Annotated in this window: 206 protein-coding genes, 3 tRNA genes, 1 other RNA gene and 1 pseudogene (2 of these 211 running past the window's edge); 91 read left to right on the forward strand and 120 right to left on the reverse strand. The window is 73.9% G+C overall.

Features of this window, described 5'->3' with window-relative positions; translation table 11 throughout:
* A protein-coding gene (locus OKX07_RS10535; protein ID WP_265628037.1) for an ABC transporter substrate-binding protein crosses the window boundary here: on the reverse strand, positions 1–1422 show its 5' portion. Its footprint begins 252 nt before the window's first position; only the first 1422 of its 1674 coding nucleotides appear in the window; the start codon lies at positions 1420–1422; its stop codon lies off the left edge, out of view.
* 124 nt (positions 1423–1546) lie between these two features.
* Between OKX07_RS10535 and OKX07_RS10540 the strand changes: the two genes are divergently transcribed.
* Entirely contained in the window at positions 1547–2374 is an 828-nt protein-coding gene (locus OKX07_RS10540) for a class I SAM-dependent methyltransferase (protein WP_265628038.1), read from the forward strand.
* Position 2375: 1 nt separating this feature from the next.
* Here the strand turns inward: OKX07_RS10540 and OKX07_RS10545 are convergent, their stop codons facing one another.
* The 3 genes from OKX07_RS10545 to polA all read right to left on the reverse strand — a co-directional run bounded on the left by OKX07_RS10545 (position 2376) and on the right by polA (position 7327).
* Positions 2376–4037 carry a cation acetate symporter gene (locus OKX07_RS10545; RefSeq protein WP_265628039.1) on the reverse strand — a complete coding sequence of 554 codons (1662 nt, stop codon included), beginning with the start codon at positions 4035–4037 and terminating at the stop codon, positions 2376–2378.
* Positions 4034–4405, reverse strand: coding sequence for a DUF485 domain-containing protein (locus OKX07_RS10550; RefSeq protein ID WP_265628040.1), 372 nt, complete (start codon positions 4403–4405; stop codon positions 4034–4036). Before OKX07_RS10550 ends, OKX07_RS10545 begins: the two co-directional genes overlap by 4 nt.
* Positions 4406–4588: 183 nt before the next feature.
* On the reverse strand, positions 4589–7327 hold the full coding sequence (polA, locus tag OKX07_RS10555) for a DNA polymerase I (RefSeq protein ID WP_265628041.1): 2739 nt from the start codon (positions 7325–7327) through the stop codon (positions 4589–4591).
* Between the two features lie 18 nt (positions 7328–7345).
* Here polA and OKX07_RS10560 point away from each other — a divergent pair, with 18 nt between their 5' ends.
* On the forward strand, positions 7346–7750 hold the full coding sequence (locus OKX07_RS10560; RefSeq protein ID WP_265628042.1) for a PaaI family thioesterase: 405 nt from the start codon (positions 7346–7348) through the stop codon (positions 7748–7750).
* Here OKX07_RS10560 and OKX07_RS10565 read toward each other — a convergent pair.
* Positions 7666–8334, reverse strand: coding sequence for a GNAT family N-acetyltransferase (locus OKX07_RS10565; protein WP_265628043.1), 669 nt, complete (start codon positions 8332–8334; stop codon positions 7666–7668). The genes OKX07_RS10560 and OKX07_RS10565 overlap by 85 nt on opposite strands.
* 336 nt (positions 8335–8670) lie before the next feature.
* Between OKX07_RS10565 and OKX07_RS10570 the strand changes: the two genes are divergently transcribed.
* The 4 genes from OKX07_RS10570 to OKX07_RS10585 are packed head-to-tail and all read left to right on the forward strand — an operon-like array spanning position 8671 to position 12861.
* Positions 8671–10113, forward strand: a complete 1443-nt coding sequence (locus tag OKX07_RS10570; protein WP_265628044.1) for a branched-chain amino acid ABC transporter permease — start codon at positions 8671–8673, stop codon at positions 10111–10113.
* Between the two features lie 18 nt (positions 10114–10131).
* Complete coding sequence (locus tag OKX07_RS10575; RefSeq protein WP_265628045.1) at positions 10132–11118, forward strand: branched-chain amino acid ABC transporter permease; 987 nt, start codon at positions 10132–10134, stop codon at positions 11116–11118.
* Entirely contained in the window at positions 11108–12043 is a 936-nt protein-coding gene (locus tag OKX07_RS10580; RefSeq protein WP_265628046.1) for an ABC transporter ATP-binding protein, read from the forward strand. Before OKX07_RS10575 ends, OKX07_RS10580 begins: the two co-directional genes overlap by 11 nt.
* On the forward strand, positions 12040–12861 hold the full coding sequence (locus OKX07_RS10585) for an ABC transporter ATP-binding protein (RefSeq protein ID WP_265628047.1): 822 nt from the start codon (positions 12040–12042) through the stop codon (positions 12859–12861). The genes OKX07_RS10580 and OKX07_RS10585 overlap by 4 nt, the downstream gene beginning before the upstream one ends.
* 234 nt (positions 12862–13095) lie before the next feature.
* Here the strand turns inward: OKX07_RS10585 and OKX07_RS10590 are convergent, their stop codons facing one another.
* Together OKX07_RS10590 and OKX07_RS10595 are read right to left on the reverse strand one after the other, a co-directional pair.
* Complete coding sequence (locus OKX07_RS10590) at positions 13096–14385, reverse strand: ABC transporter substrate-binding protein (RefSeq protein WP_265628048.1); 1290 nt, start codon at positions 14383–14385, stop codon at positions 13096–13098.
* A gap of 204 nt (positions 14386–14589) precedes the next feature.
* Positions 14590–15222: an ANTAR domain-containing response regulator gene (locus tag OKX07_RS10595; protein ID WP_265631896.1), complete on the reverse strand. Its 633-nt coding sequence runs from the start codon at positions 15220–15222 to the stop codon at positions 14590–14592.
* Between the two features lie 211 nt (positions 15223–15433).
* Between OKX07_RS10595 and OKX07_RS10600 the strand changes: the two genes are divergently transcribed.
* A tRNA-Leu gene (locus OKX07_RS10600) sits at positions 15434–15507 on the forward strand.
* 18 nt (positions 15508–15525) lie between these two features.
* Positions 15526–16044: a hypothetical protein gene (locus tag OKX07_RS10605; protein WP_265628049.1), complete on the forward strand. Its 519-nt coding sequence runs from the start codon at positions 15526–15528 to the stop codon at positions 16042–16044.
* A 39-nt stretch (positions 16045–16083) separates the two neighbouring features.
* Here the strand turns inward: OKX07_RS10605 and OKX07_RS10610 are convergent, their stop codons facing one another.
* The 5 genes from OKX07_RS10610 to OKX07_RS10630 are packed head-to-tail and all read right to left on the reverse strand — an operon-like array spanning position 16084 to position 19462.
* Positions 16084–16857, reverse strand: a complete 774-nt coding sequence (locus OKX07_RS10610; protein ID WP_265628050.1) for an SCO1664 family protein — start codon at positions 16855–16857, stop codon at positions 16084–16086.
* On the reverse strand, positions 16854–17417 hold the full coding sequence (locus tag OKX07_RS10615; RefSeq protein ID WP_265628051.1) for a DUF3090 domain-containing protein: 564 nt from the start codon (positions 17415–17417) through the stop codon (positions 16854–16856). The genes OKX07_RS10610 and OKX07_RS10615 overlap by 4 nt, the downstream gene beginning before the upstream one ends.
* On the reverse strand, positions 17414–18142 hold the full coding sequence (locus OKX07_RS10620) for an MSMEG_4193 family putative phosphomutase (protein ID WP_265628052.1): 729 nt from the start codon (positions 18140–18142) through the stop codon (positions 17414–17416). Before OKX07_RS10620 ends, OKX07_RS10615 begins: the two co-directional genes overlap by 4 nt.
* A 52-nt stretch (positions 18143–18194) precedes the next feature.
* Positions 18195–18602 carry a cupin domain-containing protein gene (locus tag OKX07_RS10625; protein ID WP_265628053.1) on the reverse strand — a complete coding sequence of 136 codons (408 nt, stop codon included), beginning with the start codon at positions 18600–18602 and terminating at the stop codon, positions 18195–18197.
* Between the two features lie 14 nt (positions 18603–18616).
* Positions 18617–19462 carry a hypothetical protein gene (locus OKX07_RS10630; protein ID WP_265628054.1) on the reverse strand — a complete coding sequence of 282 codons (846 nt, stop codon included), beginning with the start codon at positions 19460–19462 and terminating at the stop codon, positions 18617–18619.
* Here OKX07_RS10630 and OKX07_RS10635 point away from each other — a divergent pair.
* Together OKX07_RS10635 and OKX07_RS10640 are read left to right on the forward strand one after the other, a co-directional pair.
* Positions 19428–20525 (forward strand): glycosyltransferase family 4 protein, encoded by a 1098-nt coding sequence (locus OKX07_RS10635; protein ID WP_265628055.1) that lies wholly within the window; start codon positions 19428–19430, stop codon positions 20523–20525. The two genes, OKX07_RS10630 and OKX07_RS10635, sit on opposite strands and share 35 nt — an antisense overlap.
* 69 nt (positions 20526–20594) lie before the next feature.
* Positions 20595–22232: an MFS transporter gene (locus OKX07_RS10640; protein ID WP_265628056.1), complete on the forward strand. Its 1638-nt coding sequence runs from the start codon at positions 20595–20597 to the stop codon at positions 22230–22232.
* Between the two features lie 53 nt (positions 22233–22285).
* Here OKX07_RS10640 and OKX07_RS10645 read toward each other — a convergent pair whose 3' ends face one another.
* Positions 22286–23698, reverse strand: coding sequence for a DUF2252 domain-containing protein (locus OKX07_RS10645; protein WP_265628057.1), 1413 nt, complete (start codon positions 23696–23698; stop codon positions 22286–22288).
* A gap of 170 nt (positions 23699–23868) precedes the next feature.
* On the opposite strand from OKX07_RS10645, the gene OKX07_RS10650 reads away from it, so the two are divergent.
* Positions 23869–24363, forward strand: coding sequence for a hypothetical protein (locus tag OKX07_RS10650; RefSeq protein ID WP_265628058.1), 495 nt, complete (start codon positions 23869–23871; stop codon positions 24361–24363).
* A gap of 227 nt (positions 24364–24590) precedes the next feature.
* Here OKX07_RS10650 and OKX07_RS10655 read toward each other — a convergent pair whose 3' ends face one another.
* Together OKX07_RS10655 and OKX07_RS10660 are read right to left on the reverse strand one after the other, a co-directional pair.
* Positions 24591–25142: a cysteine hydrolase family protein gene (locus OKX07_RS10655; protein ID WP_265628059.1), complete on the reverse strand. Its 552-nt coding sequence runs from the start codon at positions 25140–25142 to the stop codon at positions 24591–24593.
* 115 nt (positions 25143–25257) lie between these two features.
* Positions 25258–26316, reverse strand: a complete 1059-nt coding sequence (locus OKX07_RS10660; RefSeq protein ID WP_265628060.1) for a hypothetical protein — start codon at positions 26314–26316, stop codon at positions 25258–25260.
* A 112-nt stretch (positions 26317–26428) separates the two neighbouring features.
* Between OKX07_RS10660 and OKX07_RS10665 the strand changes: the two genes are divergently transcribed.
* Positions 26429–27313: a hypothetical protein gene (locus OKX07_RS10665; RefSeq protein WP_265628061.1), complete on the forward strand. Its 885-nt coding sequence runs from the start codon at positions 26429–26431 to the stop codon at positions 27311–27313.
* Positions 27314–27396: 83 nt separating this feature from the next.
* Here OKX07_RS10665 and pyk read toward each other — a convergent pair whose 3' ends face one another.
* From pyk to OKX07_RS10745, 16 genes are all read right to left on the reverse strand, one after another.
* Positions 27397–28833, reverse strand: coding sequence for a pyruvate kinase (gene pyk / locus OKX07_RS10670; RefSeq protein ID WP_265628062.1), 1437 nt, complete (start codon positions 28831–28833; stop codon positions 27397–27399).
* A 114-nt stretch (positions 28834–28947) separates the two neighbouring features.
* Positions 28948–30423: a glutamate synthase subunit beta gene (locus OKX07_RS10675; protein WP_265628063.1), complete on the reverse strand. Its 1476-nt coding sequence runs from the start codon at positions 30421–30423 to the stop codon at positions 28948–28950.
* Positions 30416–34981 carry a glutamate synthase large subunit gene (gltB, locus tag OKX07_RS10680; RefSeq protein WP_265628064.1) on the reverse strand — a complete coding sequence of 1522 codons (4566 nt, stop codon included), beginning with the start codon at positions 34979–34981 and terminating at the stop codon, positions 30416–30418. The genes OKX07_RS10675 and gltB overlap by 8 nt, the downstream gene beginning before the upstream one ends.
* Positions 34982–35135: 154 nt before the next feature.
* Positions 35136–36014 (reverse strand): prolipoprotein diacylglyceryl transferase, encoded by an 879-nt coding sequence (gene lgt / locus OKX07_RS10685; protein ID WP_265628065.1) that lies wholly within the window; start codon positions 36012–36014, stop codon positions 35136–35138.
* Positions 36011–36847 carry a tryptophan synthase subunit alpha gene (gene trpA, locus OKX07_RS10690; protein ID WP_265628066.1) on the reverse strand — a complete coding sequence of 279 codons (837 nt, stop codon included), beginning with the start codon at positions 36845–36847 and terminating at the stop codon, positions 36011–36013. The genes lgt and trpA overlap by 4 nt, the downstream gene beginning before the upstream one ends.
* On the reverse strand, positions 36844–38121 hold the full coding sequence (trpB, locus tag OKX07_RS10695; protein WP_265631897.1) for a tryptophan synthase subunit beta: 1278 nt from the start codon (positions 38119–38121) through the stop codon (positions 36844–36846). Before trpB ends, trpA begins: the two co-directional genes overlap by 4 nt.
* 38 nt (positions 38122–38159) lie before the next feature.
* A complete protein-coding gene (gene trpC, locus OKX07_RS10700) occupies positions 38160–38972 on the reverse strand; it encodes an indole-3-glycerol phosphate synthase TrpC (RefSeq protein ID WP_265628067.1) in 813 nt (270 codons plus the stop codon).
* Positions 38973–39136: 164 nt separating this feature from the next.
* Complete coding sequence (locus tag OKX07_RS10705; RefSeq protein ID WP_265628068.1) at positions 39137–39739, reverse strand: DUF4190 domain-containing protein; 603 nt, start codon at positions 39737–39739, stop codon at positions 39137–39139.
* 43 nt (positions 39740–39782) lie between these two features.
* Positions 39783–40217: a DUF2752 domain-containing protein gene (locus OKX07_RS10710; RefSeq protein WP_265628069.1), complete on the reverse strand. Its 435-nt coding sequence runs from the start codon at positions 40215–40217 to the stop codon at positions 39783–39785.
* 20 nt (positions 40218–40237) lie between these two features.
* Positions 40238–40867 (reverse strand): hypothetical protein, encoded by a 630-nt coding sequence (locus OKX07_RS10715; protein ID WP_265628070.1) that lies wholly within the window; start codon positions 40865–40867, stop codon positions 40238–40240.
* 70 nt (positions 40868–40937) lie between these two features.
* A complete protein-coding gene (locus OKX07_RS10720; RefSeq protein ID WP_265628071.1) occupies positions 40938–41243 on the reverse strand; it encodes an HGxxPAAW family protein in 306 nt (101 codons plus the stop codon).
* A 63-nt stretch (positions 41244–41306) separates the two neighbouring features.
* Positions 41307–41909: a Trp biosynthesis-associated membrane protein gene (locus tag OKX07_RS10725; RefSeq protein ID WP_265628072.1), complete on the reverse strand. Its 603-nt coding sequence runs from the start codon at positions 41907–41909 to the stop codon at positions 41307–41309.
* Positions 41906–43483: an anthranilate synthase component I gene (locus OKX07_RS10730; protein ID WP_265628073.1), complete on the reverse strand. Its 1578-nt coding sequence runs from the start codon at positions 43481–43483 to the stop codon at positions 41906–41908. The genes OKX07_RS10725 and OKX07_RS10730 overlap by 4 nt, the downstream gene beginning before the upstream one ends.
* Positions 43480–43938 carry a phosphoribosyl-AMP cyclohydrolase gene (gene hisI, locus OKX07_RS10735; protein WP_265628074.1) on the reverse strand — a complete coding sequence of 153 codons (459 nt, stop codon included), beginning with the start codon at positions 43936–43938 and terminating at the stop codon, positions 43480–43482. Before hisI ends, OKX07_RS10730 begins: the two co-directional genes overlap by 4 nt.
* A gap of 75 nt (positions 43939–44013) precedes the next feature.
* Positions 44014–45861 carry an ABC transporter ATP-binding protein gene (locus OKX07_RS10740; RefSeq protein WP_265628075.1) on the reverse strand — a complete coding sequence of 616 codons (1848 nt, stop codon included), beginning with the start codon at positions 45859–45861 and terminating at the stop codon, positions 44014–44016.
* On the reverse strand, positions 45858–47690 hold the full coding sequence (locus OKX07_RS10745; protein WP_265628076.1) for an ABC transporter ATP-binding protein: 1833 nt from the start codon (positions 47688–47690) through the stop codon (positions 45858–45860). Before OKX07_RS10745 ends, OKX07_RS10740 begins: the two co-directional genes overlap by 4 nt.
* A gap of 237 nt (positions 47691–47927) precedes the next feature.
* Between OKX07_RS10745 and OKX07_RS10750 the strand changes: the two genes are divergently transcribed.
* Positions 47928–48560, forward strand: coding sequence for a TIGR03085 family metal-binding protein (locus tag OKX07_RS10750; RefSeq protein ID WP_265628077.1), 633 nt, complete (start codon positions 47928–47930; stop codon positions 48558–48560).
* A 9-nt stretch (positions 48561–48569) separates the two neighbouring features.
* Here the strand turns inward: OKX07_RS10750 and hisF are convergent, their stop codons facing one another.
* The 10 genes from hisF to OKX07_RS10800 all read right to left on the reverse strand — a co-directional run bounded on the left by hisF (position 48570) and on the right by OKX07_RS10800 (position 59344).
* Positions 48570–49340, reverse strand: a complete 771-nt coding sequence (gene hisF / locus OKX07_RS10755) for an imidazole glycerol phosphate synthase subunit HisF (RefSeq protein ID WP_265628078.1) — start codon at positions 49338–49340, stop codon at positions 48570–48572.
* A complete protein-coding gene (locus OKX07_RS10760; protein ID WP_265628079.1) occupies positions 49337–50188 on the reverse strand; it encodes an FKBP-type peptidyl-prolyl cis-trans isomerase in 852 nt (283 codons plus the stop codon). Before OKX07_RS10760 ends, hisF begins: the two co-directional genes overlap by 4 nt.
* Positions 50189–50373: 185 nt before the next feature.
* A complete protein-coding gene (gene pafA, locus OKX07_RS10765) occupies positions 50374–51735 on the reverse strand; it encodes a Pup--protein ligase (RefSeq protein WP_265628080.1) in 1362 nt (453 codons plus the stop codon).
* Between the two features lie 46 nt (positions 51736–51781).
* Positions 51782–52519, reverse strand: a complete 738-nt coding sequence (prcA, locus tag OKX07_RS10770) for a proteasome subunit alpha (RefSeq protein WP_265628081.1) — start codon at positions 52517–52519, stop codon at positions 51782–51784.
* A complete protein-coding gene (gene prcB, locus OKX07_RS10775) occupies positions 52516–53346 on the reverse strand; it encodes a proteasome subunit beta (protein WP_265628082.1) in 831 nt (276 codons plus the stop codon). Before prcB ends, prcA begins: the two co-directional genes overlap by 4 nt.
* Positions 53347–53352: 6 nt before the next feature.
* Positions 53353–53544 (reverse strand): ubiquitin-like protein Pup, encoded by a 192-nt coding sequence (locus OKX07_RS10780; protein ID WP_265628083.1) that lies wholly within the window; start codon positions 53542–53544, stop codon positions 53353–53355.
* Positions 53545–53642: 98 nt separating this feature from the next.
* Complete coding sequence (gene dop, locus OKX07_RS10785; protein WP_322746771.1) at positions 53643–55250, reverse strand: depupylase/deamidase Dop; 1608 nt, start codon at positions 55248–55250, stop codon at positions 53643–53645.
* An 82-nt stretch (positions 55251–55332) separates the two neighbouring features.
* Positions 55333–56967, reverse strand: a complete 1635-nt coding sequence (arc, locus tag OKX07_RS10790; protein WP_265628084.1) for a proteasome ATPase — start codon at positions 56965–56967, stop codon at positions 55333–55335.
* Between the two features lie 158 nt (positions 56968–57125).
* A complete protein-coding gene (locus OKX07_RS10795; protein ID WP_265628085.1) occupies positions 57126–58184 on the reverse strand; it encodes a tRNA (adenine-N1)-methyltransferase in 1059 nt (352 codons plus the stop codon).
* Between the two features lie 29 nt (positions 58185–58213).
* Positions 58214–59344 (reverse strand): site-2 protease family protein, encoded by a 1131-nt coding sequence (locus OKX07_RS10800; protein WP_265628086.1) that lies wholly within the window; start codon positions 59342–59344, stop codon positions 58214–58216.
* Positions 59345–59483: 139 nt separating this feature from the next.
* Between OKX07_RS10800 and OKX07_RS10805 the strand changes: the two genes are divergently transcribed.
* On the forward strand, positions 59484–60401 hold the full coding sequence (locus OKX07_RS10805; RefSeq protein WP_416220875.1) for a PD-(D/E)XK nuclease family protein: 918 nt from the start codon (positions 59484–59486) through the stop codon (positions 60399–60401).
* Between the two features lie 17 nt (positions 60402–60418).
* On the opposite strand, the gene OKX07_RS10810 is transcribed toward OKX07_RS10805, so the two are convergent.
* A complete protein-coding gene (locus tag OKX07_RS10810) occupies positions 60419–61093 on the reverse strand; it encodes an HAD family hydrolase (protein WP_265631900.1) in 675 nt (224 codons plus the stop codon).
* A gap of 179 nt (positions 61094–61272) precedes the next feature.
* Between OKX07_RS10810 and OKX07_RS10815 the strand changes: the two genes are divergently transcribed.
* Positions 61273–62130, forward strand: coding sequence for a PAC2 family protein (locus tag OKX07_RS10815; RefSeq protein WP_265628087.1), 858 nt, complete (start codon positions 61273–61275; stop codon positions 62128–62130).
* A gap of 34 nt (positions 62131–62164) precedes the next feature.
* Here the strand turns inward: OKX07_RS10815 and mshC are convergent, their stop codons facing one another.
* Positions 62165–63406: a cysteine--1-D-myo-inosityl 2-amino-2-deoxy-alpha-D-glucopyranoside ligase gene (gene mshC, locus OKX07_RS10820; protein ID WP_265628088.1), complete on the reverse strand. Its 1242-nt coding sequence runs from the start codon at positions 63404–63406 to the stop codon at positions 62165–62167.
* 50 nt (positions 63407–63456) lie between these two features.
* On the opposite strand from mshC, the gene OKX07_RS10825 reads away from it, so the two are divergent.
* Positions 63457–64536, forward strand: coding sequence for a CorA family divalent cation transporter (locus tag OKX07_RS10825; protein ID WP_265628089.1), 1080 nt, complete (start codon positions 63457–63459; stop codon positions 64534–64536).
* Positions 64537–64540: 4 nt separating this feature from the next.
* Here OKX07_RS10825 and OKX07_RS10830 read toward each other — a convergent pair whose 3' ends face one another.
* Positions 64541–65431, reverse strand: a complete 891-nt coding sequence (locus tag OKX07_RS10830) for an undecaprenyl-diphosphate phosphatase (protein ID WP_265631901.1) — start codon at positions 65429–65431, stop codon at positions 64541–64543.
* Between the two features lie 102 nt (positions 65432–65533).
* On the opposite strand from OKX07_RS10830, the gene OKX07_RS10835 reads away from it, so the two are divergent.
* Positions 65534–66490 (forward strand): aldo/keto reductase, encoded by a 957-nt coding sequence (locus tag OKX07_RS10835; RefSeq protein WP_265628090.1) that lies wholly within the window; start codon positions 65534–65536, stop codon positions 66488–66490.
* A gap of 24 nt (positions 66491–66514) precedes the next feature.
* Here the strand turns inward: OKX07_RS10835 and OKX07_RS10840 are convergent, their stop codons facing one another.
* A complete protein-coding gene (locus tag OKX07_RS10840; RefSeq protein ID WP_265628091.1) occupies positions 66515–66820 on the reverse strand; it encodes a primosomal protein in 306 nt (101 codons plus the stop codon).
* 103 nt (positions 66821–66923) lie between these two features.
* On the opposite strand from OKX07_RS10840, the gene OKX07_RS10845 reads away from it, so the two are divergent.
* Positions 66924–67169, forward strand: a complete 246-nt coding sequence (locus tag OKX07_RS10845; RefSeq protein ID WP_265628092.1) for a DUF5703 family protein — start codon at positions 66924–66926, stop codon at positions 67167–67169.
* 66 nt (positions 67170–67235) lie between these two features.
* Here OKX07_RS10845 and OKX07_RS10850 read toward each other — a convergent pair whose 3' ends face one another.
* The 3 genes from OKX07_RS10850 to ald are packed head-to-tail and all read right to left on the reverse strand — an operon-like array spanning position 67236 to position 71815.
* Positions 67236–68558, reverse strand: a complete 1323-nt coding sequence (locus tag OKX07_RS10850) for a M20/M25/M40 family metallo-hydrolase (RefSeq protein WP_265628093.1) — start codon at positions 68556–68558, stop codon at positions 67236–67238.
* Positions 68555–70648, reverse strand: coding sequence for a M3 family metallopeptidase (locus tag OKX07_RS10855; RefSeq protein WP_265628094.1), 2094 nt, complete (start codon positions 70646–70648; stop codon positions 68555–68557). Before OKX07_RS10855 ends, OKX07_RS10850 begins: the two co-directional genes overlap by 4 nt.
* A gap of 33 nt (positions 70649–70681) precedes the next feature.
* Positions 70682–71815: an alanine dehydrogenase gene (ald, locus tag OKX07_RS10860; protein WP_265628095.1), complete on the reverse strand. Its 1134-nt coding sequence runs from the start codon at positions 71813–71815 to the stop codon at positions 70682–70684.
* 190 nt (positions 71816–72005) lie between these two features.
* Between ald and OKX07_RS10865 the strand changes: the two genes are divergently transcribed.
* The 4 genes and pseudogenes from OKX07_RS10865 to OKX07_RS20415 all read left to right on the forward strand — a co-directional run.
* A complete protein-coding gene (locus OKX07_RS10865) occupies positions 72006–72446 on the forward strand; it encodes an Lrp/AsnC family transcriptional regulator (protein WP_265628096.1) in 441 nt (146 codons plus the stop codon).
* Between the two features lie 4 nt (positions 72447–72450).
* On the forward strand, positions 72451–73227 hold the full coding sequence (locus OKX07_RS10870; protein ID WP_265628097.1) for a fructosamine kinase family protein: 777 nt from the start codon (positions 72451–72453) through the stop codon (positions 73225–73227).
* Between the two features lie 195 nt (positions 73228–73422).
* A complete protein-coding gene (locus tag OKX07_RS10875; protein WP_265628098.1) occupies positions 73423–74082 on the forward strand; it encodes an alpha/beta fold hydrolase in 660 nt (219 codons plus the stop codon).
* Positions 74083–74163: 81 nt separating this feature from the next.
* A pseudogene (locus OKX07_RS20415) lies at positions 74164–74637 on the forward strand (metallophosphoesterase family protein); the annotation flags it as partial.
* 282 nt (positions 74638–74919) lie between these two features.
* On the opposite strand, the gene OKX07_RS10885 reads toward OKX07_RS20415, so the two are convergent.
* The gene (locus OKX07_RS10885; protein ID WP_265628099.1) at positions 74920–75729 is read right to left on the reverse strand and encodes an alpha/beta fold hydrolase; all 810 of its coding nucleotides are present in this window, start codon (positions 75727–75729) and stop codon (positions 74920–74922) included.
* Between the two features lie 156 nt (positions 75730–75885).
* Here OKX07_RS10885 and OKX07_RS10890 point away from each other — a divergent pair, with 156 nt between their 5' ends.
* Positions 75886–76515, forward strand: coding sequence for a ClpP family protease (locus tag OKX07_RS10890; protein WP_265628100.1), 630 nt, complete (start codon positions 75886–75888; stop codon positions 76513–76515).
* Positions 76512–77105: a ClpP family protease gene (locus OKX07_RS10895; RefSeq protein WP_265628101.1), complete on the forward strand. Its 594-nt coding sequence runs from the start codon at positions 76512–76514 to the stop codon at positions 77103–77105. The genes OKX07_RS10890 and OKX07_RS10895 overlap by 4 nt, the downstream gene beginning before the upstream one ends.
* A gap of 34 nt (positions 77106–77139) precedes the next feature.
* Here the strand turns inward: OKX07_RS10895 and OKX07_RS10900 are convergent, their stop codons facing one another.
* From OKX07_RS10900 to OKX07_RS10920, 5 genes are all read right to left on the reverse strand, one after another.
* Positions 77140–77511 (reverse strand): helix-turn-helix domain-containing protein, encoded by a 372-nt coding sequence (locus tag OKX07_RS10900; protein ID WP_265628102.1) that lies wholly within the window; start codon positions 77509–77511, stop codon positions 77140–77142.
* A gap of 130 nt (positions 77512–77641) precedes the next feature.
* Positions 77642–78898, reverse strand: a complete 1257-nt coding sequence (dinB, locus tag OKX07_RS10905; protein ID WP_265628103.1) for a DNA polymerase IV — start codon at positions 78896–78898, stop codon at positions 77642–77644.
* 87 nt (positions 78899–78985) lie between these two features.
* Positions 78986–80275 carry a cellulose binding domain-containing protein gene (locus OKX07_RS10910; protein WP_265628104.1) on the reverse strand — a complete coding sequence of 430 codons (1290 nt, stop codon included), beginning with the start codon at positions 80273–80275 and terminating at the stop codon, positions 78986–78988.
* Positions 80276–80424: 149 nt separating this feature from the next.
* The gene (locus OKX07_RS10915; RefSeq protein WP_265628105.1) at positions 80425–81372 is read right to left on the reverse strand and encodes a PaaX family transcriptional regulator C-terminal domain-containing protein; all 948 of its coding nucleotides are present in this window, start codon (positions 81370–81372) and stop codon (positions 80425–80427) included.
* A 27-nt stretch (positions 81373–81399) separates the two neighbouring features.
* On the reverse strand, positions 81400–82635 hold the full coding sequence (locus OKX07_RS10920) for an AI-2E family transporter (protein ID WP_416220876.1): 1236 nt from the start codon (positions 82633–82635) through the stop codon (positions 81400–81402).
* 166 nt (positions 82636–82801) lie between these two features.
* Here OKX07_RS10920 and OKX07_RS10925 point away from each other — a divergent pair.
* The 12 genes from OKX07_RS10925 (at position 82802) to OKX07_RS10980 (ending at position 96251) form a co-directional block, all read left to right on the forward strand.
* Positions 82802–82884 (forward strand) — tRNA-Leu (locus OKX07_RS10925).
* 281 nt (positions 82885–83165) lie between these two features.
* Positions 83166–83975: a hypothetical protein gene (locus OKX07_RS10930; protein WP_265628107.1), complete on the forward strand. Its 810-nt coding sequence runs from the start codon at positions 83166–83168 to the stop codon at positions 83973–83975.
* Positions 83976–84208: 233 nt separating this feature from the next.
* The gene (locus tag OKX07_RS10935; RefSeq protein WP_265628108.1) at positions 84209–85018 is read left to right on the forward strand and encodes a hypothetical protein; all 810 of its coding nucleotides are present in this window, start codon (positions 84209–84211) and stop codon (positions 85016–85018) included.
* Between the two features lie 155 nt (positions 85019–85173).
* Positions 85174–86646: a DUF3375 domain-containing protein gene (locus OKX07_RS10940; protein WP_265628109.1), complete on the forward strand. Its 1473-nt coding sequence runs from the start codon at positions 85174–85176 to the stop codon at positions 86644–86646.
* The gene (locus tag OKX07_RS10945; RefSeq protein WP_265628110.1) at positions 86639–87406 is read left to right on the forward strand and encodes a DUF4194 domain-containing protein; all 768 of its coding nucleotides are present in this window, start codon (positions 86639–86641) and stop codon (positions 87404–87406) included. The genes OKX07_RS10940 and OKX07_RS10945 overlap by 8 nt, the downstream gene beginning before the upstream one ends.
* Entirely contained in the window at positions 87403–90798 is a 3396-nt protein-coding gene (locus OKX07_RS10950; RefSeq protein WP_265628111.1) for an ATP-binding protein, read from the forward strand. Before OKX07_RS10945 ends, OKX07_RS10950 begins: the two co-directional genes overlap by 4 nt.
* 55 nt (positions 90799–90853) lie before the next feature.
* A complete protein-coding gene (locus tag OKX07_RS10955) occupies positions 90854–91903 on the forward strand; it encodes a Fic family protein (RefSeq protein ID WP_265628112.1) in 1050 nt (349 codons plus the stop codon).
* 72 nt (positions 91904–91975) lie between these two features.
* Entirely contained in the window at positions 91976–92473 is a 498-nt protein-coding gene (locus OKX07_RS10960) for a hypothetical protein (protein ID WP_265628113.1), read from the forward strand.
* Between the two features lie 196 nt (positions 92474–92669).
* A complete protein-coding gene (locus tag OKX07_RS10965; protein ID WP_265628114.1) occupies positions 92670–92858 on the forward strand; it encodes a hypothetical protein in 189 nt (62 codons plus the stop codon).
* A gap of 174 nt (positions 92859–93032) precedes the next feature.
* A complete protein-coding gene (locus tag OKX07_RS10970) occupies positions 93033–93968 on the forward strand; it encodes a polyphosphate polymerase domain-containing protein (protein WP_265628115.1) in 936 nt (311 codons plus the stop codon).
* On the forward strand, positions 93965–94636 hold the full coding sequence (locus tag OKX07_RS10975) for a DUF4956 domain-containing protein (protein WP_265628116.1): 672 nt from the start codon (positions 93965–93967) through the stop codon (positions 94634–94636). The genes OKX07_RS10970 and OKX07_RS10975 overlap by 4 nt, the downstream gene beginning before the upstream one ends.
* A gap of 10 nt (positions 94637–94646) precedes the next feature.
* Positions 94647–96251 carry a CotH kinase family protein gene (locus OKX07_RS10980; RefSeq protein WP_265628117.1) on the forward strand — a complete coding sequence of 535 codons (1605 nt, stop codon included), beginning with the start codon at positions 94647–94649 and terminating at the stop codon, positions 96249–96251.
* 168 nt (positions 96252–96419) lie between these two features.
* Here the strand turns inward: OKX07_RS10980 and OKX07_RS10985 are convergent, their stop codons facing one another.
* The 4 genes from OKX07_RS10985 to OKX07_RS11000 form a co-directional block, all read right to left on the reverse strand.
* Positions 96420–96956 carry a DUF4303 domain-containing protein gene (locus OKX07_RS10985; protein ID WP_265628118.1) on the reverse strand — a complete coding sequence of 179 codons (537 nt, stop codon included), beginning with the start codon at positions 96954–96956 and terminating at the stop codon, positions 96420–96422.
* A 63-nt stretch (positions 96957–97019) separates the two neighbouring features.
* Positions 97020–100496 carry an error-prone DNA polymerase gene (locus tag OKX07_RS10990; protein ID WP_265628119.1) on the reverse strand — a complete coding sequence of 1159 codons (3477 nt, stop codon included), beginning with the start codon at positions 100494–100496 and terminating at the stop codon, positions 97020–97022.
* Positions 100489–102189 (reverse strand): DNA polymerase Y family protein, encoded by a 1701-nt coding sequence (locus OKX07_RS10995; RefSeq protein WP_265628120.1) that lies wholly within the window; start codon positions 102187–102189, stop codon positions 100489–100491. The genes OKX07_RS10990 and OKX07_RS10995 overlap by 8 nt, the downstream gene beginning before the upstream one ends.
* A complete protein-coding gene (locus OKX07_RS11000) occupies positions 102186–103037 on the reverse strand; it encodes a hypothetical protein (RefSeq protein WP_265628121.1) in 852 nt (283 codons plus the stop codon). The genes OKX07_RS10995 and OKX07_RS11000 overlap by 4 nt, the downstream gene beginning before the upstream one ends.
* Positions 103038–103307: 270 nt before the next feature.
* Between OKX07_RS11000 and OKX07_RS11005 the strand changes: the two genes are divergently transcribed.
* Genes OKX07_RS11005 through OKX07_RS11020 form a run of 4 tightly spaced genes read left to right on the forward strand, consistent with a single transcriptional unit; the run spans position 103308 to position 106576 of the window.
* Entirely contained in the window at positions 103308–103673 is a 366-nt protein-coding gene (locus OKX07_RS11005; RefSeq protein ID WP_265628122.1) for an ArsR/SmtB family transcription factor, read from the forward strand.
* A complete protein-coding gene (locus OKX07_RS11010; RefSeq protein WP_265628123.1) occupies positions 103673–105433 on the forward strand; it encodes a SulP family inorganic anion transporter in 1761 nt (586 codons plus the stop codon). The genes OKX07_RS11005 and OKX07_RS11010 overlap by 1 nt, the downstream gene beginning before the upstream one ends.
* A complete protein-coding gene (locus OKX07_RS11015; RefSeq protein ID WP_265628124.1) occupies positions 105418–105960 on the forward strand; it encodes a YbhB/YbcL family Raf kinase inhibitor-like protein in 543 nt (180 codons plus the stop codon). The genes OKX07_RS11010 and OKX07_RS11015 overlap by 16 nt, the downstream gene beginning before the upstream one ends.
* A 34-nt stretch (positions 105961–105994) precedes the next feature.
* Positions 105995–106576 carry a YbaK/EbsC family protein gene (locus OKX07_RS11020; protein ID WP_265628125.1) on the forward strand — a complete coding sequence of 194 codons (582 nt, stop codon included), beginning with the start codon at positions 105995–105997 and terminating at the stop codon, positions 106574–106576.
* Positions 106577–106613: 37 nt separating this feature from the next.
* Here OKX07_RS11020 and OKX07_RS11025 read toward each other — a convergent pair whose 3' ends face one another.
* Together OKX07_RS11025 and OKX07_RS11030 are read right to left on the reverse strand one after the other, a co-directional pair.
* Positions 106614–106994, reverse strand: a complete 381-nt coding sequence (locus OKX07_RS11025) for a hypothetical protein (RefSeq protein ID WP_265628126.1) — start codon at positions 106992–106994, stop codon at positions 106614–106616.
* Positions 106995–107007: 13 nt separating this feature from the next.
* Positions 107008–109347: a restriction endonuclease fold toxin-2 domain-containing protein gene (locus OKX07_RS11030; RefSeq protein WP_265628127.1), complete on the reverse strand. Its 2340-nt coding sequence runs from the start codon at positions 109345–109347 to the stop codon at positions 107008–107010.
* A 123-nt stretch (positions 109348–109470) separates the two neighbouring features.
* Here OKX07_RS11030 and OKX07_RS11035 point away from each other — a divergent pair, with 123 nt between their 5' ends.
* Positions 109471–110565 carry a DNA glycosylase AlkZ-like family protein gene (locus tag OKX07_RS11035; RefSeq protein ID WP_265628128.1) on the forward strand — a complete coding sequence of 365 codons (1095 nt, stop codon included), beginning with the start codon at positions 109471–109473 and terminating at the stop codon, positions 110563–110565.
* 9 nt (positions 110566–110574) lie between these two features.
* Here the strand turns inward: OKX07_RS11035 and OKX07_RS11040 are convergent, their stop codons facing one another.
* The 11 genes from OKX07_RS11040 to OKX07_RS11090 form a co-directional block, all read right to left on the reverse strand.
* Positions 110575–111660: an acyltransferase family protein gene (locus tag OKX07_RS11040; RefSeq protein WP_265628129.1), complete on the reverse strand. Its 1086-nt coding sequence runs from the start codon at positions 111658–111660 to the stop codon at positions 110575–110577.
* An 89-nt stretch (positions 111661–111749) separates the two neighbouring features.
* Positions 111750–112589 carry a TrmH family RNA methyltransferase gene (locus OKX07_RS11045; RefSeq protein ID WP_265628130.1) on the reverse strand — a complete coding sequence of 280 codons (840 nt, stop codon included), beginning with the start codon at positions 112587–112589 and terminating at the stop codon, positions 111750–111752.
* 38 nt (positions 112590–112627) lie between these two features.
* The gene (locus OKX07_RS11050) at positions 112628–113926 is read right to left on the reverse strand and encodes an MFS transporter (RefSeq protein WP_265628131.1); all 1299 of its coding nucleotides are present in this window, start codon (positions 113924–113926) and stop codon (positions 112628–112630) included.
* Between the two features lie 115 nt (positions 113927–114041).
* Positions 114042–115337: an endo-1,4-beta-xylanase gene (locus tag OKX07_RS11055; RefSeq protein ID WP_265628132.1), complete on the reverse strand. Its 1296-nt coding sequence runs from the start codon at positions 115335–115337 to the stop codon at positions 114042–114044.
* A 132-nt stretch (positions 115338–115469) separates the two neighbouring features.
* Positions 115470–117395 (reverse strand): ABC transporter ATP-binding protein, encoded by a 1926-nt coding sequence (locus OKX07_RS11060; protein WP_265631902.1) that lies wholly within the window; start codon positions 117393–117395, stop codon positions 115470–115472.
* Positions 117396–117457: 62 nt separating this feature from the next.
* On the reverse strand, positions 117458–119203 hold the full coding sequence (locus OKX07_RS11065; RefSeq protein WP_265631903.1) for an ABC transporter ATP-binding protein: 1746 nt from the start codon (positions 119201–119203) through the stop codon (positions 117458–117460).
* A gap of 216 nt (positions 119204–119419) precedes the next feature.
* Entirely contained in the window at positions 119420–120637 is a 1218-nt protein-coding gene (locus tag OKX07_RS11070) for an SPFH domain-containing protein (RefSeq protein WP_265628133.1), read from the reverse strand.
* Positions 120638–120725: 88 nt separating this feature from the next.
* Complete coding sequence (locus tag OKX07_RS11075) at positions 120726–121199, reverse strand: NfeD family protein (protein ID WP_265628134.1); 474 nt, start codon at positions 121197–121199, stop codon at positions 120726–120728.
* A gap of 94 nt (positions 121200–121293) precedes the next feature.
* Positions 121294–122091 (reverse strand): ABC transporter ATP-binding protein, encoded by a 798-nt coding sequence (locus OKX07_RS11080; RefSeq protein WP_265628135.1) that lies wholly within the window; start codon positions 122089–122091, stop codon positions 121294–121296.
* Positions 122092–122164: 73 nt separating this feature from the next.
* Entirely contained in the window at positions 122165–123190 is a 1026-nt protein-coding gene (locus OKX07_RS11085) for a GNAT family N-acetyltransferase (RefSeq protein WP_265628136.1), read from the reverse strand.
* A gap of 67 nt (positions 123191–123257) precedes the next feature.
* Positions 123258–125399 (reverse strand): DNA gyrase/topoisomerase IV subunit B, encoded by a 2142-nt coding sequence (locus OKX07_RS11090; protein ID WP_265628137.1) that lies wholly within the window; start codon positions 125397–125399, stop codon positions 123258–123260.
* Between the two features lie 260 nt (positions 125400–125659).
* Between OKX07_RS11090 and OKX07_RS11095 the strand changes: the two genes are divergently transcribed.
* A complete protein-coding gene (locus OKX07_RS11095) occupies positions 125660–125890 on the forward strand; it encodes a hypothetical protein (RefSeq protein WP_265628138.1) in 231 nt (76 codons plus the stop codon).
* Positions 125891–125991: 101 nt separating this feature from the next.
* Here OKX07_RS11095 and OKX07_RS11100 read toward each other — a convergent pair whose 3' ends face one another.
* From OKX07_RS11100 to OKX07_RS11110, 3 genes are all read right to left on the reverse strand, one after another.
* Positions 125992–127545 (reverse strand): RNA polymerase sigma factor, encoded by a 1554-nt coding sequence (locus OKX07_RS11100; protein WP_265628139.1) that lies wholly within the window; start codon positions 127543–127545, stop codon positions 125992–125994.
* 259 nt (positions 127546–127804) lie between these two features.
* Positions 127805–128197, reverse strand: a complete 393-nt coding sequence (locus OKX07_RS11105) for a universal stress protein (protein ID WP_265628140.1) — start codon at positions 128195–128197, stop codon at positions 127805–127807.
* A gap of 105 nt (positions 128198–128302) precedes the next feature.
* A complete protein-coding gene (locus OKX07_RS11110) occupies positions 128303–129424 on the reverse strand; it encodes a DUF4192 domain-containing protein (RefSeq protein WP_265628141.1) in 1122 nt (373 codons plus the stop codon).
* Positions 129425–129554: 130 nt separating this feature from the next.
* Between OKX07_RS11110 and OKX07_RS11115 the strand changes: the two genes are divergently transcribed.
* Positions 129555–130064: a hypothetical protein gene (locus tag OKX07_RS11115; RefSeq protein ID WP_265628142.1), complete on the forward strand. Its 510-nt coding sequence runs from the start codon at positions 129555–129557 to the stop codon at positions 130062–130064.
* A gap of 15 nt (positions 130065–130079) precedes the next feature.
* On the forward strand, positions 130080–131198 hold the full coding sequence (locus OKX07_RS11120) for a polyprenyl synthetase family protein (protein ID WP_265628143.1): 1119 nt from the start codon (positions 130080–130082) through the stop codon (positions 131196–131198).
* A gap of 51 nt (positions 131199–131249) precedes the next feature.
* On the opposite strand, the gene OKX07_RS11125 is transcribed toward OKX07_RS11120, so the two are convergent.
* Entirely contained in the window at positions 131250–131660 is a 411-nt protein-coding gene (locus OKX07_RS11125) for an Rv2175c family DNA-binding protein (protein ID WP_265628144.1), read from the reverse strand.
* A gap of 211 nt (positions 131661–131871) precedes the next feature.
* On the opposite strand from OKX07_RS11125, the gene OKX07_RS11130 reads away from it, so the two are divergent.
* Positions 131872–133005 carry a LysM peptidoglycan-binding domain-containing protein gene (locus OKX07_RS11130; RefSeq protein ID WP_265628145.1) on the forward strand — a complete coding sequence of 378 codons (1134 nt, stop codon included), beginning with the start codon at positions 131872–131874 and terminating at the stop codon, positions 133003–133005.
* A gap of 47 nt (positions 133006–133052) precedes the next feature.
* Complete coding sequence (gene pknB, locus OKX07_RS11135) at positions 133053–135038, forward strand: Stk1 family PASTA domain-containing Ser/Thr kinase (protein WP_265628146.1); 1986 nt, start codon at positions 133053–133055, stop codon at positions 135036–135038.
* 75 nt (positions 135039–135113) lie between these two features.
* Here the strand turns inward: pknB and OKX07_RS11140 are convergent, their stop codons facing one another.
* From OKX07_RS11140 to OKX07_RS11150, 3 genes are all read right to left on the reverse strand, one after another.
* Positions 135114–136466 carry a class II 3-deoxy-7-phosphoheptulonate synthase gene (locus OKX07_RS11140; protein ID WP_265628147.1) on the reverse strand — a complete coding sequence of 451 codons (1353 nt, stop codon included), beginning with the start codon at positions 136464–136466 and terminating at the stop codon, positions 135114–135116.
* On the reverse strand, positions 136463–137683 hold the full coding sequence (locus OKX07_RS11145; RefSeq protein ID WP_265628148.1) for a pyrophosphate--fructose-6-phosphate 1-phosphotransferase: 1221 nt from the start codon (positions 137681–137683) through the stop codon (positions 136463–136465). The genes OKX07_RS11140 and OKX07_RS11145 overlap by 4 nt, the downstream gene beginning before the upstream one ends.
* A 190-nt stretch (positions 137684–137873) precedes the next feature.
* Positions 137874–138668, reverse strand: a complete 795-nt coding sequence (locus OKX07_RS11150; protein ID WP_265628149.1) for a lysophospholipid acyltransferase family protein — start codon at positions 138666–138668, stop codon at positions 137874–137876.
* A 119-nt stretch (positions 138669–138787) separates the two neighbouring features.
* Between OKX07_RS11150 and OKX07_RS11155 the strand changes: the two genes are divergently transcribed.
* The gene (locus OKX07_RS11155; protein ID WP_265628150.1) at positions 138788–139432 is read left to right on the forward strand and encodes a hypothetical protein; all 645 of its coding nucleotides are present in this window, start codon (positions 138788–138790) and stop codon (positions 139430–139432) included.
* A gap of 16 nt (positions 139433–139448) precedes the next feature.
* Here OKX07_RS11155 and OKX07_RS11160 read toward each other — a convergent pair whose 3' ends face one another.
* Positions 139449–140396, reverse strand: a complete 948-nt coding sequence (locus tag OKX07_RS11160; protein WP_265628151.1) for an ROK family glucokinase — start codon at positions 140394–140396, stop codon at positions 139449–139451.
* Positions 140397–140627: 231 nt separating this feature from the next.
* Here OKX07_RS11160 and OKX07_RS11165 point away from each other — a divergent pair, with 231 nt between their 5' ends.
* A complete protein-coding gene (locus OKX07_RS11165) occupies positions 140628–142430 on the forward strand; it encodes an AMP-dependent synthetase/ligase (protein WP_265628152.1) in 1803 nt (600 codons plus the stop codon).
* Between the two features lie 80 nt (positions 142431–142510).
* Here the strand turns inward: OKX07_RS11165 and OKX07_RS11170 are convergent, their stop codons facing one another.
* On the reverse strand, positions 142511–143878 hold the full coding sequence (locus tag OKX07_RS11170) for an NYN domain-containing protein (protein WP_265628153.1): 1368 nt from the start codon (positions 143876–143878) through the stop codon (positions 142511–142513).
* Between the two features lie 71 nt (positions 143879–143949).
* On the opposite strand from OKX07_RS11170, the gene OKX07_RS11175 reads away from it, so the two are divergent.
* Both OKX07_RS11175 and OKX07_RS11180 read left to right on the forward strand, forming a co-directional pair.
* Positions 143950–145767 carry a DEDD exonuclease domain-containing protein gene (locus OKX07_RS11175; protein WP_265628154.1) on the forward strand — a complete coding sequence of 606 codons (1818 nt, stop codon included), beginning with the start codon at positions 143950–143952 and terminating at the stop codon, positions 145765–145767.
* An 8-nt stretch (positions 145768–145775) separates the two neighbouring features.
* Positions 145776–146057: an Lrp/AsnC family transcriptional regulator gene (locus OKX07_RS11180; RefSeq protein ID WP_265628155.1), complete on the forward strand. Its 282-nt coding sequence runs from the start codon at positions 145776–145778 to the stop codon at positions 146055–146057.
* A 54-nt stretch (positions 146058–146111) separates the two neighbouring features.
* On the opposite strand, the gene trpD is transcribed toward OKX07_RS11180, so the two are convergent.
* Complete coding sequence (gene trpD, locus OKX07_RS11185; protein ID WP_265628156.1) at positions 146112–147161, reverse strand: anthranilate phosphoribosyltransferase; 1050 nt, start codon at positions 147159–147161, stop codon at positions 146112–146114.
* Positions 147158–147574 carry a hypothetical protein gene (locus tag OKX07_RS11190; RefSeq protein ID WP_265628157.1) on the reverse strand — a complete coding sequence of 139 codons (417 nt, stop codon included), beginning with the start codon at positions 147572–147574 and terminating at the stop codon, positions 147158–147160. Before OKX07_RS11190 ends, trpD begins: the two co-directional genes overlap by 4 nt.
* Before the next feature lie 215 nt (positions 147575–147789).
* On the opposite strand from OKX07_RS11190, the gene OKX07_RS11195 reads away from it, so the two are divergent.
* The 5 genes from OKX07_RS11195 to OKX07_RS11215 all read left to right on the forward strand — a co-directional run bounded on the left by OKX07_RS11195 (position 147790) and on the right by OKX07_RS11215 (position 152845).
* On the forward strand, positions 147790–148437 hold the full coding sequence (locus tag OKX07_RS11195; RefSeq protein ID WP_265628158.1) for a cytochrome c oxidase subunit 3: 648 nt from the start codon (positions 147790–147792) through the stop codon (positions 148435–148437).
* Positions 148438–148510: 73 nt separating this feature from the next.
* On the forward strand, positions 148511–149296 hold the full coding sequence (locus OKX07_RS11200) for a c-type cytochrome (RefSeq protein ID WP_265628159.1): 786 nt from the start codon (positions 148511–148513) through the stop codon (positions 149294–149296).
* Positions 149297–149298: 2 nt separating this feature from the next.
* Positions 149299–150351, forward strand: a complete 1053-nt coding sequence (locus OKX07_RS11205; RefSeq protein WP_416220877.1) for a Rieske 2Fe-2S domain-containing protein — start codon at positions 149299–149301, stop codon at positions 150349–150351.
* On the forward strand, positions 150348–152093 hold the full coding sequence (locus tag OKX07_RS11210; protein ID WP_265628161.1) for a cytochrome b: 1746 nt from the start codon (positions 150348–150350) through the stop codon (positions 152091–152093). The genes OKX07_RS11205 and OKX07_RS11210 overlap by 4 nt, the downstream gene beginning before the upstream one ends.
* A gap of 122 nt (positions 152094–152215) precedes the next feature.
* The gene (locus OKX07_RS11215) at positions 152216–152845 is read left to right on the forward strand and encodes a superoxide dismutase (protein ID WP_265628162.1); all 630 of its coding nucleotides are present in this window, start codon (positions 152216–152218) and stop codon (positions 152843–152845) included.
* Positions 152846–152916: 71 nt separating this feature from the next.
* On the opposite strand, the gene OKX07_RS11220 is transcribed toward OKX07_RS11215, so the two are convergent.
* From OKX07_RS11220 to coxB, 3 genes are read right to left on the reverse strand one after another with little or no spacing between them, the layout of a single operon-like run.
* Positions 152917–153315 (reverse strand): cytochrome c oxidase subunit 4, encoded by a 399-nt coding sequence (locus tag OKX07_RS11220; RefSeq protein WP_265628163.1) that lies wholly within the window; start codon positions 153313–153315, stop codon positions 152917–152919.
* Entirely contained in the window at positions 153312–155135 is a 1824-nt protein-coding gene (gene ctaD / locus OKX07_RS11225) for a cytochrome c oxidase subunit I (protein WP_265628164.1), read from the reverse strand. Before ctaD ends, OKX07_RS11220 begins: the two co-directional genes overlap by 4 nt.
* On the reverse strand, positions 155135–156004 hold the full coding sequence (gene coxB, locus OKX07_RS11230; RefSeq protein ID WP_265628165.1) for a cytochrome c oxidase subunit II: 870 nt from the start codon (positions 156002–156004) through the stop codon (positions 155135–155137). Before coxB ends, ctaD begins: the two co-directional genes overlap by 1 nt.
* A 216-nt stretch (positions 156005–156220) precedes the next feature.
* Here coxB and OKX07_RS11235 point away from each other — a divergent pair, with 216 nt between their 5' ends.
* Positions 156221–157366, forward strand: a complete 1146-nt coding sequence (locus tag OKX07_RS11235) for a cysteine desulfurase family protein (protein WP_265628166.1) — start codon at positions 156221–156223, stop codon at positions 157364–157366.
* Between the two features lie 100 nt (positions 157367–157466).
* Here OKX07_RS11235 and erpA read toward each other — a convergent pair whose 3' ends face one another.
* Together erpA and OKX07_RS11245 are read right to left on the reverse strand one after the other, a co-directional pair.
* Positions 157467–157817 carry an iron-sulfur cluster insertion protein ErpA gene (erpA, locus tag OKX07_RS11240; protein ID WP_265628167.1) on the reverse strand — a complete coding sequence of 117 codons (351 nt, stop codon included), beginning with the start codon at positions 157815–157817 and terminating at the stop codon, positions 157467–157469.
* Between the two features lie 144 nt (positions 157818–157961).
* Positions 157962–159170, reverse strand: a complete 1209-nt coding sequence (locus tag OKX07_RS11245) for a glycerate kinase (protein WP_322746773.1) — start codon at positions 159168–159170, stop codon at positions 157962–157964.
* Between the two features lie 6 nt (positions 159171–159176).
* Between OKX07_RS11245 and nadA the strand changes: the two genes are divergently transcribed.
* From nadA to OKX07_RS11260, 3 genes are read left to right on the forward strand one after another with little or no spacing between them, the layout of a single operon-like run.
* On the forward strand, positions 159177–160466 hold the full coding sequence (gene nadA, locus OKX07_RS11250) for a quinolinate synthase NadA (protein WP_416220780.1): 1290 nt from the start codon (positions 159177–159179) through the stop codon (positions 160464–160466).
* A 38-nt stretch (positions 160467–160504) separates the two neighbouring features.
* On the forward strand, positions 160505–161104 hold the full coding sequence (locus OKX07_RS11255; RefSeq protein ID WP_265628169.1) for a DJ-1/PfpI family protein: 600 nt from the start codon (positions 160505–160507) through the stop codon (positions 161102–161104).
* Between the two features lie 29 nt (positions 161105–161133).
* Complete coding sequence (locus OKX07_RS11260; RefSeq protein ID WP_265631905.1) at positions 161134–161652, forward strand: acyl-CoA thioesterase; 519 nt, start codon at positions 161134–161136, stop codon at positions 161650–161652.
* Between the two features lie 29 nt (positions 161653–161681).
* Here the strand turns inward: OKX07_RS11260 and OKX07_RS11265 are convergent, their stop codons facing one another.
* The gene (locus OKX07_RS11265) at positions 161682–163076 is read right to left on the reverse strand and encodes a dipeptidase (RefSeq protein ID WP_265628170.1); all 1395 of its coding nucleotides are present in this window, start codon (positions 163074–163076) and stop codon (positions 161682–161684) included.
* Positions 163077–163108: 32 nt separating this feature from the next.
* Here OKX07_RS11265 and OKX07_RS11270 point away from each other — a divergent pair, with 32 nt between their 5' ends.
* Positions 163109–163702, forward strand: a complete 594-nt coding sequence (locus OKX07_RS11270) for a DUF3043 domain-containing protein (RefSeq protein ID WP_265628171.1) — start codon at positions 163109–163111, stop codon at positions 163700–163702.
* Positions 163703–163711: 9 nt separating this feature from the next.
* Here OKX07_RS11270 and OKX07_RS11275 read toward each other — a convergent pair whose 3' ends face one another.
* From OKX07_RS11275 to OKX07_RS11285, 3 genes are read right to left on the reverse strand one after another with little or no spacing between them, the layout of a single operon-like run.
* Positions 163712–164518, reverse strand: coding sequence for a hypothetical protein (locus OKX07_RS11275; protein WP_265628172.1), 807 nt, complete (start codon positions 164516–164518; stop codon positions 163712–163714).
* Between the two features lie 38 nt (positions 164519–164556).
* A complete protein-coding gene (locus OKX07_RS11280) occupies positions 164557–165207 on the reverse strand; it encodes a YczE/YyaS/YitT family protein (RefSeq protein WP_416220781.1) in 651 nt (216 codons plus the stop codon).
* Positions 165204–165359: a hypothetical protein gene (locus OKX07_RS11285; RefSeq protein ID WP_265628173.1), complete on the reverse strand. Its 156-nt coding sequence runs from the start codon at positions 165357–165359 to the stop codon at positions 165204–165206. Before OKX07_RS11285 ends, OKX07_RS11280 begins: the two co-directional genes overlap by 4 nt.
* Positions 165360–165420: 61 nt before the next feature.
* On the opposite strand from OKX07_RS11285, the gene OKX07_RS11290 reads away from it, so the two are divergent.
* Positions 165421–166872, forward strand: coding sequence for a PLP-dependent aminotransferase family protein (locus tag OKX07_RS11290; protein WP_265628174.1), 1452 nt, complete (start codon positions 165421–165423; stop codon positions 166870–166872).
* Positions 166873–166879: 7 nt separating this feature from the next.
* Here the strand turns inward: OKX07_RS11290 and OKX07_RS11295 are convergent, their stop codons facing one another.
* The 4 genes from OKX07_RS11295 to OKX07_RS11310 are packed head-to-tail and all read right to left on the reverse strand — an operon-like array spanning position 166880 to position 168962.
* Positions 166880–167092, reverse strand: a complete 213-nt coding sequence (locus tag OKX07_RS11295) for a hypothetical protein (RefSeq protein ID WP_265628175.1) — start codon at positions 167090–167092, stop codon at positions 166880–166882.
* The gene (locus tag OKX07_RS11300; protein WP_265628176.1) at positions 167092–168147 is read right to left on the reverse strand and encodes a quinone-dependent dihydroorotate dehydrogenase; all 1056 of its coding nucleotides are present in this window, start codon (positions 168145–168147) and stop codon (positions 167092–167094) included. Before OKX07_RS11300 ends, OKX07_RS11295 begins: the two co-directional genes overlap by 1 nt.
* Positions 168148–168152: 5 nt before the next feature.
* Positions 168153–168602 carry a hypothetical protein gene (locus OKX07_RS11305; RefSeq protein WP_265628177.1) on the reverse strand — a complete coding sequence of 150 codons (450 nt, stop codon included), beginning with the start codon at positions 168600–168602 and terminating at the stop codon, positions 168153–168155.
* Between the two features lie 3 nt (positions 168603–168605).
* The gene (locus OKX07_RS11310) at positions 168606–168962 is read right to left on the reverse strand and encodes a hypothetical protein (protein ID WP_265628178.1); all 357 of its coding nucleotides are present in this window, start codon (positions 168960–168962) and stop codon (positions 168606–168608) included.
* Positions 168963–169039: 77 nt separating this feature from the next.
* Here OKX07_RS11310 and OKX07_RS11315 point away from each other — a divergent pair, with 77 nt between their 5' ends.
* Positions 169040–170521, forward strand: coding sequence for a leucyl aminopeptidase (locus OKX07_RS11315; protein WP_265628179.1), 1482 nt, complete (start codon positions 169040–169042; stop codon positions 170519–170521).
* Between the two features lie 49 nt (positions 170522–170570).
* On the opposite strand, the gene OKX07_RS11320 is transcribed toward OKX07_RS11315, so the two are convergent.
* A complete protein-coding gene (locus OKX07_RS11320; RefSeq protein WP_265628180.1) occupies positions 170571–170930 on the reverse strand; it encodes an oxidoreductase in 360 nt (119 codons plus the stop codon).
* Positions 170931–171145: 215 nt separating this feature from the next.
* Between OKX07_RS11320 and lpdA the strand changes: the two genes are divergently transcribed.
* The 3 genes from lpdA (at position 171146) to OKX07_RS11335 (ending at position 175441) form a co-directional block, all read left to right on the forward strand.
* Complete coding sequence (lpdA, locus tag OKX07_RS11325; RefSeq protein WP_265628181.1) at positions 171146–172528, forward strand: dihydrolipoyl dehydrogenase; 1383 nt, start codon at positions 171146–171148, stop codon at positions 172526–172528.
* A gap of 27 nt (positions 172529–172555) precedes the next feature.
* Positions 172556–174409, forward strand: a complete 1854-nt coding sequence (gene sucB, locus OKX07_RS11330; protein WP_265628182.1) for a 2-oxoglutarate dehydrogenase, E2 component, dihydrolipoamide succinyltransferase — start codon at positions 172556–172558, stop codon at positions 174407–174409.
* Positions 174410–174523: 114 nt separating this feature from the next.
* Complete coding sequence (locus OKX07_RS11335; RefSeq protein ID WP_265628183.1) at positions 174524–175441, forward strand: TIGR01777 family oxidoreductase; 918 nt, start codon at positions 174524–174526, stop codon at positions 175439–175441.
* Here OKX07_RS11335 and OKX07_RS11340 read toward each other — a convergent pair.
* From OKX07_RS11340 to OKX07_RS11350, 3 genes are read right to left on the reverse strand one after another with little or no spacing between them, the layout of a single operon-like run.
* Positions 175413–176813, reverse strand: a complete 1401-nt coding sequence (locus OKX07_RS11340; protein WP_265628184.1) for a hypothetical protein — start codon at positions 176811–176813, stop codon at positions 175413–175415. The genes OKX07_RS11335 and OKX07_RS11340 overlap by 29 nt on opposite strands.
* 53 nt (positions 176814–176866) lie before the next feature.
* Positions 176867–177910, reverse strand: coding sequence for a Gfo/Idh/MocA family oxidoreductase (locus tag OKX07_RS11345; protein WP_265628185.1), 1044 nt, complete (start codon positions 177908–177910; stop codon positions 176867–176869).
* A gap of 20 nt (positions 177911–177930) precedes the next feature.
* Positions 177931–180207, reverse strand: coding sequence for an MMPL family transporter (locus OKX07_RS11350; protein WP_265628186.1), 2277 nt, complete (start codon positions 180205–180207; stop codon positions 177931–177933).
* Positions 180208–180259: 52 nt separating this feature from the next.
* On the opposite strand from OKX07_RS11350, the gene OKX07_RS11355 reads away from it, so the two are divergent.
* Positions 180260–180754 carry a MarR family winged helix-turn-helix transcriptional regulator gene (locus OKX07_RS11355; protein WP_265628187.1) on the forward strand — a complete coding sequence of 165 codons (495 nt, stop codon included), beginning with the start codon at positions 180260–180262 and terminating at the stop codon, positions 180752–180754.
* Between the two features lie 10 nt (positions 180755–180764).
* Positions 180765–181454 (forward strand): lipoyl(octanoyl) transferase LipB, encoded by a 690-nt coding sequence (gene lipB, locus OKX07_RS11360; RefSeq protein WP_265628188.1) that lies wholly within the window; start codon positions 180765–180767, stop codon positions 181452–181454.
* Positions 181455–181517: 63 nt separating this feature from the next.
* Here the strand turns inward: lipB and OKX07_RS11365 are convergent, their stop codons facing one another.
* A complete protein-coding gene (locus OKX07_RS11365) occupies positions 181518–182021 on the reverse strand; it encodes a flavodoxin domain-containing protein (RefSeq protein ID WP_265628189.1) in 504 nt (167 codons plus the stop codon).
* A 163-nt stretch (positions 182022–182184) separates the two neighbouring features.
* Between OKX07_RS11365 and lipA the strand changes: the two genes are divergently transcribed.
* Together lipA and OKX07_RS11375 are read left to right on the forward strand one after the other, a co-directional pair.
* Positions 182185–183198 carry a lipoyl synthase gene (gene lipA, locus OKX07_RS11370; protein ID WP_265628190.1) on the forward strand — a complete coding sequence of 338 codons (1014 nt, stop codon included), beginning with the start codon at positions 182185–182187 and terminating at the stop codon, positions 183196–183198.
* A gap of 70 nt (positions 183199–183268) precedes the next feature.
* Entirely contained in the window at positions 183269–184009 is a 741-nt protein-coding gene (locus tag OKX07_RS11375) for a DUF4191 domain-containing protein (protein WP_265628191.1), read from the forward strand.
* Positions 184010–184034: 25 nt separating this feature from the next.
* On the opposite strand, the gene OKX07_RS11380 is transcribed toward OKX07_RS11375, so the two are convergent.
* Positions 184035–184550, reverse strand: a complete 516-nt coding sequence (locus tag OKX07_RS11380; RefSeq protein WP_265628192.1) for an RDD family protein — start codon at positions 184548–184550, stop codon at positions 184035–184037.
* 178 nt (positions 184551–184728) lie between these two features.
* On the opposite strand from OKX07_RS11380, the gene glnA reads away from it, so the two are divergent.
* Positions 184729–186153, forward strand: a complete 1425-nt coding sequence (gene glnA / locus OKX07_RS11385; RefSeq protein WP_265628193.1) for a type I glutamate--ammonia ligase — start codon at positions 184729–184731, stop codon at positions 186151–186153.
* Positions 186154–186167: 14 nt separating this feature from the next.
* Here the strand turns inward: glnA and fdhD are convergent, their stop codons facing one another.
* Positions 186168–187061 (reverse strand): formate dehydrogenase accessory sulfurtransferase FdhD, encoded by an 894-nt coding sequence (gene fdhD / locus OKX07_RS11390; RefSeq protein ID WP_265628194.1) that lies wholly within the window; start codon positions 187059–187061, stop codon positions 186168–186170.
* 36 nt (positions 187062–187097) lie between these two features.
* Here fdhD and OKX07_RS11395 point away from each other — a divergent pair, with 36 nt between their 5' ends.
* Positions 187098–189437: an FdhF/YdeP family oxidoreductase gene (locus OKX07_RS11395; RefSeq protein WP_265628195.1), complete on the forward strand. Its 2340-nt coding sequence runs from the start codon at positions 187098–187100 to the stop codon at positions 189435–189437.
* 33 nt (positions 189438–189470) lie between these two features.
* Here OKX07_RS11395 and OKX07_RS11400 read toward each other — a convergent pair whose 3' ends face one another.
* From OKX07_RS11400 to OKX07_RS11415, 4 genes are read right to left on the reverse strand one after another with little or no spacing between them, the layout of a single operon-like run.
* The gene (locus OKX07_RS11400) at positions 189471–190856 is read right to left on the reverse strand and encodes a hypothetical protein (RefSeq protein WP_265628196.1); all 1386 of its coding nucleotides are present in this window, start codon (positions 190854–190856) and stop codon (positions 189471–189473) included.
* A 20-nt stretch (positions 190857–190876) separates the two neighbouring features.
* Entirely contained in the window at positions 190877–192115 is a 1239-nt protein-coding gene (locus OKX07_RS11405; RefSeq protein ID WP_265628197.1) for a cytochrome P450, read from the reverse strand.
* Between the two features lie 56 nt (positions 192116–192171).
* Positions 192172–195216, reverse strand: coding sequence for a bifunctional [glutamine synthetase] adenylyltransferase/[glutamine synthetase]-adenylyl-L-tyrosine phosphorylase (locus tag OKX07_RS11410; protein WP_265628198.1), 3045 nt, complete (start codon positions 195214–195216; stop codon positions 192172–192174).
* Positions 195217–195220: 4 nt separating this feature from the next.
* Positions 195221–196558, reverse strand: coding sequence for a glutamine synthetase family protein (locus OKX07_RS11415; RefSeq protein ID WP_265628199.1), 1338 nt, complete (start codon positions 196556–196558; stop codon positions 195221–195223).
* A gap of 120 nt (positions 196559–196678) precedes the next feature.
* Between OKX07_RS11415 and panB the strand changes: the two genes are divergently transcribed.
* Entirely contained in the window at positions 196679–197497 is an 819-nt protein-coding gene (panB, locus tag OKX07_RS11420; RefSeq protein ID WP_265628200.1) for a 3-methyl-2-oxobutanoate hydroxymethyltransferase, read from the forward strand.
* Between the two features lie 43 nt (positions 197498–197540).
* Here the strand turns inward: panB and OKX07_RS11425 are convergent, their stop codons facing one another.
* Positions 197541–197705: an SPOR domain-containing protein gene (locus OKX07_RS11425; RefSeq protein ID WP_265628201.1), complete on the reverse strand. Its 165-nt coding sequence runs from the start codon at positions 197703–197705 to the stop codon at positions 197541–197543.
* Positions 197706–197762: 57 nt separating this feature from the next.
* Here OKX07_RS11425 and map point away from each other — a divergent pair, with 57 nt between their 5' ends.
* The 4 genes from map to OKX07_RS11445 all read left to right on the forward strand — a co-directional run bounded on the left by map (position 197763) and on the right by OKX07_RS11445 (position 201683).
* Entirely contained in the window at positions 197763–198635 is an 873-nt protein-coding gene (map, locus tag OKX07_RS11430; protein WP_265628202.1) for a type I methionyl aminopeptidase, read from the forward strand.
* A gap of 23 nt (positions 198636–198658) precedes the next feature.
* Entirely contained in the window at positions 198659–199411 is a 753-nt protein-coding gene (ppgK, locus tag OKX07_RS11435; RefSeq protein ID WP_265628203.1) for a polyphosphate--glucose phosphotransferase, read from the forward strand.
* A 140-nt stretch (positions 199412–199551) separates the two neighbouring features.
* Entirely contained in the window at positions 199552–200652 is a 1101-nt protein-coding gene (locus tag OKX07_RS11440; RefSeq protein ID WP_265628204.1) for a fatty acid desaturase family protein, read from the forward strand.
* A gap of 101 nt (positions 200653–200753) precedes the next feature.
* Positions 200754–201683: a DUF817 domain-containing protein gene (locus OKX07_RS11445; RefSeq protein WP_322746774.1), complete on the forward strand. Its 930-nt coding sequence runs from the start codon at positions 200754–200756 to the stop codon at positions 201681–201683.
* Here OKX07_RS11445 and OKX07_RS11450 read toward each other — a convergent pair.
* On the reverse strand, positions 201673–203130 hold the full coding sequence (locus tag OKX07_RS11450) for a class I adenylate-forming enzyme family protein (RefSeq protein ID WP_265628205.1): 1458 nt from the start codon (positions 203128–203130) through the stop codon (positions 201673–201675). The two genes, OKX07_RS11445 and OKX07_RS11450, sit on opposite strands and share 11 nt — an antisense overlap.
* Before the next feature lie 62 nt (positions 203131–203192).
* Between OKX07_RS11450 and OKX07_RS11455 the strand changes: the two genes are divergently transcribed.
* From OKX07_RS11455 to OKX07_RS11485, 7 genes are read left to right on the forward strand one after another with little or no spacing between them, the layout of a single operon-like run.
* Positions 203193–204701, forward strand: coding sequence for an aromatic amino acid ammonia-lyase (locus OKX07_RS11455; protein ID WP_265628206.1), 1509 nt, complete (start codon positions 203193–203195; stop codon positions 204699–204701).
* Positions 204698–206251 carry an NAD(P)-binding domain-containing protein gene (locus OKX07_RS11460; RefSeq protein WP_265628207.1) on the forward strand — a complete coding sequence of 518 codons (1554 nt, stop codon included), beginning with the start codon at positions 204698–204700 and terminating at the stop codon, positions 206249–206251. The genes OKX07_RS11455 and OKX07_RS11460 overlap by 4 nt, the downstream gene beginning before the upstream one ends.
* 1 nt (position 206252) lies before the next feature.
* Positions 206253–207284, forward strand: coding sequence for an alpha-hydroxy acid oxidase (locus OKX07_RS11465; protein ID WP_265628208.1), 1032 nt, complete (start codon positions 206253–206255; stop codon positions 207282–207284).
* A complete protein-coding gene (locus OKX07_RS11470; RefSeq protein ID WP_265628209.1) occupies positions 207281–208621 on the forward strand; it encodes a cytochrome P450 in 1341 nt (446 codons plus the stop codon). Before OKX07_RS11465 ends, OKX07_RS11470 begins: the two co-directional genes overlap by 4 nt.
* Positions 208618–209883 carry a cation:proton antiporter gene (locus tag OKX07_RS11475; protein WP_265628210.1) on the forward strand — a complete coding sequence of 422 codons (1266 nt, stop codon included), beginning with the start codon at positions 208618–208620 and terminating at the stop codon, positions 209881–209883. The genes OKX07_RS11470 and OKX07_RS11475 overlap by 4 nt, the downstream gene beginning before the upstream one ends.
* A gap of 47 nt (positions 209884–209930) precedes the next feature.
* The gene (locus OKX07_RS11480) at positions 209931–210599 is read left to right on the forward strand and encodes a response regulator transcription factor (protein ID WP_265628211.1); all 669 of its coding nucleotides are present in this window, start codon (positions 209931–209933) and stop codon (positions 210597–210599) included.
* Positions 210596–211894, forward strand: a complete 1299-nt coding sequence (locus tag OKX07_RS11485; RefSeq protein ID WP_265628212.1) for a sensor histidine kinase — start codon at positions 210596–210598, stop codon at positions 211892–211894. The genes OKX07_RS11480 and OKX07_RS11485 overlap by 4 nt, the downstream gene beginning before the upstream one ends.
* 22 nt (positions 211895–211916) lie before the next feature.
* Here the strand turns inward: OKX07_RS11485 and rnpB are convergent.
* Both rnpB and OKX07_RS11495 read right to left on the reverse strand, forming a co-directional pair.
* Positions 211917–212307: RNase P RNA component class A (gene rnpB / locus OKX07_RS11490), an RNA gene on the reverse strand.
* Positions 212308–212331: 24 nt separating this feature from the next.
* Complete coding sequence (locus OKX07_RS11495) at positions 212332–212715, reverse strand: tautomerase family protein (protein WP_265628213.1); 384 nt, start codon at positions 212713–212715, stop codon at positions 212332–212334.
* Positions 212716–212767: 52 nt separating this feature from the next.
* Here OKX07_RS11495 and OKX07_RS11500 point away from each other — a divergent pair, with 52 nt between their 5' ends.
* The gene (locus tag OKX07_RS11500; protein ID WP_265628214.1) at positions 212768–213550 is read left to right on the forward strand and encodes a YaaA family protein; all 783 of its coding nucleotides are present in this window, start codon (positions 212768–212770) and stop codon (positions 213548–213550) included.
* Between the two features lie 85 nt (positions 213551–213635).
* Here OKX07_RS11500 and OKX07_RS11505 read toward each other — a convergent pair whose 3' ends face one another.
* The 4 genes from OKX07_RS11505 to OKX07_RS11520 are packed head-to-tail and all read right to left on the reverse strand — an operon-like array spanning position 213636 to position 217397.
* Positions 213636–214388 (reverse strand): histidine phosphatase family protein, encoded by a 753-nt coding sequence (locus tag OKX07_RS11505; RefSeq protein WP_265628215.1) that lies wholly within the window; start codon positions 214386–214388, stop codon positions 213636–213638.
* A 17-nt stretch (positions 214389–214405) separates the two neighbouring features.
* Positions 214406–215143, reverse strand: coding sequence for a zinc ribbon domain-containing protein (locus OKX07_RS11510; protein WP_265628216.1), 738 nt, complete (start codon positions 215141–215143; stop codon positions 214406–214408).
* Positions 215140–216327 carry a Nif3-like dinuclear metal center hexameric protein gene (locus tag OKX07_RS11515; protein WP_416220878.1) on the reverse strand — a complete coding sequence of 396 codons (1188 nt, stop codon included), beginning with the start codon at positions 216325–216327 and terminating at the stop codon, positions 215140–215142. Before OKX07_RS11515 ends, OKX07_RS11510 begins: the two co-directional genes overlap by 4 nt.
* Before the next feature lie 20 nt (positions 216328–216347).
* Positions 216348–217397, reverse strand: coding sequence for a zinc-dependent alcohol dehydrogenase family protein (locus OKX07_RS11520; protein ID WP_265628218.1), 1050 nt, complete (start codon positions 217395–217397; stop codon positions 216348–216350).
* 47 nt (positions 217398–217444) lie between these two features.
* Here OKX07_RS11520 and OKX07_RS11525 point away from each other — a divergent pair.
* Positions 217445–217518, forward strand: a tRNA-Val gene (locus OKX07_RS11525).
* A 29-nt stretch (positions 217519–217547) separates the two neighbouring features.
* On the opposite strand, the gene OKX07_RS11530 is transcribed toward OKX07_RS11525, so the two are convergent.
* The 3 genes from OKX07_RS11530 to OKX07_RS11540 are packed head-to-tail and all read right to left on the reverse strand — an operon-like array spanning position 217548 to position 219237.
* Positions 217548–218330, reverse strand: a complete 783-nt coding sequence (locus OKX07_RS11530; protein ID WP_265628219.1) for a formylglycine-generating enzyme family protein — start codon at positions 218328–218330, stop codon at positions 217548–217550.
* Positions 218331–218344: 14 nt separating this feature from the next.
* On the reverse strand, positions 218345–218818 hold the full coding sequence (locus tag OKX07_RS11535) for a peroxiredoxin (protein WP_265628220.1): 474 nt from the start codon (positions 218816–218818) through the stop codon (positions 218345–218347).
* A complete protein-coding gene (locus OKX07_RS11540) occupies positions 218815–219237 on the reverse strand; it encodes a DUF3052 domain-containing protein (RefSeq protein WP_265628221.1) in 423 nt (140 codons plus the stop codon). Before OKX07_RS11540 ends, OKX07_RS11535 begins: the two co-directional genes overlap by 4 nt.
* Before the next feature lie 299 nt (positions 219238–219536).
* Between OKX07_RS11540 and aceE the strand changes: the two genes are divergently transcribed.
* Positions 219537–222281 carry a pyruvate dehydrogenase (acetyl-transferring), homodimeric type gene (gene aceE, locus OKX07_RS11545; RefSeq protein ID WP_265628222.1) on the forward strand — a complete coding sequence of 915 codons (2745 nt, stop codon included), beginning with the start codon at positions 219537–219539 and terminating at the stop codon, positions 222279–222281.
* Between the two features lie 83 nt (positions 222282–222364).
* Here aceE and OKX07_RS11550 read toward each other — a convergent pair whose 3' ends face one another.
* Positions 222365–223051, reverse strand: a complete 687-nt coding sequence (locus OKX07_RS11550; RefSeq protein WP_265628223.1) for a hypothetical protein — start codon at positions 223049–223051, stop codon at positions 222365–222367.
* Between the two features lie 114 nt (positions 223052–223165).
* On the opposite strand from OKX07_RS11550, the gene OKX07_RS11555 reads away from it, so the two are divergent.
* The 5 genes from OKX07_RS11555 (at position 223166) to OKX07_RS11575 (ending at position 228161) form a co-directional block, all read left to right on the forward strand.
* Entirely contained in the window at positions 223166–224410 is a 1245-nt protein-coding gene (locus OKX07_RS11555; RefSeq protein WP_265628224.1) for a PucR family transcriptional regulator, read from the forward strand.
* A 117-nt stretch (positions 224411–224527) separates the two neighbouring features.
* Positions 224528–225505, forward strand: coding sequence for an ACP S-malonyltransferase (locus OKX07_RS11560; protein ID WP_265628225.1), 978 nt, complete (start codon positions 224528–224530; stop codon positions 225503–225505).
* Positions 225502–226506: a beta-ketoacyl-ACP synthase III gene (locus OKX07_RS11565; protein ID WP_265628226.1), complete on the forward strand. Its 1005-nt coding sequence runs from the start codon at positions 225502–225504 to the stop codon at positions 226504–226506. Before OKX07_RS11560 ends, OKX07_RS11565 begins: the two co-directional genes overlap by 4 nt.
* A gap of 79 nt (positions 226507–226585) precedes the next feature.
* Positions 226586–226834 (forward strand): acyl carrier protein, encoded by a 249-nt coding sequence (locus OKX07_RS11570; protein WP_013117379.1) that lies wholly within the window; start codon positions 226586–226588, stop codon positions 226832–226834.
* Positions 226835–226916: 82 nt separating this feature from the next.
* Entirely contained in the window at positions 226917–228161 is a 1245-nt protein-coding gene (locus OKX07_RS11575) for a beta-ketoacyl-[acyl-carrier-protein] synthase family protein (RefSeq protein ID WP_265628227.1), read from the forward strand.
* A 94-nt stretch (positions 228162–228255) separates the two neighbouring features.
* On the opposite strand, the gene OKX07_RS11580 is transcribed toward OKX07_RS11575, so the two are convergent.
* Positions 228256–229110 (reverse strand): FAD:protein FMN transferase, encoded by an 855-nt coding sequence (locus tag OKX07_RS11580; protein ID WP_265628228.1) that lies wholly within the window; start codon positions 229108–229110, stop codon positions 228256–228258.
* Between the two features lie 111 nt (positions 229111–229221).
* On the reverse strand, positions 229222–230686 hold the 3' portion of the coding sequence (locus OKX07_RS11585; protein ID WP_265628229.1) for an FAD-dependent oxidoreductase. 170 nt of this gene lie beyond the right edge of the window; 1465 of the gene's 1635 nt are visible here — the last part of the coding sequence; its start codon lies off the right edge, out of view; it ends in the stop codon at positions 229222–229224.

Raw genomic sequence — 230686 nt, forward strand, 5'->3', positions numbered from 1 at the left:
GAAGAAGACGCCGATGAAGTTGTAGGTGTCGTTGTAGTCACCGGTCCACCCCAGCAGGTGCAGCCCGTGCTCGGTACCGCCCTGGATCTTGTCGAGGTACTCCGGGTTCCACGGGTCCGGCACCGGGTTCACCGTGATCCCGACGGCCTCCAGGTCCGCCTCGATCGCCGTGAACACCTGCTCGGGCGTCGGCATGTAGGGCCGCGAGACGTTCGTCGGGTAGTTGAAGTCGATCGTCAGGTCCGACTTCCCGGCCTCGGCGAGCAGCGTCCGCGCCCGGTCGGGGTCGTAGTCGTAGGTCTCGACGTCGGCGTTCCACCCCGCGACGGCCGGCGGCACGAAGTTCGTCGCGACCTCGGTGCCCTCGGGCAGCGTCTGCGCGACGAGCGCCTCCTTGTTGATCGCGTGCGCGATGGCCTGCCGCACCTTGGGCTCGGCCAGGTCGGGGTTGGCCTGGTTCATGCCGAGGTACAGCACGTTGAACGGGTCGCGGTTGACGATCTGGAAGCCGGCCTCCTCGAGGGCGACGACGTCGGCGGGGCCGACCAGGTCGTAGCCGTCGATGTCGCCGGCCTGCAGGGCCTGCCGACGCGCGGTCGCGTCCGAGATGATCGGGAAGACGATGCGCCGGACCTGTCCCTGCTCGCCCCAGTACTCGTCGTACGCGCTGAGGACGACCTCCTCGCCCGGGCTCCAGGACTCGAACGTGAACGGCCCGGTCCCCGTCGGGTGGCCGGTGGCGTACTCGGGCAGCACGGGCGCCTCGCCGTCGCCGGTCACGCCGTCAGCGTCGTACTCCTCCAGCGCCGTCGGCGACTGCATCGAGAACGAGGGCAGGGACAGCGCGGAGATCAGCTCGGGCAGCGGGCTCTGGAGGTTGACGACGGCGGTCGACGCGTCGACGGCCTCGCAGGACTCGTACTTGCCGGTGCCGTCGAGGGTCTCGACGTCGCTGCTCGCGAACCCGCCGTTGACCTTCTGCCAGTAGTACGACAGCGACTCCGACTGCAGGACGCCGGTGAAGTTGTTCCACCGCTCGAAGTTGAAGCACACCGCCTCGGCGTCGAAGGGCGTGCCGTCGTGGAAGGTCACGTCCTCCTTCAGGGCGAACGTGTACTCCAGGCCGTCGTCGCTCACCTCCCACGACTCGGCGAGGAGCGGGGCCGGGTCGGCCGTGCCGGGCTCGACCCCGACGAGCCCCTCGAAGATCTGGCGTGCCACGCGGAACGACTCGCCGTCGCTCGCGAAGGCGGGGTCGAGCGACGCGGGGTCGGCCGACGCGGCGAAGATGAACGTGTCGCGTCCTGCGGAGGTCGCGCCGTCGTCGGCGCCGCCCTCCGGGTCGCGGTCGCTCGCGGCGCACGCGGTGAGGGCGAGCCCCACCACGAGCCCGCCTGCGACGATCTGCCACCTGTTCCTCACTGCAGCCACCTCTCGTCAGGGCGCGGTCGTGCACCGCGCCGCGCGGGCCTGGCCGACCCTAGGTCGGGTGTGTCACGCGGATGTTACGCACCGGTACGGATTCGGCATCGGACACACTGGCAGCATGTCGGACGAACTGCCGGACGGCGCGCTGGCCGCTGCGGGGTACCGCGACGTGCCCGACGACCAGGGCGGACGCGCGGCCCGTGGCTGGTGGGACGCCAACGCGCGGGACTACCTCGACGAGCACGGCGCCTTCCTCGGCCCCGCCGACCTGCTGTGGTGCCCCGAGGGCCTGCGCGAGTCGCAGGCCCGCCTGCTCGGCGACGTGCGCGGCGCGCGGGTCCTGGAGCTGGGCGCCGGGGCGGCGCAGGGCACCCGGTGGTTGCGCACGGCGGCCGGTGCCGACGCGGTCGCGACCGACGTCTCGGCCGGCATGCTCGCCGCGGCCGCGCGCCTCGACGCGGCGACCGGCAGCCGCACACCGCTCGTGCAGGCCGACGCCCGTGCACTGCCCTTCGCGGACGCGTCCTTCGACGTCGCCTTCACGGCCTTCGGGGCGTTGCCCTTCGTGCCGGACCCGGCGCGCGTGCACGAGGAGGTCCGCCGCGTCCTGCGGCCCGGCGGCCGGTGGGTGTTCTCCGTGACCCACCCGGTGCGGTGGGCGTTCCCCGACGACCCCGGCGTCGGCGGCCTGACCGCGACCCGCTCGTACTTCGACCGGCGCCCGTACGTGGAGTCCGCGGCCGACGGGCGCGTGCTCTACGCGGAGTACCACCGCACGATCGCCGACCACGTCGCCGACGTCGTGGGCGCCGGGCTCGTGCTCGACGGGCTCGTCGAGCCGGAGTGGCCCGCCGGGCACGAGCGGGTGTGGGGAGGATGGGGGCCGGTGCGCGGCGCCCGGTTGCCCGGGACTCTCATCGTGCGCACGCACCGACCCCCGTCCTGACTCAGTGCGCCGTGGCCTTCTCGGCCCCGGCGCCCGTGAGGGAACGCACCTCCATCTCGGCGAACTTCTCCGGGTGCGGAGGCTCCTTCGACAGCAGCGTCCCGATGATCCCGAGCAGGAACGCGAGCGGGATCGAGATGATCCCCGGGTTCTCCAGCGGGAAGACCGAGAAGTCCACCGAGGTGTCGCGGATCATCGACAGGCTGTCGCCGGTCACCGGGTCGACCTTGCCGGAGACCACGGGCGAGAGCGCGATGAGCACGACGCACGAGATGAGCCCGCCGTACATGCTCCACAGCGCCCCGGACGTGTTGAACCGCTTCCAGAACAGCGAGTAGATGATCGTCGGCAGGTTCGCCGACGCCGCCACCGCGAACGCGAGGGCCACGAGGAACGCCACGTTCTGCCCGTTGGCGAAGATGCCGCCCACGATCGCGAGCGCACCGATCACGAGGACCGTGATGCGCGCGACGCGCACCTCGCCGTCGGGCGCGACCTCGCCGTGCTTGATCACGTTCGCGTAGATGTCGTGCGCGAAGGAGGCCGCAGCCGTGATCGTCAGACCGGCGACCACCGCCAGGATCGTCGCGAACGCGACGGCCGAGATGATCCCGAGCAGGAACACCCCACCGAGCTCGTAGGCGAGCAGCGGAGCCGCCGAGTTGGCCTTGCCAGGTGCCGCCATGATCGTCTCGGGTCCCACCAGCGCACCGGCGCCGTACCCCAGCACGAGGGTGAACAGGTAGAAGATCCCGATCAGCCAGATCGCCCACACCACCGACCGCCGCGCCTCCTTGGCGGACGGGACGGTGTAGAACCGCATGAGGACGTGGGGCAGGCCCGCGGTCCCCAGGACGAGCGCCAGCGCGAGCGACAGGAAGTTCAGCTGCGTGAGCGCCGACGCGCCGTACTGCGCGCCCGGCTCGATCACCCTCTCCCCGTTCTCACCCGCGCTGTCGATCGCGCCCTGCAGCAGCGCCGACAGGTCGAACCCGAACTTGGCCAGCACCCAGACCGTCATGACGCCCGCACCGACGATGAGCAGGATCGCCTTGATGATCTGCACCCAGGTGGTGCCCTTCATGCCCCCGACCAGGACGTAGACGATCATCAGCGCGCCCACGACCGCGATGACGACGGCCTGGCCCGCGAGGTTGTCGATGCCGAGGAGCAGGGCGACCAGGCCGCCGGCTCCGGCCATCTGCGCCAGCAGGTAGAAGAAGACGACCGCGAGCGTCGAGATCGCGGCCGCCATGCGGACCGGACGCTGCTTGAGCCGGAAGGACAGCACGTCGGCCATCGTGAAGCGGCCCGTGTTGCGCAGCAGCTCGGCGACGAGCAGCAGCGCGACCAGCCAGGCCACCAGGAACCCGATCGAGTACAGGAAGCCGTCGTAGCCGTAGATCGCGATCGCACCGCAGATGCCGAGGAACGACGCTGCCGACAGGTAGTCGCCGGCGATGGCGGTGCCGTTCTGCGGCCCGGTGAACGACCGGCCGGCCGCGTAGTAGTCCGCCGCGCTCTTGTTGTTGCGGGACGCGCGGAACACGATGATCAGCGTCACCAGGACGAAGGCGCCGAAGATCGCGATGTTGACGACGGGCTCGCCGATCTGCCCGCTCGGGGCGGCGGCGGCGAGCACGGGGGCGTCGAACCGGGTCATGCGTGGCTCCCCTCACCGGCACGAGCGGCGGGGCCGTCGTCCGTCAGCGCTCCGGACTCGATCTGCACGCGCAGCTCCTCGGCCACGGCGTCCTGCTTCTGGTTCGCCCACCGCGCGTACGTCATGGTGATGACGAACGTCGAGACGAACTGCCCGAGGCCGAACAGCAGGCCGACCGTGATGTTGCCGCTGACCCGGGTGCTCATGAACTCGTGCGCGTAGTTGGCGAGCAGGACGTACAGGAAGTACCACGCGAGGAAGAGGGCGGTCATCGGGAACACGAAGTTGCGGAACCTGCGGCGCAGGTCCTGGAACTCGGGTGAGCGTTGGACGCGCTGGTAGTCGGTCTCATGATGTGTCTGGGACACATGCACCTCCGCTGGTCCGGGCGGCCCCGTCGCCGCCAAGGGGCAACTGTGGCCTACATCACCCCCACATTTCCACCCATCGCACCGCGAACTTCGCGCGAGGTCTCGCGGTGCTCGACGGTCGTCACACGATCCGGTGACACGCCGGGCGCGGTGGGTCCCGATGGCGTACGGTGCGCCGGCTCAGTGGCCCGCGGCGTGCCAGCTCGCGCCCACGCCCACCGACACGTCGAGGGGCACGTCGAGCGCCCCGCCGGGCAACCCGTCACCGGCGCGTGCCATCTGGTCGCGCACGAGCGCCTCGACCTCCTCGCGCTCCCCGTCGGCCACCTCGAGCACGAGCTCGTCGTGGACCTGCAGGAGCATCCGCGAGCGCAGCTCGCGGCGTGCCAGCTCCCGGTCGACACCCAGCATCGCGACCTTGACGAGGTCGGCCGCGCTGCCCTGGATCGGGGCGTTGAGCGCCATCCGCTCGGCCGTCTCGCGGCGCTGCCGGTTGTCGCTCGTGAGGTCCGGCAGGTAGCGCCGCCGGCCCAGGATCGTCGCCGTGTAACCCGTCGAGCGCGCCTCGTCGACGACGCCGGTCAGGTAGTCGCGCACGCCGCCGAACCGGGCGAAGTAGTCCGTCATGAGCGCGGACGCCTCGGACACCTCGATCGCGAGCTGCTGCGACAGCCCGTACGACGACAGCCCGTACGCCAGGCCGTAGCTCATCGCCTTGATCTTGGACCGCATCGCGGACGTGACCTCGTCCGTCGGCACGCCGAACACGCGGGACCCGACGTAGCTGTGCAGGTCCTCCCCCGACCGGAACGCCTCGATGAGGGCGGCGTCGCCCGAGAGGTGCGCCATGATCCGCATCTCGATCTGCGAGTAGTCGGCGGTCAGCAGCGTCGCGTACCCGGGCCCGACGACGAAGGTGCGGCGGATCTGACGTCCCGCGTCGGTGCGGATCGGGATGTTCTGCAGGTTCGGGTCCGCCGACGAGAGCCGGCCCGTGGCGGCGATCGTCTGCTGGAAGGTGGTGCGGATGCGTCCGTCGTCGCCGATGGAGCGCAGCAGACCCTCGACCGTCTGGCGCAGCCGGATCGCGTCACGGTGCGCGAGCAGGTGCTCGAGGAAGGGATGCCCGGTGCGCGCGAAGAGGTCGGTGAGGGCCGCGGCGTCGGTCGTCCACCCCGTCTTGTTGCGCTTGGTGCGCGGCATGCCGAGCTGGTCGAACAGCACCTCCTGCAGCTGCTTGGGGGACCCGAGGTTGACCTCGCGGTCGATGACCGCGTACGCGTCGGCGGCGGCGCCCCGCACCTCGTCGTCGAACGCGCGCTCGAGCGAGGCCAGGTCGTCGCGGTCGATCGCGATCCCCGTGCGCTCCATGCGCGCCAGCACGCCCTGCAGCGGCAGCTCGAGGTCCGTCAGCAGACCCGTGGCCCCCCGGTCGGCGACCTCGCCGCCGAGCGTCTCGACCAGGTCGCGCACCGCGGCCGCACGCACGGCCGCGCGGCGGCCCTCGTCCGCCCCGTCGACCTCGAGGTCGAGGGCACCCTGGCCGTCCCCGGCGGCGGCGTCGCTGCCGAGCTCGCGGTGCAGGTAGCCGATCGCCAGGTCGGGCAGGTCGTACGCCCGCCGGTCCGGCTGGCACAGGTAGGCAGCGAGCTCGGTGTCGAACCGCACGCCGCGCAGCGCCATGCCACGCCCGTCGAGCGCGTGCCACGCCTCCTTCGCGGCGTGCAGGGCCTTGCCGCGGTCGTCGTCCGCGAGCCACGCCACGAGCGCCGCCTCGTCGGCCGGCTCGATGGCGGTGAGGTCGTAGGCCACGGCCTGGCCCGCGGCGTCCGCGATCGCGATCCCCCACGCGTCGCCGCGCCCGGGCGCACCCGTCCCGCGCACGTCGAGGCCGAGGACCTCGCCCGCACGGGCGTCGAGCCAGGCACCGAGCCCGCCGACGCCGGTCTGCACCATGTCGATCGCCGCGGCGGTCGCGACGCGCTCGTCGCGACCCTCGTCGGGCAGCATCGCGAACAGCCGGTCGCGCAGGGTGCGGAACTCGAGCCCGTCGAGCATCTCGTGCAGCGCCGCGCGGTCCCACGGGCGCGCCGCGAGGTCCTCGGGACCGACCGGCAGCTCGAGGTCGTCGAGCAGCCGGTTCAGCTCGCGGTTGAGGGCGACCTGCTCGAGGTTCGCGCGCAGCGACTCCCCCGCCTTGCCGGTGATCCGCTCGGCGTTCTCGAGCACGCCGGCCAGGCCGTCGTACTGCGCGATCCACTTCGCGGCCGTCTTCGGACCCACGCCGGGCACGCCCGGCAGGTTGTCGCTCGTCTCGCCGACGAGCGCCGCCAGGTCCGGGTACCGCTCGGGCGGCAGCCCGTACTTCGCCTCGACCGCGTCGGGCGTCATCCGGGTCACCTCGGACACGCCGCGCACCGGGTACAGCACGGTGACCGTCGGGCCCACGAGCTGGAACGTGTCCCGGTCCCCCGAGCAGATCAGGACCTCCATGCCCTGGTCGCGGGCCTGCGCCGTGAGCGTCGCCAGGATGTCGTCGGCCTCGAAGCCCGGCTTGTCGATCACCTGCACGTGCATCGTCGCGAGCAGGGCCCGGATGATGTCGACCTGACCGCGGAACGGCTCGGGGGTGGCGGCCCGATTGCCCTTGTACGACTCGAGCCGCTCCGTGCGGAACGTCGTGCGACCCGCGTCGAACGCGACCGCGACGTGCGTCGGCTCCTCGTCGCGCAGCAGGTTCGCGAGCATCGACGTGAACCCGAAGACCGCGTTGGTCGGCTGCCCCGTGGAGGTCGCGAAGTTCTCCACCGGCAACGCGTAGAACGCCCGGTAGGCCATCGAGTGCCCGTCGATGAGGAGCAGTCGCGGGGTCGTCGAGGTGGTCGTCGAGGTGCGGGTCGCTGGCTGGTCGGCACTCACGGTGTCAACCTATCTGCCATGTCCGACATCCCTTTCGCCGTCCCGTCGACCGCCGGCACGCTCCTTGACCGCATGGGCATCGAGGTGACGCACGTCGACGCGGACGGCGCCACCGGCACCATGCCGGTGGCCGGGAACACCCAGCCCTACGGCCTGCTCCACGGCGGTGCGTCGGCCGTGCTCGCCGAGACCCTCGGCTCGCTCGCGGCCGCTGCGCACGCCGGTCCGGGCCGCGCCGCGGTGGGGATCGAGCTCAACGCGACGCACCACCGGTCGGCCCGCAGCGGTGTGGTCGTGGGCCACGCCCGTGCGCTGCACCGCGGTCGGTCGCTGGTGACCTACGAGGTCGTGGTGGAGGACGGGGACGGTCGGCGGCTGTGCACCGCGCGACTCACCTGCATGGTCATCGACGCCCCCGTCTGAAGCACGCCCGCGTCGTCCTCGGCGGGCACGGCACGGGCGCGCGCCCGCCGTCGCCGCTCGAGGAGGTCCTCCAGGCCGCGCGCGGCGGAGCGCCGGGCGGGCGCCGGTGCGTCGAGCGCGAGCCGCCGGTGCAGGGCCGTCGTGCTCACCGCGCGGTGCGCCGCCGCGGGTGCGAACCCCAGCCGGGCGAGGAACCGCTGCATGCCGCGGGAGCCCGGCAGCGGCGCCGCGTAGACGTCCGTCGCCCCGGCCTCGTCGGCGATCTCGGCGGCCGCCTGGAGCATCGCGTGCCCCAGCCCGCGTCGGCGCGACTCCGGCCGCACGTAGACGGCGTCGAGGCTCAGCACGACCGCGTCGGAGAGCAGGCCCGGGCCCAGCAGCCGGCACAGCGCCACCCCGGCGGGCTCGTCGTCGAACGTCGCGACCAGGACGACGCCGTCCGGGACCGAGCCCAGGACGGACAGCTGCTCGCGCAGCCGCTCCCGGTCGTCCGAGCACAGCTGCCGACCGACGCCCGACTCGGTGCGCGCCTGCAGGCAGAGCTCGACGAGGTCCTCGAGGTCGGACGCAGACGCGTGTCGCACGTGCACACCTGGCCGCACCGTGGGCCTCCCGGGGATGAGGGTGGAGCTCGGCGGCGCGCGCCTCCCCCGCTCCGTGCGCCCTGGCTCGATGATGGCCCAGCACATGGCACCCTGCCTAGGGCGAGCCACGTCACGTCCTGGTGAACACCGCGGCAACCGCCAGGTTCCGGGCACGGTGTGACTCAGTTCGCTACCGATCGGTAGCCCGCTCTCGCGCTGACGTAATGAACAAGACACAATCCCTGCCTATCGTCTGCTGTCCGGTGGGCGAGGGCTCACCACTTCGACGTACGGCGCCTCCCAGCCCGTGCCCGACCACGAGGACGGAGGTCTGACGTGCGAGCAGTCGCGTGCCGGGACCGTTCCGTCGCCCTGCGACGCGGGGGGGCCGGCGTCCTGCTGGTGCTCCTGTCCGCCCTGTCGACGATCCTCGTCGGCGGGGCCGCGCACGCGGCGACCGCACCCTGCAGTCCGGACGACGCCACGGCGTGCCTCAACGTGACCGTCACGGTGCCCGGCACCGGACCGGTCGCCGGGGTCACCCTCACCGTCGAGGGCGGGGACGAGCCGGTGACCGCGACCACGGACGACGCGGGCAAGGTCTCGGTGACGCTGACCGCTGCCGGCGACTACACCGTGACCGTGGACGAGAGCACGCTGCCGGCGGGCACGGTCCTGCGGGACCCGGCCGCGAACGGCGCCACCGTGGCTGTCGCGCTCGGCCGCTCCGCGGGCCGCATCGTGCAGATCGTCCCCCCGGGCGAGGCCGGTGGTGCCACCGGGGAGCAGACGGACGACGCGTCGGCCAGCGCCGCACCCGACGACGCGAGCACGGCCGGGGTCGACTCCGAGGCCGGTGCCGAGGCCGAGGCCAGCGCCGAGGCGTCCGCCGGTCCCGGGACCAACCGGTACGCCCAGCTCGTCCTCGCGGGCATCGTGTTCGGCGTCCTGCTCGCCCTGGCCTCGCTCGGTGCGAACCTCATCTACGGCACGACGGGCCTGTCGAACTTCGCCCACGGCGAGCTCGTGACGCTCGGTGGGATGACCGCGTTCATGGCCGTGCAGTGGTGGAACCTCCCGCTGTGGGCCGCGATCGTCGTCTCCACGGCCGCGGGCGGTGTCGTCGGCTGGCTGCTCAACCGGGTGATCTTCGCGCCCCTGCGGCGCCGCGGCGTCGGGATCACGCAGCAGATGATCGTGACGATCGGTCTGTCGCTCGCGGGGCTGTCCGCGTTCCTCTTCTTCTACGGCGCCCAGCCCGCGCCCATCGTGGCCGGCATCTCCCAGCGCATGCAGATCGGTCCGGTCCAGATCTCCGGGCAGTCGTTGGTGTCCGTCGGCGTCGCGCTCGTCGTGCTCGCCGCGGTCGCCTTCGCGCTGTCCCGGACGCGGCTCGGTCGCGCCACCCGGGCCGTGTCGGACAACCCCGCGCTGGCGGCCGCCACCGGTATCAAGGTCGAGTCGGTCATCAGCCGCGTGTGGATCGTGTCCGCCGCGCTCGCCTCGCTCGGCGGCGTGCTGCTCGCGCTGTACCTGAACACGACGCGGTTCAACTTCGGGTCGACGCTGCTGCTGCTGATGTTCGCCGCGATCACCCTCGGCGGTCTGGGCTCGCCGCTCGGGGCGGTGCTCGGCGCGCTGGTCATCGGCCTCGTCGTGGAGCTGTCGACGATCGTCCTGCCGAACGACATGCGCTACGCGAGCGCGCTCGTGATCCTCATCCTCGTCCTGCTGCTCCGGCCGCAGGGCATCCTCGGGCGCGCCGAGCGCATCGGTTAGCGGGAGGTCGTCGCCGTCATGGACTTCGGACAGCTCTTCACCAATGTCCTCAACGAGATGTTGGGGCCGACAGCGATCGCCTACGCGCTCGCCGCCATCGGGCTCAACATCCACTTCGGGCTCACCGGGCTCATCAACATGGGCCAGGCCGGCTTCATGCTGCTGGGCGCCTACGGCTTCGCCGTGGCCACGATCCAGGGGGCGCCGCTGTGGCTGGCGTTCCTCATCGCGATCACCGCGGCGGTGATCTTCGCGCTCCTGCTGGGCCTGCCGACCCTCAAGCTGCGCGGTGACTACCTCGCGATCGTGACGATCGCCGCGGCGGAGATCGTCCGCATGGTCGGCCGGTCGACGGCACTGACCGAGCTCACCGGCGGCTCCGAGGGGCTGGCCGGCAACTCGTTCAAGTACACGTTCCAGGACGCCTCGCCGTTCCCCGACGACCGGTGGGCGCTCGGCCCGATCACGCTCGCCACCAACGCGTCGAACTCGTGGTGGCTGCGCATCGTCGGGTGGGGGATGGTCCTGCTCGCGTGCCTGCTCGTCTGGCGCCTCATCCGCAGCCCGTGGGGCCGTGTGCTCAAGGGCATCCGCGAGGACGAGGACGCCGTGCGGGCGCTCGGCAAGAACGTCTACGGCTACAAGCTGCAGGCGCTGGTGCTCGGCGGGGTCTTCGGTGCGCTCGGTGGCATCGTGTTCGTCCTGGCCAGCTCCGTGCAGGCCGACTCGCTCGGGCGTCCCGTCACGTTCAACACCTGGACGATCCTGCTGCTGGGGGGTGCTGCCACGGTGTTCGGGCCCGTCCTGGGCTCCCTGCTCTTCTGGGGCTCGCTGGTGTTCGTGCGCGGCTTCCTGCGGGGGGTCGTGCCCGCCGACGTGCTGTCGGTGCAGCAGATCGAGCAGATCGGGTGGATCCTCGTCGGCCTGACGCTGATGATGCTGATCATCTTCCGACCCCAGGGCATCCTGGGAGACAAGAAGGAGCTCGCGATCAATGCCCATTGAGGACGTCGTCGAGCAGGCCAGGAACGGTCTGGCACAGGTCCCCCGCGTCCCCGGCGCCCCGAAGCCGGACGCCCTCCTCGTCGCGAGGGGCGTGCGCCGCAGCTTCGGCGGCGTCAACGCGGTCGACGTCGAGCACGTCGAGGTGCAGAAGCACGTCATCACGGCGCTCATCGGCCCCAACGGCGCCGGCAAGACCACCTTCTTCAACCTGATGACAGGCTTCGACAAGCCCGACTCGGGGACCTGGGTCTTCGACGGCACGCCACTCGCCGGCGTCGCTGCCTCCCGCGTCGCGAAGTCCGGCATGGTCCGCACCTTCCAGCTCACCAAGGCGCTGGCCCGCATGACGGTGCTGGACAACATGCGGCTCGGCGCCCGCGACCAGCCCGGCGAGGGCCTGTTCACCGCTCTGGTCAAGCCGCTGTGGGCCGCGCGCGAGAGGGAGATCACCGAGAAGGCGCTGACGCTCCTCGAGCGGTTCAAGCTCGAGGAGAAGAAGGACGACTTCGCCGGCTCCCTGTCGGGTGGTCAGCGCAAGCTGCTCGAGATGGCACGCGCCCTGATGTCGGACCCCACGCTCGTCATGCTCGACGAGCCCATGGCCGGCGTGAACCCGGCGCTCACGCAGTCCCTGCTGGGCCACATCACCGACCTGCGCGACTCGGGGACCACGGTCCTGTTCGTCGAGCACGACATGCACATGGTGCGGCACATCTCCGACTGGGTCGTCGTCATGGCGCAGGGCAAGGTCGTCGCCGAGGGGCCCCCCACGGAGGTCATGGCGGACCAGGCGGTCATCGACGCGTACCTCGGGGCGCACCACGACACCGACCTCGGGGACGACGCGCTGCTGGACGAGGGCGGCGTCATCGACACCGACGCCGAGGCGGAGGCCGGGACCCCGGCCGGGGAGAAGGCACCGTGACCGAGACGTCCGCACCCGTGCTGCACCGCGGCGCCCCGCAGGGCGAGCCGCTGCTGCACGCCGACTCGCTCGTCGCCGGCTACGTGCCCGGGGTCAACATCCTCAACGAGTGCTCGCTCGTGCTGCACCCGGGTGAGCTCGTCGGGATCATCGGGCCGAACGGCGCCGGCAAGTCGACGCTGCTCAAGGCCCTGTTCGGGCTCGTGAGCATCCGCGAGGGCTCGCTGACGCTGAAGGGCGAGTCGATCAAGGGCCTGCGCGCCGACGCCCTCGTGGGGCGCGGCGTCGGCTTCGTCCCCCAGACGAACAACGTGTTCCCGAGCCTGACGATCGAGGAGAACCTGCAGATGGGCGTCTACCAGACGCCCCACAAGTTCGCCGACCGCCTCGAGGTCGTCCTGGCGCTGTTCCCCGAGCTCGTCCACCGGCGCAAGCAGCGGGCCGGCGCGCTGTCAGGCGGTGAGCGCCAGATGGTCGCCATGGCGCGCGCGCTCATGCCCGAGCCGTCGGTCCTGCTGCTCGACGAGCCGTCGGCGGGCCTGTCCCCCGTCCGCCAGGACGAGGCGTTCCTCCGCACGCGCCGCATCAACAAGGCCGGCGTGTCGGTCGTCATCGTCGAGCAGAACGCCCGCCGGGCGCTGCAGATCTGCGACCGTGCGTACGTGCTCGACCAGGGCCGCAACGCGTACTCGGGCCGTGGCCGCGAGCTCATGCACGACCCCAAGGTCATCGAGCTGTACCTGGGCACGCTCGCCACCGACGTGGACGCCGCCCGGGACGCCGAGAAGGACACCGACGCGGGCGCAGCGCCCGCCTGACGCCCGCGGAGCACCCCGGAGGCCGACCGAGCCGACGGAGCCCCGGTACCGATCCCCTGGATCGGTACCGGGGCTTCGCTCGTCACGGGCGTGCGGAGCAGCGCTCGAGCCACGACGGCGACGATCCTGCCCGAGGGATGGTGGCCGGTGGGGCCGTCGCCGGCAGGCAGGCAGACGACGACCCCCGCAGCCCTGAGGCTGCGGGGGTCGTCGTCCGAGCGGAGGTCAGGCAGGTCAGCCCTGCGGGACCTCACCCTCCTCGGAACGGTTGAACGTGTAGGTGTTCTCGGCACCGAACTGGTAGATGCCGATGAACGCCGACGACGGGTCGTTCGACTCGTTGAACGGACCGACACCCGAGACGGACTGGTAGGCGATGTCCTCGCCGTCCGCGACGAGCGCCGAGCACTCCTCCCAGCCGGTGCACTCGGTGCCACCGTCCGCGCCGGAGACCGCCGCCATGTTGGCCTGGATGGTCTCGCCGGAGGAGTCACCGCCCTTGAGGGCGGCGAGCGCGACGAGCATGGTCGCGTCGTAGGACTCGGGACCGTAGGAGAAGTCCTTCAGCTCGGGGTCGACCTCGAGCATGCGGGCCTGGAAGTCCTCCGACGGGTACGCGCCGGGCAGGGTGCCCTGCGCGTTCTCGAGCGTGCCGGCCGGGAAGCCGACGTCACCCTCGGTGCCGAAGTTCTGCAGGTTGCCGTCGACGAAGTACGTCTTGCTCATGTCCCAGCCCTGCGCGACGAGCTCACGCACGATCGCCGGGGTCTGGTCCGTGAACGCGAGGATCGCGATGGCGTCCGGGGCCGAGGCGATGGCGTCCGCGACGATCGTCGCGAAGTTCGTCTCGGCGGGGTCGAACTCCTGGCCCGACGAGCCGAAGACGAGCGTGCCGCCGGCCTCGGTGACGACGCCCTCGACGACGTCGCGCAGCGACGTGCCGTAGGAGTCGTTGAAGACGAGGATGCCGACGTTGCTGGCACCGTCACCGACGATGAGGTTGCCGAGGACGTCGCCCTGGACGGTGTCCGGCGGCGCGGTACGGAAGTAGAAGTCCGAGTAGCCGGACAGGTCCGTGGCCGTGTTGGCCGGCGAGACCTGCACGATGCCCGCACCCGTGATGTCGTCGACGATGTTCTTGGTGACCGACGAGGACGCCGCACCGATGATGGCCGAGACGCCTGCCGAGATGAGCTCCTGTGCCGACGAGGTCGCCACGGATGCGTTCTGGGCGTCGGACGAGTCCGTGTGCGTGATCTCGACGTCGGCGTCGAACAGGCCGCCCGCGTCGTTGATCTCCTGCACGGCCAGGTCCACGCCGGCGATCTCGGGCGGGCCGAGCTGGGCGAGCGAGCCGGTGACGGGGAGGATCGAGCCGATGTGCAGCGGCTCGCCGCCGCCCCCGCCCCCCGCGGTCGTCTCGGCGTCGCCGGCGTCGTCGGAGCCCGAGGTGCAGGCGGTGAGCGCCAGTGCGATCGCTCCCGCGACCGCCAGCGTCCGTCCTGCGCGTGTCGAACGATTCATGCGTGGTACCCCTCTGTGAGCCTTGCACCTGCCGGGTCCGGGCGCGGACCCCGGCGATGTGCCGCGAACGTACTCATGGTTTGTGTCCAACATGTGACTGGCAACGTCTTGCACCGTGTCGTTGTGCACTTGTGACCAACGAGGACGAGCCCGGCCGGCGTGCAGACGCCGACCGGGCTCGGTGCACCCGGGTGGAGGACGGGGTCAGGACGACGCCCCACCGACCTGCTCGATCACCGCGTCGGCAACCTCGCGCATCGTCAGGCGACGGTCCATCGACGTCTTCTGGATCCACCGGAACGACTCCGGCTCCGTCAGGCCCATCTTCGTCATGAGCAGGCCCTTGGCCCGGTCCACGCGCTTGCGGGTCTCGAAGCGCTCGGCGAGGTCTGCGACCTCGGACTCCAGCGCGGTGATCTGCGCGTAGCGGGAGATCGCGATCTCGACCGCCGGCAGCAGGTCCGCCGGGCTGAACGGCTTGACGACGTACGCCATGGCACCGGCGTCGCGCGCCCGCTCGACGAGCTCGGTCTGCGAGAACGCCGTGAGCAGGACGACGGGCGCGAGGTGGGCCTTGCCGATCCGCTCGGCCGCCGAGATGCCGTCGAGCACGGGCATCTTCACGTCCATCACGACGATGTCCGGCCGCAGCTCGGTGGCCATCGCGACCGCCGTCTCGCCGTCGCCCGCCTCGCCCACGACCTCGAAGCCCGCCTCCGTGAGCGTCTCGACGACGTCCATCCGGATCAGCGCCTCGTCCTCGACGACCACCGCACGGCGCGCGGGCCGCCCGGCCGACGACGCGGCGGCGCGCGGCGTGGGCTCGGCAGCGGGCAGGTCATCGGCCTGCGTCGCGTCCTGCGTGGGCTCGGGGCTGGCGTCCTTGGTCACGTGCACAGCGTAGTGCGCCGACCGGCCGGCGTGACTCACCTCGACCGTGGTCGAGGTCACGTGCCCGGACGGGGCCGTCGGGACCGACCGCCGCACGCCCGCGAGCGCCCGGGGTCGGGGTCGCCACCCGGCCCGTCGGCGGTACGATCTCGGCGCGGCCCCGATAGCCCAACCGGCAGAGGCGTTCGGCTCAAACCCGATCCAGTGTGGGTTCGAATCCCACTCGGGGCACCGTGTCGAGGAGGAGCCGTGCAGCCCGGTGTCGATGCCGTCGTGTCCGTGCCCGGGATGACCTGGGTGCTCACGGCCCTGTTCGTGGTCGCGGTCTTCGCCCTGGTGTTCCTGGTCGGTGCGGCGTTCACGCCGTCGTGGCGCCGCGGGATCGCGAGCGGCGTGGTCCTGGCCGTGACCCTCGTCGCGGGGTTCGCGTACGCGGCCCCGCGGTTCGAGGCGTGGCAGGAGGTCTACGACTACGACGCGACGTGGAGCCGCGTGGAGGCCCGCTACGGCGTGAGGCTCTCCGCGCAGGACAGGGCGACGACGCTGCCCGGTCCGCCCGGGCGCCACGGGACGGGGATCGTGAACCAGCGCGAGCTCGGCGCCGTCGTGATGGCGGACGGGCGCGTCCGCGACGACCTGTACCTCCAGTTCGCCACCGGGCGCCCCGTGCGCGTCGCGATCGTCACGAAGCCTGCGGGCGCGAACGAGCTCGTGGTGAGCGTGGGTGGGTGGTGGGACGAGCTCCCCGTCGTCGACGAGGTCCCGTGACGCGACCGGTCACCCTGCACCCAGGAGGCCGTGTGGGCGTCAGAACAACGGCCACGGCACGGCCGGCCCGTCGCCGGGCGGCGCCGGGAACCGCCCCGTGCTCAGGAGCTCGTCGCACCGCGCGGCGAGGGCGTCGAGCTCCGCACCGCTGAGCATCGTCGACAGCCGGTCGCCCAGGTCACCGGCCAGGCCGGTGCGCACCCGCTGCGCGCCTGCGACCTCCTCCGGTTCGAGGACCTCGCCCCGCCACCCCCACAGCACCGTGCGCAGCTTCGGCTCGACGTGGAACGTGACCCCGTGGTCCACCCCGAACCGGTGGCCGCCCGGCCTGGGAAGGATGTGGCCGCCCTTGCGGTCGGCGTTGTTGACGAGGACGTCGAACACCGCCATGCGTCGTAGGGCGACGGAGTCCTCGTGGATCACCGTCACCGCTCGCCCGCGATGATCCGTCCCCTCGAGCACCGTGCGCCATCCCTGTGCCGGGACGTCCGACGCGTCGACCACGTCGACGGGGCCCTGGTCGGGGTCCGGCTCCTGCCACAGCTGCACCATCCCGGGACCGAGGGGCCCGTCGCGCAGCCACGTCCGCGGGACGACGTCCCAGCCGAGCGCCTGCGAGACGAGGTACGCGGCGACCTCGCGGCGCGCCAGGGTGCCGTCCGGGAAGTCCCACAGCGGCTGCTCACCGGCCACCGGCTTGTAGACGACCACGACGTCGCCGATCGAGCCCACGAACGTGGCGTTGGACGCGGTCGTGACGCGACCGACGATCTGCAGCCCGTCGTGGTCGAGGTCGACGTCCGGGGTCGTCACACGCCGTCGCGCGATCCGCAGACGTGGCCGTCCGGGTCGATCGCCCCACCGCACAGCGGGCAGGTCGGTCGTCCGGCGCTCACGACCTTGCGGGTGCGCTCCACGAAGGCGCGGGCGGTGCCGACCGGCATCCGGACGAGCAGCATCTCGCTCGGCTCGTCGGGCTCGGCACCCAGGTCCGGTGCGAGGTCGTCCTCGTCCCGGGGCACCGCGACGGGATACGCCTCGAGGACGACCTGCAGGGTCCGGGGATCCCAGCCGAGGCGCATCGCACCGGCGCGGAACTGCTCCTCGACCGGCTGGTCGACGGGGTCGTCGTCGATCAGCTCGACGGGGGTCTCGGCGGGGACGCTGACCCCGCTGCTCCGGTCGGCCACCAGGTCGCCCAGGAGCTCGTCGACCTTGTCGGCGAGGGCCGCGGACTGCTCCTTCTCCAGGGCGACGCTGGTGGAACGCGCACCGGTGCGCACCTGCAGGTAGAACGTGCGCTCCCCCGGGCGGCCGACGGTGCCGACCACGATGCGATCCGGCCAGTCGAACGCGTGGACGAGGGTGGTCATGGCGCAAGTTTACGAGCGGCGGGCTCGTCGGCGCGCGGCGCACCGTGGCCGGCACCCCCGCCGACAGGGGCGTCGGCGACGGGGCCGAGCGCACCGAGCCACGCCAGGTCGCCGAACTCGGTGTTCGTCGCGATCACGTCCGGACGGTGGGGCCCGTAGCGGACGACGGAGATCGACGCGGGACCGACGCCGAGGCGCTGGAAGAGGTCGAGGTGCATGCCCAGCGCGTCGGCGAGGACGGACTTGATGACGTCACCGTGGCTGACGGCCGCCCAGACCGCGCCCGGGCCGTGCTGCGCCTCGAACGCGGCGTCGTGCCGACGGACCGCTGCCACCGCCCTGGCCTGCATGGCCCGCAGGGACTCACCACCGGGGAAGACCGCGGCCGAGGGCTGCGTCTGCACCACGGACCACAACGGCTCCGCGGCCAGGTCGCCCAGGGAGCGCCCCTGCCACGTCCCGTAGTCGCACTCGGTGAGCGCTGCGTCGACCTGCGTCCCCGGTGCGTGCTCCTGCCGTGCGACGAGGATCCGCGACGTCTGCCGGCACCGCTCCAGCGGACTCGAGACCACCCCGCTCAGCGGCACCACGGAGAGGCGCTCGGCGGTGCGCCGGGCCTGCTCGCGCCCGACGGCGTCGAGCCCCACCCCGGCCGTGCGCCCCGCCAGGACGCCCTGGACGTTGGCAGCGGTGCGACCGTGCCGGACGAGGATGACGGTGGCCATGCCCGCAGCCTAGGTGGACATCACACCGGGGCGGCGGCCCGTCGGTACGCCATCAGACCGCGGTGGTGCCCGCCCGCCCGTACCGGTCCGACACCCTCACGACGTCCTCCTGCCACCCGGGCGCCGCGGTGGACGCCTCGGCGAACAGCAGGTCGGTCACGGCGGTCAGCCGGTGCAGCACCGCGGCCGGCACGTGCACGACATCACCCGGTTGCATCGTCCGCGACTGCAGCAGCGCCTCCGACGTCCCGTACTCGACCACGGCCTCCCCCGAGACGATGCTGATCGTCTCGTCCTTCTCCACGTGGTACTGCAGGCTCAGAGCCTGGCCCGCGTCCACGGCGATGAGCTTCCCCACGTACCCGTGCTCGCCGCCGGCGAACACGGTCTCGTGACCCCACGGCTTGGACCGGCGTGGCGCGGTCGTGAACTCGGCGTGCTGGTCGGGCCGTGCAGACATGGCGATCTCCTCGATCAGGGCGCGGGCCGGCTCGGTGCACGAGGGTGCGCACGGCCCGTCAGCAGGGAGAGCAGCGCGTCGAGGTCGACCAGCGCGATGCGGGTGAAGGTGTCGCTGCACCCGTACGGCAGCACGAGCGTCCGACCGTGGAGCATCGCGCCGCAGGAGTACACGACGTTGGGGACGTAGCCGGAACGCTCGTCCTCGGTCGGCGACAGGATCGGGTCCTCCAACCGGCCGACGACGACGGTCGGGTCGTCCAGGTCGAGGAGCAGCGCCCCGATCGCGTAGGTCCGCATCGGGCCGACGCCGTGCGTCAGGACGAGCCAGCCCTCCTCGGTCTCGAGCGGGGGCCCGCAGTTGCCGAGCTGCACGAACTCCCAGGGCTGCTGCGACGCCTGGACACGCACCGGCGCCTCCCAGTGGAGAAGGTCCGCCGACGTCGTGACCGCGTTGCTCTCCCGGTCAGCCCGCGAGATCGCGACGTAGCGGCCGCCGATCGGACGGGGGAACAGCGCCAGGCCCTTGTCGCGCGATCCCGGACCGCTGAGCGGCGTGGAGCGGTACGTGCGCAGGTCGGGGGTACGCAGGAGGTGGACGCGGACCTCGCGGCCGTTGTACGCGGTGTACGTCCCCACGTGCTCGGTACCGCCGTCGAGGGTCGAGAGCCTCAGCAGGCGTACATCCTCCATCCCTCGGCTCTCGGACGGGGCGCGGGGCATGAGCACGCGCTCCTGCACGGTCGAGCCGGCGGGGAACTCCACCGCGTACGTGTCCGCGGCGATGCGCTCGACGTGCTCGGCCGTGCGCGCGCTCGCCCCGCGGGTGAGCCGCTGCGCACGCAGGCCCGCGAGCGCCACGTCGAGATCCGCCCTGCCGAACACGGGGCCGAGAGCCTCCAGGACGACGCCCGCGTCCAGGTGGTCCTCGCCGGGGGCCGGGGACTCGAGCTGGTGCTACGGACCGTGGGAGCAGGTCGCGTCCACCCTCGCCGAGGGCCTCGTCGCACGCGGGCACGACGTCACCCTGTTCGCGACGGCGGACTCGCTGACGGACGCCCGGCTCCACGCCGAGGCCCCGGCCGGGTACGAGGAGGACCCCTCGGTCGACGCGAAGGTCTACGAGGCGCTCCACATCGCCGCCGTCTTCGAGCGGGCCGACGAGTTCGACGTCATCAGCAACCAGTTCGACTTCCTGCCGCTGGTCTTCGCCCGGCTCACCGCGACGCCCGTCGTGACGACGGTCCACGGGTTCTCCTCCGAGCGCATCCTGCCCGTGTACCGCGCGTACGACGACGTCGCCCACTACGTGGCCATCAGCGCGGCCGACCGGCACCCCGACCTCACCTACGCCGCGACGATCCACCACGGCATCGAGGTCGACCAGTTCACCCTCGGCGCCGGTGGGGGCGGCTACCTGCTCTTCCTCGGTCGGATCCACCCGGACAAGGGCACGGCGGCGGCGATCGAGGTGGCCGCCAGGGCGGGCCTCCCGCTGGTCATCGCCGGCATCGTCCAGGACGAGGAGTACTTCCGGGACGCGGTCGAGCCACACGTCGACGGCCGGGCCGTCGTCTACGCCGGGATGGTCGGTCCCGCCGAGCGCGACCGGCTGCTGGGCGGGGCCGTGGCCCTGCTGCACCTCATCGACTTCGACGAGCCGTTCGGCCTGTCGGTCGTGGAGTCCCTGGCCGCGGGGACCCCGGTCATCGCCCACCCCCGCGGCTCCATGCCGGAGATCGTGCGGCCCGGCGTCTCCGGCGCCCTCGTGCACGACGTCCCGTCCGCCGTCGCCGCCGTGCTGGGGGTCGGCGGGATCGACCGGGCGGCATGCCGGGCCGACGCCCTGGCACGGTTCTCCGCCGGCCGGATGGTCGCCGACTACGAGCGGCTGTTCGAACGCCTGGTGACCCCGGGTCGGTGAACCTGCCCGCACCGACCTCGTCCCTCGGGGATGAGGTGGGCGGCCCCGCACCCGGGTCACGCTCCGAGGATGACCGATGCCGCCGTCCGACCCCGGACCGGCGCGGTGCTCCTGACGCTGGGCGCCGCGCAGTTCCTCATGACGCTCGACAGCTCCGTCATGAACGTCGCGATCGCGACGGTCGCCGCCGACGTCGGCACCGGCATCGACGGCATCCAGACGGCGATCACGCTCTACACGCTGGTCATGGCGATGCTCATGATCCCCGGGGGCCGGATCGGCACGCTGATCGGCCGCAAGAAGGCGTTCGCCATCGGGTGCGCGGTCTACGGGGTCGGCTCGACCACGACCGCGCTCGCGCCCAACCTCGCCGTCCTCATCCTGGGCTGGTCGGTCCTGGAGGGCATCGGCGCGGCGCTCATCCTCCCCGCGGTCGTGGCCCTGGTCGCCGGGAGCGTGCCGCCCGTGGGCCGGCCGCGGGCCTACGGGCTCATCATGGCGGCGGGTGCGGTGGCCGTCGCCGTCGGCCCGCTCGTCGGCGGGATCGCGACGACGTACTTCTCGTGGCGCTGGGTGTTCGCGGGTGAGGTCGTCCTCGTGCTGCTGATCCTGCTCGCGACGCGGGTCCTGGGCGACGTCCCGAAGGAGGACGGCGCCCGGCTCGACGTCGTCGGGGCGGTGCTGTCCGCGGCAGGGCTGGGTCTGGCGGTGTTCGGCGTGCTGCGGTCGAGCGTGTGGGGCTGGGTGGTGCCGAAGGAGGGGGTCCCCGCGGTGCTCGGCCTGTCGCCCACCATCGTGCTGCTCCTGCTCGGGATCCTCGTGCTGTGGTTCTTCGTGCTGTGGGAGCACCACGTCGTCGCGGCGGGTCGCCAGCCCCTGGTGCGCCTGGAGATGTTCGCCAACCGGCAGCTCACCGGCGGGCTGATCATGTTCTTCTTCCAGTTCCTGGTGCAGGCCGGTCTGTTCTTCACCATCCCGCTGTACCTGTCGGTCGCCCTGGGGCTGTCCGCGATCGACACCGGTCTGCGGATCATGCCGTTGTCGATCACGCTGCTGCTCGCGGCCGCCGGCATCCCGCGGCTCTTCCCGCACGCGTCGCCCCGGCTCGTCACCCGCGCGGGGTTCCTCGCCATGACCGCCGGGATCGTCGCGCTCCTGACCAGCATGGACGCGGGCGCCGGCGCCCAGATCGTCACGGTGCCGCTGCTGCTCGCCGGGCTGGGCATCGGGGCGCTCGCCTCCCAGCTGGGCAGCGTCACGGTCTCCGCCGTGCCGGACCACGAGAGCTCCGAGGTCGGCGGCCTGCAGAACACGGCGACCAACCTCGGCGCCTCGCTCGGTACCGCCCTCGCCGGGTCGCTGCTCATCGCGATGCTCACGGCGTCGTTCCTCACCGGGATCGAGGAGAACCCGGACGTCCCTCCCGCCGTCAGCGCGGCGGCCGAGGTCGAGCTCGCGTCCGGGATCCCGTTCCTGTCCGACGCCGACCTCGCGGCCGCCCTGGCACGCTCGGACGCGAGCCCAGAGCTGACGAGCGCCGTGCTCGCCGAGAACCGGCAGGCCCGGCTCGACGCGCTCACCACCGCCCTGGCCGCGCTCGCGCTCCTCGCGCTCGTGGGGCTGTTCCTCACGACCCGCGTCCCGACCACGCAACCGGGGGCGGCACGTCCGCAGCGCCCCGCGGGCGAGGACCGCGCGGCGGCGTGACGGCGGGCGTCAGGTCACGCCGCCGCCGACACTTCACGGCACCTCGCGGCACGTCACGGCTCGTCGGCGACGGCGACCCTCCCCGAGGCGGCCGCCTCGCCCAGCGCCGCGTGATCACTCGCGTTCTGCCGCGCGTACGCCTCCGCGAACTCGCCGATCGCCCGGTCGAACCGGTCGCTCCGGCCCAGGTAGGCGGCGATCGCCACGCGGTCCCCGGAGCGTGCGTGCGCACGGGCCAGGGTGCGCCCGCAGATGCGGCCGTAGTACTCCATCGCGTCCGGGGCCATCGCCTCGACCACCACCGAGCCCTTGCCGTCGCGCAGCTGCCGTACGTAGAAGTCCCGCTCCACGCCGTCGATCCCGTCCGCCCGCTGCCATCCCAGGAGGATGTCGCTCGTGGCCTGCAGCAGCTGCTGCCCCTCCACCACCCGCCGCCCCTGGTCCTCGACGTCGTGGCCCGGCACGAACGCCGCCAGCACCGACTCACCCGCCTCCTTGACCTGCAGGAAGAGCGGGTCGGCGTCGTCCACGCCCTTGAGCAGCAGGATCCACGCGCGCGTCCCCACGCTCCCGACCCCGACGACCTTGCGCGCCATCTGGACGAGGTGGAACTGCCCGAGCAGCCGCCGGCGGTCCGGTTGCAGCGTCCGTCCGTACGCGTCCACGAGCGCCTCCATGCGCGCGTAGAGCGCGTGCAGGTCCTCGCCGTCCACCATGTCCTCGACGGGGACCAGCAGGGGTGGTCGACTGCGGATCCGCGCGCGGCCGTCGACGACGGAGGTGAGCTTGGCCAGCGCCTGCGTGCTGTCGCGGGTGCGCGCCTTGGCGAGGCGGTCCCGGGCGCGTCCCACCCGGCGCCCGTCGAGCTCGCTGCCGATCTCCGCCAGGACCTCGTCCACGGCGAGGTGCTCGTACCACATCGCGAGCGTGCCGAGCGCGGCGAGGTCGGCCATCGCGGCCCGGTACGCCGCGGCGGCGGCCCGCACGACCCGTCTGCGCTGCTTCGCGTTGAAGCCGTTGTCGCGCCCGGCGACCGCGAGGCTCGCCGCGAGCCGCTTCGCGTCCCACTCGAACGGACCCGGGTACGTCTCGTCGAAGTCGTTGAGGTCGAAGACCAGCCGTCGCTCAGGCGACGCGTAGAACCCGAAGTTGCTCATGTGCGCGTCCCCGCACAGCTGCACGTCGAGTCCCGTCCGGGGGGTCCGCGCCAGGTCCGACGCCATGACCAGCGCCGCGCCCCGGTAGTGGGCGAACCGCGTGGTCAGCATGCGGGCGTACCGCAGCGGCACGAGCTCGGGGAGACGGGTGGCCGCCTGCCCCTCGAGCAGGGCGACCGGGTCCGGGCGCCCGTCCAGCACGAGATCCGCGTGCGCGTCGAGCGGCACCCGCTCGCGGACGGCGCGACCCCGCTCCTCCCGCTCCCGGCGGCTCCCACGGTGGGGTGACCCCTCGCCGACCACGTCCACCGCCTCCCGTCGCCGTCTCAGGCCACGGGTGCGGTCGGGCGCGGGTCTGCGGCGTGCCGGCCGCCACCGGCCACCCCTGGAGCGCGCACGGGCACGGGCACGTCGCTGCCGTCCTGCGACGTGAGCCGCGCGCCGGCGCGCACCGACGCGTGGCACGGTACGTTGCCGAGGTGGAACCGGCTGGGACACCGCTCGAGCACCGGGCGCACCACCTCGCGGGCGCGATCTACGGGACGATCCTGGCCACGACCGTCGTCGCGGCGACGAGCAACCACCCCGAGTCGCTGGCCCGCACCATGCTGCTCGTGCTCGGGACGTCGGTGGTGTTCTGGCTCGCGCACGTGTACGCGCTCGAGCTCGCCGCGCGGATCGTCGCGCGCCGCCCGCTGCGGCGCGAGGAGATGGGGCACATCGCGCGTCAGGAGTGGCCGATGCTGCAGTCGAGCTGGCCCGTGCTCCTGGTCCTGCTCCTCGGGCACCTGGAGGTCCTCGACCCCGCGCGGGCCGTCGACGTCGCCATGGCGGTCGGCGTCGGTGCGCTCGTCGTCTACGGCATGGTGATCGGCCGGCAGGAGAGCTCCGGGTGGCCGCGCGTCGTGCTGAGCGGGATCGTCTCCGGTTGCTTCGGCCTGGCCATCCTGGCCCTGAAGCTCGCCGTCCACTGACGACACCTGGCCGGGGGTACGCGGCAGGTCGCAGATCATGCGCGCTCCGTGGGTGCTCGTCGTGGCCGTCACCCGCGCCGACAGGAGCTGTGGTCGCCGCTGCCGAGCGGCGTGGCACCCGCGGGCGCGGACCCGTGCGCTCCGAGCCTGACGCCTCGTCGCTCGAGCCGCGTCATCCCTCAGGGGTGAGCCGCGCAGGTCGCGCTCACCCCTGAGGGCGCCCGCCCTCAGGTGAGACGCACGTCCGCGGCCGCCTCCACCGCGGCCGCACGGCCCGGCGCGTCCTGGAAGCCCCAGTACAGGTTGGTGTGGGCGACGACGTCCGCGGGCGCGGGCGCACCCCACGCGGTGAGGTCCTCGGTCGTGTGGGCGTCGGACACGAGCGTCACGTCGTAGCCACGGGTGAACCCGCCGTGCAGGGTGGCACGCACGCACCCGTCCGTCTGCGCACCCGCGACGACCAGCCGCCCGACGTCGGCACCCGCGAGCACGTCCTCCAGGTCGGTGCCCTCGAAGGAGTCGCCGTACCGCTTGTGCACGACCGGCTCGCCGTCGCGCACCGTGAGCTCGGGCACGATCTGCCACGGCTCGGTGCCGAGCGGGAGCTCGTCGCTGCTGTGCTGCACCCACACGACCGGGGTGCCTTCCGTGCGGGCGCGGTCGACGAGGCCGGCGACGCGCGAGACGACGCCGTCACGGTCGTGGGCACCGCCGACGACGCCGACCTGCGGGTCGATGACGAGCAGTGCGGTGCGATGACGGTTCTCGAGCGTGGTCACGGTGCCTCCTGCGGTCGCGGCTGGTACCCCCACGCTACGACCGACCACCGACATCCCGGCCCGTCGCCACCACCCCGGGTCCGGCACCGAGACGTCCCCGCGTCGACCCGGCCTCTCAGGTGCGCTCGGCGTCCTGCCCGTCACCCGCGGCAGGCGCGCTGGCCGCACCCGACGCCGCACCGACGGCGTCCTGCAGCACCGCCGCGCGGTTCTCCAGCAGGCGGGTGACCGCCTCCTGCGCGAACCCGAACACCAGCGCGTACACCGCGATCTCCTGCTGCGTGCTCAACCCCACGAAGCCGGTGACGATCTGCGACTGCAGGACCATGACCCCGACGACGGCGACGATCCCGCCGAACGGGATCCGCAGCCAGCCGAGGGCCGGCGTGATCCGGTACGGCGACAGCGAGGGTCGCGTCCGGCGCACCGCCACCACCGCCGTGATGCCCGCGCCGACCATGCCCAGCACGGCGACCGTGGCGACGTCCCCCGCGGTCGGCCGCGCGCCGCCCGACGGGCACACCGCCCCCGCCTCCGGCAGGCACAGCGGGAACAGCGTCGGCACGAGCGTGCCCGCCGCGACCACGACCAGCAGCGCGATCGTCGTCGCCCACGCGACGCGCACCAGCCGGTCGCGCAGGTGCCGCACCTGCCGGTACTCCCGGTCCGCCGCCGCGTACGCCGCCGACAACGCGTAGCTCAGGGTGTGACGGTCCGCGTCGGTCGCGGGAGCCGTCCGCGCGAGCCTCGTCAGGCGCGCCAGGAGCTCGCCGTTGCGCGGCCGCATCCGCCCCACCCGCTCCACCGCGTACAGGTACTGGCTGCCCAGGGCCTCGTCCGTCACGACGAGCGGGAGCATCGCGCGCGCCCGGTGCACCGCGTTCCAGGCGAACTCGAGGCGTGCGTCGCGGCGGCCGCGCCGCTCGTGGCGGCCCGCGACGACCGCGTCGATGGCCTGCTGGGCGACGTCGAGCTCACCCGCGCAGATGTCCCGGGCCGCTCTCGCGGCAGCCGTGCGCCGATCGCCCGCGGCGTGCACGGCGTCCTGGACGAGCATGAGGTCCGCCTGCACGGCGAGCGCGCCGAGGTCGTGGGAGCGCACCGCACGCTGCGCGCGTGCCGACGGCGCCGAGCCCTGGTCCGTCGCCGGTCCGTCCGTGCGTGCCACCGTCATGACCCCTCCTCGATCGGTCGACCGGTCCCTTCTTCAGGACCCGCGCGCGCGACACCTGATACCGCGCGCGGGTCGCCCCACGGTGGCAGGGTGTGCGCGGGAGGTGGACCGCGTGGACTCACAGGTGATGTCGGTGGCCGAGCGCCGCGCCGTGCGGTCCACGTACCGCAGCCTGCGGCTCGGTGTCGTGGCGCTGATCGCCCTGCTCGTGTCCGCTGTCGTCACCGAGGCCACGCGGGCGGGTTGCTGGCTCGACTCGCTCAGCGCCTACTACTGGACCGGTGCGCACGACGCCGTGGTGGGCGCCCTCTGCGCGGTCGGCGCCCTCCTCGTGGCGTACACCGGGACCGACGACGTCGAGGACGCGCTGCTGGACGCCGCGGGCTTCCTCGCGTTCGTCGTCGCGCTCACCCCGACCGAGCGCGGCACGGGGTGCCCCGTCGCCGCCGCGGCCGAGGTCCCCGCGGCCCTCGCCGACGCCCGCACCGGGCTCTCGGCACTCGTCCTGGTGGGGCTCCTGGTCGCCGGCGCGCGGGCGGCCGCGGCGCTGCGTGCCGGCCGCACCGGCACGGCCGTGCTCGCGCGCGTCGGCGTCCTCCTGGTGGTCGTGGTACCGGCCGTCGGTCTGCTCGTCGCGCCGGACCTCGTCGTGGCGGGCGCCCACGCCGTGGCCGCCGTGCTGCTGTTCGTCGCCGTGGTCGGGGTCGTCGTGCTGCGCGCGTTCGCCGCCCGTGCCGTGTCGAGCCGGTGGGCGATCGCGTACTCCCTGCTCGGTGCGGCGATGCTGCTCACGCTGGCAGCCGTCGTCGCGCTGCACGCCGCGGTGCCCACCTGGGCGCAGGCCGTGCTGGTCCTCGAGACCGCGCTCGTGGGCCTGTTCGCGGGGTACTGGGTGCTGCAGACCGTCGAGCTGTGGGGCGTCGACGTCCCGCGCACGCCACGCGCACGCCTGACCACCTCCGAGCCCGCCGAAGGTCGTCCCGCGGTCCCCCGCTGAGCACGCGCGCACCGGACCGCGGGCGGACGACGACGGCCGCCGCCCCGGTGCGGGACGGCGGCCGTCAGGTCCTTCGAGCGGCGTCAGGCGATGCGCGTGCGCGCGATCTCCTCGTCACCGATCTTGTGCACGACGACGGTGTTGGTCGAGCCGACGACGCCGACCGGCGTCCCGGCGACGACGACGACGTAGTCGCCGACCTCGGCCAGGCCGTTGGCCCGCAGCGTCTGGTCCATCTGGCTGACCATCGAGTCCGTGCTCTCGACCGAGGGCACCTGGTGCGTCTGGACGCCCCAGGACAGCGACAGCCGGTTACGGACCGCCTCGTCCGGGGTGAAGGCCAGCAGCGGGATCGGCGACCGCAGACGCGACATGCGACGTGCGGAGTCGCCGGACTGCGTGAACGTCACGAGGTACTTCACGCCGATGCGCTCGCCGATCTCGGCGGCCGCACGCGTGATCGCACCACCACGGGTCGACGGCACGGAACCCAGCGGCGCGATGCGCTCGCGACCGAGCTCCTCGGTGCTCTCGATGATCCGGGCCATCGTGCGCACGGCCTCGATCGGGTAGTCGCCCACGCTGGTCTCGCCGGACAGCATGACCGCGTCGGCGCCGTCGAGCACCGCGTTGGCGCAGTCGGACGCCTCGGCACGCGTCGGGCGCGGGCTCGTGATCATCGACTCGAGCACCTGCGTCGCGACGATGACGGGCTTGGCGTTGCGGCGGGCGAGCTCGACGGCCCGCTTCTGCACCAGCGGGACCTGCTCGAGCGGCAGCTCGACACCCAGGTCGCCGCGGGCGACCATGATGCCGTCGAACGCCTGGACGATCTCGGTCAGGTTCTCGACCGCCTGCGGCTTCTCGATCTTGGCGATGACCGGGACGACCCGACCCTCTTCCTCCATGATGCGACGGACGTCGTCGTAGTCGGCGGCCGAGCGGACGAACGACAGCGCGATGTAGTCGGCGCCGATGTTGAGGGCCCAGCGCAGGTCCTCCTCGTCCTTGTCGCTCATCGCCGGCACGGAGACCGCGACACCGGGCAGGTTCAGGCCCTTGTTGTTCGACACCGGTCCAGGGACCTCGACGCGGGTCACCACGTCGCTGCCCTCGACGCTCGTGACGCGCACGAGCACCTTGCCGTCGTCGATGAGGATCGGGTCGCCGGGCTTCACGTCGCCGGTGAGGCCCTTGAACGTCGTCGAGACGCGCTCCTTGGTGCCCTCGACGTCGTCCGTCGTGATGGTGAAGACGTCGCCGACCGCGAGGTCGTGCTTGCCGTCGATGAACCGCCCGAGGCGGATCTTGGGGCCCTGGAGGTCGACGAGGACGGCCACCGAGCGGCCCGACGCCTTGGCCGCGGCCCGGACGTTGTCGTACACCCGCTGGTGCACCTCGGTGTCACCGTGGCTGCGGTTCAGACGGGCGACGTCCATGCCCGCGTCGACGAGTGCCTGGACCTGCTCAGGCGACTCCGTCACAGGACCGATGGTGCAGACGATCTTGGCTCTACGCATAACTCGAGACTATGCCTTCCTGGATTTCGGCCTCAGGGCCGGACGTCCCGGTGGCGATCCCGCACCTGCGGGTACGCGTCACGGGACGAGGGGATCGGGTGGACGGGGGGAGGATCACGGGCGCATCGGCACGGTGGTGGCCGAGACCGGCGCGGGGAGCTCGGACGAGCCCGACAGGTAGGCGTCGACAGAGGCGGCCGCCGCGCGACCCTCCGCGATCGCCCACACGACGAGCGACTGGCCACGGCCCGCGTCACCGGCGACGAACACGCCCGGCACGCCGGTCGCGAAGTCCTCGTCGCGGGCCACCGCACCGCGCGGGGTCACACCGATGCCGATCTGCTCGACGAGCGCTTGCGTCTCCGGGCCGGTGAAGCCCATCGCGACGAGCACCAGGTCGGCGTGCACGTCGCGCTCCGTGCCGGGTGCGGGCTCGCGGCGTCCGTCGGGCAGGTACTCGGTCGTGGCGAGGCGCAGCGCGCGCACGTGCCCCGCGTCGTCGCCCTCGCCGCCGACGAAGGCGACCGTCGACGCGAGGTAGGCGCGCTCGCCGCCCTCCTCGTGCGACGACGAGACCTCGAAGACGACCGGGTCGGTGGGCCACGGCTGGGTCTCCGGGCGCTCCCCGGGCGGCCGCTTGCCGATCGCGAGCGTCGTCACCGACGCGGCACCCTGGCGCAGCGCCGTGCCCAGGCAGTCGGACCCGGTGTCGCCGCCGCCGATGATCACGACGTGCTTGCCCTCGGCGGTGATCTGGTCCGGCACGTCCTTGCCGGCGACGACGGCGTTCGCCTGGTGCAGGTAGTCCATCGCGGCGTGCACGCCGTCGAGCTCCAGGCCCGGCACCTGCAGCTCGCGCGGCACCGTCGCGCCGGTCGCGACGACGATCGCGTCGTACCGCGCCTGCAGCTGCACCCACGTCACGTCCGTGCCGACCGCGACCCCCGGGCGGAAGCGCGTGCCCTCGGCACGCATCTGCTCCAGCCGGCGGTCGATGTGGATCTTCTCGAGCTTGAAGTCGGGCACGCCGTAGCGCAGCAGGCCGCCGATCTCGTCGTCCCGCTCGTACACGGCGACCGTGTGGCCCGCGCGCGTGAGCTGCTGGGCCGCGGCGAGACCGGCTGGGCCGGAGCCGACGACGGCGACGGTGTGGCCGGTGAGACGCTGCGGGACCTGGGGGTGGACCAGGCCGCGGGCGAACGCCTCGTCGATGATCGAGACCTCGACGTTCTTGATGGTGACGGGCGGCTGGTTGATGCCCAGCACGCAGCTCGACTCGCACGGCGCCGGGCAGATACGCCCCGTGAACTCGGGGAAGTTGTTGGTCGCGTGCAGACGGTCGATCGCGTCGGACCACTGCCCCTGCCGCACGAGGTCGTTCCACTCGGGGATGAGGTTGCCCAGCGGGCAGCCGTTGTGGCAGAACGGGATGCCGCAGTCCATGCAGCGACCGGCCTGCTCCCTGAGGTACGGCTGCCCCTCCTGCCGGAGCGCGTGGACGTCCTTCCAGTCGCGCAGGCGCACCTCGACCGGGCGGTTGGGCGGGAGCTCGCGGTCCCGCACCTTCAGAAAGCCGCGGGGGTCAGCCACGGGCCACCTCCAGGATCGTGTCCCACACACCGGGTGCGCTCGGGTCGAGGCCGTCGGCCTCGGCCTGCGCGAGCGCACGGCGGACGCGGGAGTACTCGGTGGGCAGCAGTCGGGTGAACCGTGCACGGGTCGCGGCCGGGTCCTCCAGCAGCTGCGCGGCCACCAGGGAGCCGGTCTCCTCGGCGTAGTCGCGCAGCGTGCTCTCGACGAGCGCGAAGTCGTCGTCGTCGAGCGGGTCGAGCGCGAGCTCCCCCGTGCGGACGGCGTCCACGTTCACCAGCTCACGCGAGAGGTCGAGCACGTAGGCCGTCCCCCCCGACATCCCGGCGCCGAGGTTGCGTCCCGTGGGGCCCAGCACCACGACCGTGCCGCCCGTCATGTACTCGCAGGCGTGGTCGCCCACGCCCTCGACGACGAGCGTCGCGCCGGAGTTGCGGACGCCGAACCGCTCGCCGACCAGACCGCGCAGGTAGATCTGCCCGCTGGTGGCGCCGTAGCCGATGACGTTGCCGGCGATGACGTTGTGCTGGCTCGCCAGGACCGAGCTGCGGTCGGGACGCACGACGATCCGCCCGCCCGAGAGCCCCTTGCCGACGTAGTCGTTCGCGTCGCCGAAGAGCCGCAGGGTGATGCCCTGGGGCAGGAAGGCCCCGAACGACTGCCCGGCCGAGCCCGTCAGCGTGACGTCGATCGTCCCGAAGGGCAGGCCGGCACCGCCGAAGCGCTTGGTCACCTGGTGCCCGAGCATGGTGCCGACCGTCCGGTTGACGTTGCGGACCGGCAGGTCGATGCGCACGGGCTCGGAGCGCTCGAGGGCGTCCGCGGCCAGGGCGATCAGCTGGTTGTCGAGCGCGCGGTCCAGCCCGTGGTCCTGGTCGCGGGCATGGGACAGGGCCGACCCGGGCTTGGGCGACGGCACCGCGAGCACGGGGCCGAGGTCGAGGCCCTCGGCCTTCCAGTGGTCGATCGCGTCCCGGGTGTCGAGCATCTCGACGCGACCCACGGCCTCCTTGAGCGTGCGGAAGCCGAGTGCGGCGAGGTACTCGCGCACCTCCTGGGCGATGAACTCGAAGAACGTCACGACGAACTCCGGGCGGCCGTTGAAGCGCGCGCGCAGCTCGGGGTTCTGCGTCGCGACACCGACCGGACAGGTGTCGAGGTGGCACACGCGCATCATCACGCAGCCCGAGACGACCAGCGGCGCGGTCGCGAAGCCGAACTCCTCGGCGCCCAGCAGCGCGCCGACCACCACGTCGCGGCCCGTCTTGAGCTGGCCGTCGACCTGCACGACGACACGGTCGCGCAGGTCGTTGAGCACGAGGGTCTGCTGGGTCTCCGCCAGGCCGATCTCCCACGGGGTACCGGCGTGCTTGAGCGACGTCAGCGGGCTCGCGCCCGTGCCGCCGTCGTGACCGGAGATCAGCACGACGTCCGAGTGCGCCTTGGCGACGCCCGCGGCCACCGTCCCGACACCGAACTCGCTGACGAGCTTGGTGTGGATGCGGGCCGAGGGGTTGGCGTTCTTCGCGTCGTGGATGAGCTGCGCGAGGTCCTCGATGGAGTAGATGTCGTGGTGCGGGGGCGGCGAGATGAGGCCGACGCCGGGCGTCGAGTGCCGGGTCTTCGCGACCCACGGGTACACCTTGTGCCCCGGCAGCTGACCGCCCTCGCCGGGCTTGGCGCCCTGCGCGAGCTTGATCTGGATGTCGTCCGCGTTGGTGAGGTACTCGCTCGTGACGCCGAAGCGGCCCGACGCGATCTGCTTGATCGCCGAGCGCCGGCGCGGGTCGTGCAGGCGCTCGGAGTCCTCGCCGCCCTCCCCCGTGTTCGACTTGCCACCGATGCTGTTCATGGCGATGGCCAGCGTCTCGTGCGCCTCCATCGAGATCGAGCCGTACGACATCGCGCCCGTGTTGAACCGCTTGACGATCTCGCTGACGGGCTCGACCTCGTCGATCGGCACCGCGGGCCGGTCACCGTCCTTCAGGCGCAGCATCCCGCGCAGCGTCATGAGCCGCTCGGACTGCTCGTCGACGCGCGAGGTGTACTCGCGGAACACGTCCATCTGGCGCGTGCGCGTCGAGTGCTGCAGCCGGAACACGGTCTCGGGGTCGAACAGGTGCTCCTCGCCGCCCCGGCGCCACTGGTACTCGCCGCCCACGGCGAGGCGCTGGTGGGCCTGGCGGTTGCCGCTCGCGGGGTACGCGTCGGCGTGCCGCGCCGCGACCTCGGCCGCGATGACGTCGAGACCGATGCCGCCCAGCCGGCTCGTCGTGCCGGTGAAGTACCGGTCGACGAGCGCGTGCGAGAGCCCGATCGCCTCGAAGACCTGGGCGCCGCGGTACGACGCGATCGTCGAGATCCCCATCTTCGACATGACCTTCAGGACGCCCTTGCCGAGCGCCTTGATGAGGTTCGTGACCGCCTTCTCGGGGGTGACGCCGGCGAAGTAGCCGCTGCGCGCCTGGTCCTCCACCGTCTCCATGGCGAGGTACGGGTTGACGGCCGCGGCGCCGTAGCCGACGAGCAGCGCGACGTGGTGCACCTCGCGCACGTCACCGGCCTCGACGACGAGCGAGATCTGCGTGCGGGTGTGCCGACGCAGCGTGTGGTGGTGCACGGCGGACAGCAGCAGCAGCGACGGGATCGGCGCCAGGTCGGCGTCGGAGTTGCGGTCCGACAGCACCAGGAAGCTCACGCCGTCGGCGACCGCGCGGTCGACCTCGGCGAAGATCTCCTCGAGACGACGCTCGAGCGCGGCGCCGCCCCCGTCGACCCGGTACAGGCCCCGGATCGTCGTCGCACGGAAGCCGAGGGACGGCTCCTTCGCGACGTGCACGATCTTGGCGAGCTGGTCGTTGTCGATGACCGGGAACGGCAGCATGATCTTGCGCGCGTGCTCCGGACCGTCGACCAGGAGGTTCGGCTCCGGTCCGATCGCCCCGCCGATCGACGTGACCAGCTCCTCGCGGATCGCGTCGAGCGGCGGGTTGGTGACCTGCGCGAACATCTGCGTGAAGTAGTCGAACAGCAGCCGGGGACGCTTCGAGAGCACCGCGACCGGGGTGTCCGAGCCCATCGCGCCGAGCGGCTCGGCACCGGCCGACGCCATCGGCGCCAGGAGGATCTTCAGCTCCTCCTCGGTGTAGCCGAACGCCCGCTGCCGACGGCGGACCGACGCGGCGGAGTGCGCCACGTGCTCGCGGTCGGGCAGCTGGGAGAGGTGCACCGCGTTGTCCTGCACCCACTGGGCGTACGGACGCTGGGCCGAGAGCTGGGCCATCACCTCGACGTCGGCGACGATGCGTCCCTGGCCGATGTCGACGAGGAAGAACTGACCCGGCTCGAGCCGCCCCTTGGAGACGATCGAGGAGGGGTCGAGGTCCAGGACGCCGGCCTCGGAGGCGCAGACGACCAGACCGTCCTCGGTCACCCAGTACCGGCCCGGGCGCAGCCCGTTGCGGTCCTGAACCGCCCCGATCACGGTCCCGTCGGTGAAGGTCATCGCCGCCGGGCCGTCCCACGGCTCCATGAGCGTCGAGTGGTACTCGAAGAACGCACGGGTCGCGGGATCCATCTGCGCGTGGTTCTCCCACGGCTCGGGGATCATCATCATCACCGCGTGCGGCAGCGACCGCCCCGACAGGTGCAGCAGCTCGAGGACCTCGTCGAAGCTCCCGGAGTCCGACCCGCCCGGGGTGCAGACCGGGAGCAGCGGCGCCAGGTCGCCCAGCAGGTCGGAGGTGAGCATGCCCTCGCGCGCCGCCATCCAGTTGCGGTTGCCCCGGACGGTGTTGATCTCGCCGTTGTGGGCGACCATCCGGAACGGCTGCGCGAGCGGCCACGACGGGAACGTGTTGGTCGAGAACCGCGAGTGCACGAGGGCGATCTCGGTCGCGTACCGCGGGTCCGAGAGGTCCGCGAAGAACGGCTCGAGCTGACCCGTGGTGAGCATGCCCTTGTAGGTGATCGTCCGGGCCGACAGCGACGCGAAGTAGACGCCGTGCTCCCGCTCGGCGCGTTTGCGCAGCCGGTAGGCGCGACGGTCGAGCGCGATGCCGGAGAGCTCGCGTGACGGGTCGGCCACGACGAGCTGGCGGAACACCGGCATGGAGGCGCGCGCCGTCGGGCCGACGAGGTCGGCGGTCACGACGACCTCGCGCCACGCGAGGACCTCGAGCTTCTCCTCGGCAGCGACCGCCTCGACCGCCGCGACGGTGCGGGCGCGCTCGGCGTCGTCCACCGGGAGGAACGCCATGCCGATGGCGTAGTAGCCCGCGGCGGGCAGCTCGGCGTCGACGACGTCGCGCAGGAACGCGTCGGGGATCTGGGTGAGGATGCCGGCACCGTCGCCGCTGTCCTCCTCCGCACCGACCGCACCGCGGTGGTCCAGGTTGAGCAGCGCCGTCAGCCCGGCGTCGACGATGTCGCGACCGGGGGTGCCGCGCAGCGTCGCGACGAAGGCGAAGCCGCACGCGTCGTGCTCGGCGGACGGGTCGTAGAGGGCGTGCCGGGCTGGCGCCACGGCGGTGCCGGGGCTCACGGGCGACGTCGACATCAGCACCGTCCTCACAGGCCCCGACAAGGCCGGGGAGTAGCACGAACAAAGGGGGTACCGGGACGTCGTCGGCCCGTGCAGTGAGGCGACGATACCGCTCGCGGAGCGGTCCGGATGACCGCGTCGAGCGACAGCTCCTGTCGCGGACCCGGTGTCACCGGGTCCGGTCGGGGGCGTCAGCCTCGTCGTCCTGCGTCGTGGGGGGTGTCCGCAGGAGGGTCGTCTCACGCCCGGGATGGCGGCGTCCGACCACGACGAACGCTACCAGCGCGCCCAGCCCGACCAGGATGGAGGTCCAGACGTTGAGCCGCACCCCCAGCACCGTCTCGGCCGGGTCGATGCGCAGCAGCTCGATCCAGAGCCGTCCCGCCGTGTACAGCACGACGTACAGCCAGAAGACGCGACCGTGCCCGAGCCGGTGGCGACGGTCCAGGTAGATCAGGAGGGCCGCGGCCCCGAGGTTCCAGAGCAGCTCGTACAGGAACGTCGGGTGGAAGAGCGAGCCCGGGTCGTAGCCCGCGGGCAGGTGCGCGTCGTCGATGCGCAGGCCCCACGGGAGCGTCGTGGGACCGCCGAACAGCTCCTGGTTGAACCAGTTGCCGAGCCGGCCGATGCCCTGGGCGACCAGCAGGCCGGGCGCGACCGCGTCGGCGAACGGCGCCAGGCGCACCCCGCTGCGACGGCAGCCGATCCACGCGCCGACGGCGCCGAACGCCACGGCGCCCCAGATGCCGAGACCGCCCTCCCAGATGGCGAACGCCTTCCAGGGGTCCCCGTCGGGTCCGAAGTACGCGTCCGGCGAGCTGAGGACGTGGTAGATCCGGCCACCCACGATCCCGAACGGGACCGCCCAGTACGTGATGTCCAGCACCGTCTCGGGGTCTCCCCCGCGGTCCTTCCAGCGGCGCTGCGTCATGAGGGTCGCGACCACGATCCCCACGAGGATCGCGATCGCGTACGCACGCACCGGGAACGGTCCGAGGTACCACACGCCCTGCGACGGGCTGGGGAGGGCGAGGGGCAGCAGCGTCATCGGGGCGCGCGGCGCGCCGAGCGCACGCCGTCGGCCAGGCCGCTCACCACTCCCGCGAGGGCGTCGAGGCCGGCGACCTCGTCCGGCGCGTCCAGCAGCGCCCGCACGAGCGCGGAACCCACGATGACGCCGTCGGCGTACCCGGCGACCTGCGCCGCCTGCTCGGGGCGGGACACCCCGAGGCCCACGCACACGCGCGACGCACCGGCGGCACGCGTGTCCGCCACGAGCTGCTCCGCGCGCTCCCCCACGGTCGCCCGCACCCCCGTCACGCCCATCGTCGACGCCGCGTAGACGAACCCGCGGCTCGCGGCGACGGTCGAGGCGAGACGCTCGGGCGTCGAGCTCGGCGCGACGAGGAACACGCGGTCCAGCCCGTGGGCGTCCGCCGCGGCGATCCACTCGGCGCCCTCGTCGGGGATCAGGTCGGGCGTGATGAGCCCGGCGCCGCCGGCTGCCGCGAGGTCCCGCGCGTACGCCTCGACGCCGTAACGCAGCACGAGGTTCCAGTACGTCATGACCAGCACGGGCGCCCCCGCCGCCGCGACCTCCTCGGCCACGCGCAGGGTGTCGCGCACGCGGGTGCCGTTGGCGAGTGCGTGGTTGGCCGCCGCCTGGATGATCGGTCCGTCCATGACGGGGTCGGTGTACGGCATGCCGAGCTCGACCACGTCGACGCCCGCCTCGACCATGGTCCGCACGGCCTGTGCCGAGCCCGGGACCGAGGGGAACCCGACCGGCAGGTACCCGATGAGCGCGGCGCGCGGCGCGGGACCGGCCGCCAGCCCGTCGAGCAGGTCACCCGTCGCCGATCGCACGCCCGTGACGCTCACAGCTGCTCCCCCTCGTCGGCCTTGAGCACCGGCTTGTCCTCGATCAGCCGGAACCAGGCGGCCGCCGTCGCGACGTCCTTGTCACCCCGGCCCGACAGGTTGATCAGGACGATCGGCTCGCTCCCGTCCTGCGACCACGTCGCAGCCTCCGCGCCGAGCTGCATCGCCCCCGCGAGGGCGTGCGCCGACTCGATCGCCGGGATGATGCCCTCGGTCCTGCACAGCAGGCGGAACGCCTCCATGGCCTCGGCGTCGGTCACCGGGCGGTACTGCGCGCGGCCCGTGTCGTGCAGCCAGGCGTGCTCCGGTCCGACGCTCGGGTAGTCCAGGCCGGCCGACACGGAGTGGCTCGGCAGGGTCTGACCGTCCTCGTCCTGCAGGAGGTAGCTGCGCGCGCCGTGCAGCACACCGGGCACGCCACCCGAGAACCGCGCGGAGTGGCGGCCGGACGCGATGCCCTCGCCACCGGCCTCGAAGCCGAACAGCCGCACCTCGGGGTCGTCGAGGAAGGCGTTGAAGATGCCCATCGCGTTGGACCCGCCGCCGACGCACGCGACGACCGCGTCGGGCAGCCGGCCCGTCTCGTCGAGCAGCTGCGCGCGCGCCTCGTCGCCGATGATCTTGTGGAAGTCGCGCACCATCTCCGGGAACGGGTGCGGGCCGGTGACGGTGCCGAGCATGTAGTGCGTCGTGTCGACGTTGGCGACCCAGTCGCGCAGCGCCTCGTTGATCGCGTCCTTGAGCGTCCGCGAGCCGATCGTCACGGGGACGACCGTGGCGCCGAGCAGCTGCATGCGAGCGACGTTGAGCGCCTGGCGCTGCGTGTCCTCCTCGCCCATGTACACGGTGCACTCGAGGTCGAGCAGCGCGGCGGCGGTAGCAGCGGCGACGCCGTGCTGACCGGCGCCGGTCTCGGCGATCACACGCCGCTTGCCCATGCGCTTGACCAGCAGGGCCTGGCCCAGGACGTTGTTGATCTTGTGCGAGCCGGTGTGGTTCAGGTCCTCCCGCTTGAGGAAGACGCGCACCCCGTCGCCCACGTGCCGCGCGAACCGCGGCACCTCCGTCAGCGGGCTCGGGCGACCCGTGTAGGTGCGGTGCAGACGCTCGAGCTCGTCCGAGAAGGTCGGATCGGCGAGGGCCTTGTGGTAAGCGGTCTCGAGCTCGTCCAGGGCCGCGATCAGCGCCTCGGGGACGAACCGCCCCCCGAAGTCGCCGAAGTAGGGGCCCTCGTGCGTGGCCAGCGGCCCGCCGCCGAGCAGCACGTCGCGCATCCGGCGGCCCGCCTGGCCGCGGCCGGCGGTCGGGGCGCTCACTGGCGCACCGCGCGCAGCGACGGGTGGGCGCCCGCGGCCACGAGGTCCGCGACGGACTGCCGGGGCGCGTCGTCGGTGACGAGCGCCTCCCCGACGAGGACGACGTCGGCACCGGCGCGGGCGTAGTCCATGACGTCGTGCGGCCCCCGCACCCCGGACTCGGCGACCTTGACGACGTCCGACGGGATGGCCGGCGCGACGCGCGAGAACGTCGACCGGTCCACCTCGAGCGACCGCAGGTCGCGGGCGTTGACGCCGATGACACGCGCACCGGCGTCGACGGCGCGCGCCACCTCCTCGGTGTCGTGCACCTCGACCAGCGCCGTCATCCCCAGCGAGTGGACGCGCTCGACCAGCGACTCGAGCACCGTCTGCTCGAGGGCCGCGACGATGAGCAGGACGAGGTCGGCACCGTGCGCCCGCGCCTCCCACACCTGGTAGGGCGAGACCACGAAGTCCTTGCGCAGCACCGGGACGTCGACGCGTGCGCGCACGGCGTCCAGGTCGGCGAGCGAGCCGTTGAACCGGCGCTGCTCGGTGAGGACCGAGATGGCGACGGCGCCGCCCTTCTCGTACTCGGCGGCGAGCGCCGCCGGGTCCGAGATCGCGGCGAGCGCGCCCTTGCTCGGGCTCGAGCGCTTCACTTCGGCGATCACGGTCACGGCGTCGACCGCCTTGAGCCGCGACACGCACTGCAGCGCGGACTCGCGGCGTGCGGCCTGCTCCTTGAGCTCCCCCAGAGGCGTGGTCGCCTCACGTGCGGCAAGGTCTTCCCTGACCCCCGCGACGATGTCATCCAGCACGGTCATCGACGGAACATCCCCTCTGGCCGGTTGGTGTGGGCGCGTCCCCCGTGCACGATCCCGGGGCCCGCTGCCGACACGTCATCGTAGACGGGCCCAGCAGCACGTCCGTCCACCCGACCGAGGTGTGGGACCACGGGCCCCAGGGTCGCCGACGTCCCGCGACGGGCCTAGCCCATGTCGGAGCTCATGAAGGGGATCGCGAACCCGACGAACAGCAGCGGCAGCACCGCCGCGAGCACGAAGATGACCGCGAACAGGACGCCGAGCCCCGTGGCGATCCAGCCGAGCACGATGCCGGCGGTGGCCATGCCCTCGTTGTTCGCCTGGCCCGCGGCGACGGCCTTGCGCGCGTTGCCGCCGATGAGGACCGCGGGCACGCCCGTGAAGAACACGCAGCCGAGCACGCCGAGCAGCCCCAGGACGAGCGACCACACCGCGAGGTCGTTCCGCGGCACGTAGGGAGTCGCACCGGGCGGCGGGTAGCCGGGCGGCGGGTAGCCGGCCTGCGGGTAGCCGGCCTGCGGGTAGCCGGCGGGCGGGTAGCCCGCCTGCGGGTAGCCCGCCTGCGGGTAGCCGGCGGGCGGAGACCCTGCGGGCGGGTGGCCCGCGGTAGGGGCGGGCGGGGGCGGGGATGACACGGCGTCGACGGGCGGTGCCGCGTCGACGGGGGTCGGTGGCGCGTCGACGGGCGTCGGTCCGGCGGGGTGCGCGGCGTACGCGCCCTCCTGGCCGTAGACGGGGCCCGGCTGGGGGTCGTGGGGCTGGCTCATGGTGGTCCTCCGGACGGGTGGGTCGACGGGACCGCCCCGCCGGTCAGGGCAGCGGGGCGGGTCCCAGGTACGGGACGAGGGCGGGCACGTTGCGCAGCACGGCGAACGCGACGACGCTGCCGAGGGCGACCCACGGGAGCCAGGCGGGCGCGCTCGTCGGCGGGCCGCCGCGCAGGCGCCGCACGGTCCACGCGATCCACGCGAGCACGAGGAGCGGTGCCGTCACGGTCCACAGCGGGTTGGCCGCCCAGGCGCCGGCGACGTCGCCGGTGGCCAGGTCGTGCGTCGCGCGCAGCCCTCCGCAGCCGGGGCACGACACCCCCAGGAACAGGACCGACGGGCAGATCCCGTAGCTGAGGGGCGCGTACGGCGTCCGGACGACGAGCAGGACGACACCGGCCGTCACCGCGGCGCCGAGCGCGAGCGGCACCGCCCCCCGCCGCACGACGTGCGACGAGGATGCGGTGCCGGTGCTCACGTCCGTTCGCTGCGCAAGGGTCACGGCGCCATCTGCTGCTGGCGCTCCATCTCCTCCTGCACGTACGCCCAGAAGCCGTCCCAGCCGCCGTACTGGGCGAACGCGATGGCGAAGGTGACCAGGAAGTACAGGCCGATCAGGATGCCGAGGATGCTCACGATGATGCCCGCCATCGAGAGCCCGCCGTTGCTGGCCTCACCGCGCGCCGCGGCGCCGCGGCCCTTGATGCCCAGCCACAGACCGACGGCGCCGGGGATGACACCGATGACCAGGCAGCACAGCAGGACCGAGACGATGCCGAGCACGAGCGACCAGACACCGAGGGAGTTGCGTGTGGTGGCCTGCGGCGCGCCGTAGCCCGCGGCACCGTAGCCGCCGGCCTCCTGGCCGTAGCCGGGAGCCTGTCCGTACGCGGGTGCATGACCGTAGGCCGGGGGCTGCCCGTACGCGGGCGGCTGCGGCTGGCCGTACACCGGCGGCTGGCCGGCGCCGGTCGCGGCCGGGTCCGGGCTGGTGCCGGCCGGGTACGGCGGGACCTCGCCGGACGTGGGCGGGACGGGCGGCTGCGCCGCGCCGCCAGGTGCACCGGACCCGGTGCCCGGCTCGTCGTCGGGCGTGTACGGGTCTCGGGGCTCGTTCGGGGTCGACATGCAGCTCTCCCTGGCTCGGTGGTGGCCGGTCGAGCCGGCCGGGGTTGACCGGAGCACGACTCCGGTGCGGTCAGTGGCCCCCGCGACGCTTCGCGCGAGCGAGCGTCGCTGCGCCGCCCTGGCCGTGGCCGAGCAGCTGCAGGACCTTGCCGAGGACGACCCCGGCGACCATGACCGCCATGCCGACCCAGAAGAGCCACACCAGCGCGAAGGTGACGCCGAGGGCGGCCACGACGGAACCGCCCACGACAGTCCAGGTCGTCGTCCAGGCGGCGACGGTGCGGCCGTGGTTCGTCGGCGCGGTCGTCGGCGGCAGGTGCACCGTCTCGGTACGCGTCGTGTTCTGTGCGCGGTGGGCCAGCGAGTGATCGGCCATCAGTACGTCCTTCGTGCTCGGTTTGCCTCACCCTATCCGAGACGGACCTCCCCGACGCGCTGGTCAGGACGGGTCGTCGCCGCGTGTCAGCGCGTCCCAGTCGGCGCGCTCGTCGGCGGCGCCGGGGTCGGTCCCGCCGGTGTCCGGGCCGACGGGCCGCTCGTGACGACGTGAGCGGTGGTCCCACGCACCCGGTGCGCGCGCCAGGGCGACGGCGAGCAGGACGACGAGCACTCCGACCACGACCGCAGCCGCGGGTCCGGCGGTCGTGGTCGCCCCGGACGCGCCGGTGACGCCGGTCGCGTCGGCCACCGCACCCGACACGGCGCCGGACGGGTCCGCGAGCACGGCGGCCCCGGCGGCCAGCACGAGCACCCCGGCACCCGCGCTCACCGCGGCGACGACCCACCGCCCGGCGCGCCCGACGAGCGCGAGCGCCCCGGCGGCCGCGAGCAGGACCAGGGCCGCGGCCGGAGCCTGCGGGGCGGCGGCCGCACCGTCCACCGTGACCGTCACCGCGCCGTCCAGCACGCTGGTGCCGGACCCGGTCACCCACGTCGGCACCGTGACGAGGCCGACGACGCCCGCGGCGAGCAGGAGCGCCAGCACCCACCGCCCGCGGCGGGCCGGCGCCACGGGCCCCGGGTGCGCGGCCGCGCCGGTCACGGCACCTCGTGGCGCAGACAGGCCGCGAGCTGCACCGCGCGCACGGCGGCGGCCGCCTTGTTGCGCGACTCCTCGTACTCGAGCGCCGGGACCGAGTCCGCGACGATGCCCCCACCCGCCTGGACGCTGGCGCGACCGTCGCGGATCACCGCGGTGCGGATCGCGATGGCCATGTCCATGTCGCCGGCGAAGTCGAAGTACCCGACGGTGCCGCCGTACACGCCGCGCCGGGCGGGCTCGAGCTCGTCGATCAGCTCGATCGCGCGCGGCTTGGGCGCACCCGACAAGGTGCCCGCCGGGAACGTCGCGACGAGCGTCTGGAGGGCGGTGGAGCCGGCGCGCAGCCTCCCGACGACCGTCGAGCAGATGTGCATGATGTGGGAGAACCGCCGCACGGCCATGAACTCGACGACCTCGACGCTCGTGGGCTCGCACACCTTGACCATGTCGTTGCGGGACAGGTCGACGAGCATGATGTGCTCCGCCCGCTCCTTCGGGTCGGCCAGGACCTCGTCCTGCAGCGCCCGGTCCTCCTCGGGCGTGGCCCCGCGCGGACGGGAGCCGGCGATCGGGAACGTCGTGACGTGCCCGGCGCTGACCTTCACCAGCGTCTCCGGGCTCGAGCCGACGACGGCGAAGTCGCGGCCGTCGGCGTCCTGCAGCGCCAGCATGTACATGTACGGGCTGGGGTTGATCGTCCGCAGCACGCGGTACACGTCGAGCGGGTCGGCCGGGCAGTCGAGGTCGAGGCGCTGGGACAGCACCACCTGGAAGACGTCGCCGTCACGGATCGCCTCCTGCCCGCGGCGGACCGACTCCTCGAACTCCTCGCGCGTGCTGCGGAACTCGAGCTCGGGGACCGCGACGTCGGGGTCGACGACCGCGGGTGCCGAGGGCGCCGGGCGGCGCAGCGCGGCCTGCATGTCGTCGAGCCGGCGCACCGCGTCGGCGTACGCCTCGTCGACGCGTTCGTCGGTCGCGTCGAAGTTGATCGCGTTGGCCACCAGCCACACGGAGCCGTCGACGTGGTCGACCGCGGCCAGGTCGCCGGCCAGCAGGAGCGTGACCTCGGGGATCCCCAGCTCCTCCGGGGCGCGCGCCGGCAGCGTGGGCTCCCAGTGGTGCACGACGTCCCAGCCGAGCACCCCGACGAGGCCGCCGGTCAGCGGCGGCAGCCCTTCGATCCGGGGGGTGTGCAGGACCTCCAGGGTCTGTCCCAGCACGTCCAGGACGTCGCCCTGCGTCGGCACGCCCGCCGGCACGTCGCCGGACCACACCGCGCGCCCGTCACGCACCGACAGGGCGGCACGTGAGGCGACCCCCACGAACGACCAGCGGCCCCAGGTGCCGTCGGACTCCGCCGACTCGAGCACGAAGGTGCCCGGACGCCCGGCCGCCAGGGTGCGGTAGAGCCCGACGGGGGTGACGTCGTCGGCCAGCAGCCGCCGCACCACGGGCACGACGCGCCGGTCCACCGCGAGGTCCCGGAAGCCGTCGGCGGACGGCCACGTCGCACCCCAGGGCAGGTCCGTGACGGTCGCGGGACGCGCGGCGGGGACGGCCTGCTGGGTCACGGCTGAGCTCCTCGGGGGGTCGGGGTGGTGCCCACGGTGGGCGCGGACGACGCGGGTGCGGCCTGCGTCACGACGACAGGCAGGGACCCGCCCGCCTCGAAGCACGTGTGGGTGCCCGTGTGGCACGCAGCGCCGACCTGGTCGACGGTGACGAGCAGCGCGTCGCCGTCGCAGTCGAGGGACACGGCGCGCACGTGCTGCACGTGCCCGCTCGTGTCGCCCTTGCGCCAGTACTCCTGCCGGGACCGGCTCCAGAAGGTCACCCGACCCGACGTGAGCGTGCGGTGCAGCGCCTCGTCGTCCATCCAGCCGAGCATGAGGACGTCCCGCGTGGCGTGCTCCTGCACGACCGCGGCGACGAGCCCGCCGTCGTCGCGGCGCAGACGGGCGGCCACGGCCGGGTCGAGGGCGCTGCGCGCCACGCGGCCGTCGGGTGCGGAGGGGTTCGGTGACACGCGACGATCCTGCCACGCAGGACACCGGGCACGACCACGCCGTCCGGGAGCCGGCCCCAGGGGTGCTCCGGACCGTCAGCGGGTCTGCGCGACCCAGGCCTGGTGCATCGCGGCGTAGTGCCCGCCCTGCGTCACCAGCTCCGCGTGCGTCCCCGTCTCGACGACCCGGCCCGCATGGACCACGACGACGCCGTCCGCCGCCTCCGCCGTCGACAGCCGGTGCGCGATGGTCAGCGTGGTCCGACCCCGCGCGAGCTCGCGCAGTGCCCGCGCGATCCGCACCTCGGCGACCGGGTCGACGGCCGAGGTCGCCTCGTCCAGCACGAGCAGGTCGCCGTCGGCGAGGCGGGCGCGCGCGAGCGCGATGAGCTGGCGCTCCCCCGCCGACAGCAGCTCCCCACGCTGCCCGACCGTGGTGCCCAGGCCCGCGGGCAGCTCGTCGACCCAGGCGTCCAGGCCCAGCTCCTCGACCGCCCGCTGCACCTGCGCCGCGGCATGCGGGTCGAGGTCGGTGCTGCCGCCGAGCGGCATGTCGCGCAGCCCGTAGGCGATGTTCTGCGCGAGCGTCCCGTCGAACAGGAAGCCCTCCTGCGGCACCAGCACGACGCGTCGGCGCAGGTCGGCCGAGGCGATCCGCCGCAGGTCGACCCCGTCGAGCAGGACGGCCCCCGACGTCGGGTCCATGAACCGCGCCACCAGCTTGGCCATCGTCGTCTTGCCCGAGCCCGTGGCACCGACGACCGCGACCGACGAGCCGGCCGCGAGCTCCAGGTCGACGTCCTGCAGGACCGGGGGCCCGTCCGGGTAGGCGTAGCCGACCCGGACGAACGTGACGCTCGCCGACCCGCGGGGGCTGGGGACCGCGTCGTCACCGGGCTCCGCGACGTCGACCGGGGTCTCCAGGACGCCCAGCACGCGGCGCCAGCCGGCCACCGCGTTCTGCAGCTCGTTGAGGATCTCGGTGGCCATCTGCACGGGCCCGGTGAACAGCTGCACGAGGAACAGGAAGGCCAGCACGCGCCCGACGGTGAGCTCGCCCGCGACACCGAGCCACGTCCCGGCCACCACGACGACCGCCAGGACGAGGTTCGCGACGAGCACCCCGGAGGAGAAGACGACGGCCACGAGGCTCTGGGCGCGCACCATCGCGCGCCGCGTCCCGGCGACCGCCGCGTCGATGCGCCGCTGCGTGCGCGTCGCGACGCCGTACGCGCGGATCGTCTCGGCACCGACGACGGCCTCGGAGACCGCCCCGAGCATCGCGCCGTACTGCTCGCGCACGGCGGCGTACCGCCGGTTGACCCCGCGCTGCATGCGGGGCAGCACCAGCAGCAGCGGGATGAAGCAGGCCCACACGAGCAGCGTGAGCTGCCACGAGTACACCGCCATCAGCGCGGTCGCGACGAGGATCTGGAGCACCGAGACGAGCAGCAGGATGCCGCCCCACTGCACGAACATCGAGATCGTGTCGACGTCGGACGTCACGCGCGAGACCAGCGACCCGCGACGCTCGGTGTTCTGGGTGAGCACCGACAGGTCGTGCACGTGCCGGAACGCCCGCGTGCGCAGCGTCAGCAGCCCCGACTCGCTGGACCGGAACAGCCGGACGTTGACGACCGCCGAGCAGGCCGCACCGACGGCGAGGCCCAGCGCGGCGATGCCGACCAGCGCGGCCGCGCGCGCCGTGTCGACGCCGCCCGGCGCGAGGATCGCGGTGTCGATCGTCTGCTGGACCGCGATCGGCACCAGTACGCGGGCGGACGCGGCCACGACGGCGAGCGCGAGCGTGACCACCAGACCGTCGAGCAGCTCCGGTGAGACCTGCACGCCCCGGCGCAGGGTCGCGCGGACGCCGAGCGTGCTCGCCGGCGCCATCCGGCCACCGGTGCCGGGCTCCTGGGGGGTGTCGGTGGTGCTGCTCATCGGGTCCCTCCGTCAGCCGTCACGTCGTCGGCCGTCGCGTCGTCGTCCCACGTCACGGCGGCGTCCTCGTCGGCGCGCTCGCGCTCACGGCGCTCCGACTCGCGCGCGTAGGCGGTGGCCAGCTCCCGGTAGCCGGGGTCGCGCTGGAGCAGCTCGGCGTGGGTGCCCCGGTCCACGACGCGCCCCGCCTCGACGTGCACGACCTCGTCCGCCAGCAGCACCGAGGACATGCGGTAGGCGACCAGGAGCACGGTCGGGCCGGGCGTGCCGGCGTCGGGGCGCAGGCCGGTGAGGATGTCGCGCTCGACCCGCGGGTCCACGGCGGAGGTGGCGTCGTCGAGGACCAGGACGCGCGGCCGGCGCACGAGCGCGCGCGCCAGCGCGAGCCGCTGTCGCTGCCCACCCGAGAGGTTCGCCCCCCGCTCGCCCAGCGGGGCGTCGAGACCGCCCGGCAGCGCGCGGACGACGTCGTCGACGCGCGCGGCCACGAGCGCGGCCCACACGTCGTCGTCGTCGGGCGCACCCGCGTCGCCGGGGTCCGCGAGCGTGACGTTGCCGCGGACCGTGTCCTCGAACACGAACGTCGACTGGCTGACGTAGCCGACCTGCGCGGCGAGGTCGGCGGGACGCACGTCGCGCACGTCGAGGCCATCGATCTCGACGACGCCGGCCGACGGGTCGACGAGCCGCGGCACCAGGCCGACGAGCGTCGACTTGCCCGAGCCCGTCGGACCGACGACGGCGAGCGTCCGGCCGGCCGGCACCACGAGGTCGACGCCGTTCAGCAGCTCGACCTCGCCGTCGGGGCTCGGCACGGCGAGGTGCACGCCGCGCAGCCGCACGTCGGCGCCGCCGGTGGCGCCCGGCAGCGGCGCGTCGCCGTCGACGGGCACGCCGTGCGCGTCGAGGACGCGCGAGATCCGGTCGTGGCCGACCAGACCGCGGGGCAGCTCGCCCAGCACCCAGCCGAACGCCCGCACCGGCACCGCGAGCAGGGTGAGCAGGTACGCGGCGGCGACGACGTCGCCCGTGCCGATCGCCCCGACCGCGACGCGCTGCGTGCCGACCAGCAGGACCAGCAGCGTCCCGAGGTTCGGGAGCAGGTCGATGACCGGGTCGAACACGGCACGCACGACGCCGACGCGCACGTTCGCGTCCCGCAGCGCGCGCGCCCGGTCGGTGAACCGGTGGTCCTCGCGGTCCTCGGTGCCCAGCGACTTGACCAGCGTCGCGGCCTCGAAGCTCTCGTGCGCGACGTCGGCGACCTCGGCCCGCAGCTGCTGCGCGCGGGTGATCGCGGGCGTCATCCGACGTTGGAACACGAGGTTCGCGATCACCGCGAGCGGCAGCACGACCAGGGCGGCCAGGGCGAGCCAGACGTCCGTCCGCACCAGGGCGAACGTCGCGACCACGATCATCACGACGACCCCGAGCGCGAACGGCAGCGGGTTGAACACCCCGGTCGCGGCCTCGACGTCGGACCCCGCGTTGGACAGCAGCTGCCCCGTGGGGTGCCGGCGGTGCCAGGACATCGGCAGGCGCAGGTACTGGCGCGTGACGGCCCGGCGGTGGTCGGCCTGGATGTCCGCGACGCCGATGCCCGCGACGATGCGGCGCGCGGCGACCGTGAGCGCGAGGGTCAGCGCCACCAGCGCGACGACCACCCCGGCGAGCCAGATCCTGCCCTGCGCCTCGCGCGAGCCCGCGAGCGCGGGCACCACGACCTGGTCCGTCACCGCCCCCAGGACACGGCTCACCCCGACCGTCAGGGCACCGAACAGCGCGGACGCACCGACCGCGAGGACGTAGGTGCGGGGGTGCGAGCGCATGCCACGCCAGATCAGGGCGACCGACCGGCGCGCGGCCGAACCCTGGAGCGTCGACCCGCGCGTGGGGTGCCCCGGGGGGCCGGCGGGGGTCCGGGGGCGCGCGGGCACGGCAGTCACACTCCTGACGGGAAGGGGGATGCTGCGATCTTCTCACGCAGGTCCGACATGCCCCCCGAACCCCGCGCCGGGCGACGTGCCGTGCGCGACGACGCCCTGCGCGTGGCACGATCGCGTGCCATGACGTGGCACGAGACCGAACGAGGCTGGCTCGCCGATGCGCTGCGCGCCGCGGACCCGCAGGACCCGACGCTGTGCGACGGCTGGCAGGCCCGGCACCTGGCGGCGCACCTGGTGCTCCGCGAGCACCCGGGCGTGGCGAGCGGCGCGGTGCGCGGCGGGCTCGGCGCCGCCACCGAGCGCCTGGCGGCGACCGCCACGGACCCCGCGGGCTACGCGGCGCTCGTCGACCGGTTCGCCGCGCCGCCGCCGCGCTGGAGCCCGCTGACGTGGGCCGGCGACGCGGTCAACCTCACGGAGTACTTCGTCCACACCGAGGACGTGCGACGGGGCACCGGTGCACGCACGCCGCGTGACCTGCCCGACGCGCTGGCCGAGGCGCTGTGGTCGCAGCTGGTGCGGATGGCGGCGCTGCGGCTGCGTCGGCTGGGCCCGGGCGTCGTGCTCGTCCGCGACGACGACGTGCGCTGCGCCGCGCACTCCCCCCGCACCGGCCACGGCACGGTCGTGCTGCGCGGCGGCGTCGGGGAGCTCGTCCTGGCGGTGTCCGGGCGTCTGCAGGCGGCCGACGTGCGCGTCGACGGCACACCCGACGACGTCCGGGCCGTCCGGGACCTGCTCACCGGCCCCTGACGCGGCGCGTCAGCGCACCACGACGTCCGCCGCGCGCAGGGCGTCCTTCACCTGCCCGACGGTGAGGGTCCCGAAGTGGAAGACGCTCGCGGCGAGCACCGCGTCGGCGCCCGCGCGCGCGGCCTCGACGAAGTGCTCCACGGTCCCGGCACCGCCCGACGCGACGAGCGGCACGCTCACGCGGGCCCGGACGTCGGCGATCATCTGCAGGTCGAAGCCGGCGGTGGTGCCGTCCGCGTCCATCGAGTTCAGCAGGACCTCGCCGACGCCCAGCTCGACGGCCCGGTGCGCCCACTCGACGGCGTCGATCCCGGTGCCGCGCCGACCGCCGTGCGTCGTGACCTCGTAGCCCGAGGCCGTCGGCGTCCCGTCCGTCACGCGGCGGGCGTCGACCGACAGCACCAGCACCTGCGAGCCGAACCGGTCGGCGATCTCGGTGATCAGCTCGGGGCGCGCGATGGCCGCGGTGTTCACGCCGACCTTGTCGGCGCCGGCCCGCAGCAGCCGGTCCACGTCCTGCGGCGAGCGCACCCCGCCGCCGACCGTGAGCGGCACGAAGACCTCGCCGGCGGTGCGCCGCACGACGTCGTAGGTCGTCTCCCGGTCCGACGACGACGCGGACACGTCGAGGAACGTCAGCTCGTCGGCGCCCTCGGCGTCGTACCGCCGCGCGAGCTCGACGGGGTCGCCCGCGTCGCGCAGGTTCGCGAAGTTGACGCCCTTGACGACCCGGCCCGCGTCGACGTCCAGGCACGGGATCACGCGCAGCGCGAGGCTCATGACGCCCCCTGCGCGGGGCTGCCCGTGGCGAGGATGTCGATCACGAAGACCACCGTCTTGCCGGCCAGCTCCTCGCCGTCGGTGACGCCGAGGGGGTACGAGGGGGGCACGACGAGCATGACGCGGCTGCCGGCGGGCTGGTCGACCAGCCCCTCGGCCCAGGGCGGCACGTCCGACAGGAGGAACGAGACCGGCAGGACGCGCTGCCAGGTCGAGTCGAACAGCACGCCGTCGTCCCAGGCGAAGCCGCCGTACTGGACCGTGATGACGTCGCCGGCCGCGACCTGCGCGCCCGTGCCGCGCACCAGCGGCTGCACCACGAGCCCGTCGGGCGGGGGGGTCCCCGTGGGCGCGAGCGTCAGCGCACCGTCACCGCTCTCGGTGACGACCGGCAGCGCCGGGTCCGGCGGCACGGGTTTGCCCACGGCACGGGTCGGCAGCACGTCGAGGACCGTCACGGTCGGGTAGTCCGCGCCGGACCCGCCGGGCGCCACCTGCAGCAGCCGGGCGCCGACCTGCTGACCCTGCAGCGTCTCGTACAGGTCCGTCCCGAGGTCCTCGGCGGTGAGCATCCGGGGCGTCGGGCTCGTGGAGTAGCTCTCCTTGACGAGGCTGCCGTCCGTGGCGTTCTCGAGCCAGAAGTCGATGAGCACGGGGGCACCGTCGACGAGCTCGGCGCCCGTGCCGGGCCAGATCACCTCCCGGAAGGTCCCGTCGACGCTCAGCGGCGTCAGGTACGTCACCGTGGGGAACTCCCCCGCACCGCCCGTCACCGTCACCTCCGGGTCGACCGACGTCACCGCGCCGCACGCCGCCAGGAGCAGCCCTGCGACGGTCAGCACCGTCACCCGGCGGACACCCGCCACCCACCGCACGTCCGCGCCTCCCGCAAAGTTCGCTCCACCGTGGCACCGCCCGCGGCGGGTCGCCCCCGACCCGTCCGCGACGGGGCCTCACTGTACGGGGCGCGCGATCCGTCCCGCGGCGTCGTCCCGCGCACGTCCCCGTCCCCGCCCGCCACCGGGGACGGGCGTCACATCGACTCGATGAGCCGGTCGACGCGCTCGTCGACGTTGCGGAACGGGTCCTTGCACAGCACGGTGCGCTGCGCCTGGTCGTTGAGCTTGAGGTGGACCCAGTCGACCGTGTAGTCGCGGCGCGCGTCCTGCGCGGCGCGCACGAAGTCCCCGCGCAGCTTCGCGCGCGTCGTCTGCGGCGGGACCGCGGTCGCCTCGAACACGTCGAGGTCCGTGGTGACACGCTCGACGAGCCCGCGGGCAGCGAGCAGGTTGTACAGGCCCTCGGTGCGGGAGATGTCGTGGTACGCCAGGTCCAGCCGCTGGACGCGCACGTCCGACAGCTCGAGCCCGTGCTTCGCGCGGTAGCGCTCGATCAGGCGGTGCTTGATGACCCAGTCCAGCTCCCGCTCGACGAGCGACAGGTCGTCCGTGCGCAGCGCCCGCAGCCCGCGCTCCCACAGCTCGAGCACCTGCTTGGTGTCCGGCGACGGGCCCACCTCGGCGGACACGAAGTCGCTGACGCGGGAGAGGTACTCCTCCTGCAGGTCGATCGCGGTGACCGTGCGGCCCGTCGCGAGCGTCACCGGCTGCTTGCCGGTCATGTCGTGGCTGATCTCCCGGATCGCCCGGATCGGGTTCTCCAGCGTCATGTCGCGCATCGTCACGCCGGCCTCGATGAGGCGCAGCAGCAGGTCCGTGGAGCCGACCTTGAGCATCGTCGTGGTCTCGGACATCGAGGAGTCGCCCACGATCACGTGCAGGCGCCGGTAGTGCTCGGCGTCGGCGTGCGGCTCGTCGCGCGTGTTGATGATGGGGCGTGAGCGCGTGGTCGCGCTGGAGACCGCCTCCCAGATGTGGTCCGCGCGCTGCGACAGGCAGTACACCGCGCCCCGGGGCGTCGCGAGGACCTTGCCCGCACCCGTGAGGATCTGGCGCGTGATGAAGAACGGGACGAGCACGTCCGACAGTCGCGAGAAGTCGCCCTGGCGACGCACGAGGTAGTTCTCGTGGCAGCCGTAGGAGTTGCCGGCCGAGTCGGTGTTGTTCTTGAACAGGTGGATGCGACCGGGCAGCCCCTCGTGCTCCAGGCGCTGCTGGGCGTCCGCGACCAGGCCCTCGAGGATCCGCTCACCCGCGCGGTCGTGCGTGACCAGCTGCCGCCAGTCGTCGCACTCGGCCGTCGCGTACTCGGGGTGCGAGCCCACGTCGAGGTACAGCCGCGAGCCGTTGCGCAGGAAGACGTTCGACGAACGCCCCCACGCCACCACCTTGCGGAACAGGTAGCGCGCGACCTCGTCCGCGGACAGTCCGCGGCCGTCCTGCGCCGCGCACGTGACCCCGTACTCGGTCTCCAGACCGAAGATCCGCCTGTCCATGCGTCACTCCCCGTCTCGCTCGTCCGCCGGAACCCGCGGGCACCCCTCAGGGTGCGGGCGGTCCGTCCGTGCCGCCCACCGGGGCGCCGACCCCGCCGAGCACGTCCTCCAGCAGCGCGCCGGTCAGCCGGCGGAACGCGCGCCGCGGTCGGGTGCGGTCCAGCACCGCCACCTCCAGCTGCGACGCGCCCAGCGCGCGCGGCTCACCGTCGTCCGCGGCGGAGCCCAGGACCTGCACCGCGAGCCCGAGCGCCTGCGCGAGCGTCATGCCCGCCCGCCACCCGTCGCCGAGCACGCCGGCCAGGCGCTCGGCCTGCCCCCCCATGACGACCCACCCGTGCTCGTCCGTGACCGAGCCGTCGTACGACAGCCGGTAGATCTGGTCGCCGGCCGGGTCGCGCCCCACCTCGACGACGACGAGCTCGACCTCCAGCGGCTTGGACTCCGTGGTGAACACGGTGCCCAGGGTCTGCGCGTACGCGTTGGCCAGCCCCCGCGCCGTGACGTCGACCCGGTCGTAGGAGTAGCCGCGCAGGTCCGCGTACCGCACCCCCGCGACGCGCAGGTTCTCGAACTCGTTGTACTTGCCGACCGCGGCGAACGCGATGCGGTCGTAGATCTCGGAGATCTTGTGCAGCGCCCGCGACGGGTTCTCGGTCGCGAAGACGACGCCGTCGTCGTACTGCAGCACCACGACCGAGCGCCCGCGCGCGATGCCCTTGCGCGCGTAGTCCGCCCGGTCCTTCATCAGCTGCTCGGGCGAGACGTAGAACGGCATGCTCATCGGGCACCTCCCTCGCGTCGGGCGCTGCGCCGGCCGTTCTCGACGACGTCGACGGCGGCCGCGAGGTCGTCGTCCGGGACCCGCAGGTAGCCCGCCTCGGTCACCGTCGCCACGACGGGCCAGATGCGGCGGGCGTGATCGGGTCCGCCCGTCGCGGAGTCGTCGTCCGCCGCGTCGACGAGGGCCTCGACCGCGACCCGGACCGCCGTGGACGCGTCCATGCCGGAACGCCACCGCTTCTTCAGCGAGCCGCGCGCGAACACCGACCCCGAGCCGACCGCGTGGTGGCCGTGCTCCTCGTACCGGCCGCCGGTGACGTCGTAGGAGAAGATCCGGCCGACCTCGAGCGCCAGGTCGTACCCGGCGAACAGCGGCACGACGGCCAGGCCCTGCATGGCCAGCCCCAGGTTGCCGCGGATCATCGTCGCGAGGCGGTTGGCCTTGCCGTCGAGGGAGAGCAGGCTGCCCTCGATCTTCTCGTAGTGCTCGAGCTCGAGCTGGAAGAGCCGGACGAGCTCGATCGCCAGCCCGGCGGTCCCGGCGATCCCGACGGCCGAGAACTCGTCCGCGGGGAACACCTTCTCGATGTGGCGGCTCGCGATCATCGAGCCCATCGTGGCGCGCCGGTCCCCCGCCATGACGACGCCGCCCTCGAACGTCAGCGCGACGATCGTCGTGCCGTGCGGCGCCTGCAGCTCACCGACCGGCACGGGCCGGTGACCCGGCAGGAGGTCCGGGGCGTACCCCGCGAGGAAGTCGACGAACGAGGAGGAACCGGGGGTCGTGAAGGCGTGCGGCAGCCGGCCGGACGAGGCGTGCAAGGTCATCGGCGCTCACTGACCGCCCTTCTGGACGAACCCGCGCACGAACTGCTCCGCGTTCTGCTCCAGGACGTCGTCGATCTCCTCGAGCAGCGCGTCGACCTCCGCGTCCCGTGCCTGCGCGCTCGTCGCGGCGGGCGTCGGCGTCTCGGGCTCGACCGGCTCGTCCTCCTGACGGTGCCTGACGTGCTCCTGCTCAGCCATGGTGACCTCCGTCCTGCGGTCGCGTCCCGCGCGCCCGCGTGCCCACCCTAGGCCCCACGCCGCAGGTCCGTGGGCTGCACCCGCCCGGGCCCGGCGGGTCAGCCGCCGAGCGCCGCCAGCAGCGAGCGTGCGTCGGGGCTGCGGTCCAGCAGGTCGCCGACGTGGGCTCGCGTGCCGCGCAGCGGGTCCCGCATGGGGACGCGCTGCAGGGTCTGCGCGCCCGGCACGTCGAACACCACGGAGTCCCAGCTCGCGGCGGAGATCTGCCCCCCGTACCGCGCCACGGCCTCGCCGCGGAAGTACGCGCGGGTGTCCTGGGGCGGGTGCACGACGGCGTCCTGGACCTGCTCGGGCGTCACCAGCAGCTCGACCGCGTCGGCCGCGACCAGCCGGTGGTACAGGCCGCGCTCGGGGCGCACGTCCGACCACTGCAGGTCGACCGCGGCGAGCCGCGGGTGGTCCCAGGCCAGGTGGTCGCGTCGGCGCATGCCGTCGAGCAGGCGCAGCTTGGCGACCCACTCGACCTCGCGCGCGCACGACGCGGGGTCGTCGGCGAGCCGCCCCAGGACCGACTCCCAGCGGTCGAGCACGTCGCGGGTCTGGTCGTCCAGGGGCTCCCCGACGGCGTCGAGCGCGTCGCGCACCGCGGCCAGGTACTCGGCCTGGACCTCGAGCGCCGTGAGGCGCCGGCCGTCGGCGAGCTCGAGCCGCTCGGTGAGCGTGAGGTCGTGGCTGACCCGGTGCACCGCGGCCACGGGGTCGCGCAGCGCGAGCCGGTCCACCGCCCGCACGACCCCGCGCGCGGCACCTCCCGCCTCCGCCTGCTCGACGAGCCAGAGCACCAGCGACGTCGTGCCGACGCGCAGGTAGGTCGCCACCTCGAGCATCGTGGCGTCGCCGATGATGACGTGCAGCCGTCGCCACCGCGTCGGGTCCGCGTGGGGCTCGTCGCGCGTGTTGACGATGGGCCGGCGCAGGGTGGTCTCCAGGCCGACCTCGGCCTCGATGTAGTCCGCGCGCTGCGCGAGCTGGTACCCCGGGTGCTCACCGCGCTGGCCCAGCCCGACCCGGCCCGCACCGGTGAACACCTGGCGGGTCACGAGGAACGGCGTGAGGCGCGCCACCAGGTCCCCGAACGGGACCGCGCGGTCGACGAGGTAGTTCTCGTGCATGCCGTACGTCGCGCCCTTGCCGTCCACGTTGTTCTTGTACAGCGACACGTCCGGCAGTGCCGCGGTGGCCGCGAGCCGGCGCACCGAGTCGAGCATGACGAGCTCGCCCGCCCGGTCCCAGCGGACCGCGTCGAGCGGCGTGGTCACCTCCGGCGAGGAGTACTCGGGGTGGGCGTGGTCGACGTACAGGCGTGCGCCGTTGGTGAGGATGACGTTCGCGGCACCGGGGTCCTCGTACTCCTCGACCTCGGAGCGCGCCACGTCCTGCAGGCCGTCGCCCGACGGCGCCGGGACGGCCGGGACGTCGGTGAGGAGCGACGGGTGCGCGGACGCGCGCTGCAGGTGGAACCCCCGCGCGTCGTGCAGCGGGTCCTCGTCGTCGTAGTCCCAGCGCGCGCGGGCACGGCCGGCCTCGCGCGCCGTGGCGTGCACCGCGACGACGTGACTCGACAGGAGCATCGGGTTGGCCAGCGGGCGTCCCGGCTGCAGGACGCCGTACTCCGTCTCGAGCCCCATCACGCGCCGCACGGTCACGGCGCCCACCCTAGGCGCACGGGCGCGGCCCGGCGTCGCGAGCTCGGTGCGTGCGAGGCCCGGCGCGCTCCCGCGCGCCACGTCACAGGTACTGGCCGGTGCTCGTGACGTTCTGGATGGTGCGCGACGCCTCGACGCCCTTCTTGCCCTGGACGATGGTGCGGATGAACACGATCCGCTCGCCCTTCTTGCCCGAGATCCGGGCCCAGTCGTCGGGGTTGGTCGTGTTGGGCAGGTCCTCGTTCTCCTTGAACTCGTCGACGCACGCCGCGAGCAGGTGGTCCACGCGGATGCCGCGCTGACCGGTCGCGAGCAGGTCCTTGATGGCGGACTTCTTGGCGCGGTCGACGACGTTCTGGATCATGGCGCCGGAGTTGAAGTCCTTGAAGAACAGGACCTCCTTGTCGCCGCTGGCGTAGGTGACCTCGAGGAACCGGTTCTCGTCCGCCTCGGAGTACATGCGCTCGACGACCCGCTCGATCATCGCCTCGACGGCCGCGTTGGCGGACCCGTCGTGCTCCGCGACGTCGTCGGGGTGGATCGGCAGGTCCGCCGTCAGGTACTTGGCGAAGATCTCGCGGGCACCCTCGGCGTCGGGACGCTCGATCTTGATCTTCACGTCGAGGCGCCCAGGACGCAGGATCGCGGGGTCGATCATGTCCTCGCGGTTCGACGCCCCGATGACGATGACGTTGTCGAGCCGCTCGACGCCGTCGATCTCGGACAGCAGCTGCGGGACGATCGTCGTCTCGACGTCGCTCGAGACCCCCGTCCCGCGGGTCCGGAACAGCGACTCCATCTCGTCGAAGAAGACGACGACCGGGTGCCCCTGCGAGGCCTTCTCCCGGGCACGGGCGAAGATCAGGCGGATGTGCCGCTCCGTCTCGCCGACGTACTTGTTGAGCAGCTCGGGGCCCTTGACGTTGAGGAAGAACGAGCGCGCGTCGGCCGTGTCCTCGCCGCGCGCTGCCGCGGCCGTCGCCGCCAGGGAGTGCGCGACGGCCTTCGCGATCAGCGTCTTGCCGCACCCGGGCGGCCCGTAGAGCAGGACCCCCTTGGGCGGCTTGAGCCCGTGCTCACGGAACAGCTCGGGGTGCAGGAACGGCAGCTCGACCGCGTCCCGGATCGCCTCGATCTGCGGGCCGAGCCCGCCGATGTCGGTGTAGTCGATGTCCGGGACCTCCTCGAGGACCAGCTCCTCGACCTCGGCCCGCGGGATCACCTCGAACACGAACCCGCTGCGGGAGTCGATCGTCAGGGCGTCCCCGACGCGCACACCTGCGTCGGCCACCTGGCCGGCGAACCGGACGACCCGCTCCTCGTCGCCCCGCCCGACGACCAGCGCGCGACCGCCGCCGAGCGTCTCCTTGACGGTCACGATCTCGCCGACCTGCTCGTAGCCGCCGGCCTCGACGACCGTGAGCGCCTCGTTGAGCATGACCTCCTGGCCGGGGCGCAGGTGGTGGACGTCGAGCGTCGGGCTCGCGCCGACGTGCATCTTGCGACCCGCGGACATGATGTCGACCGTGCCGTCGGCACGCGCGCCGAGGAACGTCGCGTACGTGCCCGGGGGCTTGGCCAGGTCGTCCACCTGGCGCTTGAGCTCGAGGATCTGCTCGCGTGCCGCGACCAGGGCCTCGCTGAGCCGCTCGTTCTTCGCGGCGAGCACTGCCATCTCACGTTGCAGGTCACGTCCGGGGACAGCGGGTTCGGTCATGGTGATCGGCCTCCGTTCCGCGTCGCGATGCGCCCTTCCTCCGGTCCACCGTGCACGTCGCTGTGCCTGCTGGTCCGACGACAGTAACCGCACCTGTCAACAGGTCGGGCGCGTCGCAGCGGGCGTGTCCGTCTCGTCCCGCAGCGTGGACGGCCCGCTCAGTCGGTCGACGACCCGGTCGCCGGCCCCTGCGGTCCCAGGTCCTCGGGTGCGACGTGCAGCTCGCGCCGCACGCGACGGATCTTCTTCGCGGACGTCTCCCGCTCCCCCATCGTCTCGGCCGACCACAGGTCCGCGTCGGCCACGGGCGCGCCGTCCTCGGCCACGGGGTACGAGCCCTTCGCCGGGCGGCGCTTGCGGTGCGGGGGCTCCACGCCGTCGGCGAGCCGCCGGGTGGTCAGCAGGAAGCCGGTGTGACCGATCATGCGGTGCTGCGGACGCACGGCCAGGCCCTCGAGGTGCCAGCCGCGCACCATCGACTCCCACGCCTCCGGCTCGGTGTACCGGCCGTCGGTGCGCACGTCCTCGGCCAGCCGGGACAGCTGGGTCGTCGTCGCGACGTAGCAGACCAGGACCCCGCCGGGCGCCAGGGCCGTGGCGACGGCGTCGAGGTTCTCCCAGGGCGCGAGCATGTCGAGCACGACGCGGTCGACGGTGCCGGGGTCCGCGGCCGTCGGCAGCACGTCGGCGAGGTCACCCAGGCGCAGGTCCCAGGCGGGGTGCGGACCGCCGAAGAACGTCTCGACGTTGCCGCGCGCGATCGCCGCGAAGTCCTCGCGACGCTCGACGGACACGAGCCGGCCGCCGTCGCCGACGGCTCGCAGCAGCGCGAGCGTGAGCCCACCGGACCCGACCCCCGCCTCGACGACCGTCGCCCCCGGGTACACGTCGCCCATCGTCACGATCTGCCCCGCGTCCTTGGGGTAGATCACGGCGGCGCCGCGCGGCATGGACAGGACGTGGTCGGCCAGCAGCGGGCGCAGCGCGAGGTAGGCGATCCCGGTGGTGTTGTGGACGACCACACCCTCGGACGCCCCGATGAGCTCGGTGTGCCGCAGGTAGCCGCGGTGCGTGTGGAAGCTCGCGTCGGGGTCCAGCGTGATGGTGTGCAGGCGCCCGCGCGGGTCGGTGAGCTGGACGCGCTCGCCGACGCGGAAGCGGCCACGGCGCTGGGCGGCCCCGGTCGGTGCGGGCACGGCGGCGTCGTCGGTGGTCACGGGCGCCGAGTCTAGGTGCCGGGCGTGCGTCAGGCCCGCAGGGCCGCCACGACGTCACCGGTGCGCACGAGCGCGACGACACGTCCCGCCACGACCGCGGCGATGACCGGCCCGTGCGCGGACGCCGCCGAGAGGGCGCGCAGCAGCGCGTCGCCCGTCAGGGAGCCGTCGACCACGGCACCCACGGGGAGCGGCGTCGAGACGGCGACGACGTTGGTGGTGCCGGCCAGGTCGGCAGGCACGCGTGCCGCGGCCTCGGTGTCGACGTAGGCCGCCGGCCGGCCGTCGGGCGCGAGGACGACGACCTCCGCGGTCTGCGCGGCCGCGGCCGTGGCCTGCGCCTGGGCGAGCGACGCCTGCGCGCCGACCACGACGGCCGGACGACCCACGCGCTGCAGCGTCAGGGCCTCCACGGCACGCCCCGAACGTCCGGCGCGTACGGCGGCGGACGCCCCCGACCACAGGAACGCCCCGATGAGCGCCGCCCACACCACGGACACGAGGTCGGGGCTGCGGCCTGCGAGCCACGGACGCACCAGCACGGCGACGACGACGCCCACCGCGACGACGCGACCCGTCCAGCCCGCGACGATGCTGCCGCGGTGCCGGTCGCCGGTCGCGGCCCACACGCCGGCCTCGAGGATGCGCCCGCCGTCGAGCGGCAGCCCGGGCACGAGGTTGAACAGCCCGACGAAGCCGTTGGCGACGGCACCGGCCACCAGGACCGTCCGCAGCAGGGAGCCCTCCGGCGCCACCTGGAGCGCCACCAGGAGGAAGCCCCCGGCGAGCACGAGGTTGGCGACCGGGCCGACGACCGCGACCAGCGCGCTCGTCGCCGGCGTCGGCGCCGCGCCGCCGAACGTCGTGTGCCCGCCCCACAGCGTCAGGACGAACGCGTGCGGCTGCTGCCCGCGCGCCTTCGCGACCAGCCCGTGGGCGAGCTCGTGGACCAGGACGGACGCGAACAGCAGGACGACGAACACGAGCGCCACGACGTACGGCAGCGCGCCGCCACCGCCCGTCCAGGTGCGCACGCTCGGCGCGAACACCAGGGTCAGCACGACGGCCGCGAGCAGCCAGCTCGGCGCCAGGACGACGGGGGCCCCGGCGACGTGCCCGAGCACCCAGCCGGACGGACGCTCGGGTCGCGGTGCGCTCACGGCCGTCAGCCTACGGTCGCCCCGCGCGCCCGTCGCCCGGGTCGCCGTGCGGCGGCGCGACGATGCGGCGACGCGACGACGGGGCGGCGCGGCGGCGGACCCGGTGTCGGTGGGCAGGCCTAGGCTCCGGAGCGTGAGCGTGGACACCGAGCAGCCGAGCGCACCCGTCGGGAACGCACCCGTCGGCGACGCACCCGGCGGGACCGCCCCCGTCAGGGAGCCGACGGTCGAGCCGCGCGTCCCCGGCCTGTCGCCGTCCCGGGCCAACGACTTCCTGCAGTGCCCGCTGCTGTTCCGCTTCCGGGTCGTCGACCGCCTCCCCGAGCCGGCGTCGCCCGCGGCCGCGCGCGGCACGCTGGTCCACGCGGTGCTCGAGACGCTGTTCGACCTGCCCGCGGCCGAGCGCACGATCGACGCGGCGTGCGCGTCCCTCCCCGGGCACTGGGCGACGCTCGTGGAGCAGGACGCCCGCTACGGCGAGCTCCTCGGCACCGACGACGAGCGCGCCGAGTTCCTCGCCGGGGCCGAGCGGCTGCTCGCGACGTGGTTCACGCTCGAGGACCCCACGCGCCTCGAGCCGCGCGCCCGTGAGCTGCAGGTGCGGCACGACCTCGACGACGGCCCGCGGCTGCGCGGCGTCGTCGACCGCGTCGACGTCGCCCCCAACGGGTGGGTCCGCGTCGTCGACTACAAGACGGGCCGCTCGCCGCGCGCCGGGTACGAGAGCTCGGCGCTGTTCCAGATGCGCTTCTACGCGTACGTCGTGTGGCGCACCCGCGGGGTCCTGCCCAAGCGCCTGCAGCTCGCGTACCTGGGCGACGGCGTCATGGTGACCCACGAGCCGACCGAGTCCGAGATGCACACGCTCGAGGCGCGCGTGCGGTCCATCTGGGCGGGTATCGAGGACACGGCGCGCACCGGCGACTGGCGCCCGCGGACCTCGCGGCTGTGCGACTGGTGCTCGTTCCGCGACCGCTGCCCGTCGTTCGGCGGCACCCCGCCGCCCATCCCCGAGGGCGCCGTCGAGCGGGCTATCGGCGTCACACCCGTCGGCTGAGCTCGTCCCGCGAGCGATCAGACCGGGTCGCGCACGTCGCGCAGGTCCAGTGCCTCTCCCGCGGCGATCCGCGCGAGCGTGGTGAGGTCGAGGGCGGCCAGGGACGCGGTGCGGGAGACGCCGGGCGGCGGGTCGAGCACCACGTGCGAGTCGACCGCGACGACGCGCGCCCCGCTCGCGACCGCGGACGCGAGGCCGGACCGCGAGTCCTCGAACGCGACGCAGCCGGTCACGTCGACGCCCAGCAGACGGGCCGCGGTCAGGTAGGGCTCGGGGTGCGGCTTGGGCCGCGTGACCGTGTCGCCCGCGACGACGACGTCGAACAACCCCACGGCGTCGGCGAACGGCGCAGCGAGCACCTGGAACGACGACGTGACGAGCGCCTGCGGCACGCCCGCGTCGTGCAGCGCACGCAGCGCCTCGTGCGCACCGGGCCGCCACGGGATGCCCGCCGCGACGGCCTCGCCGACCGCGGCGTTGAGGGCGTCCGCGATCGCGTCGACGGACAGCGCCACCCCCCGCGCCTGCAGCGCTGCAGCGGCGACGGGCATCGAGCTGCCGATCATCGCCACGGCGTCCTCGTGCGTCCACACCCCACCGTGCGCCTCGACCAGCTCGACCTCCGCGGCCATCCAGTACGGCTCGGTGTCGATGAGCGTGCCGTCCATGTCCCACAGCACCGCGGCCGGCAGGACCGGCCCGGCCGGGACGTCGGCGGCGGCGGCGCGGTCGGCGAGGGTGCTCAGGGCGGTCTCCTGGTGCGTGCGAGGGGACGAACGGGCGGTCGGACGAGCGTACCCGGCCGGGCCTGAAGGCCCGCGGCACCCTCCTCGGTCCCGCCCCGGCGGCGGTCGCGCCCTAGCATGGGGCGGTGAGTGAGCACGCAGCATCCGACCTGCCGGCACGGGAGACCGTCCTCCTCGCGGCATTCGAGGGCTGGAACGACGCCGGGGGCGCGGCGACGGCCGCGCTCGAGCACCTGCACGACGTGTGGGGCGCCGAGCAGGTCGACGAGCTGGATCCCGAGGACTACCACGACTTCCAGGTGAACCGGCCCGTCGTGGGCCTGGGCCCCGACGGCGAGCGCGAGATCACGTGGCCGACCACCGCCGTCGCGGTCGCCACGACGCCGCGCTCGGGCCGCCAGGTCGTCATCGTCCACGGCATCGAGCCGTCGATGCGCTGGCGCCGGTACTGCAACGAGCTGCTCGACATCGCGACCGGGTTGGGCGTGCGCACGATCGTCACCGTGGGCGCGCTGCTGGCGGACGTGCCGCACACCCGCCCGATCCCCGTGAACGCCACCAGCGAGGACGAGCACGTGCGCGAGCTCATGGGCCTGGAGCCCAACACCTACGAGGGTCCGACGGGCATCGTCGGGGTCCTCCAGCACGAGGCCGGCGCCCGCGGGCTGCAGGCGCTGTCCCTGTGGGCGGCCGTCCCGCACTACGTCGCTGCTCCCCCGTCGCCCAAGGCGACGCTCGCGATCCTGCACCGCATCGAGGCGCTGCTCGGTGAGCCCGTGCCGCTGTCCGACCTGCCCGACGACGCGACGGCCTGGCAGGCCGGCGTCGACGAGCTGGCCGGTGAGGACTCCGAGATCGGTGAGTACGTGCGCCAGCTCGAGGAGGCCAAGGACACCGCCGAGCTGCCCGAGGCGAGCGGCGAGGCGATCGCGCAGGAGTTCGAGCGCTACCTGCGTCGACGGGACAAGGGCACCGGCGGCTGACCCGTCGGGGCCGTCCTCACCCCCCACGCCGTCGTCACATCCGCACGCCGAGCAGGGCGTCGATCGTGCGTGCCACCACGCCGGGCGCCCCCTCGTGGAACGGCACCTCACCGACCAGCGCGGTCACGGACCACGCGTCGACGACGGCCAGCGCGCGCGGGGTGTCCAGGTCGTCGGCCACGGCGGCACGGACCGCCGCGAGCACCGGGCCCGCGTCCGGCCCGCCGTTGCCGGCGAGCGCGCGGCGCCACGTCACGAGCCGCTCCTGCGCGGCGGCGAGCCCGGCGTCCGTCCACTCCCAGTCGTCGCGGTACCGGTGCGCGAGGAGCGCGAGCCGGATCGCCATCGGCTCGACGCCTGCCGCGAGCAGGGCGGAGACGAGCACGAGGTTGCCGAGCGACTTGCTCATCTTGTGGCCCTGGTAGCCGACCATGCCGGTGTGCACGTGCGTCCCGGCCGCGGCGCCGTCGAGCATCCGCAGGTGCGACGCGCTGCACTCGTGGTGCGGGAACGCCAGGTCGGAGCCGCCGCCCTGCACGTCGTACGGCACGCCCAGCGCGTCGGCCGCGATGACCGCGCACTCGACGTGCCACCCGGGGCGGCCGCGGCCGAGTCCCGGGGCCTCCCACGCGGGCTCCCCCGGACGCTCGGCGCGCCACAGCAGAGGGTCCAGCGCCGACCGCTTGCCGGGCCGGTCCGGGTCGCCGCCGCGCTCCGCGCTCAGCGCGCGCATCGTCGCGACGTCCAGCCGGGCCACGGTGCCGAACGCCGCGTCCGCGGACAGGTCGGCGTACACGTCGTCGCCGCCGTCCGGTGCCGGCAGCCGGTACGCGGCTCCGCTCTCGAGCAGGCGGCGGACACCCGCGACCACCTGCGGTACGCACTCGACGACCCCCCGGTACACGTCGGGCGGGACCACCCCGAGGGCCGTCATGTCGGACGCGTACAGCGCGGTCTGCTGGGCGGCGAGCTCGCGCCAGTCCACGCCCGTGGCGGTCGCGCGCTCGAGCAGCGGGTCGTCGACGTCGGTCACGTTGGACGCGTACGTGACCTGCTGTCCGGCGTCCCGCCACGCGCGCACCAGCACGTCGAAGGCGACGTACGTCGCCGCGTGGCCCAGGTGGGTCGCGTCGTAGGGGGTGATGCCGCAGACGTAGAGGCGGGCCTGCGGTCCCGGCGCGGCCACGACGACGGCGCCGCTGGCGGTGTCGAGCACCCGGACCGGCTCGCCGGTCCCGGGCAGCCGGGGGATCTGCGGGGCAGGCCAGGTGAGCACGCCGGAAGCCTAACCGTCGCGGCCGTGCGCACCCGACGCACAATGGGCACGTGACACGCCATGCGACGTCCGGTCCCGCTGCCGGGACCACCGGTGCCTCTCCCCCGTCCGACGGCCCGGTCGGCGACCGGCCCGCGGTGCAGGTGTGGGTCGAGCGGTCGGACGGCTGGCACCCGGCCCCCGCCGCGAGCGGGACCGGGGGTGCCGCCGGCGCGGCGGACGTGCGCACCACGTGGGTCGTGACAGCGGACCTCGACGGGCTCGTCGCCACGACCCGGGACCTGGCGACCGATGCCCGGACGTCGCCGCTGCTCGACCACCACGTGCGGCACGGCGGTCACGGGGACCGGCCGCACGCCCGGCTGGACCGCGGGCCGGACGGTCAGGTCGTGCTCACCGCTCCGACGCTCTCGTTCGTCCCGCGGACGCGCGAGGTGCACACCGGCTGGATCACGTGCGTGCTGTCCCGGGGGCTGGTCGTCACGACCGAGGAGGGCGACGCGGGGGTGCTCGCGGCGGCCGCCGCGCGGCTCGAGGACGACATGCCGGATCCCGACGAGGGCGCGTACGCCGTCGCGGCCGCCGTGCTGCTCGTCCTGGTGCAGACGGCGGGCGACGTCGAGGTCGAGATCGGCGACGCGGTGGCGTGCGTCGAGCGCGAGGTCTTCTCGCCGCACGCGGTGGGCGACGTCATGGGCGAGGTCTACGCCCTGAAGCGGGAGATCGCCGAGGGGCGTCGCGCGCTCGGACCTGTGGGGGCCGTGCTGCCCGACCTCGACGACACGTGGGCCGAGCACGGTCACGGCCACGGGTCACCCGCCTGGTTGCGGCGCGTGCGGTCCGGCGTCGAGCGCATCGACCGGCACCTCGACGGTCACGACAGCCTGCTGGGCGACATGGTGGCGGTGCACCTCGCGCAGGTCTCGGTGCGGCAGAACGAGGACATGCGCAAGATCTCCGCGTGGGCGGCGATGATCGCCGTGCCCACGCTCGTGGCGGGCGTCTACGGCATGAACTTCCGTCACATGCCGGAGCTCGACTGGACGTTCGGGTACCCGCTCGCGATCACGGCCATGGTCGTCGCGTGCGTGGCCCTGTGGCGTGCGTTCCGGCGCTCGGGCTGGTTGTGACGCGTCAGGCGTTCGCGGGTGCGCTGACGGGCTCGAGCACGCCCGTGAGCAGCAGCAGGACGACGACGAGCGCGAGCCCCAGGCGGTAGTAGACGAACGGCGTGTAGCTGAACGTCGAGACGATCTTGAGGAACGCGATGATGACGACGTACCCGACGACGAACGCCACGACCGTGGCGATGAACGTCGCCCCCAGACCGGGCGTGCCGGCCTCACCGAAGTCGCCGGCGCTCTTGACCAGCTGGAACAGGCCCGAGCCGAACACCGCGGGGATCGCGAGCAGGAACGAGTACCGCGCCGCCGCCTCCCGCGTGTAGCCCATGAGCAGGCCACCGGTGATGGTGCCGCCCGAGCGGGACACGCCGGGCACGAGCGCGAGCGCCTGCCAGAACCCGAACGCGAGCGCGTGCCGGGGCGTCAGCTGCTCCAGCCGGCGGACCTTGGCGCCCCGCCGGTCCGCCCAGCCCAGCACGAGCGCGAACACCGCCAGCGTCAGGGCGACCAGCCACAGGTTGCGGAAGGGGCTCTCGATCGCGTCCTGGAACGCCAGGCCGAGCACCACGATCGGCACGGAGCCCAGGGCGATGAACCAGGCCATGAGCGCGTCGGTGTCGGCGGGCTGCCCCGCCGGCATGCCGGCGCGGGCGCGCCAGTCGGTGCCGTAGGCCCCGCGCACCGCCGCCCACCAGGCCAGGGCGATGCGCTTGATGTCCCGACGGAAGTACAGGAGCACGGCCGTCTCGGTGCCGAGCTGGGTGATCGCCGTGAACGCCGCCCCCGGGTCCCCGGACCCGACGAGCTCGCCCACGATGCGCAGGTGCGCGCTCGAGGAGACCGGGAGGAACTCCGTGAGCCCCTGCACCAGCCCGAGGAGGATGGCCTCACCTGTCCCGATGCCCGTCGTCACGAGGCGCAACGATAGCGGTGCGGTGTGACCGTCGGGCGCACGGCCCGTCGCGACCGACCGCACGCCTCCGCGCGGCTAGGGTGACGCCCCATGGAGCACCGCCGACTGGGCCGCACGGGCCTGCGCGTCTCGTCGCTCGGGCTCGGCACCATGACCTGGAGCCGCGACACCGACGACCACGAGGCCGCCGACCAGCTGCGCGACTTCGTCGAGGCCGGCGGGACGCTCGTCGACACGTCGGCGGCCTACGCCGACGGGGGCGCCGAGCAGCTGCTCGGCACGCTGCTCGGTGACGTCGCCGAGCGCGAGGACGTCGTGCTGTGCACCAAGGCCGGGGTGCGGCGCACCCCCGGCGGTGGCGTGGTCGACGCGTCCCGCGGCGCGCTGCTGGACAGCCTCGACGGCTCGCTGCGACGGCTGCGCACCGACCACGTCGACCTGTGGCTCGCCACGCCCGACCCCCGGACGCCCCTCGAGGAGACCGTGTCGGCCCTGCGCCACGCCGTGCAGTCCGGCAAGGCCCGCTACGTGGGCCTGTCGAACCACGCGGGCTGGCAGGTCGCCCGCGCGGCGACGCTGCTGGAGCCGGACCCGGGCCTGGCGGCCGTCGAGGCGGAGTACTCGCTGCTGCAGCGCGGGGTCGAGCGCGAGGTGCTGCCCGCGTGCGCGGCGCTGGGCGCCGGGCTGCTCGCGTGGTCACCGCTGGGACGCGGCGTGCTCACGGGCAAGTACCGCCGCACGATCCCGTCGGACTCGCGCGCGGCGTCCGCCCACCTGGCCGGCTTCGTGCAGCCGTACCTGACGTCCGACGCGGCGGGTGTCGTCGACGCGGTCGTGACGGCGGCCACCGGGCTCGACCGCACCCCGCTGGAGGTCGCCCTCGCGTGGGTGACGTCGCGGCCGGGGGTGGCGTGCGCGGTCGTCGGGGCGCGGACCGCCTCCCAGCTGCGCGGTGCGCTCGGGGTCGACGACCTGCGGCTGCCGCCCGAGATCGTCGTCGCGCTCGACGAGATCACCGCGCCGCAGGCGGGCTACCCCGAGCGCTGACGCGCCCGACGTCGCCCTGGGCGCTCAGGCGTCGGCGTCGGCCAGGTCGTCGTCCACCTCGAGCTCGCCGTCCTCGTCGTCGAGGTCGTCCTCGTCGAGGTCGTCGTCGTCCTCGTCGAGGTCGTCGTCCTCCTCGGCGAGGTAGAACGGCGTGGCTTCGCCGTGCACCGTGCCCAGCGCGTCGTCGTACACCTCGAACGCGTCCGCCAGCACGTCGTACGCGTCGTCCACGGCAGGGTCGTCGTCGTCCTGCTTGGACAGCACGGCGGCGTAGTGCGCCTCGAGGGCGGCCACCAGACGGTCGAGGGCGGCGCGCGGATCCACGGTCATGCGATGACGGTAGCGCCGCACGGGGCACAATGGCACCGCAGCGGCGCCGACGGGTGCTCCTGGTGCGACGTCGGGCCCCGGACGGGCGGGACGAGGTGACGCGATGGCGGACGGCACGGTGCGCGACCGGCGCAGCGGGTGGGACACGCACGGGCAGTGGGAGTACCGCGTGCTCCGGATCCCGCCGACCACGTCGGGGGGCGACGCACGACGTCTGCTGACCGACGAGGCCGAGTACGGGCGGTGGGAGCTCGCGCGGCTGCGGCTCTACGCCGGCGGGGAGCGCCGCGTGTGGTTGCGCCGCAAGATCATCCGGGTGCGCTCGACCCTCGGTGACCCGCTGGACTGAGGTCGCACCGACGGGCCGGGAGGGCCGGGCGCAGCGGCCGGGCGCGATGGCCGGGCCCTCCCGGGCTCAGCAGGTCGTCAGGAGCCGGTCCAGGACGCGGGTGCCGAAGCGCAGCGCGTCGACCGGCACGCGCTCGTCGACGCCGTGGAACATGCCTGCGAAGTCCAGGTCGGCAGGCAGCCGCAGCGGCGCGAAGCCGTACCCGGTGATCCCCAGGAGGGACAGGGACTTGTTGTCGGTGCCGCCGGAGAGCATGTACGGCAGGACGTGGGCGCCCGGGTCCTCCGCGACCACGGCCGCGACCATCGCGTCGACGAGCCCACCCGAGAACGGCGCCTCGAGGCCGGTGTCGCGCACGAGGTCCTCGACTCGCACGTGCGGCCCGACGAGGTCCGCGACCGTCGCGTCGAACTCGGCGGACAGCCCGGGCAGGAAGCGCCCGTCGACCGAGGCGGTGGCGCTGCCGGGGATGACGTTCTCCTTGTAGCCGGCGTCGAGCCGGGTGGGGTTGGTCGAGTGGCGCAGCGTCGCCCCGACGAACCGGGAGGCCGGTCCGAGCGCGTCGACCAGGGAGTCGACGCCCGCAGGGTCCTCCGGGTCGTAGGTCAGGCCCGTGAGGTCGGCGACGCCCTGCAGCAGCGCGTGCACGGTCGGGGTGATCTGCAGCGGCCAGGCGTGCGCGCCGAGGCGCGCGACCGCCGCCGCGAGGTGCGTCACGGCGTTGTCGGCGTTGACCTGGCTGCCGTGACCGGCGCGTCCCTCGGCAACGAGCCGCAGCCACGCCAGCCCCTTCTCGGCCGTCTGCAGCAGGTACACGCGCTGCCCGGCGACGTCGACGGAGAAGCCGCCGACCTCGCTGACCGCCTCGGTCGCGCCCGCGAACAGCTCGGGGCGGTGCTCGACGGCCCAGTGCGCACCGAGGCGGCCACCGGCCTCCTCGTCGGCGAACATCGCGAGCACGACGTCGCGCGCGGGCCGGCGCCCCTCGCGGACCATCTGCCGGACGACGGCAAGCACCATCGCGTCCATGTCCTTCATGTCGACCGCGCCGCGGCCCCAGATCAGGCCGTCCCGCAGCTCGGCCGCGAACGGGTCCACGGACCAGTCCGGGGCGTGCGCGGGCACGACATCGAGGTGCCCGTGCACGACGAGCGCGGGCCGCGTGGGGTCGACGCCCTCGAGGCGCACGACCACGTTGGCCCGCCCGGGTGCGCTCTCGAACAGCTCGGGCTCGAGCCCGACGTCCTGCAGCAGGCCGACGACGTACTCGGCGGCCTCCCGCTCCCCCGGTCCCGTGCCGTCGCCCGGGTTGGTGGTGTCGATGCGGATGAGGTCGCGGCAGAGGTCGACGACCTCGTCCTCGGCCGTCGAGTGCGTCGCGCCCGTCATCGGGCTGCCGCCCCGAGCAGGCCGCGACGCGCCAGCAGGGGCTCGATGCGCGGCGCACGCCCGCGCAGGTCGGCGAACGCCTGCAACGGGTCGATGGACCCGCCGCGGGCCAGCAGCCGGGTGCGGAAGGTGTCGCCGTTCTCGCGGCGCAGGCCGCCGTTCTCGGCGAACCACTCCACGGTGTCGGCGTCGAGCACCTCCGACCAGATGTAGGCGTAGTACCCGGCGGAGTAGCCCGACCCGAAGACGTGGTTGAAGTACGTGGTGCGGTACCGCGGCGGGACCGTGCGCAGGTCCACCCCGGCGTCGCGCAGAGCCCGTGCCTCGAAGGCCTCGACCTCGTCCGGGTCGGCCGGAACGTCCTGCGGCGCGAGCCGGTACCAGGCCTGGTCGAGCAGCGCCGCGGCCAGGTACTCCGTGGTGGCGAAGCCCTCGCCGTCCTGGCGCGCCGCCAGCAGGGTCGCCGCCCACTCCTGGGGCATCGGCTCGCCGGTCTCGTGGTGCACGGCGAACGAGCGCAGGACGTCGGGGTCCCACGCCCACATCTCGTTGACCTGCGACGGGTACTCCACGAAGTCGCGGGGCACGCTCGTCCCCGACTGCGACGGGTAGCGCACGTTCGACAGCAGCCCGTGCAGGGCGTGACCGAACTCGTGGAACAGGGTGATGACCTCGTCCCACGTCAGCAGCGTCGGCTGCCCCGGCGGCGGCTGCGGGATGTTGAGGTTGTTGACGACGACGGGCGCCTCGCCGAGCAGCGTGGACTGGTGCACGAGCGAGTTCATCCAGGCCCCGCCGCGCTTGGCCGGGCGCGTCCACCAGTCGCCGAGGAACAGGCCCAGGCCGCTGCCGTCGGTGTCGAAGACCTCGAACACGCGCACGTCGGGGTGGTACCCGACGAGGTCGTGCCGCTCGGCGAACGTCAGGCCGTAGAGCCGGTTCGCGGCGTGGAAGACACCGTCGGCCAGGACGCGCTCGAGCTCGAGGTAGGGACGCAGGGCCGACTCGTCCATCGAGCGCCGCTCCTGCTGGACCCGACCGGCGTAGTACGACCAGTCCCACGGCTCGAGCCCGGCGCCCGGGTGGTCGGCCTGCAGCGCCCGCTCGAGGTCGGCGGCCTCGGCACGCGCGTTCGCGACGGCCGCGGGCGCCAACCGGCCCAGCATCTCCTCGACCGCCCGCGCCGAGCCTGCGGTCGCGTCGGCCGCGACGTACGCGGCGTGGTGCTCGAAGCCGAGCAGCTGGGCGCGCTCGGCGCGCAGGCGCACCAGCCCGAGCAGGGTCGCGCGGGTGTCGTTCTCGTCCCCGGCCGCGCCGCGCGTCAGGGCGGCCGTCATGATCCGCTCGCGCAGCCCGCGGTCGCGCAGCAGCGACAGCACCGACTGCTGCGTCGGCAGCTGCAGCTTCAGCAGCCACGCACCCTCGTGCCCGGCGGCGGTCGCGGCCGCAGCGGCGGCGGCGCGCGCGTCCTCGGGCAGGCCGTCGAGCTCGGTCTCGTCCGTCACCAGCACGGCCGCCGCGGTGGTCGCGGCGAGCAGCAGCCGCCCGAAGGTCGCGTCGAGCGACGTGATCTCGGAGTTGATCGCGCGCAGCCGCTCCTGGTCGGCCGGTGCCAGGCCGACGCCGGCACGCGCGAACCGGGTGCGCGTGCGGTGCAGCAGCCACGCGGTGTCGGGTGCGAGCGCCGTCCCGTCGGCCTCGACGCGCGCCGCGAGCGCCTCGACGCGCGCGTGCAGGCGCGCATCGAGCCAGATCGCGTCGGAGTGCGCGGCCAGCAGCGGCGCAACCTCCTCCTCGATCGCCTGCAGCGCGGGCGTCGAGTCGGCCCCCGCCTGCACGTAGAACGCGGACACCGCCCGCGACAGCAGCCGTCCCGAGCGCTGCAGCGCCTCGAGCGTGTTCTCGACCGTGGGCTCGGCCGGGTCGGTCGCGATCGCCTCGACCTCGGCCCGCTCCTCGGCCATCCCCGCCCGGATCGCGGGCAGGAAGTGCTCGTCGCGCAGCCCCCGGAACCCGGGGAGCCCGTAGGGCAGGTCGGACGCACGGGCGAAGGGGTTGGTGGGGTCGAGCACGGCGGCGTCGGAGGTCATGCGCCCATCGTCACAGACTCGGACGCCGCGACGTCAGCGGACGGCGCCGGTCGGCCCCGCGAGCACGTCCCGGGGCGACGTCCAGGCGTACCCGTGGGCCTGCGCGACCGCCTCGTTGAGCAGCCGCCCGTCGTGCGTCGTCAGGCCGCCCGCGAGCGCGGGGTCGGCGCTCAGCGCGGCCTGCCACCCGAGGGCCGCGAGCGCCGCCAGGTAGGGCACCGTGACGTTGGTGAGGGCGCGCGTCGAGGTCACCGGGACGGCGCCGGGCATGTTGGCGACGCAGTAGAGCACCGAGCCGTGCACGCGGAACGTGGGCTCGTCGTGCGTCGTGGGGCGGGTGTCCTCGAAGCACCCTCCCTGGTCGACGGCGACGTCGACGAGGACCGACCCCTGCCGCATGCGGGCGACCAGGTCGTTGCTGACGAGCCGCGGTGCGAGGGCCCCGGGCAGCAGGACGGCGCCGATGACGAGGTCGGCGTCGAGCAGCTCGCGCTCGACGGCCCACGTGGACGACGCGACGGTGCGCACCCGACCGGCGAACAGGTCGTCGAGCTCGCGCAGGCGCGGCAGGGAGACGTCGAGGACGGTGACGTCGGCGCGCATGCCGACGGCGATCTGGGCGGCGTGCGTGCCGACGACGCCACCGCCGAGCACGACGACCTTGGCGCCGTCGACGCCGGGCACACCGCCGAGCAGGACCCCGCGGCCGCCTTCGTTGCGCATGAGGTGGTAGGCGCCGACCTGCGTGGCGAGCCGTCCGGCGACCTCGCTCATGGGGGCGAGCAGCGGCAGGGACCCGTCGGTGTGGCGCACCGTCTCGTACGCGATCGACGTGGTGCCGGCGGCGAGCAGGGCGTCGGTGGCGGGGCGGTCCGCGGCGAGGTGCAGGTAGGTGAACAGCGTGAGGCCCTCGCGCAGGTAGGCGTACTCGGCGGCGACCGGCTCCTTGACCTTGCACACGAGCGGGGCCGACCACGCGTCGGCGGCGGTGGGGACGATGCTGGCGCCCGCCGCGCGGTAGTCGTCGTCGTCGATCGCGGAGCCGTGGCCCGCACCGGTCTCGACGATCACCTCGTGCCCGGCGGCGACGAGGTGCTGCGCGCCCGCGGGGGTGAGGGCGACGCGGTACTCGCGGTTCTTGGTCTCGCGCGGGATGCCGACCTGCATGGCGGGGTGCTCCTGTCCGGACGTCGGGCGGTGGTGTGGTGCCGGTCACTTCTGAGTGTGAAGTTCGTGTGTTGCGAGCGCATGACGACGGGATGTTGTTCGGTAGCGTGGGGCGATGTCCGTCGATCGTTCGTCCTCTCGCGCTCCCGCCCCCCTCGCGAGCCGAAGCGCGTTCGGCGATCTCGACGACGTGGACCGCGCTCTGCTGCGCGAGCTCGAGCGGGACGGCCGCATCTCCAACAAGGACCTCGCCGCGCTGGTGGGGGTCGCGCCCTCGACGTGCCACGCGCGGGTCGCGGCGCTGCGCACGCGCGGCGTGCTGCGCGGCTTCCACGCGGTCGTCGACCCCGAGGCGGTCGGTCGCGGCCTGCAGGCGATCTGCGCGGTGCGGCTGCAGGCGGGGGCGCGTCGGCAGCTCGGGGCGTTCGCCCGCGAGCTCGCGGGACGCCCCGAGGTGCGCGACGTGTACCTGCTGGGCGGGTCGGACGACGTGCTCGTGCACGTCGCCGTGCACGACTCGCGTGCGCTGCGCGCGTTCGTAGTCGAGCACCTGAGCACCCGGCCCGAGGTCGCGCACACCCAGACGAGCCTGGTGTTCGAGCACCTGCACGCACCGACGACGGCGGGCTGACCCTGTGGCCGGCGCGGTGCACCGCAAGGCCCGGACGAACGCACCCGCGGGCTTCTTCGCGTGCGAGGCCGCGGGGCTGCGCTGGCTCGCTGCCGCCGGGGGTGCGCCCGTCGTCGAGGTGCTCGACGTCGGGGACGACCACCTCGACCTCGTCCGGCTGCACCCCGTCCCTCCGGACGTCGCGGCCGCCCGCGCGTTCGGCGCGGCGTTGGCCCGCACGCACGACGCGGGCGCGCCTGCGTTCGGCGCCCCGCCCGACGGCTGGCCGGGCGACGGCTGGTTCGGGCCTCTCGACGCCCCCCTGACCCTGGCGGCGGGCCGGTACGACACGTGGGGCGCGTTCCTGGCGGACTGCCGGATCTCCCCCGTCGCGACGGCCCTGCGCGCGGCCGGGCTCACGACGTCCGCGGACGACGACGCCGTCGACCGGCTGGTGGGACGGCTGCGCTCCGGCCGGTGGGACGACGACGAGCCGCCCGCCCGCCTGCACGGCGACCTGTGGCAGGGCAACGTCGTGTGGACGGCCGACGGCGCCACGCTGACCGACCCGGCGGCGCACGGCGGGCACCGCGAGACCGACCTGGCGATGCTCGCGCTGTTCGGCCTGCCGCACCTGCACGACGTCCTCGAGGCGTACGCCGCGGTGCACCCTCTGCGACGTGGGTGGCAGCACCGGGTGGGGCTGCACCAGTTCTACCCGGTCGCGGTGCACGCGCTGCTGTTCGGCGGCGGCTACGTCGCGCAGACGCGTCGGCTGCTCCACGCGGCGGTCGACGCCTGACCCCGTCCGACCGCGGCCGGCGGGCCGTGGCCAGGTCCTGTGAGGGCTTGGTGTGGGCCTGCCGGGCCCTGGTCGTCCGCCCAGGTCCGCGAGTTAACCTCTCGTCACGCTGCAGAACCACCCCCCGTGTGCCGACAATCACGGTGGACCGCACTGCACCACCGCCCCCGGAGGTCACCCATCGCCAGGCCCATCGTGCTCGTGCACGGGACGCGCACGTCGTCGGCGATCTGGGACGCCCAGGTCGAGGCGATGCGCCGCAGCGGGCACCCGACGGTGGCGATCGACCTGCCGGGCCACGGCTCACGCGCCCACGAGCGGTTCACGCTCGACGGCGCGCTGGCGGCCATCGACGGCGCCGTCGCGTCGTGCAGCGAGCCCCCGCTGCTCGTGGGCCTGTCCCTCGGCGGGTACACGGCCCTCGCGTACGCCGGCCGGCACGAGGACCGCATCGCAGGCGTCGTGCTGGCGGGCTGCTCGACCGAGATCCGCGGCAAGCCCCTGTCGCTGTACCGCCGCGCGTCGCACCACGTGACGCGGTGGTTCGGCCTCGGCCAGGGCTCGTGGCACGTCGTGTCGGACATGCTCTCGGCCATGGCCGGGTACTCCCCCCTGCGGGACCTGCGTCGCCTGCTGCTGCCGGTGTGGCTGGTCAACGGGCAGCGCGATCCCCTGCGGCTCGACGAGCGGCGCTACCTGCGTGCCCTGCCGGGGGTGCGCCTGACCGTCGTGCCGCGGGCCGGGCACGACGTGAACTCGCACGCGCCGGCGGCGTTCAACCGCGTCCTGCTCGACGCGCTGCACGAGCTCGCCGCGCACACCCACGGGCACGCGCACCGCCTGTCGCGCGTCTGAGTCCGCGCCGCTACCCTCGCCGGGCGCCGGAAGGAGCCGGGCGTGGAGCGGATCGCGGTGCTGTCGGACGTGCACGGCAACATGACGGCCTTCGACGCGGTGCTGCGGGACGTCGACGCCCGCGGCATCGGCACGGTGCTGAACCTGGGCGACGTGGTCGGCAAGGGGCCGCGCGGCTCGGCGGCCGTCGCGCGCAGCCGTGAGCGCTGCACCCTGACCGTGCGCGGCAACTGGGACGACTTCCTGCCGCGGCCGCAGACCGTGCGCGACGAGGCGCTGACGTGGTGGTACGAGGAGCTGACGCCGGACGACCGCGCGTGGCTGCTCGGGCTGCCGCTCGTGCACCACCTCGAGCTCAGCGGGCGCCGGATCCGGCTGCTGCACGCCTCGGCTGGCAGCGTCCACGTGCGCGTGCACTTCCACCACACCCCGCAGGAGTTCGCGGGCATGTTCGCCACGACCGAGCTGACCGGTGACGGCCCACCTCCGACCATGGTCGGCTACGGCGACGTGCACGACGCCTACGTCGAGACGTTCGAGGGTCGCACGCTGTTCAACGTCGGCAGCGTCGGCAACCCGCTCGACGAGCCGACCGCGTCGTACGTGGTGCTCGAGGGCGAGCCCGGCGGGGACCCACGCGCTCCGTTCTCGCTGCAGATCGTCCGCGTGCCGTACGACGTGGAGGCGGAGATCGCCGTGGCCGCGACCTGCGGATGCCGCACCGCGAGGCCTACGCGATCGAGCTGCGCACGGCGATCTACCGCGGACTGCACGCCGAGCGAGGGCTGCGCGCGGACGACGTCTGACGGGCGGGCGTCGCCGGCGGGCGTGGCCGGCTCAGCGACCGTCCGCGCCGAGGAACGTGCGGAGCGCCGAGACGAACGCCTCCGGCTGCTCGGAGTGCACCCAGTGCCCGGCGCCCTTGAGCGTCACGAGCGTCGTGCGCGGGAACAGGCGGCGCATCGCCGGGTCGTGCTCGGGGCGCACGTAGTCGGACCTGTCGCCCGCCACCCACAGCACCGGGTGGTCGAACGTGGCCTCGCCGACGTCGGGGAAGCCACCGACCGCCGCCAGGTCGCGACGCAGCAGGTCGAGGTTGGCCTGCCAGCGGAAGCCGCCGTCGCCGTCGGCGCGCAGGTTCTGCAGCAGGAAGCCGCGCACCCGGGCGTCGGGGATGCGCGCCGCGAGCCGCTCGTCGGCCTCGCCGCGACGGGCCAGCGTCGTCAGGTCGACGGCCGCGAGGCTGTCCAGCAGGTGCGCGAACTCGCCCACCGAGCCGCCTGCGGCCGGGGCGATGTCCGCGACCACCAGCCGCCCGACGAGCTCCGGGTGCCGCAGCGCGAGGACCATCGCGACCTTGCCGCCCATCGAGTGCCCGACGACGTGCACGGGTCCGTCGGCGGCGGCCCCGGCACGCAGGTGGTCGGCGACGAGGTCCGCGGTCGTCGTGTAGTCGAACCGGTCGGTCCACGCCGAGCGGCCGTGGTCCGGCAGGTCCAGCAGCAGGGACCGGTACTCGGGCGCCAGCGCCTTGGCGATCTGCGCGAAGTTGCGCCCTTGCCCGAACAGCCCGTGCAGGAAGACGACCGGGGCACCGGACTCCCCCACGGTCGTGCTGCTCAGGGTGCCCGCCGCGCTGGTGCTCACGGTCACCGAGCCTAGGTCCTGCGTGCTGCGCCGACCCGACGACGCCACGCCACCCGCTCACGCCGCACCCCGTGCCGCCCCCCGTGCCGCCCAGGGCAGATCCGCCCTGGGCAGCGCGGCCCCCGCGACGGGTCCGCGGCGGCGCAGGGTGGACGCATGAGCACACAGGCACCAACCCGACCCTCCGACGACGAGCTGCTGACCCGGCTCGCGCACGAACGCATCGTCGTGCTGAGCACGGCGCTCGACGAGCACACCGGCCACCGCCTGGCGGCGCAGCTCTTCCTGCTGGCCACGGAGGACCCCCACGCCGACATCACGCTGTGGATCAGCTCGCCCGGTGGGTCGGTCCCCGCGATGCTGGCGATCCACGACGTCATGCGGCTGATCCCCAACGACGTGCGCACCGTCGCCGTCGGCATGGCCGCGAGCGCCGGGCAGTTCCTGCTGTCGGCCGGGACGCCGGGCAAGCGGTACGCGCTGCCGCACGCGCGCGTCCTGCTGCACCAGGGATCGGCGGGCATCGGCGGCACCGCGGTGGACGTCGAGCTGCAGGCCGACGAGCTCCGGCACACCCGCGACACGGTGCTGGGCCTCATCGCGCAGCACACCGGGCAGGACGTCGCGCGCGTGCGGGAGGACTCGTTGCGTGACCGCTGGTTCACGGCGGCCGAGGCGCTGGAGTACGGGTTCGTCGACGCGATCGCGACGGGCCTGACGGACGTGCGGCCGGCGGGCACGCGACGCACGGTCGTGGGCAGCGGTGCGGCGGGGTTCGGCGCATGAGCGGCTACCTGGTGCCGAACGTCGTCGAGCGGCGCGGCAACGTCGAGCGCTCGGTGGACGTGTTCAGCCGGCTGCTGTCGGAACGGATCGTGTACCTGGGCACCCCGATCGACGACGGCGTCGCCAACGTGCTGGTCGCGCAGCTGCTGCACCTCGAGGCCGACAACCCGGACCTGCCGATCCAGCTGTACGTGAACTCGCCCGGCGGGTCGACGTCGGCGATGCTCGCCGTCTACGACGCGATGCAGTACGTGCGCCCGGCCGTCGAGACGACGTGCGTGGGCCAGGCCGCGGCGGACGCCGCGGTGCTGCTCGCGGGCGGGGCCGCCGGGCGCCGGGCGATCCTCGCGCACGGTCGCGTCGTGCTGCACCAGCCCACGACGCGCGGCGAGGGCACGATCCCGGACCTGATCCTGGCGGCCGACGAGGTCGTGCGGGTGCGCGCCCAGCTCGAGGAGGTGCTCGCCCGGCACACCGGCAAGGACGTCGCGACGCTGCGGCACGACACCGACCGCGACCTCGTCCTCACCGCCGAGCAGGCGGTGGCGTACGGCATCGCGGACCACGTGGTGACGTCGCGCGGACGCTGAGCGGGTCGGGCCGGGCGGGCGCCGGCGCGGCCACTCAGGCGGCGAGCAGCGTGCCCGTCCGCGGCGCGCCGGCCGGCGCCCGTCCGTGACCGGGGCGTGAGGAGAGCGAGCGCACGACCTGTCCTCGGCGGGTAGCGGGCGCGTCGAGCGCGTCGACGAGGCCCTGGGCGAGGTCCACCAGGGTGAGCCCGAGGGCGTCGGTGAGGGCGGCGAGCACCTCGGAGGACGGCTCCTTGAGCCCGCGCTCGACCTCGGAGAGGTACTGGGGCGACAGGCGCGCCCGGACCGCGACGTCGACGAGGCGCAGCCCGCGCTCCTCGCGCGCGGCCCGCAGCAGCGCACCGATGGTGCGCCGCCAGGCGGACGGGCGGCGCACGGGGACCAGCGGGACGACCTCGTGCTCCATGACCCGAACCTATCGACGGCGCAGGGCCGCGCGGGAGGCGATCCGCCGACAGCAGAACGGGCGACGCGCGCCCGAGGTGTCGCGAAACCCCGCACCCCCCGGGTGACCTGCCCGCGACCGGGGCGTCGGGTCACAGGTCGTGCTCGGCGAGCTCCCGGAACTCGTCGGGCACGGTGCGCACGCGTGGCATCGCCGTCGGCAGGTACCCGACCGCTCCGGACCCGAAGCGGGCACGCACGGCGTCGACCGAGCGGTCGACGGCCCACCGCGCGGCGCCGGGTGCCGACCCGGGGCGGCGCGGGTCGTCCGTGAGGAGCGGCAGCTCGAGCTGCAGCGTGGACTGCTGCACCAGCCCGGAGACCTGGACCGCGAGCAGCGTGACCTCCGGCTCGGGCTGCGCCTGCTCGCGGATCGCCTGCCAGACCAGCTGCTCGGCGACCTCGGTGAGCGTGAGCGTCGTCGCGACGGGTCCGGGCAGCGTCAGCGAGCGCGTCACCGACCGCATGCCGGGGAACCGCACGCGCACGGTGACGGTGCGCCCGGCACGGTCCTTGGCGCGGAGCCGCCCCGCCACGCGGTCGGCGAGCTGGCTGAGGACCTCGCGCACGAGCTCACGCGTCACGGCCTGCCGACCGAGCGCGGACTGCGCCCCGACGGACCGGGCACGCCCGGCACCGGAGACGCGGCGGGGGTCCTCGTTGTGCGCGAGCGCGGACATCCGGGCGCCGACCGCGCGGCCCAGGACCTGCTCGACGGCACCCGACGGCGTGCGCGCGAGCTCCCCGATCGTCGTGATGCCACGCTCGGCGAGCCGCGCACGGGCGACCGGCCCGATGCCCCACATCAGCCCCACGGGCAGCGGGTCGAGGAACTCGCGCTCCCGCTCGGGCTCCACGACGACCATGCCGTCGGGCTTGGCGACCTGCGACGCGATCTTCGCCAGGTGCTTGGTCCGCGCCGCGCCCACCGAGATCGGCAGCCCGATCTCGTCCCGCACGCGCTGCCGCAGCAGCGCGGCGATCCGCGCGGGCGGGCCGAACAGGTGGGTGGAGCCCGCGACGTCGAGGAACGCCTCGTCGATCGAGATCCGCTCCACCGCGGGCGTCACGTCGCCGAGGATGTCCATGACCCTGTCGGCGAGCGGCTGGTACTCACGGAACCGCCCGGGGACGAACTGCAGCGAGGGACACAGCCGCGCAGCACGCCAGCCGGGCATCCCTCCGGCGACGCCGTACGCCTTGGCCTCGTACGACGCCGCGAGCACGACCCCGCCGCGAGCGCTGCCGCCGACGGCGATGGGACGCCCGCGCAGGCGGGGGTCCAGCAGCTGCTCGACCGACGCGTAGAACGCGTCGAGGTCGGCGTGCAGGATCGTCGCACCGGACATGCACCCGAGGCTACTCGAACACGTGTACGAAGGGAACGACGCGCCGGCCCCTGCTCGGCGCGTCGTCCCCTCGTGGCCCGTCGGGTGTCAGGCGGCCTCGCACGACACGGTCGCGCCCCCGCCGTTGCCGGTGCCCTGGAACCCGAAGCTCGTGCTCTGCCCGGCCGCGATGCTGCCGTTCCACGGGGCGTTGCCGAGGGTGACGGTGCCGCTGGTGGCCGAGCCGGTCCGCACGCTGCTCCACGTGTTGGTCACCGCCGCACCGCCCGGCAGCGTCAGTCGCACGACCCAGCCGTTGACCGACGACCTCGCGGCGACGGTGACGTTGGCGACGAAGCCCTCACCCCACTGGCTGGCGACCTGGTAGGTCGCGGTGCAGGCGGACGTGCCCGACGTCGGGGTCGGTGTGGGCGTCGGGGTGGGCGTCGGCGTCGGCGTCGGGGTGGGCGTCGGCGTCGGCGTCGGCGTCGGCGTCGGGGTGGGCGTCGGGGTCGGCGTCGGGGTGGGCGTCGGCGTCGGGGTGGGCGTCGGGTCGACGCCGAGCGTGAGGTTCTTCTGCTGCACGGTCCACTGCGTGCCGCACAGGCCACAGTTCTGCCCGACGAACGTCCGCCCGGCCTGCGTGTCGCCCTTGAGCTGCCACCGGAACCACTGCTGCGCCACGCGCCCGAACTCACCGCCGTTGGTCTCGTGGTACGTGCCGCCGTGGCCGACGTTGAGGTTGCCCATGAACGCGGGCAGGCCCGCGGGCAGCTTGCCCCAGTCGTCGATGGCGTTCGGGTACGCGATGTCGCTCGGCCCGCCGATCACGTAGACGATGGGGTGGTCGAGCCGCCGCAGCTGGTAGTCGTCGGCGTCGTTGAGCAGGCCGCTGCTGAAGATCCCCGTCGTGGTGACGCGCGGGTCGCCGGAGACGGCGTACGCCTCGACCCCGCCGCAGGAGAAGCCGGCGACGCCGATCTTGCTCGTGTCGAGCCGGTTGTAGAACGCGCTCTGCCCGCGGCCGTTCTCGGCGACCGCCCAGTCGATGGCCTGCGTCAGCCACGCCGACGTGGACGACCCGGAGCCGTTGGGGCGGCCGTTGGAGATCACGAGGAACCCGTGCGAGGCGATCTCCTTGAGGAAGTTCACGGCCGACGTGCCGTTCGCCGAGCAGGCCCCGTTGCTCCACACGACGATCGGCATCCGCGCCGTGGGGAGGTTCGCGGGCCGGTAGATCGTGTGGTTCGGCAGCGCGCTGGACGTCTCGTAGTCCGCCGGGTTCGGGCCGGAGCCGCCGGGCGCCGCGGTCGCGGGCGTCAGCACGGCTGCGCCGACGAGCGCGCCGACGGACACCGCCGCGACCAGCGCGGCGCGGGTGAGGGTGCGTCGTCTCATGGGGCTACCTCCGGGTGGTGCGCGGCTGCGCGGGACGGTCGTGCGTGTGCACACTCACCGTCGCTGCAGTCACGACACATGTCCAGCGTCTCGCCACGAGCGCGACCGGTACGAATCGTTTCCGCTGCTCGCCTGCCTGCCTGCCAATGTCAGCGTCGCCCGCCGAGCGGTGGTGCGCTCGGGTCTTCGGCGGCCACGTAGTGCGTCACCCACGCTGCGGCCTGCGGCCACGACGGCGACATCAGCTCGACCAGCCGCTCCTGCGCGAGCGGTCCGAGCGCGGAGTGGACCTCCAGGAACGTCGCGCGTGCCTCCGCCCGGGGCCACGGCGTCGGCAGCAGCTCGTCCGGCAGGTCGGGGTCCACCACGCTGAACCGTCGCCACGCGTCCATCAGCGTGGCGCGGGCGACGAGCGCGTGCGCCGGGCCCACCGCCCCGGCCCGCACCGCGGCCAGCAGCGCCGCGTGCTCGGCGACGAACGCGCGGTAGGCGGACGCCAGGCTCGCGAGGTCGTACGCCGCCGCGGGGCCGCCCGGGCCCGTCGCGCCCTCGAACCTGGAGTGCATGACCGACCACCGGGCGCCCGGGACGCCCGCGAGCAGGCCGTCGAGGGCCGCGCGGACCGGGTCCGGGTCGGGGTCCGGGTTGATCCAGACGCTGTCGTACAACCGCGCGAACCCGAGCCCGCCGAGCACCTTGCGCAGCGCGTGCCGCTGGGCCTGGCGCGACTCGGGCAGGGAGTACGAGACCACGAGCCACTCGCCGTCCCACGTCCGCGGGACCGCACCGAACGCGAGGAAGCGGTGCATGGTCGACCGGTGCCGCGCGATCGCCGAGGCCGTCACGTGGTAGAGCGGCGTCCGGCCCTCCCGGCGCACCGCGACCAGTCCGCGCCGCACCAACCGGGACAGCGCCGCACGTGCACTCCCCGGGCTGATCCCGAACTCGTGCAGCGCCGCGACCACGGCCGCCGACGGCAGCTCGGCGTCGGCGGAGTCGAGGTACTCACCGAGGACGGTCGTGAGCAGGTGCTGCGGGTTGGGGCCCGACTGCACCCGCGGCGCGTCGACCTCGTCCCCCGCGGCATGCCTCTCCACGGGGGTCAACCTAGCCGTGCTCGCGGATCACCCCGCGTCGCGGTCGCCGGCGGACGCGCGCACGTCGGCCTGCTCGTCGTCGTCGTCCGCAGTCGGCTCCGCCTCGTCGTCCGCGGCGTCCAGCTCCTCCATCGGGGGGTCGAGCGTGCGCAGCCGGGCGAAGACGGCCCAGGCGACCGCGACGAGCGGCACCGAGATCACCGCCCCGAGGATGCCGGCGGTCAGCGTGCCCGCCGTGACGGCCAGGGCGACGACGATGGGGTGCAGGGAGACCTGCTTGCCCATGATCAACGGCTGCAGGATGTGGCCCTCGAGCTGCCCGATGAGCGCGATCCCCACACCGACGAACACCGCGGACCACAGGCCGTTGGCGGCGAGCGCCACGATCATCGCGACGACCATGGCGGCGGGTGCGCCGATCAGCGGGATGAAGGCGCCGATGAGCACCAGCACCGCCAGGGGCGCAGCGAGCGGCACCCCCAGGACCGTGAGGAGCAGGAAGGCCAGGACGCCGTCGGCCAACGCGATGAGGACGGTGCCTCGCGTGTACCCCGAGAAGGTGTACCAGCCGGCGTCGCCGGCGGTCTGCCACGTCGCCCGCGAGCGCGCCGGGAGCTGGTTGAGGAACCACGTCCAGATCTGGTCGCCCCGCGCCAGGAAGAAGACCGAGCAGAAGACCGCCAGGGCCAGCGCCGTGAACGCGATGGCCACGGACCCTGCGCTCGCCGCGGCCTGGCCGGCGAGCGTGCCCGCGTGCTCCTGCACCCACTGCAGCCCGTTGTCGATCCACTCGGCGATCTGCTCGCTCGTGATCGTGAACGGCAGCGCGCCGCTCTCCAGGAAGTCGGTGATCTGCCGGATGCCCGACGCGAACTGGACGCTGAGGTCGTTCCACTGCGTCGCGATCGAGTAGCCGACGTAGGTGAGCATGCCGAGGAAGAACAGGATCCCGCCGAGCAGGGACGCCGCCGTCGCGATGCCGCGCGGCATGACCTTGTCCAGGACCTCGACCAGCGGGCGCAGCACGGCCGTGAAGACGAGCGCGAGGAACAACGCGACGAACACCAACGTGACCTGCGACGTGGCGTAGAAGACGACGACCACGGCCGCCAGCACGACGAGCAACCGCCACGAGACGCCGGCCGATCGGCGCAGCCACCGGGGCGCCGTGTCGTCGCGCCCGACCACCGCCGGGTTGCGCCGGCCACCTGCGACGCGGCGCGCGGCAGCGCTCACCCCAGCCGCGGAACGCGCGTCCGACATGTCGGCCATGCTCCGACCTCCTCGCCGTGGTGGCATCGTCAGGTGCAGTCTGCCCCCCTGGTCAGGCGCGTGCGCGGCGACGGGCCGATGCGAGGTCGGCACGTCTGCCGTGGTATGTTCTCTGCCGCGCCGAAGGGTCCTCCAGGACCGTGCGACGCCCACCTGAGTCCGGGTGGCGGAATGGCAGACGCGCTAGCTTGAGGTGCTAGTGCCCGAAAGGGCGTGGGGGTTCAAGTCCCCCTCCGGACACTCGTTGAGACAGCGACCATGAGGCCCTCGGTCTGCGGAGACGCAGGCCGGGGGCCTTCGTGGTCCCACGGCCCTGTCCCCCGTCCTCGTCCGGAGCATCCGAGACGACGTCTGGGTGTGATCGGCGCCGGCGGTACCGCCTGCGATGTTGGGCGGCTGTCCATTTCCGCGAAAGTCGTACATATACCAGAAGAACCCTCGGAAATCACCCGTGTACTTCCCCACGTCGCTCTGCTGTGATCCAGAGACGGACACTTCCGACAACGACGTCAGGAGACACCATGACGAGAACCCGCTCCCACCGCCCGATGCGCGTCCTGCTGGCCGCGGCTCTTCTCACCGCCGGGGCCGTGGCGCTGCCCGCGTCCGGCGCGCACGCGGCCACCGCAACGATCTCCCTGGCCGTCACCGGGGGGTACAACAACAGCATCGCGCTCGGCACGGCCAACGGCACGATCACCGCCACCGGGGGCAGCACCACGGCGTCGTACTCGATCACCCTGTGCGGCCAGAGCACCTACCCGAACGCGAGCCTGACGATCACCGCGGGCAGCGCCACCGCCTCGCACAGCGTGAGCTACTCGAACTGCCAGACCTTCGCCGGCACCCTGACGTCGAGCTACGGGATCACCTCGTCGAACGTCACGATCACGGGGGCGACGTTCTACCCCGGCAACACGTACACGACGTACTCGAAGAGCCAGCCGACGTCCTTTCCCGCGCCCCCGACCGACCCGCCGACCTCGTCCCCCGTCACCCGGTCCTTCACCGCGGCGGTGACGGGCGGGTCCAACGGCTCGGTGCCGCTGGGCACGGCCACCGGCACCATCACGGCCGCGGCGGGCGGCACGACGGCGACCTACTCGGTGAGCCTGTGCGGCCAGAGCACCTACCCGAGCGCGAGCGTCAAGATCACGGCAGGGAACGCCACCGCCACGCATGCCGTGAACTACCAGAACTGCCAGACGTTCACCGGCACCCTGACGTCGACCTACGGGTTCACCACCGCGACCGTCGTCGCCTCCGGCTCGACCTTCTACCCGGGCAACACGTACACGACGTACACGAAGTCCAGGACCGTCTACTTCTGATCGGTCCATCGGTTCAGCGACCACCTGCCACCGGATGGTGGTCGTGACGTCGCGGACGTCGCCCGGCAGCAGCCGGGTGGCGTTCGCGACGCCTTTTGTCGGACGTCTGTCCAATTCATTGCCCTGGTGCGCATACCAGAGATATCGCCGGAAATCTCCGGTGTACTCCGTCGAGGTCGCTCTGCTGTGATCCACAGGCCGGAGATCACCGACACCGACGTCTGGAGAGCACCATGACGAGAACCCTTTCCCTGCGCCCCGCGCGCGTCCTGCTGGCCGCAGCCCTGATCGTGGCAGGAGGAGTGGCGATCCCTGCCACCGGCGCCGCGGCGGCGACGGCGACGATCGACATCGCCGTCACCGGCGGCTACAACAACAGCGTCGCACTCGGCACCGCCACCGGGACCATCACCGGGACGAGCAGCACGACGGCCTCGTACTCCCTGACCCTGTGCGGCCGGAACTCCTACGCGACCACGTCCCTCCAGATCACCGCGGGCGGCGCCAGCGCGAGCCACTACGTGAGCAACCAGAGCTGCCAGACGTTCACCGGCAACCTGACCTCGGGCTCCGCGTTCACCCAGGCGAAGGCGACCGTCACCAGCGGGACGTTCTACCCCGGCAACACCTACACGACGTACACGCGCGACCAGACGGTGACGGTCAACTCCACGCCGACGCCCACGCCGACGCCGGCGACGCCTGTCACCCGGCCCGTCTCCGTCTCGGTGACCGGCGGTTACAACAACACCGTGGCGCTGGGCCAGGCCACCGGCAGCATCTCCGGGACACGCGGCACCACGACCGCCAGCTACTCCGTGACCCTGTGCGGCCGGAACTCCTACGCGACCACCTCCCTGCTGATCACCGCGGGCGGCGCCAGCGCCAGCCACTACGTGAGCAACCAGAGCTGCCAGACGTTCACCGGCAACCTCACGTCGGGCTCTCCCCTCACGGGAGCGAGCGTGAAGGTGACCAGCGGCACGTTCTACCCGGGCAACACCTACACGACGTACACCCGGACCGGGAGCGTCTCCTTCTGACCGGTCGACCGACCGCGAGGACGCCCGTCCTCGACGAGTGACGTGAGGGCCCCCGGCACGGTGCCGGGGGCCCTCACCACGCCCGCGCACACCACCCGGCTGCTCCGCGCGTCCGGGTCCGGCCGACGCCGCCGGGGCACCTACGCTGTCCCGCGATGATCACTCGTGCCGAAGGGGCGTACCTGGGCGCCGTCCGGGCGTTCCAGAACCCGATGCTCGACCTGCTGCACAAGCGGCACGCACCCCTGGTGGTCGCGCTGCTGTCGCTCGTGTTCACCGCCGAGCGTCCCCGCGTCCCGGTCGCCGACGCGCACACCGAGGTCGGCGACGCGCTCGACCAGCTGCGCGCGGCGGGCTACGGGGACGACCTCCCGGTGGGCGGAGCACGCGACCTGTGCCGGCAGTGGGCGGACGCGGGCTGGCTGGTGCGGCAGGTGGTCGACGACGACGTCGAGGTCTACCGCCTCTCGGCGCACGCGGTCGGCGCGCTGGAGGTCGCCGGGCGTGCCGGCGGTGCGCGTGCGCGGGTCTCGCAGTCGCGCGTCCGCACGCTGCTGGAGGCCGTCGAGCGCCTCGCGCTGGACGCGGACCCCGACGTCATGGTGCGCGTCGCACGCCTCGACACCGAGGTGCGCCGGCTGCAGGCGGAGATCGCGCGCCTCGAACGCACCGGGCAGATCGACGAGGTCGACGACGAGGAGCTCCTCGAGGAGGCCGAGAACGTCCTGCACCTGGTCCGCGAGCTGCCCGCCGACTTCGCGCGCGTGGCGGAGTCGATCAAGGCGATGCAACGCGACGTCGTGACGGCCCTGCGACAGGACGCGCGCCCGACCGGCGACGTGCTGCGCGAGTACCTGCACCGTGGCGAGCAGGTCATGGACGCCACCCCGGAGGGACGCGCGTTCGCCGGTGCGCTGCGGTTGCTCGGCGACCCGCAGCGGCTCGACGAGCTGGCGGAGCAGCTGGACACGGTGCTGCGTCACCGGTTCGCGGCCCGGCTGCCCGGCGCGCAGCGCTCCGAGCTGCGCGAGGTCGTGCGGCGCATCGAGCAGGGCCTGGACCAGGTGTTCGCGGCCCAGCGGGAGGCGTCGTACGTCATCACCGGGCAGGTGCGCCACCACGACCCGCTCCGCGACCGGCAGGTCGACGAGCTGCTGCGCGACGTCATGACGGGGCTGCAGGCGTGGCTCCCGGGCTCGCGGCGGTGGCACGCCGTGGAGCCCCTGCGCCGGCTGCCCGTCGCGGAGGTCGAGCACCTGCGTCGAACCCCCGGGGACCTGCAGCCACCGCAGCCCCCGGACGCCCTCGCGGCGTGGGACGACGACCCCGACGTGTCCGACGCCGACGCGCGCGCCTGGGGCGGCCCGCACTACGCGGACCTCGACGCGCACCTGCGGGTGTTCGGTGCCGGTGCGGCCGCTGTCGACCTGGCCGCGGCGTTCCGTGCCGCGCCGGCCGGGCTACGACGCCCGGTGGACCTGCTGGGCCTGCTGGAGATCGCGCACCAGCGCGGCATGACGGAGAGCGACGAGCTCACGTTCGTCGACGCGGTCCGGCCGGACGGCTCACGCCGCCGGTTCGCGTTCGGCGCGACGACCACGAGGACGAAGGACGAGGGCGATGACTGAGACCGACGTCGTGCGCGACGACGCCGAGGCGACCGACCCGGGCTTCATCGCGCCGGTCGCGATGGAGGACGACCCCGCCGAGCTGTTCGCCGGGGACACCGGGACGCTCGACGCCGACGTGCGCCGCGTGCTGGTGCGCCTGCTGCAGCGCCGGTTCCTGCTGGCCGAGCGTCACGGCGCCCAGTGGCGCACGCTGCTGGAGAACCAGCAGGTGATCGAGTCGCGGCTGCACGACCTGTTCGTGCACCTCGTCGTCGACCACGACCGCGGGATCGCCTACAAGCGGCAGGTCCGGTCGGCGGAGCTCGACGTGCCGGTGCTGCTGCGGGACGAGCCGTACACGCGCGCCGAGACGCTCGTGCTGGTCCACCTGCGCACGGTGTTCCAGCGGGAACGTGGCGCCGGGCAGACGTCGGCACGCGTGGACGTCGAGGAGCTCGAGGCGACCGCGCTGACGTACTTCGACCCCGACGACACGAACGTCGCGACGCACCAGCGGGAGATCCGCACCGCGGTGACCCGCCTGGCGAAGGACGGGGTGATCGAGGAGGAGTCCGAGGGCCGCTACCGGGTGACCCCGCTGGTCGAGATCGTGCTGAGCACCGAACGGCTCGGTGAGCTGCGCGACTGGCTGCGCGCGCGGCACGGCGTCACCGACGACGCGGGCCCGGCCGACGGGCCCGACGAGGACGACGCGCACGACGAGGCGTCCGACGAGACGCACGACGAGGCGTCCGACGACGAGGAGGCTGCGCGATGACGATGGTCGACACGCTGTTCGGGCTGATCCCCGCGGCGTCGACGGGTCAGCAGTGGGTCGCGCTGGACCTGCAGCTCGTCAACTGGGGCGGGTACGACGGCCACCACCGGGTGCGCCTGGCCTCGACCGCGACGCTGCTGTCGGGCGGGTCGGGGTCCGGCAAGTCCACGCTCATGGACGCGTACATCGCGCTGCTCATGCCGCACACCACGCCGTTCAACGGGGCGTCGAACGGCGGCGTCGTCGGGCGTCCCCGCGGCAAGGACCAGCGCAACATCCTGTCCTACGCACGCGGCAAGGTCGACGAGTCCCGGACGCAGGACGGCACCCGCCAGCGCGTGCTGCGCGGGGACGGCAAGGACACCTGGTCGGCCATCGCGATGACGTGGGTCGACCAGGCCGGCACGTCGTTCACCGGCGTCCGTGCCTGGTACGTGCCGTCGGCGGCGCGCACGCTCGAGGACGTCACCGCGGTGCGCGCGACGTGCGACACGCCCTTCGACCTGCGCGACCTCGAACCGGCCGCCACGCAGCGCCTCGCACGCGGGGCCGTCGCGGCCACGGGCCTGACGTGCTTCGACACCGACCGGGAGTTCACGGCGCGCCTGCACTCGACGCTGGGGATCGGCGCGTCCGGCGACGGCGCCAAGGCGGTCGCCCTGCTGGGCCGCATCCAGGCCGGCCAGCAGATCACCACGGTGGACGCGCTGTACAAGGCGATGGTGCTGGAGGACCCCGACACGTTCGTCACCGCCGACGCCGTGGTCGAGCAGTTCGACAAGCTCACCGGCACCCGCGAGCAGATGATCACCGCGCGCCAGCAGGTCAAGGCGCTCGAGCCGATCCGGGAGCACCGTGCCGCGATCGAGGAGGCGGCGGCCCGCCTGCGCGTCGTCGACGCCGTCGGCGGCTTCGACGACGGCACGTCACCGGCGGCGCTGTGGCGCCACGAGCGCCGGCTGGTGCTGCTGCGGGACGTCGAGGCGGACCTGCAGCGCCGGCACCGCGAGGCGCAGCGGGTGGCTGCCGAGACCTCCGCGCGCGTCACGGCGGCCCGCGTGGAGCTCGACGGCGTCAAGGAGACGCTGTGGGCGTCGGGCGGTGACCGGCTCGCCACGGCGCAGCGCGAGCTGCGGGGCGTCGCGGCCCGCCTGGAGGAGGTGAGCCGCGCCCGGGTGCGGCTCGACGAGGTGCTGACCTCGACGCTCGGCACGTCCGTGACGTCGCAGGACGAGTTCACGGACCTGGTCGCCCGCGCGCGGCACGCGCTGGCGGACACCGACGCGAAGGCGAGCGCGCGGCAGGCGCTGCTCGACGCGATGTCGGAGCGCAAGGAGGCGTCGGTGGACCTGGCCGTGCTGCGGCGCGACCAGGCCGACGCCCAGCACCGGCACGACAACGTGCCGGGTGACCTGCACGCGACGCGCGCCGCGCTGGCGCAGGTCGCGGGACTGACGCCGGACGACCTGCCGTTCGTCGCCGAGCTGGTCGAGGTCCGCACCGAGCACGAGCCGTGGCGCGACGCGTTCAACCTGGCGCTCGGCGGGTTCGCGACGCTCATGCTCATCGACGTCGCGCACCTGCAGGCGTTCCGCCGGGCGATCGACACGGTCCGCACGAGCCGCCGCCTGCGCTTCGAGGGCGTCCCGACGGGCATGCGCGACGACGTCGGCCTCGACGGTCGCACGCTGCCCGGCCGGCTGGACTACCGCCAGGGCCCGTTCACCGGGTGGCTCAAGGGCGAGCTCGCGTCCCGGTTCGCGTACGTGTGCGTCGACACCACGGGCGAGCTGGCGCAGCACGCGAAGGCGCTGACGCGCTCGGGGCAGGTGTCCGAGGGGCGTCGCGGCGCGCACGGCGGGCAGGGCAAGCCCAACGTCCTGGGCTTCACGAACACGCGACGCCTGGCCGACCTGGACCAGCAGGTCGCACGCGCCGAGGCGCGGCTGGCCGACGCGGGCGCGCGCGTCGACGCCGCCGAGGCGGCCTGGGACCAGCACGACGCGACCCTGCGCGCGTCCGCGGCGCTGGTCGAGCTCACGTGGGACCAGGTGGACGTCGCCGCCGTCGAGGCCGAGCGCGACCGCTGGGAGCGGCTCGTCGGCGAGGTCACGTCCGGCAACCCGGACGTCGTGCGCCTGCAGCAGCGGGCGACGGAGCTGGAGACCCAGATCCAGGACCTCACCGAGCAGCTCGGCCGCACCAAGGGCAGCGCGGTCGACCTGGGCGAGCGGTGGTCGGGCACGACGGACGACGTCGATGCCGCGCAGGCGGCGCTCGATGCCGCGCAGGACGCCGGCACGCGCCTGGACCCCGAGCAGCGCGCCTACCTGGCGCGGGTCCTGGTCGGGGTCGAGCCGGACGGCCCGCGTGTCGACGACCGGACCGCGGCCGACGACCCGGCGGCGGCCCTGGCGGCGTTCGACGGGATCGTCGCGCGCGCCGCGGACCTGCTGCGCGCCGACCGGCAGAGCGCGCAGCAGACCGTCGCGACGGCACGCGAGGCGCTGCGGCGCACGTTCGAGACGTTCGTCGAGCGCTGGCCGGACCCGAACCTGGGCACCGACCCGGACGCGTCGTACGGCGACTACGCCCGCATCCTCGCCGAGCTCGAGGCGCACGGCCTGCACGAGCTGGAGGCGGACTGGCGCAGGAGCCTGCTGCGGCTGTCCGGCAACGACCTGGCGGACCTGCACAGCGCGCTGTCACGGTCGGTGCGGGAGATCAAGGAGCGCATCCGTCCGGTCAACGACATCCTCGCGGACCTGCCCTTCGCGGACGACGACCACCGGTTGCGCATCGACGCCCGCGACACGCAGTCGACCGTCGTCGCGCGGTTCCGCAAGGAGCTGCGCGACCTCCGCGAGGTGCTGTCGACCGAGGCGACGGACGCCGAGCGCGAGCGCCGCTACCACCGCATGGCCAAGGTCATCGACCGCATCCGGCGCACCTCCCCCGACTTCGCGGACCTCGTGGACGTGCGGCGCCACGTCCGGCTGTCGGCCGAGAAGGTCGACCGCGACGGCGAGCACGTCGCCCTGTACGACCACATCGGGGAGAAGTCCGGCGGTGAGTCGCAGGAGCTCGTGGCGTTCATCGTCGGCGCGGCGCTGCGCTACCAGCTCGGCGACGCAGGCGCCGCGCGGCCCCGGTACGCGCCCGTGTTCCTCGACGAGGCCCTCATCAAGGCCGACGCGCGGTTCACCGGACGTGCCGTCGGCGCGTGGCGCGGCCTGGGCTTCCAGCTCGTCATCGGCGCACCCAACGACAAGTTCAGCGCGCTCGAGCCGCACGTCGACCTGAAGTACGTGGTGCTCAAGGACACGGCGGGCCGGTCCCGGACCAAGCCGGTCGCGGGTGTCGCGGAGGAGATCGCACCGAGTTCCTCCTGAACATGCCATCCTGGCTTCATGTTGGGTGGTTTGGCGGGTTTCTTAGGGGGTTTCGGTGCAGTCGTTCGTGGACCTCGATCGCCTCGTCGGATCCGTCCCGTCCGGTGTCGTCACCGGACTGCGGACGATCGACACGGGTCGCGGCGGCGAGGCACTGGACCACGGCGTGGTGCCGACCCTGCTGGCCGGCCTCGCTGAGCGTGCGAGGGCCGCGCGCATCGAGGCGTCGTCGGCGCTCGACGGCGTCGTCGTCGACGACACGGCCCGCGCGGCGCGGATCATCGCCGGCCGAGCCGAGCGGCTGCGCGGCCGCGACGAGCAGGAGCTCGCCGGCTACCGCGCGGTGGTCGACCACCTGGACGAGGAGCAGGGGCGCCCGCTGGACGTCGACCTGGTCCTGCATCTGCACCGGCTGCTCTTCCAGCACACGACGACACCGGGAGGACGGCTCAGGCAGGTCGAGAACGTCGTCGTCGGACAGGCGTCGGACGCGGCGCGCGTCAAGCGGTTCACCCCGGTGCCCGTCGCCGCCACGCCCGCCTACCTCGACGAGCTCGTCGCGCGGTACCGCCGCGCCCAGGACGCCGGACGTCACCACCCCGTCCTCCTGGCCGGGCTGTTCGTGCTGGACCTCCTGGCGATCCACCCGTTCGTCGACGGCAACGGCCGCATCGCCCGCGCGCTGACGAACGCCCTGCTGCTCGACGCCGGGTACGGCGTCACGCGGTACGTCGCGCTGGAGACGACGATGGCGGACTCCCCCGAGGCGTACGCCGCTGCGCTCCTGGACGCGACGCACGACTGGCACGTCGCACGGCACGACCCCTGGCCGTGGCTGCGGTACGTGGTCCACGCCCTCGCGGGGTGCTCCACGCAGCTCGCCACGCTGACGGCGAACGCCCGTCGCGGCAGGAGCAAGCAGGACCGGGTCCGCGACCACGTGCTGCACGACGCGCGCGCGACGTTCCGGATCAGCGAGATCCGTGCCGCGTCACCCGACGTCTCCGACCAGACGATCCACCTGGTCCTCGCTCAGCTCAAGGCCGAGGGCCTCGTCGCTCCCGACGGCGTCGGCCGCGCCGCGACCTGGAGCCGGCTCACCTGACGGGCAGCAGCCCTGCACCTTCGTACCAGGACAGTGCTCGCGGTCGCCGCCGCTGAGGGACATGCTGAACTCATGGACGACAACCTGTGGGTGCTGAAGGACGCGGAACGCGACCTGCTCCGTGAGCTGGAGCCGGAACGACTGGCCGAGCTGGACGAGGACCAGCTGCTGGCACTGCACAAGCGCGTGCGGCGAGCCCGCACCAAGCACGTCAAGAACTACCGCCGCGGCGCGTCCCGCAAGGTGGAGGACGCCGGGGCCCGCGGCGCCGCCAAGCCGACGTCGGAGAAGGCACGGCTGCGGGCGTCGGTGTTCGAGGAGGCGCTGTCGGTGGTGAGCGCCGAGCTCGCCCGCGTCGCGCACGAGGAGGCCGAGGCGCTGCGCGACGAACGCCTCGCGGCCGCTCGGGCGGTGCGGTGGAACGGCGGGTCGCCGGACTCCCCCGCTCCTGACGTCGCCGACTCGCCGGGTGTGGCGCGGGCCCACACCCCGACCACGGGCGGCATCAAGCGCGACGCGTCGAGCAGCGCACAGGGCCGACAGCGGCAGGCGAAGCGCGACGCGACGTAAGGCGCGACGCGGACAGGAAGCGACCGCCGCCGCACGGACGGCCCCACCCGCACAGCCGCCTCTCGACGGTGAGGTCGCTGCGGCTCTGCGCGGAGGTGGTCGGCGGGGGGTGAATCTCGACGTCATACCGTTTCAACTGGAGATGATCTTGGCCGCGGCCCTCGCGGGGGCCAAGAACGCGCGACATGCTGAACGCATGGACGCCGACCGGTGGGTGCTGACGGACTCCGAGCGCGACCTCCTGCGTGAGCTGGAGCCCGAGCGCCTCGCCGCGCTCGCCCGCGACGCAGAGCAGGAGACAGAGGCGCTGCGCGACGCGAGCCTCCCGCCGTCGGGGCAGGACGCGTCGACGACCGCACCGGACCCGGGGCTCGACGACACCTGACCGCTCTCCCGCCTCCTCGCGACGCGGTGATCTTCCGGAGCGCCCGGAGGGATTCCCGAGCCTTTTCCTCGGGAATCCTCAGGTTCGCCGTGTTGCCTTCCGTTCATCGGCAGTTCGCCGAGACGACACCCCCCGTTCACCCACCGGACGGGGGCTGCCACGACGGGAGGCGACATGCTGCGGAGCCTGCGACGCGGCGCACGGACGGACACCGCGCAGCAGACCACGCGTGCCACGCACCCGGTGCCCGCGGCGACTGCTGACCGGACGGCGACCGCGAGCCGGGTGCACGCCTTCAACCGGTTCGAGATCAAGTACCTGGTCCCCGAGGAACGAGCCGAGGACCTGCGCAACGAGCTGCGGCGTCACATGGACCAGGACGCCCATTCCGGCCCGTCGGGCTACCCCGTCACGAGCGTCTACTACGACTCCCCGCACCTGACCTTCTACTGGGAGAAGATCGAGGGCCTGCGGTTCCGACGCAAGCTGCGCATCCGTCACTACGGCACCTCGGACGACCTCGGCCCCGAGTCGATGGTGTTCGTCGAGATCAAGCAGCGCGTCAACCGCGTCACACAGAAGCGCCGGGTCGTGCTGCCGTACCGCGACGCGCTGCGCCTGTGCTCCGCAGAGGGCGACGAGCCGTGCGGCGAGGCTGCCGGCCGGGAGCGCGGATTCCTCCAGGAGGTCGCCACGCTGGTGGGCGAGCTCGACCTGCGCCCGACCGTGACCACCGCCTACCAGCGGGAGGCGTGGGTGGGCCGGGACGCCGATCTCGGTCTGCGGGTCACCCTCGACCACCGTCTGCGCGGCCGGGACCGTGACTTCCACCTGTCGTCGGAGAGCCTGAACCGACTGACCCTCCCACCCCGGCTCGCCGTGCTCGAGATCAAGGCGAACGAGCGCGTCCCGGCGTGGGTGACGGACCTGACGGCACGGATGAACCTCGACATCGTGCGCATCTCGAAGTACTGCCAGAGCGTCCAGGCCTTCGGCCTTGCGCCTCGTTCGGTCATGCACGCCGCCGACGAGGTCGACGCGCTCCTCCAGGACCCCGTGACGTCGGACGCCGACGACACCCCGAACCGAAAGGGCGCCCTCACGCCATGACCTTCCAGGACCTCAGCGGGACGTTCTCCGTCTTCGACGTGGCCATGACCCTCGTCCTGTCCTTCGTGCTGTCCTCCCTGATCGGCTGGGTGTACAAGCGGACGCACCGCAACATCTCCTACAGCCAGTCCTACGTGCAGACGCTGGTCATCATCGGCATGGTCGTCGCGGTGATCATGCTCGTCGTCGGGTCGAACATCGCCCGCGCCTTCGCGCTCGTGGGCGCGCTCTCGGTGATCCGGTTCCGCAACGCCATCAAGGAGACCCGCGACGTCGGCTTCATCTTCCTCGTCATGGCGATCGGCATGGCCGTCGGCACCCGGTTCTACGTGCTCGCCGCCGCCGCGACCGTCGCCGTCCTGCTGGCGATCTTCCTGATGCAGCGGTTCGACTGGTTCAAGCTCGACATCCAGCGGCAGGTCGTCAAGGTCCAGGTGCCACCCGAGTCCCGCTACCAGCAGGACGTGACCGACGTCCTCGTGCGCCTGACCCGGGAGTTCGAGCTCGTCAGCGTCGAGACCGTCCGCGCCGGGGCGCTGACCGAGCTGTTCTACTCCGTCCGGCTGAACGCCGGCGTGACCGCCCAGGAGCTGATCGGGGCGCTCGGGGACGTCAACTCCGGGCAGAAGGTCACCGTCCTGACCGGGTACGACCAGAGCGACATGTGAGCGGATGACCATGGCCGTCAGGGACCTCCGCAAGCGCCTGCCCGTCCGACTGCGCCAGCACTGGAAGCCGCTGGCGGCCGCTGCGGCCGGGGTCGCCGTCGCGCTGACGATGTTCGGTGACGTGGTGATCCGGCCGTACTCGACGAGCACGGCGAGCGTCAGCGACGAGGAGCGGATCACGCAGGACGTCGCCGGGACGACCGACCTGTTCGACGACGCCGCCACCGCCACGCACGAGATCGTCCTGTCCTACTCGCAGGACGACTACGACCGGATGCTCGACGCCTACTTCTCCGACGGCGAGAAGGAGTGGATGATCGCCGACCTGACCATCGACGGCACGACGGTCGACTCGGTCGGGATCCGGCTGAAGGGCAACTCCACCCTCTCGGCTCTCGTCGACGACCGGGAGGGCTCACCGACGCAGGGCGAGCGGGCTCCGGGTGGCATCGGCGGTGGGGGTGGCGGGCCCGGGGGGCCTGGGGGCGAGCTGCCCGACGGGTTCGAGCCCCCGGCCGACGGGCAGATGCCTGAGCTGCCCGAGGGGTTCGAGCTGCCGGAGGGCGTCGAGCCGCCGACCGGCGGGCAGATGCCGGAGGGCGGCGCCCCGGGCGGCGGAGGGTTCGGGATCGGCACGAGCCTGTCGACCGAGCAGCCGGAGGACCTGCCCCTGCTCGTCAGCTTCGACGAGTACCAGCCGGGGCGGGCGTACCAGGGCATGACGGAGATCGCGGTCCGCCCGGCGTCCGCGAGCCACGAGGCGTCGCTCAACGAGGCGGTGGCCCTCGAGCTGACGCGACGGACCGGCCAGCCGACGCAGGACTACGCGTACACGACCTACACGGTGAACGACCGACCGACCACGACGCGGCTGGTCGTCGAGAGCGCCGACGCCCCCTACGCGGCCGCGCTCGACGGGGACGGGGTGCTCTACAAGGTGCTGGCCACGAGCTCCTTCACCTACCAGGGCGAGGACCAGACCGAGTACGCGGACGACTTCGCGCAGGTCAACCTCTCGGGGAGCCAGGACCTGGGACCTGTCGTGTCGTTCCTCGAGTGGTTGGACGGCGCGTCCGACGAGGAGTTCGCCGCCGAGCTGGACGAGTGGGTCGACGTCGAGTCCTTCGCGCTCTACCTCGGCACGCAGGAGATCCTGGCGAACGGCGACTCCCTGTCCGGTCCGGGTCGCAACGGCTACCTGTACTACGACCTCGAGACGCGCCTCATCAGCGTCGTCTCGTGGGACCTCAACCTGGCGCTCGGCGGGATGTCGATGCCCGGGGGGTTCGCCGGTGCCGTGCCGGGCGCGGACGGTGCCGGGGGTGACCGCCCGGCGCCGGACGACCAGGCGATGCCCGCTCAGGGCTTCGCGGGAGGACCGGGCGGGATGGGTGGCAACGCGCTGGTGAGTCGCTTCGAGGAGACGGCCGAGTTCGCGACGATGAAGCAGGACGTGGTCGCCGAGCTGCAGGCGCGGTGGATCGACACCGGGGACGCCGCACTCGTCGTCGACGAGGTCGCGGCGCGCATCCCAGTGACGGAGGGCCTGGACCGGTCGACGATCGACACCGAAGCCGCGGCGGCCCGTGCCGCACTGACGGAAGCGGGCGGTTAGCCCCGAACGATCCCCGCCGGGCCGGGAAGTGGTCACACGTATGACCACTTCCCGGCTCCGGCAGTGCAGATGTGACCACATCCGTCCCCCGTGCGTCGGGGTGCCACCACGGAGATGGGTACGGGCGCGACCGGGATCGTCAACGCGAAGCCGGTAGCTCCCCGGTCCTCAGTCGCCGCCCTCGGACGCCTCCGCGAGCCACGTGTCGAGCAGCGCCCCCGACGCGTTGAGCCGGCGGGCGAAGCCCGCGTCGGACGCGTCGGGCGGCATGGGTGAGACCAGGAGCAGGACACGATCGCGAGCGGCACCCGTGCCGAACAGCCCCTCGCCGTCGAGCACGCGCAGCGCGCCCTCCATGGAGGCGAGCCGGACCTGGTACTCGGTCTCGGCGACGGCGGGCGGCAGGTCGGCGAGGTCGCCGCGCCGTCCGTAGACGGTGTCGAGGGTGGCGAGGTGCTCGTCGCCGGTGACCGCGAAGGGGCTGTCGGGCAGGTCCCAGCGCTCCGGGCCGTCGAGCGTCACCGCGAGGTAGGGGCGCAGCGCCTCCCCCGTGGTGAGCAGCGCGTACACGCAGAACGGCCCGGGGTGGCCGGCATGCAGGTCCTCGACCGCGTGGCGGGTCGCTGACGCGATCCGCACCACCAGGTCCGGGTCGGCGTCCGGCCGGTCGACGGGTTCGTGCTGCGCCCCGACCTGCTGCGTCATCCGCCCGCTCCTCGCACCGTCGACCCGGCACAGTCTGGCACCGCGTCGGGACGCCACGCGGCCTCACTGGAAGTCCCGTGACCTGCTCCGGATCTTCAACGACAGCGGGCTGAGGTGCTCGGCGACGAGGTTCGTCGCGCCGTCGGCCTTCTCCACCCGCCCCCGCACGACCATCGCCTTGGCGGTCCGAGCCGTCCGCCGGTACCGCTGCCACAGGCCGGCGGAGCACACGATGTTGAGCAGCCCGGTCTCGTCCTCCAACGACAGGAACGTCACGCCGTGGGCGGTGCCGGGGCGTTGCCGGTGCGTGACGACGCCGGCGACGGCGACGCGGCGGCCCTCCTCGGTGGTGAACGCCTGCTCGACGCGCAGCACGCCCGCGGCGTCGAGGCCCTCGCGGACGAACTGCGTCGGGTAGGAGTCGACGGACACGCCCGTGGACCACACGTCGGCGGTCGCGACCTCGACGTCCGTCAGGCCGGGCAGCGTCGGCGCCGTCACGCCCACGGCCACGCCCGGCAGGGTGTCCGGACCCTCCTGCGCGAGCGCGCCCGCAGCCCACAGCCCGGCGCGACGGTCCACGCCGAGCGACCCGAGCGCACCGGCGGTGGCGAGCGCCTCGAGCTGCGCGGTGCTCAGCTGCACGCGCTGCACCAGGTCGTGCAGGTCGGTGAACGGCCCGTGGGCGGTGCGCTCGTCGACGAGGGCACGGGCGACGTCCTCGCCGATGGTCCGCACCTGCGTCAGGCCCTGCCGCACCGCGAGGGTGCGCACCGACCCCTCCCCGGTGCGCACCCCCACGGGCCGGGCCGGGCCGGTGCCGCTGGGTCGCGGCACCAGTCGTGGTTCCCCGCCCGACGGCGGGGGTGCAAGCCGTTCGACGACGGCGAGCACGTCGGACGCCAGCACGTCGGGGCGCAGCACCTCGACGCCGTGGCGACGCGCGTCGGCGGCCAGGGACTGCGGGGAATAGAACCCCATGGGCTGCGCGGCGAGCAGCCCGGCGTAGAACGCGGCGGGGTGGTGCACCTTGAGCCACGAGCTGGCGTACACGAGGAACGCGAACGAGTACGCGTGGGACTCGGGGAACCCGAAGTCGGCGAAGGCCTTGAGCTTGTCGAAGATCTGCTCGCGCACGTCCGGCGTGATGCCCTTGGCGGCCATGCCGTCCATGAGCCGCGCCCGCATCGCCTCCATGCGTTCCATCGACCGCTTCGAGCCCATGGCGCGGCGCAGCTGGTCGGCCTCGGCGGGCGTGAAGTCGGCGACGTCGATGGCCATCTGCATGAGCTGCTCCTGGAACAGCGGCACGCCCAGGGTCTTGCTCAGCGACTTCTCCAGCAGGGGGTGCAGGTACGTCACCTTCTCGCGACCCTTGGCGCGGTTGATGAACGGGTGCACGGACCCGCCCTGGATCGGCCCGGGGCGGATGAGCGCGACCTCGACGACGATGTCGTAGAACTTCTCCGGCCGCAGCCGCGGCAGGGTCCCCATCTGCGCGCGGGACTCCACCTGGAACACCCCGACGGTGTCCGCGGCGGACAGCAGCTCGTACACCGCCGGGTCCTCGTGCGGCAGCCCGTGCAGGTCCAGCTCGATGCCCTCGTGCTGCTTCACCTGCACGAACGCGAGCCGCAGCGCGGTGAGCATGCCCAGGCCCAGCAGGTCGAACTTCACGAGCCCGGCGTCCGCGCAGTCCTCCTTGTCCCACTGCAGGACCGTGCGCCCCTCCATGCGCGCCCACTCCACGGGGCAGACCTCGATGACGGGCCTGTCGCACATCACCATGCCCCCGGAGTGGATGCCCAGGTGCCGCGGCAGGCGCAGGAACCGCTCGGCCAGGTCGATGACGTGCTCGGGGATGTCCTCGGCCTGCGACGCCGACGGCGGCAGGTTCGTCGGGACGACGTCGTGGTTGTCGGCGGTGGGACGTCCCGCGACCTCGCTGCCCGGCCCCACGGGGCCGGAACGCGTCAGGTGCCACCACGCGCTCGGCTTCTCCGGCCCGCGCAGGCTCCCCCACCGCTCGATCGACGTGCTCCACGCGTCCTGCTGCCCCACGTCGTACCCCAGCGCGCGCGCGGCGTCCCGCACGGCCGAGCGCGGCCGGTAGGTGATGACGTTGGCGACCTGCGCCGCGTGGGTGCGGCCGTGCGTCGCGTAGACGTGCTGGATGACCTCCTCGCGGCGGGCGGAGTCGATGTCGACGTCGATGTCCGGCGGGCCGTCGCGCTCGGGGGCCAGGAACCTCTCGAACAGCAGCCCGTGCTTCACGGGGTCGACGGCGGTGACGCGCAGCACGTAGCAGACCGCGGAGTTCGCGGCCGACCCGCGGCCCTGCGCGAGGATGCCGTTGCGGCGGCAGAACTCGACGAGGTCGTAGACCACGAGGAAGTACCCGGGGAAGCCGAGGTCCTCGATGACGCGCAGCTCGTGCGCGAGCTGCGCGTGCGCCCCGGGCACGGTCTCGGCGTCCGGTGGCCCGTACAGCTCCTGCGCCCCGCGACGGACGAGCTCACGCAGCCACGTCGCCTCGGTGTGACCCTCGGGCACGGGGTACGGCGGCAGGCGTGGCGCGACGAGCGACAGGTCGAACGCGCACTCACCCGCCAGGTCGGCCGCCGTGGTCACGGCGCTCGGGTGGCGGCGGTGCAGGTGCAGCATCTCGGCAGCCGACCGCAGGTGCGCGACGGGCGCGGCCGGCAGCCACCCGTCGAGGTCGTCGAGCGACGAGCGCGCGCGCACCGCGGCCAGCGCCTGCGCCAGGTCGGCGTCGCGCTCGGTCGCGTAGTGCACGTTGCCGGTCGCGACGAGCGGCAGGCGCGCATCGGAGGCGAGGGCCGCGAGCGCGTCGGCGCGGTCGGTGTCGTACGCGTCGCCGTGCCACGTGGTCTCGACGGCGACGTTGTCCCGCCCGAACAGTGCGACGAGCCGGTCCAGCTCGCGGCGCGACGCCTCGGGTCCGCCGGGCGCCACACCGAGGACTCCCGACGGGTCTCCCCCGGCCAGCGCGCGTCGCACCGCGCCCTTGCGGCAGCCGGTGAGGACCAGCCACTGCCCGGCGGCCGCCTCGGCCAGCTCCTCCAGGTGGTACTCCGCGGCGCCCTTGCGGCCCGTGCGCAGGTGCCCCTCGGCGATCGCGCGGGACAGCGCGCGGTACCCGTCGGGGCCGCGGGCGAGGACCAGCAGGTGGCTCGCACGCGGGTCGGGCACGCCCGTGGGCGCGTCGAGCACAGGCGGTCCGGGGGTCGGGCGCTTCTCGCGCGGGTGCCGGCGCGGGTCCGGGGCGGGCAGGTGCAGCTCGGCGCCGAACACCGTGGGCAGGCCGACGGCGCGCGCGGCCTGGGCGAACCGCACGACGCCGTACAGCCCGTCGTGGTCGGTCAGCGCGAGCGCGCTCTGCCCCAGGCGTGCCGCCTCGGCGGCGAGCTCCTCGGGCTGGCTGGCGCCGTCGAGGAAGCTGAACGCCGAGTGCGCGTGCAGCTCGGCGTACCGGGGCGGCCAGGCCGCACGCCCCGGGGCGGGGCCGCGCTCAGTCATAGTCGGCCTCGTACGTCCACGCCCCGTCGGTGTGCGTGAGCAGGACCGCGCCGCCGTCGTCGAACGCCACCTGCAGGTAGGCGCGCACCTGCGGCGCGGCGCCGGGGTGCGTCCACCAGCGGTCCGTCAGCAGCCACGGCCCCGACCACCCGGCGACGGCCCGCACGTCGTCGCCTGCGCCGGGCTGCGCCACCGCCAGCACGCTGCCCGGCGGTCCGCTGAGCCGGCCGCGCCGGTCGACGCGCACGGGTGCGCCGTGCACGTCACGCACCTCGACGCGCACGGGGTCGACCAGCACTGTCGCGGGCGCCGGGTCCGGCAGCCGACCCGGCCAGGGCCGGTCGACCGGGCGCGGCAGGTCGCTCTGCTCGCCCCAGGGCCGCACGTGCACCTGGTCGCGCACGTCGCGTCCGCCCTGCAGCGTCGCGGTGAGCACGCCAGGGCCCCCGACGATGCTCTGCGCACGTTCCAGCGCCCGGTGGGCGCGCAGGTCACCGCCGGACGGGCCGCCCCACAGCTTCGGTGCCTCGGCGCCCGCGGGCGCGACGTCGAGGGCCGTGAGGGTCAGCCGCACCAGCGCGACGGGGGCCAGGTCGTCCTCGTCGGCCGGCGCGCGCAGGTCGACCCGCCCGATGGCCTGACCGACGCCCCGGTCGCGCGCGGGCGCCTCACGCCGCCGGTCGCGGGCGGTCGCGACGGCCGACGCGGTGAGCCACCCGTCGAGCTGCCAGCGGATCCGGTCGGTGATCCGTGCGGCGGCCATCGCACCCCACCCGCCCAGGTCGGTGCGCCACGTGCGCACCAGGTCGGTGCCGTCGTCCGTGCGGGCCGCGACCTGCAGGCGTCCGCACGTCACGGACCGGGCGACGAGGTCGGCGTGCAGCTGCTCGGCCAGGCGTCGGCCGGCGAACGTCGCGGTGTCGACGCGCTCGACCGGCGGGTCGAGCTCGACGGTGAACTCCAGGTCCGCCTCGGGTCGTCGGCGCGCCGGGGGACGCTCGTCGAGGCCCCGCGCGAGCGTGCGCGCCCACGTGCCGAGCCGGCCGAACCGCGCGTGCACGTCGGGCGCCGGCAGCGCGGCGAACGCACCCAGGGTGCGCAGCCCCAGCCGGTGCAGCAGGTCGACGAGCCCGGCGACCTCCGCAGCCTGCTCGGGCGTGGTCGTCGCGTGCACGAGCTCGGTGACGCCGTAGGGGGCGAGGAACACCGCCGACACCCCCGGCTCGACGACGGCGCCGGTGCGCGCGGCCAGCACCGCGGCGAGCAGACCGTCCGCGGTCCCGACGCCGCACTCGTGCCCCGTGGCCCGCGCGACCGCGTCGACGATGCGCTCCGCGAGCGCCTCCTCCGAGCCGTGGTAGCGCGCAGCACCACCCGCGGGCAGCAGGAGCAGCCCCGGCCGCGCTACCTCGACGCCCGCCACCACCGTCTCCGTGGCGGCGGCGACCGGCTCGAACAGCCGCACGTCCCGGTAGTCGTCGGCGGGCAGCAGCACGAGATCGGGGCACACCCCCTGCGCCTGACGTCGTCGCATGCCGCGGCGCACCCCGTCGCCGCGCGCGAGCGCCGACACGGCGGTGACCCGTCGCCCGTCGTGCACCGCCGCGGGCACGTCGACGGGGACCTCGTCGGCCACCATCGCCGCGACCACGGGCCAGTCGGGCACCCACACGACCGTCGTCCGCGTGCTCATCCGACCAACCTCAGACCGCCGGCCGTCCCGCTGCGGGGACGGCTGCGCACCGGGCCGCCGGGCACGTGCTCGCCCGGCGGCGCGAACGGCAGGACGACGTCGGCCGACGTCGGGACGGCGGAGCTGCCGCGACCGGTGCGGCGCACCTGCACCTCGCACGTGCGCAGCCGCCCGTCGCCTGCACCGGTCCCGGACCAGCGGGCGGGCCCCGCGTCGAGCACGACGGCGGCACCCGCCCACGCCACGGTGGTCAGCAGCGCGGTGCCGCGCTCGCGCGCCCGGGCGGACAGACGGCGCCGGTCGGCGTCCGCGAGGGGGGCGTCGGGGCCGACGAGCACGACGTCGATCCCGTCGACGAGCGCGGCCAGCACGACGGCCGCGTCGGCACCCGGGTCGGGGACGAGAGCGAACCGGGTGAGGTCGACGCCCGCCTGCGCGGCGGCCAGCAGCCCGAGGCGCGGCTGACCGACCGCGACCGCCCACGCCCCCGACGCGCACGCGTGCGCCAGGACCCCGAGCGCCAGCGACGTGGAGCCGAGCACCGAGGTGGTCGCACCGCGGCGCAGCCCGTCCGGCAGCAGGTCCGCCAGCGCGGGCGGCACGGGCAGCGGCGGCCGCTCGCTGGTGAGCAGGGACGTGCGCCGGTACCCGGGGTCGGTGGTGAGGGCCAGGTCCTCGTCCGGCGTGGTCCGCGTCACCGTCGACGCAACGGGCGGCGCGGCCTCCTCGACGTGCCGCGCAGCCGCGTGGCTGCTCGTCAGCACCGTGCGTGCACCGGTGCGCCGTTCCGCGGCGGCCAGCGCGGCGCGCGCACGTGCCGCACGCTCCACGGTGCTCGTCCCGGTCACACCCGTTCCCCGTCCCTCGTCGTCCCACGCTGCAGGTGTGTCGTCCTCGTCGCGAGGACCTCCCTCGAGGTCGGGTCGCGCGTCGACGGCCCCCTGACGCCGCGCGCGACCCGACCCGTCGGATCGAACACATGTTCGATGATGCCAGTAGACGTCGCCGTCGGGGAGGGTGTCAATCCGCCCCGAGCGGGTGAACCGTTCGCGGCTCGGGGATGTGTCCACGAGGCGTATCATTTGACGGTTCCATCAACCCGTCATACCGGAGGCCCCGTGCCGCTGCACGCCCTCGGCGTCGACCGCCCCCTCGCGGAGGTCAAGGCCGAGCTGTTCAAGGCCCTCTCCCACCCGGTGCGCGTACGCACCCTCGAGCTCCTCGTCGAGCGCGACCGGCAGGTCAGCGAGCTGCTCACCGAGCTCGGCCTGGAGGCCTCGCACCTCTCCCAGCACCTCGCCGTGCTGCGGAGAACGGGCGTCGTCACCGCCCGACGCACCGGTAACGCCGTGCACTACTCGCTCGCGCTGCCGGCCGTCGCCGACATGCTCGCGGCGGCGCGCAGCGTCCTCGTCGACTCCGCCACCCGCCGCCGCGACCTGCTGGACGACACCGCGCCGACCGCTCCCGAGCCCGGGGCGTGATGACCGCAGCCGGGCTCGCGTCCAGCGCGTGGCAGCGCCTGCGCGCCCTCGCTCCCCGTCCCTCCGACTACGCCGACCTCCCCCGGTCCTGGCGCGGTGACCTGCTCGCCGGGGTCACCGTCGCCGTCGTCGCGCTGCCGCTCGCTCTCGGGTTCGGTGTCTCCTCCGGACTGGGCGCCGCGGCCGGTCTCGTCACCGCCGTCGTCGCCGGTGCCGTCGCCGCGGTGCTCGGCGGCTCGCACCTGCAGGTCAGCGGTCCCACCGGTGCCATGACCGTGGTCCTGCTGCCCGTCGTGGCCCGCCACGGACCCGAGTCCGTCCCGGTCGTCGCGATCATGGCCGGCGGCATCGTCGTGCTCGCCGGCGTGCTGGGCGTCGGCCGGCTCGTCGCCTACATCCCCTGGCCCGTCGTCGAGGGGTTCACGTTCGGCATCGGCGTCGTCATCGCCCTGCAGCAGGTCCCGCTCGCCCTCGACACGCCGCGCGCCGAGGGCGAGAACGCCGGCCTCGTCGCCGTGCGCACCCTGGCCCGCGTGGACTGGGCGCAGGCCGTCGCCCCGCTCGCTCTCGTCGCGCTCGTCGTGGCCGTCATGCTGGCGCTGCCCCGGCTGCACAAGGGCCTGCCCGCCTCGCTCGCCGCCGTCGTGCTCGGCACGCTCGTCGCCGAGGTCGCCGGGCTGGACGTCGACCGCATCGGCGTGCTGCCGTCCACCCTGCCCCTGCCCCACCTGCCGGTCGTCGACCCCGCGACCACGAGCGCCCTGTTCTCCGCCGCGCTCGCCGTGGCGGCGCTCGCCGCGCTGGAGTCGCTGCTGTCCGCCCGCGTCGCCGACGGGATGGCCGACGACATCGGGCGCACCCGGCCCAACCGCGAGCTGCTGGGCCAGGGCGTCGCGAACGTCGCGTCCGGGCTGTGCGGTGGCCTGCCGGCGACGGGCGCGATCGCCCGGACCGCGGTCAACGTGCGCGCCGGTGGCCGCACACGGGTCGCGGCGATCACGCACGCGCTCGTGCTCGCCGTCATCGTCTACGCCGCAGCACCCCTCGTCGGCCGCGTGCCCCTGTCCGTCCTGGCGGCGATCCTGCTGGTCACCGCGGCGCGCATGATCGACCTGCCGACGGCGCGCGCGATCTGCCGCTCCGGCCGGTCCGGCGCACTCGTCTTCTGCGTGACGCTCGGCGTGACGGTCGTGTTCGACCTGGTCATGGCGGTCGAGGTGGGGGTCGCGGTCGCCGCCGTGCTCACGCTGCGTGCCATGGCCCGCAGCAGCGGCCTGCATCGCGAACCCCTGCCCGACGCCCCGGACGACCACGTGACGGCCGCCGCCGAGCGCGCACTCCTGCACGAGCACATCGCCGTGTACCGCATCGACGGTGCGCTGTTCTTCGCCGACGTGCGCCGGTTCCTCGACGAGCTCGCGCTGGTCAGCGACGTGCGCGTCGTCGTCCTGCGCCTGGGCAACGTGCGCGTGCTCGACGCCAGCGGCGCGAACGCCCTCGCCGAGATCGTCGCCGACCTGCGCCGCCGCGGCATGGTCGTGCTGCTCAAGGGGATGCGGCCCGAGCACCGGCGCCTCGCGCAGGGCGTCGGCGTGCTCGACGCCCTCGGCGACGACCGGCACCTGTTCGACGACCTGGACGGCGCGCTCGCGCACGCCCGCTCGCACGTGCGCCCGGCGCCACCCGCGGCGAGGATGGGGGCGTCGTCCGGCGACCCCGTGCCGGGCACGACCGGAGGTCCCCCGTGCCCACGTCCCTGACGCGCCCCGTCGCCCACGAGCCGTACGGGCTGCTGCCGCCCGTCCCGGCGTTCTCCCTCACCAGCACCGACTGGGTGCACGGTGGGCGGGTCCCCGACGTGCACACCAACACCGACTCCGGGCAGAACGTCTCCCCGCAGCTGACGTGGTCCGGCTTCCCGGAGCAGACCGCCGGGTTCGCCGTCAACGTGTTCGACCCCGACGCCCCGGGTGTCGCCGGGTGGTGGCACTGGACGGTGCTGGGGCTCGGGCCGCAGGTCACGTCGCTGGTCCGCGGCGCGGGCGTCCCGGACGGATCAGCCTTGCCCGAGGGTGCGTTCGCGCTGCGCGGTGACGACGGCGTCGCGGGCTACGTGGGCTGCGCTCCCCCGCCCGGCGACCAGGTGCACCGGTACTACGTCGCCGTGCACGCGCTCGACACCGCGGACCTGGGCCTGACCCCCGACACCCCGCCGGGGGCCGCGAGCTGCGTCCTGGTGTTCCACACGCTCGCGCGCGCCGTGCTCATGGGGACGTACCAGCGCTGAGCGCCGGCCCGTGGCTGCCGGTAACCTGCCGCGCATGACCACCGCCCTGGGAACGCTGACCTGGGAGCGGGCCGTCGACCGCCCCGACCTGCTGGCCGCGAGCACGCACGCCGTGATCAGCGGGTGGGCCGTCGTCGAACCCGCGGTCGCCGACGCCGTCCTCGTCGCCGCCATCGACCCCGACCTCGCCGACACCGCCGCCATGACCGACGCCTACGACCTGCCGCTGTCCGCGTCGGTCAACTGCGTGCTCGTCGCGGGCAGGCGGGAGGGCGTCGAGCGCATCGCCGCATGCCTCGTGCGGGCGACGACGCGGGCCGACGTCAACAACGCCGTCAAGCGGCTGCTCGACGTGCGCAAGGCGTCGTTCCTGCCGATGGACCGCGCCACGCAGGAGTCGGGCATGGAGTACGGCGGGATCACGCCGCTGGGCCTGCCCGTCGGTTACCGGGTGCTGGCCGACGCGGCCGTGGCGGACACGGGCGCGGCGGACGACGGCACGGGCGGGCTGGTCGTCATCGGCAGCGGCGTGCGCCGGTCCAAGATCGCGCTGCCCGGGTCGCTGCTGGTCCGCGCACCGGGCGTCGAGGTGGTCCAGGAGCTCGCGATCGGCTGAGCCCGTCGCGTGACGAGCCGGGAGCACGGGCCCGTCGTCACCGCAGGGCGAGCACGTCCTGCGGGCTCATCACGGCCGTCAGCGCTGCCGGACCGGACGGCGCCCACTCGAACAGCAGGACCTCGCCGCTGGAGGGGAAGCCGGGCAAGGAGGTGATCATCGACACGAGCTGCGCCGCCACGCGTTCATCTGCGACCTCGATGTCGACGGCGTCACCAGCGACGTGCATCCGCAGGAGTGCGAGCACCGGCGCGTCGACGTCCTGGTAGACCTGCCATTGACCGGTGTTGTAGGTGGCCATGCGTCCCGTCGCGGGGACGAGGACGGTGCGCGGCCACTGCGCCCGCAGCACCGCGCCGAGCCGGCTCTCCTCGATGCGGTACGCACCGTCGGGAACAGCGATGGTCAGGTCGAACATGCGGATCCTCCGTTCACGGGACCAGTCGGACGTAACCGCGGATACCCAGCTCGACCATGCGCGACTCCAGGAACCTCGCCGCTGCGGCGCTGTTCGTGACGTACTCCACGACAGCGTCCGGCCCGCCGACCTGCCGGGCCGCGTCGGCGAGGTTCAACAGCTTCGGGTCGACCTTGGCGATGACGATCCTCTCCAGGCTCGAGCCGGGTTCAGGGGCGTAGAACGAGCTGGTGCCAGAGCCGACGTGCTTGGCGTCGCCGACCGCAGCGTACTGAGGGGTGAAGCCGTCGGGGTGGACCAGAGTGCCGTCCGCGAGCACCACGGTCTTCTCTGTGGGTCCGTAGATGCGGGTCTGGTACGCGGAACCGGCCTCATGCCCCCCACGCAGCCCTGACGTCGGCAGCGCGTTGAAACGGGCCTGTGCGACTGCCTGCTCCGCATCATCGAGAGCCTGTTTGACGCTGCCGTCGGCGAGCGGAACCGGCTCCCTTCTGAGGAACGCGCCCAGGTCGAGGACACCCGCGTCTTCGGCGAGGTCGAACCTGCGTGCTGCGAGCCACGCGGCGGGGTCGGCGACGACGTCGTCGGCGACGGTACGCACACCCCTGCCCAGGACCGCGCCGCCGAAGGCTCCGGGACCGAATGTCAGGACGAACCCGAGGGTGTCGAGGGCGAGCTGGGTGGGCGTGGCGGTCGCCAGGTAGTCGCGGGTGGCCTGGTCGGGGTCGCGGACGAAGGTCGCGATGCCGGCGGACTTGTCCAGTCCCCAGGTCAGGACCCCGGAGATGCCCATCGCCATGGCCAGGGACCCCCCGGACAGGGCGATCAGCGCGGCGATGCCCACACCGATGGCGATCTGCATCCCCAGGGGTTGGCCGTGCCACCAGTCGTCGACGCGGCCCAGGATCCCCGCCAGCCAGAACCCGAGCTCGTAGACCCTCTCCATCCGGGACGCGTCGAACGGTGCCAGGACCAGGCCGGCTGCGAGCAGCGCGAGGAGCGCCCCAGCAGCCAGGGTCCGGCGCCGCGACGGGTCCACGGGGTGGGCCATGGTCTCGTAGCCCAGCTCACGTGCCGCGCGCTGGGCTGCCAGCGCTGTGGCGCCCTGCTGTGCCGCCGCGCGTCGGGACTGGGCTGGTCCCTTGGCGAAGCCGGCCACGGCGGTGCGCAGGTCACGTGCGATCACCCACAGCGTGCCGGGGACCGCGAACCCGACCGCGTGCGCCCAGGCGCGCAGGGGCTCGGGCCACGTGCGCGTCCACTGCCCGACCCGCGTGGCGCACGCATCGACCCACCCAGGGCGCGGCACGACGACCAGCGCCGCGGCAGGCAGCCGGGCCAGCCGGCCGGCGTCGACGACCAGCGCGAGGACCAGCAGCACCACGAGCAGCGCCGGTCGGTGGTTCCCGTGCCCGAACGCCGACCAGGTCGCACGCAGCAACCACGGCACGTGCGTCAGCTGCGGGTCCAGCCACCGCCCGGACCGGTCACCGCCGTTGTAGGCCGCGTGGTCCGCGACCGCCACCAGCAACGCGATCACCGGCACGAGGACCGCACCGACCCGAACCCCCAGCGCCACGCGATCGTCGCGTCCTCGCACCGCGCGCACCGCTGCGATTCCCAGCCCGACCCATGCGGCCACGACCGCGGTCACGATCCCGTGCCCGGCGAACTCCTGGACCCGGTCGTTGACCGCGACCGGGACTGGCCACCACCCGAACTGGTCGAACTCCTCGGGCAGACGCTGGGAGGAGAACCCGATACCGGCCTTGCCGATCGCCAGGGCCAGACGCCGCAACGACTCCTCGACCAGCAGGAACGCGGTCCCGCCGGCCAGCCCCAGCAGCAACCAGTCCACGGCAGCGAACCGCGCAGCGCGCCGCGGGGCGAGCAACGCCACGACCGCCAGCGGCACCAGCTTGAGGGTCTCCTCGGTGATCGCGGCGATCATCACCGACGGACCGTCCTGCGAGACGGACAGATCGAGGACCACCGTGGTCAACCACCTCGAGACCAGCCCGACCACGAAGGACCACACCACGCACGCCGTGAAGAAACGCAGGTACCCGGTCCACGTCAACGACTTCGTGCGCGCCAGCACGTACCAGGCGACCACGACCCACACGCACCCCAGCCACGCCCGCAGCCCGAACCGGACCTCCGGCACGAACACGAACAGCCCCAGCACCCACACCAGAGCGACCCACAGCCCGACCGCCCGGACCTTGACCCACCGCGCCGCCAGCACCGGACGCGCCGCCCACCACGCGGCACGGCGCTGCGCCCACACCTGCCACCACTCACGCGGCGGCGCAGCACCCGCCGGCTGGTCCGCAACGACGCCGGTCGTCACCGATGACCCCCTGCGAATCGGACAACTCGGACGACCGCACCGTAACGGCATCCCCCTCGACGCCGAGCCGATCATCCACAGGACCACTCGGACGGACCAGCGCGGCGGCAGTAGCCTCGGGCGATGGTCTCGCTCACCTGGCCGGCCGCGCTGGCGTGGCGGTTGCGGCGTCAGCACCTCGAGCCCCGCGACGGCACGTCGGTGCCCGCCGTGGTCGGGACGCTGGGGGCCGTCGCCGCGCAGCTGGACCCGTCCGCCGCGGAGCTGGGCGTGCGGGCACGTCTGCGCAGCTCACGGCCTGGCGACGTGGACCGGGCGCTGGCCGACGGCAGCCTCGTGCGGACGTTCGCGTTCCGGGGTGCCACGCACCTGATGACGCCGGAGCAGGCCGGGGTGCACCTCGCGCTGCGCACGTCGAGCCGCATGTGGGAGCGCGCGTCGTGGCAGAGCCACTACGCGTTGGCCCCCGGGGACTGGCCCGCGTTGCGCGCGGCCGTGCGGGAGGCGTTGACGTCCGGGCCGCTGACGCGGGCCGAGCTGGCGGCGGCCGTCACCACCGACGCCCGGTTCCGTCATCTCACCGCGGCGTTCACCGATCCCTCGGCGACGTTCCTCAAGCCGTTGGCGTGGCAGGGCGACCTGAGCCTGGGCCACCCGCGCGACGGCGCCATGACGCTGCAGGGCCTTGACGCGAACCCGCGGTGGACCGGCCTGCCGGACCTCGACGACGCAGGACCGCGCGCCGTCGAGACGTACCTGCGCGCGTACGGGCCGGCCGCACCGCGCCACCTGCACTACTGGCTGGGCCAGGGGCTGGGCGTGCGCAGCACCCTGCTGCGCCGGTGGCTCGACGCCCTGGGCGCCCGCCTGTGCGACGTCGAGGTCGACGGGGAGCCGCTCCTGGTGCTGCGGGACGACCTCGACGAGCTGACGGCGACGGCACCGACCGCCGTGGTCCGACTGCTGCCGCAGTACGACCAGTGGGTCCTGGGCCCCGGCACCGCCGACCCGCACATCGTCCCGCCGGACCTGCGCCCGGAGGTGAGTCGTGGCGCGCGGGTCGTCGTGGTCGACGGCGTCGTGGCGGGCACCTGGACCCGCACCGGCGACACCGTCCGGCTGACGTGGCGACCGGGGTCACCGCGATCGACGGACGACGCGCTCGACGCCGAGATCGCGCGGCTGGGCGGGTCCCCCGCTGCGATCGTCGCCGGCTGAGGGGGAAGGTCAGAAGAAGACGATCGCCGACACCGTGAAGATCACGACGAACCCCGCCGCCAGGACCGTCCGCAGGGTGGGGCTCGCCTGGTCGACGCGTGCCTTGAGGCGTCGGTACATCCACATGTCGAGCTCGCCCAGGGGGATGCTGAGCAGCACGGCCGCGACGATCGACAGGACGAACACCCGGATGAAGCCCACCCCCGGGAGCGTCGCGTAGAGGGTGCGGATCACCGGCAGGTGGCAGAGGTAGAGCATGTAGCTGTAGTTGCCGAGCCGGTTCCCGAGCCGTCCGACGGGCGTGTCACCGAAGACCGGTCGCCAGCCCTCGTACCGCGCGAGCGACAGCACGAGCAGCGCGCTGCCGAATCCCAGCCCCCAGCGGCCTCCGGTCACGCCCTGGGACGAGCCGAAGAGCCACAGCGCCGTCCCGACGATCCCCGCGACGACCGGGTGCGGGGGCCGGTGCAGCACGAGCGGCAGGAGCATGCCGAACGCGAAGGCCGTCGTGACGCCGACGAACGGCAGCTCGTGCGCCGGGAAGACGTTGATCGAGGGGTTGTCGGGCCACAGGACGTTGTGCACGAGGATCAGGCCGAGCCAGCCGATCAGCACGGACGCAGCGCTCTGGACGCGCCCCAGGGCGATCAGGACGGCCACGAAGACGTAGAACGCGATCTCGAACACGAGGGTCCACTCGACGCCGAGCGGGTAGGTCGCGCCGCCGTAGGGCAGCAGCGACAGGGCGTAGACGTCGACGGGCGCCTTGATCGGCGACCAGATCGACGCGACGAGCACGAGCGCGACGACCACGAAGAACGGCGGGTAGATCCGCACGAGGCGGTGCAGGAGGAACTGCGGTGCCGAGTACCGCTGCATCGAGGACGCCATGAGGTAGCCCGACAGCGCGAAGAACAGCGACACCCCCACCGCCCCGAGCCAGCCGGGCACGTACTGCAGGGCCCAGGTGCTGCCCCGTTGGAGCGACTGGTAGACGGCCGCGTGGTAGAAGACGACGGCCAGCGCCGCGACGAACCGCAACCACTGCAGGCTGTAGACCCGCTGGGTCCGCTCCACGTCCACGGTGGGGGTCACGACCGCCACTGTCCCGCCCTCCGTCCGTCCTCCGCCCGCCACAGGGCAGGACGCCGAGCGGATGCTACCGCCCGACGGGCCCCTGGCCGTCAGACCCGCGTCGCCCAGAACGCCACGGCAGCCGCGGCGGCGACGTTGAGCGAGTCGACCCCGCCGGCCATCGGGATGCGCACCGTCAGGTCGCCCGCGGCCACCGTCGCCGGCTTCAGCCCGTCACCCTCGGCCCCGAGCACCAGCGCGAGGCGCTCCGGCGGGTCCGCGACGAGGTCGTCGAGCGACACCGCGTCGTCGGACAGTGCGAGCGACGCCGTGACGAACCCCGCCACGCGCAGCGTCGCGATGCCCTCGGGCCACGGGTCGATGCGGGTCCACGGCACCTGGAACACCGTGCCCATCGACACCCGCACCGACCGCCGGTACAGCGGGTCGGCGCAGCGCGGTGTGACGAGCACCGCGTCGACGCCCAGCGCGGCGGCGGACCTGAAAGCCGCACCGACGTTGGTGTGGTCGACGAGGTCCTCCAGGACTGCGACCCGTCGCGCCCCGGCTCCCCCGCGCGCACCGGCGAGGACGGCGGCGACGGACGGCAGGTCGGGGCGGTGCATGGCCGCGAGCGCGCCCCGGTGGACGTGGAACCCGGTGATGGCCTCCAGGACGGGCTCGTCGGCCACGTACACGGTCACGGGGTCGTCCCCGGGGACGTCGGCGAGCATCGACTCGACGTCGCCGAGCCAGCGCGGCGCCAGCAGGACGGACCGCGGTCGGTGCCCGGCGCGCAGCGCGCGGCCCAGGACGGTCGAGCTCTCGGCGATGTACAGGCCGTTGGCGGGCTCGATGCGGGTGCGCAGCGCGACGTCGGTGAGTCCGACGTAGTCGCTCAGCCGCGGGTCGTCGCGGTCGGTGACGTGGTGGACGTCGGCACGGGACACGCCCTCATCCTCCCAGGTCGCAGCCGAGAGGCGGTGTCCTACCGGCGGGCGTCGTGGCGCACCGCCCGGCCCCCGAGCAGCGCGACGACGCCGCCGGCGACCGCCACGACGGGAACCAGCAGGAACGCGCTGTGCGTCCCGAAGGCGTCCGAGAGCGCACCGAGCAGGAACGGCGCGACGCCGATCGCGAGCGCGCCCGCGAGGGTCGCGTGCGCCTGCGCCCGGTCGCCCCGGCCGGGCGACGCGGCGAGCAGCAGCGCGATCGACAGCGGGTACTGCGCGCCGTACCCGAAGCCCGCGACGACCAGGCCCGCGAGCGCGACGCCCGCGTCGGTCGCGGTCCACAGCACGGCCCACCCGATGACGGCGATGCCGAACGACGCCGCGAGCAGGTGCGCGGCCTGCACGCGCAGCGACAGGGGCCCGACGACGAAGCGCATGGCGGACATGCCGGCGACGAGGCCTGCGGTCGTGGCGGTCGCGATGCCGGCGCCCGCGTCGGTGCGCGCCAGGACGAGGTCCGTGGCCCAGTAGGTGGTGGCGTTCTCGAGGGCGACGGCGGCGACGATCGTGGCGAGGAAGAGCGGTGCGGCACGCAGCAGCCGGTGCCGTGACGCCGGGGCGAGGGGTGCGGGCGTCCCGGTGGCCGAGACCGCGGCGGTGGTGGGTGCCGCGACGGCGTCGTCGGCGGTCCTGGGCGCGACGGGCGCCGCCGCGGTGCCCGTCGTCCTGCGGCGCAGCGCGGGCAGCGCACGCGACGCGGGCAGGCGTGCCACGACGACGGCGACGACGAGCGCGAGCAGGACCGTCACCGCGACCCCCGGACGCCACCCCCAGCCGAGCGTGACGCACGCGCCGACGGCCAGCGGGCCGACGAGCCCGATCGACGAGCCGACGCCGTTCGCCTCGGTGATCGCCGCCGACGCCGCCCGGCCGGCGTGCTGCGCGATCCCCACCTGGGTGGCGGCGATGAGCACGTTGCCACCGACCGCCGTGACGAACATGCCGGTGAGCGTCCACGGGAGCGTCGGGCCGAGCAGCAGCCCGACGACCCCCACCGCGACCAGCAGCGCCGCCGTGCCGATCGCGCCGCGCCGCTCGAGCACCCGCACGGCGCGCGGGGTCAGCGGTGCCGCGACCAGACCACCCAGGGCCATGGCCGTGCCGTGCAGACCGGCCTGGGCCGCGGTGATGCCGAGCTCGTCGGCGAGCAGCGGCACCGAGGGGTTGAAGCTGTAGAGCAGCCAGCCCCACACCGCGAAGGGTGTGTAGAGCCCGACGGTGAGCCGGTCTCGGACGAGGCGCGGCCGGACGGTGGCGCCACGGGCAGGGTCCATGTGATGAGCATCGACCACCGGCGCCCCCAGCCCGACCTCCGACACCGGTGACGTGCGTCGCACCGACCCCGGACGGGGTTCCGTCCGGGGTCGGTGATGCCTCACGCGAGGGTGCTCACGCGAGGGTGACGACGGCCTCGTGCTCGTCCTCGCCGACGACCACCTCGGTGCGCTGGTCGCCCACCACCACCGCGTACCGGCCGGGCAGGCCGCTGACCTGGACCCGGCCCTCGGCGTCGGTCGTCACGGCCGTCGGCGCGAGCCACCACTGCCCACGGATCAGGCCGTGCAGCGCGTCGTACGACGGCTTGGGCGTGCCGTCCGCGAACACCAGACCGCCCGGCGCGTTGAGCCACATGCCGTGGTCGGACATCCCCCAGTACGTGATGGCCTGCACGTGCGGGTCGGCGACGAGCGTCGTGTACAGCTCGACGGCGTCCTGCTTCTGGCGCTCGAGGCCCTCGGGCGTGCTGGGCCAGCTCTCGACCTGGTGGTCGTTGAGGTCGTCGAGGTGCTTCGGCATGTGGTCACCGGACATCAGGGTGATCTCGGTGAAGTGGATCGGCAGGCCGAACCGGCCGAAACGCTCGAGCACGTCGAGCGTCTTCTCCTTGCCCCACGTGCCCTGGTGCATGTGGCTCTGCAGACCCAGCGCGTCGATCTGGATGCCGGCGGCGAGGCACTCCTCGATGAGGTGCTCGTAGTCGGCGGACATGTCGAAGTCGTTGAGCAGGAGAGTCGCCGACGGGTTGGCGGCCCGCGCCTCCTCGAACGCCAGGCGCACCATGCCGACGCGTCCGACCGTCTTGGCGACGCGCGTGACGGCGTTGTCGTCCTTGGTGAACACCGGCATGATCACGACCTCGTTGATCGCGTCCCACGTGTCGACGAGCCCGGCGAACTCCGACGCGTCACGCTCGACGCGGGCGCGCAGCAGCCGCAGGACCTCGTCGTCCGGCTTCGGGACGAGCCACTGCGGGGCGACGGTGTGCCAGACCAGGGGGTGACCCTTGACGCGTGCTCCGCGCGAGACGTAGTGCTCGGCGGCGGCGCGCAGCGCCGCGGTGCGGGGGTGCCCCTCCTGCGGCTCGAACGTGCCCCAGTAGAACGGCAGGGTCGCGGTGTTGAACAGGTCGAACCAGAGCGCGTCGAGGCGGTCGAACAGCTCGTCCTCGCCCGGTGCGGCCGGGGTGCCGGCGAGCCGGCGTCCCGCACGGTAGACCGCGTCGAAGCCGATGCACCCGAACCCGAGGTCGTGCGCGGTCTGCTCCACCGTCACGGACGACCCCGCGAGGGGGGTGCCGGACCGGTCCAGGACCTGGACGGTGCGGGTGCGGGTGCGGTGCGCGACGTCGCGGTCGGCGACGGCCGCGCTCGCGACGGTGGCGGGCGTGGTCGGGTGGTCGGACATGCGGCTCCTCGGCAGGTGGTGACGCGACGTCGGGTCGGACGGGCGCCGGGGTCTCTCCCCCCAGGCTCTCATCTCCGTCACGGGGGTGCCGACCGCCGCGCGCGGCCTCGTCCGGGCGGCACCGCGAGCAGGTCAGTCCACGGGTGCGGACGCCGCCGCGAACTGGCTCTCGTACAGCCGCGCGTACGCGCCGCCCGCCGCGATGAGCTCGTCGTGGGTGCCCTTCTCGACGATCTGCCCGTGCTCCATGACGAGGATGACGTCCGCGTCGCGGATCGTGGAGAGGCGGTGCGCGATGACGAACGACGTGCGCCCGACCCGCAGCGCGTTCATCGCGTGCTGCACCAGCACCTCGGTGCGCGTGTCGACCGACGACGTCGCCTCGTCGAGGATGAGGATCGCCGGGTCGGCCAGGAACGCCCGCGCGATCGTCAGCAGCTGCTTCTCCCCCGCGGACACCGCGGCGCCCTCGTCGTCCAGGACCGTGTCGTACCCGTCGGGCAGGGTCCGCACGAAGCGGTCGACGTGGGTCGCGACCGCCGCCTCGACGACCTGCTCGTGCGTGGCGCCGTCGACGCCGTACGCGATGTTCTCGGTGATGGTCCCCTGGTACAGCCAGGTGTCCTGCAGCACCATGCCGATCTGGGAGCGCAGCGCGTCGCGCGTGAGGTCACGGGTGTCGACGCCGTCGAGCGTGATCCGCCCGCCGTCGACCTCGTAGAACCGCATGACGAGGTTGACCAGCGTGGTCTTGCCGGCCCCGGTGGGTCCGACGATCGCGACGGTCTGCCCCGGCTCGGCGACGACCGACAGGTGCTCGATCAGCGGCGTGCCCGGCTCGTAGCGGAACGACACGTCCTCGAACGCGACACGTCCCTGCACCCGTGCGGGCAGCACGGCGGGCTGCTCGGGGTCCGGGGACTGCTCCTCGGCGTCGAGCAGCTCGAACACCCGCTCGGCCGAGGCGACCCCGGACTGCAGCAGGTTGGCCATCGAGGCGATCTGCGTGATCGGCTGCGTGAACTGCCGGCTGTACTGGATGAACGCCTGGACGTCGCCGAGCGTCAAGGTGCCCGAGGCGACGCGCAGCCCGCCGACGACGGCCACGACCAGGTAGTTGAGGTTGGCGACGAACCCGAGTGCCGGCTGGATGATGCCGGAGATGAACTGCGCCCGGAAGGCCGACTCGTAGAGGCGTTCGTTGCGCTCCGCGAACGTCGCCGCTGCCTCCTGCTGCCGACCGAAGACGGTCACTAGCGCGTGCCCGGTGAACATCTCCTCGATGTGCGCGTTGAGCTTGCCCGTCCACGCCCACTGCTCGACGAACTGCGGCTGCGACCGCTTGGCGATGGCCGCCGCGATCACCACGGAGAGCGGCACCGTCACCAGCGCGACCAGTGCGAGGAGCGGGGAGATCCAGAACATCATGGCGAGCACGCCGATCACCGTCAGCACCGAGGTGACCAGCTGCGACAGCGTCTGCTGGACGGTCTGGGCCACGTTGTCGATGTCGTTGGTGACCCGCGACAGCAGCTCGCCACGCGGCTGCTGGTCGAAGTACGACAACGGGACGCGACCCAGCTTCGCCTCGACGTCGGAGCGCATGCGGAGCACCGTGTTCTGCACGGCGCGCGCCGTGAGCCGGCCCTGCATCCAGCCGAACAGGAACGCGGCCACGTAGACGGCGAGCACGACCAGCAGGATCGAGCGGAGCCGATCGAAGTCGACGCCGGCACCGACCGTCACGGCCGCCATGCCGCTGACCATGTCGGCCAGCGTGTCCTGCCCCGCGGCCCGCAGCGCCTCGACGGCCTGCTGCTGCGAGGCACCGGCGGGGGCGAAGGGCACGAGCTGGCGCGACACGACGCCCTCGAAGAGCACGTCGGTCGCGGTGCCGAGCAGCTTGGGGCCGGTGACGGCCGCGGCGACCGACAGCGCGCCGAGCACGAGGACCGCCACCAGACGCGCCCGCTCGGGTCGCAGCGCGGTGAGCAGGCGGCGCATCGAGCCACGGAAGTCCATCGACTTCTGCCCGGGCATGCCCAGGCCCATCCCCATCGGGCCGCCGCGCGGGGTCCCCGGCGGCGGGCCGGGAGGACGTCCGGGCCGGGTCGTGGTGCTCACGCCGCCTCCTGCGCGCTCAGCTGGGAGTACACGATCTCCTGGTACGTCTCGTTCGACGCCAGGAGCTCCTCGTGGGTGCCGTCGCCGACGACACGCCCCTCGTCGAGCACGAGGATGCGATCGGCGTGCCGGATCGTCGCGACCCGCTGCGCGACCACGACGACCGTCGCGTCGCGCGTCTCGGGCGCCAGCGCGGCACGCAGCGCGGCGTCGGTGGCGTAGTCGAGCGCCGAGAACGAGTCGTCGAACAGGTAGATGCTGGGCCGACGCACCAGGGCCCGCGCGATCGCGAGGCGTTGGCGCTGCCCACCGGACAGGTTGGTCCCGCCCTGCGCGATCGGCGCGTCGAGCTGCTCGGGCAGCGCCTCGACGAAGTCGCGCGCCTGGGCGACGTCGAGCGCGTGCCACAGGTCCTCGTCGCTCGCGTCCGGTCGACCGAACTCCAGGTTGCTCCGCACGGTCCCCGTGAACAGGTAGGGGCGCTGCGGCACGAACCCGATGAGGGAGCCGAGCGCGATCGGGTCCGCGTCCCGGACGTCGACCCCGTCGACGAGCACCTGCCCCCCGGTCACGTCGTACAGCCGCGGCACGAGGTGCAGCAGCGTCGTCTTGCCCGAGCCGGTCGACCCGATGACGGCGGTCGTGCGGCCGGGCTCGGCGACGAACGACACGTCCTGCAGGACCGCGTGCTCCGCCCCCGGGTACCGGAACTCGACGCCGCGCACCTCGAGCACGCCGGGACGCGCGTCCGGACCGGACGGGAACGCGACGGGCTGCGCCGGCGGCACGACGGTCGTCCCGGTGTCGAGGACCTCGCCGATGCGGTCGGCCGACACCATCGCGCGCGGCACCATGACGACCATCATCGAGCTCATCATCACGGCCATGAGGACGAACATGATGTAGCTGAGGAACGCGATGAGCGAGCCGATCTGCATCTCGCCGGCGTCGACGCGACGGGCACCGAACCACACGACCGAGACGCTCGAGACGTTCATCACCAGCATGACCACCGGGAACATCAGGGCGAACAGCAGGCCCGCACGCAACGACGCCGTGTACAGGTTCTCGTTGGCGACCTCGAATCGGGCTGCCTCGTACCGCTCGCGGACGAACGCCCGGACCACGCGGACCCCGGCGAGCTGCTCGCGCATGACCCGGTTCACCGCGTCGATCCGCTGCTGCATCTGCCGGAACCACGGCACCATCCGCGACACGATCAGCCCGATGATGACGGCCAGGACCGGCACGATCACGAGCAGCAGGCCCGACAGGCCGACGTCCTCGCGCAGCGACATCACCACGCCGCCGACGAGCATGAGCGGCGCCATCACGAGGAACACGAACGTCATGAACACGACCATCTGCACCTGCTGCACGTCGTTCGTCGTGCGCGTGATGAGGGTCGGCGCACCGAACGTGCCCATCTCCTGCTGCGAGAAGGACTGCACCTGGTCGAACAGCCGCGCCCGCACGTCCCGCCCGAACGCCATCGCCGCGCGCGCACCGAACCACACCGCTGCGACCGACGCGACGACCTGCACGAGGCTGATCGCGAGCATCACCCCGCCGAGCCGCCAGATCGTCGCGGTGTCGCCCTGCGCGACGCCGTCGTCGATGATGTCGGCGTTGAGGCTCGGGAGCCACAGGGTCGCGATGACCTGCACGAGCTGCAGGACGAGCACGGCGGTGACGGCGCCCCGGTACGGGCGCAGATGCTCCCGGAGCAGTCGTACGAGCATGGTTCCGAGCCCTTCCGTGGCGGCGGGCGGCCGACCCGGGCGGACGCGGGGGCGGTCCCGCACGAGCAGGCCGTGCAGCAGCAGGTACACGATGCCGCGTACCGGGGCCCTGCGCAGCACCATTCCGCGGTGGGCGGACACGGCGGGTGCTGCGCCGGGCGGACGGCACGACGCCGGCACCCCCTGCGGGGCACCGGCGTCGTGGTGGACGTCCGCTCAGGGAGCGGGCTGCGCAGGCGGCCTCGGCTCGTCCTGCGGGGGTGCGTCCTGCGGGAGCGGGCGCGGTGCCACGGCCGGGGTCCCGTACGCCGGCTGCTGCGGTGCGGCGTGACCCGTACCGGGACGCTGCCCGCGCTCGGCGCCCGGGTCGAACGGCACCCCGGTGAGCGTGCCGGCGCTCGTCGCGTCGGCCGTCGCGGCCGCGGACTCGCGACGGGCCTCGGCCAGCGCCTCGCTCGGGTCGGTCAGTGACACCGGCGGCAGCTCGCCCTCGGCGATCGGCGAGCTCCCGGCAGGACGTGTCGGGTAGTCCGGACCGTCGCCGCCGCCCTGGAAGCCCTTGGCCATCCAGCCCAGCGCACCGCTGAGCTCGGCCGGCAGGAACCACATCTTGTTCGACGGGCTCGCGGCGATCTTCGGCAGCGTCTGCAGGTACTGGTACGCCAGCAGCTTGGGGTCGGCGTCGCCGCGGTGGACCGCGTCGAACACCTGGAGGATCGCGCGCGCCTCACCCTCGGCCCGCAGGATGGCGGACTGCGCCTCACCCTCGGCCCGCAGGATCGCCGACTGCTTCTCGCCCTCGGCCGTGAGGATCGCGGACTGCTTGACGCCCTCGGCCGTGAGGATCGCGGCGCGACGGTCCCGCTCGGCGCGCATCTGCTGCTCCATCGAACCCTGCACCGAGGCGGGCGGGTCGATCGCCTTGAGCTCGACGCGGTTGACGCGGATCCCCCACTTGCCGGTCGCCTCGTCGAGGACGCCGCGCAGCTGGCCGTTGATCTGGTCACGGCTGGTGAGCGTCTGCTCGAGGTCCATGGACCCGATGACGTTACGCAGCGTCGTGACGGTCAGCTGCTCGATGCCCGTGATGTAGTTCGCGATCTCGTAGACCGCGTCCTTGGGCGACGTCACCTGGAAGTAGATGACGGTGTCGATGCTGACCACGAGGTTGTCGGACGTGATGACCGGCTGCGGGGGGAACGACACGACCTGCTCACGCAGGTCCACGCTCGCTCGCACGCGGTCGACGAACGGGATCAGCAGGTGCAGACCCGCGTCCAGCGTCTTGTTGTACCGGCCGAGCCGCTCGACGATGATCGCCACCGCCTGCGGGACGATCCGCACCGCGCGCACCAGGGCGACGACGACGAAGATCAGCACGAGGACGAGGACGAGGATCAGCGCGATCTGGCCGGCACCGGGGCCGTCGTTCAATGGAACCTCCGCGGGTCGTGCCGCCCCGCGGGGCGGCCAGGGGTGACCCGGGAGCCCGGGTCGGTCGTTCGGTCGTGCGTCGTGCGCGTCAGGCGGGTGCCACACCGGGGGCCGTCGTGTCGCCCGGCGCCGTCGCCGTGGCAGGGCTGACGACCGCGGTCGCCCCGTCGATCTTCGTCACGGTGACCGCGCTCCCCGGGGGCAACGAGCCGCCGTCGGCGGTGCGTGCGCTCCACACCTCGCCGGCGAGCTTCACGCGACCGGCCGTGCCGTCCACCATCGAGACGACGACCGCGTCGCGGCCGACCAGCGCTGCGGCGTTGGTCTCCGGCAGCGGTCCACGTCCCCGCAGGTGGCGCAGCAGCCAGGGCCGCAGCGTCGCGAGCAGGATGACGGACGTCGCCGCCGCGACGAGGATCTGCACGGCCACGGGGGCACCCAGCGCGTAGGCCAACCCGCCTGCCAGGGCACCGCCGGCGAACATGATGAGGACCAGGTCCAGCGAGATCATCTCCAGGATGCCCAACGTCAGGGCTCCCCCGACCCACCAGAGCCATCCCATGCCCGCCACCTCCGCTGCTCGCCGTTCTCCGTCAACCGATCCTATGTGATCGCTTTGCGATCCGATGGGTCGAGTGGTACCGGCTCGGCGACGATCAGCGCGCGGGTCGGTCCGTGGCGTGCGCCGACCACCGGCCGTCGGTGTCGTCGAGGCGCAGCGGGAGGTCGAACGTGCCGGACAGGTTCTCCTCGGTGAGCACCTCGCCGATCGGCCCGGACGCGAACACCTGCCCGGCGCGCAGCAGGAGCAGGTGGGTGAACCCCGGCGGGATCTCCTCGACGTGGTGCGTCACCAGCACCAGCGCGGGCGAGCGACGGTCGCGCGCGAGCTCCGCCAGGGCGCCGACGAGCTCCTCACGCCCTCCCAGGTCCAGGCCGGCGGCCGGCTCGTCCAGCAGCAGCAGCTCGGGGTCGCTCATCAACGAGCGTGCGATCTGCACCCGCTTGCGCTCCCCCTCGGACAGGGTGCCGAACCAGCGCTCGGCCAGGTGCCCGACGCCGAACGCGGCCAGCAGGTCGGACGCACGCGACTCGTCGACCGTCTCGTACGTCTCGCGCCACCGCCCCGTCACGCCGTACGCGGCCGTCAGCACGACGTCACGCACCGTCTCCCCCGACGGGATCCGGTCGGCGAGCGCGGCGCTCGCGAGCCCGATCCGCGGCCGGAGCTCGGCGACGTCGGTCGCACCCAGGCGCGCCCCGAGCAGATCGGCCGTCCCGGACGTGGGGTGCATGCGCCCCGCCGCCACCTGCAACAGGGTCGTCTTGCCCGCACCGTTGCGGCCGAGCACCACCCAGCGGTCGCCCTCGCGCACCTGCCACGACAGCGACTCCAGGATCGTCGTCGCCCCCCGGCGGATCGTCACGTCCTGCAGGTCGAGCACGTCGGTCATGGGCACAGACCCTAACCGTCCGCGGGCACGCGACATGCCGGGACGGCCCGATCCGGCCCCACCCGCACGGACGTCACAGCTCTATCGACAGCATCGTGGAGGAGTGCGCCACCTCGTAGCCCAGCGCGGCGTACAGGCCGTGCGCGCCGGAGGGGTTCGCCGTGTCGACCTCGAGCTCGGCGTACGCCATCTCGTCGTCGGCGTACGCGCGCATGACGCGGACCAGCAGCGCCACCGCAACACGTCGGCCACGCCACTCGCGTCGCACGCCCAGCAGGTCGGTGTAGCCGGACGTGTACCCCGCGGCCGGCCAGTCCTGCTCGAAGCGGCTGGACACGGCGTACCCGACGACCCGGTCGGCGTCGTCGAGGGCCGCGAACGACCACGTCGGGGCGAACATCGAGCGCGCCTGCTGCCACTGCTCGGGCGTGCGCGGCTCGGAGCCCCAGTGGTCGGCGAACACCTCGTTGTGGGCGAGCCGCACGGCGTCGTCGAGCTCCGGCGTCCACGGCACGACGCGCAGCCCGTCGATCGACGGCACGTCGGGTAGCGGCACGTCGAGCGGGCGTCGCATGTGCGTGTAGTAGCGGATGGGCGCGAACCCCGCGGCGCGGTAGACCTGCGCCACCTCGGGCGTCGCGTCGTCGCAGTACGTGGCGATGCGGGCAGGCAGCTCCTTGCCCGACGCCGCGAGCAGCTGGCGGGCGCGCGCCTGCGACCACGCCACGAGCGCGGTGCCGATGCCGCGTCCCCGCCAGGCGGGATCGACCGTGCCCTCGACGAACGCGCGCACGACGCGCTCGTCCCCCGGGGCCGTGTCGACCTGCGCCCAGGCCCGCGGCACGCCGTCGACGTCGAGCCCGACGAGGGTGTCGAGCCGCAGGTCGCGCCACTCCCCCTCGAGCTCCTCGGTGACCTCGGGGGCCGAGGTGCGGAACGGCAGCGCGTCAGCCTCCTGCGACCGGACGTTCAGCGACGCCAGGGCGTCGGCGTCGTCCAGGGTCGCCGGGCGCCACGTCAGTCCCCGGTCCGACGCGGGCAGCGGGACCTGCGCGGGCGGCGCGGCGCGGACGGCCAGAGGCGTGGTCGTGTCGGTCATGGTCGACAGCCTGGCGTGGTCGTCGGCGCCTGGCCAGCTGTTCTGCGCGTGGCAGGCCGCCGTGCCGTCAGGCGTCGATGCGCGACTGGTCCAGGGAGTGAGCGTTGGCGACGATGAAGTCCTTGCGCGGGGCGACGTCGGAGCCCATCAGCAGCTCGAACACCTTCTCGACGTGCGCGGCGGCGTGCTCGGCCTCGCCGACGCGGACCCGGCGCAGCGTGCGGTGGCGCGGGTCCATCGTCGTCTCGGCGAGCTGGTCGGCGTCCATCTCCCCCAGCCCCTTGTAGCGCTGGATGTCGTCCTTGTAGCGCCGGCCCGACCGGTCGAGCTTCTTCAGGGTCGTCGCCAGCTCGACCTCGGAGTACGTGTACACGTACTCGTTCTTGCGGGAGCCGGCGCCGATGACCTCGATCCGGTGCAGCGGCGGTACCGCCGCGTACACCCGCCCCGCGTCGACGAGCGGGCGCATGTACCGGAAGAACAGCGTGAGCAGCAGCGTGCGGATGTGCGCACCGTCCACGTCGGCGTCCGTCATCAGCACGATCTTGCCGTAGCGCGCCGCCTCGAGGTCGAACGTGCGACCCGACCCCGCGCCGAGCACCTGGATGATCGCGGCGCACTCGGCGTTCTTCAGCATGTCGCCGACCGACGCCTTCTGGACGTTGAGGATCTTGCCGCGGATGGGCAGCAGCGCCTGGAAGTCGGAGCTGCGCGCGAGCTTGGCCGTGCCCAGCGCGCTGTCGCCCTCGACGATGAACAGCTCGCTGCGCGCGACGTCGTCGATGCGGCAGTCGGCGAGCTTGGCCGGCAGCGACGACGACTCGAGCGCGTTCTTGCGGCGGGAGATCTCCTTCTGCTTGCGGGCCGACACCCGTGCCCGCATCTCCCCGACGACCTTGTCGAGCAGCAGCGCGGAGTGCGCCTTCTCGTCGCGCTTCGACGAGCCGAAGATCGCCGTGAGCTGCTGCTCGACGACGCGCGCGACGATCCCGCGCACGGGACCCGTGCCGAGGACCTCCTTGGTCTGGCCCTCGAACTGCGGCTCGGCGAGCCGGACCGTGACCACGGCCGTGAGACCCGCGAGCACGTCCTCCTTCTCGACCCGCTCGGCCGACGAGTCCTTGACGGAGAACTTCAGGCGGCGGGCGTTCGCGGCCACCTGCGCACGGACGGTCTTGAGCAGCCCCGCCTCGAAGCCCGCGAGGTGCGTGCCGCCCTTGGGCGTCGAGATGATGTTGACGAAGCTGCGCACCTCGGTCGCGTAGCCCGTGCCCCACCGCACCGCGACGTCGACCTCGCACGTGCGCGAGACCTCCTGCGGGGACATGTGCCCCCGGTCGTCGAGCACCGGGACGGTCTCGGTGAACGTGCCCTCGCCCGTCAGGTGCCAGGTGTCCGTCACGGCGGCGTCGGGGGCCAGGTGCTCCACGAAGTCGACGACGCCCCCGGTGTGCAGGAACGTCTCCTCGTGCGGTCCGTGCTCACCCGGCGTCCCGGCCACGCCGCGCTCGTCGCGCACCGTGATCGCCAGGCCGGGCACCAGGAAGCTCGTCTGCCGCGCCCGGGTCACCAGCTCGTCGTAGGCGAAGACCGCGCCCTTGGGGAAGATCTGCCGGTCCGCCCAGTACCGCACGCGGGTGCCCGTCACGCCCTTGGCGACCTTGCCGACGACCGTGAGCTCGGACCCCTGGACGAACGGCTCGAACGGCGACTCCGGGCTCACGCCCGCGCGGTCGTCGAACTCGCCGGGCTCCCCGCGGTGGAACGTCATCCGGTACGTACGACCACCGCGGTCGACCTCGACGTCGAGGCGCGCGGACAGCGCGTTGACGACGGACGCGCCCACGCCGTGCAGGCCGCCCGACGCCGCGTACGAGCCGCCGCCGAACTTGCCGCCCGCGTGGAGCTTGGTGAGGACGACCTCGACGCCCGTCAGGCCCGTCTTGGGCTCGACGTCGACGGGGATGCCGCGTCCGTTGTCGCGCACCTCGACCGAGGAGTCCGCGTGCAGGACGACCTCGATGCGGTCGCCGTGGCCACCGAGCGCCTCGTCGACCGAGTTGTCGATGATCTCCCACAGGCAGTGCATCAGCCCGCGGCTGTCCGTGGTGCCGATGTACATCCCGGGGCGCTTGCGCACGGCCTCGAGACCCTCGAGCACCGACAGGTGCCGCGCGGTGTAGCCGGCCTGGGCGGAGGTCGTGGTCACGGCGCCGATCGTATCCGGGCGGACCGACAGGGCCGTGGTCGCCATGCCGCGGAGCCGGCCGGACCGTGGCCTCCTCGACGTGTCGGCCGGTCACGCGGCAGGGTGACGGTGGTCGACACGTGTCGTTCGTGTGACGTGCTCCCCCGTCGAGACACTCCCCGATCACGATCTCGTGACGCCGTGTCACGATCTTGTACGCAGAGAGCGAACCACCCCTTCCCGATGACGTGGATCACCAAGGCGGATGGTTCTATGGAGAGGTGACAGGGACGACGATCGAACCCACGACCCCGCTGACGGCCGCAGACCGCTGCGACCGCTGCAACGCGCAGGCCTATGTCCGTGTCGTGCTCCCGGTCGGTGAGCTGCTGTTCTGCGCGCACCACGCGCGCGAGCACGCACCGAAGTTCGCCACCGTCGCGACGCACGTGCAGGACGAGACGGATCGGTTGCTGGCCGAGCACGGCGCCGGCGCCGGGGCGGCCGGCTGACACCGCCGCACAGGACGATCGACGAAGGCCCCGGACCACCTGGTCCGGGGCCTTCGTCGATCTCGCAGGTGGTGCTGCCGCACTCGCGGGTGCGGAACCACTCAGTCCAGGTAGTCCCGCAGGACCTGGGAGCGCGACGGGTGCCGCAGCTTCGACATCGTCTTGGACTCGATCTGGCGGATGCGCTCGCGCGTGACGCCGTAGACCTTGCCGATCTCGTCGAGGGTCTTGGGCTGGCCGTCGGTGAGGCCGAACCGCATGGACACGACGCCGGCCTCACGCTCGGAGAGCGTGTCGAGCACCTGGTGCAGCTGCTCCTGGAGCAGCGTGAAGCTGACGGCGTCCGCGGGGACGACGGCCTCGGAGTCCTCGATGAGGTCGCCGAACTCGCTGTCACCGTCCTCACCGAGTGGCGTGTGCAGGGAGATGGGCTCACGGCCGTACTTCTGGACCTCGACGACCTTCTCGGGCGTCATGTCGAGCTCCTTGGCCAGCTCCTCCGGCGTGGGCTCGCGGCCCAGGTCCTGGAGCATCTGGCGCTGCACGCGCGCGAGCTTGTTGATGACCTCGACCATGTGCACCGGGATGCGGATGGTGCGGGCCTGGTCGGCCATCGCTCGGGTGATCGCCTGCCGGATCCACCAGGTGGCGTACGTCGAGAACTTGTAGCCCTTGGTGTAGTCGAACTTCTCGACCGCGCGGATCAGACCGAGGTTGCCCTCCTGGATGAGGTCCAGGAAGAGCATGCCGCGACCGGTGTAGCGCTTGGCGAGGGAGACGACGAGCCGCAGGTTCGCCTCGAGGAGGTGGTTCTTGGCACGACGGCCGTCCTGGGCGATCCACTCGAGCTCGCGACGCATCTTCGGCTCGAGCGTGTCGCGGATCTCCGCGAGCTTCTCGTCCGCGAACAGGCCGGCCTCGATCCGCTTGGCGAGCTCGACCTCCTGCTCGGCGTTCAGCAGCGCGACCTTGCCGATCTGCTTGAGGTAGTCCTTGACGGGGTCCGCTGTGGCACCGGCCGTCACGACCTGCTGGGCAGGCGCGTCGTCGTCGTCGGCGTCGGAGTACACGAAGCCCGTGTCCTCGGGCTCGTCCTCCTTCTTCACGACCGCGGGCTTGGCGACCGTCTCGTCGCCGTCCTCCTCGGTGTCGTCCGTCTCGACCTCGACGACGTCGGCGACGTCCACGACCTCGGGCGTCTCGACGTCCACGAGCTCGGCCACGTCGACGTCGACGTCGGCGTCGTCCACGTCGTCAGCGGTCTCGTCCGTCGACGCCGTGGCAGGCGCGGCCTTCGCGGCGGCGGCCTTGGCGGCCGGCTTGGCGGCCGTCGTCTTGGCAGCGGCCCGGGCCGGCTTCGCGGGGGTGGGGGCACCGTCGACGACGGACGCCTTGGCGGCGGGACGCGACTTCGCGCTCGTCGCGGCGACCGCCCGGCCGGCGTTCCCGAGGTCGTTGACGTCGACGCCGGCGGTGCCGAGCCCGCGGACGACCGCGCGCAGCCGCTTGGGGTCCTCGACGCCGGCGGCCTCGCAGGCGGCACGCACCGACGCGGTGTCGACGCTGCCGTGGGTCCGCCCGCGCATGACCAGCTCCTGCAGCGCAGGGTGCTGGAACTCGCGCGGAAGGGCGGGGTGGGGGGTCTGGGACGTCACGAACGACCTTTCGTCAGCGCGGCAACCGGAACCGAGGAGAGTCCGAAGGACCGGGAGACAGACGGATATTGTACCGACCGATGGAGGGGTGCCGCGCGTGAAGCCATGCGCGCCGCATGCGGCGCGTCTCCAGCCCTCGGGGGTCGACCTGCTGCAACGCCCCGGGGCGCGGCGACATTCCCGTCGTCGGGCACCCGGGCGCGTCGTGCGAGCGCCACGGGACGTCGGGACGACCCGACGAAGGCGGTGCAGGTGGGCGTCAGCCCGTGGGCTTGACCGTCAGCACGGGGCACGGGGCGTCGAACAGGACCCGCTGCGCGTTGGACCCGAGGATGAGCTTGCCCACAGGGCTGCGGCGACGCAGGCCGAGCACGATGAGCTGGGCCCCGACCTCCTCCGCGGTGCTGATGAGGTCGTCCGCGACGTCGCCACCGTCCAGCAGGCGGACGTCGTGCGCGACGCCGAGCGCGTCGAGGTCGTCGCGCACCTTCCCGAGGTCCGCCTCGGTCTGGGCGCGCCGCTCCACCGGCTCGTCCGGACGCACGCTGAGCACGACCACGACGGGCACGGACCTGCGACGCGCCTCCGTGACGGCGGCGTCGAGCGCGGCGTGCCCCTCCGGGGTCGCCAGGTAGCCGACCACGATTCCCATCGTCGCTCCTCCTCCTGGCCCCGGGGGTGGCCTCGTGCGCGACGCTACCGGAGCGCGGCACGCGCGACGACCTCGGCGGTCGTGCGAGTGGGCCCTGCGGGTCGCTCACGGGTGCCGCCGCGCCCAGCCGGGGGCGAGCCCGGCGTCGAGGGCGCCGCGCAGGAGGTGGGCCAGGCGGTACGCCGGGTCGTCACCCAGCGCGCGGTCGAGCAGCACCGCCGCGCGCGCACCGTCGCCCTGCCACCACGCGACGGTGGCGAGCAGGGTCGACGCCGGGGCCTGCGCTCCGCGACGTCCGTGTGCGACGACGTCGTCGAGGGCGGCCTGCGCCCGCCGGGCGGCGTCGTCCGGCGGGGCGCCGGTGACCGGGTCCACGAGCAGGGAGATCGCGTCACGCAGCTCGGCGTCCTCCGCGGGGCCCGCGTGCGCGAGCGCACGCTCCGGCAGGGAGTCGGCGCCCGGCAGGATCGCCACGAGCATCGCGTCGCGCACCCGACGGTCGACCAGCCCGGCCTCGACGCGCCCCAGCAGCGCGATCCGGGTGACCGGGCCGTCGTCCGTGCCCGGCGGGGCGGTGAGGAGCGCACGCCAGGCCGCGAGCGACTCGCCGCGCCAGCGGGCCACGGCGGCGGCGCCGTGGGCGTGGGCCCGCACCGCCGCGTCGGTCCGACGACGGCGGACGCGCGCCACGGCGCGACGGGCGGCGATCGGCGCGGTGGCCACCCTCCCGAGCGACTCGCGGCCCGGCGCCACGACCGAACCGGCCAGCACCATCTCGGCGCCGGCGCGGGTGGACTCCAGGTCGCTGAGCGGCCGCCCGCCGGGTGGGCAGCAGTCGGGGTCGCACGCGAGGCAGCGGTACGCGCCGTCACCCACCACGACGACGTCGACGCCCCCGAACGGCACGTCGAAGGCCTCTGCGACGTGCGCGGCGGCGGCGTCGACGGGACCGGCACGGTCCGGGTCGACGGCGTCGGCGTACAGGACCAGGACGGCGCGACGTGCACCGTCACGGTCGAGGTGGGTCGCCAGCGAGCGGGCGACCTGCGGCCCGTGCTCGGGGTCGGCGACGTCGGCCAGGTCGACGCGGGCGACGAGGCCCACACGCCCGCGGGGCCCTCGCAGGCTGACCGCGACGGCGCTGTCCTGCGGGTGGAAGCCGAGCAGGTGCGGGACGAGGGCGAGCAGCTCACGGGGCTCGCCGAGCCGGAGGACGAGGGGTTCCATGGGCCCACCGAACCGCGTGCGTCGGCGGCTGTGGGGTGCGGGTGGCGGAACTGTGGGCGAGGGCGTCACGAGGGTGACCTGTGGTCGGCTCACGACCGCCCGCTCGCCGACGCGCCGCTACCCTGGCGCCGTGCCCCGTCCCACGACCTCCGCCCTGGCCGTCGCCGCGGTGCTCTGCGCGGGCGCGATGGCAGGGTGCAGCGCCACGCCGGGGCCCGCGCCCACGGCCAGCACGTCCGCGGCGGCGGCCGCCGCCACGCCCGACGAGACGCTGCTCACCGACGAGATCGACGACGACACGGCGGTCGGCACGCTCGCACCGGGTTTCCCCGCGGCGCTGGTGCCCGTGCCGCCGGACGCCGAGGTGCTCGTCTCGTCGGCCGAGCCACTGGCGGACGGCAGGCTGCGCATCAGCCTCAACGTCCGGACCGGTCAGGAGACGGGCGCCCTGCTGGACGCGGTCCGCGGTCCGCTCGTCGCCGCCGGCTTCGCCGAGTCGGCGCCCCCGGCACCCGAGGCGGGCCTCGCCGCCCAGGCCACGTTCTCACGTTCGGAGGGGGCCGAGCTCCTCGTCGTGGGCGTCCTCGACAGGGACGGTCTGCGGACGATGACCTTGGGCGGGACGGTCACCGCACCGTGACCCTAGGGTAGGCGTGTGCCCACCTCTCACACCTCTCTCGTCGACCGTGAGAACCTGCGCGCCGGGATCGACGCAGCTCTGACGCGGCACGTCGCCCACCTGCGGGAGACCGCGCTGGCGATCAGCCCGGACGCGGCGCCCGTCGCCGAGGCGGTCGAGCGGATGATCACCGGCGGCAAGCGGCTGCGCGCCGCCTTCTGCTACTGGTCGTGGCGCGCGCACGGCGGGACGCCCGGGGACGAGCGCGAGCAGGCCGTGCTGCGTGCCGGGGCCGCGCTCGAGCTGTTCCAGGCGGCGGCGCTGTTCCACGACGACGTCATGGACGACTCGAGCACGCGCCGCGGGCTCCCCACGGCGCACCGGGTCTTCGCCACCCGGCACCAGGCCGCGGGGCGCCGGGGCGAGCCGCGCCGCTTCGGCGACGGCGTCGCTATCCTGCTCGGTGACCTCGCGCTCGTCGCGAGCGACGAGGAGATGGCGCACGCGCTGGCCACGGTGCCCGCGCCGGTCGCACGCACCGCGCGCGCCGTGTTCGACCTCATGCGGACCGAGGTGACGATCGGCCAGTACCTCGACCTCGTCGCGCAGACCATGCCGTGGGGCGACCCGGCCGACGACGAGCGGCGGGCGCGCGACGTCGTGCGCACCAAGGCCGCGCGCTACAGCGTCGAGCACCCGCTGGTCCTCGGTGCGGCGCTGGCCGGGGCCGACGACGAGGCGCTCGCGGGCTGCCGCGCCGTGGGGCTGCCGCTCGGTGAGGCCTTCCAGCTGCGGGACGACCTCCTGGGCGTCCTCGGCGACCCGTCGACGACGGGCAAGCCCACCGGCGACGACCTGCGCGAGGGCAAGCGGACCGTCCTGGTGGCCCGCGCGCTGGCCCGCGCGACCGCCGCAGGTGACACCGACGCGGTGGACGTCCTCACGCGGCGCGTGGGCGACCCGCATCTCGACGCCGAGGGGGTGGCCGTGCTCACGGAGCTCCTGGTGCGGACCGGGGCCGTCGCCGAGGTCGAGGAGCTCATCGACGACCTGCGCCGTCAGACCTTCGAGCAGATCGCGGCCCGCGCCTGGCCGGAGCCCGCGCGCGGCGCACTGGTCGCGCTCGCGCACGCCGCGGTGGACCGCGCCGCCTGAGCCGTCCGACGGGCACGACCCGCACCTGACCGGCACGGGGCGACCCACCGGCTACAGCAGCGCCTGTGCGACCCTCCGCACCTCGGTCTTGCGCCCCGCACGCAGCGCGGCGATCGGCGTGGTCCCCAGGGTCTCCTCCGGGGAGAACAGCCACTCGATCGTCTCGTGGTCCGTGAAGCCGTCGTCCTCCAGCACCGTCAGCGTGCCCTGCAGCGCGGCGAGCACGGCCCACGGCCGGTCGTCCGAGGGAGCCTCGGGCTGGGCCGGGTTGGCCAGGTGCCCGGGGACCAGCAGGTCCGCCGGCACGCTGAGCACCGGCGGGCTCCCCCGCCGGACGCCGACGAGCTTGCGCTCCTGCAGGAGGCGGCGCACCTTGCCCCCGTCGACGTCGAGCATCTCTGCGATGTCCGGGACGGTCAGCCACGTGCCGACCAGCTGGTCCAGATCCGAGGGTGCACTCACCCGGTCAGCCTACGGGTCGAGCGCGCCAGGGCTGACATCGGCCCTGCGGGCTTTCGGTCCCGGGCGATCTCGTCTAGCGTCAATTTTTGTCACACCTGTCACATGAGCACCAGACGTCACCGACGACACGCCGCACGACGCGCCGCGCCGCCTGTGCTCCACCACAGCACGACCCATCGATCCACCACAGCTCGACCAGCCTGGGGGGGCCATGTCCGTCAACTCACCGCGCCCGCGCACCGTCGTGCGCGCCGCGACCGGGACGGGCGCGACGCTCGCTCTCGCGACCGTCGCGCTCGCCGCCACCGGCACCGCCGGCCACGCCGACGACTACACCGTCCGCGACGGCGACACCCTGACGTCGATCGCGCGCCGCACCGGCACGACGGTCGCCCGGCTGGCCGCCGACAACGCGCTGGCCGACCCCTCGTTCGTCCGCGCGGGCCAGGTGCTGCGGCTGTCGACGGCCGCGCCCGCTGGACCGACCGCGCCGGCACCGTCGGGGGCGTCCTACGTGGTGCGCTCGGGCGACACCGTCTCCGGCATCGCGGGACGGCACGGCACCACGGTCGCCGCGGTCGTGGCGGCCAACGGGCTCGACGGTCGCGCGTTCATCCGCGTCGGCCAGACCCTGACGATCCCCGGGGGCGCGCGGCCCACCGCGTCCGCCGCCCCGGCGACCTCCCCCGGCGCCGCCTACACGGTCCAGGGCGGTGACACCGTCTCCGCCATCGCGTCGCGCCACGGCACCACCGTCGCCGCCGTCGTGGCCGCCAACGGCCTGGACGCGCGCGCCGCCATCCGCGTCGGCCAGACCCTGACGATCCCCGGGGCGACGTCCGGCGCACCGGCCACCACGCTCGTCGGCAGCACGTTCGCGGGCCGCACCTACGCCGCGCACGTGGTCGGTGCGGCCAACCAGAACAAGGCCGCGCTGCTGGCGGCCGGCGTGCCGTCGCGCGCCGACATGCAGGCGAAGGTCGCGGCGACCGCCCGGGCGATGGGGGTCGACCCGGCGCTCGCGCAGGCCGTGGCCTTCCAGGAGTCGGGCTTCGAGCACACGTCGGTCTCCCCCGCCAACGCGATCGGGACCATGCAGGTCATCCCGTCGTCGGGCGAGTGGGCCTCCCAGCTCGTCGGGCGTCCGCTGAACCTGCTGGACCCCGACGACAACGTCGTCGCGGGGGTCGCGATCCTGCGCTCGCACGTGCGCACGGCCGGCGACCTGCCGACGGCCATCGCGTCGTACTACCAGGGCGCGTCCTCGGTGCAGCGCAACGGCATGTTCTCCGACACGCGCCGGTACGTCGCCAACGTGCAGACCCTGATGACGCGCTTCGGCTGACGCGCGGCTCCCCGGATCTCGGGCCCCGCGACCGTAGACTGCCGCGCGTGGGAACCACCGTCACCGATCCGCTCGTGGGCCGTCTGGTCGACGGTCGGTACGAGGTCGTCTCCCGCATCGCGCGCGGCGGCATGGCGACGGTCTACCTCGCGATCGACCGGCGCCTCGACCGTGAGGTCGCGCTCAAGGTCATGCACCCGCACCTGGCCGAGGGGGCGTCCGGCGGCGCGTTCGTCGCGCGGTTCCGCCGCGAGGCCCGCAGCGCCGCACGGTTGACGCACCCGGGGCTGGTGTCGGTGTTCGACCAGGGCGTCGACGGCGAGACCAGCTACCTGACGATGGAGTACGTCGACGGGTCGAACCTGCGGCGGCAGATCGCCGAGCAGGGCGCCCTGCGGGTCGGCGAGGCGCTGCGCGTCACCGAGTGCGTCCTCGACGCGCTCGCCGCCGCCCACCGCACGGGCCTGGTGCACCGCGACGTCAAGCCCGAGAACGTCCTCATCGCGTCCGACGACCGGGTGCGCGTCGCGGACTTCGGCCTGGCCCGCGCGGTCACCGAGGTCACGGCGACGACGACGGGCACGGTCCTGGGCACCGTCGCCTACCTGGCACCCGAGCTGGTCCAGCACGGCGCGAGCGACGCCCGCACCGACGTGTACGCCACGGGCGTGATGCTCTTCGAGATGCTGACGGGTCGGCAGCCGTTCACCGGCGAGACCCCCATCCAGGTCGCGTTCCAGCACGTGAACTCCGAGGTGCCGGCGCCCTCCACCCGCGTCGACTGGCTGCCGTCGGAGGTGGACGAGCTGGTCGGTGCGCTCGCCGCGCACGACCCCGACGACCGTCCCGTCGACGCCGCGGCCGCCCTGCAGCTCGTGCGCCGCAGCCGCGCCGCGCTCGACGGGGTCACCCTCGACCGCCGCGCGGACGTCGCCGCGACGGTCGTGCTGCCCGCCGCGACGGATCCCGGCGAGGGCGACCCGTCCGAGACGGACGACGGGTTCGACGCGGACGACAACTTCACGACCCGTGTCCCGGTCGGGGACCACGCGCGCGGCGGCACGGTCGCGCTGCCCATCGGCCTGGGCGTCGTCGCGGTCCCCGAGACCGCGGACGTCGCACCCGTGCGACGCCGGTGGCCGCTGGTGGCTGCCGTCGTCGCCGTCCTCGCCGTGCTGGGGCTCGGCGCGTGGTGGTACCTCGAGGTCGGCCCCGGCGCGTACACGCAGGTCCCGGCGGTCGTCGAGGAGACGGAGGCCGACGCGGTCGCCGCGCTCGAGTCCGCTGGCCTGCGGCACACCCGCGCCGCCGCGTTCGACGACGACGTGCCTGCGGGGTCGGTCGTGGCGACCGACCCCGGTCCGGGCGCCGACGTCCGCAAGGACGGGACCGTCACCGTGACGGTGTCGCAGGGTCCCGACCTGGTCGCAGTGCCCGACGGCATCGTCGGCGCCATGCAGGCGCAGGCCGAGCTGGCGCTCGTCGACGCCGACCTTCAGGTCGCCTACGGCGCAGAGGCCTACCACGACGAGGCGCCCGCCGGGCAGGTGCTGAGCGCCACGCTCCCGGACGGCTCTGCGGCCGAGCCCGGCGCCGACGTGCGACGTGGCGGCACGGTCACGCTGGTCCTCTCGCGCGGCCCGGCCCCCGTCACGGTCACCTCCGTCGTCGGCATCACCGTCGAGGACGCCCAGGAGCAGCTCACGCCCGACGCCCTGACCGTCGAGGCCACCGAGGCCTTCCACGACACCGTCCCCGCCGGCCGGATCATCGACCAGACGCCCGCGGCGCGCGAGACCGCGTACCGCGGCGGCGTCGTCGCGGTCACGGTGTCGAAGGGGCCGGAGATGGTCGAGATGCCCGACCTGACGGGCAAGCAGTTCGACAAGGCGAAGGCCGACCTGGAGGCGCTCGGTCTCACGGCCAAGCGCGAGAACGTGCTGGGCGGCATCTTTGGGACCGTGCGGATCCAGAGCGTCCCCGCCGGGCAGATGGTCCGCAAGGGCACCGAGGTCGTGCTGCAGGTCGTCTGACGAGCGGCCTCACCGCCGGACGACGAAGGCCCCGGCGCGACCGCAGGACGGTCGCACCGGGGCCTCGTCGGCACCTCAGGCGCGGCGCAGCAGCTCCACGACCTGGAACGCCATCTCGAGCGACTGCTGGTGGTTCAGGCGCGGGTCCACGAGCGTCTCGTACCGCCGTGCCAGGCCCGCGTCGTCGATCTCCTCGGTCCCGCCGAGCACCTCGGTGACGTCGTCACCCGTGAGCTCGACGTGCAGACCGCCGGGCACGGTCCCCAGGGCGCGGTGCACCTCGAAGAACCCGGCGACCTCGTCCATGACGTCGCTGAACCGGCGCGTCTTGTAGCCGTTGGCGGACGTGATGCCGTTGCCGTGCATCGGGTCGCACACCCATGTCACGGGGCGGCCGTCGGCCGTCACCTTCTCGACGAGGGCGGGCAACAGGTCACGCACCTTGCCGGCGCCCATGCGCGTGACGAACGTCAGGCGGCCGGGCTCCCCCGTCGGGTTGAGCTTGTCGATGAGGGCGATGGCGTCGTCCCCGACCGTCGTGGGCCCGAGCTTGACGCCGATGGGGTTGTGCACGCGCGAGAAGAAGTCGACGTGCGCGGCGTCGAGCTGGCGCGTGCGCTCCCCGATCCACACGAAGTGGGCCGAGCAGTCGTACGGCAGGCCCGTGCGCGAGTCGACGCGCGTCAGGGGACGCTCGTAGTCGAGCAGGAGGCCCTCGTGCGCCGAGTAGAAGTCGACCGAGCGCAGCGCGTCGAAGTCCGCACCGCACGCCGCCATGAAGCGGATGGCGCGGTCGATCTCCGCCGCGAGGTCCTCGTAGCGCGCGTACGCGGGGTTGGCCGTGAAGCCCCGGTTCCACTCGTGCACGCGCAGCAGCGACGCGAAGCCGCCGGTCGTGAACGCGCGGACGAGGTTCAGCGTCGACGCGGACGTGTGGTACGCCTCGAGCAGGCGCGCCGGGTCCGGCGTGCGGGCCTCGACGGTGAAGTCGAACCCGTTGATGATGTCGCCGCGGAACGCGGGCAGCGTGACACCGTCGCGCGTCTCGACGTCCGACGAACGGGGCTTGGCGTACTGGCCCGCCATCCGCCCCATCTTCACCACGGGCATGCTCGCGCCGTACGTCAGCACGACCGCCATCTGCAGGATCGTCTTGATCTTGTTGCGGATGTTGTCGGCGGTCGCCTCGGCGAACGTCTCGGCGCAGTCCCCGCCCTGCAGGACGAAGGCCTCGCCGCGCTGTGCCGCTGCGAGCTGCGCGCGCAGGGCGTCGGCCTCACCGGCGAACACCAGCGGCGGCAGGCTCGCCAGCCGGTCGCGGACGCGGCGGACCGCGCCCGCGTCCGGCCACTGCGGCTGCTGCGTGACGGGCAGCGCCTCCCAGGCGTCGAGGCCCGCGACGACCCGCGGGTCCGGCTCGACGGTCATGAGTGGCTCGCCCGGACGAAGGGCTGACCGATGTCCTCGAGCAGACGGCCGAACCAGGGCTGGGACACGTCGAACGCCTTGCCGCCGGCGATCCGCGGGAACTCGATCGCGCGCAGGCGGTCCTCGTTCTCCTCGTCGTGGCCGATGACGCCGGACTCCCCGCGCAGGGCGCACTCGACGGCCAGGTCGGTCATCGACTTGATGAGACGCAGGTCCTCGGCGTTCGCGGCCGCGGCTCGCGAGTAGTAGCCGGACTTCTGCACCATGACCTTCTCGGCACCGAGCTTCGCGGCGAACTGCTCGGCGAACCACTGGCCCGGGTTGATCGTGTCGAGCTTGACGTGGCCGAACGGGTCACGCTGCACCGTCTGGCCCGACGCCTCGACCTGCTCGACGATCTCGTGCATGCCGGCACCCTCGGACAGGAAGATGTTGACGTTGCCGATCTCGTCCATGACGCCCTTGAGGCGCGTCGCCTCGGCGTCGATGTCGAGCGCGAGCTCGGGCAGGAAGACCGCGTGGATGTCCCAGCGCTCGCGCGTCAGGCCGATGCCCGGGACCCACTCCTGCGTGTCGAGCCACTTGCGGTACTCGGCGGCAGCGGCGGCGGTGAGCCAGCCGCAGTGGCGGCCCATGACCTCGTGGACGATGAGCATCCGCGGGCCCGAGCGGTGCTCGCCGATGATGTTCGCGGCGAAGCCGGCGGCCTCCTCGGCAGCGGTCCACGCGCCCAGGGACTGCTTGATCGGCACCACGTCGTTGTCGATCGTCTTGGGCAGGCCCACGACCGTCAGCTCGTAGCCGTTCTCGTGCAGGTACGCGGCGAGGTCCGCGGCGGTCGTGTTGGTGTCGTCACCACCGATGGTGTGCAGGACGTCCACGCCGTCGGCCTTGAGCCTGTCGGCTGCGACCTGCAGCGGGTCCTGGCCCTCGGCGACCAGGCCGCGCTTGACGCAGTCCTTGGCGTTGGTGAGCTTGACGCGCGAGTTGCCGATGGGCGAGCCACCGAAGCGGTGCAGCACGCCGGCCTGCGCGCGGACCTCGGGGGTGATGGTCACGCTGTCGCCGCGCAGCAGGCCGTGGTAGCCGTGCTGGTAGGCGATGATCTCGACCTCGGGGGCGATCTCCGTGTAGCGCTCGATGAGGCCTCCGACGGCGGAGGACAGGCAGGGAGCGAAACCGCCGGCGGTCAGGAGGGCGACGCGACGGACCGACATGGGGCACACCTCTCGTTGGCAGAGCACTGACGGGCACGGGTCCTCGGGACGTACCCGGCCGGCGCCCAGCGTGGGTCCCGCGGGCGGGGCGCGTCCGGGACCGAGGTCCGGGTCGCACCGCCACGCAGGTGACGGCGGGGCACGCGCCCCGACGGGACGCGCACGGGCCCGGAACGCGTCCGGGTCCGCCTCATCCTACTGACGGAGGAGCCTCGTCCTGCGGCGGTACCGGAACCTGGACATCGGGCACCGGACGGCCGCCCGGCGCGGCGGGCATCTGCCCGGCGTCGTCGGCGTCGCGGTGGCCCGTCGCGATCCGCGCCTTCTGCGTGGCCGCGTACACGTCGACGTACTCCTGGCCGGACAGGCTCATGATCGCGTACATGATCTCGTCGGTCACCGAGCGCAGGATGAACCGGTCGTTCTCCATGCCGCGGTAGCGCGAGAAGTCCAGCGGCTCACCGATGACGACGCCGATCCGCATCACCTTGGGGATGCGCTTCCCGAGCGGCTGCGCGACGTCGGTGCCGACCATCGCGACCGGGACCACGGGGGCACCGGACTCGAGCGCGAGGCGCGCGACGCCCGTCTTGCCGCGGTACAGGCGACCGTCGGGGCTGCGCGTGCCCTCGGGGTAGATGCCGAACAGGTCGCCCTCGGACAGACGTCGCAGGCCCGTGCGCAGCGCGGCCTCGCTGGCCTTGCCGCCGCCGCGGTCCACGGGGATCGTCCCGACGCCGCGCATGAACCCGGCGGTCAGCCGCCCCTTGAGCCCGCCGCCGGTGAAGTACTCCTGCTTGCCGATGAAGACGATCTCGCGGTCGAGCACGAGCGGCAGGAAGAACGAGTCGATGACGGCCAGGTGGTTGCTCGCGAGGATCGCGGCACCCTCGGACGGCACGTTCTCGCCGCCGCGCACCCACGGCCGGTAGACCAGGCGCAGCGGAGGGCCCACGACCACCCGCTTCATCAACCAGTAGAACAACGTGTCTCCTCGCTCGACGTCCGCCGTACCGCCGTGGTCCCGCCGGGCACCGGTAGCCCTGCGGACCTGCCACCGACCGCGACGGGCCGGTACGTCGGGTCCGACTCTAGAGTGCTCCCATGGACGCACGTCCCGACGACGACACCGGTGCCGACGACACCACCGGTCCGCCGCGCACGCCGGAGCCCTCCGCTCGGCCGTCCGGTGGACCCGACGACGACGGTGCGACGCCCGCGCCGGACGTCGCACCCCCGACGCTCCCGGCGTCCGACGACGACGCGTGGGCAGCGATCGTCGCCCAGCTCTCGGACGTCGGGACGACCCTCGAGCTCCCTGCGGGACCCGGGGCCGACGGCGGGGCCGACACCGAGCCCCGCACGGGCCGCGTGCTGCGCCGCGCCCCGCGCGACGCCGACGCGCCCCCGACCGACCACGGGGTCCCCGCCGCCCTGCCCGAGCCGACGGGACGCGACTGGGACGGCACGTCGCAGTACGGCGACGCGGAGGACGCGGTCGACGACCTCGAGCACTTCGTGCCGCAGGACCCCGGACCCGTGCTGGGCGGCGAACCGCTGCTCACGCTCGCGTGGGGTGCCGCGGCGGCCATGCCGCTGCTCCTGCTCGTGATCGTCGTCGCGTGGCAGGACGCTCCCGCGCTGCTCGTGCGGGCCGCTGCGGTGGTGTTCGTCGTCGCCGTGGCGATCCTGGTCTGGCGGATGCCGCAGCGCCGCGACCCGTCGGACGACGACGGCGCCGTCGTCTGACGCCGGACTCCCCGCCTCAGACCCGGGCGAGGTCGGCTGCGCCGACCATGCCCGCGTCGTTGCCCATGTCGGCCACGACGATCGCTGCCTCCGGCCGGTGCCCCCGGCCCGAGAGCTGCTCGCCGTACGCCTTGCGCGCGGGCACGAGCAGCAGGTCGCCGGCGGCGCTGACGCCGCCGCCGATCACGAAGATCTCGGGGTCGAGCAACGCGGCCACGCTCGCCGCGCCCTCGCCGACCCAGCGACCGACCTCGGAGAGCAGCTCGACCGCGAGGCCGTCGCCCTCCTGCGCGGCGCGCGTCACCAGGGGTCCGGTGATGGCGTCCGCGCGGCCGCCCGCGAGCGCGAGGAGCCCGGCCGCGCGGTCCGGCTGCGTGATCGCCGCTGCCTGGGCGTCGCGCACCAGCGCCGAGCCGGACACGTACTGCTCCCAGCAGCCCTCGTGGCCGCACCCGCAGTAGTGCCCGCCGGGCACGACGCGCATGTGACCGATCTCGGCGGCGGCGCCCCACGCGCCGCGCGCCAGGCGCCCTCCCGTGACGATCGCCCCACCGAGGCCCGTGCCGAGCGTCAGCATCACCATGTCCTGGACGTCGCGCCCCACGCCGTACCGGAACTCGGCCCAGCCCGCGGCGTTCGCGTCGTTCTCGACGACGATCCGCACGCGGGGGTCGTCCACGAGCGCCGCGACGTTGTCGCGCAGCGGGTACTCGCGCCACGCGATGTTCGGGGCGAAGAGCACGCGCGCCCGGTCCGAGGCGACGAACCCGGCGGCCGCCAGGCCGACCTGGCGCACCTCGTAGGACGCGCTCAGCTCGCGGTAGACGTCGGCGATGGCGGCGTCGATGCTCGCGACGTCGTCGGGGTCGGTGTCGCGGCGGGTCTGGGCCAGGATCGTGCCGTCGTCGTCGACCACGCCCGCCGCGATCTTCGTCCCGCCGATGTCGACCCCGATGGCGTGCATGTCCGTCCGCTCCTCGCGTCGCCGCCGCGCGTCCGTCGCGCAGCGTCACCACGCTAGCGGCACGGAGGACGGTGCGGGAGCGCGTCCACGCCCGCCCCGCCGTGGGACGCGCCTGCGGGGGTCACCCGGACGCACCGCGGGACGCCACGCCACCTGCGTCGACGCCCCTGTCCAGGCACGACGGTCCCGTATCCTCGACCCACGCGTCGCCCCACTGCCACTGGAGTCAGCATGGACGAGTCCCACAGCCCGTTGCTCGTCGAGGTCGATCCGTCGGACAACCTCAACGACCTGCTCGCGTCCCGCGTGCGCCGCACACCCGACGGGGTGCTCGTCGAGCGCCACGTCGACGACCGCTGGGTGCCGATGACGGCACGCGAGTACGACGCCGCGATCGTCGCGGCCGCCCGTGGCCTCGTCGCCAAGGGTGTCCAGCCCGGCGACCGCGTCGGCATCATGTCGCGCACCCGGTTCGAGTGGTCGCTGCTCGACTGGGCGACCTGGGCGGTCGGCGCGGTACCCGTGCCGCTGTACGAGACCTCCTCGGCCGAGCAGGTCGCCTGGATCCTCACCGACGCCGACGTCAGCCTGCTGGTCGTCGAGACGGCCGAGCACGCCGCGGTCGTCGCCGAGGTGCGGGACCAGGCACCGGCGCTGCGCGAGGTGATGGTGCTCGACGACGGGGCCGTCGACACCCTCGTGGCCGCAGGCGCCGACGTCGACGAGGCAGAGGTGGTGCGGCGTCGGGGGCTCGCCGCGCGCGACGACCTCGCGACGATCATCTACACGTCCGGCACGACGGGACGACCCAAGGGCGTCGAGCTGACGCACGGCAACTTCGCGGTGCTGACCATCAACGCGGTCGAGAAGCTCGGCGTCGTCGTCTCGACGCCGGGCGCCCGCACGATGCTGTTCATGCCGCTGGCGCACGTGTTCGCGCGGTTCGTGCACGTGCTGACGATCCCGGCGGGTGCGGTGCTGGGCCACTGGCCGGACACCAAGACGCTCGTCGAGGGCATCGGGTCGTTCCGTCCGACGTTCATCCTGTCCGTGCCGCGCGTGTTCGAGAAGGTCTACAACGCGGCCGAGCAGAAGGCCGCCGCGGGCGGCAAGGGCGCCATCTTCCAGCGCGCCGCGAAGACGTCGATCGTCTACTCGCGGGCGCTCGACACGCCGCGCGGCCCGAGCCCGTGGCTGCGCGTGCAGCACAAGGTCGCGGACGTCCTCGTGCTCTCGAAGCTGCGCAAGGTGCTCGGCGGCCAGGTCGAGTGGGCGATCTCCGGTGGCGCCCCGCTCGGTGAGCGCCTCGGCCACTTCTACCGCGGTGTGGGCCTGAAGGTCCTCGAGGGCTACGGGCTGACCGAGACGACCGCGCCCGCGACGGTGAACCTGCCCGAGCGCACCAAGATCGGCTCGGTCGGCGCCGCGCTGCCCGGCACGTCGCTGCGCATCGCCGCCGACGGCGAGATCGAGATCAAGGGCCACCAGGTCTTCCGCGGCTACCACGGCAACGCGGAGGCGACCGCGGAGGCGCTCCACGACGGCTGGCTGCGCACGGGCGACCTCGGCGAGATCGACGAGGACGGCTTCCTGCGGATCACGGGCCGCAAGAAGGAGATCATCGTCACCGCCGGCGGCAAGAACGTCGCCCCGAGCGTCCTCGAGGACCGCCTGCGGGGCCACCCGCTGGTGAGCCAGGTCGTCGTCGTGGGCGACCAGCGGCCGTTCATCGGCGCCCTGATCACCCTGGACCCCGACGGTGTGCCCGGCTGGCTGTCCGCGCACGGCAAGCCCGCGATGTCGGTGGAGGAGGCGGCGAAGGACCCCGACGTCCTGGCGTCCCTCGACAAGGCCGTCGAGCGCACCAACAAGGCCGTCTCGCGTGCGGAGTCGATCCGTCGGTACCGCATCCTCGACCGCGACCTCACGATCGCCGAGGGCTACCTCACGCCGAAGCTGAGCGTGCGGCGCGCGGAGGTCCTCAAGGACTTCGCGGCCGACGTCGAGGCCCTGTACGCCGACGACGAGCACTGACACGCCTGACGGGCGCCCGCGCGCACGTCGACCGTCCCCACCGCGCCCCCGCCCACCGGCCGGGGGCGCGGTGCGTGCGTTCAGCGCCGACGGAGGCGCTCGACGAGCGTCGCCGACGGCACGGCCCACGCCCCCGCGCCCTCGACGTCGCGCACGACCTCCTGGTCCGACGTCGCCACGACGAGCACCCGGCCGGTCGGCTCGGCGGCCACGAGCTGACGCAGCAGGTCGTCGGCCGTGTCCCCCGCCGTGAACAGCACCCGCACGCCGCGCACCGGCGGCACCGCGCGGTGGCCCGGCTGCCCGTCGAAGCAGCACGTGACCTCGGCCCCCGTCTGGGCGACGAGCGCGGCCATGCCGTCCACGAGCAGCCGGCGCTGGTCGGCCAGGGTGGTGTGCGGCCACCCGGTCTTCGACACGTTGTAGCCGTCGACGAGCAGGTGCGCCCGCGGCAGCCGCAGCAGGTCGTCGAGCAGCGCCGGGTCGTCGACCGACCGGCCGCGCGACGTCGGACGGTCGTGCGTCGCCGCGGCCGCAGGCGCCACCAGGTCGGCCGGCAGGTCGCGCACCGGGGGCAGCGCGAGCTCGGCACGCAGGCCGCTCGCCGCGTCGACCACGGTGTCGAGGAGCAGCCGCACGCGGGACTCCGCCAGCCGGTGGCCGGTGCGCACCTCGTCGCGCGCCGACGTCCGCTCGGCCGCGGCCGAGCGCCGGTCCGTGGCCGCCCGCGCGCGCTCGTCGGCGGCGGCCGCGAGGTCGGCGGCGGCGCGCTGCGCGTCCTGCGCGGCGGTCGCGGCCAGCGCACGGGCCTCGCTGCGGGCGCGGTCGGCGTCGGAGCGCAGCCGCCGCAGCTCGCGCTGCAGCCCGGCCAGCTCGTCGCGGGCCGCGCGCTCCCCGGCGCGCGCCACCCCGAGGGCGGTGCGCAGCCGCTCGACCTCGCGCTCGACGGCGTCGACGCGGCGCGCCGCATCGCCGTCGGTGTCCGGCACGGTCTCGGGGACGAGGTGCTGCCACGGCAGGTCCCGCAGCCACGCGCCGACGGCGTCGTCGAGGGTCGCCACGCCGGCGGGTGCCGCGTCCGACGCGTGCGGCTCCCCGGGCTCCGTGACGGCCGGGTCGCCGTCGGGCGCACCCTCGCCCGCGTCGTCGACGGGCTCGTCGACGGGCTCGTCGTCGACGCCGTCGGCCGGCTCACGGGTCTGCAGCCAGACGCGCGTCACGCGCGCGCGGAACGCCTCGTCGCCGCACAGCGCCACCCACAGCGGCACGGCCCCGGCGACCGCCCGCCGGCGCGGCGCGAACCGGCGGACCGCGAGCAGCGCGGTCGGCGTCTGCGCCGGCTCGGTGTCGGCGAGCACGTCCGCCGCGAGCCGCACGAGCGCGCCGCGCAGCGCATCGGGCACGCCGGCGGCGTCGTCCGCTCCCCGACCGCCCGCTGGACCTGCCATGTCGTCAGCCTAGGTCGCGCGCGCGGCGCGGCCGCGCGGGCGTGTCGGTCCTGCCCGGTACCGTCCGGGGCATGTCCAGCCCCCGCCGTCTGCGCCCCGCCGTCGGGGTGACGCCGGGGCCGGGCGCCACGCCCGTGCAGCTGGGGCTCGACGAGCTCGGGACACCCCTGCGGGACGTGACGTTCGTGGTCGTCGACCTCGAGACGACCGGCGGGCGGGCCGCCGAGGACGCGATCACCGAGATCGGCGCCGTGAAGGTCCGCGGGGGCGAGGTCCTGGGTGAGTTCCAGACGCTCGTCGACCCCGGGGGGCCGGTGCCGCCGTTCATCCAGGTCCTCACCGGGATCACCACGACCATGCTCGTCGGCGCGCCGACGATCGCCCAGGTGCTGCCGAGCTTCCTCGAGTTCGCGCGCGGGTCGGTGCTCGTCGCGCACAACGCCCCGTTCGACGTGGGGTTCCTGCGCGCCGCGGCGGCACGCTGCGAGCGCGCGTGGCCCGGGTTCCCGGTCGTCGACACCGTCCGCCTCGCGCGCCGGGTGGTGCTGCGCGACGAGGCACCGAACCACAAGCTGTCGACGCTGGCCGCGCTGTTCGGGGCCACCGTGACGCCCAACCACCGCGCCCTGGCCGACGCGCGCGCGACGGTCGACGTGCTGCACGCGCTGCTGGGACGGCTCGCCCCGCTCGGCATCACGCACCTGGAGGACCTCGCCACGGCGACCGACCCGGTCCCGGCCGACGTCCGCCGCCGCCGCACCCTGGCCGACGACCTGCCGGACTCCCCCGGCGTCTACCTGTTCCGCGGCCCGCGCGAGGAGGTGCTCTACGTCGGGGTGTCGACGACGTCGCTGCGCCGCCGCGTCCGCAGCTACTTCACGTCGGGCGAGAAGCGCAGCCGCATGGTCGAGATGGTGCGCCTCGCCGTCCGCGTCGACCCCGTCGTGTGCGCGTCGCCGCTCGAGGCGCGGGTCCGCGAGCTGCGGCTCATCGCCGAGCACGCACCGCGCTACAACCGCCGGTCGCGCGCCCCGGAGCGCATGCCCTGGGTGCGGCTGACCGACGAGCCGTACCCGCGGCTCTCGGTGGTGCGCGACGTGCGGCAGGGCACCGCGCACATCGGGCCGTTCGCGTCCCACGCGCTCGCGCAGCAGGCGGTCGACGCGCTGCACCACGCGTTCGCGGTGCGGCAGTGCACCGGGCGGCTGCCGACTGTGCCCGCACCCGGGGCCCACGCGTGCGTCCTCGCCGAGGTCGGGCGGTGCGGCGCGCCGTGCGTCGGCGGGCAGGACGTCGACGCGTACGCGCCCGTCGCCGACGCCGTGCGCGACGCGATGGCTGCCGACCCGCGCGCCGTCGTGCAGGCCCACGCCGCCCGGATCCGCACGCTCGCCACGCAGGAGCGCTTCGAGGAGGCCGCGACCGTGCGGGACCGGCTCACGGCGTTCGTCCGGGGAGCAGCGCGGGCGCAGCGCCACGCCCGGGCCGCCGCCTGCCGCGAGCTGATCGCCGCGCGCCGCACCGACGAGGGCGGCTGGGAGCTGGTCCTGGTGCGGTACGGGAGGCTCGCCGGCACCGCGGTGGTGGACCGACGCACCGACCCGCGCCCGGTCGTGGGGAGCCTGCGGGCCGGGGGCGAGCACGTCAGCGCACCCCTCGGGCCCGCGACGGCGGCGCACCCGGAGGAGACCGACCTCGTCCTCGCGTGGTTGGAGCAGCCCGGTGTCCGGCTCGTCGAGGTGGACGGCGAGTGGTCCTCGCCCGCACGCTCCGCGCAGGCGTCCCGGGACGCGGCCACCGCCATCGCCCTCGACCTCGTCGCACCGCGCGCACCGCTCGTCGACGACGCGACCCCCGCCGCTGCCACGGCACCGGCTCGCACGGCATGATGGCGGACATGCTCACCGCCATCGTGCTCATCGACTGCGACGCCGCCCGTATCCCCGAGGTCGCCGCGGCGACCGCCGAGATCGACGGGGTCTCCGAGGTCTACTCGGTGACCGGGGAGGTCGACCTCATCGCCCTCGTGCGCGTCCGCGAGCACGACACGCTCGCCGACGTCATCGCCGACAAGGTGAGCAAGGTCGAGGGGGTGCTGCGCACGCAGACCTACATCGCGTTCCGCGCGTACTCCAAGCACGACCTCGAGGAGGCGTTCGCGCTCGGCCTGGAGGACTGAGCGCGCACGCCGCGCCCGGCAGCGTCCGCCCGGCGCCCCGGGCGGACGCGCCGCTCAGAGAGCCGCGGCCGCCCGCCAGCGCTCGAGCACGTCCGCTGCGGCCCCGTCGTCGATCGCCCGCTCGGCGATGCGCGCGCCCGCGGCGAGACGAGCCACGAGCGAGCCCTCGGCGGTGCCCGGGAGCGTGCCGTCCGCCACGAGCGCACCGGCCGCGTTGAGCACGACGGTGTCGCGCACGGGCCCGCGCTCGCCGGCGACGAGCGCCCGCACGACCGCGGCGTTCTGCTCGGTGGCGCCGCCACGCAGCTGCTCGATCGTCACGGGGCCCACGCCGGACTCCGTCCAGTCGACGAGCTCCTCGCGCACGTCACCGCCACGGACCTCCCAGAACCGCGTCCGCCCCGTGGCCGCGATCTCGTCGAGGCCGTCGTCCTCCCCGCGGAAGACCAGGGCGGAACGGCCGCGCGACGCCAGCACGCCCGCGATGAGCCCCGCCATCCGCGCGTCCGACACGCCGATCGCGCTCGCCTGCGGCTGCGCCGGGTTGGTCAGCGGCCCGAGGAAGTTGAACGCCGTCGCGATGCCGAGCTCACGGCGGGTGGCGCCCGCGTGGCGCATCGAGGGGTGGAAAGCGCCGGCGAAGCAGAACGTGATGCCGACCTCGGAGGCGAGGGCGGCGACGCGGTCCAGCGGGAGGTCGAGCCGGATGCCCAGCGCCTCGAGGACGTCGGCCGTGCCCGTCGACGACGACGCCGCCCGGTTGCCGTGCTTGACGACCGTCAGCCCGGTGCCGGCGACGACGAGGGCGGCCATCGTCGAGATGTTCACCGTGTGCAGGCGGTCGCCGCCCGTCCCGACGATGTCCACGGAGCGACCCGGTGACTCGAAGCGGTGGGCGTGCTCGAGCATGGTCTCGGCCATGCCGCTGAGCTCGTCGACCGTCTCGCCCTTCGCGCGCAGGGCCACGAGGAAGCCCGCGACCTGCGACGGCGACGCCTCTCCGCTCATGATCCGGTTCATCGCCCAGGACGTGCCGGCGCGGTCGAGGTCCTGGCCGCGGACCAGCGACGTCAGCAGGTCGGGCCAGGTGAAGGTCGCCGTCATCGGCCGGCCGCCTCCGCGTGCACGAGGTCCGCGACCGCGGCGTGCAGCACGACCGGGTCCAGGGGCCGGCTCACGACCGCGTCGGCGTTCGACCACGACGCGAGCCACGCGTCCTGGGGACGACCGGTCAGCACGAGGACCGGGGGGCAGCGGTAGATCTCGTCCTTGAGCTGGCGGCACAGGCCGAGCCCGCCCACCTTGTCGGCCTCGCCGTCGAGGACCAGCACGTCCAGGCCGCCCGCCTCGACCGCCGTGATGACGGCGGCCGCGGTCGCGACCTCGGTCCACTCGATGTCCGGCTCGCCGCGCCCGAGGCGCCGGCCCACCGCGAGCCGCACCTGCTCGCGGGCGTCGACGTCGTCGCTGTACAGCAGGATGCGCGGCGCGCGGGCCGCCGGTTCTGCGGTGCTCATGGTGCCCCTCACTCGTCATCGACGTGGAACACCGGCATCTTGGCACGTCGGCGGCCGACGGGGCACGGCCCGCCCGGTGGGTGCGCACCGCAGCGCGCTGCACGGCGCGGGACGTCGCCGCAGGTCGCCGGAGGGTCACGAGAAAGTGACGATGTGACATATCCCAACGCGCGGGCGTGGGCCGAACGACCCATGCAGGGCGCACGTCAGCCATAATGACGAACGTGTCGACCGCAACGGCTGCCTCGCGCCCCGCCCCTCACGTGACCGTCAACCGACCGAACCCGGTGTCGGTCGGCACGATCGTGTGGCTCGCCAGCGAGCTCATGTTCTTCGCCGGGCTGTTCGCCATGTACTTCACGGTCCGCGCGGCCGCCCCCGAGGAGTGGGCGCTGCAGACCGAGAAGCTCAACCTGGAGTTCGCCTTCGCGAACACGACCGTCCTGGTGCTGTCGTCGGTGACGTGCCAGATGGGCGTCTGGGCAGCCGAGCGGCTCCAGCCCGTGCGCACCGGCTCGCTCCTGCAGTTCTGGCGCTGGGGCATGAACGAGTGGATCACGCTGACGTACGTCATGGGCGCCGTCTTCGTCGGCGGCCAGATCTTCGAGTACGCCGAGCTGGTGCACGAGGGGCTGACCATCTCGTCGTCGCCGTACGGCTCGGTGTTCTACCTCACGACCGGCTTCCACGGCCTGCACGTCGTGGGCGGGCTCATCGCCTTCCTCTTCCTCCTCGGTCGCTCCTTCGCGGCCAAGCGCTTCACCCACCACGAGGAGACGACCGCGATCGTCACCTCGTACTACTGGCACTTCGTCGACGTGGTCTGGATCGCGCTGTTCGCGGTCATCTACCTGGTCAGATGACGACGGCCGGCCCTGCACGGGTCGGCGCTTGCCCCCACCCGCACCCCCCGACACGCGAGACGAGGACCGATCCGTGAAGGCACTCGCAGCCCGCAGGCACGACCGGCGAGCGCCGGTCGTGCTGCTCCTGCTGGCGCTGCTGCTCACCGGCGCGCTGTACGCCGTGCTGTCTCCCACGTCCGCCGACGCCGCACCCGCGGCCGCCACGGCGGACCAGGTCGAGACCGGTGAGAAGCTGTTCCAGGCCAACTGCGCGACGTGCCACGGCCCGGACGCCACCGGCACGGACGACGTGCCGTCGCTCGTCGGGGTCGGCGCCGCCTCCGTCGACTTCCAGGTCGGCACCGGCCGCATGCCGATGCAGGCGAACGGCCCGCAGGCCCCGGCCAAGCCGGCGCAGTTCGACGAGGAGCAGATCGCCGCGCTCGCGGCCTTCGTCGCCGCGCTCGGACCCGGCCCGTCGATCCCGACTGCCGAGCAGGTCGACCCCTCCCTGGGCGACCCCGCGAACGGCATGGCCCTGTTCCGCACCAACTGCGCGATGTGCCACAACGCCATCGGCGCCGGCGGTGCGCTGTCCCAGGGCAAGTGGGCGCCGAACCTCTGGGACGTGACCCCCACGCACATCTACGAGGCGATGGTCACCGGACCGCAGTCCATGCCGGTCTTCAACGACGTGACGCTCACGTCGGAGGAGAAGCGGGACATCATCGCGTTCCTCGACCTGCAGGGCGAGGGCGCACCCGGTGGTCTGGACCTCGGCAGCCTCGGCCCGGTCAGCGAGGGCCTGTGGGCCTGGATCGTCGGCATGGGGCTCCTCATCGGCGCAGCAGTCTGGATCGGAGCGAGGTCCTCGTGAGCATGACCCACGGCCACGGCCACGACGGTCCCGAGCCCGGCGACGCCGCCGGCTCGGACCTCGTCCTGCGCGAGGGCGAGGACGGCGTCGACAAGTTCGAGAACCCGGGCTTCGGACCGCACCGCCCGCGGCGCTCCGACGTCGAGCCTGCCGCGAACAAGCGCGCGGAGCGCCAGGTCGTCGCCCTGTTCGCCATCTCGGTCCTGGGCACGATCGGCTTCATCGCCGCGTACTTCGCCCTGCCGCCCGGCGAGACGGTCCAGTCGATGCGCACGTCGAACCTCGCGCTCGGCCTGGGCCTGACGTTCGCGCTGCTCGGCATCGGCCTGGCGGCCGTGCACTGGGCGAAGTCGCTCATGAACGACCACGAGAAGGCCGAGGACCGGCACGCGCAGCGCAGCTCGGAGCAGACGCGAGCCGACGCCGTCGAGGTGCTGCAGGACGGCGCCAAGGACTCGGCCATCGGCCGGCGCGGCGTCCTCAAGGGCGCGCTCGTGTCGTCCCTCGCCCTCTTCCCGCTCACCCTCGTGCTGCCCCTCATCGGTGAGGTCGGCGAGGACTGGAACGTCTCGAAGTTCAAGCGCACGATGTGGGCCAAGGACAAGAAGCTCACGATCGACCCGACAGGGCGCCCCATCAAGGCAGCCGACGTCACCGTCGGCTCGGTCGTGCACGTGATCCCCGAGGGTCTCGACGAGACCGACGCACCGCTCGACGAGAAGGCCAAGGCCGTCGTCCTGCTGGTCCGCCTCGACCCCCGGGAGATCCGATCCGAGCAGGGCGAGGGCTGGTCGTACGACGGCATCGTCGCCTTCTCGAAGATCTGCACCCACGTGGGATGCCCGGTGGCCCTGTACGAGCAGCAGACGCACCACCTGCTGTGCCCCTGCCACCAGAGCACGTTCGACGTCGCCGACGGCGCGAAGGTCGTGTTCGGTCCCGCCAAGCGGCCGCTCCCCCAGCTGCCGATCACCGTTGACGACGAGGGCTACCTGGTCGCGCAGAGCGACTTCCACGAGCCCATCGGCCCGAGCTTCTGGGAGCGGCTGCGATGAGCACCACCCAAGCACCGACAGGTCGCGCGGCAGCGGCCACCGCCGACTACCTCGACCAGCGCACCGGCATCGCGGGCGCGGTCAAGGAGTTCGCACGCAAGATCTTCCCGGACCACTGGTCGTTCCTGCTGGGCGAGATCGCCCTCTACAGCTTCGTGACGCTGCTCATCTCGGGCGTGTTCCTCACCATGTTCTTCGTCCCGAGCATGACCGAGGTGCACTACGAGGGCCCGTGGCCGACGATGAACGGCGTCGAGATGTCCGAGGCGTACGCCTCGACGCTGCGCCTGTCGTTCGAGGTGACCGGCGGCCTGCTGATGCGGCAGATCCACCACTGGGCCGCCCTGATCTTCATGGCCGCGATCGTCACCCACATGATGCGCGTGTTCTTCACGGGCGCGTTCCGCAAGCCGCGTGAGCTCAACTGGCTCGTCGGCTTCGTGCTCATGATCCTCGGCCTGGCCGCCGGCTTCACGGGCTACTCGCTGCCCGACGACGTCCTGTCCGGCAACGGGCTGCGCATCACCGACGGCGTGGTCCGCTCCATCCCGATCCTGGGCAGCTACCTGTCGTACTTCATCTTCGGCGGCGAGTTCCCCGGCCACGACGTCATCCCCCGCCTGTTCACGCTGCACATCCTGGTCGTGCCGGGCCTCATCCTCGCGCTGATCGCCCTGCACCTGTTCTTCGTCGTGCTGCACAAGCACACGCAGTACCCGGGCTCGGGCCGCACCAACGCGAACGTCGTGGGGTACCCGCTGTACCCGATCTACGTCGCCAAGGCGGGCGGCTACTTCTTCGTCGTGTTCGGGGTCATCGCGCTCATGGCCGCCACGATGTCGATCAACCCGGTCTGGAACTACGGCCCGTTCGACCCCTCCCCTGTGTCCGCCGGCGCCCAACCGGACTGGTACATGCTGTTCCTCGAGGGGTCGCTGCGCCTCATGCCCGGGCAGACGGAGTACGTGCTGTTCGGGCCCGACGGCTGGACGCTGTCCCTCAACGTCCTGATCCCCGCGGTCGTGATCCCCGGCGTGCTCTTCTCGCTGCTGGCGCTCTACCCGTTCGTCGAGGCGTTCGCGACGGGCGACAAGCGCGAGCACCACGTGCTGGACCGCCCCCGCAACCGCCCGTTCCGCACCGCGTTCGGTGTGTCGGTGCTCATGGCGTTCCTCATCCTCGTGCTCGCCGGGTCCAACGACCTCATCGCGACGCACTTCGACATGTCGATCAACGACATCACGTGGGCCTTCCGCGCCCTGTTCTTCCTCGCCCCGTGGGCGGCGTTCGTCGTGACCAAGCGCATCTGCCTCGGGCTGCAGCGCAAGGACCGCGAGATCGTGCTGCACGGCCACGAGACCGGCCAGATCGTCCGGTTCGCATCCGGGGAGTACATCGAGGTCCACAAGCCGATCGACGCGCACGAGCGCTGGCTGCGCGTGCAGCACGACGTGATCCGACCGATCGCGATCGAGCCCGCAGAGGACTCGCGCGGCGTGCGTCGCAAGGGCTACGGGCTCGACCGCATGCGGCAGCGGCTCTCGCAGGCCTTCTACGAGGACCGCGTCGAGCCGGTCACGCCGATCGAGCTGCTGGCCGCGCACTCGCACGGCCAGCACGACGCCCTGGGGTCCGACCAGGAGAAGGCGCCCGCGCAGCTGCTCGCGGAGAGCGCGCCGACGGGCGGCGGTACACGCCTGCGTCCGTCGGACGAGACGGATCCCGACGCGCGGAACAGGTGATCCTGGACCAGGGTTGACCAGATGACGACCGTTCGCGGTGTCCGGCCGGACGTGCCGGGCACCGCGACGGCGTTTCCGGGCGGATGCCACGGCGCCGCCACCCCACGCAGGAGAGGCATCAGATGGCTGACTACACGCTCCCGGACCTGCCGTACGACTACGCGGCACTCGAGCCGCACATCTCCGGCAGGATCATGGAGCTGCACCACGACAAGCACCACGCCGCGTACGTGGCAGGCGCGAACACCGCGCTCGAGAAGCTCGCCGCAGCGCGCGCGGCCGACGACTTCGCCGCGGTGAACCTGCACGAGAAGAACCTCGCGTTCCACCTCGGCGGGCACATCAACCACTCCGTCTTCTGGGAGAACCTCTCCCCCGAGGGCGGCGACCGGCCGACGGGTGAGCTGGCCGCGGCGATCGACGAGTTCTTCGGGTCGTTCGAGGCCTTCCAGAAGCACTTCGCGGCCAACGCGCTCGCGATCCAGGGATCCGGCTGGTCGATCCTCGGCTGGGACTCCGTGGGCCAGAAGCTCGCGATCTTCCAGCTCTACGACCAGCAGAGCAACTACCCGCTGGGCCTCGTGCCGATCGTCGTGCTCGACATGTGGGAGCACGCGTTCTACCTCGACTACGTCAACGTCAAGGCGGACTACGTCAAGGCGTGGTGGAACATCGTCAGCTGGACCGACGCGGCAGCACGCTTCACGCGCGCCCGCACGCAGACGGCGGGACTCATCGTGGCGTCTGCCTGACACACGCCTCGCCGTACGGACGACGACGGCCCGTCACCATCGCGGTGACGGGCCGTCGTCGTCCGTACGGGTCAGTGCGCGTGCTGCCCGCGGGAGAACTCGAACAGCCAACCGACGAGCCCGATGACGCCCAGCGCGACGGCCGGGATCATCAGCCACCAGTCGACGGCCAGGGAGAGGAACGCGAGGGAGGCGCCGAGCGACACGACCAGCGGCCACCAGCTCCACGGGCTGAACGTGCCCTGGTTGCCGGCACCCTGCTCGATCTCGCCGAGCTCGTCGTCCTCGGGGCGGGGGTCGATCCGACGCGCCAGGAGCGCGAAGTACCCGCCGATCATGCCGACGAGGCCACCGACGAGCGGGATGCCCACGGCGCCGACCGGCTCACCGTCGCTCCAGAGGGCGTAGATGAGCCCGACGGGGACGAAGAAGAGGATGCCGTAGAGGAAGAGCTTCGCCTCGAACTTCACCGCTCGTCCTCCTCGCGCCGTTCGCGCACGTCCTCGATGTCGTCCTCGACCACGGTCGCCGTGGACTGGTGCTCCTCACCGGTCCCCCGGGCGATCCGCTCCTCGGCGAGCTCGCGCTCACCCGTGCTGTCCGGTGCCCAGTCGAACGGCCCCGGGTCGTCCGGCTGGACGTGGTCCATGGCGGCCACCTCGGGGTGGTGCAGGTCGAACGCGGGGCGCTCGGAACGGATGCGCGGGAGCGACGTGAAGTTGTGGCGCGGCGGGGGGCAGCTCGTGGCCCACTCGAGCGAGCCGCCGTAGCCCCACGGGTCGTCCACCGTGACGCGCGGCGCGTTGCGCCACGTGACGTAGACGTTCCAGAGGAACGGCAGCGTCGAGGCGGCCAGGATCGCGGAGCCGACCGTCGAGACCTGGTTCATCCACGTGAAGCCGTCGGCCGGCGAGTAGTCGGCGTACCGGCGCGGCATGCCGATCACACCCAGCCAGTGCTGGATGAGGAAGGTCATGTGGAAGCCGACGAACAGCAGCCAGAAGTGGATCTTGCCGAGCCGCTCGTCCAGCATGCGCCCGGTGAACTTGGGCCACCAGAAGTAGAAGCCGGCGAACATCGCGAACACGACGGTGCCGAACACCACGTAGTGGAAGTGGGCCACCACGAAGTAGGTGTCGGACAGGTGGAAGTCCAGCGCGGGGCTCGACAGGATGATCCCGGTCAGGCCGCCGAAGAGGAACGTCACGAGGAAGCCGATGGTCCACAGCATCGGTGTCTCGAACGTGAGCTTGCCCCGCCACATCGTGCCGATCCAGTTGAAGAACTTCACACCGGTCGGCACGGCGATGAGCATCGTCATGAACGAGAAGAACGGCAGCAGGACCGCACCGGTGACGTACATGTGGTGCGCCCACACCGTCACCGAGAGGGCCGCGATCGCGATGGTCGCGTAGACCAGACCCTTGTAGCCGAAGATCGGCTTGCGGCTGAAGACCGGCAGGATCTCGGTCACGATGCCGAAGAACGGCAGCGCGATGATGTACACCTCGGGATGGCCGAAGAACCAGAACAGGTGCTGCCAGAGCAGAGCACCGCCGTTGTCCGGGTTGAAGACCTGGGCCCCGAGTCGCCGGTCGGCGCCGAGCGCGAACAGCGCGGCGGCCAGCGGCGGGAACGCCATGAGGACGAGCAGCGACGTCACCAGGATGTTCCAGGTGAAGATCGGCATGCGGAACATCGTCATGCCGGGGGCGCGCATCGTGACGATCGTGGTGATGAAGTTGACCGCGCCCAGGATCGTGCCGAAGCCCGTGAGCGCCAGGCCGAAGACCCAGAGATCTCCCCCGAGCCCTGGTGAGTACATCTGGTTCGACAACGGTGCGTACGCGAACCAGCCGAACGACGCGGCGCCCTGCGGCGTGAGGAAGCCGGCGGCAGCGATGAGGCCACCGAACAGGTACAGCCAGTACGCGAACATGTTGAGCCGCGGGAACGCGACGTCGGGCGCGCCGATCTGCAGCGGCATGATGATGTTGGCGAACCCGGCGAACAGCGGCGTCGCGAACAGCAGCAGCATGATCGTGCCGTGCATCGTGAACGCCTGGTTGTACTGCTCCTTCGACTGGAACAGGTCCATCCCGGGGGCGAACAGCTCGGCGCGGATGAGCAGCGCGAGGATGCCGCCGATCGCGAACCAGACGAACGACGTGATCAGGTACAGGTACCCGATCGTCTTGTGGTCGGTGGAGGTGATCCACTTCACGACCGTCCGCCCCAGCGACTGCCGCCGGGGGGACAGGCCGGGGATGACCTCGGTGTTGGCCGCCATCAGTCCTCGTCCTCCGCCACGTCGTTCAGGTCCTGCTGCCGGCTGTACTCGAGGCCGAGCGAGCCCGTCTGGCCGCGCTCGCGCAGCTCTGCCATGTGGGCGTCGTACTCGTCCTGGGAGACGACCGCGACGTTGAACAGCATCGAGGAGTGCTCCTCCCCGCAGAGCTCGGCGCACTTGCCGAGGTACGTGCCCTCGCGCGTCGGCGTCACCTGGAAGGTGTTGGTGTGCCCCGGGACCATGTCCATCTTGAACAGGAAGTCGGGGATCCAGAAGGAGTGGATCACGTCGCGCGAGTCGATCGTGAACTCGACGCGCTGGTCGACCGGGAGGTAGAGCGTCACCTGCTCACCCAGGGCGGCGGCGTCGCTGCCGATGTCCTGCGCGTGCTGACCGGTCTCGTACACGTCCTCGTCGAGGTAGTTGAAGTCCCAGCTCCACTGCTTGCCGATGACCTGGATGTTGACGTCGGGCTCCGCGGAGGTGTCCGTCATCGCCAGGGTGTCGTCGTTGGTGTGGTAGAAGAGCACCCCGACCATGACGACCGGCAGCAGGATGTACATGATCTCGAGCGGGACGTGGTACCGGATCTGCACCGGGAGCGTGTTGTCGTCCTTGCGCTTGCGGTAGACCGCGACGCACCACAGGATCAGCCCCCACGTGATGACGCCGACCACCAGCGCGGCGATCCACGAGCCGACCCACAGCGAGACCACGCGACCCGTCTGGTCGGTGACCTCCTGGTCGCTGAAACCCGGGAGCCAGCCACGCTGGACGGTCTCGGAGCAGCCGCTGAGCGCCATGACGAGCGCCGTGGCCAGAACGGCGACGATCGCGCGCCGGCTGCGGCGGGGGGGTACCGGGTGCACGGGGAACCTTCCACTCGCGTCCCGCGACCCGCGTCCCGTACGTGGGCGCGCAGCCGGAGGGACCTTCGTCCTCGACGCGGTCAGCCTAGCGCCCCATGGCCCCGCCCACGTGCTGGTGGGCGCGTTTGACGACGTGGTGTCAGCACCGTCACACCGCCCCGTCCCGCGCGGCGGGCCGGCCGTGCAGCAGCCGCGGTCGGCGCTAGCGTGCGTCGCGTGAACGCCCTCGGCTCCTTCCCGCGCACCGTCCTGGACGTCGCGGGCCACGCACCGTTGCGGCCCGCCGCCCGCGCCGCGCTGCTGGAGGCGCTCGACCAGGGCTGGGCCGACCCCCGGCGCCTGTTCGTCGAGGGGCGGCGCGCCCGCCTGCTGCTCGACGGCGCGCGCGAGGCGCTCGCGGCGTCGCTGGGCGCCCGGCCGGCCGAGGTCGACCTCGTCCCCAGCCACACGCTCGCGCTGCACAACGCGGTGCGCTCGGTCGCGCGCGGACGACGGCGCCGGGGCGCGGACGTGGTCGTCGGGGCGGTGGAGCGTGCCGCGATGCACCACGCGGCGGCGTACCTGACGTCCCGCGGCGGCGGCGAGGTGCGCACCGTCCCGGTCGACGCGTACGGCCGGGTCGACCCCGACGCGTTCGTGGCGGCGGCGGGCCCGGGCACCGCCCTGGCGGTCCTGCAGCACGCGAACGGCGAGGTCGGCACACGGCAGCCCGTGGACGCGGTGCACGCGGGGCTGGCCACGGCCGGGGTGCCGCTCGTCGTCGACGTGGGCGCGAGCGTGGGTCACGTCGACGTCGGCCGCGCCGGCGACGTGCTCGTCGCCGACGCGGGCGACTGGGGAGGGCCGCCCCTCGGCGTCCTCGTCACGCGCACGGGCGTGCGCCGCAGCCCCGACTGGCCGGACGACGAGGACCGCTGGTCGCCCGGCGGCGTGCACGTGCCGCTCGCGCTGGCCGCGGCGGTCGCGCTGCAGGAGGCGGTGGCCGAACGGGAGCGGGTCGGCGCCCACCGACGGGCGCTGGTCGACGAGGTCCGGCGCCGGGTCGCGGCCGAGGTGCCCGACGTGCAGGTCGTCGGCGACCCCGTGGACCGCCTCCCCCACGTCGTGACGTTCTCGTGCCTGTACGTCGACGGCGAGGCGATCGTCGACGCGCTGGACCGCGCGGGCTTCGGTGTGGGGTCGGGCTCCGCGTGCACGTCGAGCGCGCTCGAGCCGAGCCACGTGCTCGCCGCGATGGGCGTCCTCACGCAGGGCAACGTGCGGCTGTCGCTGGCGCCCGACACCGATCCGGCAGCGGTGCGCCGGTTCTGCGACGTGCTGCCGGCCGCGGTCGCGCAGGTGCGTTCCGCGCTGGGCGCCTGACCCACCGGCGCCTGACGCACCGGCGCCGGGACCACCCCGGGAGACGCACGGGCCCGCACCCCCGAGGGGGTGCGGGCCCGTGCGGACGGCCGACCGTGGGTCAGCTGAAGGAGCCGCCGCACGCGCAGGCGCTGCCCGCGTTGGGGTTGTCGATCGTGAAGCCCTGCTTCTCGATCGTGTCCGCGAAGTCGATCGTGGCGCCGTCGAGGTACGGGACGCTCATGCGGTCCACGACGACCTCGACACCGTCGTAGTCGCGCGTCGCGTCACCGTCGAGCACGCGCTCGTCGAAGTACAGCTGGTAGATCAGGCCGGAGCAGCCGCCGGGCTGCACGGCGACGCGCAGGCGCAGGTCGTCGCGCCCCTCCTGCTCGAGCAGGCTGCGCACCTTGCCGGCAGCCACGTCGGTGAGCTGGACGCCGTGCGTCGCGGTCTGCGTGGTCTCGCTCATGTCACTCCCGGGTTTCGCCAGAACGGTCCTCGTCGGAGGCAACACCCTCGTCCGGACCGTTGTTCCCGACCAGCCTACGCTCCGCCGGCGGTCGTCCCGCGGACCGTGGTCCCTGGCCCCGGCGTACCACGCCGCTGCGGTGGCTCAGGTCGCGTGCGCGGGCGACCAGGTGCGCGCGACCCGTGCCGTGCGGGCACGCAGCGTCCCCGCCGGGTCGGCGAGCGCGGCCCGCACCGCGTCGGGGTCCGCGGCGACCGCGTACGCGGCGGCGATGCCCGCCGCGGACAGCTCGCGCCGCCCCACCAGCACCTCGCCCGACACGACCACGGTGGGCACGGCGTACGGGAGCGCGCGCGCCGCGACCTCGGCGACGACCTTGCCGTGCAGCGACTGCCAGTCGGTGCGGCCCTCCCCCGTCACCACCAGGTCGGCCGCGGCGATCCGCGCGGGCAGGTCGACGACGTCGGCGACGAGCGACGCCCCGGGCAGCAGGCGGGCGCCGAGCAGCGCGAGCGCGAACCCGAGCCCGCCGGCGGCGCCCGCACCGGGGAGTGCCGACAGCCGCCCCGCGCGGGCGTCGGGGGCGGCGAGCAGATCGGCGCCCGGGCCCGTGCGCACCGGGCCCAGCGCCGTGGTCGCCGCGTGCGCGAACGCACCGAGCGCACGCTCGAGGTCCTGCGCTTGCTGCGGCGTCGCCCCCTTCTGCGGCGAGAACCCGGCCGACGCACCGCTCAGGCCCAGCAGCGGCACGTCGACGTCCGCGGCCGCGAGCAGGTCGACGCCCCGCAGCGCCGCACGCAGGTCCGGCAGCCAGCGCAGGTCGTCCGCACCGACGTCCCCGAGCCCCCCGCCGCCGGCGCCCAACCGGCCGGCGACGTCCGCCGGGACGCTCCCGGCGGGCAGCAGCGCCTGCGCGAGCGCGAGCAGCAGGCCGGCTCCCGCGTCGTTGGTCGCGGACCCCCCGAGGCCCACGACGACCCGCCGGGCCCCCGGCAGCGCGGCGGCGAGGAGCTCGCCCGCACCGCGGCTCGTCGTGCGCGTCGGGTCGCGCCGGTCGGGCGGCACGAGGTCCAGGCCCAGGGCGTGCGCCGTCTCGACGTGCACGGTCGCGCCGACCCGCAGGAGCGCTGCGGGCGCCGGCGCACCCAGCGGTGACGTCACTGTGATGGCCTCGACGTCGCCGCCGAGGGTCGCGTGCAGGGTCGCGACGAACCCCGGGCCGCCGTCGGCGAGCGGGCACGTCGCCACGTCGTCGTGCGGGGCGCCGTCGGACCAGCCGGCACGCAGGGCGTCGGCCGCCTGTCCCGGGGTCAGGCTGGTGCCGAAGCTGTCGGGGGCCATCAGGACGCGCACCCGCTGATGGTGGCACGACCCGCACCGCCCCGGCCGCACCCGACCTGCCGGTCCCCCGGCACCCCGCGCCGGGACGCGCTGTGGGATCATGCGGCCGTGAGCACCACCACCACCGGCACGTTCTCCGAGCCCGCACCCTCCGCGCTCCTGCTGCTCGGACGCGGCGCGGACCTGGCGTCCGAACGCGGCGTCGAGTGCGTCGGCGCCCTGCCCGCACCGGGCGACCCGTCGCTCGTCGAGCGCGCCCGGGTGGCCCGCGCCGCGCTGGGTGACCGGGCGTTCGTGCTGGGGCACCACTACCAGCGTGACGAGGTCATCGCGTTCGCCGACGTCACCGGCGACTCCTTCAAGCTGGCACGCGAGGCGGCGGGGCGTCCCGCGGCGGAGTTCGTCGTGTTCTGCGGCGTCCACTTCATGGCCGAGTCCGCGGACATCCTCACGTCCGACGCCCAGCAGGTCGTGCTGCCGGACCTGGCGGCGGGCTGCTCGATGGCCGACATGGCCGCCATCGACCAGGTCGAGGAGGCGTGGGACGTGCTGGTCGACGCCGGCGTCGCCGACGACACGGTGCCCGTCACGTACATGAACTCGACGGCGGCGATCAAGGCGTTCACGGGCCGCCACGGCGGCACGGTGTGCACGTCGTCCAACGCACACGTCGCGCTGCGGTGGGCGTTCGACCGCGTCGGCGGCGTCGCGGGCCGGGGCAAGGTCCTGTTCATGCCGGACCAGCACCTGGGGCGCAACACCGCGGTCACGCAGCTCGGGCTCTCGCTCGACGACTGCGTCGTCTTCGACCCCCGCAAGCCCGGCGGCGGGCTGACGGGCGAGCAGCTCCGCGACGCGCGGATGATCCTGTGGCGCGGGCACTGCTCGGTCCACGGCCGGTTCTCGGAGCGCAACGTCGCGGACGTGCGGGCCGCCGTGCCCGACGTGACCGTGCTGGTCCACCCCGAGTGCAAGAACGAGGTGGTGGCCGCCGCCGACCTGGTCGGGTCGACGGAGTACATCATCACGACGCTCGCCGCGGCCGCGCCGGGCACGTCCTGGGCGATCGGCACCGAGCTGAACCTCGTGCGCCGCCTCGCGCAGCAGCACCCCGAGCTGTCGGTCCACTACCTCGACTCCACGGTCTGCTTCTGCTCCACGATGAACCGGATCGACCTGCCGCACCTGGTGTGGACGCTGGAGGAGCTCGTCGCGGGCCGCGTGCCGAACCGGATCGTGGTGGACCCCGACGACGCGCACTGGGCGCGGGTCGCGCTCGACCAGATGCTGGCACTGCCCGGGCACTGACGCAGCGCCGCCGGGCCGGCCCGAGGGGGAGGTAGTCGATGTCCACCCACTCCACGCTGCGCGTCGGGATCCTGGTGTTCGACGGCGTCGAGGAGCTCGACGCCGTCGGGCCGTGGGAGGTGCTGGCGTCCTGGGCGCGGGACAGCCCGCTGCACCCCGACGTCCTGACGTTCTCCGCCGACGGCGGCGGCGTTCGGTGCGCGAAGGGCCTGAGCATCGTGCCGGACACCAGCGCCGCGGACGTCGGACCCCTGACCGTGCTCGTGCACCCCGGCGGGCGCGGCACGCGCAGCCTCGTGGTCCACGAGGCGCACCTGGCGTGGGTCCGCGCGATGCGCGCGCGGACCCCGCTGATGACGAGCGTGTGCACGGGTGCGCTGGTCTACGCGGCGGCCGGCCTGCTCGCCGGACGTCCCGCCACCACGCACCACAGCCAGCTCGACGCGCTGGTCACGGCCGACCCCAGCGTGCTCGTCGACGCCGAGGCGCGCTTCGTCGACGACGGCGACGTCATCACGTCAGCGGGGGTGTGCGCGGGCATCGACATGGCCCTGCACCTGGTCGCCCGGCTGGAGTCCGCCGACGCCGCGCGCCGGGTGGCGCGTGACATCGAGCACGCGGGGACGTCGCGCCACTGAGAGGTCGGTAGCCTCGCGCCGTGTCCCGGATGATCCAGCTGACCCTCGCCAACCTGCGCCCGCGTCCGGCCGTCCCGGGCCGTGACCTGCTCGACGTGTCGGTCACGCACCTGCGGGTGCGCGTGGGCGACCTCGACCTCTACCGGCACGTGAACAACGGCGTCTACCTGCAGTACATGGACCTCGGCCGGTCGAACTACCTGGCGGACCTCGGGGCCTTCGGCCGGTTCGCGGACCTCGGGTGGTACCCCGTCGTCGCCGCGTCGACCGTGACGTACCGCCGGTCCCTGACGCTGGGGCAGCGGTTCACGGTCGCGACACGCGTGATCGGCTGGGACGGGCGCGTCGTGTACATGGAGCAACTGATCGACCGCGGCGGGCAGCGCGTCGCCCGCGGGTGGGTCGCGGGGCGCTTCCTGTCGCGCGCTGGCGACCGCATCGCGCCCGCCGACGTCGTGGCCGTGATGGACACCGACCTGCACGAGAGCCCCGCGCTGCCCGACGACGTGGCGGCGTGGGCCCGCGCCGTCGACGTCGCGCACCGCTGACGACCCACCCCGCTCGGGGTTCCGACCGCTCAGTCGCGCGGCGCGAGCACCTCGAGCAGCAGCGCCTCGGCCAGCACGACCCGCTCGAGCTCGCCGAGGTGGACCGACTCGTCCGCCCCGTGGGCGCGGGAGTCCGGGTCCTCCACGCCGGTGACGAGGATGGTCGCGTCCGGATACACGTCGAGCAGGTCGCCGATGAACGGGATCGAGCCGCCGACGCCGATGTCGACCGGGGGCACGCCCCACGACGTGCCCATCGCCCAGCGCGCAGCACGCATGCCCGGGGCGTCGGCGGGCGCCTGGAAGGGCCTGCCCTGCTCGCCCTCGTGCACGGTGACGCGTGCACCGAACGGCGCGTGCGCCAGCAGGTGCTCCCGCATCGCGCCCATCGCGGCCGCCGGGTCCTGGCCCGGCGCGAGCCGCACCGAGAGCTTCGCGGAGGCACGCGGCGTGATCGTGTTCGACGCGCTCGCGACGCGCGGGGCGTCCAGGCCGATCACCCCGATCGCGGGACGGGTCCACAGCCGCGCCGTCAGCGGGCCGGTACCGGCCAGCCGCACCCCGGGCAGCACGCCCGCGTCCGCCCGCAGGTCGGCCTCGTCGTAGTCGACGGCGGGGTCGGGGGCGCGTACGAGGCCGGCGACGGCGACGTCGCCCTGCGCGTCGTGCAGCGTCGCCAGCAGGCGCGCGAGCAGCGTGGGCGCGTCGAGCACCGGCCCCCCGAACATGCCGGAGTGGACGGCGTGGTCGAGCACCGCGACCTCGACGACCAGGTCGAGCATCCCGCGCAGGGACGTCGTCAGCCCGGGCACGCCGACCTTCCAGTTGGCCGAGTCGGCCACGACGATGACGTCGGCCGCGAGCAGGTCGCGGTGCGCGCGCAGCAGCGCGACGAACGTCGGGGACCCGATCTCCTCCTCGCCCTCGACGAACACCGTGACCCCGACACCCAGCTCGTCCCCGAGCGCGCGCAGCGCCCCCACGTGCGCGACCACACCCGCCTTGTCGTCCGCCGCGCCGCGCCCGTACAGGCGCTCGCCGCGCCGCGTGGGCGCGAACGGCGGCGAGGACCAGTGGGCGTCGTCGCCCGGCGGCTGCACGTCGTGGTGGGCGTAGAGCAGGACGGTCGGCGCGCCGGCCGGTGCCGGCCTGCGGGCCACGACGGCCGGGGCACCGGGGACGCCGTCCGGGCCCGTCACCCGCAGGACCTGGACCTCCGGGAGGCCCGCCGCGGTGAGCAGCCGCGCGACCGCGGCGGCCGACGCCTCGACGTGCGACTGGTCGAACTCGGCGTTCGACACGCTCGGGATGCGCACGAGCGCCTCGAGGTCGGCGACGACGCCCGCGATCTGCTCGGCGACGCGCGCCCGCAGCAGGGCGACGCGCTCGTCGGTCGGGGCGGGGACGGGGTCGGAGGTGGTCACGGCGCACGACGCTACTCGACTACCCTGGCGGGGTGTTCGGACGCAAGCAGGACCCTCCGCCGACGGTCGACGCACCCGTCGTCGACGAGCCTCCCCAGCCCGCGGGCAAGGGCCGGCCCACGCCCCGGCGCAAGGAGGCCGAGGCGCTCAACCGTCGCCCCCTCGTCCCGACCGACCGCCGCGCGGCCGCGAAGGAGTCCCGAGCGAAGGCGCGCGTGCAGCGCGACCTCGAGTACCAGGCCATGCGCAACGGCGACGAGCGCCACATGCCGGCCCGCGACCGTGGACCGGTGCGGCGCTACGTGCGCGACACGGTCGACGCCCGGTGGAACCTCGGTGAGCTGTTCCTGCCGCTCGCCGCGCTGTTCCTCGTGCTGCAGTTCGTCACCGCACGCTCGGCGCCGGTCGTGGCCTTCGCGTCCCTCATCGTGCTGTACGTCTACATCATCGCCTCGATGATCGACGCGTGGCTGCTGTGGCGCGGGCTGAAGAAGCGCCTCGCCACGAAGTTCGGTGAGTCGACGCTCCCGCGGGGCATGGCGATGTACGCCGTGCTGCGCGCGTTCCAGGTCCGTCCCTCGCGGCTGCCGAAGCCGCAGGTCAAGCACGGTCAGCACCCGTCCTGAGCCCTCGGGTCAGCCCCCGCAGGCGCGGACGACCTGCAGCACGACGAACCCGAAGAACAGCAGCGGCACCACGGAGCCGATCCCGCCGCTGCGACGGGGCGTCTGCTGCGTCCCCGACGCGCGCTGCGCGGGGCGCAGCCGTGCCGCCACGGCCTGCTGCGTCGCGGCGGTCCCGGCCACCGGCACCCACCGGTTGTCGGGCGTCAGGACGTGCCCGTTGACGACGTCCCCCACCGTGTAGGTGCGCCGCGGCGCCGTCGGCTGGGCGGCGCCGCGGCCGGCTGCGGCGGTGGTCGTCGTCCGGGCCCCCGCACGGTCGGCGGCGGCCGCGCGGGCGTCGGCGCGCTCGACGGTCGCCCGCTCGGTGGCGGCGCGGTGCTCGATGGTCCGCTGCTCCGCCGACGCGTGCTGCGACGCGGCCCTGCGGTCGGCGGCGTCGCGCGCACGCGACTGCACCTGCTCGGCGGCACGCGTGGCGGACCGCTGCGCGGCGCTCGGCTCGGAGCGGCTCGGGGCGGTCACGGTCGGGGTCGTCGGGCGGCGCGCGGACCCCGCGGCGGCGCGGTCCCGGACGCGCGAGGCGAGCGGCACCCACGCGCCGTCGGGCGTCAGCACGTGCGCGTCGACGACGTCACCGGCGACGTACGGCGCGGCAGGTGCGAGGCGCAGCGGCACCCACGTCAGGTCGGCGTCGAGCATGTGCCCGTCGACCACGTCGCCGAGGCGGTAGGGCGAGCCGGCGGTGGGCGAGCGCCGCACCCACTCCCCCGTCGCGGTCAGCTCGAAGCCGTCGACCTCCGCACCGACCGTGTACATCGCGCTCCTCGTCGTGGCTCGACCCCTGTGGTCGCAGGCTATCGGTCGTCGGGCACCGTCAGACGCGGCAGCAGCACGTGGACGAGAGGCCCGATCGCGAGCGCGTAGGCGAGAGTGCCGACCCCGACGGTGCCCCCGAGCGCCCAGCCGGCGGCCACGACGACCACCTCGATCGTGCCGCGCACGAGGCGGACGGGACGGCCCGTGCGGGCGACGAGGCCGGTCATGAGGCCGTCCCGCGGGCCGGGACCGAGCCGCGCGCCGACGTACAGCGCGGTCGCGAGCCCGTTGACGGCGACGCCCAGGACGACCAGGAGGCCGCGCGCGGCGAGCGGGAGGGGCTCGGGCAGGAGGTCCGCGAGCGCGAGGAACGGGTCGATGAGCGCACCGATGACCAGGACGTTGGCGAGGGTCCCGATACCGGGGCGCTGACGCAGCGGCACCCAGCACGCGAGCACGACGACCGACAGGACGACCGTGACGGTGCCGAACGACCACCCGGTCACCCGGGTCACGCCCTGCGTCAGCACGTCCCACGGCATCGCGCCGAGCCCGGCGCGGACGAGCAGCGCGATGGAGGCGGCGTACAGGACGAGCCCGACGACGAGCTGTCCGCCGCGGCGGGCGGCGTGCCGCCCGGGTGGCCGGCCCGGCGCGCGCGTGTCGTCGTCGGGGGGCGCCTGGCTCACCACGTGCGGTCCTGCGTCGCGCCCGGACGGGTCGCCGGCGGCGGTCGGTGACCGAGGCCGTCGTCGCGCACGGTCCGCACGAGGGCCAGGCCGAGCGCGACGAGGCCGAGGAGCAGCGAGGCGAGCAGCACGACGGAGGTGAACATCGACATGGCCCTACTCTTGGCCACAAGTGGCCTTGCCATCCATATCCACTTCATCAATAGTGGCCTCATGTCCGTGAATGTCGACCGTCGCGTCAACGGTTCCGCCCTGCGCTCGTTGCTCGGGTCGTGGCAACGCACCGGTCCTGCTTACCACTCGCTCGCCGACGCGCTGCGCGGCCTGACCCGGTCCGGCACCCTTCCGCTGGCCACACGCCTGCCCGGCGAGCGCGAGGTCGCCGACGCCCTCGGCGTCTCCCGGACCACGGTCACGGCCGCGTACGACCTGCTGCGGGACGAGGGCTTCCTCGTCAGCCGGCGCGGCTCGGGCACCGTCACGACCCTGCCGCCCCACGCGGGCGACCGCGCACCCGTGCGGCTGGGCACCATGGAGGGCGGGCTCGTCGACCTCTCGGCCGCGGCACCGGCCGCACCGCGCCAGCTGGCCGACGCCTGCGCCGCCGCGCTCGACGCCCTGCCCAGCCACACGACCAGTGCCGGTTACGTACCGCTCGGCCTCCCCGAGCTGCGCGCCGCCCTCGCGGAGCGCTACACGCGCCGCGGCGTCCCGACGACGCCGGACCAGATCCTCGTCACCACCGGCGGGCAGCAGGCGATCCACCTGCTCACGTCGGCGTTCGCCGGGCCGGGAGACCGGGCCGTCGTCGAGCACCCGACGTACCCGCACGCGATCGAGGCCGTGCGCGCCGCGGGCGCGCGTGCCGTCCCGGTCCCCGTGACCGCGCGCGGCACCGACCTCGACCTGCTCGCCTCGACCGTCCACCAGGTCTCCCCCCGGCTCGTGTACCTCGTCCCCGACCACCACAACCCGACGGGCACGTCGCTGAGCGCCGCGGGCCGCGAGCGCGTCCGCGAGCTGGCCCGCCGCACGCGCACCGTCGTCGTCGGGGACGAGACCCTCACCGACCTCACCCTGGACGGTCCGGCGCTCACCCCGTTCGCCGGTGGCGGGACGTCCGACCGGTACGTCGTGTGCGTGGGGTCGGCGTCCAAGTCGTTCTGGGGCGGGCTGCGCATCGGGTGGGTGCGTGCCCACCCCGACCTCGTCGGCGCGCTCGCGCAGCGCCGGGCGCACGTCGACATCGGCAGCTCGGTGCTCGACCAGCTCGTCACCGTCGAGCTGCTCGCCCGGGCCGACGAGGTCCTGGTGGAGCGTCGGGCGATGCTGCGGGCGCAGCGCGACGCGCTGCTCGACAGGATCGCGCGCGACCTGCCGGACTGGCACGTCCCGGTGCCCGCGGGCGGTCTGTCGACGTGGGTGAACCTGGGGGCCCCCGTGGCGACCGCGCTCGCGGCGCTCGCGCACGGCCACGGCGTGCGCATCGCCCCCGGGCCCGTGTTCGGCGTCGGTGGCACGTTCGACGACCACCTGCGCGTGCCGTTCTCGCAGCCGGTCGACGCGCTGCACCGGGCCGTCGACGGGCTGGCGGCCGCGTGGGCGGCGCTCGGCGGCGGTGCCGCGACGACGCGGGTCGCGAGCGGGCAGCAGGCCCTGGTCTGAGCTCGCCTCAGCCCGCCGGCAGGTCGACGCCGTACGGCAGGTCCGCACCGTCGTTCTGCAGCACGGCACGGCGCACGCCCTGCCCGGCGAGCGCCCGCCAGTGCTCCCCGAGCCACTGCTCGGCCTCGAACCGCGCGAGGAACACCGGGCTGCCGGGCCGGTCGACCGTCGCGTCGTCGGCGTCGACCAGCCGCCACTGCCAGCGGGGACGCACGACCATCACCGCACCCCCGCCGTGCGGGCGGAGTCCCCGGCGAGCGCCCGCGCGACGCGCGCCGCGAGCGCGGGGCCCTCGTAGACGAAGGCGGTGTACACCTGGACCAGCGTCGCGCCGACCGCGAGGTACTCCCGCGCGTCGGCGGGACCGCTCACGCCGCCGACCCCGATGATCACGGCGTCCTCGCCGAGCCGCGTCCGCAGGCGCGCGACGACGTCGAGGCCGCGGGCGAGCACCGGCGGCCCCGACAGGCCGCCGGGGCCCAGGTCGTGCGCGATCGTCGTGTTGACCGCGACGACGCCGTCCAGGCCCAGCTCGGCGACGAGGTCCGCGACCGCGTCGACGTCGTCGTCGGACAGGTCGGGCGCGATCTTCACCAGGACCGGCACCGCGGGCCGTCCGGCCCGCGCCGTGGCCTCGTCGGCGGCGACGCGCGTCGCGGTGAGCACGGGTCGCAGCGCGTCGACCGCCTGCAGGTCACGCAGGCCGGGCGTGTTGGGCGACGACACGTTCACGACGAGGTAGTCCGCGTAGGGGGCGAGGCGGCCGGCGCTGGTCGCGTAGTCGGCAGCCGCGTCCTCGGCGGGCGTCACCTTGGTCTTGCCGATGTTGGCGCCGACGACGAGCGACCTGCCGTGCGGCGTCGCCCGCAGCCGGCGCAGACGCGCCGCGACCGCCGCCGACCCCTCGTTGTTGAAGCCCATGCGGTTGCGCAGCGCACGGCTCTCGACGACGCGCCACAGCCGGGGCTGCTCGTTGCCCGGCTGCGGGTGCGCGGTGACGGTGCCGATCTCGACGAACGCGAACCCGAGCATCGCCAGGCCCTCGACGGCGCGGGCGTTCTTGTCGAAGCCCGCGGCGAGCCCGAACCGCCCCGGCACGGTGCGTCCCCAGACGCGGACGTGCCCGGCGTCGTCCCGCGGCACGCCCAGCACGCGGGACACGACCGTCCGCAGGACGGGGACGCGGCCCACGGCACCGATCAGCGCGAAGGCCAGCTCGTGCGCGCGCTCGGGGTCCATGCGACGGAACACCAGGTCGAACAGCAGCCGGTACACGCGGGTCACCCTACGGCGGGCGGAGCGTCGGACGCCGGGACGTCCATGCCCGGCGTGGGGCGTCCGGTGCGCCACAGCCACCACAGCCCGACGAACGGCAGGACGAGCGGCACGTAGCCGTACCCGGCGCCCAGCTGCGACCAGACGGTCTCGTCGGGGAGGTCCCCCACGTCGACCACGGACAGCGTCCCGACGGTCAGCACCCCGACGAGCTCGAACGCCACGGCGGCCCACGCGAGGCGGCGCCGGTCCCGGGCCAGCGCGTACGTCGCGACGAGGTACACCAGGCCGGCCAGCAGCGACAGCAGGTAGGCGACGGGGGCCTCGGCGAGCTTGGTGGCGACCTGGTAGAGGCCGCGCGCCGTCGCGGCGAGCGCGAGCACGCCGTACACCGCGACGAGCAGCCGGCCGGGACCGGCGCCCGTCGGTCGGTGCGCCCCGCGCTCCGCAGCCATGCGTCACGACCCCCAGATCTGCAGCAGGCGCAGCTCGAGGAACGCGACCGTGAGCGCGGCGACGAGCAGCACGACCGAGCTCCACCGCGTGCGCTCCGCGAACGCCCACGCCGCGGCAACGGGCAGGACGACCAGCTGGGTCACCACGTACCCCCACAGCAGCAGGCCGTCGACGTCCTGGTCGCCCGTCGCCTGCACGACGGCCAGCACGACGGCCTGCAGGAGCAGCACGCCCATCACGACCGCGCCGCCCCACAGCTGGCGCAGGACGACCGCGCGGTCGGCGACCACGAACCACGTGGCCCAGCCGGCCAGCGCCAGGCAGAGCGCCGCGACGAGCAGCGCGAGGGGGACGAGCACGGAGCCAGAACCTACCTGGCAGGGCCGCCGGCGCACGACCCGCCGGCCCCCGGCCGTGCCGCGGCTACGATCGGTGCGTGATCTCGCTGACCTCCACCGACCCCACCCAGCTCGACGTCGACGCGGTCGTCGTGGGCGTCCTCACCCAGGGCACGTCCGTGGTACCGGTCGGTGCCGACTGGTTGCCCGCCGAGCTCGCGCGGCAGATCACGCAGGACGGCGCACGCCTCGGCATCACGGGCGCGGTCGACGAGGTCCGCCGCCTGCCGGGCACGGGGCTGCGCGCCGCGACCCTCGTGGTGACCGGGCTCGGAGACGGGCCCGTGGACGCGAGCACCCCGGCCGGTGCGGAGCTGCTGCGCCGGGCGAGCGGCGCCGCCCTGCGCGAGCTGACGGGCCTGGACGCCGTCGCGGTCGCGCTCCCCGCACCGGACGCCGACGCCGTGGCCGCGATCGCCGAGGGCTCGCTCCTCGGCGCCTACGCCTTCGTGCGGTACCACGCGCAGGACGCACCGGTGAGCCGCCTCGAGGTCGTGACCGACGCCGCGGACGACCCGGCCGCCACCGCGGCCCTCGCCCGCGCCGAGGTCCTCGCCGCCGCGGTCCACGGCACGCGCGACCTGGTCAACACGGCACCGAACGACCTGTACCCCGCCGCGTTCGCCGACGCCGCGAAGGCCGCCGTCAAGGCGTCCGGCGCCAAGGGGCTCAAGGTCACGGTCCTCGACGAGAAGGCACTGGCCGCGGGCGGCTACGGCGGCCTCGTCGGCGTCGGGCAGGGCTCGGCGCGCCCCCCGCGACTCGTCAAGGTCGCCTACGCGCCGGCCAAGGCGTCGGGGCACGTGGCACTGGTCGGCAAGGGCATCACGTTCGACTCCGGCGGCATCTCGATCAAGCCCGCCGCGGGCATGGAGGCGATGAAGTCCGACATGGCCGGCGCCGCCGCCGTCCTGCACACCGTCGTCGCGGCCGCCCGCCTCGGCCTGCCCGTGGCCGTCACCGGCTGGCTGTGCCTGGCCGAGAACATGCCGTCGGGCACGGCCCAGCGCCCCTCCGACGTCGTCACGATCCGCGGTGGCACGACCGTCGAGGTGCTCAACACCGACGCGGAGGGCCGCCTGGTCATGGCCGACGGCCTCGTCGCCGCCGTCGAGGAGAAGCCCGACCTGGTCGTCGACATCGCGACGCTCACCGGGGCGCAGGTCGTCGCGCTGGGTCACCGCGTGTCGGCCGTCATGGGCACGGACGACGCCCGGGGCGAGGTGGTGGACGCCGCGCACCGCGCCGGCGAGCAGTTCTGGCCGATGCCCCTGCCCACGGACCTGCGCGCGGGCCTGAAGTCGAAGGTCGCCGACCTCGCCAACATCGGCGACCGCTTCGGCGGCATGCTGACGGCGGGGATCTTCCTGCAGGAGTTCGTGGGGTCGACGCCGTGGGCGCACCTCGACATCGCGGGCCCGTCGTTCAACGAGCGCACGGCCTTCGGCTACACGCCCGTGGGCGGCACCGGCGTGGGTGTGCGCACGCTGCTCGGCCTGCTGGAGTCGCGCGCGTCCTGACGGGCACGGGCCCGGACCGTCGTGCGGGTCGGCCCGGCAGAGGCGTCGGTCAGGTGCGCTCGGCCGCGCGACGGCGGCGCTCGATCCGCTGCCGCGAGTTCCAGTCGCGCACGCGCTGCGGGTACCCGGTGCGCTGCACGTCGTACACGGGGATCTGCAGGTCGCGCGCGATCGACGCGGCGGCACGCTCGTCCGGGACCTTGCGGCGCGTCCACTCACCGTCGGTCGCGACGAGCATGAGCGTCGTCGGCGTGACGTTGGTGCGCGGCTCGACGTACGCCTCGACGCCGACGCGCGTCATGACGAAGTCGCGGAGGTACGCGAGCGTCTCGGCCCGTGCGTCGCGGCCCGTGGGCGCATCGGTGGGAGAGCCGGACCGGCCCGGGCGCCGACGTGAGAACAGACCCATGGGGGGCACCCTACCGACGCCTGCTGGATGTCACCTGGGCGCCGCCCGTGCGCGCCCATCCACCACCCGGACGGCCGTCAGGTCATGGGACGACTGTCACGGGACTCACACCCCGCGATGTGCTAGCCGGTTCGTCCCGGTGGGGAGGGGATGACAGGATGGGGCGGCAGCCCGAATCCCCCCGCTTGCCGACCGAGCATGCAAGGAGTGCGCACGTGGCCGAGACCGGCACCGCTTTCGACATCGTCGTCCTGGGCGGAGGCAGTGGCGGCTACGCGGCCGCGCTCCGCGCCGCCGAGCTGGGCAAGACCGTCGCCCTGGTCGAGGCCGACAAGGTGGGGGGCACCTGCCTGCACCGCGGCTGCATCCCCACCAAGGCCCTCCTGCACGCGGCCGAGCTGGCCGACAACGCCCGCGAGGGTGCGCACTTCGGTGTGCACACCCACCTCGAGCGCATCGACATGACCGGCGTGAACCAGTACAAGGACTCCGTGATCGGCCGCCTCTACAAGGGGCTCCAGGGGCTCGTCAAGTCCCGCAAGATCGAGGTCGTCGAGGGCTACGGCACGCTGACCGGCACGAACACCGTCCAGGTCGGGGACCGCACGCTGACCGGCGAGCACATCGTGCTCGGGACCGGCTCGTACGCCCGCTCGCTGCCCGGCCTGGAGATCGGCGGCCGGGTCATGACCTCGGACCAGGCCCTCACGCTCGACTACGTGCCCCGCTCGGCGATCGTTCTCGGCGGCGGCGTCATCGGCTCGGAGTTCGCCAGCGTGTGGCGCTCCTTCGGTGCCGACGTCACGATCATCGAGGCGCTCCCCCACCTCGTGCCCAACGAGGAGGAGGTCATCTCCAAGGCCTTCGAGCGGGCGTTCCGCAAGCGCGGCATCGGCTTCCACCTCGGCGTCCGGTTCTCCGGTGTCACGCAGGACGACGACGGTGTCCACGTCACGCTCGAGGACGGCAAGACGTTCGACGCCGACCTCCTGCTCGTCGCCGTCGGCCGCGGGCCGAGCACCTCGGGCCTGGGCTACGAGGAGCAGGGCATCACGCTGGACCGCGGCTTCGTCATCACCGACGAGCGCCTGCACACCGGCGTGGCCAACATCTACGCGGTCGGCGACATCGTCCCCGGCCTGCAGCTCGCGCACCGCGGCTTCCAGCAGGGCATCTTCGTCGCCGAGCAGATCGCGGGCCTCAACCCGCCGCTCATCGAGGAGTCCGGGATCCCGCGCGTGACCTACTCCGACCCCGAGGTGGGGTCGGTCGGCGTCACCGAGAAGCGCGCCAAGGAGCTGTACGGCGACGACGCGGTCGAGGTGCTCGAGTACAACCTCGGCGGGAACGGCAAGAGCCAGATCCTCGCGACCCAGGGGTTCATCAAGCTCGTCCGCAAGAAGGACGGCCCCGTCGTCGGTGTGCACATGATCGGCGCGCGCGTCGGCGAGCTCATCGGCGAGGGCCAGCTCATCGTCAACTGGGAGGCCTACCCGGAGGACGTCGCGCAGCTGGTCCACGCGCACCCCACGCAGAACGAGGCTCTCGGTGAGGCGTTCCTCGCGCTCGCCGGCAAGCCGCTGCACGCCCACAACTGACCCAGGATCGAAGGAGACAGAGCGGTCATGTCCGAGAACGTGCAGCTTCCCGCGCTGGGTGAGTCCGTCACCGAAGGCACCGTCACCCGCTGGCTGAAGAACGTCGGCGACACCGTCGCGGTCGACGAGCCCCTGCTCGAGATCTCGACCGACAAGGTCGACACCGAGATCCCGTCACCTGTCGCGGGGGTGCTCGAGCAGATCCTCGTCCAGGAGGACGAGACCGTCGAGGTCGGCGCGACGCTGGCCGTCATCGGCTCCGGCGCGGGTGCCGACGACGCCGGCTCCGCCGAGCAGCAGGCGCCGGCGCAGGACGCGCAGCCGGAGCAGGCCGAGCAGGCCGCCGAGCCCGAGCAGCAGGCACCCGCCGAGGAGCCCGCGGCCGAGCAGGCGCCCCAGCAGTCCACCGAGGAGCACGAGGACGCCCCGGCACCAGCCACGTCGTCGGGCGGCGGGGGCGGCCAGGAGGTCACCCTCCCGGCGCTCGGCGAGTCGGTCACCGAGGGGACGGTCACGCGGTGGCTCAAGGCCGTCGGCGACGAGGTCGCCGTCGACGAGCCCCTGCTCGAGATCTCGACCGACAAGGTCGACACCGAGATCCCGTCGCCGGTCGCCGGGACCCTGCAGGAGATCCGCGTGCAGGAGGACGAGACCGTCGAGGTCGGCGCCGTCCTCGCGATCGTGGGGTCCGGAGCCGCAGCGCCCGCCGCGGAGCAGCCGGCTGCACCCGAGCAGCCGAGCGAGCAGCCGAGCGAGCAGCCGGCGGACGAGCAGCCCGCGTCGCAGGACGCCTCCGGGTACGAGGCTCCCGCGCCGGAGACCGAGCAGGCCCCCGCAGCCGCACAGCCCGCACCTGCCGCGCAGGAGGCGGCCACCGCGCAGCAGGCCGCCGCGCAGCCCGCGTCCGCACCGCCGGCCACCGCGGGCGGGTCCTACCTCACGCCGCTGGTCCGCAAGCTGGCGTCCGAGAAGGGCGTGGACGTCGCGACCCTCACCGGCACCGGCGTCGGCGGGCGGATCCGCAAGGAGGACGTGCTCGAGGCCGCCGCGAAGGCCGAGGAGGCCCGCAAGGCAGCCGAGGCCGCGAAGGCAGCCAAGGCAGCGCCCGCCCCGGCGGCCGCAGCACCGGCGTCCGCGAAGGCGACACCGGCCGCGGTCTCGCCGCTGCGCGGCACGACCGAGAAGGCCAGCCGGCTGCGCCAGATCATCGCCGAGCGCATGGTCGAGGCCCTGCACTCGCAGGCGCAGCTCACCACGGTCGTCGAGGTCGACGTCACCAAGATCGCCCGGCTGCGCGCCCGTGCGAAGGACGACTTCAAGGCGCGCGAGGGCGTCAACCTCACGTTCCTGCCGTTCTTCGTGCAGGCCGCGATCGAGGCGCTCAAGGCGTACCCCAAGGTCAACGGGGTGCTCGAGGGCTCGACGATCACGTACCACGCCCAGGAGAACGTCGGCATCGCGGTCGACACCGAGCGCGGCCTGGTCGTGCCGGTCATCCGCGACGCGGGCGACCTCAACATCGCCGGCATCTCGCGCAAGATCGCCGACCTCGCAACCCGCACCCGGGCCAACAAGGTGACGCCGGACGAGCTGTCCGGTGCCACGTTCACGGTCACCAACACCGGGTCGGGCGGCGCGATCATCGACACCCCCATCGTCCCGGGCGGCACGTCCGCGATCCTCGGCACCGGCTCGATCGTCAAGCGCCCCGTCGTCATCAAGGGTGCGGACGGCGAGGACGTCATCGCCATCCGGTCGATGTGCTACCTGTGCCTGTCCTACGACCACCGCCTGGTCGACGGCGCGGACGCGTCGCGCTACCTCACCGCGGTGAAGAACCGCCTCGAGGAGGGCGCGTTCGAGGCCGAGATCGGCCTCTGACGCACGCACGTCACGCGGGGCCGTCCACCTTCGGGTGGGCGGCCCCGCGTCGTGGCTTCCGCGCCCGCACCGGTCACCGGGCCGCGAGGACGGCGCGCGGCTAGGGTGACCCGCATGCGCGTGCTCGTCGCCGGGTCGTCCGGCCTCGTCGGTTCGTCGCTCGTGCCGCACCTGCGTGAGCGCGGCCACGACGTCGTCCGGCTCGTCCGCCGGGACCCGCGCGGTCCCGAGGAAGCGGCGTGGGACCCGGTGGCGGGCGACATCGACACGGCTGTCGTCGCCTCGTGCGACGCCGTCGTCGACCTGGCGGGCGTCAACGTCGCGTCCCGGCCGCTCACCGCCGCACGCAAGCGGGAGGTCGTCACCTCCCGCGTGCAGACCGCCGGTCTCCTCGCCCGGACGCTCGCGGGCCTCGCCTCGCAGGACCCTGGCCGCGCGCCGCGCGTGCTGCTGCAGGCCTCGGGCATCGGCGCCTACGGGGACCGCGGGGACACGCTCCTGACGGAGGACGAGCCGCTCGGTGACACGTTCTTCGCCGGCGTCGTGCGCCGGTGGGAGGCGGCCACCGTGCCCGCGCAGGACGCGGGCGTCCGCGTCGTGCTCCTGCGCACCGGCATCGTCCTGAGCCCGGACGGTGGTGCGGCCGCCCCGCTGCTGCTGCCGTTGCGCGCCGGCGTCGCGACCCGGCTCGGGTCGGGACGGCAGTTCTGGAGCTGGATCAGCCTGCTCGACGAGGTACGCGCGATCGAGCACCTGCTGACGGCACCCGTGCACGGCCCGGCGAACCTCGTCGCGCGCGCGGACCGGCACGCCGACCTCGTGCAGGCGCTGCGGCTGGCATGGGGCGCCCGGGTGACCGTCCCCGTCCCGGCTCCCGCGCTGCGCCTCGCGCTGCGCGACTTCTCCTCCGAGGCGCTCGGGTCGATCAACGCGGACCCGGCGGTGCTGCGAGAGTCCGGGTTTATCCCGCTGCACGGGACGGCCACGGACGTGGCGCACTGGCTCAGGGCGTCGGGCCGCCGGGCTCCCTGACGTCCCAGACGCGCCACCCGGCGTCGGTCCAGCGCAGCACCAGCGCGACGGTGCTCGGCTCCGTCGCGGCAACCTGGGTCCGCTCCCCCGTCGCCGCGACCCGCACGTGCGCGCTCGTCGTCGACGTCACCTCGACCGTCACGTCACCGTCGGGCGTCGTGCCGGTCGCGGCAGCCGCGGTCACGTCCGTCGTGAGCCCCTCGCTGCGTGCACCCGCGAGCCGGCCGACGAGCGCGTCGTCCGCCGCGAGCGCCGGGGACCCCGGGACCTCGACCGCCGCGACCCCGACCGCGTCGGCGTCCGCGAGGGCCGCGGTCCGCAGCCGTGTCAGCGCCACCGCGGCACCCGCCGGGTCCTGCCGGTCGGTCAGCCGGGCGGCCTCGTCCGCAGCGCCCTGCGGGGGTGCAGGGGCGGGGCTCGGCCCGGTCGTGCCCCCGGCGACCGTCGTCGGCGCCGTCGCGGACGGGTCGGGGGCGTCGGGCAGCGCCCGGACGACCAGGGCGGCCGCACCGACGACCAGCACAGCGGCGACGCCGCCCACGACGGGCCACCACCGACGACGGGACGGCTCGCGGCGCGGGCGACGGGCAGGGAGCGTCGGCGCCGCAGCCGTGCGCGGTGCACCGCTGCGTCCCGTCTCCAGCGCCACCTGAGCGCCCGCGAGCTCGTCGGCGTCGGGCACCTGCACCGGCTCGGCCACCGCGACCGCGAAGACGGCGTCGACGAGCTCGTCCGGTGCGGCGCGTCCCCGCAGCAGCGCCTCGAGCGCGTCGCGCAGGCGCACGGCGTCCTCGATCCCGGCGGCCAGGTGCGCGTCGAGCGGCGGCATGAGCCCCAGCAGCGTCGCGACGAGGCGGTGCACGTCGCCCGTAGCGGTGCCGACCCCGCGCAGCGCGCCCCGCAGGTCGACCAGCACGGGCACCCCACCGGGACGCAGCACCACCCGGTCGGCGCCGACGGCGCCGTGCGCGAGGCCCTGCGCGTGCAGGGCCTCGAGCGCCTGAGCGACCGGCACCGCGACCGTGACGACCTCGCCGTCGGCGAGCGGCGGACGGGCGGCACGCACGGCCGCGAGCGTCGGGCCCGGCACGTGCTCGCAGACCAGGGCGACGCGCCCCGGCCCGAGCGGCTCGACGGCCAGGACGCGGGCGAGGTGCGGGTGGTCGAGGCCGGTGAGCGCACCGGCGCGCGCGGCGAGGGTGCCGTCCACCGGGACGTCGGCGACGAGCACCTCGAGCCACGGCCCGGCCTCGCCGTCGACCGGCCGCGCCACCCACCACGACCCGTCCGTCCCGACGGCCGAGGCGACGCGCGTGCCGTGGGCCTGCAGGAGGCGGGTCACGTCGTCCGGTGGCGGGGCGGCGGTGTGCACGCCGTCATCCAACACCGCAGGACGGGTCGCGCGGGCGCGCCGTCCACAGGCACTCAGTCGAGGAGCTGCGCGACCCCGGTCTCGGCGGCGACGCGGGCGGCGTCGAGCACGCGCGCGGTCGCCACGGCGTCCGCCGGGTCGACCGGCACGGCTCCGTCGGCGAGCACCCAGCGCTGCACGGCCCGGTAGAGGTCGGCGTGCCCGCCCGGGGCGCGGGGCACGGCGGTGCGCTCGGCGCCACGCACCAGCCAGCCCTCGTGGGCCGCGCCGCCGGCGTCGCCCGTGACGGGCTCGTCGTCGAGGACGGAGAACGGCGACGGCTCCCCCTCGTAGCTCGTCACCAGGTAGGCGCCACGCTCACCGAGGACGCGTGTGCGCGGGCCCGGGGCCCCGACGAGGCCACCGGCCCACAGGTGCGACACCACGTGGTGACCGTCGCCGTCGGGCGCGTGCTCGAGCGCGAGGAACACGTCGTCGAGCGCCGGCGTCGTCAGGGCGCGCAGCTCGGCGTGCACACGCCGCACGGGCCCGAAGAGGTCGACGGCGGAGTCGACGAGGTGCGCACCGAGGTCGAGCAGCAGCCCGCCGGCGACCGGGTCCTGCTCCTTCCACCGCTGCTGCGGCTCGGGCCGGAACCTCTCCCAGCGCCGCTCGAAGCGGTGCACCCGGCCCAGCGTCCCGGCGGCGAGCAGGCCGCGCAGCGTGAGCTGCTCGGGGTCCCAGCGGCGGTTCTGGAACACCGTGAGCCGGCCCCCGCGCTCGGACGCCAGGCGCACCAGCGCCGCGGCCTGGACGCGTGTCGTCGCGAGCGGCTTGTCCACCAGCACGGGCACGTCGGCCTCGAGCGCTGCGCGCACGTGCGCGGCGTGGTCACCCGTGGGGCTCGCGACGACGACGAGGTCGAGGTCGTGGGGGTCCGCGAGCAGCGCGTCCACGTCGGGCACGACGCGCGCGTCCGGCCAGTCGGCCGCGACCTGGTCCCCGCGGGCGCGTGTGACGACCGCGACGACCCGCTGCCCCGTCTCGCGCGCGAGACGGGCGTGGATCCCCCGACCAGCTCCGCCGTACCCGACCAGACCGATGCGCAGCGGCTCCATGCCGCCACTCTAGGAGGGTGTCAGCCGGTGGTCGCCTGCGCGGCGGGCGCGGCGTGGGCGCCGTGCTCCGGACGCCGCGACAACGGGCTCGGCCACCACGTCCGCGGGCCCAGGTCGTGCACGAGCCCGGGCACGAGCAGGCTGCGCACCACGAAGGTGTCGATCAGCACGCCGAGCGCCACGATGAACGCGAGCTGCGCCAGGAAGAGCAGCGGGATGACCGCCAGGGCCGCGAACGTCGTCGCGAGCACCAGGCCGGCGGACGTGATGACCCCGCCCGTGACCGCCAGGCCCCGGGTGACGCCCTGGCGTGTCCCGACGACCAGCGACTCCTCCCGCACGCGGGTCATGAGGAAGATCGAGTAGTCGACGCCGAGGGCGACGAGGAACACGAACCCGTACAGCGGCACGACCGGGTCGGCGTCGGGCCAGTCCAGCACGTGGTCGAAGACCAGCGCGGAGATGCCGATCGTCGCGCCGAACGACAGCACGTTCGCGCCCATGAGCAGCAGACCCGCCACCACCGAGCGCAGCAGCAGCGTGAGGATGAGCAGGATCACGACCAGGACGACCGGCACGATCACGCGCAGGTCGCGCTCGCTGGCGATCTGCGTGTCGAGCGTCTCGGCGGCGGGTCCGCCGACGAGGGCGTCCGGTGCCACGGCCGCGACGGCCTCGCGCAGGTCGGCGACGGTGTCGACCGCCTCCTGGCTGTCGGAGGGTGCGTCGGTGACGACGTCGACCCGGACCCGGCCGTCGACGACGACCGGCGGGGCCCCGGCGCCGCCGGGTGCACCTGCGGGTGCACCGGTGTACGGGGCGGCCGACGCGACACCCTCGACGCCCTCCGCTGCCGCGACGACCGCGTCGGCGTCCCCCTCGGGCACGACGACGACGGCCGGCTGGACGGCCCCGGCAGGGAAGTGCTCGGCGAGCACCTCCTCCCCCGCGACCGAGTCGACGGCCGTGAGGAACACGTCGGTCTGGCTCGTGCCGCCGGCGCGGAACGTCGGCACGAACACCGCCGCGAGCAGCAGGGCCGCCGCACTGAGGATCCAGACGGGGCGCGCGCGACGCGCGACGAACCGTGCCCAGCGGGCCCACAGGCCGGTGCCCTCGGCGACGTCGGCCGCAGCGGGCGCGACGGCGCCCGCGTGCTCGCCGTGCGTGGCCGCCCCGGTCACGGGCGTCACGACGTGCCGCGGCGCGCGCGGCCAGAAGAGCGCCCGCGAGCGCCGACCGGCCACCAGGAGGATCGCCGGGAGCAGCGTAAGGGCGGCGAGCAGCGCGGCACCGATGCCGATGGCGGCCACGGGACCCAGGCTGCGGTTCGACGCGAGGTCGGACAGCAGGAGGCAGAGCAGACCCGCCACCACGGTGCCGGCGCTCGCCGCGATGGGCTCGAGCGACTGGCGCCAGGCGACGCGCATGGCGTCGGCGGGGTGGTCGACGTGCCGCAGCTCCTCGCGGTAGCGCGCGACCAGCAGCAACGAGTAGTCGACCGCGGCGCCCACGACGAGGATCGAGAGGATGCCCTGGGCCTGGCCGTTGAGGACGAGGACGCCGGCGTCGGCGAGCTCGTAGACGACGAGACCGGCCAGCGCGAGCGCGAAGACGGCCGTGAAGATGACGACCAGCGGCAGGATCGGCGAGCGGTAGACGACGACGAGGATGAGCAGCACGGCACCGAGCGCGACGAGCAGCAGCAGTCCGTCGATGCCGGCGAACGCGGTGCCGAGGTCGGCGATGAACCCGGCGGGGCCGGTGACCCAGGCCTCCAGCCCGAGGTCGCCGGACGACGACGCGGTGGCGTCGAGGTCGTCGGCGAGCGCTGCGCGCAGGTCGGTGACGAGGAGGGTGGTGAGCGACTCCTCCTCGACGAGGATCTCGGCGGACTCCGCGTCGAAGGGCACCGCGAGGAGGATCGCGGCGCCGTCCTGCGAGGGGACGGCAGCGACGTCGCCGACGAGGTGGTCGGCCCACGTGCCGTCCCCCACCGGCAGGTCCGGGATGTCGGCGGCGAACGCGGCGGCGGCCTCGATCTGCGCGGGGGTGACGTCACCCCCGTCGGCAGGGGCCAGGACGACGAGCGCGGGTAGGGTCTGCGTGTCGACGAACTCGCGGGAGGCCTCGGCCGCCAGCGTGGACTGCGCCGACGACGGCAGGAACGCCGCGGAGTCGTTGGTCTGGACCTGGGACAGCTTGCCCTGGGCCGCGCCGCCCACGGACGCCAGTCCCATCCAGACGACGAGCACGACGGCGACGGCGACCGCACGGGCCACGGGATTCCTCAGCATGCTGAGTATCATGGACGAGCGTCGGCGGCACGGCAACCCAGGAGGACGACGCGTGAGCACGGAGCAGGCCCCGCCTCCGGACCACTGGCCCGTGGGCCGGCTGCTGTCCGCGGTGGCCCGTCGGATCGAGCGCGCCTGGGACTCCCACCTCGCGTCGTGGGAGCTCAACCACGCGAGCATGCCCGTCCTCGTCCACGTCACCGCGCACCCGATGTCGCAGCGCCAGCTCGCGGACGCGTGCGGCGTCACCGAGCAGACGATGAGCCGCGTCGTCGCCCGCCTCGAGCGCACGGGCTACGTCACCCGACGCCCGCACGACCGGGACCGCCGCCGGCACGTCATCGCGATCACGCCAGCCGGCACGGCCGCGCTCCTGGCGTGCGCGGACCCCCACCCCGCTCAGGACGCCGTCCTCGGCCACCTCCCGCCGGAGCGCCGCGCGCTGCTCGAGGACCTGCTGCGCGAGGTGATCGAGCCCTTGAACCTGCTCCCGGAGCCGGCGCGCGCGCCGGACGACGCCGGCCGTCCACCGACCACGAGGGCCTAACCTGACGACCATGCACGTCGAACCGCTCGAGCTCGGCACCCGGCTGCAGCCGTACGAGCCCACCTGGGAGCTGCAGCGCGAGGTCCACGCCGCGGTGGCCGCGGGCGAGCGCGAGGACACCCTGCTGCTCGTGGAGCACGAACCCGTCTACACCGCGGGACGGCGGACCGCCCGTGCCGACCGTCCCGTCGACGGGACGCCCGTCGTCGACGTCGACCGCGGAGGCCGCATCACGTGGCACGGTCCCGGACAGCTCGTCGGGTACCCGATCGTCCGCCTGGCCGAGCCCGTCGACGTCGTGCGGTACGTCCGCGCCCTCGAGGAGGCGCTCATCCGCGCGTGCGCGGACCTGGGCGTCACCACCGAGCGCGTCGAGGGCCGCAGCGGGGTCTGGCTGCCGGCGGACCCTGTCGACCCGGCCCATCGGGCGGGACGACGCGCCCGCAAGGTCGCGGCGATCGGCGTCCGCGTCGCGCGGGGCACGACCATGCACGGCTTCGCCCTGAACTGCACCGCGTCGCTCGACTGGTACTCCCGCATCGTGCCCTGCGGCATCGACGACGCCGACGTCACGACGCTGTCCGCCGAGGCGGGCCGGGACGTCACGATCGCCGAGGCGACGCCCCTGGTCGTCGCGCACCTGCAGGACACGCTCGGCCCGCTGCTCGCGGCCCGTCACGCGGCGACCGCCCGGCACTGACGGCCGCGGCCTGGTCATGCCGTCGAGCTGGACGGCCTGCGCGCGCTAGACGCCCTGCGCGCGCTAGACGCCCTGCTCGACCGAGCGCAGGGCCCGCACGATCTCCTGCGACCACGTCCGCACGGCCTCGAGGTCGCGGAAGTCCCCCGTCTCGGCGCGGGTCAGGGCCACGAGCGCGCGCTCGGAGATGTTGAGCCCGTCCCGGTCCAGCCGGCCGGCGAACACCGCGACGTCACGCGCACCGACCGTCCGCGCGATGTCGGTCACGTCGTCCGGCGTCGTCGCGGGCACCGGCGGGTCACCGACCGGGCCGGACCAGAACAGCCAGACGGGCCGCTGCCGCAGCTGACCGGCCTGCCGGTCGACCAGGTCGCGCAGCCCGAGCGCCAGGCGTCCCACGTACACGGCGGAGCCCAGCACGGCGGCGTCGTACGGCTCGACGTGCTCGACGTCGTCCGGGTCGATCTCGTCGACGTCGTGCCCGGCCGCGCGCAGCTGCGCCGCGACCTCGGTCCCCATCTCGCGCGTCGCACCATGCCGCGACGCGACCGTCACCAGGACGCGCATCGTGCCACCCCCTCGAGTGCCGGTCGTCGCGGAGTCGTCGACCCGCCGGGTCCGAGCGGCTCCTCCCAGCGTGCCGCGCGGCCCGCCGCACCGCGCGGGACAGAGGTCCCCGTCACACCCGCCGGGCAGCGCCGGGGCGGGACCGGCGGGCTAGTGTGGCCGGGTGACGATCGCACCCGAGGGACGACGGATGCTCCGGGTGGAGGCGCGCAACGCCGCCACCCCGATCGAGAAGAAGCCGGAGTGGATCCGCACGCGCGCGACCACCGGCCCGGAGTACAGCGAGCTCAAGAGCCTCGTGCGCCGCGAGGGGCTGCACACCGTGTGCGAGGAGGCGGGCTGCCCCAACATCTTCGAGTGCTGGGAGGACCGCGAGGCCACCTTCCTCATCGGTGGTGACCAGTGCACGCGCCGCTGCGACTTCTGCCAGATCGACACCGGCAAGCCGGCGGACCTCGACACCGACGAGCCGCGCCGTGTCGCGGAGTCCGTCCAGGCGATGGGCCTGAAGTACTCGACGATCACGGGCGTCGCCCGCGACGACCTGCCCGACGGCGGCGCGTGGCTGTACGCCGAGACGGTCCGCCAGATCCACGCCCTGAACCCGGGCACGGGCGTCGAGCTGCTGATCCCCGACTTCAACGCGGTCCCCGAGCTGCTCGACGCGGTCAACGAGTCCCGCCCCGAGGTGCTGGCGCACAACCTCGAGACCGTGCCGCGGATCTTCAAGCAGATCCGCCCCGCGTTCCGCTACGAGCGCTCCCTGTCGGTGCTGACGCGGGCGCGCGACGCCGGCCTGGTGACCAAGTCCAACCTCATCCTCGGCATGGGCGAGACGACCGAGGAGGTCGTCGAGGCGCTGCACGCCCTGCGGGACGCGGGCTGCGACCTCGTCACCATCAACCAGTACCTGCGACCGTCGGTGCGCCACCACCCGGTCGACCGGTGGGTGCGCCCCGAGGAGTTCGTCGAGCTGTCCGACGAGGCCGAGCGCATCGGCTTCCTCGGTGTCATGTCGGGTCCGCTGGTGCGCTCCTCGTACCGCGCGGGGCGGCTGTGGGGCCAGGCGATGCGTCGCCGCGGCCTGCCGATCCCCGACGCGCTCGCGCACCTGGGCGAGCCGGCGACGTCACGCCAGGAGGCGTCGTCGCTGCTCGCCCGCAGCGCCGCGCTCTGACACCCCCGCTCGCGCACCCGGGCGGGACCCGGGCCGTGGGAGGCCCGCCGCGCCGGTAGACTCCCGGGTCATGGCACGCGAGCGCTCCACGTCCCCGCAGGGCTCGGCACCGGGCACGGCGCCGAGCGGCGGGAAGGTCCGCAAGACCCGCTGGTACCACCAGGTCTGGCAGGCCTACCAGGTGACCCGGCAGTCCGACCCGGCGGTCACCTGGATCATCCTCGGCGTGTTCGTCGGCATCGTCGCCCTGGGCGTCGTCGTCGGCCTGCTCCTCGACCAGCTGGTGTACGTGCTGGTGCTGAGCGTGCCGTTCGCCGTGCTCGGCGGCATGTTCGTGCTCGCACGCCGGGCGGAGACCGCCGCGTACACCCGCATCGAGGGGCAGCCGGGGGCGTCGCTCGCGGCGCTGGGCACCCTGCGGCGTGGCTGGACCTTCACGCAGGAGCCGGTCGCCGCCGACCCCCGGACCCAGGACCTCGTGTTCCGGGGCGTGGGTCGCCCCGGTGTCGTGCTGGTCGGCGAGGGTCCCCCGCACCGCATCGGCAAGCTGCTCGAGGCCGAGCGCAAGCGCACGGCCCGCGTCGTGTCCGGTGCCCCCATCCACCTCATCCAGGTCGGCGACGGCGAGGGCCAGGTCGAGCTGCGCCGGCTCCCCCGCGCGGTGACCAAGCTCAAGCCGCAGCTCACCAAGGACGAGGTGGCCGTCGTGCTGCGCCGCGTCACGTCGCTCGGCGTGGCCAAGCTGCCCGTCCCCAAGGGCGTCGACCCGATGCGCGCGCGTCCCGACCGCAAGGGGATGCGCGGGCGCTGACGCCCGCACGGGCCGGGTCCGGCCGTCAGCGGCGGACGAGCACCGTCCCGGCCGCGCGGTCGTGCATCCCGCGCCCGTCGCCGTCCCACACCACGGCGGGCAGGACCAGGCACAGCAGGAACGTGCGCAGCAGGGCCGCGACGGGACCCGGGGCGCCAGGTGCGAGCGTCGGCGCCGCGACGCGCGGGACGCCCGCGGCGCGGACGACGCGTCGCACCTGGAGCCCGAGCAGCCGGTGGCCCAGCGTGTGGCCGAGGGTGGCGACGAGCACGACGTTCTCGACCGCGAAGACGGCCAGGGTGCCCAGGGGGTCGCCGCGCAGCAGGAACGGCCCGTCGGCGCGCTCGGGCAGCAGCACGGCCGCGATCGCGAGGCACGCCACCCAGTCGACGGTCAGCGCCAGGACCCGGCGACCCAGCCGTGCCATCGACCCGCGTCCCGCGTCGGGCAGACCGAGACGCGCGCCGTGGCCGGTCCCGTCGCCGTCTCGGCCGCCGGGACCGCCCTCGAGCCACGATCCCACCGAGTCGCGCGACGCCATGCCCTCAGCCTACGGCGGCCGTCGTCGTCACCCGGCGCGCCGGTTCGTTCGCGCGATCGTTACATCCCACCCGGCTCCGTAACGTCCCGGAAACATCGGGGCCACGGCAGGGAAACCCTGCCCTCCTAGCCTCAGCCGTGCCCGGGACGACCGGGCGTCATCGACCGAGGAGCAGCGGATGTTCACGAAGCCGGAGGAAGTCCTGGCGTACATCAGGAGCGAGGACGTCAAGTTCGTCGACGTGCGGTTCTGTGACCTGCCGGGTGTGATGCAGCACTTCAACGTGCCGGCCCCCTCGCTGGACATGGACTTCTTCACCGACGGCCAGATGTTCGACGGGTCCTCGATCCGCGGCTTCCAGGCGATCCACGAGTCGGACATGAAGCTGATGGCCGACGTGACGACGGCGTACATCGACCCGTTCCGCGTCGAGAAGACCCTCAACATCAACTTCCACATCGTGGACCCGTACACCGACGAGCCCTACAGCCGCGACCCGCGCCAGGTCGCCGCGAAGGCCGAGGCGTACCTGAAGTCGACCGGCATCGCGGACACCGCGTTCTTCGCGCCCGAGGCCGAGTTCTACATCTTCGACGACATCCGGTTCCAGACCCGACAGGACGCGTCGTTCTACTACATCGACTCCATCGAGGCGGCGTGGAACACCGGCCGCAAGGAGGAGGGTGGCAACCTCGGCCACAAGACGCCCTACAAGGGCGGCTACTTCCCCGTGTCGCCGGTCGACCACTTCTCGGACCTGCGCGACCAGATCTCGCTGATGCTCGACGACCTCGGCCTGCAGGTCGAGCGCGCGCACCACGAGGTGGGGACCGCCGGCCAGGCCGAGATCAACTACCGCTTCGACACGCTCGCCAAGTCGGCGGACAAGGTCATGCTGTTCAAGTACGTCGTGAAGAACGTCGCGCACGAGAACGGGCGCACGGCGACCTTCATGCCGAAGCCCCTGTTCGGTGACAACGGCTCGGGCATGCACGTCCACCAGTCCCTGTGGAAGGACGGCGTGCCGCTGTTCTTCGACGAGAAGGGCTACGGCGGCCTGTCCGACATGGCCCGCTGGTACATCGGCGGCCTGCTCAAGCACGCGCCGTCGCTGCTCGCGTTCACCAACCCGACGGTGAACTCGTACCACCGGCTCGTGCCCGGCTACGAGGCCCCGGTCAACCTGGTCTACTCGGCGCGCAACCGCTCCGCGTGCATCCGCATCCCGGTGACCGGCTCGAACCCCAAGGCCAAGCGCATCGAGTTCCGCGTGCCGGACCCGTCGTCGAACCCGTACCTCGCGTTCGCGGCCATGCTCATGGCCGGCCTCGACGGCATCCAGAACCGCATCGAGCCGCCGGACCCGGTCGACAAGGACCTGTACGAGCTGCCCCCCGAGGAGCACGCCCTCATCCAGCAGGTCCCGGGCTCGCTGTCCGAGGTGCTCGACAACCTCGAGCGCGACCACGACTTCCTGACGGCCGGCAACGTCTTCACGCCGGACCTCATCCAGACGTGGATCGACTACAAGCGCTCGGCAGAGGTCGACCCGATCCGGCTGCGCCCGCACCCGCACGAGTTCGAGCTCTACTACGACGTCTGATCGGCTGCTCCCGATCAGTTCGGCACCGAGGGGCGTCCCGTCAGGGGCGCCCCTCGTGGCGTTCCCGGAACCGCCGCGTGCAGGCGGTGCACGTGGGTGTAGGCGTTCAGCGTCTCGCCGCGGTTGAACCCCACGACGGTGACCCCGAGCTCGTCCCCCAGCTCCACGGCCAGGGCCGACGGCGCCGAGACGGCCGAGACCACCGGGACGCCCGCCATCGCCGCCTTCTGCACCAGCTCGAACGAGACCCGGCCGGACAGCTGGAGCACAGACCCTCGCAACGGCAGCAGGCCCTCGCGCAGCGCCCACCCGACGACCTTGTCCACCGCGTTGTGCCGGCCGACGTCCTCGCGCAGGCACGCGAGCCGCGGCTCACCGGTCGGCGACGGGAGGAACAGCGCCGCCGCGTGCACGCCACCGGTCCGGCCGAACACGACCTGCTGCTCCCGCAGCCGGTCCGGGAGCGCGAGCAGGTGGTCCAGCCGCACCCCGGCGTCGTCGGCGGTCAGGTCGTGGGCGCCGTCCTTGCGCACGGCGTCGATCGACGCGGTGCCGCACACCCCGCAGCTGCTCGACGTGTAGACGTACCGCTCCAGCGACCTCGCGGGGAGGGCGACGCCGGGTGCGAGGTGGACGTCCACGACGTTGAGGTCCCGCTCCCCCGTCGGGGTCACGCCACCGCGGTACCCGATCGACGCGATGTCCTGCGCGGCGCGGACCACGCCCTCGGAGACGAGGAACCCGGCGACGAGGTCGACGTCGTTGCCCGGGGTGCGCATCGTGACCGTGAACGCCTCGCCGTGGATGCGGATCTCGAGCGGCTCCTCCCCCGCGAGCACGTCGGCGCGCTCGCCGACCGGGCCCGACGCGGCCATCCGCTGCACCCGCCACCGCTTCGTCACGCGCATGGGCACACCCTCTCGTGCCCGCCCTAGCATGGCGACATGGCAACGACGCCGTCGGACGACCTCGACCAGCCCGCCGTCACGGTGGGCCGGCCCAAGCGCACGGCCGCGGGGGTGCCCGGGGTGACCACGGCGATGCGGCACGCGCTGCGCGAGATGGGCCCGGTGCGGACCGCCCGCGGTCTGCTGCGGATGAACCAGCCCGAGGGCTTCGACTGCATGAGCTGCGCCTGGCCGGACCCGAGCGTCCCGGACCGCAGCCACGCCGAGTTCTGCGAGAACGGAGCCAAGGCGCTCGCATCCGAGGCCACCCGCAAGCGCGTGCGGCCCGAGCTGTTCGCGGAGCACACCATCGACGAGCTGTTCGCCCGGGACGACTACTGGCTCAACCGCCAGGGCCGCCTGACGACGCCGATGATCCGCGAGGACGGTGAGGACCACTACCGCCCGATCTCGTGGGACGACGCGTTCGCGCGCATCGCCCGCGAGCTGCGCAGCCTCGACAGCCCCGACCAGGCCGCCTTCTACACGTCGGGTCGCACGTCCAACGAGGCCGCGTTCCTCTACCAGCTGATGGTGCGTGGCCTGGGCACCAACAACCTGCCGGACTGCTCGAACATGTGCCACGAGTCGTCGGGCGAGGCGCTGGGCAAGACCATCGGCATCGGCAAGGGCTCGGTGACCCTGCACGACGTCGAGACGGCGAAGCTCATCATCATCGCCGGCCAGAACCCCGGCACCAACCACCCCCGGATGCTCACGTCACTCGAGAAGGCCAAGGAGCAGGGCGCCGTCATCGTGGCCGTCAACCCGCTGCCCGAGGCGGGGCTCACGCACTACCGCAACCCGCAGAGCGTGCACGGCATGGTCGGGCGGGGCACGCGCATCGCCGACGTCCACCTCCAGGTGCGCCTCGGTGGCGACCTCGGCGTCTTCCTGGGGCTGGGCAAGGTGCTGCTCGAGGCCGAGGAGTCCGGTCGGCGCACCATCGGGATGACGTCGGTGCTCGACCACGCCTTCCTGGAGCGTCACACCGTGGACCTCGACGACTACCTCGACGGGCTCCGGGCCACCTCGTGGGACGACATCGAGACCGCGACGGGCCTGACGCAGGCTGCGCTGCGTGAGGTCGGCGAGCTGCTGCTGGACTCGGACCGCACGATCGTCGCGTGGGCGATGGGCCTGACCCAGCACAAGCACTCGGTGGCGACGATCAAGGAGATCGTCAACCTCGTCCTGCTCCAGGGCAACCTCGGCCGGCCCGGGGCGGGTCTGCTGCCCGTCCGCGGGCACTCGAACGTCCAGGGCGACCGCACGATGGGGATCTTCGAGAAGATGCCGCAGCCGTTCCTCGACCGCCTCGAGGCGGAGTTCTCGTTCGCGAGCCCGCGCGACCCGGGCCACGACACCGTGGACACGATCCGTGCGATGCGGGACGGCCGGGTGCGGTTCTTCATGGGCATGGGCGGCAACTTCCTCAAGGCCGCACCCGACACCGCGGTCACCGACGCGGCACTGCGCTCGTGCGCGATGACCGTGCAGGTCAGCACGAAGCTCAACCACTCGCACCTCGCGCCCGGCCGGACCGCGCTGATCCTGCCGACGCTCGGACGCTCCGACCTCGACGTCCAGGCGACCGGCCGGCAACGGGTCACCGTCGAGGACTCGATGTCGATGGTGCACGCCTCCTCCGGGCGCCTCACACCACCGTCGGACGACCTGCTCTCCGAGATCGCCATCGTCTGCCGGCTCGCCCGTGCGCTCTTCCACGACGAGCACGGCCGGCCGCGTCCCGGTGCACCCCGGGCGGACTGGCAGGCGATGGAGGACGACTACCGGGTGATCCGCCGGCACATCGAGGCCGTCGTCCCCGGGTTCGTCGACTACGAGCGCCGGATCGACGAGCCCGGTGGCTTCCGGCTGCCCCACGGCCCGCACGACGTCCGCACCTTCGAGACGACGAGCACCAAGGCGCACTTCACCAGGACGACCCTGTGGTGGCCGCAGGTGCCGCCCGGACGTCTCCTGCTGCAGACCCTGCGGTCGCACGACCAGTACAACACCACCGTCTACGGCCCCGACGACCGCTACCGCGGGATCTCCGGCGGGCGGCGGGTGGTGATGGTCAACGCGGGCGACCTCGCCGCACTCGGGTTCGCCGACGGCGAGGTGGTGGACCTCGTCTCGGAGTTCACCGACGGCGTCGAGCGGCGTGCCGCCGGGTTCCGCGTCGTCGCGTACGACACCGCGCAGGGCTGCGCCGCGGCGTACTTCCCGGAGACCAACGTCCTGGTCCCCCTCGACTCCACCGCGGACGGCTCCCAGACACCGACCAGCAAGTCCGTGGTCGTCCGGTTGGAACGGGCCGCAGCGCAGTGAGCCGGCCGGGCCCGTGACGGACCCGGCCGCGCGTCAGGCCGGTGACGGCGGCCGCGCGACGACCTCGACGACCACGAGCAGCACGAGGGCGACGATCGCGACGCCGAGGACGTACCCGCCGCTGAGGTACGCGGGCGCGACAAGCGCGACCGCGGCGCCCGCGAGGATCACGATGCGCGCGAGCCGGCGCTGCTGACCCAACCACGCGCCGACGGGTCCGGTCGTGACACCACGACGCTCCCCCGCGTCCCGCAGCCACGCACCGCCGCGGGCGAGGGCGGCGCGCGTCGCACGTGCCGACGCCGAGCCGCCACCGAGGTAGGCGGCGACCGCGACGACCAGGCCGAGCGCGAGGCCCGCGCGCACGGACACGCGCAGCAGCGCGACGACGTGGTCGTACACCGCCGCCGCGGCGTCGGGACGCTGCACCGCGTCCGGCAGCGCCCCGAGGTACGCCTGCCGACCGATCGCCAGGCCGATCCCGAGCAGCAGCATGCCGCCGGCGAACGCCAGACCGACCGTCATCAGGGCGCGCGCTCGGCGCCGCGCGAGCAGCACGGCGGCCACGAGCAGCGCGATGACGAGCCACGGGAGCCACGTGCCGAGGACGTCGAGCAGCCGGTACCCCGACTGGAGCTGGACGAGGTCGGGGCTGCTCGCCAGAGGGAACGTCGGGTTCACGGCGGGGAGCCGGGCGGCCACCGTGAAGCCGCGGTCCACCAGGCGCTCCTGCACCTGCTCGACCACCGGTCCGAGCTGCACGCTGAGCGTGCCGTCGGCGTCGAGGTCGGCGATCGCGTCCTCGTCGCCGCGCAGCACCGCGACGAGCTGTTCGTGGACGGTGCGATGGGCCGTCGCCCAGACCGCCGAGAAGCCGTCCGACGCGACCACCTGCCCGACCGTCGACCGCACGCGGCCCGTCACGGCACCGACGAGCGGCTCCTGCAGCGACTCCACGAGCCCCGCGACGCGCGGCGGCAGCCCGAGGCCGGCCACGGCCGTCGTCAGGTCACCCGCGAGCCCCTCGACGTCGAGACCCTCGACGATCGCCGTCGTCGTGCGGTTCGTCACGGCCTGCTGCACCACGGGGTCGTCGGCGATCGGCGCGACGGTCGCCAGGTAGCGGTCCGTGTCGGTGACCAGGCTCCGAGCCCACGACGTGACGGCAGCGACGGGCGTCAGCAGCGTGGCGACGACGACGAGCGCCACCACCCCCGCGGCGCGTCCCCGGCCGCGGTGCGAGGTGCGGGCCGTGGCCTGCGGGGGCGCGGGTCCCGTGCCCACGACGGCGCCCGGCGGCGCCGTCCGGGTGGCCAGCGTCTCCCGGAGACGGGCGTTCTCGGCCTCGAGCGCGTCGAGCCGCGCCCGCAGGTCCTCGTCCGTCGGCGCCATCCCGTCGTCGCGCGTCCCACTGACCATCGACTCGCCTCCCCGGTCGGTCAGCCGACGCCCGCCCCGGCGCGGACGCGCCGGACCCGCAACGCCTTCAGGTCGTAGCCCTGGCTGACGTCGTTCCAGCGCACCCGCGGCGGGCCGGCCGCCGCCAGGTCGTCGCGCAGCAGCAGGGCGGAGACGAAGATCTCCGCCTCCATCGACGCGAGCGGCGCACCGGGGCACCGGTGGTGGCCGTCGCCGAACGCGAGCACCACACGCCCGGCCGCACGCGTCATCGGGCGCTCCGGGCACACCGCGAGCGGATCGGCCCCGACCACGGACTCGTCGGCGTTCACGGCCCGGAGGTCGATGTCGAGCATCGCGCCCACCGGCACCTCGACCGGCCCGTCCGGACCGTCGAGCGTGAGGGGCGCCGTGGTGCGGCGCAGCAGGTGCCCGACGACGGGCTCGAGGCGCAGGACCTCCTCGATGATCGCGACGCGGGCGTCCCGGTCGGACGCCCGGTACCGGGCCAGCAGCGCGTCGTCGTCGAGGAGGTGCCAGACCGCGACGGTCATGAGCTCACGCGTCGTCGCCATGCCGGCGGCGGCGAACGTCACGCACTCGGTGAGGATGTCGAGGTCGGTCCAGCCGTCGTCGAGCAGTCGGCTGATGAGGTCGGCCTGGGGGTGGCGACGCCGCGCCCGGATCGCCGGCTTCACGTCCAGGACGAAGAACCGCAGGACCGCCGTGCCCCGCAGCGTCGCGCGCCAGCGCGCCAGGACGGAGCCCCCCGCGGGCGCCTGCTCGAAGAACTCGTCGAGGCGTCGGTGCATGCGCGGCGACGCACCGTGGTCGAGTCCGATGACCCGCGACGTGACCTCGACGGCCATCTGCATGGTCAGCCTCGACAGGTCGGTCCAACGGTCGGCACGGACCTCGGCGACGAGCCGCTCGGCCGTCGCCTCCATCCACTCGCGGTACCCCTCGACGACGCGCGGTGCGAACAGGCGGGCCGACGCACGGCGCTGCGCGTGGTGCTCGTCACCCTCGAGGTACAGGATCGGCGGCCGGAACTGGACGGGGCCGTGGCCCAGGTCCTCCGCACCGAAACCCGCCTGACGGGTGGCCCCGGGATGGCGCAGCACCGCGCGAGCGAGCGCGTACGAACGGATGCGCACGCGGGGCCGCTCCCCGGTGACGTGCTCGAGGTCGGGGCTCCGCCCGTCGTCGGGCTGCGCGAGCTTGCGCGCCGGACAGCCGCCCGTCCCGTTGCGCGTCTGCCCGTCCGCGATGGCCGTCACTCGATCGACTGTAGGGGTTCACCCGTCCGGCCGACCAGCCCCCGGGGCTGCAGGGATCAGCCGTAGAAGACGCGTTCGACGACGGCCCGCGCGCGCCGCGCCGTGCGCAGGTACGTCTCCTCGAGCATCGCGCCCGACCCGGCCGGGTGGCCCAGGACGCGCATCACCCCCGCGAGCGCGCCCCGGTCGTGCGGCAGCACGTCGGCGTGGGCACCCTCGGCGCGGCCCGTCCAGAGCACGTTCGCGTCCCGCACGCGCGAGGCCAGCTCCCACGCCTCCCGCAGCACCGTCGCGTCGGCGGCGTCGAGCAGACCGGCGTCGCGCGCCGCGGCGAGCGCGTCGAGCGTCGAGGTCGTGCGCAGCCCCGGCACGGCGTGCGCGTGCTGGAGCTGCAGCAGCTGCGCGGTCCACTCGACGTCGCTGATGCCGCCGCGGCCGAGCTTGAGGTGGCGGTTCGGGTCGACCCCGCGGGGCAGCCGCTCCGCCTCGACGCGGGCCTTGATGCGGCGGACCTCCCGCACGGTCGCCGCGTCGAGCCCTCCCTGCGGGTAGCGCAACGGGTCGACGAGCGCGATGAACCGCGCCCCCAGCGCCTCGTCGCCGGCGACGGGCCGGGCGCGCAGCAGCGCCTGGCTCTCCCACGGCGAGGACCACCGCTGGTAGTACTCGACGTGCGCGTCGAACGAGCGCGCGAGCGGACCGTTGCGCCCCTCCGGCCGCAGGTCGGCGTCCACGCTGAGCGTCGGCTCGGGCCCCACGGTCCCCAGCAGCTGACGCAGGCGCGACGCCACGGCGACGGCGAAGTCCTGCGCGACCTTGCCGTCCGCGCCGGGCAGCGGGTCGTGCACGAACAGCACGTCGGCGTCCGAGGAGTACGCCATCTCGCGGCCGCCGAGGCGTCCCATGGCGACGACGAGCATGCGCGTCGGGCTCTGCTCCAGGCCCGCGTCCGCGCGCGCCTGCGTCTCCGCGACCCGCAGCGTGCCCGCGAGCACGGCGTCGGCGGTGATGGTCAGGCTCTGCGCCGCCCGCACGCCCGTCGTCACGCCCAGGACGTCGGCCACCGCCGTCCGCGCCAGCTCGCGGCGGCGCAGGGCGCGCAGCGCGGTGACCGCAGGCACCGGCTCGACGGCCCGGCGCAGGACCGCGTCCGCCTCGGCGGCGAGACGCTCGCTCGACCGGGGCGCGAGCTCGGCGTCGTCGTCGAGCCACGTCACCGACTCCGGTGAGCGGCTCAGCGCGTCGGCGACGTACCGCGAGGTGGACAGCACCTGGGCGAGCCGGTGCGCGGCGGTCCCGGAGTCGCGCAGCAGCTTGAGGTACCAGTGCGTGGTGCCGAGCTGGTCGGACAGGCGCCGGAACGCCAGCAGGCCGCCGTCGGGATCGGCACCGTCGGCGAACCACCCGAGCATCACGGGCAGCAGCTGGCGCTGGATCGACGCCCGGCGCGAGACCCCGTCGGTGAGCGCCGCGATGTGCCGCACGGCCCCCGCCGGGTCGCGGTACCCGATCGCCGCGAGGCGCGCCCGTGCCGCTTCGGGAGCGAGGCTCGCCTCGGCCGTCGACAGGCGCGCGGTCGCGGGCAGGAGCGGCCGGTAGAAGAGCTCCTCGTGCAGCCGGCGCACGTCGCGCCGCGTGGTGCGCCAGCGGTCCAGCAGCCCGTCGGGGCCCTCGACGCGCATCCCCATGGTGCGCGACAGGCGCCGCAGGTCGGCCTCCGAGGTCGGGACCAGGTGGGTGCGCTGCAGGCGGTGCAGCTGGATGCGGTGCTCCATCATCCGCATCCACCGGTAGCAGACCGCGAGCTGCGCGGCGTGCTCGCGACCGACGTACCCGCCGGCGGCCAGCGCCGCCAGGGCGGTGAGCGTGCTGGGGCTGCGGATCGTCTCGTCGGCACGCCCGTGCACGAGCTGCAGCAGCTGCACGGTGAACTCGACGTCCCGCAGGCCGCCGACGCCGAGCTTGAGCTGGCGGTCCGCCTCGGCGCGCGGCACGTGCGCCTCGACGCGGCGGCGCATCGCCTGGGAGTCCTCGACGAAGTTCTCGCGCTGCACGGCGGACCACACCAGCGGGTTGACGGTCTCGACGTACGCGCTGCCCAGCTCGCGGTCCCCGGCCAGCGGACGGGCCTTGAGGAGCGCCTGGAACTCCCACGTCTTGGCCCAGCGCTCGTAGTACGCCGCGTGGCTGGCCAGCGTCCGCACGAGCGGGCCGTCCTTGCCCTCGGGGCGCAGCGCCGCGTCCACGGGCCACAGCGCCGGCTCGCCCGCGGGGGCCGAGCACGCGCGCGCCAGACCGGCCGCGAGCCGCGCGCCGGCGGCCATCGCCTCGTCCTCGGCGATGCCCTCGACGGGCTCGGCCACGTAGACGACGTCGACGTCCGAGACGTAGTTGAGCTCCCGGCCACCCGCCTTGCCCATGCCGATGACCGCGAGGCGCACGCCGCGACCCTCGTCCTCGAGGTCGGCGCGCGCGACCGCGAGCGCGGACTCGAGCGCGGCGGCCGCGAGGTCGGCGAGCGCCGCCGCGACGCCCGGCAGCCGGCTGAGGGGGTCGTCGGCGGTCAGGTCCGTCGCGGCGATGCGCAGCAGCCGCGTCCGGTACGCGCGGCGCATCGCGTCGACACCGTCGGTACCGGTCAGCCCGGCCACGGGCACGTCGGCGTCGGGGTCGGCGTCGACCGCACGCAGCAGCTCGGCGCGCACGTCCCCGGCCGGGACGCCCGTACCGGGGGTGGGGTCGGCCACGACACGCAGGTTCGACGGGTGCGCCGCGAGGGTGTTGCCGATGGCGAGCGAGGCACCGGTCACGGCGAGCAGGCGGGCACGCCCGCAGGCGTCCCCGTCGGCGAGCACGTCCCGGAGCAGCGCGGACAGGGTGGGGTCCCGGTGGACCGAGGTGGCGATCTTCGCCACCGCGAGCAGTGCCTCGTCCGGGTCGCCGACGTCCCCCAGCGCGGCGATCACGTGCTCGACGACGTCCCGGTCGACGGTCGTCAGCGCCCGGTCCGTGAGCAGCCGCTCGGCGCGCGGCACGTCCGCGACACCGACGCGCGACAGCCGCGCCGCCAGCGACGCCCCACGGCCCGTGGACGTCGACACGGCGTCAGATGAGCGGCAGGAACCGCTGCAGCTCGTACGGCGTCACCTGCGCGCGGTACTCGGCCCACTCCTGGCGCTTGTTGCGCAGGAAGTAGTCGAAGACGTGCTCGCCCAGCGTCTCGGCGACGAGCTCGGAGCGCTCCATGACCCCGATCGCGGCCTCCAGCGACGTCGGCAGCGGCTCGATGCCGAGCGCCTTGCGCTCGGGATCCGTGAGCTCCCACACGTCGTCGTCGGCACCCTCGGGCAGCTCGTACTCCTCCTCGATGCCTTTGAGACCCGCGGCCAGCAGCAGCGCGAACGCGAGGTAGGGGTTCGTCGCGGAGTCGACGCCGCGGTACTCGACGCGGCTGGAGTTGCCCTTGCCGGGCTTGTACATCGGCACGCGCACGAGCGCCGAGCGGTTGTTGTGGCCCCAGCAGATGAAGCTCGGGGCCTCGGCGCCGCCCCACAACCGCTTGTAGGAGTTGACGAACTGGTTCGTGACGGCCGTGATCTCGGCGGCGTGGGTCAGCAGGCCGGCGATGAACGAGCGTGCGACCTTCGACAGCTCGAGCGGGGCGCCGGGCTCGTGGAACGCGTTGCGGTCGCCCTCGAACAGCGACACGTGGGTGTGCATGCCCGACCCGGGCTGGTCGGCGAGCGGCTTGGGCATGAAGGAGGCGAAGACGCCCTGCTCGAGCGCGACCTCCTTGACGACCGTGCGGAACGTCATGATGTTGTCGGCCGTCGTCAGCGCGTCGGCGTAGCGCAGGTCGATCTCGTTCTGGCCCGGCCCGGCCTCGTGGTGGGAGAACTCCACCGAGATGCCCATCGACTCGAGCATCGTGATCGCGGCGCGCCGGAAGTCGTGCGCGGTGCCGCGCGGCACGTGGTCGAAGTAGCCGCCCTGGTCGACCGGCACGAGCGGGCGCGAGGGGTCCGCGGGCGCGTCGAACAGGTAGAACTCGACCTCGGGGTGCGTGTAGAAGGTGAAGCCGCGGTCGCTCGCGCGGTCCAGGGCACGCTTCAGCACGTACCGGGAGTCGGCGAGCGACGGCTCGCCGTCGGGCGTCAGCAGGTCGCAGAACATGCGTGCGGTGCCGTGCCGCTCCCCCCGCCAGGGCAGGATCTGGAACGTCGAGGGGTCGGGCTTGGCGATCATGTCCGCCTCGTACACGCGCGTCAGTCCCTCGATCGCGCTGCCGTCGAACCCGATGCCCTCACTGAACGCCTGCTCGAGCTCCGCCGGTGCGACCGCCACCGACTTGAGCATCCCGAGCACGTCCGTGAACCACAGACGGATGAAGCGGATGTCCCGCTCCTCGACGGTCCGGAGCACGAACTCCTGCTGCCTGTCCATGGCGTACATCCTGCCTGATGAACGGGCATGTCGGGGCGACCGTCCACCGCACGGCGGAGCGCGGCGTCTGTGCGCACCCTCACAGCGGCCCGCGGCACCCCCGCGGCTAGGCTCGGGAGCATGTCGACCAGTGACGCCCCGACACCCCGCCGCGTGCGCGTGCACCACCTCCAGGCCGCCAAGGAACGCGGCGAGCGGCTGACGATGCTGACCGCCTACGACGCGATGACGGCACGCCTCTTCGACGAGGCCGGCATCGACATGCTGCTGGTCGGTGACTCGATCGGGAACACGATGCACGGGTACGCCACGACGCTGCCCGTGACGCTCGACGAGATCGTCGTCGCCGCACGCGCGGTCGCGGGCGCCGTGCGGCGGGCGTTCGTCGTCGCCGACCTGCCCTTCGGCACCTACGAGGCGGGGCCGGAGCAGGCGCTCGCGAGCGCCGTGCGCGTCATGAAGGAGACCGGTGTCTCCGCCGTCAAGCTCGAGGGCGGGCAGCGCTCGGTGCCGCAGATCCGCGCGCTCACGCAGGCCGGCATCCCGGTCGTCGCCCACCTGGGCTACACGCCGCAGTCGGAGAACGCGCTCGGCGGCCCGCGCGTCCAGGGGCGCGGCCAGGCCGCCGAGCAGGTGAGCGAGGACGCCTTCGCCGTGACGGAGGCCGGCGCCGTCGCGATCGTCCTGGAGATGGTGCCCGCGCCCGTCGCGGCGCGGATCACGGAGGTCGTGCGGGTACCCACCATCGGGATCGGCGCCGGACCTGCGTGCGACGGCCAGGTGCTCGTGTGGGTCGACATGGCCGGCATGGGCGACTGGTCCCCGCGCTTCGCCAAGCGCTTCGGGGAGGTCGGCGCGGCCCTGTCGGCCGCCGCCCGCTCCTACGCCGACGAGGTCCGCACCGGGACGTTCCCCGACGCGGCGCACACCTTCGACTGAGCCCCGCGTGCCCGGCCGCGGCGGCGCGGCCGGGCCTCCGGCGTCAGGACTCGTCCTGCTGGTCCCACTCCTCGTTGCGCGCCCGCGCGATGTCCAGGGCGTGCTGCGCCTCCTCGCGCGTCGCGTACGGACCCATGAGCTGCGACCAGTCGCTGTTGCGCCCCTCCTCCACCTCGCGCGTCCGTGTGTTGTAGAAGTACTCCGCCACGTCGGCTCCTCTCGTCCGGCAGGCCGGGCAGCGCTGCCGCTACGTAGACTGCCAGCCATGCCGCAGGTCCACTCGTCGCGCACCGCGCTCCTCCCCGGGCAGGTCAGCCCGCGACGCCCGGTCCCCGACCACATCCCGCGCCCCGAGTACGTCGACAGACCGATGCCGGCGCCGTGGCGCGGCGCCGACGTCAACGACGACGCGACGGTCGAGCGCATCCGCGTCGCCGCCCGGCTCGCGGCGCAGGCGCTGGCGGAGGTGGGCCGGCACGTCGCGCCGGGCGTGACGACCGACGAGCTCGACGCGATCGGGCACGCGTTCCTGCTCGACCACGACGCGTACCCCTCGACGCTGGGGTACCGCGGCTTCCCCAAGTCGTTGTGCACGTCGCTCAACGAGGTCATCTGCCACGGCATCCCGGACTCGACGGTGATCCAGGACGGCGACATCGTCAACGTCGACATCACCGCCTACGTGGGCGGTGTGCACGGCGACACGAACGCCACGTTCCTCGCAGGTGACGTCGACGAGGAGTCGCGCCTGCTGGTGGAGCGCACGCGGGAGGCGCTGGAGCGCGGCATCACGGCGGTCCGGCCGGGCCGCGAGATCAACGTCATCGGGCGCGTCATCGAGAGGTACGCGGCGCGCTTCGGCTACGGCGTGGTGCGCGACTTCACCGGCCACGGCGTCGGCCCGGCCTTCCACACCGGTCTCGTCGTGCCGCACTACGACGCCGCACCCGAGTACGCCACGGTCATCGAGCCCGGCATGGTGTTCACGATCGAGCCGATGCTCGACCTGGGCACCGCGGACTGGGACATGTGGGACGACGGGTGGACGGTCGTCACGGCCGACCGGCGACGGTCCGCGCAGTTCGAGCACACCCTGCTGGTCACCGACACCGGGGCGGAGATCCTGACACTGCCATGAGCAAGGACGCGAGGCACTCGACCATGGACACGACGGCTTTCGGCATCGACATCGGCGGCTCCGGCATCAAGGGTGCCCCGGTGGACCTGGGCACGGGAGAGCTGGCGGGCGACCGCGTGCGCATCCCGACCCCGCAGCCCGCCACCCCGCAGGCCGTGGCCCGCACGGTCGCCGAGGTCGTCGACTCGTTCGACCTCGACAGGGGCGTGCCGATCGGCGTGACGTTCCCCGCCGTGATCCTGCACGGCGTCGCGCAGTCCGCCGCGAACGTCGACGCCTCGTGGATCGGCACCGACGTCGCGGCGACGATCGGGGAGGCGACCGGCAGGCGCGTGCTCGCGGTCAACGACGCCGACGCCGCGGGGTTCGCCGAGGTGGCCTACGGGGCCGCCAAGGACGTCCCCGGCGTCGTCCTGGTCGTCACGCTGGGCACCGGCATCGGGTCGGCCCTCGTCGTCGACGGCGCGCTCGTGCCGAACACCGAGCTGGGGCACCTGGAGATCGACGGGCACGACGCCGAGTCGCGTGCGTCGGACGCCGCGCGGGACCGCGAGGACCTGTCGTGGGAGCAGTGGGCGGAACGCCTGCAGCGGTACTTCTCCGTCGTCGAGAACCTGTTCTGGCCGGACCTGATCGTCGTCGGCGGGGGCGTGAGCAAGAAGCACCAGCACTTCCTGCCGCTGCTGGACCTGCGCACGCCGATCGTCCCGGCGGGCCTGCGCAACGCCGCGGGCATCGTCGGCGCCGCGCGCCTCGCGGCGACGCACGGGCACTGACCGCCCACCGAGGACACCTCGTGAGATCCCCCGCCCGTCGCCGGGACAGCGAACCTACGGTGCCGTAGGGTACGAGCATCCGCACGACGAGCGACCGCTCACCCCCACGGCTGGGAAGTCGAACGAGCCCTGGAGGTCACGTGGCTCCTGCATCCGTACCTGCGCCCCCTGCGACCGAGACGCGCCCCCGCCAGGCGGCTGCGACCGGGAGCTATCACGAGCTGTCCGCACAGGTGCGCGAGGCAGGACTGCTGGACCGGACACCCGGCTTCTACATCTCCCTGCTCGTCGGCCTGACCGCCGTGCTGGGCGGTCTGGTCACCGCGTTCGTGCTGATCGGCCACTCCTGGTGGCAGCTGGCCGTCGCCGCCGGGCTCGGACTGGTGCTCACGCAGTTCGCGTTCGTCGCGCACGAGGCGTCGCACCGCCAGGTGCTGCTGACGGGCCCCGCGAACGACCGCCTGGGCCGCGTCCTGGCCAACGGCGTCGTCGGCATCAGCCACTCGTGGTGGATGACCAAGCACACGCGTCACCACGCCAACCCCAACCGCGTCGGCAAGGACCCCGACATCGAGTGGGACACCGTCTCCTTCCTCGAGGAGGACGCCGCGAAGCAGCGCGGGCTGATGGCGGCGATCACGCGCAAGCAGGGGTGGCTGTTCTTCCCGCTGCTGACGCTCGAGGGCGTCAACCTGCACTTCCTGGCGTTCAAGAGCCTCATCGCCGCCCCCAAGTCCCGGCTGCGCACGCTCGAGCTCGTCATCCTCACGGCCCGCCTGAGCATCTACGTGGCACTCGTCGTGTGGGCGCTCCCGCTCGGCATGGCGGCCGCGTTCCTCGCCGTCCAGCTCGCCGTGTTCGGCGTGTACATGGGGGCGTCCTTCGCCCCCAACCACAAGGGCATGGCGATCATCCCCGCGGACAGCCGCCTGGACTTCCTGTCCAAGCAGGTGCTCACGTCGCGCAACATCGGCGGCGGCACGTTCATCACCCAGCTCATGGGCGGGCTCGACGCGCAGATCGAGCACCACCTGTTCCCGAGCATGCCGCGGCCGCACCTGGCCCGCGCCCGCAAGATGGTGCGCGCGCACTGCGAGAGCATCGGCATGCCGTACACGGAGACGTCGCTGGTGCGGTCGTACGCGCTCGTCGTCCAGTACCTCAACCGCGTCGGCCTGTCCGCGCGCGACCCCTTCGACTGCCCCATGGTCCAGCGGTACCGCTCGCGCTCGACCCGCTGACCCCTCGCGGCGTCCGCTGAGCGGCGCCGCACAGGATCTGCACAGGTCCCGCCGGGAAACCGACCGTGGACGAGGCCCGTCCCCCGCACCGTCGCGGTGGGATGGGCCTCGTGCTTCGTGACCTGCGCTCGTACCCGCGCCCCGACCTGCCGCGGGCGCCGGCGCGCGAGCTCACGGTCGTCGAGGAACGCATCGACGCGTGGGCCCGCGCCCGCCTGGCCCGCATGCCGCGCAGCCCTGCGCGGGTGGTCGTCGTCGAGCTGGTCGTCTTCGTCCTCAAGCAGGGCTGGGCATGCCTCTTCGGTGCCCTCCTCCTCGCGGTGCTGCTCGCCGCGAGGTTCTGGTACCCGGACGACGCGGTGCTCGCCCGCAACGACGCGCTGACCCTCGCGGCGCTCACCCTCCAGGTGCTCATGCTGGCGACCCGCCTCGAGACGGTCCGCGAGATGCGCGTCGTCCTGCTGTTCCACGTCGTCGGCACCGTGATGGAGCTGTTCAAGACCGACGTCGGCTCCTGGTCGTACGCCGCGGACGGGGTGCTGCGCGTCGGCGCGGTCCCCCTGTTCTCGGGCTTCATGTACGCCGCCGTGGGCTCGTACCTGGTGCGTGTGTTCCGGATCTTCGACCTGCGCTTCGACCGCTACCCGGCCCGCTGGGTCACCGCCGTGCTGGCCGCCGCGATCTACGTCAACTTCTTCACGCACCACTGGGTTGCCGACGCACGCTGGCTGCTGCTCGCCGGCGTGGTGGCGGTCTACGGGCGCACCGTCATGCACTTCCGGGTGCACGCGCGCCGGCTGCGGATGCCGGTGCTGCTCGCGTTCACCCTCGTCGCGTCGTTCATCTGGGCGGCGGAGAACGTCGCGACGTTCGCCGGCGCGTGGCTCTACCCGTCGCAGGTGGACGGCTGGCACGTCGTGGGCGGGACCAAGCTCGTGTCGTGGTTCCTGCTCATGATCGTCTCGGTGGTGCTCGTGGCCTGGGTCTACCCGCCGCGGCCGCCGGGGCGCGCCGACGACGTCAGGCGGTGACGGCGGGCGCGGGCAGCGCGGACTTCTGCGGCTTGCCGCTGGGGGCGAGCGGCACGTGGTCGACGACGGTCACCGTCCGGGGCACCGCGACCGTGCCCAGCGCGCGCGCGACGCGGTCGCGCAGCGCGTCGGCGTCCGGGACCGATCCGTGCGCCGCGACGACCCACGCGTGCACGGCCTCCCCCGTGTCGTCGTCGGGGCGGCCCGCGACGTACGCCTCGGCCACCGCCGGGTCCTGCGCGAGGACCCGCTCGACGGCGCCGGCGTGCACGAGCTGCGCGTCGACGATGACGACGTCCCGCGCACGGCCGCGCAGGTGCACGTACCCGTCGGTGTCGACCTCCCCGAGGTCACGCGTGCGCACCCAGCCGTCGACGAAGACCTCGGCCGTCTCGGTCGGGTCGTCCCAGTAGCCCGACGCCTGCCCGGGCGTGCGGACCCACAGCTCGCCGTCGCGCACCTGCACGTCGACGGTCGTGGGCGGTCGTCCGACCGACGCGCGCACCGCGGGGGTCGCGAGCATCTCGTCGGGCGTGACCATCGCGATCATCCCGGTCTCGGTCTGCCCGTACCCGTGGAAGACGACCGGCCCCAGCACCTCGAGCGCCTCGGCGAGCCGCGCGGGTGCCAGGGGCGACCCGGACACGAGCAGCGCCCGCAGGGTCGACAGGTCGGCGGGGTGCTCGCGCTGCGCGCGCACGAGCTGGTGGAGCCGACCGACGGTGATCACGCTCGCGGTCGCGCGGTGCCGCGTGATCGCGTCGGGGAACCCCGGGGGCCGGGCCGCCACGAGCACGCCGCCCGCCGCGAGCGTCAGGACGGCGTACTCGAGCACCACCTGGCTGCTCAGCGACCCGACGACGAGGTAGCGCTGCAGCCGGGGTGCGAGCGCGGCGACGGCGGGTGGCCACTGTGCGGGATGCGCGGCCCAGGTGGCGGTCAGGGAGGCGTACGTCTGGACGCAGCCCTTGGGCCGGCCGCTCGTCCCGCTGGTCCAGGTGACGCGGGCGACGTCGGGGTGCCGGCCGGCCGCGACGGGCGGGCCGTCCGCGGGTGTGGTCAGCAGGTGCGCGAGGCGGTCGTCGTCGACGACGAGGGCGATGTCGGCGCGCGCGAGCAGGTCGGTGCGCTGCGCCGGTGCCAGGCCGGGCGGCAGCCCGCACACGCGGGCCCCCACCGTGAAGGCGGCGAGGGTCGCGGCGAACGCCTCGGGTGACACCCCCAGGTCGAGCGCGACGCCGACGCCCGGACCGACCCCGGTCGCACGCAGCCCCGCCACGGTGCGCGCGACGGCGTCCGCCATCTCACCGGCGCTCACGACCCGGTCGCCGTCCTCGAAGACCGGCCGGGCCGGATCGCGCGTCAGCAGGTCGAGCACCGGCTGCGGCCAGACCGCCGGACGTCCCCGGCCGGTCGTCACGTCGTGCGTCACGTCGTCGTGCGTCATGCCGCGGACGTTAGGTGACCTATCTCACATAGTTCTGAAATCAACTACCTACTGTCGACCCCATGACCGTCCGTGCCGCGCCGACGACCCACGTCGACCTCGCCTCCCCCCTGCGCCCCTGCCACCTCGTGGCGGCCGCGGGCCCGGTCGACGTCGTCGTCCCGCCCGAGGCACGGACGCGCACCGGCGCGGTACGGACCTTCCTCGACGTCGCACTCGCCGAGGACCGCGCGGTGTACGGCGCCACCACGGGGTTCGGTGCCCTGGTCGGCTTCCGCGGCCGCGCCGACTCCCGCGACCAGGCCGACAACACGCTCGCGCACCTCGGCGCCGGGCAGGGGCCGGCGCTGGACCCCGGTCTCGTGCGCGCCGCCGTGCTGGTGCGGGCGCGCTCGTTGGCGCAGGGGGCGTCAGGGGTCGGGCCGCACGTGCTCGACGCGCTCGCGGCGATGCTCGGCACGACGTTCGCGCCCGTCGTGCCGCGCTGGGGGTCGGTCGGCGCCAGCGGTGACCTCGTGCCGCTCGCCGCCGTCGCCGGCGCGCTGCGCGGCCACGGCGAGGCCGAGGTCGACGGGCACCGGATGCCTGCGCACGACGCGTTGGCCGCGGCAGGCCTGACGCCCCTCGCGCTCGACGGCCGCGACGCCCTCGCGCTGGTGAACGGCACGTCGCTGACGACGGCCGCTCTGGCGCTCGCGCTCCACGGCGTGCGCCGCGCGCACGACGCGCTCGTGCGGCTGACGTGCCTGCTGACCGACCTGCTCGGCTGCGACCCGCAGTTCACCGACGCCGACCTGCTCGACCGGTACGGCCACCCCGGCGCGGCCGTCGTCGGCGCGCGCATGCGTGCGCTGCTCGCGGGCACGGTGCCGTCGGGGACCCGGGCGCTGCAGGAGGCGTACTCGATCCGCTGCACGCCCCAGCTGCTGGGGGCCGCGCACGACGCGCTGCGGTACGTCGAGGACGTCGTCACCGCTGACCTCGCGGGCGTCAGCGACAACCCCCTGCTGTTCCCCGAGCACGACAAGGTCGTGCACGGCGGCAACTTCTTCGGTCAGCCCGCCGCGTTCGCGGCCGACCTGCTGGCGCTCGTCGCCGCGCAGCTCGGCAACCTCGCCGAGCGCCAGCTCGACCTGCTCGTCGACCCGGTCCGCAACGGCGGGCTGCCCCCGATGCTCGCCGCGGGACCCGGCCGGCAGCACGGGCTGCAGGGCGTGCAGCTCGCGTCGACCGCCCTGGTCGCCGAGCTCCGCCGCGACGCGGCCCCGGCGAGCATGCAGTCGCTGCCGACCAACCTGCACACCCAGGACGTCGTGCCGTTCGGCACGCAGGCCGCGCTGCGCTCGCTGGACGGCGCAGGGATCCTGCGCCTGCTCGTGGGCTCGCTCGCGCTGGGACTGCGGCAGGCCGCCCACGTCGGCGCCCGTGCACCCACCGCGCCCGCGTCGGCGGAGCTGCTCGACGCGCTCCGCGCCGCCGTCCGTCCTGTCGACCCCGACCGCCCGCTCGAGCAGGACGTCCGCACCGCCGCGGACGTCGTCCTACGCACCGCACCGGAGGACCTGTCGTGACCCTCGACCACCTCATCATCGGAGCCGGCCCCGCGGGCCTGCAGCTCGGCGCACTGCTGGAGGCCGACGGGCGGCGCGACTACCTCGTCGTCGACCGCGCCGACGTCCCCGGGTCGTTCTTCGAGCGGTACCCGCGCCACCGCCGCCTCATCTCGATCAACAAGCCACGCACCGGCAGCGACGACCCCGAGGTGAACCTGCGGCTCGACTGGAACTCCCTGCTGAGCGACGACCCCGACCTGCGGTTCACGCGGTACACCGACCGGTACTTCCCCGACGCCGACGTGATGGTCCGCTACCTCGCGGACTTCGCGGAGCGGTCCAAGGTGCGCGTGCGGTACGGCGCGGCCGTCACCCGCGTCTCGCGCCGCGACGACGTCTTCGAGGTCGAGGTGGGAGGCGAGACGCTGACGGCCCGCACGGTCGTCGTCGCGACGGGCGTCAGCCGCCCGAACCGCCCGGCGATCCCGGGGTTCGAGCTCGCCGAGGGGTACGACACCATGTCGGTCGACCCCGCGGACTACCTCGACCAGCGTGTGCTGATCATCGGCAAGGGCAACTCGGCGTTCGAGACCGCCGACGCCCTCATGGAGACGACGACGGTGATCCACGTCGCCGGGCCCGACTCGGTGCACCTGGCGTGGCGCACGCACTACGTGGGCCACCTGCGCGCGGTGAACAACAACTTCCTCGACAGCTACCAGCTGAAGTCCGCCAACGCGGTGCTCGACGGCACGGTCGAGCGCATCGAGCGCGACGACGACGGACTGGCGGTCACGTTCCGGTTCGCGCGCGCCGAGGAGTCCCGCGTGCTGCACTACGACCGCGTGCTCGCGTGCACGGGGTTCGCGTTCGACGCGTCGGTGTTCGACGCGTCGTGCCGGCCGGCGCTCGCGATCAACGACCGGTTCCCCGCGCAGACGGACGAGTGGGAGTCGGTCGACGTCCCCGGCCTGTTCTTCGCCGGGACGCTCACCCAGCAGCGCGACTTCCGGCACTCCACCAGCGGGTTCGTGCACGGCTTCCGGTATGGCGTGCGTGCCCTGCACCGCGTCCTCGAGCGCCGGTACGCGGACGCGCCGTGGCCGTCGGTGCCCGTGGACCCGACACCCGAGGCGATCACCGCGGCCGTCGTCGAGCGGGTCAACCGCACGTCCGCCCTGTGGCAGCAGTTCGGGGTCCTCGCGGACGTGGTCACCGTCACCGGGGCGCAGGCGCGGTTCCACGAGGAGGTCCCCGTCGACTACCACGCGCGCGTCGGCCTGGGCGCCGACGGGCACGACGACGACGCGTTCGTCGTCACCCTCGAGTACGGCCCCGACCACGACAAGGTCGATCCGTTCGACATCACCATCAGCCGCATCGCGCAGGACACCCCCGGCGTCGCGCACGACGCCGCGTACCTGCACCCCGTGGTGCGGCACCACCGCCGCGGCGAGCACGTCGCGACCCACCACGTCGCAGAGAACCTGGAGAACCGGTGGGACCGTCCCGACGCGCACGTCGCACCGCTCGAGGCCTTCGTGGCCGGAGCCCTGGCGGGGCGCTGACGTGCCACGGCCACGGGAGGCCGAGCGCGGTGCGCGCGAGGTCCTCGACCCCGTCCACTACGACTTCCTCGCGGGCGGCGCGGGCGACGAGCGCACGCTGACGGGCAACACCGACGCGTTCGCCCGGCGGCGGCTGCGCCCGCGCGTCCTGCGGGGGGCGGGGACGCGCGACCTGTCGACCGACCTGCCCGGTGCGCGGCTCGCCGCACCCGTCGTCGTCGCGCCCACCGCGTTCCACCGCCTCGCGCACCCCGAGGGCGAGGTCGCGACGGCGCGGGGCGTGGCCGCAGCCGGCGGGCTGCTGACCGTCAGCATGATGGCGACGACGGCGGTCGAGGAGATCGCCGCCACCGGCGCGGCGCTGTGGTTCCAGCTCTACGTGCAGCCCGACCGCGGGTTCACGGCCGCCGTGGTCGCGCGCGCCGAGGCCGCCGGCTGCCGGGCGCTCGTCCTGACGGTCGACTCCCCCGTCCGCGGCAGGCACCCGCGGGACGAGCGCCACGGCTTCACGACGCTGCCGGACGGGCTGGTCTGCGAGAACATGCGCGGCCCGGACGGGCGCGCCCGCGACCTCGTCACCGACCCCGACCTGGGCTGGGACGCGGTCGACTGGCTGCGCGGGACGACGTCGCTGCCCGTGCTGGTCAAGGGTGTGCTGCACCCCGCCGACGCCCGGCTGGCCGTCGAGCACGGCGTCGACGGGATCGTCGTGTCGAACCACGGCGGGCGGCAGCTCGACGGCGCGATCAGCACCCTGGACGCGCTGCCCGCGGTCGTCGACGCCGTCGCGGGCCGCGTGCCGGTGCTCCTCGACGGCGGCGTGCGCCGGGGCGTGGACGTGCTCGTCGCGCTCGCGCTCGGGGCCGCCGCCGTCATGGTCGGACGCCCGGTGCTGTGGGGGCTCGCGCAGGCCGGTGCGGACGGCGTCCGGGCCGTGCTCGACGACCTGACCGCCGAGCTCGCCCACGCGATGGCGCTGGTCGGCGCGCACCGGCCCACCGACCTGACCCCCGACCTCGTGGTGGTCCCGTGAACCCCGGCGTGGCGGCACTCGGCGCCGTCGCCCTCGCCGTGGTCTGGAGCCTGCCGCGCTGGCTGCCGCCCGCCGTGGTGCGGCTGCGCGAGCGCGTGTTCACGGCCGTCAACGGCACCGAGGGCATCCCCGTGCCCGGTCCGCTGGTGGGCCCCGAGCACTTCGAGCGCGTGTACGCGCACCCCGCCGCCGACGGGCGCAGCGCCGGGGCGGGCCTGTCCGACCTGTTCTGGTACTGGCTGGCCCCCGGGGCGCACATGCACCAGGAGCACCTGGAACCCGGCGAGCGGTACCGCACGGTCGCCCGCACGACCCGTCAGGTGCTCGCGGTCCGTCACGAGCGCAGCGACGCGCTCGCGACGGCCGCGGTGCGCCGTGCGCTCGACCGGCTGCCCGTGGACCGGCCGAGCCTCGTCCGGCTGCGCGACCTGCTCATGCCGGTGTGGGCGGAGGTGTACCACGAGCTGGTGTTCGCCGAGCCCTGCCCCCGCGACGCGCGCGACCTCGTCGTCGCCAACGCCGACGACGTCGTCACCGCCCTCAAGGGCACGGGTCTGCGCCACCTCGACCGCCGCGACCGCCTCACGCGGTACCTGCGCTCCCGCGTCGAGGACGGCACCTGCCCGGTGGTGCTGCCACCCCCGTTCACCGCGCAGGAGACGGCCTGGTACCTGCAGGGCGCGTTCTTCAACACCGCGGTGGTGCAGATGTCCGAGGCCGCCGCGCACGTCCTGCTGTCCGCCGCCGCGTACCCGCCGGCCCGCGACCAGGTCGACGACGACGACGCGCTCGACCGGATCGTCGACGAGACGCTGCGCGTGCACCCGCTGTTCGGCATCGCGCACCGCATCACGTCCGCGCCGATCGTCGTCGACGAGGTCGTCACCCTGCCGGCCGGCTCGGTGCTGCTCTTCAACTACCTCGCGTACCAGCGCACGGGGGCCGCGGCCGACGACACGTTCGACCCCGACCGGTGGCGCACGCTGCGCCACCACGACGCGCACTTCCTGCCGTTCGGCGTGACCGCCAACCGGGCCTGCCCCGCACGCGGGTCGGCGCCGGTCATGCTGCGTGCCGTGCTGCGCGAGGTGCTGCGCCGGTACGACGTCACGTCGACCGCCGCGCACACGCGCTCGATGCCGAACCGCGGCCCGGCCTACCTCACGCCCGTCGGCGTCGCCGGTCCCGGACGCGCCCGCCTGGCCGCCCTGCGCTGGCGGGACCGGTGGGCCGACGTCGGCCGGTCCGTGCAACAGCTGGTCCTGGGCACCGCCATGGTGCTCGACGCCCGCCGCCTCAAGCCGTGCACCACCTACTTCGCGGAGGTCCGCGTATGACACCCGTCGAGCTCGCACCGCGGTTCTTCCTCGCGGTCGTCGTCATCCTGCTGGTCTGCCGCGGCGTGTCGTGGCTCATGGGCCGCGCCGGCCAACCCCCCGTCGTGGGCGAGATGGTCGCCGGCGTGCTCCTGGGCCCCTCGCTGCTGGGTCTGGTGCTCCCCGGGGTGCAGGAGGCGCTCTTCCCCGCCGAGCTGCGCCCCGTGCTGTTCGTCGTCGGCCAGATCGGTCTGGTGCTCCTGATGTTCCACGCCGGCTACGCGTTCAGCACGCAGCACGCGGGCGGTCTCGCCCGCACCGCGGCCGCCGTGTCGCTCGCGGGCGTGACGGCCCCGCTGCTGCTCGGCGTGGCGCTCGTCCTGCTCGCGGCCGACCACGTCCCGCTGCGGCCCGACGGGGTCCCGGTCGGTGTGGTCGCGGCCTTCGTGGGCGTGGCGCTGGCCATCACGGCGTTCCCGATGCTCGCGCGCATCATCACCGAGCGCGGGCAGGCGGGCACCCGGCACGGGGCGATCGCGCTGGCCAGCGGGGCGGTCGACGACGTCGTCGCGTGGGTGCTGCTCGCCGTGGTGCTGGCGGTCGCCACGGGCAGCGCCGGTCCCGCGCTCCTGACCGTCGGCGGCGCGGCGGTGTTCGTCGCGCTGATGTGGTTCGTGGCACGACCAGGCATGCACCGGCTGATGACGACCGCGCGCCTCGACGACCACGCGCGCCTGCTCGGCACGGTCACGGTCCTGTTCGCCGCCGCGTGGTTCACTGACGAGATCGGTCTGTACGCGGTCTTCGGCGCGTTCGCGCTCGGTCTCACGGTGCCGCGCCTCCCGCCGGCCGATCGGGTGGTCGGCGGGCTCACGCCCGTCACCGGCGTCCTCGTCCCGCTGTTCTTCACGTACTCGGGCCTCAACACGCAGTTCGGGCTGTTCACCGAGCCGAGCGTGCTGCTGTTCGCCATCGCGTGCGTCGTCGTCGCGATCCTCGGCAAGTTCGGCGCCTGCTGGTTCGCCGCACGGCGACGCGGCGAGCCCCAGGGCGTCGCGCTGCGCGTCGCGTCGCTCATGAACGCGCGCGGGCTCATGCAGCTCATCGCGCTGAACATCGGGCTCGAGGCGGGGATCGTCGGGCCGGCGCTGTTCACGGTGCTCGTGCTCGTGGCGCTCGTGACGACGATCATGACCAGCCCGATGCTCACGTGGGTCGAGCGTCACCACCCGCTGCCCGCAGCCGAGCCGGCGCCCGCCGAGCCCGTCCGTGCGATCCCGTGATACGGAGGGTCTTACTGAAGTCACACCATGTGTGCAAAGGTCGGGACATGTCCGGACGACCGCACCGGCTCCTCGTCGTCGAGGACGACCGGGACCTCAACGACACGCTCACCGAGGTGCTGACCGACGAAGGGTACGTCGTCGACCAGGCCCGTGACGGTCACCGGGGCCTCCACCTGGGCCTCACCCGCCCCTACGACGTCCTCGTCGTCGACCGCCGCCTGCCCGCGGTCGACGGGCTCGACATGCTCGTGCGGCTGCGCTCACGGGCCGTCAGCGCCCGCGCGCTCGTCCTGACGGCGCTGGGCACGGTCGCGGACCGGGTGGCCGGCCTCGACGCCGGCGCCGACGACTACCTCGTCAAGCCCTTCGAGCTCGACGAGCTCAGCGCCCGCATCCGCGCGCTGTGCCGCCGGGTCGACGAGGCCGACACGCACCTGCCGCTCGGCGACGGGTCCCTCGACCTCGTGACCCGGCAGGTCCAGCTCGCGACCGGCCGCCGCGTCGACCTGTCGGCGCGGGAGTACGCGCTGCTGCGGGCGCTCGCGGAGCGTCCGCGCGCCGTGCACACGCGCACCGAGCTGCGCCGCACCGTCTTCGCGGACACCGAGGCCGCGTCGATCGTCGACACCTACGTCTACTACCTGCGCCGCAAGCTCGGCCGGCCGGCCGTCCACACGGTGCACGGCACCGGCTACCGGCTGGGCACCCTGTGAACGCAGCAGGCGCCGAGGAGCGGGTCGTCCGGCGCGCACGCCTGCGGATCGGCGCGCTCGTCGGCCTCGTCATCGCCGCGCTGCTCGGCCTGGTCGGCGCGATCTCCTACGGCGTCATGCTGCACAGCCAGGAGCGCCAGATCGACGGCGAGCTCGCGTGGGGCGTCACCCACGGGACGATCGCCGGGCCGCCCGCGTGCAGCTGGATCATCACGTACGACGGGACGACCGTCGACCACGGGGTCGCGGCACCGCCGCCGGGTTTCCCGCTGCGCGACGCGCTCGTCGAGGTCGCGGCGACGGGGACGACGCAGGACGCGCGCATCGCGCAGGACGGCACGGTCTACCACGTGCGCACCGCCCGGCAGGGCGACGAGGTGGTGCAGGCCGTCTTCGACGCACGCTTCCAGCTCGCCGACCGCCGCCACCTGCTCATCGCGTTCGCGGTCGCCGCCGGCGCCGGGGCGCTCGCGGCCGTCGTCAGCGGCGTCGTCGTCGGCCGCCGCGCCGTCGCCCCGCTCGCGGACGCGCTGCAGCGGCAGCGCCGCTTCGTCGCCGACGCGAGCCACGAGCTGCGCACCCCGATCGCCCAGGTCCACGCCCGGGCCCAGCTGCTCGTGCGCCGCGCCCGGGCGGCCGACGACGACGTGCAGGCGCGCGACCTCGACCGGCTCGTCGCGACGACGCGGCGCCTGGGCGAGATCGTCGACGAGCTCCTGATGTCCGCCCGGCTCGCGTCCGCGCACGACACCGCCGCCACCCGTCCCGACAGCACCGACGTGGACGTCGCCGCGCTCGTGGACGAGGCCGTCACCGCCGACGCCGCCCGCGCCGCCGCCCGGGGCGTCACGATCACCGCCCTGACGGACGACGGCCTCCCCCGCGTCCGGGGCGTCGAGTCGGCGCTGCGCCGCGTCGTCGCCGAGCTGCTCACCAACGCGCTGGCCCACACCCCGCCGGGCGGGCACGTCGCCGTGTGCGCGAGCACGGCCGAGCAGGGGCACACGGTCGAGGTGGTGGTCACCGACACCGGCGAGGGCTTCGACCCCGGCGACACCGAGCGCATCTTCGACCGCTTCCACCGCGGGCCCGGCAACGACGAACGCCGCTTCGGCCTGGGTCTGGCCCTGCTGCGCGAGGTCGTCACGAGCCACGGCGGCACGATCCGCGCGGTGGGGCACCCGGGCGAGGGGGCGACGTTCACGGTCCGGCTGCCGGCGGCGGGGCACCGCGTCGGGGCCGGCGGCGACGCGGGCCGCGTCGAGAGCGCCTCGCGGGCCCCGGCACGCCTGTGACGGCCCCGCCGCCCGGCTGAGGCGGATGAGTCAGCCGGTACGCCGGGTTCTGTCCCCGCGCGCGGTCACCCCCGCGCGGGTGGCGACCATCCATCTACGACGTACGTTGCCGCACGCCTCCAGCGGCCTACCCGGGAGCTCGGGCGGGCAACCCTCGAACGCTCCCTGTCTGGCCTTGCTCCGGGTGGGGTTTGCCGAGCCGCACCGGTCACCCGGTGCGCTGGTGGGCTCTTACTCCACCGTTTCACCCTTACCGCGTCGTCCCGGCGAGCCGGTCCGTCGTGGCGGTCTGTTCTCTGTGGCACTTTCCCGCGGGTCACCCCGGGTGGGCGTTACCCACCACCCTGCCCTACGGAGCCCGGACGTTCCTCGGCAGGACCCGAGGGCCCTGACGCGGCCGCCTGGCTGACTCATCCGCGCTGGTCAGCCTACCCGTGTCACACGTCGACGCGGTACGGCAGGCTCAGCTCGTCCCCGGCGACGCCCCGGATCCCCCAGTGCGTGGGCGGGCTCTCGAGGATCACGACCTCGAGGTCGTCGGCCGCGAGCCCGAGCGCGGGGGCGACGTCGTCGAAGAACGCGGCGATCAGCGCGCGCACCGCGGCGGGGCTGCGGCCGGTGAAGCACACGACCTCGACGACGAGGTACTCCGGGGCGCGGGGGGCGACGACGTCCTCGTCGTCGAGGAGCAGGAACCGGTGGAACCGCTTGTCGTCGGGCAGACCCCACGCCGCGACCAGCGCGGCGTGCACCGCGTCGGACACCTCGCGGCGGCGCGCCTCCCAGGCCGAGCGTCGGCCGTACAGCTTGACCTGCGCCATGTCACACCTCGGGCGTCGTCGGGCGGCGGGACGCACAACGTACCCTCGTGCGGTGCTCGTGCTGCTGCCGCCCTCGGAGGGCAAGACGCCCGCACGCCGCGGCGCTCCCCCGCTGGACCTGACGGCACTGTCGCACCCCGGCCTGACCCCCGTCCGGGAGAAGGTCCTCGACGCGCTCGTCGCCGTGAGCGGCCGCCCCGACGCCTGCGCGGTGCTGGGCGTCTCTCCGGGACTCGCGGACGAGGTCGCTCGGAACACGACCCTGCGCACGGCCCCCGCCACGCGGGCCTCCCGGGTCTACTCGGGCGTGCTCTACGGCGCCGCGGGGCTCGACGCGCTGACCCCGGCCGCCCGCGCCCGGGCGGTCGCGTGGGTCCGGGTCACCTCCGCGCTGTGGGGAGCGCTGACGATCGACGACGTCGTACCCGCCTACCGGCTGTCCATGGGCACCGACCTGCCCGGGATCGGACCGCTGGCCGCGGCCTGGCGCGGGCCGCTGGGCGTCGAGCTGGGGGCCGCCGCGGACGACGAGCTGGTCGTCGACTGCCGGTCCGCGACGTACCGCGCGGCCTGGACTCCCCCACCCGGCGCCCGGTGGGTCGACGTGCGTGTGCTGCGGGAGGTCGACGGGCACCGCGCGGTGGTCTCGCACCACGCCAAGCACACGCGTGGCGTCCTGACGCGGCACCTGGTGACCCGCCGCGGCCGGGCCCCCCGGGACGGCGACGAGCTCGCCCACGTCGCGAGCGCCCTCGTGGGCGAGGCGCTGCACGCCGTGGAGCTCGGACCCGTCCCGCGCCGCGGCCCCCGCACGCTGTCGCTCGTCGTCCTCTGACGCGCAGCCGGTTCCCGGGAACGTCGCGTCGAAGCGTTCGGGACACCTGAGGTCCCGAACGCTTCACGCCGTCACCGGTAGACCGTCACCAGCCCTCGCTGGGCGCGCCGGCCACCGCGATCTCGTCATGGCGGTCCGCGAAGAGCCGCACGATGCTCACCGACGCCGGTGCGACGCGCAGCCGGCTCCACGTCCCGGGGTCGGCGCCCATCGTCACGCCGAGCGCCGCGCGGATCGCGACCGCGTGGGACACCACGACGACGGTGCGAGGACCCCCCGCGCGCAGGCCGTCCAGGCCGCGACGCAGGCGCACCCCGACGTCCGCGATGGACTCCCCGCCGGGCGGGCGCACGCGCCCGTCGGTGTGCCACGGCTCGAGCACCCCGGGCCAGCGCTCGTCGATCTGCTCCGAGGTCAGCCCCTGCCACTGCCCGAAGTCCGCCTCCTTGAAGTCCTCGTCGGTGCGCACGGGCAGGCCGAGCTGCGCGGCCACGATCCCGGCCGTCTCCTGCGTGCGGACCATCGGGGACGCCACGACCTCGCTCGGGTACGCGATGTCACCCCACAGGTCACGGCCGACGCGCTGCACCAGTGCGGCGGCGGCGGCGGCCTGTGCGCGCCCGTGCTCGTCGAGCGAGGGGCCGGGCTCGGAGGACCCCGAGTAGCCGCGTGACACGGTCATCGCGGTCTGACCGTGCCGCACCAGGACGACGGTCGTCGGCTCGTCGTCGTCGAAGCGCGGGGACGTGCCGGAGGGACGCACGGCCCGTCGTCGCGCGGGCGCGGCCGCGGCCGCCGGGCCGTCGGTGCGGAGCTCGTCGTGCGGCACGTCGGTCACCCTGCCCTCCGCCCGCGTCAGGAGTCCGTGAGCCGCACGAGGATGCGTCCGCACTCCTCGCACCGCACGACCGCGTCGACCGCGCGCGCCCGGATGGCCTCGAGGTCCAACGGGTTCAGCTCGAGACGGCAGCCCTCGCACCGGTTGCCCCGCAGGGCCGCCGCACCGCTGCCGCCGAGCTGGCCGCGCAGCCGCTCGTACAGGGCCGTGAGCCCCGAATCCAGGCCGTCGGCGGCGCGCTCGCGCTCGGCGCGCACCCGCCCGGCCTCGGCGTCGATCTCCGCGAACCCGGCGTCGCGCTCCGCGACGACCTGGTCACGGTCGGCGACGAGCGCCGCGCGCGCCTGGTCGAGGCCCTGCAGCGCGCCCTCGTGCGCCTCGAGGCGCTCCATGACCTCGAGCTCGATGTCCTCGAGGTGCGCCTGGCGTGCCGCGAGGCTCGCGAGCTCACTGGTCAGCGCCTGCGCGTCCTTCGCGCCGACCTGGCCGCCGTCAAGGCGCTGCTGGTCGCGCGTGGCGCGGCTGCGGACCTGGGTGACGTCGGCCTCCGCCTTCGTCAGCTCCGTCCGCAGGTCGGAGGCCGCCGTCCGCGACGTGACCAGCGCGGTCTCGAGGTCGGCCAGCCGTGCGTCGAGCTCGACGAGCCGCGCGAGGGCGGGCAGCGTGCGCCGCTTGTGCGCGAGCTGCGCGAGGCGGGTGTCCAGGTCCTGGACGTCGAGGAGTCGGCGCTGATCGGCGGCGGGAGCGCTCGTCACGGGGTTCCTTCCAGGTGGGCAGCCTGCGGCACGTGACCCGTCCACGGGTCGGTGCGCCGCGTGCTGACGCGGGTCTCCACCGTATAGCCCGCGGCCGCCAGGTCCGCCCGCAGCGCGTCCGCCGCGCGCGGCAGCCACAGCCACTCGGACGCGGCGTGCGCGAGGTCGACGAGCGCGGGGCGGGGGGCGCCGCCGGCGGCGTCGAAGGCGGCGCGCTCCTGCTGCTCGGACGCGGGGTGGTGGCGCAGGTCGGCCGTGACGTAGGCGTCGACGTCGGCCGCCCGCACGGCGTCGAACAGCGAGTCCCCGGAGCCGCCGAGCACGGCGACGCGCCGCACGGGCATGTCCGGGTCGCCGGCGAACCGCACGCCCTGGGCCGCGGCGGGCACGGCACGGGCGACGGCGGCGGCGAACTCCCGCAGCGGCAGGGGTGCAGGCAGCGCGCCGACCCGGCCCAGACCGGTGTCGCCCGGCAGCGCCGCGAGCTCCAGCACGTCGAAGGCCGGCTCCTCGTACGGGTGCGCGGCGCGCAGAGCGGCCACCACGCGTCCCCGCAGGCCGCGGGGCGCGACCATCTCGACGCGCGCCTCGGCGACGGTCTCGCGGCGTCCGACCTCGCCGACCGCCGGCATCGCCCCGGCCAGCGGTGTGAACGTCCCCTCCCCGGTCGTCGTCCACGCGCACCGCTCGTACGCCCCGACGTGGCCGGCACCGGCCGCCGTGAGTGCGTCGACGAGCCGGTCGGCGTCGCCGACCGGGACCATGACGACGTGCTTGTCGAGCGCGGGGGCGTCCGCCGGCACGAGGGGCTCGGTGCCGACCAGGCCGATCGCGTCCGCGAGCGCCTCGGCCACGCCCCCGTGGGCCGAGTCGGCGTTGGTGTGCGCCGTGTACAGCCCGCACCCGGCACGCACGAGGCGGTGCAGCAGCGCCCCCTTGTACGTCGTCGCCGCGACGGAGTGCACCGGCTTGAGCAGCAGCGGGTGGTGCGTGAGGAGCAGGTCCGCGTCCCACGCGACGGCCTCGTCCACGACGGTGGCCACGGGGTCGACGGCGAGCAGCACGCGCCGCACGGGTGCCGCCGGGTCGCCGGCGGCCAGCCCGACGCGGTCCCACGTCTCGGCGGTGCGGGGCGGGTAGCGGCGCTCGAGCGCCGCGACGACGTCGCCGAGGGTCGCGGTCACGGGTCCGGTCACGGGTCCGGTCACGGCAGGACGAGCGCCTTGGTGCACGTGCGCTCGTCCATCGCCCGGTACGCGTCCGCGATGTCGTCGAGCCCGAAGGTCTCGTCGAACACCAGGCCCGGCTCGATGGTGCCGGCCCAGACGTCCGGCAGCAGACCCTCGATGTAGCCGCGGACGGGCGCGACCCCGCCGACGACCCCCTTGTTGGTGGAGAACATCGTCTGCACGGGCAGCTCGGGGCCCCCGGCGGGGACGCCGACGAACCCGACGCGTCCTCCCGGGCGCACGGTGGCCAGCGCCTGCGCCATCGACTCCCGTGTGCCGACGCACTCGAGCACGCCGTCCGGCCCGACCCCCCCGAGCAGGTCCAGGACGGCGGCCGCGCCCTCGTCGCCGCGCTCGGCGACCACGTCGGTGGCGCCGAACCGCCGCGCGAGCGCCTGCCGCGCGGGGTTGCGGGACATCGCGACGATCCGCTCGGCCCCGAGCCGGCGCGCGGCGATGATGCCGCACAGGCCGACGGCTCCGTCGCCGACGACCGCCACGCTGGACCCGGCGCGCACGCCTGCGGACACGGCCGCGTGGTGGCCGGTGCCGAGCACGTCGGTCAGCGTGAGCACGTGCGGGAGCAGCGCGGCGTCGGGGTGCTCGGGGGTGACGACGAGCGTGCCGTCGGCCAGCGGCACGCGGACGTACTCCCCCTGGCCACCGTCGGACGCGATGCCCTCGTGGTCCGGCGAGCCCCACCAGGCGCCCTGCTCGCACGACGTGTGCACCCCGTTGCGGCAGTGCACGCACGTGCCGTCGCTGATCGAGAACGGCGCCACGACGAAGTCACCGACGCGGACGCGCCGCACGTCGCCGCCGACCTCCTCGACGACCCCCACGAACTCGTGCCCGATGCGCTGCGGTGCCTTGGGCGGCCGGACACCGCGGTACCCCCACAGGTCGGAGCCGCACACGCACGTCGCGACGACGCGGACGACGGCGTCCGTGGGACGGTGGATCACGGGGTCCGGCACCTGCTCGACGCGGACGTCGCCGGGACCGTGGATGACGGTTGCTCGCACGCCTCGAAGCCTACGCACGGCGGCCCCGGTAGGCTGACCGACCGTCAGGGCCTGTAGCTCAGTTGGTCAGAGCGCCGCGCTTACACCGCGGAGGTCGTCGGTTCGAGACCGGCCGGGCCCACCTCGTACGACATCACCTCAGCGACGACATCACCGCAGCGGCGTCCAGCCGTGGGGCCGCCCCGGGACGTCGGCCCGCTGCTCGTCGGCCAGCCGCGACCACCCCTGCGCGGCGTGGTCGCCCGCCGCACCGACCGCGCCCTGCGCGACCCGGAACCCGAGGTCGTCGAGCCGCGCCCCGGGCATGCTGCCCCGGCGCACCCCCGCGCGCACGCTCCAGTGCGCGTCCGCCCAGCCGCCGCCACGCAGCGTGCGGTAGTCGGCGTAGCGCGCCGTGTCGGCGTGGTCCCAGCACCACTCCCACACGTTGCCGAGCATGTCGAGCAGACCCCACGCGTTGGCCCGCTTCCCCCCGACGCGCTGGGGTCCGTCGACGGCGTCGGCGGCGGTCCACGCGATCTCCGCGAGGGGACCGTAGCGAGGGCCGTCGGTGCCCGCGCGGCACGCGTGCTCCCACTCGGCCTCGGTCGGCAGGCGCAGCCCGTCGGCGCTCACGTCCCAGACCACGACCGGCCCGTCGAGGTCGTACGCCGGCTGCCGACCGGAGGCCTGCGACGCGGCGTTGCACCACGCGACCGCGTCGAGCCACGACACGGAGTGCACGGGGGCGTCGGGGGCCTGTCCGTCGGGGACGCCCTGCTCGCGCACGTGCGCGTACTGCGCCCAGGTCACGGGGGTGGTCGCGAGCGAGAACGTACGGAGCACGACCTCGCGTGTCGTCGCGGTCCTCGCGTCGCGCAGCGTGATGCGGCCGGCGGGGATCGTCTCGAGGCGCGGACCCGGCACCGGTGCGCGGGAGGAGTCCGCAGGCATCGTGGACCGGCGGTTCAGCCGGCGAGGGTCGCCAGCGCCTCGCGGTACGCCGACAAGGGGCGCGCCTGCCCGCGGGGGTGCACGACGCTCCAGCGCAGCACCCCGTCGGCGTCGAGGAGGAACGAGCCGCGCAGCGCGTGGCCGGACGCCTCGTCGAAGACCCCGTAGGCGCGGGCCGCGGCACCGTGCGGCCAGAAGTCGGAGAGCAGGTCGAACGTGTAGCCCTCCTGCTCGGACCACGCCCGCAACGTGAACATCGCGTCGCAGGAGACGGCGAGCAGACGCACGCCCACCTCGTCGAAGGCGGCGATGTTGTCGCGCAGCTCGCACAGCTCACCCGTGCAGGTGCCCGAGAACGCGAACGGGTAGAACACGACCGCCACCGGCGTGCCGCGCAGCTGCGAGAGCGTCACCGGCGTGCCGTGCGTGTCGGGCAGCGTCAGGTCCGGTGCGAGCGCCCCGAGGGTGGGGACGCGCGCGTCCGTCACTTGCCGCGGCCGCGGGTCGCCAGGCGCGTCGCCGACCAGTCGGGGCTGACCGCGAACGTCGACATCGCGTGCAGGCCGGACGTGGTCGCGGCCTCCTCGATGTCGGAGTGCGACACGTGCCCCGAACGTCCCGCCTTCGGCGTGAACACCCAGATGGGTCCGCTGTCGTCGAGCACGGTCATGGCGTCGACCAGAGCGTCGGTCAGGTCGCCGTCGTCCTGGCGGAACCAGATGACCGCGCCGTCGGTGACGTCGTCGTAGTCCTCGTCGACGAGCTCGTTGCCCGTGAGGAGCTCGAGCCCTGCGCGCACCTCGCTGTCGACGTCGTCGTCGTAGCCCAGCTCCTGGATCACCTGCCCGGCTGTGAAGCCGAGCCGGGCGACCGCCTGCGTCGCGGAGTCGTCCGCGGTGGATGACACGTCGGCCGGTTCCCTTCTCCCCCGGTGCGCCGCACTGTGCGCGGACCACCTGTCGATGTCGGCACACGTTAGCCCACCGCAGCGCAGGGGGCGCTGACAAGGGGTGGTCCACCATGCGTGTCACGGACGTCACTGCCCCTGCGGGGCGGCACGGTGTGACTTTCGGGCCCGGACGGACCGAGAATGGTCCTACTACCCGCAACCGCACCTGCGTGAGACGTTGGTCGCCGGCTGCAGGCACTGGAGCGTGCTGGGGCGCCACGAGGCGCCGGGCGCGCACGATACGCGAAGGAGCACCGGTGGCTTCCATCGACGAGACGGGTCCGCTCATCGGCGGCCTGCTGAGCCAGGTCCCCGACATCGACCCGGAGGAGACCGGTGAGTGGGTCGAGTCCCTCGACGGCCTGATCGAGGAGAAGGGCGGACCGCGCGCCCGGTACGTGCTCATGAGCATGCTGCGGCACGCCCGTCAGCGCAACGTCGCGATCCCCGGGTCGATCAACACGCCGTACGTCAACACGATCGCCGTCCACAACGAGCCGTACTTCCCCGGCGACGAGATCATGGAGCGCCGGTACCGGTCCTGGATCCGCTGGAACGCGGCCGTCATGGTGACGCGGGCGCAGCGCCCGGGGGTGGGCGTCGGCGGGCACATCTCGTCGTACGCGTCCGTCGCGACCCTCACCGAGGTCGGCCTCAACCACTTCTTCCGCGGCAAGGACCACCCCGGCGGCGGTGACCAGGTCTACTTCCAGGGTCACGCGTCCCCGGGCGTGTACGCCCGCGCGTTCCTCGAGGGCCGTCTGTCGGAGCACCAGCTCGACGGCTTCCGGCAGGAGCTGTCGCACCCGGGCGGCGGCCTGCCGTCCTACCCGCACCCGCGCCTGGCGCCCGCGCTGTGGGAGTTCCCCACGGTGTCGATGGGACTGGGCCCGGCCTCGGCGATCTACCAGGCCTGGACCAACCGGTACCTGCACAACCGCGGGATCAAGGACACCAGCCAGCAGGACGTGTGGGCGTACCTCGGCGACGGCGAGATGGACGAGCCCGAGTCGCGGGGCATGCTGCAGCACGCCGCGCAGCAGGGCCTGGACAACCTGACGTTCGTCGTCAACTGCAACCTGCAGCGCCTCGACGGGCCCGTGCGCGGCAACGGCAAGATCATCCAGGAGCTCGAGGCGCAGTTCCGCGGCGCCGGCTGGAACGTCATCAAGGTCATCTGGGGCCGCGAGTGGGACACCCTGCTCAACGCCGACAAGGACCGGGCCCTCGTCCACCTGATGAACACCACGCCCGACGGCGACTTCCAGACGTACCGCGCCGAGAACGGCGCGTTCATCCGCGAGCACTTCTTCGGCCGTGACCCGCGCACCAAGCAGCTCGTCGAGAAGATGACGGACGACGAGATCTGGGCGCTCAAGCGCGGTGGGCACGACTACCGCAAGCTCTACGCGGCGTACAAGGCCGCCCGCGAGCACACCGGCCAGCCCACCGTGATCCTCGCGCACACGATCAAGGGCTACGGGCTCGGCTCGGGCTTCGCCGGCCGCAACGCGACGCACCAGATGAAGAAGCTCAAGCTCGACCAGCTCAAGACGCTGCGCGACTCGCTGCACATCCCGATCACGGACGAGCAGCTCGAGGCGGACCCGTACCTGCCGCCGTACTTCCACCCGGGCGCCGACGACCCGGCGATCCGGTACATGCTCGACCGCCGCCGGGACCTCGGCGGGTTCGTGCCCGAGCGCCGCACGGAGCACACCAAGCTCACGCTGCCGGGCGACAAGATGTACGAGGCCCTGGCCAAGGGCTCCGGCACGCAGGAGGTCGCCACGACGATGGCGCTCGTGCGCCTCTTCAAGGACCTCGTCAAGGACAAGGAGTTCGGCCACCGCCTCGTGCCGATCATCCCGGACGAGGCCCGCACGTTCGGCCTGGACGCGATCTTCCCGAGCGCGAAGATCTTCAACACCAACGGGCAGAACTACATGGCCGTCGACCGCGACCTCATGCTCTCGTACAAGGAGTCCGAGGCCGGGCAGATCATGCACACCGGCATCAACGAGGCCGGGTCCGCGGCGGCGTTCCAGGCGGTCGGCACGTCGTACGCCACGCACGGCGAGCCGCTGATCCCGTTCTACTTCTACTACTCGATGTTCGGTTTCCAGCGCACCGGCGACCAGTTCTGGGCAGCGGGCGACCAGATGGCCCGCGGCTTCCTCATCGGTGCCACGGCCGGCCGCACGACGCTCACGGGCGAGGGCCTGCAGCACGCGGACGGCCACTCGCCGCTGCTCGCGGGCACCATGTCGCACGTCGTGCACTACGACCCGGCCTACGGGTACGAGATCCGGCACATCGTGCGCGACGGCATCGAACGCATGTACGGCGAGGGCGACGGCCGGGACCGCGACGTCATGTACTACCTGACGGTCTACAACGAGCCGATGGTGCAGCCGGCCGAGCCCGAGGGCGTCGACGTCGAGGGCATCCTGCGGGGCATCCACCTGGTGTCCCCGGTGGAGGGTGACGGGCCGCGCGCCCAGATCCTCGCGTCCGGCGTCGCCGTGCCGTGGGCGCTCGAGGCGCAGCACCTGCTCGCGCAGGACTGGGGCGTGCGCGCCGCGGTCTGGTCGGTGACGAGCTGGAACGAGCTGCGCCGCGACGCCCTCGCGGCCGAGCGGGACGCCTTCCTGCAGCCGGGCGACGAGGTCCGCACGCCGTACCTCACCGCCAAGCTGCAGGGTGCCGAGGGCCCGTTCGTCGCCACGACGGACTTCGACCACCTGGTCGCCGACCAGGTGCGCGCCTGGGTCCCGGGCCGCTACGCGACCCTGGGGGCCGACGGCTTCGGGTTCTCCGACACGCGCGCGGCCGCACGACGCCACTTCAAGATCGACGGGCCGTCGACCGTGGTGCGCGTGCTGCAGCAGCTCGTGCTCGAGGGCACGGTCGACCGGTCGCTGCCCGCGCAGGCCATCGAGCGCTACCGCCTGCACGACGTCACGGCCGGCACGTCCGGCAACACCGGCGGCGACTCCTGACGCACGCCTGAACGACGAACGCCCCCGGCCGACCGGCCGGGGGCGTTCGTGCGTGCGGGGTGGGCGCCGGCGTCGGCGTGCGGTCAGATCCCGGGGATCGACTGCTGCGCGAGCGCGATCTCGCGTGCGAGCTCGGCCTTGAGGTCGACGACTGCGTCCTGGTCGGGGTAGAGGTCCAGCGACGCGAGGTGCTGCTTGGCCTCCAGGGGGCGTTCGGCGGCGATCGCGGCCAGCACGAGCTCGCGGGCGACCTCGGGGACGTGGTCACGCGGACGCCAGTGCCCGACGCCCAGGTTGAGCGCCTCGACCGGCTGCCCGGCCTCGCACAGCAGCGCCAGGCCCTGCACCAGCGCCTGCCCGGACGGGTCGCGCTCGGCGGCCGTCGTCAACCGGCGGATGGTGCCGTCATGGTCGTCGCGCACGGACAGCCGGGCGACCTCGATGAGCGGGTACCAGGCGCGCGGGTTGCCGGCGAGCTCCTCGCCCAGCGACCAGACGGCCAGGTCGGCGGCGTGCTGACGCTCGTGCTCGACGTTCGGTGCCGTCAGCGGGTCCTCCTCGGGGACGGACTCCGCGGCGCGGCGACGGACGATCTCGGCGAGGGCCTGGAACGCGCGCTCGTTGTTGGGGTCGTCGCTCAGCATCGAGCGCAACGCGTCCTCGTGGAGCGTGTCCCCGCGCCGCGAGGCCGTCGTCGGACGACGCGCCCCGACCTTGGAGGCCGAGGAGGGTCGCCGCATGAGCTGGCGCAGGCGGGGCAGAAGAGCCATGACGAGACCTTATCCGTTCTGTCCCGTCCGCACCCGTCCGGACAGGCTCGGCGACGGTTCCGGCGCCCGCCCACGTTTGTCGACTTCCCACAATCTCGCCCCTATGCTCGCGGCATGGCGACGTCTTCGAGGCCGCCGGCGGCGGCGCGCACGCCCCGCCGCTCCCCCGCACCCGCGGGTCCCACCGTTGCCGTCGCACCGGCGCCGGGGGACCAGAGCGAGACCCAGCGGCGCGTCCGGGACGGCGCGGGCCTGCTGGCCGCGGCCGCGATGCGCCGGCTCGACGACGACCTCGAGTGGTACCGGGCGCTGCCGGCGGAGGACCGCTCCTGGGTCAACCTCGTCGCCCAGGCCGGCATCACGGCGTTCGTGTCCTGGTACGCCGACCCGACCCGAGCCCCGCACGGGGTGGGCGAGATCTTCGCCGCCGCCCCTCCCGAGCTGACGCGCTCCATCTCGCTGCAGCACACCCTTCAGCTCGTCCGCGTCGTCGTCGACGTCGTCGAGACGCACTCCGACCGGCTCGCCGCACCCGGCGCCGAGCGCGAGCTGCGCGAGGCCGTGCTGCGGTACTCCCGGGAGGTCGCGTTCTCGGCAGCCGAGGTGTACGCCCGGGCGGCCGAGATGCGCGGCGCGTGGGACGCCCGGCTCGAGGCCCTCGTGGTCGACGCGCTGGTCCGGGGTGACGCCGACGACGCGCTGCGCTCGCGCGTGGCGGCGCTCGGCTGGAGCGGCCGCGGCTCGACGCTCGTGGTCGTGGGGACCGCGGGCGCGCACATGGACGAGGTGCGCGCCGCCGACGTGCGACGGGCGACGCGACGCGCCGCCGACGACGCGCTCGTCGGCATCCTGGGCGACCGGCTCGTCGTGTTCCTGGGGGGCGAGGGCGACCTGCGGGCCGCGGCGTTGTCCCTGCTGCCACGGTTCGGCCCGGGCCCGGTCGTCGTCGGTCCCACGACCTCGGGGCTCGCGGAGGCCACGCGCTCCGCGCGTGCCGCCCTCGCCGGCCTCGCGGCGGCGCCCGGCTGGGCGCAGGCGCCGCGCCCCGTCCACGCCGACGACCTGCTGCCCGAGCGCGTCCTCGTCGGGGACGCCGACGCGCGTCGGGCGCTGGTCGAGCGTGCGTACCTGCCGCTGGCCGCGAGCCAGGGCTCGCTGCTGGACACGCTGTCCGCCTACCTCGGCGCCGGCCGCTCGCTCGAGGCCGCGGCCCGCACGCTGTACGTGCACCCCAACACCGTGCGGTACCGGCTGCGGCGCGTGGCCGACGTGACGGGGTGGGACCCGCTCGACGCCCGCGAGTCGTACGTGCTGCAGACGGCCCTGGCGGTCGGGCGCCTCGACGCCGCCTCGGCCTGAGGCTCGCCCGCGCCAGGGCCGCAGGCCCGGGCTTTGTACAGGTCCGACAAGGCTGGGACACGAGGTTGGTGCGTGCCGTGACCGGGTCGCGGGCCCGGCGGACGGCACAGTGGTCGGGTGCTCGTCGTCGCCTGCCCCGGCCAGGGTGCCCAGTCCCCCGGCATGCTCGTCCCCTGGACGGAGGTCGACGGCTTCACCGACGCCCTGACCCGCGCGAGCGACGTCGTCGGTGCGGACCTGCTCGCGCACGGCACGACGTCGGACGCCGACACGATCCGCGACACCGCCGTGGCGCAGCCGCTGCTGGTGGCGACCGCCCTCGCGAGCCTGCGCGCCGTCCTCGACGCCACCCCCGGTACGGACCTCGCCGCCGCGGCGCCCGGCGCCCTCGACGTCGCGGCGGGCCACTCGGTCGGCGAGCTCGCGGCCGCAGCCCTCGCCGGGGTCCTGCGCGAGGACGAGGCGCTCCGGCTCGTGGCCGTGCGTGGCGCGGCGATGGCCCGCGCCGCGGCGGCCACCCCCACCGGCATGAGCGCCGTCCTCGGTGGCGACCCGGACGAGGTCCTCGCGCGCCTCGAGGCGCTGGACCTGGTGCCGGCCAACGTCAACGGCGGCGGCCAGGTCGTCGCGGCGGGCTCGCTGGAGGCGCTCGCGGCGCTGGCCGCCGAGCCCCCGGCCCGCACGCGCGTCATCCCCCTGCAGGTCGCCGGCGCGTTCCACACCCGGTACATGGCGCCCGCGGTCGACGAGCTCGCGCGGGCGGCGTCCGCCGTCACGCCGCGCGAGCCGGTCGTCACGCTCCTCGGCAACGCCGACGGCGCGCCGGTCGCCGGCGGCGCGGACGCGCTCGCCCGCATCGTCGCGCAGGTCGCGCGGCCGGTGCGGTGGGACCTGTGCCAGACGACCTTCGTCGCGATGGGCGTCACCGCGCTGCTCGAGGTGGCACCGGGCGGTGTCCTGACGGGCCTGGCCCGGCGTACGCTGCCGGGCGTCGAGACCCTCGCCCTGAAGTCCCCCGCCGACCTCGACGCCGCGCGCGACCTCGTCCGCCGGCACGCCGGCACCGCACTGACCGCACAGGAGAGCCCGTCGTGACCCGTCCGACCCTCACGCAGGCCACCGGCCCTGCGCACACCCGCATCCTCGGTCTCGGCGCGGTCCGCGGGGAGCACACCGTCCCCAACGACGACCTCGTGGGACCGATCGACTCGTCCGACGAGTGGATCCGGCAGCGCACCGGGATCGTCACCCGCCGGCGCGCAGCCGAGGGCACCGACGTCCTCGACCTGGCCGAGGGTGCCGCACGCGCCGCGCTGGCGGACGCCGGGCTGACGGGCGCGGACATCGACGTGGTGATCCTGTCGACCGTCACCTACTTCCACCAGACGCCCGCGGGCGCCGCGATCGTCGCCGACCGGATCGGCGCGACACCGGCCGCGGCCTTCGACATCTCCGCCGCGTGCGCCGGCTACTGCTACGGCGTGGGCCAGGCCGACGCGCTGGTGCGCGCCGGTACCGCCCGGCACGTCCTGGTCATCGGTGCCGAGAAGATGAGCGAGTTCGTCGACCCGACGGACCGCTCCATCTCGTTCCTGCTCGGCGACGGAGCGGGTGCGGTCGTCATCGGCCCGTCCGACACGCCGGGGATCGGCCCGACCGTCTGGGGATCCGACGGCGCACAGGCGCAGGCGATCCGCCAGACGCACTCGTGGCTGGCGACGCGGGACGAGGGCGCCGGCTGGCCGACGCTGCGGCAGGAGGGGCAGTCGGTCTTCAAGTGGGCGGTCTGGCAGATGGCCCCCGTGGCGCAGAAGGCCATGGACGCGGCAGGCGTCACGCCGCAGGACCTCGACGCGTTCATCCCGCACCAGGCGAACATGCGCATCATCGACCAGATGATCAAGCAGCTGAAGCTGCCCGCGTCCGTCGTCGTCGGACGCGACATCGCCGACACCGGCAACACGTCCGCAGCGTCGATCCCGCTGGCCGCCGAGCGCCTGCTCCGCGAGGGGCAGGTCGGCTCGGGCGCTCTCGCGCTGCAGATCGGCTTCGGTGCCGGACTCGTCTACGCCGCCCAGGTCGTCGTCCTGCCCTGACCCCCGTCCCGCGGTCGGCGCACCCTGCGCCTGTACCGTTGCACGTCCTTGCACCACCCCTGACACGAGGAGACACCCGATGGCGCACAGCGAGCAGGAGATCCTGGCCGGACTGGCCGAGATCGTCAGCGAGGAGACGGGACTGCCGACCGACTCCGTCCTGCCCGAGAAGTCCTTCACCGACGACCTCGACATCGACTCGCTGTCGATGATGACGATCGTCACACTGGCAGAGGAGAAGTTCGACGTCCGCATCCCCGACGACGAGGTCAAGAACCTCGCGACGGTCGGCGACGCCGTGAGCTTCATCGCGGGCGCCCAGGCCTGAGCCTGCGCGCCGCACCCGCGGCACCCGGGCGGTGCGCCGGCCGCAGGCCGTGCGCACCGCCCGCCTGAACCGAGGAGAACCCATGAGCACCGTCCCCGAGGTCGTCGTCACCGGTCTGGGAGCCACCACGCCGCTCGGCGGCGACGTCGCCAGCACGTGGCAGGCCGCGCTCGCCGGCGAGTCCGGCGCGCGGAGCTTCGACAACGACTGGGCCGAGCGCTACGACATCGCCGTGTCCTTCGGGGCGACGCTCAAGGTCCCCGCCGACCAGGTGCTCCCGCGGCCCGAGCTCAAGCGCATGGACCCCTCCGCGCAGTACGCGGTCATCGCGACGCGCGAGGCCTGGGCGGACGCGGGCTCCCCCGAGGTCGACGGCGACCGGCTCGGCGCCGTCGTGTCCTCGGGCATCGGCGGCATCTGGACGACGCTCGACGCGTGGGACACGCTGCGCGAGAAGGGCGGCCGACGCGTGCTGCCCATGACCGTGCCGATGCTCATGCCGAACTCCCCCGTCGCGTACGTGTCGCTCGAGCTCGGCGCACGGGCCGGGGCGCACGCCCTGGTGTCGGCGTGCGCGTCCGGCGCGGAGGCCATCGCGTACGGCGTCGAGATGATCCGCACCGGCCGTGCGGACGTCGTCGTCGCCGGGGGCACCGAGGCGACGATCCACCCCATGCCGATCGCGGCGTTCGCCGCGTCGCGCACGCTGTCGACCCGGAACGACGACCCGGCGGGCGCCTCTCGGCCCTACGACGTCGACCGGGACGGGTTCGTCATCGGCGAGGGCGCCGGGATCGTCGTCCTGGAGTCCGCCGAGCACGCGGCCGCTCGCGGCGCACGCGTGTACGCCCGGATCGGCGGTGTGGGCCTGTCCGCCGACGGCTACCACATCACGTCTCCCGAGCCGTCGGGCGACGGGCAGGTCCGCGCGATGCGCGCCGCCCTCGCCGACTCCGGCGTGGCCGCGCAGGACGTCGCCCACGTCAACGCGCACGCGACGTCGACCGTCGTGGGCGACCTCATCGAGGCGCGCTCGATCCGTGCCGTCCTGGGCGGCGACGCCGACCACGCCGTGCTGTCCGCGACGAAGTCGATGACCGGCCACCTGCTCGGGGGCGCCGGGGCCCTCGAGACGATCTTCACGGTCCTGGCCGTGCACGACCGGCAGGCCCCGCCGACGATCAACGTCGAGAACCCCGACCCCGAGATGGTCCTCGACCTCGTGAGGGACACACCCCGCTCGCTGCCCGCCGGTCAGGTCGCCGCGATCAACAACTCGTTCGGCTTCGGCGGTCACAACGTCGCGCTGGTGGTCACCTCCGTCTGACCGCCCGCGGCCGGCCGGCCGCGGCGACCCGCGCGAGGTAGGGCGCGGCGTCGTACGTGCCGAGCAGCAGCAACCGGGTCGGCGTCGAGGTGGCTCACGCGAAGACCTCTCCCGGCAGCCCCAGCGCATACCGCGCGTGGCCGTCCGCGTGCACCTGGACGTAGGTGTGCTCGGCGACCCCCTGCAGCAGGTCGGGTTCGGCGAAGAACAGCGCGGTCGCGAGTCCGTCGGCGACCATCGCACGATCTGCGACGACCCACGTGGCCGCGACGTCCCGCGTCGGCAGCCCGGTGCGCGCGTCGACGACGTGGTGCAGCCCGTCGCCCCACGCGCGGCGGTCGACCGCGGACCCGCACAGGGCGGCGTCGCGCAGCAGCACCCGTCCCAGCACGCGGGTGGGGTCGCCCGGCGCCTGCAGCCCGACGCGCACGGCGTCGGGCCCGCGGTGCAGCATGTCGCCGCCGGCGTCGACCAGGTACTCCCCCACGCCGCACGCGCGCAGCTCGCCTGCGACGAGGTCGACGAGCTGGCCCTTGCCGGCGGCGCCGACGTCCAGCAGCACGGGTCGTGACGCGGTGACGGTCGCGCCGGTGCGGGTCAGGACGTCGCGCGGGGCAGGCTCGGGCGGCCCTGACGGCCGCAGCCGGTAGCCCGCGTCGTACCCGAGGACGTCCAGGCAGCGTCCCACCAGGGGCGTCACGGCGCCGTCGGTGCGCGCCCCGAGCACGTCGTACAGGTCGAGCAGCTCGGCGGCGTGCGCCGGCAGCGCGTGCGTGCCCCCGTCACGCGCGATCCGCGCGACGACCGAGTCGGTGCGGAACCGGGACCAGACGACGTCGTAGGCCTCGGTGACGGCGCGGACCCGGGAGAGCGTCACGTCCGCGAGCGGCTGCGGGGTGTCGATGCGCCAGCGGGTACCGATCGCCTCGAAGGCGATCTCAGCCCGCATGTGAGGTGCTCCCTCTCGCGCCGTCGGCCGCGTGGCTGTCGTGTCGTGCCGACCGTAGGTGCCCGACCTGGACGTTCGCACGAGCCGGGCCCGACGGCCACGTGGCGAGGCTCACACCGTCGCGTCGACCGTCCGCCGGCGACCGGACGGCCGTCGCCGCCCGCGCGTCAGCGCAGGCTCGTGCGCGTCGGTGGCCGCGGCGGGGGCAGCCACGCCGCTCGTGCGGTGCACCGGCCGGCGGGCGTACCCGGAGAACGTGTCGGTCCGCACGCGTCGGACGCCGGCCTCACGCAGGACGGCGCGCGCACGGCGCACGAGGTCCGGCGACCCGGACACGTACCCGACGCGGCGGGACAGGTCCGACATCGCCGACTCGAGCGCCGCCGTGGTCAGGCGGCTGCCGCGGTGCCACGTCCAGCGCGGCGGCAGCCCCGGCACGGGGTCGGGCGACACGACGACGACCCGGGCGCGCGTGCGGGCCAGGCGTCGCACGTAGGGCGTCGGCATCCCCTCGGGGCACAGGAGCACCAGGACCATGTCGCGCGGGCCCGCGTGCTCGATCTGGGCGACGAACGGCGTGACGCCGATCCCGCTCGCGACCATGACCACCGGCACCGTCGGGTCGTCCGGGAGCAGGAAGTCGCCACCGACGGTCGTCGCGCGCACCTTGGTCCCGACCGGCGCCGCCATGAGCGTGCGCTTGAACGCGGACGGCTTGCCGCGGACCGTGAACGCGACCGCCACCGCGTCCCTGCCCGCGGGGACGAGCGAGAACACCCGTCGGCGCCCCCGCCCGTCGGGCCGCATGCGCCCGACGTCGAGCTCGACCCACTGGCCGGGCTGCCACCGCAGCGGACGCACGGGACGCAGCAGCACCTCGTGAGCGCCGGGCCCCGGCGTGGTGTGCCCGACGACGACGAGGCCGAGGGCGCGCGGTGCCGCGACGAGGGCGGTGACGAGGTTGGCCACGACGACGGCGAGCTCGGGGGACGTCGACAGCGGCCCGATCGCGAACGGCGTCGCCGCCAGCGCACCGGCCACGACGGCCACCGCGATACGCGCCCGGCGGCGCGGCGCCTGCGTCAGCGGCTCGACGACCATGAACGCCGCTGCGAAGAGCACCGGGTGCGAGGCCAGGACGGTCGTCAGCGCGTCCAGCGGTGCGTCGCCCGACAGCACCAGCCGCGGGACCGTGAGCAGGACGTACGTCGCCACGTACGCGAGGCCGACGACACCGGTGCCCGTGCGTCGCAGGACCAGCGCACCCGCGACGAGGACGACGGGGGCGAGCGGCGGGGTCGCGACCCACCACACGGGTGCGGCGGTCCCGAGCGCGGGCGCGACGACGAGGCCCGCGACCAGGGCCGCCGCAGCGGCCGGGTTGAGCAGGTGGCGGCCGCGCGCCCGGACGACCACCTTGGACAGGCCGGCGGCCGCGCCGACCAGCCCGGCGCCGACCAGCGCCTCGACGGACAACGCGGGCCAGAGCAGGAGGGCGAGGATCAGCCCGGTGATGAGGGACGACTCGGCGTGCACGCGGACCCCGCTCACGGCGGTGCCGATCAGGCTGGTCAGG

The organism is Cellulomonas sp. S1-8, from assembly GCF_026184235.1.
Taxonomy (GTDB): domain Bacteria; phylum Actinomycetota; class Actinomycetes; order Actinomycetales; family Cellulomonadaceae; genus Cellulomonas.

Excerpts from the sequence above, each read along its gene's own strand:
- OKX07_RS11180 (WP_265628155.1), top strand. The coding sequence starts at position 145,776 with ATGCTCACCGCCATCGTGCTCATCGACTGCGACGCCGCCCGTATCCCC.
- OKX07_RS11160 (WP_265628151.1), bottom strand. The coding sequence starts at position 140,396 with ATGCACGCCATCGGGGTCGACATCGGCGGGACGAAGATCGCGGCGGGC.
- map (WP_265628202.1), top strand. The coding sequence starts at position 197,763 with ATGCCGCAGGTCCACTCGTCGCGCACCGCGCTCCTCCCCGGGCAGGTC.
- OKX07_RS10575 (WP_265628045.1), top strand. The coding sequence starts at position 10,132 with ATGGACTTCGGACAGCTCTTCACCAATGTCCTCAACGAGATGTTGGGG.
- OKX07_RS11260 (WP_265631905.1), top strand. The coding sequence starts at position 161,134 with ATGATCCAGCTGACCCTCGCCAACCTGCGCCCGCGTCCGGCCGTCCCG.
- OKX07_RS11400 (WP_265628196.1), bottom strand. The coding sequence starts at position 190,856 with ATGGTCAGTGGGACGCGCGACGACGGGATGGCGCCGACGGACGAGGAC.
- OKX07_RS11275 (WP_265628172.1), bottom strand. The coding sequence starts at position 164,518 with ATGTACACGGTCGGTGCGGAGGTCGACGGCTTCGAGCTGACCGCGACG.
- OKX07_RS11215 (WP_265628162.1), top strand. The coding sequence starts at position 152,216 with ATGGCTGACTACACGCTCCCGGACCTGCCGTACGACTACGCGGCACTC.
- OKX07_RS10560 (WP_265628042.1), top strand. The coding sequence starts at position 7,346 with ATGTCCGACATCCCTTTCGCCGTCCCGTCGACCGCCGGCACGCTCCTT.
- fdhD (WP_265628194.1), bottom strand. The coding sequence starts at position 187,061 with ATGCGCGTGACGAAGCGGTGGCGGGTGCAGCGGATGGCCGCGTCGGGC.
- OKX07_RS10740 (WP_265628075.1), bottom strand. The coding sequence starts at position 45,861 with ATGAGCAGCACCACCGACACCCCCCAGGAGCCCGGCACCGGTGGCCGG.
- trpD (WP_265628156.1), bottom strand. The coding sequence starts at position 147,161 with ATGACGGCGACCTTCACCTGGCCCGACCTGCTGACGTCGCTGGTCCGC.
- gltB (WP_265628064.1), bottom strand. The coding sequence starts at position 34,981 with ATGTCGACGTCGCCCGTGAGCCCCGGCACCGCCGTGGCGCCAGCCCGG.
- OKX07_RS11085 (WP_265628136.1), bottom strand. The coding sequence starts at position 123,190 with ATGACCGACACGACCACGCCTCTGGCCGTCCGCGCCGCGCCGCCCGCG.
- OKX07_RS11365 (WP_265628189.1), bottom strand. The coding sequence starts at position 182,021 with ATGCGCGTCCTGGTGACGGTCGCGTCGCGGCATGGTGCGACGCGCGAG.
- OKX07_RS11285 (WP_265628173.1), bottom strand. The coding sequence starts at position 165,359 with ATGTCGATGTTCACCTCCGTCGTGCTGCTCGCCTCGCTGCTCCTCGGC.
- OKX07_RS11380 (WP_265628192.1), bottom strand. The coding sequence starts at position 184,550 with ATGGCGTCGCGCGACTCGGTGGGATCGTGGCTCGAGGGCGGTCCCGGC.
- OKX07_RS11065 (WP_265631903.1), bottom strand. The coding sequence starts at position 119,203 with ATGCTCGTACGACTGCTCCGGGAGCATCTGCGCCCGTACCGGGGCGCC.
- pafA (WP_265628080.1), bottom strand. The coding sequence starts at position 51,735 with ATGGACAGGCGGATCTTCGGTCTGGAGACCGAGTACGGGGTCACGTGC.
- nadA (WP_416220780.1), top strand. The coding sequence starts at position 159,177 with ATGGTGGCACGACCCGCACCGCCCCGGCCGCACCCGACCTGCCGGTCC.
- arc (WP_265628084.1), bottom strand. The coding sequence starts at position 56,967 with ATGACCGAACCCGCTGTCCCCGGACGTGACCTGCAACGTGAGATGGCA.
- OKX07_RS11025 (WP_265628126.1), bottom strand. The coding sequence starts at position 106,994 with ATGTTCGACCTGACCATCGCTGTTCCCGACGGTGCGTACCGCATCGAG.
- OKX07_RS11345 (WP_265628185.1), bottom strand. The coding sequence starts at position 177,910 with ATGGAGCCGCTGCGCATCGGTCTGGTCGGGTACGGCGGAGCTGGTCGG.
- OKX07_RS11020 (WP_265628125.1), top strand. The coding sequence starts at position 105,995 with ATGACCACCGCCCTGGGAACGCTGACCTGGGAGCGGGCCGTCGACCGC.
- ald (WP_265628095.1), bottom strand. The coding sequence starts at position 71,815 with ATGCAGGTCGGCATCCCGCGCGAGACCAAGAACCGCGAGTACCGCGTC.
- OKX07_RS11530 (WP_265628219.1), bottom strand. The coding sequence starts at position 218,330 with ATGCCTGCGGACTCCTCCCGCGCACCGGTGCCGGGTCCGCGCCTCGAG.
- OKX07_RS10705 (WP_265628068.1), bottom strand. The coding sequence starts at position 39,739 with ATGAGCCAGCCCCACGACCCCCAGCCGGGCCCCGTCTACGGCCAGGAG.
- erpA (WP_265628167.1), bottom strand. The coding sequence starts at position 157,817 with ATGAGCGAGACCACGCAGACCGCGACGCACGGCGTCCAGCTCACCGAC.
- sucB (WP_265628182.1), top strand. The coding sequence starts at position 172,556 with ATGTCCGAGAACGTGCAGCTTCCCGCGCTGGGTGAGTCCGTCACCGAA.
- OKX07_RS10835 (WP_265628090.1), top strand. The coding sequence starts at position 65,534 with ATGGAGCACCGCCGACTGGGCCGCACGGGCCTGCGCGTCTCGTCGCTC.
- OKX07_RS10855 (WP_265628094.1), bottom strand. The coding sequence starts at position 70,648 with ATGACCTCCGACGCCGCCGTGCTCGACCCCACCAACCCCTTCGCCCGT.
- OKX07_RS11580 (WP_265628228.1), bottom strand. The coding sequence starts at position 229,110 with ATGCGGGCTGAGATCGCCTTCGAGGCGATCGGTACCCGCTGGCGCATC.
- OKX07_RS10970 (WP_265628115.1), top strand. The coding sequence starts at position 93,033 with ATGCTGCGGAGCCTGCGACGCGGCGCACGGACGGACACCGCGCAGCAG.
- OKX07_RS11195 (WP_265628158.1), top strand. The coding sequence starts at position 147,790 with ATGACGAACGTGTCGACCGCAACGGCTGCCTCGCGCCCCGCCCCTCAC.
- panB (WP_265628200.1), top strand. The coding sequence starts at position 196,679 with ATGTCGACCAGTGACGCCCCGACACCCCGCCGCGTGCGCGTGCACCAC.
- ctaD (WP_265628164.1), bottom strand. The coding sequence starts at position 155,135 with ATGGCGGCCAACACCGAGGTCATCCCCGGCCTGTCCCCCCGGCGGCAG.
- OKX07_RS10540 (WP_265628038.1), top strand. The coding sequence starts at position 1,547 with ATGTCGGACGAACTGCCGGACGGCGCGCTGGCCGCTGCGGGGTACCGC.
- OKX07_RS10615 (WP_265628051.1), bottom strand. The coding sequence starts at position 17,417 with ATGACCACCCTCGTCCACGCGTTCGACTGGCCGGATCGCATCGTGGTC.
- pyk (WP_265628062.1), bottom strand. The coding sequence starts at position 28,833 with ATGCGTAGAGCCAAGATCGTCTGCACCATCGGTCCTGTGACGGAGTCG.
- OKX07_RS10900 (WP_265628102.1), bottom strand. The coding sequence starts at position 77,511 with ATGGAGCACGAGGTCGTCCCGCTGGTCCCCGTGCGCCGCCCGTCCGCC.
- OKX07_RS11350 (WP_265628186.1), bottom strand. The coding sequence starts at position 180,207 with ATGCTGAGGAATCCCGTGGCCCGTGCGGTCGCCGTCGCCGTCGTGCTC.
- OKX07_RS11335 (WP_265628183.1), top strand. The coding sequence starts at position 174,524 with ATGCGCGTGCTCGTCGCCGGGTCGTCCGGCCTCGTCGGTTCGTCGCTC.
- ppgK (WP_265628203.1), top strand. The coding sequence starts at position 198,659 with ATGGACACGACGGCTTTCGGCATCGACATCGGCGGCTCCGGCATCAAG.
- OKX07_RS10945 (WP_265628110.1), top strand. The coding sequence starts at position 86,639 with ATGACTGAGACCGACGTCGTGCGCGACGACGCCGAGGCGACCGACCCG.
- OKX07_RS11155 (WP_265628150.1), top strand. The coding sequence starts at position 138,788 with ATGGACGCACGTCCCGACGACGACACCGGTGCCGACGACACCACCGGT.
- OKX07_RS10995 (WP_265628120.1), bottom strand. The coding sequence starts at position 102,189 with ATGAGCACGCGGACGACGGTCGTGTGGGTGCCCGACTGGCCCGTGGTC.
- OKX07_RS10985 (WP_265628118.1), bottom strand. The coding sequence starts at position 96,956 with ATGACGCAGCAGGTCGGGGCGCAGCACGAACCCGTCGACCGGCCGGAC.
- OKX07_RS11570 (WP_013117379.1), top strand. The coding sequence starts at position 226,586 with ATGGCGCACAGCGAGCAGGAGATCCTGGCCGGACTGGCCGAGATCGTC.
- lgt (WP_265628065.1), bottom strand. The coding sequence starts at position 36,014 with ATGACGCTGCTGCCCCTCGCCCTCCCCAGCCCGTCGCAGGGCGTGTGG.
- OKX07_RS11475 (WP_265628210.1), top strand. The coding sequence starts at position 208,618 with ATGACACCCGTCGAGCTCGCACCGCGGTTCTTCCTCGCGGTCGTCGTC.
- OKX07_RS11060 (WP_265631902.1), bottom strand. The coding sequence starts at position 117,395 with ATGGGGATGGGCCTGGGCATGCCCGGGCAGAAGTCGATGGACTTCCGT.
- OKX07_RS11130 (WP_265628145.1), top strand. The coding sequence starts at position 131,872 with ATGTCCGTCAACTCACCGCGCCCGCGCACCGTCGTGCGCGCCGCGACC.
- OKX07_RS11480 (WP_265628211.1), top strand. The coding sequence starts at position 209,931 with ATGTCCGGACGACCGCACCGGCTCCTCGTCGTCGAGGACGACCGGGAC.
- OKX07_RS10975 (WP_265628116.1), top strand. The coding sequence starts at position 93,965 with ATGACCTTCCAGGACCTCAGCGGGACGTTCTCCGTCTTCGACGTGGCC.
- OKX07_RS11080 (WP_265628135.1), bottom strand. The coding sequence starts at position 122,091 with ATGACCGACGTGCTCGACCTGCAGGACGTGACGATCCGCCGGGGGGCG.
- OKX07_RS10660 (WP_265628060.1), bottom strand. The coding sequence starts at position 26,316 with ATGACGGTGGCACGCACGGACGGACCGGCGACGGACCAGGGCTCGGCG.
- OKX07_RS10980 (WP_265628117.1), top strand. The coding sequence starts at position 94,647 with ATGGCCGTCAGGGACCTCCGCAAGCGCCTGCCCGTCCGACTGCGCCAG.
- OKX07_RS11110 (WP_265628141.1), bottom strand. The coding sequence starts at position 129,424 with ATGGAACCCCTCGTCCTCCGGCTCGGCGAGCCCCGTGAGCTGCTCGCC.
- OKX07_RS10625 (WP_265628053.1), bottom strand. The coding sequence starts at position 18,602 with ATGTCTGCACGGCCCGACCAGCACGCCGAGTTCACGACCGCGCCACGC.
- OKX07_RS10965 (WP_265628114.1), top strand. The coding sequence starts at position 92,670 with ATGGACGCCGACCGGTGGGTGCTGACGGACTCCGAGCGCGACCTCCTG.
- OKX07_RS11255 (WP_265628169.1), top strand. The coding sequence starts at position 160,505 with ATGTCCACCCACTCCACGCTGCGCGTCGGGATCCTGGTGTTCGACGGC.
- OKX07_RS11190 (WP_265628157.1), bottom strand. The coding sequence starts at position 147,574 with ATGAGCACCGCAGAACCGGCGGCCCGCGCGCCGCGCATCCTGCTGTAC.
- OKX07_RS10930 (WP_265628107.1), top strand. The coding sequence starts at position 83,166 with ATGACGAGAACCCGCTCCCACCGCCCGATGCGCGTCCTGCTGGCCGCG.
- OKX07_RS11575 (WP_265628227.1), top strand. The coding sequence starts at position 226,917 with ATGAGCACCGTCCCCGAGGTCGTCGTCACCGGTCTGGGAGCCACCACG.
- OKX07_RS11035 (WP_265628128.1), top strand. The coding sequence starts at position 109,471 with ATGGTCTCGCTCACCTGGCCGGCCGCGCTGGCGTGGCGGTTGCGGCGT.
- OKX07_RS10620 (WP_265628052.1), bottom strand. The coding sequence starts at position 18,142 with ATGGCCACCGTCATCCTCGTCCGGCACGGTCGCACCGCTGCCAACGTC.
- OKX07_RS11170 (WP_265628153.1), bottom strand. The coding sequence starts at position 143,878 with ATGGCAGGTCCAGCGGGCGGTCGGGGAGCGGACGACGCCGCCGGCGTG.
- OKX07_RS11205 (WP_416220877.1), top strand. The coding sequence starts at position 149,299 with ATGACCCACGGCCACGGCCACGACGGTCCCGAGCCCGGCGACGCCGCC.
- OKX07_RS11140 (WP_265628147.1), bottom strand. The coding sequence starts at position 136,466 with ATGACCGTCGAGCCGGACCCGCGGGTCGTCGCGGGCCTCGACGCCTGG.
- OKX07_RS11455 (WP_265628206.1), top strand. The coding sequence starts at position 203,193 with ATGACCGTCCGTGCCGCGCCGACGACCCACGTCGACCTCGCCTCCCCC.
- OKX07_RS11445 (WP_322746774.1), top strand. The coding sequence starts at position 200,754 with ATGGGCCTCGTGCTTCGTGACCTGCGCTCGTACCCGCGCCCCGACCTG.
- OKX07_RS11105 (WP_265628140.1), bottom strand. The coding sequence starts at position 128,197 with ATGGGAATCGTGGTCGGCTACCTGGCGACCCCGGAGGGGCACGCCGCG.
- OKX07_RS10720 (WP_265628071.1), bottom strand. The coding sequence starts at position 41,243 with ATGGCCGATCACTCGCTGGCCCACCGCGCACAGAACACGACGCGTACC.
- OKX07_RS11050 (WP_265628131.1), bottom strand. The coding sequence starts at position 113,926 with ATGGACCCTGCCCGTGGCGCCACCGTCCGGCCGCGCCTCGTCCGAGAC.
- OKX07_RS10940 (WP_265628109.1), top strand. The coding sequence starts at position 85,174 with ATGATCACTCGTGCCGAAGGGGCGTACCTGGGCGCCGTCCGGGCGTTC.
- OKX07_RS10960 (WP_265628113.1), top strand. The coding sequence starts at position 91,976 with ATGGACGACAACCTGTGGGTGCTGAAGGACGCGGAACGCGACCTGCTC.
- OKX07_RS11555 (WP_265628224.1), top strand. The coding sequence starts at position 223,166 with ATGGCGACGTCTTCGAGGCCGCCGGCGGCGGCGCGCACGCCCCGCCGC.
- OKX07_RS11055 (WP_265628132.1), bottom strand. The coding sequence starts at position 115,337 with ATGTCCGACCACCCGACCACGCCCGCCACCGTCGCGAGCGCGGCCGTC.
- OKX07_RS11495 (WP_265628213.1), bottom strand. The coding sequence starts at position 212,715 with ATGGCGCAGGTCAAGCTGTACGGCCGACGCTCGGCCTGGGAGGCGCGC.
- OKX07_RS10640 (WP_265628056.1), top strand. The coding sequence starts at position 20,595 with ATGACCGATGCCGCCGTCCGACCCCGGACCGGCGCGGTGCTCCTGACG.
- OKX07_RS11450 (WP_265628205.1), bottom strand. The coding sequence starts at position 203,130 with ATGACGCACGACGACGTGACGCACGACGTGACGACCGGCCGGGGACGT.
- OKX07_RS11415 (WP_265628199.1), bottom strand. The coding sequence starts at position 196,558 with ATGGACAGGCAGCAGGAGTTCGTGCTCCGGACCGTCGAGGAGCGGGAC.
- OKX07_RS10920 (WP_416220876.1), bottom strand. The coding sequence starts at position 82,635 with ATGTCGGACGCGCGTTCCGCGGCTGGGGTGAGCGCTGCCGCGCGCCGC.
- OKX07_RS10950 (WP_265628111.1), top strand. The coding sequence starts at position 87,403 with ATGACGATGGTCGACACGCTGTTCGGGCTGATCCCCGCGGCGTCGACG.
- OKX07_RS11010 (WP_265628123.1), top strand. The coding sequence starts at position 103,673 with ATGACCGCAGCCGGGCTCGCGTCCAGCGCGTGGCAGCGCCTGCGCGCC.
- hisF (WP_265628078.1), bottom strand. The coding sequence starts at position 49,340 with ATGAGCCTCGCGCTGCGCGTGATCCCGTGCCTGGACGTCGACGCGGGC.
- OKX07_RS10750 (WP_265628077.1), top strand. The coding sequence starts at position 47,928 with ATGACGTGGCACGAGACCGAACGAGGCTGGCTCGCCGATGCGCTGCGC.
- OKX07_RS11075 (WP_265628134.1), bottom strand. The coding sequence starts at position 121,199 with ATGGGATGGCTCTGGTGGGTCGGGGGAGCCCTGACGTTGGGCATCCTG.
- trpC (WP_265628067.1), bottom strand. The coding sequence starts at position 38,972 with ATGACCGTGCTGGATGACATCGTCGCGGGGGTCAGGGAAGACCTTGCC.
- OKX07_RS10895 (WP_265628101.1), top strand. The coding sequence starts at position 76,512 with ATGAGCGGCTACCTGGTGCCGAACGTCGTCGAGCGGCGCGGCAACGTC.
- dinB (WP_265628103.1), bottom strand. The coding sequence starts at position 78,898 with ATGTCCGGTGCGACGATCCTGCACGCCGACCTCGACGCGTTCTACGCG.
- OKX07_RS10910 (WP_265628104.1), bottom strand. The coding sequence starts at position 80,275 with ATGAGACGACGCACCCTCACCCGCGCCGCGCTGGTCGCGGCGGTGTCC.
- OKX07_RS10780 (WP_265628083.1), bottom strand. The coding sequence starts at position 53,544 with ATGGCTGAGCAGGAGCACGTCAGGCACCGTCAGGAGGACGAGCCGGTC.
- glnA (WP_265628193.1), top strand. The coding sequence starts at position 184,729 with ATGTTCACGAAGCCGGAGGAAGTCCTGGCGTACATCAGGAGCGAGGAC.
- OKX07_RS10840 (WP_265628091.1), bottom strand. The coding sequence starts at position 66,820 with ATGACCGTGGATCCGCGCGCCGCCCTCGACCGTCTGGTGGCCGCCCTC.
- lipB (WP_265628188.1), top strand. The coding sequence starts at position 180,765 with ATGCACGTCGAACCGCTCGAGCTCGGCACCCGGCTGCAGCCGTACGAG.
- OKX07_RS10850 (WP_265628093.1), bottom strand. The coding sequence starts at position 68,558 with ATGACGGGCGCGACGCACTCGACGGCCGAGGACGAGGTCGTCGACCTC.
- OKX07_RS11145 (WP_265628148.1), bottom strand. The coding sequence starts at position 137,683 with ATGTCGGTCCGTCGCGTCGCCCTCCTGACCGCCGGCGGTTTCGCTCCC.
- OKX07_RS10990 (WP_265628119.1), bottom strand. The coding sequence starts at position 100,496 with ATGACTGAGCGCGGCCCCGCCCCGGGGCGTGCGGCCTGGCCGCCCCGG.
- OKX07_RS10580 (WP_265628046.1), top strand. The coding sequence starts at position 11,108 with ATGCCCATTGAGGACGTCGTCGAGCAGGCCAGGAACGGTCTGGCACAG.
- OKX07_RS10935 (WP_265628108.1), top strand. The coding sequence starts at position 84,209 with ATGACGAGAACCCTTTCCCTGCGCCCCGCGCGCGTCCTGCTGGCCGCA.
- trpB (WP_265631897.1), bottom strand. The coding sequence starts at position 38,121 with ATGCGCGACGTGCTGCTCGGCGGCGGGCCGCTGGCCACGCACGAGGGC.
- OKX07_RS10545 (WP_265628039.1), bottom strand. The coding sequence starts at position 4,037 with ATGACCCGGTTCGACGCCCCCGTGCTCGCCGCCGCCGCCCCGAGCGGG.
- OKX07_RS11165 (WP_265628152.1), top strand. The coding sequence starts at position 140,628 with ATGGACGAGTCCCACAGCCCGTTGCTCGTCGAGGTCGATCCGTCGGAC.
- prcB (WP_265628082.1), bottom strand. The coding sequence starts at position 53,346 with ATGACCTTGCACGCCTCGTCCGGCCGGCTGCCGCACGCCTTCACGACC.
- OKX07_RS10890 (WP_265628100.1), top strand. The coding sequence starts at position 75,886 with ATGAGCACACAGGCACCAACCCGACCCTCCGACGACGAGCTGCTGACC.
- OKX07_RS11320 (WP_265628180.1), bottom strand. The coding sequence starts at position 170,930 with ATGGGTCTGTTCTCACGTCGGCGCCCGGGCCGGTCCGGCTCTCCCACC.
- OKX07_RS11210 (WP_265628161.1), top strand. The coding sequence starts at position 150,348 with ATGAGCACCACCCAAGCACCGACAGGTCGCGCGGCAGCGGCCACCGCC.
- OKX07_RS10715 (WP_265628070.1), bottom strand. The coding sequence starts at position 40,867 with ATGTCGACCCCGAACGAGCCCCGAGACCCGTACACGCCCGACGACGAG.
- OKX07_RS11375 (WP_265628191.1), top strand. The coding sequence starts at position 183,269 with ATGGCACGCGAGCGCTCCACGTCCCCGCAGGGCTCGGCACCGGGCACG.
- OKX07_RS10845 (WP_265628092.1), top strand. The coding sequence starts at position 66,924 with ATGGCGGACGGCACGGTGCGCGACCGGCGCAGCGGGTGGGACACGCAC.
- OKX07_RS10590 (WP_265628048.1), bottom strand. The coding sequence starts at position 14,385 with ATGAATCGTTCGACACGCGCAGGACGGACGCTGGCGGTCGCGGGAGCG.
- prcA (WP_265628081.1), bottom strand. The coding sequence starts at position 52,519 with ATGAGCATGCCGTTCTACGTCTCGCCCGAGCAGCTGATGAAGGACCGG.
- OKX07_RS11305 (WP_265628177.1), bottom strand. The coding sequence starts at position 168,602 with ATGGCTGCGGAGCGCGGGGCGCACCGACCGACGGGCGCCGGTCCCGGC.
- OKX07_RS11395 (WP_265628195.1), top strand. The coding sequence starts at position 187,098 with ATGGCAACGACGCCGTCGGACGACCTCGACCAGCCCGCCGTCACGGTG.
- OKX07_RS11550 (WP_265628223.1), bottom strand. The coding sequence starts at position 223,051 with ATGGCTCTTCTGCCCCGCCTGCGCCAGCTCATGCGGCGACCCTCCTCG.
- OKX07_RS11290 (WP_265628174.1), top strand. The coding sequence starts at position 165,421 with ATGTCCGTGAATGTCGACCGTCGCGTCAACGGTTCCGCCCTGCGCTCG.
- OKX07_RS11175 (WP_265628154.1), top strand. The coding sequence starts at position 143,950 with ATGTCCAGCCCCCGCCGTCTGCGCCCCGCCGTCGGGGTGACGCCGGGG.
- OKX07_RS11295 (WP_265628175.1), bottom strand. The coding sequence starts at position 167,092 with ATGGTCGTGCGTCCCCGCTGGCAGTGGCGGCTGGTCGACGCCGACGAC.
- OKX07_RS10745 (WP_265628076.1), bottom strand. The coding sequence starts at position 47,690 with ATGCGCTCGCACCCCCGCACCTACGTCCTCGCGGTCGGTGCGTCCGCG.